This is a genomic window from Streptomyces sp. NRRL F-5123, from assembly GCF_000721495.1.
Classification (GTDB): Bacteria; Actinomycetota; Actinomycetes; order Streptomycetales; family Streptomycetaceae; genus Actinacidiphila.
The window spans coordinates 172,528-352,983 of sequence record NZ_JOHY01000008.1; the positions used below are offsets into that span (position 1 = coordinate 172,528).

The 180,456-nt window shown below is 74.1% G+C and carries 151 protein-coding genes and 7 tRNA genes (1 of these 158 only partly in view); 117 read left to right on the plus strand and 41 right to left on the minus strand.

Annotated features, from left to right (window positions below; genetic code table 11):
- On the plus strand, positions 1 to 2,262 hold the 3' portion of the coding sequence (locus tag IH54_RS0110370) for a DEAD/DEAH box helicase (RefSeq protein ID WP_078862079.1). It extends 630 nt beyond the left edge of the window; the window shows 2,262 of its 2,892 coding nt (coding positions 631-2,892); its start codon lies off the left edge, out of view; the stop codon is at positions 2,260 to 2,262.
- A 24-nt stretch (positions 2,263 to 2,286) separates the two neighbouring features.
- Here the strand turns inward: IH54_RS0110370 and IH54_RS0110375 are convergent, their stop codons facing one another.
- The 5 genes from IH54_RS0110375 to IH54_RS0110395 form a co-directional block, all read right to left on the minus strand.
- Positions 2,287 to 2,862 carry a hypothetical protein gene (locus tag IH54_RS0110375; protein ID WP_031515146.1) on the minus strand — a complete coding sequence of 192 codons (576 nt, stop codon included), beginning with the start codon at positions 2,860 to 2,862 and terminating at the stop codon, positions 2,287 to 2,289.
- 166 nt (positions 2,863 to 3,028) lie between these two features.
- A complete protein-coding gene (locus IH54_RS0110380) occupies positions 3,029 to 4,657 on the minus strand; it encodes an allophanate hydrolase (RefSeq protein ID WP_031515148.1) in 1,629 nt (542 codons plus the stop codon).
- Between the two features lie 178 nt (positions 4,658 to 4,835).
- Entirely contained in the window at positions 4,836 to 8,399 is a 3,564-nt protein-coding gene (gene uca / locus IH54_RS0110385) for an urea carboxylase (RefSeq protein ID WP_031515150.1), read from the minus strand.
- Entirely contained in the window at positions 8,396 to 9,022 is a 627-nt protein-coding gene (locus tag IH54_RS0110390) for an urea amidolyase associated protein UAAP2 (protein WP_043180402.1), read from the minus strand. The genes uca and IH54_RS0110390 overlap by 4 nt, the downstream gene beginning before the upstream one ends.
- 17 nt (positions 9,023 to 9,039) lie before the next feature.
- Positions 9,040 to 9,843 (minus strand): urea amidolyase associated protein UAAP1, encoded by an 804-nt coding sequence (locus IH54_RS0110395; RefSeq protein ID WP_031515154.1) that lies wholly within the window; start codon positions 9,841 to 9,843, stop codon positions 9,040 to 9,042.
- A 145-nt stretch (positions 9,844 to 9,988) separates the two neighbouring features.
- Here IH54_RS0110395 and IH54_RS0110400 point away from each other — a divergent pair, with 145 nt between their 5' ends.
- Positions 9,989 to 10,639, plus strand: coding sequence for a TetR/AcrR family transcriptional regulator (locus IH54_RS0110400; protein WP_031515155.1), 651 nt, complete (start codon positions 9,989 to 9,991; stop codon positions 10,637 to 10,639).
- A gap of 102 nt (positions 10,640 to 10,741) precedes the next feature.
- Here IH54_RS0110400 and IH54_RS0110405 read toward each other — a convergent pair whose 3' ends face one another.
- On the minus strand, positions 10,742 to 12,274 hold the full coding sequence (locus IH54_RS0110405) for an amino acid permease (protein ID WP_031515157.1): 1,533 nt from the start codon (positions 12,272 to 12,274) through the stop codon (positions 10,742 to 10,744).
- Between the two features lie 346 nt (positions 12,275 to 12,620).
- Between IH54_RS0110405 and IH54_RS0110410 the strand changes: the two genes are divergently transcribed.
- The 3 genes from IH54_RS0110410 to IH54_RS0110420 are packed head-to-tail and all read left to right on the plus strand — an operon-like array spanning position 12,621 to position 15,204.
- On the plus strand, positions 12,621 to 13,382 hold the full coding sequence (locus IH54_RS0110410) for a PadR family transcriptional regulator (protein WP_078862080.1): 762 nt from the start codon (positions 12,621 to 12,623) through the stop codon (positions 13,380 to 13,382).
- Positions 13,379 to 14,428, plus strand: coding sequence for a daunorubicin resistance protein DrrA family ABC transporter ATP-binding protein (locus IH54_RS0110415; protein ID WP_031515161.1), 1,050 nt, complete (start codon positions 13,379 to 13,381; stop codon positions 14,426 to 14,428). Before IH54_RS0110410 ends, IH54_RS0110415 begins: the two co-directional genes overlap by 4 nt.
- Positions 14,425 to 15,204 (plus strand): ABC transporter permease, encoded by a 780-nt coding sequence (locus tag IH54_RS0110420; RefSeq protein ID WP_031515163.1) that lies wholly within the window; start codon positions 14,425 to 14,427, stop codon positions 15,202 to 15,204. Before IH54_RS0110415 ends, IH54_RS0110420 begins: the two co-directional genes overlap by 4 nt.
- 114 nt (positions 15,205 to 15,318) lie before the next feature.
- Here IH54_RS0110420 and IH54_RS0110425 read toward each other — a convergent pair whose 3' ends face one another.
- Positions 15,319 to 16,173, minus strand: a complete 855-nt coding sequence (locus IH54_RS0110425) for a siderophore-interacting protein (protein WP_031515165.1) — start codon at positions 16,171 to 16,173, stop codon at positions 15,319 to 15,321.
- A 175-nt stretch (positions 16,174 to 16,348) separates the two neighbouring features.
- On the minus strand, positions 16,349 to 16,729 hold the full coding sequence (locus IH54_RS0110430; RefSeq protein ID WP_031515167.1) for a PPOX class F420-dependent oxidoreductase: 381 nt from the start codon (positions 16,727 to 16,729) through the stop codon (positions 16,349 to 16,351).
- 398 nt (positions 16,730 to 17,127) lie between these two features.
- On the opposite strand from IH54_RS0110430, the gene IH54_RS0110435 reads away from it, so the two are divergent.
- The 4 genes from IH54_RS0110435 (at position 17,128) to IH54_RS0110450 (ending at position 26,199) form a co-directional block, all read left to right on the plus strand.
- Positions 17,128 to 18,789, plus strand: a complete 1,662-nt coding sequence (locus IH54_RS0110435; protein WP_078862092.1) for a cellulase family glycosylhydrolase — start codon at positions 17,128 to 17,130, stop codon at positions 18,787 to 18,789.
- Positions 18,790 to 19,002: 213 nt separating this feature from the next.
- On the plus strand, positions 19,003 to 20,700 hold the full coding sequence (locus IH54_RS0110440; protein ID WP_031515171.1) for an MFS transporter: 1,698 nt from the start codon (positions 19,003 to 19,005) through the stop codon (positions 20,698 to 20,700).
- Between the two features lie 186 nt (positions 20,701 to 20,886).
- Positions 20,887 to 21,891: a helix-turn-helix transcriptional regulator gene (locus IH54_RS41500; protein WP_159011772.1), complete on the plus strand. Its 1,005-nt coding sequence runs from the start codon at positions 20,887 to 20,889 to the stop codon at positions 21,889 to 21,891.
- 213 nt (positions 21,892 to 22,104) lie between these two features.
- Positions 22,105 to 26,199, plus strand: a complete 4,095-nt coding sequence (locus tag IH54_RS0110450) for a carboxypeptidase regulatory-like domain-containing protein (RefSeq protein WP_043180407.1) — start codon at positions 22,105 to 22,107, stop codon at positions 26,197 to 26,199.
- A 550-nt stretch (positions 26,200 to 26,749) separates the two neighbouring features.
- Here the strand turns inward: IH54_RS0110450 and IH54_RS0110455 are convergent.
- Entirely contained in the window at positions 26,750 to 27,433 is a 684-nt protein-coding gene (locus IH54_RS0110455) for a FadR/GntR family transcriptional regulator (RefSeq protein WP_031515177.1), read from the minus strand.
- A gap of 176 nt (positions 27,434 to 27,609) precedes the next feature.
- Between IH54_RS0110455 and IH54_RS0110460 the strand changes: the two genes are divergently transcribed.
- Entirely contained in the window at positions 27,610 to 29,388 is a 1,779-nt protein-coding gene (locus IH54_RS0110460) for a 2-isopropylmalate synthase (RefSeq protein WP_031515179.1), read from the plus strand.
- Positions 29,389 to 29,415: 27 nt separating this feature from the next.
- On the opposite strand, the gene IH54_RS0110465 is transcribed toward IH54_RS0110460, so the two are convergent.
- The gene (locus IH54_RS0110465) at positions 29,416 to 30,243 is read right to left on the minus strand and encodes a polysaccharide deacetylase family protein (protein WP_031515180.1); all 828 of its coding nucleotides are present in this window, start codon (positions 30,241 to 30,243) and stop codon (positions 29,416 to 29,418) included.
- Positions 30,244 to 30,374: 131 nt separating this feature from the next.
- The gene (locus IH54_RS0110470) at positions 30,375 to 31,277 is read right to left on the minus strand and encodes a 5'-3' exonuclease (protein WP_031515182.1); all 903 of its coding nucleotides are present in this window, start codon (positions 31,275 to 31,277) and stop codon (positions 30,375 to 30,377) included.
- Positions 31,278 to 31,571: 294 nt separating this feature from the next.
- Here IH54_RS0110470 and IH54_RS0110475 point away from each other — a divergent pair, with 294 nt between their 5' ends.
- Positions 31,572 to 32,279, plus strand: a complete 708-nt coding sequence (locus IH54_RS0110475) for a helical backbone metal receptor (RefSeq protein WP_031515184.1) — start codon at positions 31,572 to 31,574, stop codon at positions 32,277 to 32,279.
- A 10-nt stretch (positions 32,280 to 32,289) separates the two neighbouring features.
- Here IH54_RS0110475 and IH54_RS0110480 read toward each other — a convergent pair whose 3' ends face one another.
- Entirely contained in the window at positions 32,290 to 33,417 is a 1,128-nt protein-coding gene (locus tag IH54_RS0110480; protein ID WP_031515186.1) for a TDT family transporter, read from the minus strand.
- 369 nt (positions 33,418 to 33,786) lie between these two features.
- On the opposite strand from IH54_RS0110480, the gene IH54_RS0110485 reads away from it, so the two are divergent.
- Entirely contained in the window at positions 33,787 to 34,731 is a 945-nt protein-coding gene (locus IH54_RS0110485) for a LysR family transcriptional regulator (RefSeq protein WP_031515188.1), read from the plus strand.
- Between the two features lie 107 nt (positions 34,732 to 34,838).
- Positions 34,839 to 35,822 (plus strand): DUF2510 domain-containing protein, encoded by a 984-nt coding sequence (locus IH54_RS0110490; protein ID WP_031515190.1) that lies wholly within the window; start codon positions 34,839 to 34,841, stop codon positions 35,820 to 35,822.
- A 58-nt stretch (positions 35,823 to 35,880) separates the two neighbouring features.
- On the opposite strand, the gene IH54_RS0110495 is transcribed toward IH54_RS0110490, so the two are convergent.
- Positions 35,881 to 37,086, minus strand: coding sequence for an amino acid deaminase/aldolase (locus tag IH54_RS0110495; RefSeq protein WP_031515192.1), 1,206 nt, complete (start codon positions 37,084 to 37,086; stop codon positions 35,881 to 35,883).
- Between the two features lie 1,204 nt (positions 37,087 to 38,290).
- Between IH54_RS0110495 and IH54_RS46130 the strand changes: the two genes are divergently transcribed.
- The 4 genes from IH54_RS46130 to IH54_RS0110520 all read left to right on the plus strand — a co-directional run bounded on the left by IH54_RS46130 (position 38,291) and on the right by IH54_RS0110520 (position 42,102).
- Positions 38,291 to 39,082 (plus strand): hypothetical protein, encoded by a 792-nt coding sequence (locus tag IH54_RS46130; protein WP_199923367.1) that lies wholly within the window; start codon positions 38,291 to 38,293, stop codon positions 39,080 to 39,082.
- Entirely contained in the window at positions 39,079 to 40,311 is a 1,233-nt protein-coding gene (mycP, locus tag IH54_RS0110510) for a type VII secretion-associated serine protease mycosin (protein ID WP_052397275.1), read from the plus strand. The genes IH54_RS46130 and mycP overlap by 4 nt, the downstream gene beginning before the upstream one ends.
- A 120-nt stretch (positions 40,312 to 40,431) precedes the next feature.
- On the plus strand, positions 40,432 to 41,175 hold the full coding sequence (locus IH54_RS0110515) for an SseB family protein (RefSeq protein WP_031515200.1): 744 nt from the start codon (positions 40,432 to 40,434) through the stop codon (positions 41,173 to 41,175).
- Between the two features lie 138 nt (positions 41,176 to 41,313).
- Positions 41,314 to 42,102 carry an MIP family channel protein gene (locus IH54_RS0110520; RefSeq protein WP_052397276.1) on the plus strand — a complete coding sequence of 263 codons (789 nt, stop codon included), beginning with the start codon at positions 41,314 to 41,316 and terminating at the stop codon, positions 42,100 to 42,102.
- A gap of 27 nt (positions 42,103 to 42,129) precedes the next feature.
- On the opposite strand, the gene IH54_RS0110525 is transcribed toward IH54_RS0110520, so the two are convergent.
- Positions 42,130 to 42,495, minus strand: coding sequence for a DUF1844 domain-containing protein (locus IH54_RS0110525; RefSeq protein WP_031515204.1), 366 nt, complete (start codon positions 42,493 to 42,495; stop codon positions 42,130 to 42,132).
- Positions 42,496 to 42,871: 376 nt separating this feature from the next.
- Here IH54_RS0110525 and infC point away from each other — a divergent pair, with 376 nt between their 5' ends.
- The 9 genes from infC (at position 42,872) to IH54_RS0110575 (ending at position 54,591) form a co-directional block, all read left to right on the plus strand.
- Positions 42,872 to 43,549 (plus strand): translation initiation factor IF-3, encoded by a 678-nt coding sequence (gene infC / locus IH54_RS0110530; RefSeq protein WP_078862093.1) that lies wholly within the window; start codon positions 42,872 to 42,874, stop codon positions 43,547 to 43,549.
- 115 nt (positions 43,550 to 43,664) lie between these two features.
- Positions 43,665 to 43,859, plus strand: a complete 195-nt coding sequence (rpmI, locus tag IH54_RS0110540) for a 50S ribosomal protein L35 (RefSeq protein WP_031515208.1) — start codon at positions 43,665 to 43,667, stop codon at positions 43,857 to 43,859.
- 99 nt (positions 43,860 to 43,958) lie between these two features.
- Positions 43,959 to 44,342, plus strand: a complete 384-nt coding sequence (gene rplT / locus IH54_RS0110545; protein ID WP_031515209.1) for a 50S ribosomal protein L20 — start codon at positions 43,959 to 43,961, stop codon at positions 44,340 to 44,342.
- Positions 44,343 to 44,462: 120 nt separating this feature from the next.
- Positions 44,463 to 45,323 (plus strand): TrmH family RNA methyltransferase, encoded by an 861-nt coding sequence (locus IH54_RS0110550; RefSeq protein ID WP_031515211.1) that lies wholly within the window; start codon positions 44,463 to 44,465, stop codon positions 45,321 to 45,323.
- Positions 45,324 to 45,366: 43 nt separating this feature from the next.
- Positions 45,367 to 46,629: a sensor histidine kinase gene (locus IH54_RS0110555; protein WP_078862081.1), complete on the plus strand. Its 1,263-nt coding sequence runs from the start codon at positions 45,367 to 45,369 to the stop codon at positions 46,627 to 46,629.
- Between the two features lie 214 nt (positions 46,630 to 46,843).
- Positions 46,844 to 48,055, plus strand: coding sequence for a phenylalanine--tRNA ligase subunit alpha (gene pheS / locus IH54_RS0110560; protein ID WP_031515216.1), 1,212 nt, complete (start codon positions 46,844 to 46,846; stop codon positions 48,053 to 48,055).
- Positions 48,055 to 50,541 (plus strand): phenylalanine--tRNA ligase subunit beta, encoded by a 2,487-nt coding sequence (pheT, locus tag IH54_RS0110565; RefSeq protein ID WP_031515218.1) that lies wholly within the window; start codon positions 48,055 to 48,057, stop codon positions 50,539 to 50,541. The genes pheS and pheT overlap by 1 nt, the downstream gene beginning before the upstream one ends.
- A 271-nt stretch (positions 50,542 to 50,812) precedes the next feature.
- Positions 50,813 to 53,569 (plus strand): cellulose binding domain-containing protein, encoded by a 2,757-nt coding sequence (locus tag IH54_RS0110570; RefSeq protein ID WP_031515220.1) that lies wholly within the window; start codon positions 50,813 to 50,815, stop codon positions 53,567 to 53,569.
- Positions 53,570 to 53,730: 161 nt separating this feature from the next.
- A complete protein-coding gene (locus IH54_RS0110575) occupies positions 53,731 to 54,591 on the plus strand; it encodes a 3-hydroxybutyryl-CoA dehydrogenase (protein ID WP_031515222.1) in 861 nt (286 codons plus the stop codon).
- A 33-nt stretch (positions 54,592 to 54,624) separates the two neighbouring features.
- Here IH54_RS0110575 and IH54_RS0110580 read toward each other — a convergent pair whose 3' ends face one another.
- Positions 54,625 to 55,380, minus strand: coding sequence for an ABC transporter ATP-binding protein (locus IH54_RS0110580; protein WP_043180490.1), 756 nt, complete (start codon positions 55,378 to 55,380; stop codon positions 54,625 to 54,627).
- A gap of 508 nt (positions 55,381 to 55,888) precedes the next feature.
- Positions 55,889 to 57,046: a PP2C family protein-serine/threonine phosphatase gene (locus IH54_RS0110585; RefSeq protein ID WP_052397277.1), complete on the minus strand. Its 1,158-nt coding sequence runs from the start codon at positions 57,044 to 57,046 to the stop codon at positions 55,889 to 55,891.
- 335 nt (positions 57,047 to 57,381) lie between these two features.
- Here IH54_RS0110585 and IH54_RS0110590 point away from each other — a divergent pair, with 335 nt between their 5' ends.
- The 4 genes from IH54_RS0110590 to IH54_RS0110605 all read left to right on the plus strand — a co-directional run bounded on the left by IH54_RS0110590 (position 57,382) and on the right by IH54_RS0110605 (position 64,996).
- Complete coding sequence (locus tag IH54_RS0110590; protein WP_031515228.1) at positions 57,382 to 58,659, plus strand: glycoside hydrolase family 10 protein; 1,278 nt, start codon at positions 57,382 to 57,384, stop codon at positions 58,657 to 58,659.
- A 74-nt stretch (positions 58,660 to 58,733) separates the two neighbouring features.
- Complete coding sequence (locus tag IH54_RS0110595; protein WP_031515230.1) at positions 58,734 to 59,063, plus strand: trypco2 family protein; 330 nt, start codon at positions 58,734 to 58,736, stop codon at positions 59,061 to 59,063.
- A 36-nt stretch (positions 59,064 to 59,099) separates the two neighbouring features.
- A complete protein-coding gene (locus IH54_RS41510; protein WP_052397278.1) occupies positions 59,100 to 63,788 on the plus strand; it encodes a trypsin-like peptidase domain-containing protein in 4,689 nt (1,562 codons plus the stop codon).
- A 47-nt stretch (positions 63,789 to 63,835) separates the two neighbouring features.
- The gene (locus IH54_RS0110605; RefSeq protein ID WP_031515234.1) at positions 63,836 to 64,996 is read left to right on the plus strand and encodes a methyltransferase; all 1,161 of its coding nucleotides are present in this window, start codon (positions 63,836 to 63,838) and stop codon (positions 64,994 to 64,996) included.
- A gap of 18 nt (positions 64,997 to 65,014) precedes the next feature.
- On the opposite strand, the gene IH54_RS45450 is transcribed toward IH54_RS0110605, so the two are convergent.
- Positions 65,015 to 65,662 (minus strand): DUF4232 domain-containing protein, encoded by a 648-nt coding sequence (locus tag IH54_RS45450; RefSeq protein WP_052397279.1) that lies wholly within the window; start codon positions 65,660 to 65,662, stop codon positions 65,015 to 65,017.
- Positions 65,663 to 65,914: 252 nt separating this feature from the next.
- On the opposite strand from IH54_RS45450, the gene IH54_RS45455 reads away from it, so the two are divergent.
- The 7 genes from IH54_RS45455 to argH all read left to right on the plus strand — a co-directional run bounded on the left by IH54_RS45455 (position 65,915) and on the right by argH (position 72,837).
- Positions 65,915 to 66,256: a hypothetical protein gene (locus IH54_RS45455; protein WP_031515238.1), complete on the plus strand. Its 342-nt coding sequence runs from the start codon at positions 65,915 to 65,917 to the stop codon at positions 66,254 to 66,256.
- A gap of 111 nt (positions 66,257 to 66,367) precedes the next feature.
- Complete coding sequence (gene argC, locus IH54_RS0110620) at positions 66,368 to 67,396, plus strand: N-acetyl-gamma-glutamyl-phosphate reductase (protein WP_031515240.1); 1,029 nt, start codon at positions 66,368 to 66,370, stop codon at positions 67,394 to 67,396.
- Entirely contained in the window at positions 67,393 to 68,547 is a 1,155-nt protein-coding gene (gene argJ / locus IH54_RS0110625) for a bifunctional glutamate N-acetyltransferase/amino-acid acetyltransferase ArgJ (RefSeq protein ID WP_031515242.1), read from the plus strand. Before argC ends, argJ begins: the two co-directional genes overlap by 4 nt.
- The gene (gene argB, locus IH54_RS0110630) at positions 68,544 to 69,518 is read left to right on the plus strand and encodes an acetylglutamate kinase (protein WP_234343441.1); all 975 of its coding nucleotides are present in this window, start codon (positions 68,544 to 68,546) and stop codon (positions 69,516 to 69,518) included. Before argJ ends, argB begins: the two co-directional genes overlap by 4 nt.
- A 41-nt stretch (positions 69,519 to 69,559) precedes the next feature.
- Positions 69,560 to 70,750 carry an acetylornithine transaminase gene (locus IH54_RS0110635; protein ID WP_031515244.1) on the plus strand — a complete coding sequence of 397 codons (1,191 nt, stop codon included), beginning with the start codon at positions 69,560 to 69,562 and terminating at the stop codon, positions 70,748 to 70,750.
- A gap of 22 nt (positions 70,751 to 70,772) precedes the next feature.
- Positions 70,773 to 71,306: an arginine repressor gene (locus IH54_RS0110640; RefSeq protein ID WP_031515245.1), complete on the plus strand. Its 534-nt coding sequence runs from the start codon at positions 70,773 to 70,775 to the stop codon at positions 71,304 to 71,306.
- Between the two features lie 100 nt (positions 71,307 to 71,406).
- Positions 71,407 to 72,837, plus strand: coding sequence for an argininosuccinate lyase (argH, locus tag IH54_RS0110645; RefSeq protein WP_031515246.1), 1,431 nt, complete (start codon positions 71,407 to 71,409; stop codon positions 72,835 to 72,837).
- A gap of 46 nt (positions 72,838 to 72,883) precedes the next feature.
- Here the strand turns inward: argH and IH54_RS0110650 are convergent, their stop codons facing one another.
- On the minus strand, positions 72,884 to 73,864 hold the full coding sequence (locus IH54_RS0110650; RefSeq protein ID WP_063762274.1) for a glutamate ABC transporter substrate-binding protein: 981 nt from the start codon (positions 73,862 to 73,864) through the stop codon (positions 72,884 to 72,886).
- A gap of 109 nt (positions 73,865 to 73,973) precedes the next feature.
- Complete coding sequence (locus IH54_RS0110655) at positions 73,974 to 74,642, minus strand: lysophospholipid acyltransferase family protein (RefSeq protein WP_031515249.1); 669 nt, start codon at positions 74,640 to 74,642, stop codon at positions 73,974 to 73,976.
- 374 nt (positions 74,643 to 75,016) lie between these two features.
- On the opposite strand from IH54_RS0110655, the gene IH54_RS39600 reads away from it, so the two are divergent.
- Both IH54_RS39600 and IH54_RS0110665 read left to right on the plus strand, forming a co-directional pair.
- Positions 75,017 to 75,565, plus strand: coding sequence for a sigma-70 family RNA polymerase sigma factor (locus IH54_RS39600; protein WP_063762275.1), 549 nt, complete (start codon positions 75,017 to 75,019; stop codon positions 75,563 to 75,565).
- Positions 75,566 to 75,770: 205 nt separating this feature from the next.
- Positions 75,771 to 76,277, plus strand: coding sequence for a GNAT family N-acetyltransferase (locus IH54_RS0110665; RefSeq protein ID WP_031515253.1), 507 nt, complete (start codon positions 75,771 to 75,773; stop codon positions 76,275 to 76,277).
- A 67-nt stretch (positions 76,278 to 76,344) separates the two neighbouring features.
- On the opposite strand, the gene IH54_RS0110670 is transcribed toward IH54_RS0110665, so the two are convergent.
- On the minus strand, positions 76,345 to 76,830 hold the full coding sequence (locus IH54_RS0110670) for a membrane protein (RefSeq protein ID WP_031515255.1): 486 nt from the start codon (positions 76,828 to 76,830) through the stop codon (positions 76,345 to 76,347).
- Complete coding sequence (locus IH54_RS0110675; protein ID WP_031515257.1) at positions 76,823 to 77,191, minus strand: hypothetical protein; 369 nt, start codon at positions 77,189 to 77,191, stop codon at positions 76,823 to 76,825. Before IH54_RS0110675 ends, IH54_RS0110670 begins: the two co-directional genes overlap by 8 nt.
- Positions 77,192 to 77,438: 247 nt before the next feature.
- On the opposite strand from IH54_RS0110675, the gene IH54_RS0110680 reads away from it, so the two are divergent.
- The 3 genes from IH54_RS0110680 (at position 77,439) to IH54_RS0110690 (ending at position 80,179) form a co-directional block, all read left to right on the plus strand.
- On the plus strand, positions 77,439 to 78,482 hold the full coding sequence (locus tag IH54_RS0110680; RefSeq protein WP_031515258.1) for a methionine ABC transporter ATP-binding protein: 1,044 nt from the start codon (positions 77,439 to 77,441) through the stop codon (positions 78,480 to 78,482).
- Positions 78,479 to 79,216, plus strand: a complete 738-nt coding sequence (locus IH54_RS0110685; protein ID WP_031515259.1) for a methionine ABC transporter permease — start codon at positions 78,479 to 78,481, stop codon at positions 79,214 to 79,216. Before IH54_RS0110680 ends, IH54_RS0110685 begins: the two co-directional genes overlap by 4 nt.
- Positions 79,217 to 79,300: 84 nt before the next feature.
- Positions 79,301 to 80,179: a MetQ/NlpA family ABC transporter substrate-binding protein gene (locus IH54_RS0110690; RefSeq protein ID WP_031515260.1), complete on the plus strand. Its 879-nt coding sequence runs from the start codon at positions 79,301 to 79,303 to the stop codon at positions 80,177 to 80,179.
- Between the two features lie 45 nt (positions 80,180 to 80,224).
- Here the strand turns inward: IH54_RS0110690 and IH54_RS0110695 are convergent, their stop codons facing one another.
- Positions 80,225 to 81,028 carry a class I SAM-dependent methyltransferase gene (locus IH54_RS0110695; protein WP_031515261.1) on the minus strand — a complete coding sequence of 268 codons (804 nt, stop codon included), beginning with the start codon at positions 81,026 to 81,028 and terminating at the stop codon, positions 80,225 to 80,227.
- Positions 81,029 to 81,215: 187 nt separating this feature from the next.
- Between IH54_RS0110695 and IH54_RS0110700 the strand changes: the two genes are divergently transcribed.
- The 6 genes from IH54_RS0110700 to galE all read left to right on the plus strand — a co-directional run bounded on the left by IH54_RS0110700 (position 81,216) and on the right by galE (position 91,016).
- On the plus strand, positions 81,216 to 81,917 hold the full coding sequence (locus tag IH54_RS0110700; protein ID WP_031515262.1) for a GNAT family N-acetyltransferase: 702 nt from the start codon (positions 81,216 to 81,218) through the stop codon (positions 81,915 to 81,917).
- Between the two features lie 276 nt (positions 81,918 to 82,193).
- Complete coding sequence (gene cbiE, locus IH54_RS0110705; protein WP_031515263.1) at positions 82,194 to 83,447, plus strand: precorrin-6y C5,15-methyltransferase (decarboxylating) subunit CbiE; 1,254 nt, start codon at positions 82,194 to 82,196, stop codon at positions 83,445 to 83,447.
- A gap of 303 nt (positions 83,448 to 83,750) precedes the next feature.
- Complete coding sequence (gene cobT, locus IH54_RS0110710; RefSeq protein WP_031515264.1) at positions 83,751 to 87,431, plus strand: nicotinate-nucleotide--dimethylbenzimidazole phosphoribosyltransferase; 3,681 nt, start codon at positions 83,751 to 83,753, stop codon at positions 87,429 to 87,431.
- A 328-nt stretch (positions 87,432 to 87,759) separates the two neighbouring features.
- Positions 87,760 to 89,013 (plus strand): uroporphyrinogen-III C-methyltransferase, encoded by a 1,254-nt coding sequence (gene cobA, locus IH54_RS0110715; protein ID WP_052397280.1) that lies wholly within the window; start codon positions 87,760 to 87,762, stop codon positions 89,011 to 89,013.
- Positions 89,006 to 89,818 (plus strand): TrmH family RNA methyltransferase, encoded by an 813-nt coding sequence (locus IH54_RS0110720; protein ID WP_031515266.1) that lies wholly within the window; start codon positions 89,006 to 89,008, stop codon positions 89,816 to 89,818. The genes cobA and IH54_RS0110720 overlap by 8 nt, the downstream gene beginning before the upstream one ends.
- Positions 89,819 to 90,008: 190 nt before the next feature.
- Complete coding sequence (gene galE / locus IH54_RS0110725; protein WP_031515267.1) at positions 90,009 to 91,016, plus strand: UDP-glucose 4-epimerase GalE; 1,008 nt, start codon at positions 90,009 to 90,011, stop codon at positions 91,014 to 91,016.
- Between the two features lie 90 nt (positions 91,017 to 91,106).
- Here galE and IH54_RS0110730 read toward each other — a convergent pair whose 3' ends face one another.
- The 3 genes from IH54_RS0110730 to IH54_RS0110740 form a co-directional block, all read right to left on the minus strand.
- Positions 91,107 to 92,276 (minus strand): acyl-CoA dehydrogenase family protein, encoded by a 1,170-nt coding sequence (locus tag IH54_RS0110730; RefSeq protein ID WP_031515268.1) that lies wholly within the window; start codon positions 92,274 to 92,276, stop codon positions 91,107 to 91,109.
- Entirely contained in the window at positions 92,273 to 93,463 is a 1,191-nt protein-coding gene (locus IH54_RS0110735; RefSeq protein WP_031515271.1) for an acyl-CoA dehydrogenase family protein, read from the minus strand. The genes IH54_RS0110730 and IH54_RS0110735 overlap by 4 nt, the downstream gene beginning before the upstream one ends.
- A 420-nt stretch (positions 93,464 to 93,883) precedes the next feature.
- The gene (locus IH54_RS0110740; protein ID WP_052397281.1) at positions 93,884 to 95,104 is read right to left on the minus strand and encodes a serine/threonine-protein kinase; all 1,221 of its coding nucleotides are present in this window, start codon (positions 95,102 to 95,104) and stop codon (positions 93,884 to 93,886) included.
- Between the two features lie 275 nt (positions 95,105 to 95,379).
- Between IH54_RS0110740 and IH54_RS0110745 the strand changes: the two genes are divergently transcribed.
- From IH54_RS0110745 to IH54_RS0110760, 4 genes are all read left to right on the plus strand, one after another.
- Positions 95,380 to 95,658 carry a hypothetical protein gene (locus IH54_RS0110745; RefSeq protein ID WP_031515281.1) on the plus strand — a complete coding sequence of 93 codons (279 nt, stop codon included), beginning with the start codon at positions 95,380 to 95,382 and terminating at the stop codon, positions 95,656 to 95,658.
- 298 nt (positions 95,659 to 95,956) lie between these two features.
- Positions 95,957 to 96,139 carry a hypothetical protein gene (locus IH54_RS0110750; protein WP_031515282.1) on the plus strand — a complete coding sequence of 61 codons (183 nt, stop codon included), beginning with the start codon at positions 95,957 to 95,959 and terminating at the stop codon, positions 96,137 to 96,139.
- 218 nt (positions 96,140 to 96,357) lie between these two features.
- Entirely contained in the window at positions 96,358 to 97,524 is a 1,167-nt protein-coding gene (locus tag IH54_RS0110755) for a phosphotransferase family protein (RefSeq protein WP_078862085.1), read from the plus strand.
- A gap of 34 nt (positions 97,525 to 97,558) precedes the next feature.
- Positions 97,559 to 97,864: a zf-TFIIB domain-containing protein gene (locus tag IH54_RS0110760; RefSeq protein ID WP_031515284.1), complete on the plus strand. Its 306-nt coding sequence runs from the start codon at positions 97,559 to 97,561 to the stop codon at positions 97,862 to 97,864.
- 123 nt (positions 97,865 to 97,987) lie between these two features.
- Here the strand turns inward: IH54_RS0110760 and IH54_RS0110765 are convergent.
- The 5 genes from IH54_RS0110765 to IH54_RS0110785 form a co-directional block, all read right to left on the minus strand.
- A tRNA-Val gene (locus IH54_RS0110765) sits at positions 97,988 to 98,062 on the minus strand.
- A gap of 35 nt (positions 98,063 to 98,097) precedes the next feature.
- Positions 98,098 to 98,169: transfer RNA gene (locus tag IH54_RS0110770), tRNA-Val, on the minus strand.
- Between the two features lie 33 nt (positions 98,170 to 98,202).
- A tRNA-Val gene (locus IH54_RS0110775) sits at positions 98,203 to 98,274 on the minus strand.
- A gap of 1 nt (position 98,275) precedes the next feature.
- A tRNA-Cys gene (locus IH54_RS0110780) sits at positions 98,276 to 98,349 on the minus strand.
- Positions 98,350 to 98,385: 36 nt separating this feature from the next.
- Positions 98,386 to 98,458 (minus strand) — tRNA-Gly (locus tag IH54_RS0110785).
- A 291-nt stretch (positions 98,459 to 98,749) separates the two neighbouring features.
- Here IH54_RS0110785 and IH54_RS0110790 point away from each other — a divergent pair.
- From IH54_RS0110790 to IH54_RS0110800, 3 genes are all read left to right on the plus strand, one after another.
- Complete coding sequence (locus tag IH54_RS0110790; protein WP_078862086.1) at positions 98,750 to 99,940, plus strand: chorismate-binding protein; 1,191 nt, start codon at positions 98,750 to 98,752, stop codon at positions 99,938 to 99,940.
- Positions 99,937 to 100,758, plus strand: coding sequence for an aminotransferase class IV (locus IH54_RS0110795; RefSeq protein WP_031515288.1), 822 nt, complete (start codon positions 99,937 to 99,939; stop codon positions 100,756 to 100,758). The genes IH54_RS0110790 and IH54_RS0110795 overlap by 4 nt, the downstream gene beginning before the upstream one ends.
- A gap of 257 nt (positions 100,759 to 101,015) precedes the next feature.
- Entirely contained in the window at positions 101,016 to 101,720 is a 705-nt protein-coding gene (locus tag IH54_RS0110800; protein ID WP_052397282.1) for a GNAT family N-acetyltransferase, read from the plus strand.
- A gap of 355 nt (positions 101,721 to 102,075) precedes the next feature.
- Here IH54_RS0110800 and IH54_RS0110805 read toward each other — a convergent pair whose 3' ends face one another.
- Positions 102,076 to 102,585, minus strand: coding sequence for a DsbA family protein (locus tag IH54_RS0110805; protein ID WP_031515292.1), 510 nt, complete (start codon positions 102,583 to 102,585; stop codon positions 102,076 to 102,078).
- Between the two features lie 124 nt (positions 102,586 to 102,709).
- On the opposite strand from IH54_RS0110805, the gene IH54_RS0110810 reads away from it, so the two are divergent.
- The gene (locus IH54_RS0110810) at positions 102,710 to 103,171 is read left to right on the plus strand and encodes a hypothetical protein (protein WP_031515294.1); all 462 of its coding nucleotides are present in this window, start codon (positions 102,710 to 102,712) and stop codon (positions 103,169 to 103,171) included.
- Positions 103,172 to 103,353: 182 nt separating this feature from the next.
- Complete coding sequence (locus IH54_RS39605; RefSeq protein ID WP_043180414.1) at positions 103,354 to 103,650, plus strand: hypothetical protein; 297 nt, start codon at positions 103,354 to 103,356, stop codon at positions 103,648 to 103,650.
- Positions 103,651 to 103,659: 9 nt separating this feature from the next.
- Here the strand turns inward: IH54_RS39605 and IH54_RS0110820 are convergent, their stop codons facing one another.
- Together IH54_RS0110820 and IH54_RS0110825 are read right to left on the minus strand one after the other, a co-directional pair.
- The gene (locus IH54_RS0110820) at positions 103,660 to 104,235 is read right to left on the minus strand and encodes a CGNR zinc finger domain-containing protein (protein WP_031515296.1); all 576 of its coding nucleotides are present in this window, start codon (positions 104,233 to 104,235) and stop codon (positions 103,660 to 103,662) included.
- A 200-nt stretch (positions 104,236 to 104,435) separates the two neighbouring features.
- Positions 104,436 to 104,849: an SsgA family sporulation/cell division regulator gene (locus IH54_RS0110825; protein WP_003959770.1), complete on the minus strand. Its 414-nt coding sequence runs from the start codon at positions 104,847 to 104,849 to the stop codon at positions 104,436 to 104,438.
- A 191-nt stretch (positions 104,850 to 105,040) separates the two neighbouring features.
- Here IH54_RS0110825 and IH54_RS0110830 point away from each other — a divergent pair, with 191 nt between their 5' ends.
- The 4 genes from IH54_RS0110830 to IH54_RS0110845 all read left to right on the plus strand — a co-directional run bounded on the left by IH54_RS0110830 (position 105,041) and on the right by IH54_RS0110845 (position 106,235).
- The gene (locus IH54_RS0110830; protein ID WP_031515297.1) at positions 105,041 to 105,454 is read left to right on the plus strand and encodes a TIGR02611 family protein; all 414 of its coding nucleotides are present in this window, start codon (positions 105,041 to 105,043) and stop codon (positions 105,452 to 105,454) included.
- Between the two features lie 52 nt (positions 105,455 to 105,506).
- Positions 105,507 to 105,578 (plus strand) — tRNA-Val (locus tag IH54_RS0110835).
- Positions 105,579 to 105,663: 85 nt separating this feature from the next.
- Complete coding sequence (locus tag IH54_RS0110840; protein ID WP_031515298.1) at positions 105,664 to 106,125, plus strand: SRPBCC family protein; 462 nt, start codon at positions 105,664 to 105,666, stop codon at positions 106,123 to 106,125.
- 38 nt (positions 106,126 to 106,163) lie between these two features.
- Positions 106,164 to 106,235 (plus strand) — tRNA-Val (locus tag IH54_RS0110845).
- Positions 106,236 to 106,300: 65 nt separating this feature from the next.
- On the opposite strand, the gene IH54_RS0110850 is transcribed toward IH54_RS0110845, so the two are convergent.
- Entirely contained in the window at positions 106,301 to 106,741 is a 441-nt protein-coding gene (locus tag IH54_RS0110850; protein WP_031515300.1) for a response regulator, read from the minus strand.
- 183 nt (positions 106,742 to 106,924) lie between these two features.
- On the opposite strand from IH54_RS0110850, the gene IH54_RS0110855 reads away from it, so the two are divergent.
- The 5 genes from IH54_RS0110855 (at position 106,925) to thrS (ending at position 112,504) form a co-directional block, all read left to right on the plus strand.
- A complete protein-coding gene (locus tag IH54_RS0110855) occupies positions 106,925 to 108,559 on the plus strand; it encodes a sensor histidine kinase (protein ID WP_234343444.1) in 1,635 nt (544 codons plus the stop codon).
- Complete coding sequence (locus IH54_RS0110860; protein WP_043180418.1) at positions 108,556 to 109,788, plus strand: PP2C family protein-serine/threonine phosphatase; 1,233 nt, start codon at positions 108,556 to 108,558, stop codon at positions 109,786 to 109,788. Before IH54_RS0110855 ends, IH54_RS0110860 begins: the two co-directional genes overlap by 4 nt.
- Positions 109,789 to 109,876: 88 nt before the next feature.
- Positions 109,877 to 110,185 (plus strand): DUF6400 family protein, encoded by a 309-nt coding sequence (locus IH54_RS0110865; protein ID WP_052397283.1) that lies wholly within the window; start codon positions 109,877 to 109,879, stop codon positions 110,183 to 110,185.
- On the plus strand, positions 110,169 to 110,414 hold the full coding sequence (locus tag IH54_RS0110870; protein WP_031515308.1) for a hypothetical protein: 246 nt from the start codon (positions 110,169 to 110,171) through the stop codon (positions 110,412 to 110,414). The genes IH54_RS0110865 and IH54_RS0110870 overlap by 17 nt, the downstream gene beginning before the upstream one ends.
- Positions 110,415 to 110,521: 107 nt before the next feature.
- Positions 110,522 to 112,504 (plus strand): threonine--tRNA ligase, encoded by a 1,983-nt coding sequence (thrS, locus tag IH54_RS0110875; protein WP_031515310.1) that lies wholly within the window; start codon positions 110,522 to 110,524, stop codon positions 112,502 to 112,504.
- Between the two features lie 20 nt (positions 112,505 to 112,524).
- Here thrS and IH54_RS0110880 read toward each other — a convergent pair whose 3' ends face one another.
- Positions 112,525 to 113,184, minus strand: coding sequence for a potassium channel family protein (locus IH54_RS0110880; RefSeq protein ID WP_031515312.1), 660 nt, complete (start codon positions 113,182 to 113,184; stop codon positions 112,525 to 112,527).
- Between the two features lie 66 nt (positions 113,185 to 113,250).
- Between IH54_RS0110880 and IH54_RS0110885 the strand changes: the two genes are divergently transcribed.
- Positions 113,251 to 113,808, plus strand: coding sequence for an HIT family protein (locus tag IH54_RS0110885; RefSeq protein WP_031515314.1), 558 nt, complete (start codon positions 113,251 to 113,253; stop codon positions 113,806 to 113,808).
- A gap of 21 nt (positions 113,809 to 113,829) precedes the next feature.
- On the opposite strand, the gene IH54_RS0110890 is transcribed toward IH54_RS0110885, so the two are convergent.
- Together IH54_RS0110890 and IH54_RS0110895 are read right to left on the minus strand one after the other, a co-directional pair.
- A complete protein-coding gene (locus tag IH54_RS0110890) occupies positions 113,830 to 115,479 on the minus strand; it encodes a hypothetical protein (RefSeq protein ID WP_031515316.1) in 1,650 nt (549 codons plus the stop codon).
- Between the two features lie 179 nt (positions 115,480 to 115,658).
- Positions 115,659 to 117,875: an elongation factor G-like protein EF-G2 gene (locus IH54_RS0110895; protein WP_031515319.1), complete on the minus strand. Its 2,217-nt coding sequence runs from the start codon at positions 117,873 to 117,875 to the stop codon at positions 115,659 to 115,661.
- Between the two features lie 360 nt (positions 117,876 to 118,235).
- Between IH54_RS0110895 and pgsA the strand changes: the two genes are divergently transcribed.
- The 15 genes from pgsA to IH54_RS0110970 all read left to right on the plus strand — a co-directional run bounded on the left by pgsA (position 118,236) and on the right by IH54_RS0110970 (position 133,772).
- Complete coding sequence (gene pgsA / locus IH54_RS0110900) at positions 118,236 to 118,901, plus strand: phosphatidylinositol phosphate synthase (protein WP_031515320.1); 666 nt, start codon at positions 118,236 to 118,238, stop codon at positions 118,899 to 118,901.
- Positions 118,898 to 119,869, plus strand: coding sequence for a phosphatidylinositol mannoside acyltransferase (locus IH54_RS0110905; protein WP_031515322.1), 972 nt, complete (start codon positions 118,898 to 118,900; stop codon positions 119,867 to 119,869). The genes pgsA and IH54_RS0110905 overlap by 4 nt, the downstream gene beginning before the upstream one ends.
- Positions 119,866 to 121,026: a glycosyltransferase family 4 protein gene (locus IH54_RS0110910; RefSeq protein WP_031515325.1), complete on the plus strand. Its 1,161-nt coding sequence runs from the start codon at positions 119,866 to 119,868 to the stop codon at positions 121,024 to 121,026. Before IH54_RS0110905 ends, IH54_RS0110910 begins: the two co-directional genes overlap by 4 nt.
- Before the next feature lie 11 nt (positions 121,027 to 121,037).
- Complete coding sequence (locus tag IH54_RS0110915; RefSeq protein ID WP_031515327.1) at positions 121,038 to 121,589, plus strand: membrane protein; 552 nt, start codon at positions 121,038 to 121,040, stop codon at positions 121,587 to 121,589.
- A 145-nt stretch (positions 121,590 to 121,734) separates the two neighbouring features.
- Positions 121,735 to 122,646, plus strand: a complete 912-nt coding sequence (pdxS, locus tag IH54_RS0110920; protein WP_031515329.1) for a pyridoxal 5'-phosphate synthase lyase subunit PdxS — start codon at positions 121,735 to 121,737, stop codon at positions 122,644 to 122,646.
- A 6-nt stretch (positions 122,647 to 122,652) separates the two neighbouring features.
- A complete protein-coding gene (gene pdxT, locus IH54_RS0110925) occupies positions 122,653 to 123,243 on the plus strand; it encodes a pyridoxal 5'-phosphate synthase glutaminase subunit PdxT (protein WP_031515331.1) in 591 nt (196 codons plus the stop codon).
- 64 nt (positions 123,244 to 123,307) lie between these two features.
- Complete coding sequence (locus tag IH54_RS0110930; protein WP_031515333.1) at positions 123,308 to 124,060, plus strand: YebC/PmpR family DNA-binding transcriptional regulator; 753 nt, start codon at positions 123,308 to 123,310, stop codon at positions 124,058 to 124,060.
- Between the two features lie 123 nt (positions 124,061 to 124,183).
- Complete coding sequence (gene ruvC, locus IH54_RS0110935) at positions 124,184 to 124,846, plus strand: crossover junction endodeoxyribonuclease RuvC (protein ID WP_078862087.1); 663 nt, start codon at positions 124,184 to 124,186, stop codon at positions 124,844 to 124,846.
- Positions 124,843 to 125,454 carry a Holliday junction branch migration protein RuvA gene (gene ruvA / locus IH54_RS0110940; protein ID WP_031515337.1) on the plus strand — a complete coding sequence of 204 codons (612 nt, stop codon included), beginning with the start codon at positions 124,843 to 124,845 and terminating at the stop codon, positions 125,452 to 125,454. Before ruvC ends, ruvA begins: the two co-directional genes overlap by 4 nt.
- An 80-nt stretch (positions 125,455 to 125,534) precedes the next feature.
- Positions 125,535 to 126,644, plus strand: a complete 1,110-nt coding sequence (gene ruvB / locus IH54_RS0110945; RefSeq protein ID WP_031515338.1) for a Holliday junction branch migration DNA helicase RuvB — start codon at positions 125,535 to 125,537, stop codon at positions 126,642 to 126,644.
- Between the two features lie 159 nt (positions 126,645 to 126,803).
- Entirely contained in the window at positions 126,804 to 127,286 is a 483-nt protein-coding gene (yajC, locus tag IH54_RS39610; RefSeq protein ID WP_043180422.1) for a preprotein translocase subunit YajC, read from the plus strand.
- Between the two features lie 78 nt (positions 127,287 to 127,364).
- On the plus strand, positions 127,365 to 129,137 hold the full coding sequence (gene secD / locus IH54_RS0110955; protein ID WP_031515342.1) for a protein translocase subunit SecD: 1,773 nt from the start codon (positions 127,365 to 127,367) through the stop codon (positions 129,135 to 129,137).
- Positions 129,137 to 130,336 (plus strand): protein translocase subunit SecF, encoded by a 1,200-nt coding sequence (gene secF, locus IH54_RS0110960; protein WP_031515344.1) that lies wholly within the window; start codon positions 129,137 to 129,139, stop codon positions 130,334 to 130,336. The genes secD and secF overlap by 1 nt, the downstream gene beginning before the upstream one ends.
- 169 nt (positions 130,337 to 130,505) lie before the next feature.
- A complete protein-coding gene (locus IH54_RS0110965; protein ID WP_031515346.1) occupies positions 130,506 to 131,066 on the plus strand; it encodes an adenine phosphoribosyltransferase in 561 nt (186 codons plus the stop codon).
- Between the two features lie 246 nt (positions 131,067 to 131,312).
- The gene (locus IH54_RS0110970; protein ID WP_031515348.1) at positions 131,313 to 133,772 is read left to right on the plus strand and encodes a RelA/SpoT family protein; all 2,460 of its coding nucleotides are present in this window, start codon (positions 131,313 to 131,315) and stop codon (positions 133,770 to 133,772) included.
- 113 nt (positions 133,773 to 133,885) lie between these two features.
- On the opposite strand, the gene IH54_RS0110975 is transcribed toward IH54_RS0110970, so the two are convergent.
- Entirely contained in the window at positions 133,886 to 135,115 is a 1,230-nt protein-coding gene (locus tag IH54_RS0110975; RefSeq protein WP_031515350.1) for a DUF349 domain-containing protein, read from the minus strand.
- Positions 135,116 to 135,286: 171 nt separating this feature from the next.
- Positions 135,287 to 136,141: a peptidylprolyl isomerase gene (locus tag IH54_RS0110985; RefSeq protein WP_031515352.1), complete on the minus strand. Its 855-nt coding sequence runs from the start codon at positions 136,139 to 136,141 to the stop codon at positions 135,287 to 135,289.
- 363 nt (positions 136,142 to 136,504) lie between these two features.
- On the opposite strand from IH54_RS0110985, the gene IH54_RS0110990 reads away from it, so the two are divergent.
- The 5 genes from IH54_RS0110990 to rpsD all read left to right on the plus strand — a co-directional run bounded on the left by IH54_RS0110990 (position 136,505) and on the right by rpsD (position 141,577).
- Positions 136,505 to 137,218 (plus strand): MBL fold metallo-hydrolase, encoded by a 714-nt coding sequence (locus IH54_RS0110990; protein WP_031515354.1) that lies wholly within the window; start codon positions 136,505 to 136,507, stop codon positions 137,216 to 137,218.
- Positions 137,219 to 137,229: 11 nt separating this feature from the next.
- On the plus strand, positions 137,230 to 138,492 hold the full coding sequence (hisS, locus tag IH54_RS0110995; RefSeq protein ID WP_031515356.1) for a histidine--tRNA ligase: 1,263 nt from the start codon (positions 137,230 to 137,232) through the stop codon (positions 138,490 to 138,492).
- Positions 138,493 to 138,594: 102 nt separating this feature from the next.
- Positions 138,595 to 139,254: a vitamin K epoxide reductase family protein gene (locus tag IH54_RS0111000; RefSeq protein ID WP_031515358.1), complete on the plus strand. Its 660-nt coding sequence runs from the start codon at positions 138,595 to 138,597 to the stop codon at positions 139,252 to 139,254.
- Between the two features lie 78 nt (positions 139,255 to 139,332).
- Entirely contained in the window at positions 139,333 to 140,694 is a 1,362-nt protein-coding gene (locus tag IH54_RS0111005) for a replication-associated recombination protein A (RefSeq protein WP_031515360.1), read from the plus strand.
- Positions 140,695 to 140,962: 268 nt separating this feature from the next.
- On the plus strand, positions 140,963 to 141,577 hold the full coding sequence (gene rpsD / locus IH54_RS0111010) for a 30S ribosomal protein S4 (protein ID WP_031515362.1): 615 nt from the start codon (positions 140,963 to 140,965) through the stop codon (positions 141,575 to 141,577).
- 20 nt (positions 141,578 to 141,597) lie between these two features.
- Here rpsD and IH54_RS0111015 read toward each other — a convergent pair whose 3' ends face one another.
- A complete protein-coding gene (locus IH54_RS0111015; RefSeq protein WP_052397284.1) occupies positions 141,598 to 143,748 on the minus strand; it encodes an ATP-binding protein in 2,151 nt (716 codons plus the stop codon).
- Positions 143,749 to 144,057: 309 nt separating this feature from the next.
- On the opposite strand from IH54_RS0111015, the gene IH54_RS0111020 reads away from it, so the two are divergent.
- The 16 genes from IH54_RS0111020 (at position 144,058) to fusA (ending at position 161,525) form a co-directional block, all read left to right on the plus strand.
- Positions 144,058 to 144,474 (plus strand): DUF948 domain-containing protein, encoded by a 417-nt coding sequence (locus tag IH54_RS0111020; protein ID WP_031515366.1) that lies wholly within the window; start codon positions 144,058 to 144,060, stop codon positions 144,472 to 144,474.
- Between the two features lie 5 nt (positions 144,475 to 144,479).
- Positions 144,480 to 144,818, plus strand: a complete 339-nt coding sequence (locus tag IH54_RS0111025; RefSeq protein WP_031515369.1) for a DUF6167 family protein — start codon at positions 144,480 to 144,482, stop codon at positions 144,816 to 144,818.
- Complete coding sequence (gene alaS / locus IH54_RS0111030) at positions 144,818 to 147,487, plus strand: alanine--tRNA ligase (RefSeq protein ID WP_031515371.1); 2,670 nt, start codon at positions 144,818 to 144,820, stop codon at positions 147,485 to 147,487. Before IH54_RS0111025 ends, alaS begins: the two co-directional genes overlap by 1 nt.
- A 2-nt stretch (positions 147,488 to 147,489) precedes the next feature.
- Positions 147,490 to 147,996: a Holliday junction resolvase RuvX gene (gene ruvX / locus IH54_RS0111035; protein WP_234343445.1), complete on the plus strand. Its 507-nt coding sequence runs from the start codon at positions 147,490 to 147,492 to the stop codon at positions 147,994 to 147,996.
- Between the two features lie 101 nt (positions 147,997 to 148,097).
- Entirely contained in the window at positions 148,098 to 149,999 is a 1,902-nt protein-coding gene (mltG, locus tag IH54_RS0111040; protein ID WP_031515375.1) for an endolytic transglycosylase MltG, read from the plus strand.
- A 31-nt stretch (positions 150,000 to 150,030) separates the two neighbouring features.
- Positions 150,031 to 150,876: a shikimate dehydrogenase gene (locus IH54_RS0111045; protein WP_031515376.1), complete on the plus strand. Its 846-nt coding sequence runs from the start codon at positions 150,031 to 150,033 to the stop codon at positions 150,874 to 150,876.
- 101 nt (positions 150,877 to 150,977) lie between these two features.
- A complete protein-coding gene (aroC, locus tag IH54_RS0111050) occupies positions 150,978 to 152,162 on the plus strand; it encodes a chorismate synthase (RefSeq protein ID WP_031515377.1) in 1,185 nt (394 codons plus the stop codon).
- The gene (locus tag IH54_RS0111055) at positions 152,159 to 152,698 is read left to right on the plus strand and encodes a shikimate kinase (protein ID WP_031515378.1); all 540 of its coding nucleotides are present in this window, start codon (positions 152,159 to 152,161) and stop codon (positions 152,696 to 152,698) included. The genes aroC and IH54_RS0111055 overlap by 4 nt, the downstream gene beginning before the upstream one ends.
- Positions 152,695 to 153,813 (plus strand): 3-dehydroquinate synthase, encoded by a 1,119-nt coding sequence (gene aroB / locus IH54_RS0111060; protein ID WP_052397285.1) that lies wholly within the window; start codon positions 152,695 to 152,697, stop codon positions 153,811 to 153,813. Before IH54_RS0111055 ends, aroB begins: the two co-directional genes overlap by 4 nt.
- Entirely contained in the window at positions 153,810 to 154,250 is a 441-nt protein-coding gene (aroQ, locus tag IH54_RS0111065; RefSeq protein WP_031515382.1) for a type II 3-dehydroquinate dehydratase, read from the plus strand. The genes aroB and aroQ overlap by 4 nt, the downstream gene beginning before the upstream one ends.
- A gap of 218 nt (positions 154,251 to 154,468) precedes the next feature.
- Entirely contained in the window at positions 154,469 to 155,320 is an 852-nt protein-coding gene (locus IH54_RS0111070; RefSeq protein ID WP_078862096.1) for an AAA family ATPase, read from the plus strand.
- A gap of 86 nt (positions 155,321 to 155,406) precedes the next feature.
- Positions 155,407 to 156,540, plus strand: a complete 1,134-nt coding sequence (locus IH54_RS0111075; protein WP_031515386.1) for a M24 family metallopeptidase — start codon at positions 155,407 to 155,409, stop codon at positions 156,538 to 156,540.
- A 54-nt stretch (positions 156,541 to 156,594) separates the two neighbouring features.
- The gene (gene efp / locus IH54_RS0111080) at positions 156,595 to 157,161 is read left to right on the plus strand and encodes an elongation factor P (RefSeq protein ID WP_031515388.1); all 567 of its coding nucleotides are present in this window, start codon (positions 156,595 to 156,597) and stop codon (positions 157,159 to 157,161) included.
- A gap of 2 nt (positions 157,162 to 157,163) precedes the next feature.
- Complete coding sequence (nusB, locus tag IH54_RS0111085; protein ID WP_031515390.1) at positions 157,164 to 157,589, plus strand: transcription antitermination factor NusB; 426 nt, start codon at positions 157,164 to 157,166, stop codon at positions 157,587 to 157,589.
- A 106-nt stretch (positions 157,590 to 157,695) separates the two neighbouring features.
- Positions 157,696 to 159,153, plus strand: a complete 1,458-nt coding sequence (locus tag IH54_RS0111090) for a pyridoxal phosphate-dependent decarboxylase family protein (RefSeq protein WP_031515392.1) — start codon at positions 157,696 to 157,698, stop codon at positions 159,151 to 159,153.
- A gap of 326 nt (positions 159,154 to 159,479) precedes the next feature.
- The gene (fusA, locus tag IH54_RS0111095) at positions 159,480 to 161,525 is read left to right on the plus strand and encodes an elongation factor G (RefSeq protein WP_031515393.1); all 2,046 of its coding nucleotides are present in this window, start codon (positions 159,480 to 159,482) and stop codon (positions 161,523 to 161,525) included.
- 636 nt (positions 161,526 to 162,161) lie between these two features.
- On the opposite strand, the gene bldD is transcribed toward fusA, so the two are convergent.
- Positions 162,162 to 162,662 (minus strand): transcriptional regulator BldD, encoded by a 501-nt coding sequence (gene bldD / locus IH54_RS0111100; protein ID WP_031515395.1) that lies wholly within the window; start codon positions 162,660 to 162,662, stop codon positions 162,162 to 162,164.
- Positions 162,663 to 162,848: 186 nt separating this feature from the next.
- Here bldD and pyrR point away from each other — a divergent pair, with 186 nt between their 5' ends.
- From pyrR to IH54_RS0111170, 14 genes are all read left to right on the plus strand, one after another.
- A complete protein-coding gene (pyrR, locus tag IH54_RS0111105; RefSeq protein ID WP_078862088.1) occupies positions 162,849 to 163,481 on the plus strand; it encodes a bifunctional pyr operon transcriptional regulator/uracil phosphoribosyltransferase PyrR in 633 nt (210 codons plus the stop codon).
- A 97-nt stretch (positions 163,482 to 163,578) separates the two neighbouring features.
- Positions 163,579 to 164,583 (plus strand): aspartate carbamoyltransferase catalytic subunit, encoded by a 1,005-nt coding sequence (locus IH54_RS0111110; protein WP_031515399.1) that lies wholly within the window; start codon positions 163,579 to 163,581, stop codon positions 164,581 to 164,583.
- A gap of 2 nt (positions 164,584 to 164,585) precedes the next feature.
- Positions 164,586 to 165,878, plus strand: coding sequence for a dihydroorotase (locus IH54_RS0111115; RefSeq protein ID WP_031515401.1), 1,293 nt, complete (start codon positions 164,586 to 164,588; stop codon positions 165,876 to 165,878).
- The gene (locus tag IH54_RS0111120; RefSeq protein WP_031515403.1) at positions 165,875 to 166,501 is read left to right on the plus strand and encodes a hypothetical protein; all 627 of its coding nucleotides are present in this window, start codon (positions 165,875 to 165,877) and stop codon (positions 166,499 to 166,501) included. Before IH54_RS0111115 ends, IH54_RS0111120 begins: the two co-directional genes overlap by 4 nt.
- Entirely contained in the window at positions 166,498 to 167,631 is a 1,134-nt protein-coding gene (gene carA / locus IH54_RS0111125) for a glutamine-hydrolyzing carbamoyl-phosphate synthase small subunit (RefSeq protein WP_031515405.1), read from the plus strand. The genes IH54_RS0111120 and carA overlap by 4 nt, the downstream gene beginning before the upstream one ends.
- Entirely contained in the window at positions 167,624 to 170,938 is a 3,315-nt protein-coding gene (gene carB, locus IH54_RS0111130) for a carbamoyl-phosphate synthase large subunit (RefSeq protein WP_031515406.1), read from the plus strand. Before carA ends, carB begins: the two co-directional genes overlap by 8 nt.
- Before the next feature lie 83 nt (positions 170,939 to 171,021).
- Positions 171,022 to 172,131, plus strand: coding sequence for a quinone-dependent dihydroorotate dehydrogenase (locus tag IH54_RS0111135; protein WP_031515408.1), 1,110 nt, complete (start codon positions 171,022 to 171,024; stop codon positions 172,129 to 172,131).
- 8 nt (positions 172,132 to 172,139) lie between these two features.
- On the plus strand, positions 172,140 to 172,973 hold the full coding sequence (gene pyrF / locus IH54_RS0111140; protein ID WP_031515410.1) for an orotidine-5'-phosphate decarboxylase: 834 nt from the start codon (positions 172,140 to 172,142) through the stop codon (positions 172,971 to 172,973).
- Between the two features lie 342 nt (positions 172,974 to 173,315).
- Entirely contained in the window at positions 173,316 to 173,639 is a 324-nt protein-coding gene (locus IH54_RS0111145) for an integration host factor (protein ID WP_031515413.1), read from the plus strand.
- Positions 173,640 to 173,676: 37 nt separating this feature from the next.
- Complete coding sequence (gmk, locus tag IH54_RS0111150; protein WP_052397286.1) at positions 173,677 to 174,300, plus strand: guanylate kinase; 624 nt, start codon at positions 173,677 to 173,679, stop codon at positions 174,298 to 174,300.
- A gap of 100 nt (positions 174,301 to 174,400) precedes the next feature.
- Positions 174,401 to 174,673: a DNA-directed RNA polymerase subunit omega gene (gene rpoZ, locus IH54_RS0111155; RefSeq protein ID WP_031515417.1), complete on the plus strand. Its 273-nt coding sequence runs from the start codon at positions 174,401 to 174,403 to the stop codon at positions 174,671 to 174,673.
- Between the two features lie 139 nt (positions 174,674 to 174,812).
- Positions 174,813 to 176,090, plus strand: a complete 1,278-nt coding sequence (gene coaBC / locus IH54_RS0111160) for a bifunctional phosphopantothenoylcysteine decarboxylase/phosphopantothenate--cysteine ligase CoaBC (protein WP_078862089.1) — start codon at positions 174,813 to 174,815, stop codon at positions 176,088 to 176,090.
- A 258-nt stretch (positions 176,091 to 176,348) separates the two neighbouring features.
- Positions 176,349 to 177,563: a methionine adenosyltransferase gene (gene metK, locus IH54_RS0111165; RefSeq protein ID WP_031515422.1), complete on the plus strand. Its 1,215-nt coding sequence runs from the start codon at positions 176,349 to 176,351 to the stop codon at positions 177,561 to 177,563.
- A gap of 246 nt (positions 177,564 to 177,809) precedes the next feature.
- Entirely contained in the window at positions 177,810 to 179,864 is a 2,055-nt protein-coding gene (locus IH54_RS0111170; protein ID WP_031515424.1) for a primosomal protein N', read from the plus strand.
- Positions 179,865 to 180,456: the final 592 nt, after the last annotated feature.

Genomic DNA, 180,456 nt, shown 5'->3' on the forward strand with positions numbered 1-180,456 from the left:
ACCGTACGCGGCGACACCCAGGTCATCGTCTCCGAGCACCGCCCCGTCCCGCTGTGGCAGCACGTGCTGGCCGGCCGCCGGATGTACGACCTCTTCGAGGAGAAGGCCGGCGACACCGGCACCCCCGGCGCCAACGGCACCCGCGGCCGCCGCGAGGTCAACGCCGACCTCGAACGCCTCGCCCGCATGGAGAACCAGCGCAGTTACCACCCCCGCGCCAAGCGCGGCCGGGAGGCCGACCGGGAGCGCGAGCGGCGCGCCCGCAGCCGGGTCTGGACGCCCAGCCGCGCCGAGGTCATCGACCGGCTCGACGCCGAGGGCCTGCTGCCCGCCATCACCTTCATCTTCAGCCGGGCCGGCTGCGAGGCCGCCGTCCAGCAGTGCCTGTACGCCGGGCTGCGGCTGAACAACGACGAGGCCCGCGCCCGGGTCCGGGCGATCGTCGAGGAGCGCACCCGCTCCATCCCCGACGAGGATCTGCACGTCCTCGGCTACTTCGAGTGGCTGGAGGGCCTGGAGCGCGGCATCGCCGCCCACCACGCGGGCATGCTGCCGGCCTTCAAGGAGGTCGTCGAGGAGCTCTTCACCGCCGGCCTGGTCAAGGCGGTCTTCGCCACCGAGACGCTCGCGCTCGGCATCAACATGCCGGCCCGCTCGGTGGTGCTGGAAAAGCTCGTGAAGTGGAACGGCGAGACCCACGCCGACATCACGCCCGGCGAGTACACCCAGCTCACCGGCCGCGCCGGGCGGCGTGGCATCGACGTCGAGGGCCACGCCGTGGTGCTGTGGCAGCGCGGCTTCGACCCCGGCGCCGTCGCGGGCCTGGCCGGGACGCGGACCTACCCGCTGCGGTCGTCCTTCAAACCCTCGTACAACATGGCCGTCAACCTCGTCGGGCAGTTCGGGCGGCACCGCTCGCGGGAGCTGCTGGAGACGTCGTTCGCGCAGTTCCAGGCCGACCGGTCCGTCGTCGGCATCTCCCGGCAGGTGCAGCGCAACGAGGAAGGCCTCGACGGCTACAAGGAGTCGATGACCTGCCATCTCGGCGACTTCGACGCGTACATGGCGCTGCGCCGCGAGCTGAAGGAGCGCGAGGCGCACCTGTCGCGGCAGGGCGCGTCGCTGCGCCGTGCCGCCGCGACCGAGGCCCTGGAGAAGCTCAGGCCCGGCGACATCATCCACGTCCCCGCCGGGAAGTACGCGGGGCTCGCGCTGGTGCTGGAGCCCGGCATCCCGGGCGGCCGCGCCGCCGGGCACATCCCGCGCGACGGTGTCTACCACGACGGGCCGCGCCCGCTCGTGCTCACCGCCGAGCGGCAGGTCAAGCGGCTCGCGCAGCTGGACTTCCCGGTGCCCGTCGAGGCGCTGGACCGGATGCGCATCCCCAAGTCCTTCAACCCGCGCAGCCCGCAGTCCCGCCGCGACCTCGCCTCGGCGATGCGCAGCAAGGCCGGGACGGCGGGCTGGGCGGCCCCCGCGCACCACCGCCGCAAGGAGCGGTCGGCCGCCGCCGACGACACCGAGATCCTGCGGCTGCGCGCCGCGATCCGCGCGCACCCCTGCCACGGCTGCGACGAGCGCGAGGACCACGCCCGCTGGGCCGAGCGCTACCACCGGCTGCGCCGCGACACCCAGCAGCTGGAGCGCCGCATCGAGGGCCGCACCAACACCATCGCCCGCACCTTCGACCGGGTGTGCGCGGTGCTCACGCAACTGGGCTACCTGGAGGGGGACAAGGTGACCCCCGAGGGCCGCCGGCTCGCCCGCCTCTACGGCGAGCTGGACCTGCTGGCGAGCGAGTGCCTGCGGGACGGTGTGTGGGACGGGCTGAACCCGGCGGAGCTGGCCGCGTGCGCCTCCGCCCTCGTCTACGAGTCCCGGCAGGCCGACGACGCGGCGGCGCCCAAGCTGCCCAGCGGCGAGGCGCGGGCCGCGCTCGCCGAGATGGTCCGCATCTGGGGCCGGCTCGACGCGCTGGAGGAGGACCACCGGATCAACCAGACCGAGGGCGTCGGCCAGCGCGAACCCGACCTCGGCTTCGCGTGGCCGGCCTACCGTTGGGCCTCCGGCCACGGCCTGGACGCCGTCCTCGGCGACGCCGACATGCCCGCCGGCGACTTCGTGCGCTGGTGCAAGCAGCTCATCGACGTCCTGGGCCAGATCAGCGAGGCCGCCCCGGAGGGCAGCCCCGTCCGGCGCACCGCCCGCAAGGCCGTGGACGGCCTGCTGCGGGGGGTCGTGGCGTACTCGTCGGTGGGCTGAGCCCGGGCCTCGCGCCGGCTCGGCTCAGCTCACCCGGGTGCAGGTCAGGGAGCCCTTGAGGGTCACCACCGCGCCCGCGCCGCTGTAGTCCTTGGCGATCTGCAGGCCGTCGACGGTCACCGTCCAGGTGCCGCCGGACTTCTTCGCGGTCACGCCCTGCGACTTCGGCACCCGCCCGGAGTACGACGTGCCGTCCGGGGTGTTGAAGAGGGCCACCTGCGTGGGGCTGTCGGCGGTCGTGGCGATGAAGGACGGGAAGATCTGCTTCTTCGCCAGCACGTCCGGCGTCGTCACCCCGATGAGCTTGCCGTTCTTGACCTCGCACACCACGCCGCCGGAGAAGTCGGCCCCGCCGGAGGCGGCCCCGGTGAAGTCCAGGTGCCCCGACACCTTCCGCGCGGGCTTCGCGGGCGGACTGCTGCTGTCCGAGGGGGCGCTGCTCCCGCCCGACGCGGCGGCGGTGCCGGTGGAGGTGCCGGTCGAAGGGGCCTTCGCGTCGTCGGACTTCTTGCCGGAGGAGTCCGACGAGCATCCGCTGAGCGCGGTGGCGGCGAGCGCCGCGCCGAGCGCGACAGCGGTGAGGGCGGTGCGGTGACGCATGAGGCGGATGTCCTCTCCCCGAGGGCCTGTGGTCGCGCCAGTGTACGGACGCGGGGGACGAACCCCGCAGTGCAGGTCGCGGACGGCCGCGGTGGGCGGTCGCGGCCGGTGGCGGGCCGCGGGCGTACGGGCCCGTGCGCTTGTCCGGATCCGTACGGGCGGGGGCTCAGGCCGTACGGGACAGGTAGGCGCGCCAGCCGCCGTAGCGGGTGATGTCCGGCGCCGCGGTGAGGGCGGCGGGCTCGCAGAGGAAGCCCGTCGCCTCGGTGCCGTCGCGCAGGGTCACCCGGCCCAGGGCCATCGGGCGGGGGAGACCCGCGGCCAGGGTGCCCAGGGCCGCCGGGGACAGCTCCCACACCTCGGCCTCGACGGGCGCCCCGCCCTCCGCCACCCGCGCCAGGCCCGGCTTGGGCGGCACCGTGTCCAGCGCGTACAGCCGGTAGGCGGGCGCCGTGGCGGTCGTCTCCGCCAGGCGGGCGCCCAGCGCGAGCAGCTGGCCGTTGAGCGGCTGGCCGGACAGGTGCGCCCCTACGACCGCGAGCCGCACCGGCGGCTGGAGCAGCGCGGCGATCTCCGCGACCCGGTCGTCCGCGCCCGCCGGGCCCAGCAGCATCACCCCGAAGGGCCCCCCGCGCACCGTGCCGCCCGGCACCGCGACCGCGCACAGGCCCAGCAGATTCGCCGAGTTGGTGAAGCGGCCGAGCCGGGTGTTGGTGCCCACCGGGTCGGCGGCGACCTCGGCGAGCGTCGGGTGGCCCGGGGCGGTCGGCAGGAGCAGCGCGTCGCAGTGGCCCAGCTCGGCGGTCGCGCGCCCGCGCAGGGCGGCGAGCCGCTCGCGGTCCGCGACGAGGCGGTGCGCCGGGATGTCGCGCGCCGCGCGGATGATGCCGGCCACCGTCGGGTCGAGATCCGCGCCGCCCTGCTCCACGAACGCGCCCACGGCGGCGTAGCGCTCCGCGACGAACGCGCCGCCGTACAGCAGCTCCGCCGTCTCGCTGAACGGCGCCAGGTCGATCGTCCGCAGCTCGGCGCCGGCGGCCGCGAGCCGCCCGGCGGCAGCCTCGTACGCCTCCTCCCAGCCGTCGTCCAGCTCGCCGAGCCGGCCGGGGCCCGCGACCGCGACCCGCCACGGGCCCGGGCGGCGCGGCGGCGGGACGGGGCTCGCCAGCAGCGCGAGGGCGCGGCGGGCCTCCGGCAGCGTACGGGCGAAGACGCTCACGCAGTCGAGGCTCGCGCACGCCGGGACGACGCCCTCCGTCGGCACCAGGCCGGGCGTCGGCTTGAGGCCCACGATGCCCTGGAAGGCCGCCGGGACGCGGCCCGAGCCCGCGGTGTCCGTGCCCAGCGCGATGTCGGCGAAGCCGAGTGCGACGGCCGCCGCCGACCCCGAACTCGACCCGCCGCCGATCCGCTCCGGCGCGAGCACGCTGGGTACGGCCCCGTAGGGGCTGCGGGTGCCGACCAGGCCGGTCGCGAACTGGTCCATGTTCGTGGAGCCCAGCACGACCGCGCCGGCCGCGCGCAGGGCCGCCACCGCGGGGGCGTCGCGCTCCGGCACGTACGCGTACGCCGGGCAGCCCGCGGTGGTCGGGAGCCCCGCGACGTCGATGTTGCCCTTGACGCCCAGCAGCGTCCCGGCCAGGGGCAGCGCGTGCCCCGCCGCGACCTTGGCGTCCACCTCCCGCGCGTCCGCAGCGGCCTCCTCCTCCGGCCGCAGCGCGATCCACACGTCCGGCCTGCGGGCCCGCTCCATCGCCCGGTACGCCGCGGCGACGCGCGCCTGCGCTCTGGTCATTCGTCGGCCTTTCGCTTCGGGGTGCCTCGTGCGGCTCACGCCGCGGCCGCCTGCCGGTAGGAGTTGTTCGCGCAGTTCTCCCCGATGCTCCGCCCGGGAGGGGCCCCGCACGCCCCGCACGCCCCGCACGCCCCGTGCGCTGCGGGGTGCCGTGAGGAGCGGTCCGGGGGGCTGGGCGTCACAGGGGGGCCAGGGTCAGGAGGGGGAGGCCCGGGGAGACCTGGTCGCCCGGGGTGACGCGGATCGAGGCCACGCGGCCGGCGACGGGCGCCACCACCGGGGACTCCATCTTCATCGCCTCGAGGGTGAGAAGGTGCTGCCCCGCCGCGACGCAGTCGCCCTCGCGGACGGCGACCCGCCACACCCCCGCCGCGAACTCCGCCTCGACCGCGCAGCCGCCCGGCGGCACGGCGACCTCTTCCGCGAGCCCGGCGGCGGGAGCCGCCCCCGCGGAATCGGCCCGGGCGAATTCCCCGGCGGCCTCCCAGGCCGCCCGCTCCGCCGCGAAGGCGGCCCCCTGCCGGGCGCGGAAGCCCTCGATCGACTCCGCGTTCTCCGCGAGGAAGCGCTGGTGCTCGGCGAGAGCGAACTCGCCCTCCTCCACCCGCAGCCGCAGCCGCCCCGCCGCCATGTCGGCGCGCAGGTCGAGGAGTTCGTCGGCCTCGACCGGATACCACCGGATCCGGTCGAAGAAGCGCAGCAGCCACGGCTCGGCGACGCCCGCCGCCGCGTCCCGCCCGGACCAGACCTGGACCGTGCGGCCGACGAACTGGTAGCCGCCCGGCCCCTCCATGCCGTAGACGCACAGGTAGGCCCCGCCGATGCCGACGGAGTTCTCCGCGGTCCAGGTGCGCGCCGGGTTGTACTTGGTGGTGACGAGCCGGTGCCGCGGGTCGAGCGGTGTGGCGACGGGCGCACCGAGGTAGACGTCGCCGAGGCCGAGCACCAGGTACTCCGCGTCGAAGACCGTGCGGTAGACGTCGTCGACGGAGTCGAGCCCGTTGACCCGGCGGATGAACTCGATGTTCCACGGGCACCAGGGCGCGTCGTCGCGGACGCCCGCCATGTAGCGGGCGATGGCCTCGCGGGTCGCGGGGTCGTCCCACGACAGCGGCAGATGGACGGTGCGGCTGGGCACCACCAGGTGCTCGGTCGCCGGCAGTTGGTCCTCGGCCTCGCGGACGAGGTCCAGCAGCTTGCCGGTGGGCAGCACGTCGGGGTCGACGTGGATCTGGAGCGAGCGGATGCCGGGCGTGAGGTCGACGACGCCGGGCAGCCGCCGCGCGGTGAGGTGCTCGGCGAGCGCGTGCACCCGCATGCGCAGGGCCAGGTCCAGCTGCATGGGCCCGTATTCGACGAGCAGGTTGTCGTCGCCGCTGCGCCGGTACGTCACCGCCGGGTTGTCGCCGCGGGGTTCGGCGCGGCCGAGGACGCCGCCGTCGCCGAGCGCCGGGCGGCACGCGACCGGCGCCGTGGCGGGCGCGGCCCGCAGGCTCGCGGCCGCGTCCTCGGTGACGGGCACGAAGCGCACGGTGTCGCCGGGCCGCAACTGGCCGAGCTTCCAGCGCTGTCCGGTCACCACGGTGGCCGGGCACACGAAGCCGCCGAGCGACGGGCCGTCCGGCCCGAGCAGCACCGGCATGTCGCCGGTGAAGTCGACCGCGCCGACCGCGTAGGGCGTGTCGTGGATGTTGGACGGGTGCAGGCCCGCCTCGCCGCCGTCGGCGCGCGCCCAGCGCGGTTTGGGGCCGACGAGCCGGACGCCGGTGCGGGCGGAGTTGAAGTGCACGCTCCAACTGGCCGCGTAGAAGTCGGTGATGTCCTGCTCGGTGAAGAACTCCGGCGCGGCGTGCGGCCCTTCGACCGCGCCGATCTCCCATGCGGTGCCGATCGCGGGGCGCCGCGCGGGCGCCACCGGAGTGCCGACGGCGGTGGCGGCGCCGCCGTGCAGCACGTCGGCGGTGCGCAGCGCCCGCCCGCCGTGCCCGCCGAAGCGGCCGAGGGTGAACGTCGCGGCGCTGCCGAGGTAGGGCGGTACGTCGAGCCCGCCGGCGACCAGTACGTACGTGCGCAGGCCCGCCTCGTGCGGGGCGCCGACGTCCAGCAGCCCGCCGGCCGGCACGGTGACCGGCTCCCACTGCGGCACCGGCACACCGTCGACCGTGACGGGCGCGGGCGCGCCCGTCACGCACACGGTCGTGGCGTGGCTGAAGCGCAACGCCGGTCCCTGGAGGGTGCATTCGAGCCCGGCGGTCCCCTCGCCGTTGCCCAGCGCGGTGTTGCCGAGCCGGAAGGACAGGTCGTCCATCGGCCCGCACGGCGGCACCCCGACGTGCCAGAGCCCCGTGCGGCCCGGCCAGTCCTGGACGGTCGTGAGGGTGCCGGCCCGCACCACGTCGATGCGCCGCGAGGCGTCGGTGACGCCCTCCAGCGTCGCGGTGTGGTGGGTGGCGGCGCGCAGCGCGGGCTCGTCGAGCGCGGCCCGCAGCAGGCCGAGGTTGGTCTCGACGCCGTCGACGCGGGTGGCGGCGAGCGCGTCGGCGAGCTTGGCCAGCGCCTCCTCCCGGTCGGCCCCGTACGCGATCACCTTGGCCAGCATCGGGTCGTAGGCGGTGGTCACCTCGGTGCCGGTCGCGACCCAGGTGTCCACGCGCACGCCCGGCGGGAACTCCACCCGGGTGAGCAGCCCGGCGCTGGGCCGGTGGCCGCGCGCCGGATCCTCGGCGTAGACGCGCGCCTCCACCGCGTGGCCGCTCGGCTCGGGCGCCTCCCCGGGCGCCTCGCCGTCGCGGGCCAGCCGCAGCATCCACTCCACGAGGTCGACGCCGTACGTCTCCTCGGTGACCGGGTGCTCCACCTGGAGGCGGGTGTTGACCTCCAGGAAGTACGCCTCGGCGCGCGCCGCGTCGTACACGAACTCCACCGTCCCGGCCGAGCGGTAGCCGACCGAGGCGCACAACGCGCGTGCGCTCTCGGCCAGTTGCTCCCGCAGGGCGGCGGGCAGGCCGGGCGCCGGGGCCTCTTCGAGCACCTTCTGGTGGCGCCGTTGGAGGGAGCAGTCGCGGTCGCCGAGCACGGTCACCCCGCCGCGGCCGTCGCCGAAGACCTGCACCTCGACGTGCCGGGCGCGCTCCACCAGGCGCTCCAGGAAGAGCCCGGCGGAGGAGAAGCCCGCCGCCGCGGCGCGCTCCACCGGCTCCCAGGCGGCGGCCAGTTCGGCGGGCGTACGGCAGGCCCGCATCCCGATGCCGCCCCCGCCGCCGGTGGCCTTGAGCATCACCGGGTAGCCGAGGTCCTCGGCCGCGGCGAGCCCGGCGTCCAGGTCCGCCAGCAGCCCCGTGCCCGGCAGCATGGGAACCCCGGCGGCCTGCGCGGCGGCCCGCGCGGTGTGCTTGGCGCCGAAGACCTCCAGATGCCGCGGTTCGGGGCCGACGAAGACGAGCCCGGCGGCCTCGCAGCGGCGTGCGAAGTCCGCGTCCTCGGACAGGAAGCCGTAGCCGGGGTGCACCGCGCCCGCCCCGCTCTCGCGCGCGGCGGCGAGCACGGCGTCCGCGTCGAGGTAGCTCTCCTTGGCGGACGCGGGCCCCAGCCGCACGGCGGTGTCGGCGAGATGGACGTGCGGGGCGCCGCGGTCCGGGTCGGAGAAGACCGCGACGGTCCGCAGGCCCATGCGGCGCGCGGTGCGCAGCACGCGGGCGGCGATCTCCCCGCGGTTGGCGACCAGCAGCGTGTCGAAGCTCATCGGGCGGCCCCCGGGGCGGTGACCGTCATCTGCACCGGCGTCGGGTCGAAGCCGTTGCAGGGGTTGTTGATCTGCGGGCAGTTGGAGACCAGTACCAGCACCTCGCGATCGGCGCGCAGTGTGACGGAGAGTCCCGCGGCCGAGCGGCCGTCGACGATGCCGAGGGTGCCGTCGTCCTCGACGGGGACGTTCATGTACCAGTTGATGTTGCTGACCAGATCGCGCTTGCCGAGGCCCCAGCGGGCGCCCTCGGCCAGGAAGTTGTCGGCGCAGGCGTGCTGCGACCAGGTGTGGTGGCCGTAGCGCAGGGTGTTGGACTCCTTCGAGCAGGCCCCGGCGATCGTGTCGTGCCCGCCGCACCCGTCCGCGGTGACCGTCATCAGGGGGGTGTGCTCGTTGGACATCAGGACGCTGCCGGTGGTCAGGAAGATGCCGCCCTGCGCCTGGAGCGTGTCCGGCGCGCTGTAGCGGACCGCCGTGTCGGCGGCGTCGTAGACCAGGAAGTCCACCGCCTGGTTGCCGTGCAGGTCGGTGACGGTCAGCAGGCCGCCCGCGGGGATCACCGCCGACCAGGGGGCGCGGGCGGCGACGGTCGCGGTCGTCACGGAGGTTTCCGAGTTCATCACTGTCGTCACAGTCGTCACAGCCCCTTCGCGGTCAGGTGCTCCGCGGTGTTCTGGAAGGCGCGGCGGCCCTCCGGAGTGTCGTCCCAGAGCGGATCGCCCGGCCCGGTCGGCCGGCCCGGCCGGGCGGCGACCTCCAACGGGCCGCACACGTACGACGGATGCGGGTCCAGCGGGTGCGGTACGTTCGCCAGCAGCACCGTCAGCGGCATCTCCGCGCGCAGCGTCACCGCCGCGCCCGGGCCCGCTGAGCCGGTGAACTCCAGCATGCCGTCCGGCTCGACGCGCACGCCCTGGAAGAACGACAGCGACGGCGGCAGGTCCCGCGGCTCCAACCCCTGCTTGGCGGCGGCCAGTTTGAACAGCTCCCGGCCCGCCGGGGTGCCGCCCTGCGGCGAACCGTCCCCGTACCGCGCGGTGTTGCGCACGGCCGTGGACGTACCGCACAGCGTGTCGTGCCGCCCGCTGGTGTCGGCCACCAGCGAGGCCAGCACACGGCCCTGGTCGGACAGCAGCAGCCGGCCCGCACCGAGGTAGGCGTTCCACTGGACCTTCACGGTGTCGGCGACGTTGAGCCGCTCCCACGGGCTGCCGGTGGCGAAGAGCAGCACGTGCGCGCACGCGGTGCCGGTCGGGTCGGCGAGCCGCAGTTCGGTGCCGCGGGCCAGCGCCTTGTGCGTGTAGTTGCCGCCCGCGACGGTCTCCGCCCACACCAGCCCGTCCGGCGCCGGCACCAGCGGCATCGCCGCCGACCGCCGCCCCTGCTGCGCCCGCGCGTGGTCGCGCGCGCCGTACGTCGTCCGTGTCGCCCCTGCCGCCACGCCGCACCTCCAGTTTCTGTCGTGCGACAGAAATTAGGCGGGGGCGGATTCCGCGCGATTGCCCGCGCGTTGCGCCCGGGTTACCGGCTGCTCACCGGGCCCGCCCGGCACGGAGGGAGGTCCGCGGTTGTGCGACGATCGCGGCGTGAGCGGTACGGAGCAGGGCGCCGGCGGCAGCAGAGGCGAGCGCGGGCGGCGCGTCGGGCGGCCCCGCGCGCAGGCCCGCCCCGACAGCGGACTCACCCCGCGGCAGGAGCTGCTCGCCGCCGCGGGCGAACTGTTCACCACCCGCGGCTACACCGCCACCACCACGCGGGCCATCGCCGAGCGGGCGGGCATGCGGCAGGCGACGATGTACCACTACGTCAGCGGCAAGGAGGAACTGCTCGCGGAGCTGCTGGAGGGCACGGTCACGCCGTCGCTGGCCCTCGCGGAATCGCTGCTGGCCGACCGGGAACTCCCCGCCGAGCGGCGGCTGTGGGAGCTGTGCCGGGCGGACGTCGAGCTGCTGTGCGCCGGGCCGCACAACCTCGGCGCCCTCTACCTGCTGCCCGAGGTGCGGGCGGAGCGGTTCGCCGCGTTCCGCTCCGCGCGGGGCGAGCTGCGGAGGGCCTACGCGGCCCTGCTGGCCGCCACCGCGGTGGGCGCCGCCCTTCCCCCGGGCGAGCTGGCCCTGCGCGCGGACCTGCTCTTCGCTCTCATCGAGGGCGTGATCCTCGCTCCCCGCGACCGCGCGGGGTCCGATTTCGCCTCGGCCACGGCGGACGCGGCCCTCCGCCTTGTCGGCTGTCCCTGAGCTCGCCGGTCACGCCCCGTCCTGCCCCTTGCGGTGGGCGTCGCGGTCTTCCCCCGGAGGGAGGCCGCAAGCACCACCGCAAGAGGCAGCCCGGAGCGCCCCTCAGGAAGAGGAGACGCGGCGGACGGCGCGGTAGGCGGCGCCCAGCGCGAGGGCGGCTCCGAGGAAGAGCAGGGTGAACCAGCGGAAGTACCAGTGGCCGCCTGACGGGTCGTAGACGGCGGGCCGCGGCCATGCGAGGTTCACGGTCATCGCGAGGCCGTACACCAGGGCCGCGGCGTTGACCGGGACTCCCCAGCGGCCGAGCGAGAACGCGGGGGCGCCGGACTCGTCCGTCACCGGCGGGAGCGGCGCCCGCAGCCGGCGCAGCAGTTGCGGGCCCGTCACCATCGAGTACGCCAGGTACAGCATGACGATGCACGTCGTGCCGATCGCCAGCCACGCGTCCGGCGACGCGAACGCGATGAGCAGCAGCGCCGCCGAGAGGACGCCGACCACGAGCGCGGGCACGGGCGGCTGCCCGGTGCGCGGCGAGACCCGGGCGAGCGCGGGGGAGAGGGGCAGCGCCCGGTCCCGCGCCATCGAGAAGAGCATGCGGGTCGCGGACGTCTGGATCGCCAGCGTCGCGACGGCCACCGCGAGCGCCACGTCGCACAGCAGCACCCGCCCGAGCCCGTCGCCGAGCCGGCTGGTCAGGACGTACGACAGCCCGTCCGTGCCGAGCCGCCCGTCGGTGAGGCTGGGCGCGGCGAGCAGCGCCGCGAGCACCAGCAGCGAGGCGAGCACCCCGGCCGCGGCGAGTGCGGTGAGGATCGTGCGCGGCGCGACCCGCCGCGGATGCCGCGTCTCCTCGCTCATCTCGCCCGCGCTGTCGAAGCCGATCATCACGTACGCGGCCGCGAACGACCCGACCAGCAGCGCGGATCCGCCGCCCCCGCTGTGCACGGTGACGGACGGCGAGCGGTCCGCGTGCGTGAGCAGCAGGACGACGATGAGCACCGCGCCGACGATCTCGGCCGTGACGCCGACCCGGTTGACCACCGACATGACCTTGTTGTCCAGCAGGTTGACCGCCGTGGTGAGCGCGAGCAGCACGATGCCGAGCAGCGCCGCGTTCGCCGCGCCGTCCGACGACAGGGGCGAGGTGTCCGTACCGATGATCTGGAAGCCGGACCAGACGGCCGGCAGCACCACCTGGAGTGCGAGCGCGGCCGCCGCGACGACCACGATCTGCCCGAGCACCATGATCCAGCCCGCGTACCAGCCGAAGACGGCGTTGCTGAGCCGGCTCGACCACTGGTAGACGGCGCCGGAGATCGGGTAGCGGGCGGCGAGTTCGGCGAAGCACGCGGCGACCAGGAGCTGGCCGACGAGGACGGCGGGCCAGGTCCAGAAGAAGCGCGGGCCGCCGAAGGAGTAGCCGAAGGCGAAGAACTGGAAGACCGTGGTCAGGACGGAGATGAAGGAGAAGCCGGCGGCGAAGGACGCGTAGCGGCCGAGGCTGCGGTGCAGTTCCTGGGGGTAGCCGAAGTCGGCGAGCCCGGCGGTGTCGCCGCCCGGGCCGGTGGCGGGCGTGGGTGGCCGCACGTCCTGCGGTGGCCGCGCCTGGGTGGCGGGCGGTCTGCTGGTGGTCATGGCCGGGCCCCCTGTCGGGTGTTTCGTCCGGTGTTCCTGTCGGTCGACAGAAATTAGGCACGCGGTGTTTCCGCCGCATCACGCATCCGTGTCCGTCGCGGGCCGAAGTCCTCACGCGCGCCGCCCACCCACCGCCCGCCGCCGTAACGGCTCCGGTCCTGCCCGTCGCCCGCCGCCGTACGGCTCCGTCCCGCCCGTCGCCGGAGCGGCGACTCGCGATATACGCTGCCGCCGAAATTCGCGATACATCGTCTTGCTCGCGAGGGGTGGACGCGATATGTTCGGCAACGGATATACGGCAGCGAGCAACCGGCGAAGAGCAGCGAACAACGAGCAATGACGGGGGATGAACGCGGTGGCGAAACGGCGCAAGCTGTCCAACCCGCTGGCCCTGGCGGTCATGGTGTTTCTCGGCGAACGGCCGATGCATCCGTACGAGATCGCCCGCCTGCTGCGGCAGCGCGGCAAGGAGCACAGCATCAAGATCAACTACGGCTCCCTCTACACCGTGGTGCAGAACCTGGAGAAGCACGGTTTCGTCGAGGTCGCCGGTGTCCAGCGGCAGGGCAACCGTCCCGAGCGGACGCTCTACGGCCTCACCGAAGCGGGCCGCACCGAGGCCCACGACTGGCTCGCCGACCTCGTCGCGGTGCCCGCGCAGGAGTACCCCGGCTTCGAGGCCGCGCTCTCCCTGATCGGCGCCCTGCACCCGGACGAGGCCGCCGAGCTGCTGGCCGAACGCGCCGGGGCGCAGGAGGTGCAGGCCGCCGCGCTGCGCGGGGTGCTGGCCAAGCTGGGGGCCGAGCTGCCGCGGCTGTTCCTGATCGAGACCGAGTACCAGGCCCGTATGCGCGAGGCCGAGGCCGCCTGGATCCGCGAGCTGCTCGCCGAAGTGGCCGAGGGCCGGCTGTCCGGCCTGGACGAGTGGCGCGCCTGGCACGACACGGGCTCCCTGCCGGAGGACTGGCAGCGCTTCGAAGAGCAGTTCCGTGACGCGGAGGCGGAGGCCGGGACGGGCGCAGACGTAGATGCCGACACCCGCGCCGGCTCGGCCACCCGGCCCGCAGCGCCCCCCACCGCACCCGACCCGGAGGACACACCCTCATGACCACCGCAGCGCCCGCCGTCGAGGCGGCCGGGCTCACCAAGACCTACCCCGGCGGGGTGACGGCCCTCGACGGCATGGGCGTCACCGTCGCCGCGGGCACCGTCTTCGGGCTGCTCGGCCCCAACGGCGCCGGCAAGTCCACCACCGTCAAGATCCTCACGACGCTCGCCCGCCCCGACTCCGGCACCGCCCTGGTCGCCGGGCACGACGCGCTGCGCCACCCGGACCGCGTCCGGCGCGCGATCGGCGTCGTCGCCCAGAAGTCCGGCGCCGACCCGGTCGCCACCGGGCGGGAGAACCTGCTGCTCCAGGGGCGGTTGTACGGGATGCGCGGCCCGGAGGTGGGCCGCCGCGCCGACGAGCTGCTGGGCCGCTTCGGCCTCTCGGACGCCGCCGGGCGCCAGGTGCGGACGTACTCCGGCGGTATGCAGCGCCGGCTGGACGTGGCGCTCGGCCTCGTCCACCGGCCGCACGTGCTCTTCCTCGACGAGCCGACGACCGGGCTGGACCCGGAGGCGCGCGGCGCGATGTGGGAGGAGATATCCCGGCTGGCCGGCGACGAGGGCCTCACCATCGTGCTGACCACGCACTACCTGGAGGAGGCCGACCGGCTCGCCGAGCGGGTCGCGATCGTCGACCGCGGGCGCGTCGTCGCCGAGGGCACCCCCGACGAGCTCAAGGGCGAGCTGCACGGCGACGCCGTCCACGTGGAGCTGCGCGACGCGCCCGGCGAGGTGGACGCCCGGCTGCTGGCCACCGCGCTCGGCGCCTTCACCGCGGTGCGCGACGTGGCCGTCGACGGGCGGCGGCTGAGCGCCCGCACCGACGACGGGCCCGCCGCCGTACCGCAGGTGCTGGCCGCGCTGGAGCAGCAGGGCGCGGCGGTGGCATCCGTCACCGTGGCCCGCCCCTCGCTCGACGACGTCTACCTGCGGTACGCCGGGCGGCGGTTCGCGGACGCCGACGCCGGGAAGGACGGCCGCGCGACCGGCAAGGACGCGGCAGGCGCGGGCACGGGCACGGACACGGAGGAGAAGGCCGCATGAGCACCGAAACCGCCTACCAGACCTGGTACATGACGCGGCGCCACCTCACCGCGATCATGCGCCAGCCGGTCGTCCTGGTCATCACGCTCGTCCAACCGGTCATCTGGCTCTTCCTGTTCGGCTCCCTCTTCCGCAAGGTCGTCGAACTGCCCGGCTTCGGCAGCGGGTCCTACCTCGACTACCTCGTGCCCGGTGTCGTCGTGATGAGCGCGGTGTCCTCCAACATGTGGGCCGGCATGGGCACGTTGGAGGAGATCGAGCGCGGCACGCTCAACCGCTACCTGACCACACCGGTCAGCCGGGCGGCGCTGATGAACGCCAACGTCGTGCAGCAGGGCCTCAGTACGGCGGTGCAGTCGGTGCTGATCGTGCTGCTCGGCAAGCTCGGCGGCGCCGACTACCCGGGCGGCGCGGCCGGACTGCTGGTGCTGCTGGCCGCCTCGGTGCTGCTCGGCACGGTCTTCGGCGCCGCGTCCAACGCGATCGGCATGCTGGTGCGGCAGCGCGAGAGCATCATCGGCATCAACTCCTTCCTGCTGCTGCCGCTGACCTTCCTCTCCTCGGCCTTCATGGCGCCCGGCCTGATGCCGTCCTGGATGCGGCACATCGCGGACTTCAACCCCGTCAACTGGGCCCTCGTGGCGGGCCGTTCGGCGATGTCCGCGGATCCCCGCTGGAGCGTCGTGCTCGGCCGGGGCGGCGCGCTGCTCGCCCTCGCGGCGGCCGCGGTGTGGCTTTCCACCCGCACCTTCCGCTCCTACCAGCGCTCGGTCTGAGCCGGGCGCACGGGCACGCGGGCGCGGGCGGTCGACCGACCGCACGCGCCCGTCCGCCGTGCCCCGTCCGCCGCGGGCCCCGTCCGCCGCGGGCCTCGTCCGCCGCGGGCCTCGCTACGGCCGCCCGCCCGACTCCTGCTCGCGCTCCACCTCGGCGTTCCACTCCCGCTTGGAGGACTGCCAGCCGTCCTCGTCCGCGCCGCGCCGCCAGTAGCCGGACACCGACAGCCGCTCGCGCGGCACCCCCAGCTCCAGCCGGACAAAGCGGCGCAGCTCCTTGACGAGGCCCGCCTCGCCGTGCACGAAGACCTGCACGTCGCCCGCGGGCACCGCCGTCCCGGTCACGGCGGCGACCAGTGCCTCGCCGACCGGCCGCCCGCCGCGGTGCAGCCAGACCACCTCGACGTCGCCGGATCCGGCGCCGTCCAGCTTCTGCTCCTCCTCCGGGCCCGCCACCTCCACGAAGACCTTCGCGGGCGCGCCCGGCGGCAGCGCCTCGACGGCCGCCGCGATGGCCGGCAGCGCGCTCTCGTCGCCCGCCAGCAGATGCCAGTCGGCCGCCGGGTCGGGCGCGTAGGCTCCGCCGGGGCCCATGAAGTCGATGCCGTCGCCGGGCCGGGCGGCGGCCGCCCACGGCCCGGCCAGGCCCTCGTCGCCGTGGTGCACGAAGTCGAGGGTCATCTCGCCGGCGTCCGGGTCCCAGGCCCGTACCGTGTACGTCCGGGTCCGCGGCCACTGCTCGCGCGGCAGGTCGCGGCGCACCGCCTCCATGTCCAGCGGCCGCGGGTACTCCACGCCCTCGGGCGGGAAGACGAGCTTGACGTAGTGGTCGGTGAAGGCGCCGAGGTCGGGACGGTCGGCGGGATCGACGGCCAGCACCACGCGCACCATCCGCGGGGTGACCCGCCCGGTGCGCACCACCGTGGCGTGCCGTGCCCGCGGAGCCCTGCGTGCCGGTCGCTCTGCCATGGGAACCCGCTCTCTGCCGGAGACCTTGCCACTTAGGCGAGCCTAACCCGTGGCCCGCTCCCCGCCCACCCGATTTCCGCGCCGCCGCTCATAGCCGCGCCCGGCGCCGCCCGGTGCCGCCCGTGCCGCTCGGCGACCCCAGCGACCCCAGCGACCCCAGCGACCCCAGTGCCCCTCAGAGCCCCACTTTCTGCCGGTCGGGCTCGATCAGGGCGGCGACGCGCTCCTGATCCCGCGCGTACGGCCGGCCGGTGTACTTCACGGCGATCTCGTCGACGACCGCCCAACCCGCGTCCCCGTCCAGCCACTCGACGACCCGGCCGCGGACGAGCACCGGCTCGTACGGGTTGTCCGGCGACGTCAGCGAGATCGCGACCCGCGGGTCCCGCCGCAGGTTGCGGGCCTTGCGCGAGTCCGGCCCGGTGAGGAAGGCGATCCGGTCGCCGTGCGTCCCGATCCAGACCGGAACGGTGTGCGGCGAGCCGTCCGGCAGGACGGTGGCGAGGTGGGCGAAGGCGGTGCCGTCGAGCACCCGGCGGACGTCGGGGTTCAGCATGGCGATCGGCTCCTGACGTGGTTGCGGCACGGTGTTCCGTCGGGTGCCGCCCCGTGCCCGGCGACACCTCCCCATCCTGGACCGGAAGTGCCCCGTACCGGCCGATCTCACGCGCCGGAGCGGCGCACCGGACGGTGCCGGGCACCCCGCGTTCAGAAGGTGAAGGCTGTACGACCCCTTGACGGCTGTCGGGTGGCGTCGATTCCATACCTTGTAGCCAATGGGAGCGCTCCCATGGCTGGAAGCATCTGACACGGCACCCCCACACGCCACGAACCGAAGCGTTCCGTCCCCCCACCGAGAGGAAGCGCACCGTGGTTCCCTATCCGGATGTCCGGAGTCCGCTGAGAAGCCTGCGGCGGCTGCGCGTGCTGATCGCGGCGGCCGTCGCCGCCGCGATGCTCGCCCTGCTGTCCATCGCGGGGCAGAGTCACGCCAGCGCGGCCGCGGCGCCGTCGGCGGCCGCCGCCGACGCGGGCAGCGGCTACTGGCACACCAGCGGCCGGCAGATCCTGGACTCGAACAACCAGGCGGTGCGCATCGCGGGCATCAACTGGTTCGGCTTCGAGACGAGCAACGAAGTGGTGCACGGCCTCTGGTCGCGCGACTACAAGAGCATGATCGACCAGATGAAGCAGCTCGGCTACAACACCATCCGGCTGCCCTACAGCGACGACATCTTCAAGGCGGGCGCTGCCGCCAACAGCATCACTTTCTACAACATGAACACCGACCTGCAGGGCCTCAGCCCGCTCCAGATCATGGACAAGATCGTGAACTACGCGGGCTCCGTCGGCCTGCGGGTCATCCTCGACCGGCACCGCCCGGACTCCAGCGGGCAGTCCGCGCTCTGGTACACCAGCGCCGTTCCCGAGTCGACCTGGATCACCAACCTCAAGGCGCTCGCGACCCGCTACCAGAACAACACCGCGGTCGTCGGCATCGACCTGCACAACGAGCCGCACGACCCGGCCTGCTGGGGCTGCGGCGACACCACGATCGACTGGCGGCTGGCCGCCCAGCGCGCGGGCAACGCGATCCTGGGCGTCAACCCCAACCTGCTGATCTTCGTCGAGGGCATCCAGACCTTCAACGGCGTGTCCGGCTGGTGGGGCGGCAACCTGATGGGCGCCGGGCAGTACCCGGTCCAGCTGAGCGTCGCCAACCGCGTCGTCTACTCGGCCCACGACTACGCCACCAGCGTCGCCCAGCAGACCTGGTTCACCGACCCGACCTTCCCGGCCAACATGCCCGCCGTGTGGTCGAAGTACTGGGGCTACCTCTTCGAGCAGAACATCGCCCCGGTGTGGGTCGGCGAGTTCGGCACCACGCTGCAGTCGACCGTCGACCAGCAGTGGCTCAAGGCGCTGGTCAGCTACATGAAGCCCACCTCGGGCAACGGCGGCGACAGCTTCAGCTGGACCTTCTGGTCGTGGAACCCCGACTCCGGTGACACCGGCGGCATCCTCAAGGACGACTGGCAGACCGTCGACACAGTCAAGGACGGCTACCTGACCTCCATCAAGGCCCCGACCTTCGGCGGCTCCACGGGCAGCACGAACGGCGGTACGTCCTCGGGCACGACGACCGGTACGTCGACGGGTACGAGCACGGGCACGTCGACCGGCACCTCGACGGGTACGAGCACGGGCACGTCGACCGGTACCTCGACGGGTACGAGCACCGGTACGAGCACGGGCACGTCCACCGGCACCTCGACCGGTACGAGCAGCGGCACCACCGGTGGCAGCACCAACAAGGGCTGCACCGCCACGCTGCACGTCGACAACCAGTGGGACACCGGCTTCACCGCCACCGTCACCGTGACCAACTCCGGCTCCGCGGCCACCTCCGGCTGGACGGTCGGCTGGACGTGGGCCGGCAACCAGCAGGCGACCAGCGGCTGGAGCGCCACCATCACGCAGTCCGGCGCGGCGGTCACGGCGAAGAGTCTCAGCTACAACGGCACGATCGCCCCGGCGGCGTCCACGAGCTTCGGCCTCCAGGGCACGTCCTCCGGCTCGGTCGGCTCCCCGGCGCTGAGCTGCACCGCGAGCTAGCGCGGCGCTGACGCACCGCCTCCGGGCGGGATACCGCCGGCGGGTCCCCGTAGTGGGGGCCCGCCGGCGGCCGTTTGCGGCCCGCGCCCGGCGCGGTGGCGTGGCGGGGCGGCGGACCCGTGCAGACCTCTAGGCATACCGACCGGTCGGTACTAACCTCTGCCCACACTCCGTCACTGCACCGCCGGTTTCCGCATCCCCTGGAGGAGCCGCATGTCCGCCACCCCGACACCGTCCGACGCCGACAGACCCGGGCCGCAGCCCGCGGACCCCCGCCCCCGCACGCTCCTCGGCCGGCTCCACCGCCGCGACCTGGCCGCGTACCCGTCGACCGCGCCCCGCATGGTGTACCTGGCCATCGTGGTGGTCACCACCGTCGTGCTCTACTACATGCTCTACATCCAGTACGCCGTGGCGACGTCGATCATCACGCACTTCGACATGAGCTACCGCTACTTCGTGTGGGTCTCGGTGATCGGCAACGCCGCGGGCGCCTTCGCCTCGCTCGTCGCCGGGCTCGCCGACCGCTGGGGACGCGCCAACATGGTCGTCCACGGGCTGCTCGTGGCCTCGCTCCTGGTCTTCCTCGGGCTGCCCAACGCCGGGAGCAAGACCACCTACCTGGTGCTCTTCGCGCTCGTCAGCGTCATCGAGGGCATCGTCCTGGTCGCCACCCCGGCGCTGATCCGGGACTTCTCACCGCAGCTCGGACGGGCCACCGCGATGGGCGCGTGGACGATGGGCCCGGTCGTCGGCAGCCTCGTCGTCACCACCGTCACCAGCCGGACGCTGGACACCTCCAGCTGGCAGGACGAGCTGCGCTACTCCGCGGTCGCCGGGCTGGTCGTCTTCGTCGTCGCGATCGTGGGCCTGCGCGAGCTCTCCCCGGCGCTGCGCGACCAGATCATGGTCTCGCTGCGCGACCGTACCCTCGTCGAGGCCCGCGCCAGGGGCATCGCCCCCGACGCGCTCGCCCGCGGCGGCCAGTGGCGGCAGATGCTGCGCCCGGCCGTCGCGGGACCGGCGCTCGGCATCGCGCTCTTCCTGCTGCTGTACTTCGCGGCGGTCGGCAACTTCGTCGTCTACTTCGCCACCACCTACGGCTACAGCGAGCAGCGCGCCAACGCCGTCGCCAACTGGTACTGGGCCGCGAACGCGATCGCGCTGGTCGTCGTCGGGCTGCTGTCGGACAGGCTGAAGGTGCGCAAGCCGTTCATGGTGGCCGGGGCGGTCGGCTCGATCGTCGTGACGGCGGTCTTCGCCACCCGGGCCACCCACCCGGAGACCGGCTACTACACCTTCGCCTGGCTCTTCGTCGGCATCGGCGTCTTCAGCGGGGTGGCCTACGGCCCGTGGATGGCGGGCTTCACCGAGACCGTCGAGAAGCACAACCCGGCGGCGACGGCCACCGGGCTCGCCGTGTGGGGGTGGACGGTACGGGTCGTCGTCGCAGTCTCCTCCGCTCTCATCCCGGTGCTGGTCACCTCCGTCACGCCGCTCGTCGAGCACGGACCGCAGGTGACGGCGGCGCAGGCGCAGGGCGCGCCGGCGCTGGCCGTCGTCTCCGCGCACCCGGAGATCTTCGCCGAACTCGGCAAGTACCCGCCGGGCAAGGCGCCCGCGGACGTCACCGCCCGCGCGGTGCAGGAGGTCGGACCGGCCGGCCTCGCCGTCGTCCAGAAGGCCCAGCCGCAGCTGGCGGTGCTCCAGGAGTACGGCACGAAGGTCCGGAAGGCCGCGCACGACGGCCCCGGCCAGTGGCGTACCTGGTGGTGGATCTGCGTCGGCGGCCAGGTGCTCTTCCTGCCCTTCGTCTTCCTGATGTCCGGCCGCTGGAGCCCCCGCCGCGCCCGCGAAGACGCCCGCGCCCACGAGGCCGCGGTAGCCGCGGAGGTCGCTGCGCTGAGTTGAGCCCCGCGCGGTGCCTGTGCCCGGTGCCGCTCCGGGGTGCCGCTCGCGGTGGGCTGTGCAACCACCCACCGGGAGAAGGCCCCGGGGCGCCACCGGGCGGGGCACCCCGGCGGGTCGCAGGCCAAGTGTCAAGTCCGGCAAGGTAATCAAGGCGTCAAACCCGTCGGCAGGCTATTGTGCGGCCCCATGACCGAACGTCCGTTTGAGGCCCTGGGGTTGAGCCAGGACGCGGACCGGGCGTATTCCCTGCTGGTGTCGACGCGGGGCGTCGCCGCAGGCGAACTCGCCCGCCAGATGGCGGTGTCGGCGGACCGCGGCCAGGCGGCCTGCGGGGAGCTGGCGGCCCGCGGCCTGGCCCGCCGGGGCCGCGACGGGCGGTGGTACCCAGTACCACCGCACGCCGGCTTCCGCCCGCTGCTGTCGCACGCGCAGGAACAGCTGCGGCTGGGACGGGAGTTGCTCGACCGGCTGGACGCGGAGTACCAGCGCGTCCACGAGGGGCACCGGGCCGACGAGGCCGTGCAGGTCGTCGCGGGCCGCGCGGCCATCGCGCGGCGGGTCGCGGAGGTCCAGGGCGCGGCGGCGCGGGAGATCACCTCCTTCGTGCCCGGTGCGGCGGCCGCGCCGCGCGGGGCGGCGCCGGCCGGGGTCAGGCGGCGGGTGGTGTTCGAGCGGGCGGGCCTGGAGGCGGCGGGCGCGTTCGGGCCGCCGGGCGATCCGCTGACGGCGGGCCGGGTCACCGGCCGGCTGCCGGCCCGCCTGGAGATCGCGGACGCCGAGGTCGCCCTGCTGCCACCGCCCGGCGACGCGCTTGGCGACGCCGCGGACCCGGTGATGCTGGTGGTGCTCGCCGGCCCGCTGCTGGCCGCGCTGACCGCGCTGTTCGACGCGGTGTGGGCCGGCAGCGTCCCGCTGGGCCGCCGTCCGGATGTCCAGCAGCCGCGCAGCGCCCTGCGGCTACGGGTCCTGGGGATGCTGGTGAGCGGCAGCACGGACGCGGCGATGGCCCGCTCGCTGGGGGTGGCGGTGCGGACCGTCCAGCGCCATGTGGCCGCGATGCAGCGCGAGGCGGGCGTCGACAACCGCGTCCAGCTGGTGTGGCACGCGGCCAGAAACGGCTGGTTGGACGATCTTCCGGAGGGGCAGTCGGAGGGCCGGACGGAGGGAAACGTACGGCGTCCGTCCGGATGACGGGAAAGCGACTCCGCACAGCGGAGCATCCGGTGTCAGGTATTCGTCAACCGTTTGACGAATCCTTGGTGCACCTGAGGCACATGTATACGCCAGCGGTCCGAACGGCCGTGGCCCCCGCGACGTACCCCGCCGCGTGAGGTCCCACCCGCCCCAGGGAGACCCCCCTTGCGCATACCCGTTCCCAGACGCAGCCGCCGCACCGCAGGTGTGGTGGCATCCCTCGCGACGGCCGCCCTCGCGGTCGTCGGCCTGCAGATACCCGTCGCGGCCCCGGCCGCTGCGGCCCCCGCGCAGAAGCCGGACGTCGTGCGGCAGTGCGACACCCCCGAGCCCGGACACGCCGCGTGCCTCGCGCTGCGCCGGACCGACGTCGCCGCAAAGACCGGCGTCCAGCCGCACGCCGCCACCCCGTCCGGATTCGGCGCCACCGACCTGCGCAGCGCGTACGCGCTCCCGGCCGACGGCGGCGCGGGCCGGACCGTCGCCATCGTCGACGCCTACGACGACCCGACCGCGGAGGCCGACCTCGCGGTCTACCGCGCGCAGTACGGGCTGCCGCCCTGCACCACCGACAACGGCTGCTTCGCCAAGGTGAGCCAGCGCGGCGGCGACGACCTGCCGGAGGCCGACCCCGGCTGGGCCGGCGAGATCAGCCTCGACCTGGACATGGTGTCCGCGGCCGCGCCGCTGGCCCACATCCTGCTCGTCGAGGCCGACTCCTCCTACGTCGACGACCTGGGCGCCTCGGTGGACACCGCGGTCGCGCTCGGCGCCAAGTACGTCTCCAACTCCTACGGCACCGGCTACGACACCACGCCCGGCAGCGGCGAGGACCCGTCGGAGAACACCGACCTGGACCCGTACTACAACCACCCGGGTGTCGCGGTCGTCGCCTCCAGCGGTGACGACGGATACGGCGTCAGCTACCCGGCGTCCTCCCAGTACGTCACGTCGGTCGGCGGCACCTCGCTGACCGTGGACGCGGGCAGCGCGCGCGGCTGGAGCGAGTCGGTGTGGAACAACGCGTACGGCGGCCCGGGTTCCGGCTGCTCGCTGTACGAGCCCAAGCCGGCCTTCCAGACCGACACCGCGTGCGACAAGCGGTCGGTGGCCGACGTCGCGGCGGTCGCCGACCCGGTGACCGGCGTCTCGGTCTACCAGACCTACGGCGGCGGCGGCTGGGCGGTCTACGGCGGCACCAGCGCCTCCTCCCCGCTCATCGCGGGCGTGTACGCGGCGGCCGGCACCCCCGGCGCCGACACGTACCCGAACTCCTACCCGTACGCCCACCCGAGCGCGCTCAACGACGTGACCGAGGGCGACAACGGCTCCTGCACCCCGGCCGCGCTGTGCACGGCCGGGCCCGGCTACGACGGACCGACGGGTCTCGGCACGCCCAACGGCCTGGCCGCCTTCTCCAGCGGCCCGCACGGCATCGTGTCCGGCACCGTCACCGACCACGCCACCGGCGCACCGCTGGCCGGCGCCAAGGTCACGGTGGGCGACGCGGCGGCCACCACCGCCGCGGACGGCACCTACAAGCTGGACGTCGCACCCGGCACGTACGACGTGACGGCCGCCGCATACGGCTACCGGAGCGGCAGCGCCGCGGGCGTCGAGGTCGCCGACGGCGGCACCGTCACCGAGTCGTTCGCACTCGACGCGGTGCCGACCCGCACCGTCACCGGCCGCGTCACGGACGGCTCCGGCCACGGCTGGCCGCTGTACGCCGCCATCACCGCCCAGGGCGTGCCCGGCAGCGCGGTCTACACCGACCCCGCCACCGGCTCGTACTCCCTGACGCTCCCGCAGGACACCACGTACACCCTGCACGTGACCTCCAATTACCCCGGCTACCGGCCGGTCGACAAGACCGTCACGGTCGGCGAGGCCGACCAGTCGGTCAACGTCGCGGTGCCGGTGGAGAGTTCGTCGACCGACGCGCCCGGCTACACCGTCCACCTGAACGGCGCCACCGAGCCCTTCACGTCGACCACCGCCGCCCCCGACGGCTGGAGCGTCGCCAACGCCGACGGCACCACCGGCGGCTGGACCTTCGACGACCCCGGCAAGCGCGGCAACCGCACCGGCGGCAGCGGTGCCTTCGCGATCGTCGACAGCGACGACCTCGGCCAGGGCCTGCACCAGGACACCTCGCTGCTCTCGCCGTCGTACGACCTGAGCGGCAACGCCGACCCGCTGCTCGCCTTCGACACCGACTACCGCGAGTACAGCAGCTCCACCGCGAGCGTGGACGTCTCCGCGGACGGCGGCACCACCTGGACCAGCGTGTGGAAGCAGACCACCGCGTCGGTGTCCGGCAAGCACATCGAGATCCCGCTGAGCGCCTACGCGGGCAAGAGCGACGTCCGGCTGCGCTTCCACTACACCGGCACCTGGGCCTACTGGTGGCAGGTCGACAACGTCTTCGTCGGCAAGCGCTCCTTCGACCCGGTGCCCGGCGGCCTCGTCGTCGGCAACGTCAAGGACGCCAACACCAAGGACGGCGTCTCCGGCGCCACCGTCACCAGCACCGACAACCCCGCCGACCACGCGACCACGGTCGCCACGCCGAACGACCCCAACCTCGGCGACGGCTTCTACTGGTTCTTCTCCCACGTCACCGGCAAGCACGCGGTGAGCGCGGCCGCGTCGCACTACACCACCGCCACGGCCGCCGCGACCGTGCCGGCCGACGGCGCCGTGCAGCGTGACCTCTCGCTCAAGGCGGGCCGCATCAAGGTCACTCCCGCCTCGGTGGACAAGACCGTCGCCTGGGGCAAGAGCACCTCCCAGGTCGTCACCGTCAAGAACACCGGCACCGCGCCGGCCACCGTCAAGCTCGGCGAGAACCCCGGCGGCTTCACCGCCCAGAAGGCGGGCGCGCCGCTCAACCTCGTCAAGGGCAGCTACTCGCCGCACTCGCTCGCCGCGCAGCACGCGGCGGGTGCCAAGGCCGTCAAGCCCGCGGTGGACCCCGCGGCCGGCGACGCCTGGAACGCCCTGCCCGACCTGCCCGTCACCACGGGCGACAACGCGGTCTTCACGTACAACGGGACCGTCTACTCCGCGTACGGCTACACCGGCGTTGCGGACACCAGCGACCTGTACGCGTACAGCGCGGACAGCGGCGCCTGGACGAAGCTGGCCTCCGCCGCCGACACCCGTGAGGCCCCGGCGCACGGCGTGATCGGCGACAAGCTCTACGCGGTGGGCGGCTGGGGCGCCGACGGCGACCCGGACGCCAAGCTGGAGATCTACGACCCCGCCGCCAACACCTGGAGCACCGGCGCCAGTTCGCCCAAGCCGTACGCCGGCGCGGGCAGCGCGGTCCTCGGCGGCAAGCTCTACTCGGTCGGCGGCTGCACCGGCACCGCGTGCGGCGTCACTTCCGTGACCGCGTACGACGCGGCGTCCAACACCTGGACGCAGCTCGCGGCCTACCCCGAGCCGGTGGCCTGGGAGGCCTGCGGCGGCGTCGGCGGCAAGCTCTACTGCTCCGGCGGCACCACCGACGCAGGCGAGATCACGCACGCGTACGTCTACGACCCGGCGGCCGACTCCTGGTCGCCGATCGCCGACCAGCCCACCGACGCGTGGGGCACGGCGTACACCGCCGCCAACGGCCTGCTGCTCATCAAGGGCGGTGCCGTCGACGGCAGCAGCGCGCTCACCAACCAGGCCTGGGCCTACCAGCCCAACGACAACACCTGGACGGCGCTGCCGAACGCCACCGCCTCGCTCTACCGCGGCGGCGGCAGCACCGGCTTCTACGCCGTCGGCGGGCTCGCGGGCCAGGTGCCCGCGAAGTCCGCGGAGGTGCTGCCCGGCTACGACCAGGTCGACAGCGCGGACGTCGACTGGCTGACCGAGAGCGCGACGACGCTCACGCTCGACCCGGGCGCCAGCGCCACGGTGACCCTCGGTCTGGACGCGTCCGTGCCGGAGATCACCCAGCCCGGGACGCTCACCGCTTCGTTGGGGGTCGCGACCGACACGCCGTACGCCGTGCCGGCGGTCGGCGTGAGCTTCACCGTCAACCCCCCGGCGACGTGGGGCAAGATCACCGGCACGGTGAGTTCCGGCGGTGCGCCGCTGGCCGGCGCGACCGTCCAGATCAACACCTGGGCCACCCACTACACCCTCAAGACCACGAAGGAGGGCACTTACGCGCTCTGGCTCGACGTGCGCAACAACCCCTTGCAGTTGATCGTCGCGAAGGACGGCTTCCAGCCGACGACGACGACGCTGCGCATCACCAAGGGTGCGACGACCACGAGCAACTTCTCCCTCCTGAAGGACTGAGCAACCACCTCGCGGTGGGGCCCCGCGTTTGGGGTCCCACCGCGAGGGTTTGCGCTCCGGGGGTGCCTGTTGCGGTGGCCCGCGCGACCTTCCGTGGGTGGGGGGTTGCTCGCGCCTACGCGGCGTCGGCCGCACATCGGATGCAGGCTCGCGCCGCTGGGTGTTGCCCGGCGGGGCATCGCGCTTCTGCTTCGGTGGGTGGGGTCGGGGGCCACTCCGGGGGTACCTCCTCGGAATGCGCGTTCGCCCTCATCCGGAGTTGGTGAGGGGCTGGGAAGCGCATTCCTGCGGGGGCACCCCCGGATCGTCCCCCTCCCGAGGTCTCGTCGGCGGCTGCCCGCCGGTGGGGGGGCGGGGGTGGGTGGGCGCATCGTCCCCCTCCCGGCGTCTCGTCGGCGGCTGACTGCCGGTGGGGGTGCTGTTTTCGGGGACTGCGGGTTGCCCCCGGCGGCGGTGCACCCCCGCAGGGGGCCGTCAGCCGGCGTCCCACCTGCACGGATGGTGGGGTGGGAGTCACCCCGCGCCGCAGGCGCGGGAACCCCCGGCGGGGTCAGGTGGCCGGGCGCAGCAGCGCCAGGGTCGAGGCCAATTCGGCCTCGAGGATGTGGGCTGCGGTGGGGGCGTCGCCGGAGGCGATCGCGGCGACGAGGGCCGCGTGGGAGGCGTCGCCGTCGCCCGGGGGGAGGTCGAGGAGGTCGACCAGGTCGGTGAGGCCCTCGTGGAGGACGGGGGCGAACTCGGCGAAGAGGTCCGTCAGGACGGGATTGCGGGCCGCCGCGACGACGCCCGCGTGGAGTGCGATGTCCGCCGCGACGAAAGCGGCCGCGCCGCGCCCCGCGGCTTCGCGGCGGGCTGCGAGCGCGGCGTCCAGACCGGCCAGATCCGCCTCGGTGCGCCGCTCCGCGGCGAGCCGCGCGGCCTGGACCTCGACCATGGCCCGTACCTCGTAGACGTCGGCGACCGCCGACCGCCGCAGCCTCGTACCGAAGTCCTCGTCGGGCTCGGCGGAGATGACGAACACCCCGGCGCCCTGCCGGGACTTGACCAGGCCCGCGCCGGCGAGCGCGCGCACGGCCTCGCGGACGGTCGAGCGCCCGACGCCGAGCTGCGCCGCGAGCGCCGTCTCGCCGGGCAGCCGGGTGCCCACCGGCCACTGCCCGCTCACGATCTGCTCGCGCAGATGCTCCGTGGCCTGTTCCACCAGCGGGCTGGGCCGTAGCGAGCCGAGCGGCATACCGCCTCACCTCTCAGGTTGTCTGAGGAGTTGTTCAAGGTTAGTCTACCCGCCATGACGCAGCGGGGCCTCCTTCTCGGATGCCGCGGCGGGGCCTGACGCGACCGGCACCCCGCCGCGGGGTTCGGTGCTGCCGGTCTTCCGGCACGCCGACCAGCGAAGGACGTATCACGGTTATGACGCTCATCCCGGACAGCACGGGCGGGCTGCGCACCCCCGACGGCCCCGTACCGCAGGGCGCGCCCTGGTGGAATCCGCAGCGGGGCAGCGCGATGCCCTCGTACCGCTACCGGCCCGCACACCGGCGGGTGGAGATCCCCGCGATGGCCGACCGGCAGTGGCCTGGCCGGCGGACGGAGCGTGCCCCGCTGTGGGTGCCGGTCGATCTGCGCGACGGGAACCAGGCGCTGGCCGAGCCCATGGACCCGGCGCGCAAGCGGCGGATGTTCGACCTGATGGTCACCATGGGCTACAAGGAGATCGAGGTCGGCTACCCCTCGGCCAGCCGTACCGACTTCGACTTCGTCCGCCACCTGGCCGAGTCGGGCGCGGTGCCCGGCGACGTGACCGTGGTGGTCTTCACCGCCGCCCGCGCCGACCTGATCGAGGCCACCTTCGCGTCGATCCGCGGCCTGCCGCGTACCGTCGTCCACCTCTACACCGCGACCGCGCCCACCTGGCGGGACGTGGTCATCGGGCGGGGGCGGCAGGAGCTGCGGGGGATGATCGAGGCGGCGGCGGGGCAGATGGCCCGGCTCGGCGAGGCGCAGCCCGGCGTGCGCTTCCAGTTCTCGCCCGAGGTCTTCAACCTGACCGAGCCGGACTACGTCCTGGAGGTCTGCAACGGCCTGACCGCGCTGTGGGACGCGAGCCCGGAGCGGCCCGTGGTGCACAATCTGCCGGCCACCGTGGAGATCGCCACGCCCGACGTCTACGCCGACCAGATCGAGTACATGCACCGCCATCTGGAGCGCAGGGACGCGGTGATCCTGTCGGTGCACCCGCACAACGACCGCGGCACGGGTGTCGCGTGCGCCGAACTCGCGGTGCTGGCGGGCGCGCAGCGCGTCGAGGGCTGCCTGTTCGGCAACGGCGAGCGCACCGGGAACGTGGATCTGGTGACCCTGGCGCTCAACCTGCACACGCAGGGCGTCGACCCGATGATCGACTTCTCCGACATCGACGCGGTCCGCCGCACCGTCGAGCACTGCAACCGGCTGCCCGTGCCCGGCCGGCACCCCTACGTCGGCGACCTGGTGCACACCGCTTACTCCGGCACCCACCAGGATGCCGTCAAGAAGGGCTTCGACCACCACGCGCGCCGCGCCGCCGAGCTGGGCGTCCCGGTCGGGGAGGCGCCCTGGGAGGTGCCGTACCTGCCCATCGACCCGGCGGACATCGGCCGCGACTACGAGGCGGTCATCCGGGTCAACAGCCAGTCCGGCAAGGGCGGCATCGGCTACCTGCTGGCCACCCGGCACGGCCTGGAGCTGCCCGCGCCGTTGCGTGCGGAGTTCTCCCGGGTCGTGCAGCACGCCGCCGACGACAGCGGCGCGGAGGTCACCGCCGAGCGGCTCGGCGAGCTGTTCGCGGACGAGTACCTGTCCCCGGCCGACGGCCCGCTGGCGCTCGGCGAGTGGCGTACCGCGGAGGAGGCGCCCGGCGTCCATGTCTTCACCGGTGTGCTGCGCGACACCGCGGACGGCACGGAGGCCAAGCTGGACGGCCGGGGCAACGGGCCGCTGGCCGCGCTGGCGGCGGCGCTCGCGGGCGCCGGGACCGAGGTGGACGTCCTCGACTACTCCGAGCACACCGCGGGCACCGGTACCGGCAGCGACGCGGTCTCGTACGTGCGCTGCCGCGTCGGCGGGGCCGTGCGGTGGGGCGCCGGGCGGGACACCTCGGTGCTGACCGCGTCGGTGCGGGCCGTGCTCGCCGCCGTCAACCGGCGCTGACGGCGGCGCGGCTGCGGGCGCGGAGGTTCAGGGGCGGTAGACCTTGCCCGGCTCGGGGGTGGCCGGGGCGAGCAGCTCGGGAACCGTCACGAAGGTGTAGCCCTGCGCCCGCAGCGCGTCGATGATGCCCGGGACGGCCGGCACGGTCCCCTTGTAGAGGTCGTGCAGGAGGATGATGCCGTCCCGGCTCGCGTCCTTGAGTATCCGCTTCTTGATCAGCGCCGAGTCGGTCGTGGCGTAGTCGCTCGCGGTGTCGCTCCACAGCACCTGGGCGATGCCCAGTTCCTTGCAGACCTTGGAGACCTTCTCGTCGGTGCGGCCCTGCGGCGGGCGCATCAGCGTCGGGCGCTTGCCCGTGAGCTTCTCCACCTCGTCGTCGAGGTGGTTCAGCTCCGTGCGTATCTCGGCGGGCTTGAGGTCGGTGAGCCGGCGGTGGGTCCAGGTGTGGTTGCCCAGCACGTTGCCGTTCTGGCCCATCTGCTTGACCAGCTCGGGGTATTTGTCGACATGGTTGTGGCCGAGCAGGAAGAAGGTGACCCGGACCTTCTTCTCGTCCAGCACCTTCAGCAGCGCCGGGGTGTTGTTGCTCGGCCCGGCGTCGAAGGTCAGCGCTATGCACTTGGCCTTGCGGCAGTCCACCGCCCCCGCGGGCAGCGCCGCCGCCTTCCCGTCCGTGCCCCCGGCCTCGGCTGCCTTCGCCGCGGCCTTGTACGCGTTCTCGCGCGCGTCGTGCGGTGACTGCGCGTCATACTTCGCGCAGCCGCTGAGCCCCAGCCCCAGGCTGAGCGCCGCGACCCCGGCGACCAGCGCCGTCCGCCGCCTGCGGCGGCTCGTGACGGATATGGCGTGGGGCATGGCGGTACCTCCGCGGGTGGTTCCTGGGGCGTTCCTGTACGGGCGCTGTGAACTATACCCACGGCGTATAGCGTCGTGATCTGAGGGCGGTGTCCGTACGGGAGCGGGCCGCCGCGGCGGACGGGCGGCCCCTACCGGTCGGCGGCCAGCGCCGCCAGCAGCCGCGACAGCGAACCGCCCAGGCCCCACGTCCGCGCCAGTGCCTCCAGGGCCTGCGGGGCGGCCGGAGCGGCGGGCAGTGTCGCGTCGAACGGCGGCAGCGGGACGTCCTTCGCGACGGCCACCACCCGCGGCGCCACGTCGAGGTAGTCGGCCGCCGCCGCGATGTTGCGCCGCCGCGCGGGCGTCAGCCGGGAGAAGGGGTCGGCCGCGGCCGCCCGCACCGCCGCCAGGTCGCCGTACTCCGTCACGAGCTGGGCAGCCGTCTTCTCGCCGATGCCCTTGACTCCCGGCAGGCCGTCGCTCGGGTCGCCGCGCAGGGCCGCGAAATCCGCGTACTGCCGGGCCCGCACGCCGTACCGCTCCTCGATCGCCGCCTCGTCCAGCACGTCGCAGTCGCCCACGCCCTTGCGGGGGAAGAGCACCCGGACGCCGCGTGCGTCGTCCACGAGCTGGAAGAGGTCGCGGTCGCCCGTGACGATCGCGACCGGCCGGCGCGAGGTCGCGGCGAGCGTGCCGATCACGTCGTCCGCCTCGTAACCGGGCACCCCCACGCGGGCGATGCCCACCGCGTCCAGTACCGCCTCGATGACGGGCACCTGCGGGGACAGCGTGTCCGGCACATCCTCGCTGCCCGCGGCCTCGTCGGCGACCCGGTGCGCCTTGTACGAGGGGATCAGGTCCACGCGCCACTGCGGGCGCCAGTCCGCGTCCATGCACGCCACCAGCGCGGTGGGGGAGTGGTCGGCGACCAGCCGGGCGATGAAGTCCAGCAGTCCGCGCACCGCGTTGACCGGTGTCCCGTCCGGCGCGCGCACGGATTCGGGCACGCCGAAATACGCACGGAAATACAGGCTCGCGGTGTCGAGCAGCATGAGCCGGTCGCGGGGGGCGCGGGAGTTCTGGTCGTCCACCGGCCCAGCATGGCACGCCCCACCGACAGCGGCCCGTACGGTTGGCGGATGCCACACGCGAACCACGGGGCCGGCCCGGCCGTACCGCCGGAAGGGCCCGTGCCGGCCGGGCCGGGGGCGCCGACCGGGCGCACCGCGTCGGCCGGGCGGTCCGGGCCGGGAGCGCCGACCGGGCGGCCCGTGCCGACTCGCCGCGCCGGGCCGGGCGTTCGGGCTGCGCCGTCCGTACCGTCCGGGCGGACCGTACGGCGGGTCGTGTCGCTCGTGCCGTCGCTGACCGAGGCGGTGGCCGCGACCGCGCCGGAGTTGCTGGTCGGGGCGACCGACTGGTGCACCCACCCCGCGGATCTGGACGTGGTCCGCGTCGGCGGCACCAAGAACCCCGACGTGGCCGCCGTCGCCGCGCTCGCGCCCGACCTCGTCGTCGCCAACGAGGAGGAGAACCGTGCCGCCGACCTCGACACGCTGCGCGCCGCCGGGGTGGACGTCCTGGTCACCGAGGTGCGCTCGCTGCCGCAGGCCTTCGCCGAGCTGGACCGGCTGCTGGTGCGGGGCTGCGGGCTCGCCCGCCCCGCGTGGCTGGACGCAGCCGAGGCCGCCTGGCGGGACGTCGTACCCGCGGCCCCGGTGCGCCGCGCCGTCGTGCCGGTCTGGCGCCGCCCGTGGATGGTCCTGGGCCGCGACACCTTCGCCGGCGACCTGCTCGCCCGCCTCGGCGTCCGCAACCTGTACGCGGGGCACGCCGAGCGCTACCCGCGGGTGATGCTGCCCGAGCTGCTCGCCGCCCGGCCCGGCCTCGTCGTCCTCCCCGACGAGCCTTACCGCTTCACCGCGGACGACGGCCCCGAGTCCTTCCCCGGCATCCCCGCGGCTCTCGTCGACGGCCGCCACCTGACCTGGTACGGCCCCTCGCTCGCCGACGCGCCCCGTGCGCTCGCGGAGGCGCTGGCGGCGGCGGGCTGAGGCCCCGCCGTCACGCGGGGGACGGCGCCACGGCGGCGGGTGCCGGGAGCGCGCCGGTCAGCAGGCCCCGCAGGGTCCCCGCGGCGGCCGCCGCCCACGCCGCGGCGAGCAGCACGTACAGCGCCACCGCCAGCCATGCCGCCGCGTGCAGGCCGGTGTGCCTGGCCAGGCTCGACGCGCCCGTCACGCACGTGCCGACCGGGAAGGTGAAGGCCCACCAGGCCAGCGAGAAGCGCATCCCGCGCCGCACCGCCCGCACCACCAGCGCGGCAGACAGCGCCAGCCACAGCAGCGCGAAGCCCATGACCGGCACCCCGTAGAGGACCGCGAAGCCGCGCAGCGCGCCGGTGTACGGCGCACCCAGCGCGGCAGGGCCGGCGTCCGCGAACGCGCCGGCCGCGGTCGTCGACTGGCCCAGCGGCCCGAGCACCAGGAAGAGCAGCGGCGTCAGCGCGACCGGTAGCGGCCCGTACCGCAGCAGCCGGCCCCACACCAGCGGCAGCGTCATCAGCGTCGCCAGCAGGCTCAGCCCGAACAGCGCCACGCATCCCAGCAGCAGTGCCTCGCGGGCCTGCGGCCCGCTCAGATGCGGCACCAGCGCGGGCCCGAGCGCGGCCGAGACCATCGGTGCGACGAGCGGCAGCAGCCACACCGGTGAGGCGCCGTCTGCGGCGATCCGGTGCCGCGTCACCATCAGGTAGGGCACGGCCGCCGCGACCAGCAGCCCGCTCGCGGTGCCCGCCGTCCACAGCGCCCAGTCCGCGGCGACCGCGGCCCGCTCGCCCACCACCCGCGGGCCCAGCGTCAGCGCGCCCGCCCCGACGGCGAGCAGCGCCATCGGCAGGCATCCGTGGAACGGCGCGATCGCGGGGTCCGCGAGGTGTCGACGTGCCTCGTCGCGGTGCCGCGCCCAGTGCGTGGCGCGTGCCGCGAGCACCGCGGCGAGGGCCGCGGCCGCGAGGACCCACACCGCGGTGCAGGCGTCGCGCAGGGCGGCGGGGGCGCCCGGCAGCGCTGCCCCCGCGTTCGCGACGACGGCGGTCCCCATCACACCGGCGTACCAGTTCGGCCCGACGTGTCGGGTCCCCCTCCGGGGAAGCGGAGGGGCGGTGGGGCGGGGGAGCGTCGCGGTGGCCATGCTTTTACGGTGGCCCCGGGCCGGGCTGGGCGGGTAGCACCCGCGGGGCTATCGGGGCATCAGCGGGGGTTATGGGGTGCGCCCGGGGCCTGGCGCCTGGACCGGGGCTCGGGTCCATCCGTGCTGTGCCCCTTTCCCTTCGGGGTGGGGGTGCTGCCGTCGCGGGATCGCCCGGTTGTCCTGGGCCGGTCGCGCAGGGCCCCCAGGGCTTCGCCCGGGAGGTACCCCCATCCGCCCCCCTGCGTCCCCCGCGCGGGATGCGCGAGCCCGCCCCCGCGCGGGATGCGCGAGCCCCGGCGCCGCGCCTGCGGGCCCCGGCGCCGCACCTGCGGGCCCCGGACTCCTCGCGGCAGCGCATACGCTGGGCCCATGACCGGCAGTGACGACTCCGCGGGGCGAGGGGCGCTGGCTCGGCGGGTGCCGGAGTTGGGGGCCATGGAACTGCTGGTCGCCGTTGCGCGGTTGGGGAGCCTGGGGCGGGCGGCGCGGGAGCTGGGGATCAGCCAGCCGGCGGCGAGCGCGCGGATGCGGGCGCTGGAGCGGCAGGTCGGGGTGGGGCTCGTGACGCGGTCGTCGGGCGGGTCGCGGCTCACCGAGCAGGGGGCCGTGGTCACCGAGTGGGCGCGGCGGGTGCTGGAGGCCGCCGAGGACTTCGACGCGGGCGCCCGGGCACTGCGCGGGCGGCGCGACTCCCGGTTGCGGGTCGCCGCCAGCCTGACCGTCGCCGAGTACCTGCTGCCCGGGTGGCTGACCGCGCTGCACGTACGGCACCCGGGCACGGCCGTGTCGCTCGCCGCGGGCAACTCGGTGGCCGTCGCCCGGCAGGTGACCGCGGGGGACGCGGACCTCGGGTTCGTCGAGGGGCTGGACGTGCCCTCGGGGCTGGACGCCGCCGTCGTCGGGCACGACCGGCTGCTGGTCGTCGTCGCGCCCGGCCACCGCTGGGCCGCCCGCCGCCGCCCACTGCCCGCGGCGGAGCTCGCCGCGACCCCGCTGCTGCTGCGCGAGGAGGGCTCGGGCACCAGGCAGGTGCTGGACGCCGCGCTCGCCGGGCACGGCGGACCCGCCGCCGCCCTGCTCGAACTGGCCTCGACCACCGCCGTGAAGTCCGCGGCGGTCGGCGGCGCGGGCCCCGCCGTGCTGAGCGAGCTGGCCGTCGCCGACGAGCTGGCCGCCCACCGGCTGGCCGCCGTACCCGTCGCCGGACTCGACCTGCGCAGGGCGCTGCGCGCGGTGTGGCCCGCGGGCCACCGCCCAGCCGGCCCCGCCCGCGACTTGCTCTCGCTGACCCGCAAGGCCGCCCTGCGCCGGTAGGGCGCCCGTACGCCCCCGGACGCGCTCTGGCATGCGGGGCGGGCGGCGCGGTATGCAGGGAGCGACCACTTACGGGATTCTCATGCTCGGGCCATAAGGTGACCGCCGTGACGACCTCGACCCCGCCCGGCTGGTACGCAGAACCCGGGCACACAGGCAACAGCCCGGCGATGGAACGCTGGTGGGACGGCTCGGCGTGGACCGAGTACACCAGGACCGCTCCGGTCCCGCCCACCGCCCCGCCGGTGTACCCGGGCTCCCCCCAGACCGGCTACGGCTACGGCACCCCGGCCCCGGACCGCGGCAGGCGTACCGGGACGGTGGTGATCGCCCTGGTCGCCGCCCTCGTCCTGATAGGCGCCGTCGTCGCCGGCATCCTGGTGCTCGGCAAGGACGACAACGGCAAGGACGACGCCAAGGGCTCGCCGACGCCCAGCCACTCCACCGGCAAGCTGCCGCACCCGCTGCCGTCCGACCCGGGCAGCGACGGCGGCGGCAGCACCGGCGGCGACGGCGGGAGCGACGGGGGCAGCGGCGCCGGCGACCCGACGAAGGCGATCGACGGCGCCGACGCGATCAGCCTGCCCGTCCTGGAGGGCTGGCAGGGCCAGTCCAGCGACAAGGGCGCCGGGCTGGGCGTCGGCCCGTACGCCTGCCCCGGCACCCAGGAGCTCAACTGCACGCTGGGCGGCGTCTCCTCGGAGCCCGCCGCGGACGCCGGGATCACCGCCACGACCCCGCAGGCCGCGGCCGAGCAGGACATCGCCGCGAACGCCGCGGCCTCGTACGGCGAGGACACCTACGGCCCGACCACCTCGCACCAGCAGATCAAGGCCGGCGCGGTGACCGTCGCCGGGCAGCAGGGCTACCTGGTGCGGTGGAAGGTCGTGACGCAGTCCGGCACCCAGGGCTACGTCGAGTCGCTGGTCTTCCCGTCGCCGACCACGAAGCGGCTGGTCGTGGTCCGCTTCGGCTTCGACGTCGCCGCCAAGGCGCCGACGCTCGCCGACATGGACAAGATCACCCAGGGCATCAAGACCGACACCACCCGGGTGGGCAGCTCGTCCGGCGGTACGGGCACGGGCGTCTGACGCCCGCCGCCGTACGTCCTGAGGGCCCGCTCCCGCGCCGGGGGCGGGCCCGCGGCGTTCAGAGGAACGTCTTGCCCTCGCCCCGGTACGTCGGGGCGACCGCCGTCACCTCGTCGCCCTCCAGCAGGTGCAGCTCCGCGAACCGCTCGCACAGCTCGCCCGCCTTCGCGTGCCGGAACCACACCTTGTCGCCGATCAGCAGGTCGTCCGCGGCCGAGCCCAGCAGCGGCGTCTGCACCTCGCCCGCACCCTCCTGCGGGTCGTAGCGCAGGCCCGCGGGCAGGTACGGCTCGGGGAGCCGGTCGCGGCCGGGCGCGCCGGACGCCGGGTAGCCGCCGCCGAGGACCGTCACGACGCCCACGCCCGGGCGGCGCACCACCGGCAGGGCGAAGAGCGCCGCCGGACGGCCGCTGAAGGACGTGTAGTTGTCGAAGAGCCGCGGCACGTACAGCCCCGACCCCGCCGCGATCTCCGTCACCGCGGCCTCCGCCGCGGTGTGCTGCACACTGCCCGTGCCGCCGCCGTTGACGAACTCCAGGCCCGGTTCGACCGCGCGTACCGCCCGCACCGCCTCGGCGCGCCGCGCCGCCAGCTCCTTGCGTGCCGTGGCCTGCATCAGGCGTATCGCCAGCGAGCGCGCGGGCCGCCCGCGCAGCGTGTCGCCGACCCCCGCGATGTGGCCCTCGTACGCCATCAGGCCCACCAGCCGGAAGCCCCGCCTGGAGGCGACCGCGCGGGCCAGCTCGGCGAGCGGCTCCGGGTCGTGCAGGGACGAGCGCAGCGCGCCGATCCGCAGCCGCCCGCCCAGCTTGCGCAGGCTGGTGTCGAGTTCCAGGCAGACCCGGACGGTCTCGCCGCCGGCGCCGCGGGCGGCGTCGATCAGGTCGAGCTGCGCGACGTCGTCGACCATCACCGTCACCGCGGCGGCGAGCTTGGGGTCGGCGGCCAGCTCCGCGTATCCCGCGCGGTCCGCCGACGGGTAGGCCAGCAGCACGTCGGTGAAGCCCGCGCGGGCGAGCCACAGCGACTCGGCGAGCGTGAAGGACATCAGGCCGCTGAAGCCGTCGTGCGCGAGCGCGCGCTCCAGCAGGGCGCGGCAGCGCACCGACTTGGTGGCTGTCCGGATCGGCTTGCCGCCGGCGCGGCGCGCGAGGTCGGCCGCGTTGGCGTCGAAGGCCGCGAGGTCGACCAGGGCGAGCGGGGCGTCGAGGTGCGCGGTGGCCCGGTCGTAACGGGCGCGGTCCGCGGCGGCGTGCTCTGACATGGCCGCAGCTTGCCAGAGCGGGGCTACCCAGCGGTAGGCCCGGCGACCGCGGCCTGTGGGAGCCGGGGGCCCGCGCGACCCCGTAAAGTGACGCGCGCAAGCCGTGCACGCAGAGGTCACAAGGGGGCGCCGGGTGAGCACCGGAGTGGACAACGGAGAACCCCCGACGTCTCCGTTCCCCACCCTCCACCCCCGCTCCCCGCAGCCGGCCACCCACCGTCACGACCCGGAGCCGTACCGTACGGCCCCGGAGCCGTCACGCCCGGCGCCGGGCGCGACTGGGGAGTACGCGCCCCGGCCGCCCGAGCCGGGTACGCCGCCGCGCCCCGAGCCGGGTACGGCGCCCGTGCCTGCGCAGGCGCAGGGACCGCGCCCGTCCCCGGCCGGCAGCCGTCCCGTCACGCCGCCCCAGCCGGGTACGCCGACGGCGCCCGGGGGCCGGTCCGTTCCGGCGCAGGCCGATGACGCGGCGGGCCGTACCCCGTCCGGCGCGGAGCCCCCGGCGGGCCGTACCCCGTCCGCCGCCCCGGAGCCCCCGGGGGGCGGGCGGTCCGTTCCGCCGCCGCCGGATTCGGCCACCCGGCTGCCGGGGACGCCGGACACGGTGACGGCGGCCGCCGAGCCGGGTCCGCGGCCCGGCCGTCCCGTTCCGCCGCCGCCGAAGCCGGGGACCCGGCTCCCCGACCCGCCGGTCCCGTCCCGCCCGGCCGCCCCGCCGCAGCCGCCGGTCCCGCCGCGAGGCCCGGACCGTACGCCGCCGCCCGCCCCGCCGGTCCCGCCGCGGGGCCCGGACCGTACGCCGCCGCGCCCGGCGCCCCCGGAGGAGCCGCAGGCGCAGGATCCGCCTGCTCCACCCGCCCCTGCCGTTCCGCCGCAGGCCCCGCCGCCCGTTCCGTCGTGGGCCGCCCCGGGGCCGGGGGCCGGTGCGCCCCCGAGTCCGGACGAGCCGCGCGTGCAGGCTCCGCCGGCTCCCGCCGTACCGCCGCGGGCTCCGGGGGCCGGCGCGCCCCCGAGTCCGCTGCCTCCCGAGGAGCCGCGGGTGCGGGTTTTGCCCGCTCCGGCCGTACCGCCGCAGGGTGACGGGCGGGTGCCCGTGCCGCCCGGGGGGACGTGGGGGGGCGGGGTCGCGCCCGTGCCGGCGCACGCGCCGCCACCCGGTGGCGGCCCCGGGCAGGAGCGGCCCGGGGCGGGGACGCGGCGGGCCGTGGGCATCGCCGTGTGCCTGGTGCTCGGGCTGGGGCTGATCGGCGGGGCCACCGCCGGGGCCGTACTGGACCGGGGGCCGAAGGCGGCGCCGTCCGCGGCACCGGGCAGCGCCGCGGAGTTCGCGCGGGCGCGGCTGGTGTGGCAGGACGCGCCCGTCGACACGCTCTTCCCGCCCGTCGTGGACGGCAGGGGCGCGGGCCCCGGCGGCGCCGACCGGACGTGGACGCGTATCGGCGTCTCCCCGCCCGGCGACTGCACGGGCGCCTTCGACCCGCTGCTGGACCGGGTGCTCGCGCCCACCGGCTGCGCGAAGCTGCTGCGCGCCACCTACGTGGACAGCACGTCCACGACCGTGACGACGGTCGGTGTGCTGGTCACCGCGGGCGACGCGGCGGGCATGAGCGCGCTCGCCAAGCGCTGGACGGACGAGCACCTCGGCGCCCGCACCGACCTGATACCCCGCCCGGTGGCCTTCCCCGGCACGGCCGCCGCCCACTTCGGCCCCACCCAGCGCGGCAGCTGGGACGTGCGGGTGTCGGCGGCGGCGCCCTTCGTCGTCTACGCGGTCAGCGCTTTCGCGGACGGCCGCGCGGTCCCGCAGCCGCTGCCCGCGGACGAGGCCGTCGCGTCGGGCGCCACCAGTGCGCCCGCGCAGGCGGGCCTCGGCTTCGACGCGACGGGGCTGGGCAAGGCCGTCGACGACCGGCTCAAGGCTGCCGTCGACGCCGAACTGCACCCGAACGCCCACACCGCCCCGGCCACCCCCGCGGGAACGGAGCAGAGCCGATGAGCCGCGCGCGCACCCCCCGCCGCCCGCGGCTCGCGGCGGCGACCGCCGTCACGGCGGCCGCCGCGCTCGTCGCGCTCGGCACCGCACCCGCGGCCGCGGACGGCATCCGCGACCGGCAGTGGGCGCTGAACGCCCTGCACGCCCAGCAGGCGTGGCGTACGACGAAGGGCGCGGGCGTGACCGTCGCCGTGCTCGACACCGGCGTCGACGCCACCCACCCCGACCTCACCGGCCAGGTGCTCACCGGCAAGGACCTCATCGGCTTCGGCGCCGCCCGCGGCGACAAGGCGTGGGCCAACCACGGCACGGGCATGGCCGCGATCATCGCCGGGCACGGCCACGGCGCCGGCAACGGCTCGGGCGTGCTCGGCATCGCCCCGCAGGCGAAGATCCTGCCCGTGCGGGTGATCCTGGAGGAGAAGGACCCGCAGCGCGACAAGGCGCGCTCCACGCGGGGGAGCGCGCTGCCGGAGGGCATCCGGTGGGCCGTCGACCACGGCGCCGACGTCATCAACCTCTCGCTCGGTGACGACAGCGCCACCGCCTCGCCGGTCGCCGCCGAGGCGGACGCGATCCGGTACGCGCTCGGCAAGGGCGTCGTCGTGGTCTCCTCGGCGGGCAACAGCGGCGACAAGGCGGACCGCTCCTCCTACCCCGCGGCCTATCCCGGCGTCATCGCGGTGACCGCCGTCAACGACCTGGGCCACCACCCGCAGTTCTCGACCCACCGCTGGTACTCGGCGGTCGCCGCGCCCGGCGACGACATCGTCATGGCGGACCCGGACCGCAAGTACTACGACGGCCTGGGGACGAGCGCCGCGTGCGCGTACGTCTCCGGCTCCGTCGCCCTGATCAGGTCGGCGTACCCGAAGCTGAGCCCGCTGCAGATCAGGCAGGTCCTCCAGGACACCACCCGGCACAAGCCGGACCGTGGGCGCAGCGACGAGCTGGGCACCGGCGAGATCGACCCGGCCGCCGCGCTCGCCGCCGCCGCGAAGCTCGACCCCGCCCCGATCACCCCCACCCCGGCGGCCTACCCGCAGCGCTACTTCGGCACCGGCCCCGGCCCGGCGCCCGCCGCCTCCGCCGGTTCGAGCGTCCTCGGCAACGGCGTCGCCGCCGCCTTCGCCGGGGCGGGCGCGGTGCTGATCGCGATCGCGGGCCTGCTCTGGTACCGCCCCCGCCGCCGTGCCGCGGCGGTACGGGCGACCGGGAGCTGGGCGGGGTAGAGCGGGGCCGCGGCGGGAGCGCGCGCCGCACCGGGCGCGCGATACGCGGTACGCACCCGGCCGGACCGAGCGGCACGACGCCCCGTCCGGCGGGCGCCGCGCGCCGGATAGGCTGCGCGGGTGGAGCTCAAGAACATCCCTGACCCCGGTTTTCCCGACGACGACGGCTCCGCCGCCCCCGCGCTGGCCGCGGCGCTCGCCGCATGGAACGCCGAGCGCGAGCCGGACCGGGAGGACGCGGTGGTCGAGGCGCTCCAGGGCGCGCGGCTGCTGGTTCCGGTCGTCGCGGTGCTGGGCGAGGTGGAGACCGGCCCCGACGGGCTGCGCCGGGAGAAGACCAGCGACATGGCGGTGCCGACCATCGAGTCGGGCCGCACCGGGCGCCGCGCGGTGCCCGCCTTCACCTCCACCGCCGCGCTCGCCGCGTGGCGCCCGGACGCCCGGCCCGTCGCCGTACGGCTGGGGCAGGCACTCCAGGCGCTCGTGCAGGAGGACGCGGACACCCTGCTGATCGACATCGCCGGGCCCGTGCCGTTCCCGCTGCACGGCGCCGCGCTGCGGGCCGCCGCCCGCGGTCCGGGCGGGACGGACCCGCTGGCCGACGCGGAGGTGCGCGAGGCGCTGCGGGCCGCGGTCGCCGCCGAGCCGGGGATCGTACGGGCGCAGCTCACGCGGTCGGCGGACAGCGACGGCACCCTCGGGCTGGTGCTGGCCCCGGGCGCCGACGCGGCCGCGACCGGCCGCGCGCTCGCCGGTGCGCTCGCGGCCCACCCGGTGCTGCGCGCGGCGCTGCGGCGGGGCCTGGACCTGGCCGTGCTGCCGCCGGACACCGCCCTTCCGGGCGAGCCGCTGTTCACCCGCTGACGCGGCCCTCCGGCTCCGCCCGCTGACACCCGCGCGACCGCGGCCGGTCGACGTCCCGTTTCCTCCGAGATGTGGCTTTCACCCGTAAAGCCGACAATACGAGGGCGGACATCGATCACCGTCGTCGTGGAGGCGCGGATGGACATCCGAACGATCACCGAGAACCGCACGGCCGACGATCAGCGGGCGTTCGTCTGCGAATTCCTCGGCACGCTGCTGCTGGTCTTCTTCGCCGTGGGCGCGGCCGTGCTCTCCGGCGAGTACATCGGCACCCTGGGCATCGCCCTGGCCTTCGGCCTGGTCCTGCTGGCCATCGCCTACGCGGTCGGGCCGATCTCCGGCAGCCACGTCAACCCGGCGGTCACGCTGGGCATGCTCGTCGCCAAGCGCATCTCGCTGCGCACGGCCGTCGAGTACTGGGTCGCGCAGTTCCTGGGCGCGATCGTGGGCGCGGCGCTGCTGCTGCTCGTCGCCAAGCAGGTGCCGGGGCTGCAGACGCACGGCGCCTTCGGCACCAACGGCTACGGCTACCGGTCGGCGGTCGGCATCAACATCTTCGGCGCCTTCGTGGCCGAGCTGATCCTGACCTTCCTGCTGGTCTTCGTCGTGCTCGCGGTCACCCACCGGATCGCGGTGGTCGGCTTCGACGGGCTGCCCATCGGCATGGCGCTCGCCGTGATCCACCTGATCGGCATCCCGCTGACCGGCACGAGCGTCAACCCCGCCCGGAGCCTGGGGCCCGCGCTCTTCGCGGGCAGCCCGGCGCTCAGCCAGGTGTGGCTGTTCCTCGTCGCGCCGCCGATCGGCGCGGTGCTCGCGGCGCTGGTGCACGAGGTCACGCACCCGGCGTTCGCCGCGGTCCGGGCCGCGCGCGCCGCGGCCGCCGAGGAGGAGACGGCGGCACGTGCCGAGGGCCAGGAGGGCTGAACGCGATGGGCGCCTGCCCGGCGGCATTCAGCCGTAGACGGGCCCGGTGAACTTCTCGCCGGGTCCCTGCCCGGGCTCGTCCGGCACCACCGACGCCTCGCGGAAGGCGAGCTGCAGCGACTTCAGACCGTCGCGCAGCGGCGCCGCGTGGAAGCTGCTGATCTCGCCCGCGCTCGCGGTGACCAGTCCGGCCAGTGCCTGGATGAGCTTGCGTGCCTCGTCCAGGTCCTTGTGCTGCGCACCCTCCTCGGCCAGGCCCAGGTTCACGGCCGCGGCGCTCATCAGGTGCACGGCGACCGTGGTGATCACCTCGACCGCGGGCACGTCCGCGATGTCGCGCGCGAGCTGGTCGGACGGGTCGGGACGGTCGGGAGTGGCAGGTGCGTCGCTCATGCCGACACGATATGCCCCGTCCGGCCGATTACGGCCTTCGGTCCGGCGCTGGTATGCTGGCTGGACGACCGGTCGGGCGCACGCGTGCCCGACCACCAAGTGGAGGCTCCGATCTCCCACCTGGTCGGCCGCGAGGCCGACGGGTCCCGGTCAGACGGGCTGTCCGGATCGTACGCGAGTACGTCGCGTATATCCGGTGAGCACCGTCCGAATGCGCCCCGCGGAATAAACGCGGCGGTGCTCCCGGTTGTGAGGAGCCCCGCCTGTGTCCCGTACGGGGCGTTTTCCACGCCTGGGGTGCGGGTCGGTCCATACGAAGACAGACTCAAGCGCGGCTGTCGGCCAGTCAGCCGCGTGGTGCAACCGAGGAGGCCCCATCAGCGCCGAGCCCCGCATCAACGACCGGATCCGCGTTCCCGAGGTGCGACTTGTCGGACCCAGCGGCGAGCAGGTCGGCATCGTGCCGCTTGCCAAGGCCCTGGAGCTTGCGCAGGAGTACGACCTCGACCTGGTCGAGGTGGCGGCGAACGCCCGTCCGCCCGTGTGCAAGCTCATGGACTACGGGAAGTTCAAGTACGAGTCGGCCATGAAGGCCCGTGAGGCGCGCAAGAACCAGGCGCACACGGTCATCAAGGAGATGAAGCTCCGGCCGAAGATCGACCCGCACGACTACGACACCAAGAAGGGTCACGTCGTCCGGTTCCTCAAGCAGGGCGACAAGGTCAAGATCACGATCATGTTCCGCGGGCGCGAGCAGTCCCGCCCGGAGCTCGGCTACCGGCTGCTCCAGCGGCTCGCCGAGGACGTCCAGGACCTCGGGTTCGTCGAGTCGAACCCGAAGCAGGACGGCCGCAACATGATCATGGTCCTGGGTCCGCACAAGAAGAAGACCGAGGCCATGGCCGAGGCCCGCGAGGCGCAGGCCGCCCGCAAGGCCGTCCGCCAGGGTGACGCCGCGGGCGAGGCGGAGACGCCCGCCGAGGCCGACACCGAGGCAGAGGTCGGGACCGAGGCCGAGGTCGAGGCCCAGGCCCAGGCCCAGGACGCCGGCTGAGCGGCCTGGACGAAGAACATCCGGAGCAGCGGCTCCGGGTCGGTTAATGCAGAACTGACGCTCTCCGTGTGCCCAGCGGCGCACGGGAGGCCAGCGACGAGGAGACTACGGCGCCATGCCGAAGAACAAGACGCACAGCGGTGCGAGCAAGCGCTTCAAGATCAGCGGCTCCGGCAAGGTGCTGCGCGAGCGCGCCGGCAAGCGCCACCTGCTGGAGCACAAGCCGTCCAGCAAGACCCGCGCCCTGACCGGGACCGTCGAGGTCGCCGCCCCGGACGCCAAGAAGATCAAGAAGCTTCTCGGCAAGTGACGGCCGTGCCCCCGCCGGGGCGCAGCCGTCCCGGGTCGGGAGTCCATTCGCTTTCGGACCGCGTGAGGCATACCGCGGTCCCCTAGAAGGAGTTATCAAGTGGCACGCGTCAAGCGGGCAGTCAACGCCCAGAAGAAGCGCCGGGCGGTCCTCGAGCAGGCCAGCGGCTACCGCGGTCAGCGTTCGCGCCTGTACCGCAAGGCCAAGGAGCAGGTCACCCACTCCCTGGTCTACAACTACAACGACCGCAAGAAGCGCAAGGGCGACTTCCGCCAGCTGTGGATCCAGCGCATCAACGCCGCTGCCCGCGCGAACGGCATCACCTACAACCGCTTCATCCAGGGTCTGAAGGCCGCCAACGTCGAGGTCGACCGCAAGATCCTCGCCGAGCTGGCCGTCAACGACGCCAACGCCTTCGCGGCGCTGGTCGAGGTCGCCCAGAAGGCGCTGCCCGCGGACGTGAACGCCCCCAAGGCGGCGTGACCCCGCGCTGAGCGACGTCTGTCTCGGCAGTACCCCGGGCCCGCGGGCGGCAACGCCCCCGCGGGCCCGTCGCATGAACGGACCCACCCACCCCGTACCACCACTGGAGCAGCCACCCCGATGGGCACCACCCCCGAGCTGACCTCGCTGCGCTCCGCGCGGGTCACCGCCGCGCACCGGCTGGCCAGGCGCAGCTTCCGCGGCAAGGAGCGGCGGTTCCTGGCCGAGGGCCCGCAGGCCGTGCGCGAGGCGATCGCCCACCCCGGGGGGTCCGCGGGGCGCACCCTCATCGAGCTGTACGCCACGCCCGAGGCCGCCGAGCGGCACGCCGACCTGGTCGCCGCCGCCGGCGCGGCCGGCGCGCCCGTGCTCACCGCGACCCCCGAGGTGATGGCGGAGATCTCCGACACCGTCACCCCGCAGGGTGTCGTCGGGGTGTGCCGCTTCCTGGACACGCCCTTCACCGAGGTGCTGCGCGCCCGCCCGCGGCTGGTCGCCGTGCTGGCCCACGTTCGCGACCCCGGCAACGCCGGCACGGTGCTGCGCTGCGCCGACGCGGCGGGCGCCGACGCGGTCGTCCTCACCGACGCCTCCGTCGACCTGTACAACCCCAAGGCGGTGCGCGCCTCCGCCGGCAGCCTCTTCCACCTGCCGGTCGCCGTCGGGGTGCCGGTCGCGGACGCCGTGGCCGGGCTCCGCGCCGCGGGCGTGCGGGTGCTGGCCGCGGACGGCGCGGGGGAGCGGGACCTGGACGCGGAGCTGGACGAGGGCACGATGCGCGGGCCCAGCGCGTGGATCTTCGGCAACGAGGCGTGGGGCCTGCCCGAGGAGACCCGGGCGCTCGCGGACGAGGTCGTGCGCGTCCCGATCCACGGTCGCGCCGAGAGCCTCAACCTCGCCACCGCCGCCGCGGTGTGCCTCTACGCCTCCGCGAGGGAGCAGCGTGCGCCCGGAGGGTGCCGCAGCGTTACGTCCACCTAGTAGGGTGGCTCGCCCGGGGGACCCTGAAAGGGGGGTGGCGCGCATGGGTGTCACGGCGCGAGGCAACGGATCGCACACGCGCGAGGACGCTGCGCACAGCGGCGTGACGGTCCTGCCCGCCCAGGACCCGCCCGCGCCACCCGCCGGGGAGCCGCACCGCGAGCCCGTACCGCCCGCGTCCGCCCCCGTACCGCGCACCGGCGAGCCCCCCGCGCCCGACCCGGTACGCGCCTCCGCCGGCGGCTACGCCCCGCACCCCGACGACCTGCCCGACGGGCTGCTGGTCGCCGACGGCACCGGACAGGTGGTGTGCTTCAACGCCGCCGCCGCCCGCATCACCGGGCTGCGCCCGCAGGACGTGCTCGGCCGCCCCGTGGAGCAGGCGCTGCCGCTGGAGGACCTGGAGGGCCGCCGCTGGTGGCCGCTCACCGACCCGTACGGGGGGCTGGCGATCAGGACCGGGCAGCCCGAGCGCAACCTGCTGCTGCCCGGCGGGCGGGAGGTGCTGGTCGCCGCGCGGTACGTCCGCGAGCGGCCCGCCGGGCCCGTGCAGCGGCTCGTGGTCACGCTGCGCGGCACCGATGCCCGGCGCCGTACCGAACGCAGCCACGCCGAGCTGATCGCCACCGTCGCGCACGAGCTGCGCTCGCCGCTGACCTCCGTCAAGGGCTTCACGGCGACGCTGCTCGCGAAGTGGGAGCGCTTCACCGACGACCAGAAGAAGCTCATGCTGGAGACCGTCGACGCCGACGCCAACCGCGTCACCCGGCTGATCGCCGAACTCCTGGACATCTCCCGGATCGACTCCGGCCGGCTGGAGGTGCGCCGCCAGCCGGTCGACCTGGCCGCCGCCGTGCAGCGCCACGTCGACGCGCACATCGCCGCAGGCCAGCCGCAGGACCGCTTCACCGTACGGGTGACCGGGCCGCTGCCCGACCTGTGGGCCGACCCCGACAAGGTCGACCAGGTGCTCGGCAACCTGCTGGAAAACGCGGTGCGCCACGGCGAGGGAAGGGTCACCATCGACGTGGCGCCCGCACACCCGGGCGAGGCCACCGAGCGGCGGTGCGACGCGACCGCGGTCACGGTGGGCGACGAGGGTCCCGGCATTCCGGAGGAGTCCATGAGCCGCGTGTTCACCCGCTTCTGGCGGGGCAGCAAGCGCGGCGGCACGGGCCTCGGGCTCTACATCGTCAAGGGCATCGTCGAGGCCCACGGCGGCACCATCACCGTCGGCCGGGCCGCGGGCGGCGGCGCCGAATTCCGATTTACCCTGCCCGTCGGGGCTCCCGCGTACCTGGCCTGAGCGGCCCCGGGACCGTCACGACGGGCAGAAGCAGGGCTGGGCCCCGTCACGGGAGCAGCCGGCTCCGGCGGCCGAAAACAGCCGGTCCCCGCGGCGCAAGTAGACTCGTCCCCTGGCATGTGTCCGGTCGGGCGGAGCCTCCACCGCGACGCCACCGCAGCGCAGTGGCGCCGCACGCCGCCCACCACCATCGTCCACTTCGGAACGGGAAGAGATGTCGGCACCGAACAAGTCGTACGACCCTGTCGAGGTCGAGGCGCTCAAGCCGGAAGCGATCGAGCGGATGCGCGACGACGCGCTCGCCGCGATCGCCGCGGCCGGCGACCTCGAAGCCCTCACCCACGTCAAGACCGCGCATGCCGGCGGCGGCTCACCGCTCGCCCTCGCCAACCGGGAGATCGGCGCCCTCCCGCCGCAGGCCAAGGCCGAGGCGGGCAAGCGGGTGGGCCAGGCCCGCGGCGCGGTCAACAAGGCCCTCGCCACCCGGCAGGCCGAGCTGGAGGCCGAGCGCGACGCCCGGGTGCTCGTCGAGGAAGCCGTCGACGTCACGCTGCCGTACGACCGCCGCCCGGCCGGCGCCCGGCACCCGCTCACGACGCTCTCCGAGCGCATCGAGGACATCTTCACGGCCATGGGCTACGAGGTCGCCGAGGGCCCCGAGGTCGAGTCCGACTGGTTCAACTTCGACGCGCTGAACTTCCCGCCCGACCACCCCGCGCGCGAGACGCAGGACACCTTCTTCGTCGCCGGACCCGAGGGCAGCGGGGGTACCTCCCAGGCCGGAGGCTCGGGTGGGGGTACCTCCCAGGCCGGAGGCTCGGGTGGGGGTACCTCCCAGGCCGGAGGCTCTGGGGGAGAGTCCGGTGTCGTGCTGCGCACCCACACCTCGCCGGTGCAGATCCGCGCCCTGCTGGAGCGCGAGCTGCCGGTGTACGTGATCGCGCCCGGCCGCGTCTACCGCTCCGACGAGCTGGACGCGACCCACACCCCGGTCTTCTCGCAGGTCGAGCTGCTCGCGGTGGACGAGGGCCTGACGATGGCCGACCTCAAGGGCACCCTCGACCACATGGTCGTCTCGCTGTTCGGCGAGGGCATGACCACCCGGCTGCGGCCCAACCACTTCCCCTTCACCGAGCCGTCCGCCGAGATGGACATGCTCTGCTACGTCTGCCGCGGCGAGTCCGTCGGCAACCCCGACCGCCCCTGCCGCACCTGCTCCTCCGAGGGCTGGATCGAGCTGGGCGGCTGCGGCGTCGTCAACCCCAGGGTGCTGGTGGCGTGCGGTGTGGACCCGGAGAAGTACAGCGGCTTCGCCTTCGGCTTCGGCATCGAGCGGATGCTGATGTTCCGCCACAACGTCGAGGACATGCGAGACATCGTCGAGGGTGACGTGCGCTTCACCCTCCCGTTCGGGATGGAGATCTGATGCGGGTCCCGCTTTCTTGGCTGCGGGAGTACGTCGACCTGCCCGCCGGTGCCACCGGCCGCGACGTCCAGGCCAAGCTCATTTCCGCCGGCCTGGAGGTCGAGACCGTCGACCAGCTCGGGGCCGGTATCAAGGGCCCGCTGGTCGTCGGCCAGGTGCTGACGATCGAGGAGCTGGAGGGCTTCAAGAAGCCGATCCGCTTCTGCACCGTCGACGTCGGCGACGCCAACGGCACCGGTGAGCCGCAGGAGATCGTGTGCGGCGCCCGCAACTTCGCCGTCGGCGACCGCGTCGTCGTCATCCTGCCCGGCGGTGTGCTGCCCGGCGACTTCCAGATCGCCGCCCGCAAGACCTACGGCAGGGTCTCGCACGGCATGATCTGCTCCGCCCGCGAGCTGGGCATGGGCGACGACCACGACGGCATCATCGTGCTGCCGCCCGGCGCCCCCGCGCCCGGCACGGACGCGATCGAGCTGCTGGAGCTGGTCGACGAGGTGCTGGACATCGCCGTCACCCCCGACCGCGGCTACTGCCTGTCGATCCGCGGGGTCGCCCGCGAGGCCGCCATCGCCTACGGGGTGCCGCTGCGCGACCCCGCGCTGATCGACGTGCCCGCGCACAACGGCGAGGGCTACCCGGTCGCGATCGCCGACCCCGAGGGCTGCGACCGCTTCACCGCCCGCACCGTCACCGGCGTCGACCCCGAGGCGCTCTCGCCGGTCTGGCTCCAGCGGCGGCTGCAGAAGGTCGGCATGCGGCCGATCTCGCTCACCGTCGACATCGCCAACTACGTGATGTTCGAGCTGGGACTCCCGTTGCACACCTACGACCGCACGCGCGTGCGCGGTGCCATCGGGGTCCGCCGCGCCACTCCCGGGGAGAAGCTCACCACCCTGGACGGCGTCGAGCGCACCCTCGACGCCGAGGACCTGGTCATCACCGACGACACCGGGCCCATCGGGCTGGCCGGCGTCATGGGCGGCGAGAACACCGAGATCGCCGACGGCGGCTCGGCCGACATCCTCATCGAGGCCGGGCACTTCGCGCCGATCCCGATCGCCCGCACCTCGCGCCGCCACAAGCTCGGCTCCGAGGCGTCCCGGCGCTACGAGCGCGGCACCGACCCGCTCGCCACGTCCGCCGCCGCCCAGCGTGCCGTCGACCTGCTGGTGCTGCTCGGGGGCGGCACCGCGGAGCCCGGCGTCACCGAGATCGCCGCGCCGGTGAGCCCGCGCACCATCGCCATGCGCGCCGACCACCCCGACAGGGTCGCCGGCGCCGACTACGGTCGCGAGACCGTCGTCCGGCGGCTCCAGGAGATCGGCTGCGACGTCACCGGCTCCGACGAGCTGGCGGTCACCGTGCCGTCCTGGCGGCCCGACCTGAGCTACATCAACGACCTCGCCGAGGAGGTCATCCGCCTCGAAGGGTACGAGAACCTCCCCTCCACCCTCCCGCAGCCGCCCGCCGGCCGCGGCCTGACGCCCGGCCAGCTGCTGCGCCGCCGCGTCGGCCGCGCGCTCGCCGGCGCCGGGTACGTCGAGGCGCTGAGCTACCCGTTCATCAGCTCCGACGTCCTCGACCAGCTCGGCCTCGACGCGGACGACGACCGGCGCCGCATGGTCCGGCTCGCCAACCCGCTCGACGACACCGAGCCGCATCTGCGCACCACGCTGCTGCCCGGGCTGCTCGGCACCCTGCGCCGCAACCACGGGCGCGGGGCGAACGACCTCGCCCTCTTCGAGACCGGCCTGGTCTTCCTGCCCGCCGAGCGCCAGGTGCTGCCGCCGCGGCTGCCCGTCGACCGGCGGCCCACCGACGAGGAGATCGCCGGGCTCGTCGCCGCGCTGCCCGACCAGCCGCACCGCGTCGGCGTCGTCCTCGCGGGCGCCCGCGAGCAGGCCGGCTGGTGGGGCGAGGCCCAGCCCGCCACCTGGGCGGACGCCGTCGAGGCCGCCCGCACGGTCGCCCGTCAGGCGGGCGTCGCGCTCACCGTACGGGCCGGGCAGTACGCGCCCTTCCACCCCGGGCGGTGCGCGGTGCTGCTCGCCGGCGAGCAGATCGTCGGGCACGCGGGCGAACTGCACCCGCGGGTGACGAAGGCGTTCGGGGTACCGGAGCGGACGTGCGCGATGGAGATCGACCTCGACCTCGTCGTCGCGGCGGGCGGCGAGACCGCCACCGGGCCGCGCGTGTCGACCTTCCCGGTCGCCACGCAGGACGTCGCGCTCGTGGTCGACGCGGATGTTCCGGCGGCGGAGGTGGAGGCGGCGCTGCGCGCCGGGGCGGGCGAACTGCTCGAATCGGTGCGGCTGTTCGACATCTTCGCCGGGCCGCAGATCGGTGCGGGCCGCAAGTCCCTCGCGTACGCGCTGCGCTTCCGTGCCCCCGACCGCACCCTCACGGCGGAGGAGGCCTCCGCCGCGCGCGACGCCGCGGTCGCCTCGGCGGCGACCCGCACGCAGGCCACCCTGCGCGGGGCCTAGCCGCCCCCCACGTGGGAGGGGCTCGTCCTTCGGGGCGGGCCCCTCAGCCCTGTGCGCCGCGGGGTGCCGCTCGCGGTCTCGTCCGCGACCGACAAGCCCCCACGAGGGACGATCCCGCGACGGCGGGAAGGGGCAGCCCGGAAGGCTCGGGAGGCCCTCCCGAGGGGTTCACCCCGGGGGGAGGTGAGCGCTATCATCGGACCTCTCGTGGGAGCGCTCCCACGCATCGCGCTGCCCCGAGTCGTCCACCCCCCACACTCAAGGACGCCCCATGCTTCGCAGACCCCTCGCCGCGCTCGTCGCGGCCTTCTCCCTGATCGGCGGCGCCGTATCCGTGGCCGCGGCAACGGTCGCCGCCACCGGCTCACCGGCCGCGGCAGCGGCCCCCGCCGCGGTGTCGGACACGTACACCTGGAAGAACGCCCAGATCGAGGGCGGCGGCTTCGTGCCGGGCATCATCTTCAACCAGTCCGAGAAGAACCTCGCCTACGCCCGTACCGACATCGGCGGCGCGTACCGGTGGAACGAGTCGACCAAGTCCTGGACCCCGCTGCTGGACTCGGCCGGCTGGACGGACTGGAACCGCAACGGCGTGGTCAGCCTCGCCACCGACGCGCTCGCACCGGACAAGGTGTACGCGGCGGTCGGGATGTACACCAACTCCTGGGACCCCAACAACGGCGCCGTCCTGCGCTCCTCGGACCGCGGCGCGACCTGGCAGTCGACGGCCCTGCCGTTCAAGCTCGGCGGCAACATGCCCGGCCGCGGCATGGGCGAGCGGCTGGCGATCGACCCCAACAAGGACAGCGTCCTGTACTTCGCCGCCCCAAGCGGCAACGGCCTGTGGCGCAGCACCGACTCCGGTGTGACCTGGGCGAAGGTCGCGTCCTTCCCCAACGCGGGCAACTACGTGGCCGATCCGTCCGACAGCACCGGCTACCAGAGCGACAACCAGGGCGACGTGTGGGTGACCTTCGACCCGCGCACCGGCACCAAGGGCAGCACCACGCAGACCATCTACGTGGGCGTGGCCGACAAGGCCAACACCGTCTACCGCTCCACCGACGGCGGCGCCACCTGGTCCCGGCTCGCCGGGCAGCCCACCGGCTACATCGCGCACAAGGGCGTCCTGGACAGCGTCAACGGCTACCTCTACCTCGCCACCAGCGACACCGGCGGCCCGTACGACGGTGCCAAGGGCCAGGTGTGGCGGTACGCGACGGCGACCGGCACCTGGACGAACATCAGCCCGATGTCGGACGCGGACACGTACTTCGGCTACAGCGGCCTGAGCGTGGACCGGCAGCACCCGGGCACCCTCATGGTCACCGGCTACAGCTCCTGGTGGGCGGACACCCAGATCTTCCGCTCCACCGACAACGGCGCCACCTGGACCCGGGCCTGGGACACCCCCAGCTACCCGACCCGCGCCGACCGCTACACCATGGACATCTCGTCCTCCCCGTGGCTGAGCTGGGGCGGCAACCCCGCGCCGCCCGAGGAGGCGCCCAAGCTCGGGTGGATGACGGAGTCGCTGGAGATCGACCCGTTCAACTCCAACCGCATGTGGTACGGCACGGGCGCCACGATCTACGGCACCGACAACCTCACCAACTGGGACACCGGGACCAAGTTCACCGTCAAGCCCAACGCCAAGGGCCTGGAGGAGACCTCGGTCCAGGACCTCATCAGCCCGCCGACCGGCGCCCCGCTCATCAGCGCGCTCGGTGACCTGGGCGGCTTCCGGCACACCAGCCTCGACACCGTGCCGGCGATGATGTTCACCCAGCCGAACTGGACCACGACGACGAGCCTGGACTACGCGGGCACCAACGCCAACATCGTCGCCCGCGTCGGCAGCGCCGACACCGGCGCGCACGTCGCCTTCTCCACCGACAACGGCGCCAACTGGTTCGCCGGCACCGACCCCTCCGGTGCCACGGGCGGCACGATCGCGGCGGCGGCGGACGGCAGCGGCTTCGTGTGGAGCTCCGGCGTCGGCGTGCAGCACACCACCGGCTTCGGCAACTCCTGGCAGGCCGTCACCGGCCTGCCCACGGGCGCCGCGATCGGCTCGGACCGGGTGAACCCGAAGAAGTTCTACGGGATCTCCGGCGGCAAGTTCTACGTCAGCACCGACGGCGGCGCGACCTTCACCGCGACCGCGGCCACCGGCCTGCCGACCGAGAGCGCCCACCTCAAGGCGCTGCCCGGCACCGAGGGCGACGTGTGGGTGGTCGGGGGCGCGGGCAGCACCTACGGCCTGTGGCACTCGACGAACTCCGGGGCGTCCTTCACCAAGCTGTCGAACGTCGACGAGGCCGACACGATCGGTTTCGGCAAGGCCGCCCCCGGCGCCGCCTACCAGGCGCTCTACACCAGCGCGAAGATCGGCGGCGTGCGCGGCATCTTCCGCTCCACCGACGCCGGCGCGAGCTGGGTGCGCATCAACGACAACGCCCACCAGTGGGGCGTGACCAACACCGCGATCACCGGCGACCCGCGGGTCTACGGCCGCGTCTACATCGGGACCAACGGGCGCGGGATCATCTACGGCGACACGTCGGACACCTCGGGCGGCGGTACGACCCCGCCCACGACGCCTCCGACCACCGGGCAGACCACCCCGCCCACCACGCCGCCGACGACACCTCCGACGACCCCGCCCACCACACCTCCGACCACTCCGCCGACCAGCGCGCCCGCGGGCTCGTGCACGGTGGCCTATGCGGTCACCAACCAGTGGCCCGGCGGCTTCCAGGCCTCGGTCACGGTGACCAACACCGGCAGCACGGCCGTCGACCCGTGGAAGCTGGGCTGGTCCTTCACCGCCGGCGAGACGATCGCGTCGCTGTGGAGCGGCAACTACACCCAGAGCGGTGCGGCCGTGACGGTGACCGCACCCAGCTGGGGCACGTCCGTCCCGGCCGGCGGCAGCACCGTGGTCGGCTTCACCGGCGTGGCACCCGGCGCCCCCGCGGTGCCGGCTTCCTTCACCCTCAACGGCAAGACCTGCACCAAGGTCTAGCGCGAGCACGCCGGGCCCGCGCGACTGCCGACGCGCGGGCCCGGTGACCGGGGGCCGCGGTGGGGACCGGAGCAGCACGCCGGTCCCACCCGCGGCTTCGGGCACCGGCCCGGGTAACGTCTGTGCGGTAGGCGATGGAGCTGCACGGAGGGCTGGGTCGAGTGGGAGACATCGAGCGCGTCGGAGTGGTCGGCGCGGGCCAGATGGGGTCCGGCATCGCCGAGGTGTGCGCGAAGGCCGGGCTGGACGTCCGGGTCGCGGAGACCACGGGCGAGGCCCTGGAACTGGGACGGGCCCGGCTCACCGGCTCCCTCGGCAAGGCGGCGGAGCGCGGCAAGATCACCGCGGAGCAGCGGGACGAGGCGCTCGGCCGGCTCACCTTCACCACCGACCTCGGCGAGTTCGCCGACCGCGACCTGGTGATCGAGGCCGTGGTGGAGGACGAGCGGGTCAAGACCGACATCTTCAAGGTGCTGGACCAGGTGGTGCAGCGCGAGGACGCGATCCTGGCGTCCAACACCTCGTCGATCCCGCTGGTCCGGCTCGCGGTGGCGACGTCCCGCCCGGACCGGGTGCTCGGCATCCACTTCTTCAACCCCGCGCCCGTCCAGGCCCTCGTGGAGCTGATCCCGGCGCTCACCACCGGCAGCGACACCCTCAAGCGCGCCGAGGACCTCGTCACGACCGTCCTCGGCAAGCACGCGATCCGCGCCCAGGACCGCTCCGGCTTCGTGGTGAACGCGCTCCTGGTCCCGTACCTGCTGTCGGCCATCCGGATGTTCGAGTCGGGCATCGCGACCCGCGAGGACATCGACAACGGCATGGAGATGGGCTGCGCCCACCCGATGGGCCCGCTGCGGCTGTCCGACCTCATCGGCCTCGACACCGTCGCCGCGATCGCCGACTCGATGTATGCGGAATACAAGGAGCCGCTGTACGCCGCCCCGCCGCTGCTGCAGCGGATGGTCGACGCGGGGCGGCTGGGCCGCAAGTCCGGCGCGGGCTTCTACCCGTACGGCTGACCCACGCCCGCGGCCGGCAGCGGATCCCTCCGGTCAGCCGGGGGGCTTGCCGTCGCTGTGGGACTCGTAGGCGCTGACGACCGCCTCGGTGGGGCCGTCCATGAGCAGCTCGCCCCGCTCGATCCACAGGGTGCGGGTGCAGGTGTCGCGGATGGCGGCGTTGCTGTGGCTCACCAGGAAGACGGTGCCCGCCTCCTTGCGCAGTTCGCGGATGCGCTGCTCGGAGCGCAGCTGGAACCGGCGGTCGCCGGTGGCCAGCGCCTCGTCGATCATCAGGACGTCGTGCTGCTTGGCCGCGGCGATGGAGAAGCGCAGCCGGGCGGACATGCCGGAGGAGTAGGTGCGCATCGGCAGCGAGACGAAGTCGTCCGCCTCGTTGATGCCGGAGAAGTCGACGATGCCCTGGTAGCGGGCGCGGATCTCCTCCGGGCTCATGCCCATCGCCAGTCCGCCGAGGATGACGTTCTTCTCGCCGGTCAGGTCGTTCATGAGGGCCGCGTTGACGCCGAGCAGCGAGGGCTGGCCGTCGGTGTAGACCCGGCCGCGGTCCGCCGGGAGGAGTCCGGCGATGGCCTTGAGCAGCGTGGACTTGCCGGAGCCGTTGGAGCCGATGATGCCGATCGCCTCGCCGCGGTAGGCGGTGAAGGTCACGCCCTTGACGGCGTGCACGGTCTGCACGGCGGGCGAGCCGCGCCGCAGCACGATACGGCGCAGCGCGGCGGTGGCGCTGCCGCGGCCGGCGTCGGCGCCGTGGATGCGGTAGACGACGTGCAGGCCGTCGACGATCACCGTCGGGTGGCCGGGAGGCCCGGGAGGCGCGGGGGCTGCGGGGGGCGCCTCCGGTGCGGGCCGTGCCTGCGGCCGGGCCTGGAGCTGCGGTTCGGGCGGGGCCCCGCCGTCGGCACCGCTCGCGGGCTGCTCGGTCACGCCCGTACTCCTTCGGACGACGTCATCGACCTCGTCCACCCTCCCGCGGCCGCGCCGCCGCGGCAGCCGGGGACCGGCCGGGCGGGTGAGGATCCGCGCGCCGTCGGAGGGGGACGCAAAGGCGCCCCTCGTACGCCACGACGCGTACTACGAGGTCGACCGGGAGCGGTGCCGCCTCTTCCACACCGGCGGCGTCGGCGACAGCCCCCGAGGCCCACCCCGGTCCACGTCGTCGTCGAGGGGTGCCCGCCCCGGCCGAGCGGGCGCCCCTTCTCGCCCCAGTTCGCCCGTGCCCCCTGCGACGTCGAGGCGGAGCCGGTGGCGGTCCACGCGCCGGGCCACCACCGCCGGCCGCGGCAGCCCGCCGCGGCTACGACGCGGACAGCGCCGTACCGCGCGGCACCGCGGGGCGCGGGGAGCCGTCGCGCAGCAGCACCAGGACGGCGACGTCGTCCGCGCAGCGGCCCCCGGCGTGCCGGACCACCGCGTCCCGCAGCAGCTCGGCGACCTCCGTGCCGCGCACCCGGCGGGCGGCCATCGCGTTCAGGGTGTCGGGCAGCGGGAAGTAGCGCCCGGCGGCGTCCCGGGTGTCCGTCACCCCGTCGGTGTGCAGCAGCAGGCCCTCACCCGGCTCCAGCCGCCCCGTGCTGACCGGCACCTGTATGCGCGGCGCGTCGAACAGCCCGAGCGGCGGCAGCGGATCGCCCATCGGCAGCGGCCCGGTGCGCGGACCGAGGACGTACGGGGCGGGATGGCCGCAGTTGACCACCAGAAGGGTGCCGTCGTCGTCGATCTGCACCAGCTGGAGCGTCGCGAACTCCTCGGCCGCGTCCGAGACCTCGCCGCGGACCGCCTCCGCGGCGACGCGTTCCAGCAGGTGGCGGCGCAGCGCCCCGTCCAGCCGGCGCACCACGCCCGCCGGCTCCGGCTCCTGGTGCGCGGCCTCCCGGAAGCAGCCCAGCAGCGCCGCGGCCAGGCCGATCGCGGGCAGGCCGTGCCCGCGCGCGTCGCCGATCAGGGCGCGGACGCCGAAGGGGGTGGCGACGGCCTCGTAGAAGTCGCCGCCGATCCGGGCGTCGAGGCTCGCCGACACGTACTCGCCGGTGACCGTCACGTCGCCGAGGCGGCGCGGCAGTGCGGGCAGCAGCACCTGCTGCGCGGCGGCGGCGATCTCCCGGGCGCGGTCCAGCTCGGCGCCGAGCGCGGAGCGGCGGCCCGCCGTCCACATCCCGGCGGCCAGCACGGTCAGCACCGCGCCCGCCGTCCCCGCGGCCGGGCCGGGGCCGTTGACCTGGTCGGTCGCGATGTCGGCGCCCATCGCGGCGAGCGCGAGCCCTCCGCTGCCCAGCACCGCGAGCCGGCGGGCGCCGACGGCGGCCGTCAGCGCAGGGGCCGCGGCCAGGGCCGGGAGCACGTCGGAGCCGTCCGGCACCTGCCAGGCGAGCAGGCCCATCGCCGCGGTCCACCCTGCGGGGAGCAGGGCCCAGTGCGCGCGGGTCAGGCCGCGCGAGGTTCGCTTCTGGCTCATCCAGCCGGCTCCCCCTTGCGGCTCTGGGACGTCGTCCTGATTCTGGCCCCTCCGCATGCCGCCACGCCCGCATCACGCGTGCCGTTCCCCCATTTGAGCGACCCGGCCCCTTCCGCCGGCCGGCGGTCCCCGGCGCGCCCCGGGCTGCCTGTCGCGGAGCCCCGCGCGGCCTTCCGCCGGTGGCGGGTCGCGCGACCGGCCCACCACCCGCCGCAGGGTCGCGGAACCCCCCGCCAGGGGCTGGTGGGAGCGGGGGTTCGGGAGGGGGAGAAGAGGGCAGGGATGGACGGGGCCGGGGCCCGATCATGACCCGGCGTCACGAGCAGGAGGAAGCAATGGGTTCGCTCTCACGGAGATCGCTCACCGCCGGAGCGGCAGGCGTCGCGGCGGCTGCGATCGTGCCGGGCTCGGCCGCAGCGGCGAGCGGCGGTGCGGGGAGCGACCGTGCGGCTCAGGACGCGGGAGCGGGCGGCGGAGTGCGCACCCCGCGCAGGGAGCTGCGGGGGATGTGGATCGCGACCGTCGCGAACACGGACTGGCCCTCCGCCCCGGGCCTCGCGCCCGCCCAGCAGCGGCAGGAACTGCTCGACCTCCTCGACCTCGCCGTCGAACGCCGGCTGAACGCCGTGATGTTCCAGGTCCGCCCGACCGCCGACGCGTTCTGGCCCTCCGCCTACGAGCCCTGGTCGGAGTACCTGACGGGCACCCAGGGCCGCGACCCCGGCTGGGACCCGCTCGGCACCGCCGTCCGCGAGGCGCACCGCCGCGGGCTGGAGCTGCACGCCTGGTTCAACCCCTACCGGATCGCGAACAGCGACGACCCGAGCCGGCTCGCCCCCACCCACCCCGCGCGGCTCAACCCGCAGTGGGCGGTGCCGTACGGCGGCAAGCTCTACTACAACCCCGGCCTGCCGGAGGTCCGCCGCTTCGTGCAGGACGCGATGCTCGACGCGGTCCGCCGCTACCCGGTGGACGCCGTGCACTGGGACGACTACTTCTACCCCTACCCGGTCGCCGGCCAGGTCTTCGACGACGACGACGCCTACGCCGCGTACGGCGCCGGCTTCCCCGACCGCGACGCGTGGCGCCGGCACAACACCGACCTGCTGGTCCTGGAGACCGCCGCCCGTATCAAGGCGATCCGCCCGGGGACGCAGTTCGGCATCAGCCCCTTCGGCGTGTGGCGCAACGCGGCCAGCGACCCGCTCGGCTCGGCCACGACGGCGGGCGTGCAGACGTACGACGACCTGCACGCCGACACCCGCGGCTGGGTGAAGCGCGGCTGGATCGACTACATCGTGCCGCAGGTCTACTGGAACATCGGCTTCACCGCGGCCGACTACGCCGTCCTCGTCCCGTGGTGGTCGGACGTCGTGCGGGGGACCCCGGTCCGGCTCTACGTCGGGGAGGCCCTCTACAAGGTCGGCGTGGCCGGACAGCCCGTCCCCTGGCAGGACCCCGCGGAGCTGTCCCGGCACCTCACCTTCGACGCGGACCACCCCGAGGTGCGCGGCAACGTCTTCTTCTCCGCCACCCAGGTCGCTGCCGACCCGCTGGGGGCGATGAGCCGGGTGGTCGCCGACCACTACACCCGCCGGGTGCGCACCCCGTAGGCGAATGCCGCGATCGCCCGCCCCTCGCCCCCGCACGCTTGTACCGTTGACGCGTCGTCATGGGGGGAGCGGGCGTGGAGATCGAACTGGCCGACGCGGTGGCCGAGTTGCGGGACGAGCTGACGAGAGCGGTCGCGCGCGGGGCCGGGCAGGACATCACCTTCCAGGTGGGGCCGATCGAGCTGGAGTTCACCGTGGAGCTGCGCGCCGACGCCCGGGCTCGGGCGGGGTTCAAGGCGTGGGTGGTCTCCGGTGACGCGGAGGCGGGCAGCGGGCGGACGCGGACGCACCGCGTGCGGCTGACCCTCCAGCCGCAGGGCCGGGACGGACGGCCGCTGCCCATCAGCGGGGGGCGTGACGCGTTCTTCGGGGCGGACGACTTCCCCGGCCGTATCGACGACTGACGCGGGGCGGCCGGAGGCCCGGGGGAGCGGGGCAGGGTGGACAGCGATCTGGTCATGGACGTGGAGGTGGCCGCGGGGGAGAGCACCCGGCGCCGGGGCTCGGGGTATCTGATCGCCCCGGGCCTGGTGCTGACGTCCGCGCACGTGGTGCCCGGGCCGGGCGCGACGGTGACCGTCTCCCGGGTCCGCGGCGCCCGCGGGGAGCGGGGACGGCACCCCGCCACGGTGCTGTGGCGCGGCACCCCGCACGCCCGGGACGACGCGGCCCTCCTCCGCGTCGATGCGCCCGGCGCCCGGCCGCCGTGGCCGGTACCGCCGGTGCGGTGGGGGCGGCTGGTCACCCACGCGTCCGGTACGCCCTGCGCCACCACGGGGCTGCCGTGGTTCGTGCAGCTGGGGGCGCCCGACCTGCTGCGGCTGGACGGAACGGTCAACCGGACGGACCGCTCCGCCAACAACCGGCATCTGATGCGCCTGGACGAGCGCGCCGAGGCCCGTACGGGCGACGGGGGGCGCCCGTTCTCGCCGCTGTCCGGGCTGTCCGGGGCCTCCCTCTTCTGCGGAGACCTGCTCACCGCCGTCGTCGCCCAGGACTTCGGCGCCCTCACGTACACCCGGGTGGAGGTGGTGCCCGCCTACGTCCTGCTCAGCGACCCGGAGTTCCGCCGGATCGTCGAGGCCCACGGGCTGGGGACCGTACCGGAGCCCGCCGAGTGGCAGCGGCTGACGACACATCGGACCGGGGGCCGCCGCCCCCGGACGCGGCCACTCGCCTCCCCGGCCGCGCTGCTGGAGGCCGAGCACGCGGTGGTGCCCTTCCAGGGCCGCGAGGACCTGCTCGCCGACCTGCTCCGCTGGTGCGCCGAGCCCGGCCTCGGGGTGCGGCTGCTGCACGGCCCCGGCGGCCAGGGCAAGACCCGGCTGGCCCTGGAGCTGACGGACCGGCTGGAGCGTGGTGGTGCGGCAGTCGTGTGGCCGGACGCCGACGCCACGGCCGCCGACCTGACGGCGCTCGGCGACACGGCCGTGCCGCTGCTCGTGGTCGTCGACTACGCCGAGACGCGCGTCGACCAGCTGACCGGGCTGCTGAAGACGCTGGTCCGCCGCCCCGGCACCGTCCCGTTACGGATCCTGCTGCTGGCCAGGACGGCGGACGGCGACTGGTGGCGGGCGGCTCGCCGGGAGAGCCGCGACACCCGGGACCTCCTCGACGGTATGCCGGTGACCGCGCTCCCCCCGCTCGTGCCCGGGCCCGGCGGCCGTGCCGGGGCGTACGACGCGGCAGTGGACGCCCTCGCCCGCGCGCTGCCGCGGGTGCGCGGGCACCGCTACCGCAAGTGGGACGCGCTCGCCCGGCAGGTGGCCGCCGCCCGCGGCGGCGGGGCCGCGGCACCCGGCGCGGACACGGCCCTCACCCTTCACATGACCGCCCTGGCGGATCTGCTGGACGCCGCCCTCATCCCCGGCGGCCCGCCCGGTGCGTCCGGGCCGGTGGAGCGGCGGCTGCTGGACCACGAGTCCAAGTACTGGGAGGCCGCCGCGCGCCGCTACGGGCTGGCGGCGCGCGAGACGTCGCTGGAGGACGCGCTCGCCGCGGCCTTCCTGTGCGGCGCCGACGACCCCTTCCAGGGGCAGCGGCTGCTGGGCCGGATCTCCGCCCTCCGCCCCCTGGGCCCGGAGCAGCACCAGGCGTTCGCCGAGTGGATCGCCGCCCTCTACCCGCCGCGCGACGGCGGCGCGTGGGGCGCGCTGCTCCCGGACCGGCTCGCCGAGTTCTTCGTGGCCGAACGGCTGACCGGCAACGCCCGGCTGGCCGGCGAGCTGCTGGGCGGCGCGCGGGACACCGCGGACGGCGTGACCTCCGCGCAGGCCGCCCGGTTGCTGACGGTCTACGCACGGGCCGCCGCCCACCCCGCCGTCCGCGGCACGCTCGACGCCCCGCTCTGCGAGCTGTGCGTCCGCCGCGGCGACGTGCTGGAGCGGCCCGCGGTCGACGTCGCCACCCAGGCGGAGCGGCCGGCGCCGCTGGTGGCGGCCCTGCAGCGGATCGCGGACGCGCCCGCCGCCACGTACGACGACCTGCTGCGGCTGGCCGGCCACCTGCCGGAGCAGACGCACACGCTCGCCCCGCTCGCCGCCGGTGTGACCGGGCGGCTCGCCGGAGTGCTCCGCGTCCGGGCCGCGGACGACCCGGCGGTCCTGCCCGAACTGGCCCTGACGCTGCGCCGGCTCACCGGCCGTCTCGGCGACGCGGGGGAGGTCGGGCGGGCGTACGCGGCCGCGTGCGAGGCCCGGCGGATCTACGAGGGACTCGCCGCGGACGACCCGGCGGCGTACCGGCCGGAGCTCGCGGCCGTCCTGCACAACCTGTCGGTCACGGCCGGGCGCGCGGGACGGCGCGACGAGGCCCTCGAACCCGCCCGCGCGTCGGTGCGCCTCTACCGCGAGCTCGCTGCCGGGCGGCCGGAGACCGACGACTCCTGGACGTACGTGGCCCACGGGCTGGGCGCCCTGGCCTTCGCCGAGGGGAACAGCGGCAGGCCCGAGGCGGCGCTCGCAGCGGTCGACGAGGAGGTCCGCATCCGGCGCCCGCTCGCCGACGTGCACGGTGAGACCGCCCGCGCCGGCCTCGCGGCGGCCCTCAACAACCAGGCGATATGGCGGAAGGACTGCGGACACCTCGACGCGGCGCTCGCCGCGAGCCAGGAGGCGGTGCGGCGCCTGCGGCCGCTGGCCGAGGAGCGTCCCGACGCGCATCTGCCGGGTCTCGCCCGGGCCGTGTCGACGCTGTCGGACTGCCTGGGCCGGGCGGGGCGGCCGCACAAGGCGCTGGAGGCCGCCCGGGAGGCCCTCGCGATCCGCCGCCGGCTGGCCTCCGGCCGCTCCGGCTCCTCCCTCGCCGACCTCGCCCGCAGCCTCAACAGCCTCGCGATCGACCTGGGCGACACCGGCCGGACCGAGGAGAGCCTGCCCTACGCCGCCGAGGCGGTGGACGTCCTGCGGCAGCTGGCCGACGTGGAGCCGGCCGCGTACGGCCACGAACTGGCCAACACCCTCAACACCTACGCGAACCAGCTCTCCGACGCCGGGCACGTCGCCGAGGCGGCCGCCGCCGCGCAGGAGTCGGCCGACCGGTACGCGGCGCTGGCCGAGAGGGAACCGGACGTCTTCACCGCCGACCTCGCCATGAGCCTGCTCACCCTCGCCGGGCGGCTGGAGGAGGCCGGGAAGCCGGGTGAGGCGCTGACCGCCGCCGAGGAGTGCGTACGCCTGCACCGCGAGCTCGCCGCGCGCCGCCCCGGCACGGGGGAGCACGAGCTGGCGTCCGCCCTGAACAACCTGTGCCTGCTGCTCCACCGGGCCGGCCGCGAGGAGGAGGCACTGGCGGCGGTGGACGAGGCGATCGGCCTGCAGCGTGTGCTGGCGGACCGGACCGCGACGGCCCCCCGGGCGCGTCCCTCCCTGGCCACGGCCCTGCTCAACGAGGTGAGCTGCCTGCTCCCGCTGGGGCGTACGGAGGAGGCCGTGCGGTCGGCGGCCGAGGCCGTACGCCTGCACCGCGACCTCGCCCGGGAGGACCCCGTCCTGCACGAACCGCGCTACGCCGTGGCCCTCTCCGGCTACTGGGGGGTGCTGTCGCAGGCCGGGCGTCCGGCGGCGGCGCTGGAGGCGTTGCGGGAGGCGGTGGCCGTCCGCGGGCGGGTGGCCGCGCGTTCCGGCGGCCCGCAGGCCCTGCGCGCGTACGCGCAGGGCCTGCTCACCCTGGGGCAGCTGCTCTCCGCGGCGGGGCACCCGCAGGACGCGGCGGACGCGCTGGCCAAGGCCGCGACCGCGCACCGGCACCTCGCCGCCGGGGACGCCGCGGACGCGACCGGCGGCCTGGCTCTCGGGCTGGCCCTGCGGGTGGCCTGCCTGCTCCGGCTGGGCCTGCGCGCCGACGCCCTGCCGGACGCCGAGGAGGCCACCCGTCTGCTGGACGGCCTCGCACGGCAGGACGACGCACAGCGGCCGCTGCTCGCCGAGTGCCTGTGCGTGCTCGGCGGGCTGCTGCACGACGCCGGTCTGCCGGACGCCGAGGAGGTGCTGCGGCGGGCCGCCCGGGTGTCCGGCACGCTCCCGCCCGAGGCCGGGTACGACGGCCTGCGGAGCATGTCACGCTCCCTCCTGGGCACCCACCTCGCAGAGCGCGGACGCCTCGACGAGGGGATCGGCCACGCCCGCGAGGCCGTCGCCCTGGCCCGTGGCCCGGCCGGCCCGCTGCTCGCCTGGACCCTCGTCGGCCTCGGGCGGCTGCTGGCCCTGGACCCCCGGACGGCGGACGAGGCCCTGGACGTGTGCGCCGAGGCCGTCGCCGTGTCGGAGGACCCGGCGGGGGCGGATCCGGCGGAGGAGGAGTCCGTCCTCGCGGTGGCCCTCGCCGAACACGGCCTGCGCCTCGCCGCGGCCCGCCGGTTCGCCGACGCCCTCGCCGCCACCGCACGGGCGGTCACCCTGTGCCGCAACCTCACCGGCCGCCACGCCGCCGCCGACCGCGAGCACCTGGCCCTCGCCCTCTACGCCCACGCCCGGACCCGCCTGCTGGCGGACGCGGACCTCCCGGCGGCACGGGAAGCCATGAGGGAGGCCGCCCCGCTGTGGGAGCGCCTGGCCGAGGAGGAACCCGGCCTCGCCGCCCCGTACCTGGCCCCCGTCACCGACACCCGCGTCCGCCTGGACGCGGCCTGAGGCGTACGGTCAGGGCCGCCCGCCCCAGGCCCTACGCTGGGGGGACCATGCACCGATTCACCACCCCGTGGGGCGACCTCGACCTGACACGCCACCCCGCGGACCCCCGCGACCAGCTGCGGGCCTGGGACGCCGCCGACGACTACCTGCTGCGGCACCTCGCCGGGGAGGGCCCCACCCGTGAGCCCGGCAGCACCACCGTGGTGCTCGGCGACCGGTGGGGGGCGCTGGCCACCGCGCTCGCGGCCGCGCCCGGCGCGGACGAGCTGGTGCAGATCTCCGACTCCTTCCTCGGCCAGCAGGCCACCCGCGCGAACCTGCGGCGGGCCGGCGCCGGGGAGCGGGTCCGGCTGCTCACCACCCGGGAGGCGCCGCCCGCGCGGATCGACCTGCTGCTGGTGCGCGTGCCGAAGAGCCTGGGCCTGCTGGAGGACCAGCTGCACGCCCTCGCACCCGCGGTGCACGCCGGCACGGTCGTGGCCGGCGCGGGCATGGTCACCGAGATCCACACCTCGACGCTCGCCCTCTTCGAGAAGATCCTCGGCCCGACCCGTACCTCGCTCGCCGTCCGCAAGGCCCGGCTCGTCCACTGCGCGCCCGACCCCGCCCTGCCGCGCACCCCCAGCCCGTGGCCGCTGCGCTACGCCCTGCCGGACGGCATCGGCCCGATGTCCGGCGCCACGGTCACCAACCACGCCGGCGTCTTCTGCGCCGACCGCCTCGACGTCGGCACCCGGCTGCTGCTCGCGCACCTCCCGCACCGTACGGGCCCGGACCGGGTCATCGACCTCGGCTGCGGCAACGGCGTGCTCGGCACCGCGGCGGCCGTCGCCAACCCGGAGTCCGACGTGCTGTTCACCGACGAGTCCCACCAGGCGGTCGCCTCCGCCGAGGAGACCTTCCGCGCCGCCGCCGACCCGGCCAGCCGCGCGGAGTTCGTCGTCGCCGACGTGGCCTCCGGTGTGCCCGCCGGCAGCGCGGACCTCGTCCTGAACAACCCGCCCTTCCACTCGCACCGCGCGACCACCGACGCCACCGCCCGCCGCATGTTCGCCACCGCCCGCGCGGCGCTGCGCCCCGGCGGCGAGCTGTGGGTCGTCGCCAACCGCCACCTCGCCCACCACACCCGGCTGCGCCGTCTCTTCGGCAACTGCGACGTGATGTCCTCCGACCCCAAGTTCGTCGTCCTGCGCGCGACCCGCCGGTGACGCGGCCGGGGCCGGACGTCAGCGGGACATGACGAAGTCGAGCGCGTAGCCCTGCGCCGTCGTCCAGTACGTGACGCGGGCGCCCTCGTCGAAGGAGGCCACCGCGGGCAGGGTGACGGAGATGGGGCCGCCCGCGGTGCTGCCGGGCTTGTCGCCCTGGAGGCGCAGCGTGATGCCCTTCGTCTCGTAGGTGTCCGTCCGGGCGCCGTTGACGAGGAGGGCGGCGTAGACGTCGTCGCCGGGGGAGAGGACGGCGGGGGCGCCGGGGTCGCTGTCCTCGATCACCTCGACCGGCGACTTGGAGTAGGTGCCCAGCCGCACCTGGGGGTAGCCGTGGACCGCACAGGTCCGGTCGCCGGTGTTGGTGAGGACGAGGAGCAGGTGCCGGGGTTCGCGGCCCTGGCCGTCCTCGTTCGCCGCGGAGGACGTGAGGTCGTCCTGGCCGCAGGCGGGCGCCTGCTCGCCGGTGTCGTCGTCGCCGTCGGTCTCGGTGTTCCTGCCGGGCGCGGTGGAGACCGCCGTGTCCGGGCCGGACGGCTGCGCGGACGTCGCGGTGCCCGACCGGTCGGACGGCCGGTCGGTGCCCTTCGAGTCCGCCCCGTCCGGCCGGCACCCCGCGGCCGTGAGCACCGCGGCCACCGCCGCACCCGCGAGTACGCGGGACATCGTGCGGCTTCTGCGGGCAGGTGTGTGCATGGCTTTCCCCCGGTGGTACGCAGTACGCGGTGCTCTCGTCGTTCGCTGTCGGCCGGCAAGCCGAGTATGCGATATGCCTCCGACACAACTCGCGCACCCCCGTGATCTGTTACCGACCGCATACAGGGAACGCCCGCCTCCGTGAAACCTGAGTACGGGACGCACCCGCGGCTGAGTACGCGGGACGGTGCGCTGCGGCCGCCGGCCCCGTGGAATGGACGCATGACGACGACCCGGCGTTCCTCGAAGTCCTCGTACGCGGTGGCCGCGGACGAGGACCACCTCCGACTCTGGTCCTGCGTGTGGGCCGTGCTCTTCGTGCCCCTGTCGCTGGGCATCTTCCTGCTGACGATGAGCAGCGACAGCGCGTCCGACTGCGCCCTGAACGGCGAGCAGTGCCACCCGGCCCCGCCCTGGTCGCTCTTCGTGTGGGGTGCCGCCCTGGCCGGTGCCGCCTGGCTCACGACGCTGATGGCCTCGACCGTCCGAGGGCGCCAGTGGGCCCTCGCCGTCCAGGTCCTCGCGGAGTTCGCGGCCGTGACGGTGATCCTCGCCCACGGCTGAGCCGCCCGCGGGGCGGGTTCCCCCGGTGCCTCGCGCGCGGGGGTCTCGCAAAGATCTTTGCATAAAAGTGCGGCTCGCCGTATAGTCATGCCATCGATGAGGAGGGTTTCGATGGCATTGCGCGCGGCGGTTGCCGGAGCGAGCGGGTATGCGGGCGGTGAGGTGCTGCGGCTGCTGGTCGGGCACCCGGAGGTCGAGATCGGGGTGCTGACCGGGAATTCCAACGCCGGGCAGCGACTCGGCGGGCTCCAGCCGCATCTGCTGCCGCTCGCGGACCGGGTGCTGGAGCCGACCTCCGCGGAGGCGCTCGCCGGGCACGACGTGGTCTTCCTCGCGCTGCCGCACGGGCAGTCCGCGGCCGTGGCCGAGCAGCTGGGGGAGGACGCCCTCGTCATCGACATGGGCGCCGACTTCCGGCTGGAGAACGCCGCCGACTGGGAGCGCTTCTACGGCTCGCCGCACGCCGGGACATGGCCCTACGGGCTGCCCGAGCTGCCGGGGGCGCGGGCCGTGCTCGCCGGGAGCCGGCGGATCGCGGTGCCGGGCTGCTACCCGACCGCGGTGTCGCTCGCGCTCGTCCCCGCGTACGCCGCCGCGCTCGCCGAGCCGGAGGCCGTGATCGTCGCCGCGTCCGGCACGTCGGGCGCGGGCAAGGCGGCCAAGCCGCACCTGCTGGGCTCCGAGGTGATGGGCTCGATGAGCCCGTACGGCGTCGGCGGCGGCCACCGGCACACCCCGGAGATGATCCAGAACCTCAGCGCGGCGGCCGGCACCCGGGTCGCGGTGTCCTTCACACCGACGCTCGCGCCGATGCCCCGCGGCATCCTCGCCACCTGCACCGCCAAGGCCGCCCCCGGCGTCACGGCCGCGGACGTGCGCGCCGCGTACGAGAAGGCGTACGGCGACGAACCGTTCGTGCACCTGCTGCCCGAGGGCCGGTGGCCCGCGACCGCCTCGGTGTACGGCTCCAACGCCGTCCAGCTCCAGGTGGCCTTCGACGAGGCGGCGCACCGGATCATCGCGATCAGCGCCATCGACAACCTGACCAAGGGCACCGCGGGCGGCGCGGTGCAGAGCATGAACATCGCCCTCGGACTGCCCGAGACGACCGGGCTGACCACGATCGGAGTCGCGCCATGAGTGTGACCGCTGCGAAGGGATTCCGGGCGGCGGGCATCGCCGCCGGGATCAAGGAGAACGGCAACCCCGACCTCGCCCTGGTGGTGAACGACGGGCCGGGCCGCGCCGCCGCGGGTGTCTTCACCTCCAACCGGGTGAAGGCCGCGCCCGTGCTCTGGTCGGAGCAGGTGCTCAAGGGCGGCGCGGTCACCGCGGTCGTGCTCAACTCCGGCGGCGCCAACGCCTGCACGGGCCCCAAGGGCTTCCAGGACACGCACGCCACCGCCGAGAAGGCGGCCGAGGTGCTCGGGCACAGCGCCGGCGAGGTCGCGGTGGCCTCCACCGGGCTCATCGGCCTGCTGCTCCCGATGGACAAGCTGCTGCCCGGCGTGGAGCGGGCGGCCGGCGAGCTGTCGGAGCACGGCGGCGAGAAGGCGGCCATCGCCATCAAGACGACCGACACCGTGCACAAGACCGCCGTGGTGACCAGCCCCGCCGGGTGGACGGTCGGCGGCATGGCCAAGGGCGCGGGCATGCTCGCCCCGGGCCTGGCCACGATGCTGGTGGTGCTCACCACCGACGCGGCCGTGGACGCCCCCGCGCTGGACAAGGCGCTGCGCGAGGCCACCCGGGTCACCTTCGACCGGGCCGACTCCGACGGCTGCATGTCCACCAACGACACCGTGCTGCTGCTGTCCTCCGCCGCCTCCGGCGTCACCCCGGACCTGCCGGAGTTCGCCGAGGCCGTACGGACGGTGTGCGCGGACCTCGCCCGGCAGCTCATCGGCGACGCCGAGGGCGCGAGCAAGGACATCCGGATCGACGTCGTGAACGCCGCGACCGAGGACGAGGCGGTCGACGTCGGCCGCCAGATCGCCCGCAGCAACCTGCTCAAGTGCGCCATCCACGGCGAGGACCCCAACTGGGGCCGGGTGCTGTCCGCGATCGGCACCACCTCCGCCACCTTCGACCCGGACCGGCTCAACGTCGCCATCAACGGCGTCTGGGTGTGCCGGAACGGCCAGGTCGGCGACGACCGCGAGCTGGTCGACATGCGCTTCCGGGAGGTCGTCGTCACCGCCGACCTCGCCGCGGGCGACGCCTCCGCCGCGATCTGGACCAACGACCTGACCGCCGACTACGTCCACGAGAACAGCGCCTACAGCTCATGACGACGACACGCAGCACCCGCAAGCACGCCGTGCTCCCCAAGGCCCAGGTCCTGATCGAGGCGCTGCCCTGGCTGACCCGGCACAACGGCCGGGTCGTGGTGATCAAGTTCGGCGGCAACGCCATGGTCGACGAGGCCCTCAAGGCCGCCTTCGCACAGGACGTGGTGTTCCTGCGGCAGGCCGGCCTGAAGCCCGTCGTCGTGCACGGCGGCGGCCCGCAGATCAGCGCCGCGCTCGACCGCCACGGCCTCGTCAGCGAATTCCGCGCAGGGCTCCGGGTCACCACGCCCGAGGCCATGGACGTGGTCAGGATGGTGCTGGCCGGACAGGTGCAGCGCGAGCTGGTCGGGCTGCTCAACCAGCACGGCCCGCTCGCGGTCGGCCTGACCGGCGAGGACGCCCACACCATCACCGCGGTCAAGCACCAGCCGGTGATCGACGGCGCCGCGGTCGACATCGGCCGGGTCGGCGAGATCACCGCGATCGACACCGGCGCGATCGACGCGCTGCTGGCCGACGGCCGTATCCCGGTCGTCTCCTCGATCGCCCGCTCCGCCGACGACGGCCATGTCTACAACGTCAACGCCGACACCGCCGCCGCCGCGCTCGCGGCCGCGCTGGGCGCCGAGACGCTGATGGTCCTCACCGACGTCGAGGGCCTCTACGAGGACTGGCCGAACAGCGACGAGGTGATCAGCCGGCTCACCGCGAGCGAGCTGGAGAAGCTGCTGCCGGACCTGTCCAGCGGCATGGTCCCGAAGATGCAGGGCTGCCTGCACGCCGTGCGCAACGGCGTGCACACCGCGCGCGTCATCGACGGCCGGGTCCAGCACTCGATCCTGCTGGAGATCTTCACCGACGAGGGGATCGGCACCATGGTCGTCCCCGACGAACCGCCGGCGCCGGCCCTGCGCGCCACCGAGTACGTACCCGAGCAGACGACCGCAGCAGCAGAAGGGGGAGCACGGTGACCGCCACCGACACAGCCGCCACCGGCAGCACGACCGAGAACATGACCGGGAACGAGGCCCTGACCGCCCGCTGGCAGGGCGCGCTCATGGACAACTACGGCACCCCCCGGCTGCCGCTGGCCGGCGGCGAGGGCGCCCGGCTGTGGGACGCCGACGGCAAGGTCTACCTGGACTTCCTCGGCGGCATCGCCGTCAACTCGCTCGGCACCGCACACCCCGCGGTCGTCGAGGCGGTCACCCGGCAGATCGGCACGCTCGGCCACGTCTCCAACCTCTTCGTCGCCGAGCCCCCGGTCGCCCTCGCCGAGAGGCTGCTGCAGATCTTCGGCAGGCCCGGCCGGGTCTACTTCTCCAACTCCGGCGCCGAGGCCAACGAGGCGGCCTTCAAGCTGGGCCGGCTCACCGGCCGGACGAAGATGGTCGCCACCGAGGGCGCCTTCCACGGCCGCACCATGGGCTCGCTCGCGCTGACCGGCCAGCCGAAGAAGCGGCAGGCGTTCGAGCCGCTGCCCGGCGACGTCGTGCACGTCCCGTTCGGGGACGCCGACGCGCTGCGGGCCGTGGTGGACACCGACACCGCGCTGGTGATCGTCGAGCCGATCCAGGGCGAGAACGGCGTCGTGGTGCCGCCCGCGGGCTACCTGCGGGAGGTGCGGGAGATCACCGCCGCGACCGGCACGCTGTTCGTGCTGGACGAGGTGCAGACCGGCGTCGGCCGGACCGGGCACTGGGCCGAGTGCCTGGCCCAGGGTGTGCAGCCGGACGTGGTGACGCTCGCCAAGGGCCTCGGCGCCGGGCTGCCGATCGGCGCCACCCTCGCCTTCGGGCCCGCGGCCGACCTCTTCACACCGGGCGCGCACGGCTCCACCTTCGGCGGCAACCCCGTCTCCTGCGCGGCCGCGCTCGCGGTGCTGGACACCATCGAGGACGACAGGCTGCTGGACAACGTCAAGCGGCAGGGCGAGAAGCTGCGCGACGGCATCGAGGCGCTCGGGCATCCGCTGGTCGATCATGTGCGCGGTGCGGGCCTGCTGATCGGTATCGTGCTCACCGAGCCCGTGTCCGCCCGGATCCAGCAGGCGGCTCAGGACGCCGGTTTCCTGGTCAACGCCGCCGTGCCGGGCACGGTGCGGCTCGCGCCGCCGCTGATCGTCGGCGACGCCGAGACGGACGCGCTGCTCCAGGCGCTGCCCGGCATCCTGGACCGGGCGCACGCGGCGGACCAGCAGTGACCGGACGGAGAATGACCCGACGATGAGCGAGGCGCAGCAGCACGGCGGCAGCCACTCGGTGCCGCAGACCCGCACGGCCCGGCACCGCAGGATCGTGGACATCCTGGGCCGGCAGCCGGTGCGGTCCCAGAGCCAGCTCGCCAAGCTGCTCGCCGACGACGGGCTGAGCGTCACCCAGGCGACGCTCAGCCGCGACCTGGACGAGCTGGGCGCGGTCAAGATCCGCACCAACGACGGGGAGCTGATCTACGCCGTCCCGTCCGAGGGCGGCTTCCGCACCCCGCAGGCGCCGCTCGGCGAGTCCGTCAAGGAGGAGCGGATGCGCCGGCTGGCCGGCGAGCTGCTCATCTCCGCGGAGGCGTCGGCCAACCTGGTGGTGGTGCGGACCCCGCCGGGCGCCGCGCAGTTCCTCGCGTCGGCGATCGACACCGCCGAGGTCTACGACATCCTCGGCACCATCGCGGGCGACGACACCGTCGTCCTCATCAGCCGGGACCCGGCCGGTGGCCAGAAGCTCGCCGACCATCTGCTGCGCCTGGCGCAGGGCGAGGTCTGAGCCGCTGCGCCAGGCCTCGGACCTGCAGCTTTGACGATTCATACGCTGGAGTGCATACTTATGCTAACGAGCGTATGCACCGTCGAGAGGGAGTTTCACTGTGAGCGCCGAGCAGCAGGGAGCGGGCAAGCTCTGGAGTTCGCGGTTCGCCGACGGACCGTCCGCGGCACTGGAGAAGCTGTCCGCCTCCGTGCACTTCGACATGCGGCTCGCGCCGTACGACATCGCGGGGTCGCGTGCGCACGCCCGGGTCCTCTACCGGGCCGAGCTGCTCAGCGCGGACGAGCTGGACCGGATGATCGCCGGGCTCGACCGGCTGGAGAGCGACGTCGCCGCGGGCGACTTCACCGCCACCGTCGCCGACGAGGACGTGCACACCGCGCTGGAGCGCGGCCTGATCGAGCGCGTCGGCCCGGAACTGGGCGGCAAGCTGCGGGCCGGCCGGTCCCGCAACGACCAGATCGCCACCCTCTTCCGGATGTACCTGCGCGACCACGCCCGGACCGTCGGCGGCCTGCTCGCCGAGCTCCAGGACGCGCTGGTGGGCCTGGCCGAGGCGCACCCCGAGGCCGTCATGCCCGGCCGCACCCACCTCCAGCACGCCCAGCCGGTGCTCTTCGCCCACCACGTGCTCGCGCACGCCCAGGCGCTGTCCCGGGACGCCGAGCGGCTGCGGCAGTGGGACACCCGCACCGCCGTCTCGCCGTACGGCTCGGGCGCGCTCGCCGGCTCCTCGCTCGGCCTGGACCCCGAGGCCGTCGCCCGCGACCTGGGCTTCGAGGGCGGCTCGGTCGGCAACTCCATCGACGGCACCGCCTCGCGCGACTTCGCCGCGGAGTTCGCCTTCGTCACCGCCATGATCGGCGTGGACATCTCCCGGATCGCCGAGGAGGTGATCCTGTGGAACACCAAGGAGTTCTCCTTCGTGACGCTGCACGACGCCTTCTCCACCGGCTCGTCGATCATGCCGCAGAAGAAGAACCCCGACATCGCCGAGCTGGCGCGCGGCAAGTCCGGCCGGCTGATCGGCAACCTGACCGGGCTGATGGCCACCCTCAAGGCGCTGCCGCTGGCCTACAACCGGGATCTCCAGGAGGACAAGGAGCCGGTCTTCGACTCCATCGACCAGCTGGAGGTGCTGCTCCCGGCCTTCACCGGGATGATGGCCACGCTGACCGTGCACACCGACCGGATGGCCGAGCTGGCCCCCGCGGGCTTCTCGCTCGCGACCGACATCGCCGAGTGGCTGGTACGGCAGGGCGTGCCCTTCCGGGTCGCGCACGAGGTCGCGGGCGAGTGCGTCACGACCTGCGAGGCCGAGGGCATCGAGCTGCACGAGCTGACCGACGAGCAGTTCGCGAAGATCTCCCCGCACCTGGCGCCCCAGGTCCGCGAGGTGCTCGACGTCCGCGGCGCGCTCGCGGCCCGCAGCGCCCGCGGCGGCACCGCCCCCAGCGCGGTCGCCGCGCAGCTCGCCGAGGTCAAGGCGGACCTGGCCGTACAGCACGCATGGGCGCGGGCCGAGCAGTAGCCGCACCCGGCGACCGACCGGCCGGCGCGCACCGCGCGGCGGCCGGTCAGTCGCGGTAGACGGCCGGCGGCGGTCCGAAGGTGGCGCCGTCGTCGAGCCACTTCTGCGCCAGTGCCTTGAGCGAGCCGTCCTGGCGCATCTGCTCCAGCACCGCGTTGACGAACCGCACGAAGTCCGTCTGCCGCGGCTGCATCGCGATACCGTGCGGTTCGGCGGTGAAGCGCGGTCCGATCAGCTTGGTGTTCGGGTCCTGGCGCTGCAGCCCGATCAGGATGGTGTCGTCGGTGGACACCGCGTCCACCTGGCCCAGCTGCATCAGCAGCAGGCAGTCCGTCCAGTCCTTCACACCCACCGGCGTCACCGCCGGCCGCAGGCCCCGCAGCGTGTCGATCGACGTCGTGCCGTCCGCCGCGCACACCTTCTTCCCCGCCAGGTCGCGGACGGACTCGGCGGTCGACGTCCTGGGCACCAGCACCCGCTGCCCGGCGTCCATGTAGTCGCTGGAGAAGGCGACCTGCCGCCAGCGGTCGCACGTGATGGTCATCGAGTCGATCACGATGTCCACCGGATGCGGGTCGGTCGTCAGCACCGGGATGCGCTGGGCGGAGGAGATCGTGCGGAACTGGATGCGGTCCGGGCGGCCGAACAGCGCCGTCGAGATCCGCTCCAGCACGTCGATCTCGTAGCCGTCCAGCGCGCCTGTCAGCGGGTCGCGGTAGCCGAAGAGGTACGAGTTCTGGTCCACCCCGGCGATCAGCCGGCCGCGCTGGACGATCCTCGCCATCGTCGAGCCCGTGGGCATGTGCCCGGGTGCCGGCGGCGGCCCCGCCGGGCGGTAGCTCTCCGGCGCCGGGCCGCAGTCGCTCGCGGCGGGGGAGGGGGCGGCAGGGGCGGCGGTCGTGGGCGGCGAGGCGGTGCCGCCCGCGGTCCGCCGCGGCGCGGCCCCGCCGCCCGAGGTGCACCCGGCCAGCAGCAGCGCGGCGGCGAGCGCCGCTCCCGTCAGTCCGTACCGTAAGCCGAGGCGCACCGCGGGCCCCCTCACCCAGGAGTCGTCAGGTGCCGGGGACGACGCCGCAGTTCCGCCGGACGGTTCCGGGCCGGGGCGCGCGGTCGCCCCGGAGCGGGGCAGCGGGAGGTTACGCGGCCTTCGCCTTGGTCGCGTACATGTCCACGTACTCCTGGCCGCTGAGGCGCATGACCTCGCTCATCACCTCGTCGGTGACGGCCCGCAGCACGTAGCGGTCGCGGTCCATGCCGTCGTAGCGGGCGAATTCCAGCGGGCGGCCGAAGCGGATGGCGACCGGGGCGATGCGGAGCATGCCGGAGCCGCCGGGCTGCACCTTGTCGGTGCCGACCATGGCGAACGGCACGACCGGCGCGCCGGTCATGAGCGCCAGCCGGGCGACACCGGTGCGGCCGCGGTAGAGGCGGCCGTCGGGGGAGCGGGTGCCCTCGGGGTAGATCCCGAAGATCCGGCCCTCCTCCAGCACCCGGCGTCCGGTCATCAGCGCCGCGACACCGCCGTGCCCGCCGTCCCGGTCCACCGGGATCATGCCGCAGGTGGTGAAGAACCACGCCATCAGCCGGCCCTTGACGCCCTTGCCGGTGACGTACTCGTCCTTGCCGATGAAGTACACCTGCCGCTTGACCGCCAGCGACAGGAAGATCGAGTCGATGAAGGTCACGTGGTTGCCCGCCAGGATCACCGGCCCGTCGCCCGGGATGTCCTGCGCGCCCTCGACGACCGGGCGGTAGAGGACCCGCATGAGCAGTCCGAGAATCACCTTGAGCACACTGCGGGACACCGCGTTCCTCCGCTTCGCACCGTCGGGCCGACCGGACCCTACCGGTCCGTATGTACACCAGGACGATACTTGCGCCCCCGGGCCCGCCGCACGTCGGGTTCACGCGAAAGGCATCCACTGTTGACGCGTGTTACGGATGTGTTCCGCAGGTCGTCGGCCGTACGCGAGCCGCCGGCGGCACGATGCGCGCATGGCGGATGACCAGCGCACAACGGCCCCCGGCAGGCGCGCCCTGCTGTCCGCGGCGGCGCTCGGCGCGGCCCCTGCCGCCGCGGCGCAGCCCCGGCCCGCGCAGAGCGGCGGCGGGGGGCACGGCGCCCCGCAGCCGCCGGTGCCGACCGTCGTGGGCCACCGCGGCAGCGCGGGCCGGTGCTGTGACCGGGAGGGTTCACCGGCTTGCGACGCCCGGCACGGCACCTCGCTGCGTTGCCGCATCGACCGAGCAGGCCCACTACGAGGCCGATCCGGGCGCCGCCGACGCGGAGGACCTCGAACAGGACGTGTGGGTACGGCTGCTGGAGACCGGCCACACCCCCGCCGAGCCCGCCGGGTGGCTCGCCGCGCAGGTGCGGGCCGCGGCGCTCGCGGCCGAGGCGCGGGGCGCCTGCGAGGGCCCGTACGCCGACCGCGCGGCGGGGCCCCCGCCGCGCGCCGGGCAAGGGCGGCACAACGTCGAGGAGCGGGCCGAGGCCGCCGTCGCGCTGCGCGCGTTGCTGGCCGCCGTACCCGCGCTGCCGGGTGACTGCCCGCGGCTGCTGGCCGTGCTGATGTCCGGCTCCGATCCCACATACCGGGAAATCTCCCGGGAGTTGGGAATCTCACAGGGCAGTGTGGGGCCGCTGCGCTCGCGCTGCCTGGGATGCCTGCGATCGATCCTGAATTCGAGGGTTGGATCCCCGGTGGGAAGGGGTAATGCACGGTAAACAGCCGGCGGCAGTGGGCACCCTTTGCACGCCCGGCGGAGCCTGGATCGGTCAGTGACAAGTCACTGACCGGCAGGGACGTTTGTGCGATCATCGGCGCCACGGAGACGGCACCGACCGCGCCGACTCCGTTCAGGCATACGTCCCGGGCGCACACCTCACCCTCAGACTGCCCGGACGGATTTCGAAGGGGAGGCCTGCGCGCATGGGCATGAGCGTGACCATCTCTACGGCGGAAGCGAGCGACGCCGAAAAGATCCTGAAACTCCAGTACCTCTGCTACCAGAGCGAAGCGGAGATCTACGGCGACTACACCATCGAACCTCTCACCCAGACCCTGGACGAGCTGCGCGCCGAACTGGCCGAGGGCTGCGTCCTGGTGGCCCGCCTCGGCGCCGAGGTCGTCGGTTCCGTGCGGGGAACCGTCGACGGGGACGGAACGGCCGTGATCGGCAAGCTGATCGTGCACCCGCGGCTCCAGCGGCACGGCCTCGGCGGGCGGCTGCTGGCCGCCCTGGAGGACCGCCTCGCGGCCGAGCGGGAGGCCAAGGTCTACCAGCTCTCCACCGGGCACCGCAGCGAGGTCAACCTGCGGATGTACCGCAAGCTCGGGTATTCCCAGGTGGGCGCCGCCCGCCCGGTCACCCGGCGGCTGAGCATGGTGACCCTCGAAAAGCCCGCGGAGCAGGCGCCCTTCGCTGCCTCCGCCTGACCCGTACGGACCCGGGCGCGGCGCCGACGGCGCCGCCGCGTCCGGGTCCCGGGACCGGACACCGGCCTCAGGCCGCGGTGGACGCCTCGCGTGCGGAGCGGCGCAGCCACAGCAGGCCCATGACCGGCAGCAGCAGCGGCAGGAAGACGTAGCCGACGCCGAAGTCCGACCACACGGTCTGGTCGGGGAAGGCCGAGGAGTCCGCCACGGTGAGGATGCCCACCGTGACCACCCCGACCAGCTCGGCCGAGCAGGACACCAGCGCGACCCTGCGGGCCTGCTCCCCGCCCCGCCACAGCGCGACGGTGATGACCGCATAGACGACGCCCGCCGCGAGGGACAGCACGTACGCCAGCGGCGCCTCGTGGAATTTGGTCGAGATCTGCACGATCGAGCGCGAGAGCGCGGCCACCGTGAAGACCCCGTAGAACCACAGCAGCAGCCGCCCGGGCCCCTGCCCGAGCCGCCCGCCCGCGGGCTGCCCCGCGGCCGCCGGGTCCGTCGCCGTCTCCGCCGCGGCCTTCGTGCCGCCCGCGGTGGTGTCCTCAGCCATGACCGGCTCCCCAGATGTCGTACAGCCGCAGTTCCAGCACGGCCAGGATCACTCCGCCGGCCGCGACGACCGCGGTGCCCCAGCGGCTGCGCTCGGTCAGCGACATGAAGGCCGCGGCCGGGACGGTGCAGACCGTGCCGATCAGATAGCCCACGAAGACCGGCACCCCCTGCTCGGGGCGGTCGCCGTGGCCGAGCTGCACCAGCGAGATCACCAGCTGCACGAGCGTGGCGAGCGTCACCACGGCCATGCCGGCGAAATGCCGGTCGTTGGTCGGCTCGTCGCGGTACGCGGACCAGGCGCACCACGCCGCGAGCAGCAGCGCCATGACCGAGACCGTGATGGTGACCGCGTCGAGCATGCGCCGACTGTATTACGGCCGCCCGCCCGCCCGTTCTCCCACCCCCGCCCTCGTATGTGTCGAATGTGTGCCTGACCTGAGGCCCTGAGCGGTCGCGTCCCCGACGCCCGCCGCCCACGTCACACCCCTCCCGGTGCAGCGCCGCGCCGCGCCCGGGACGCCGTGGCCGCCCCCTGCGCCACGCCCCCGAAGCACACCCCCTGTGCGGTGGTACGTCCGCCGCGCGCCCGACCAGATGGACACCCCTGTGATCACCACCACCGACCTGCGCAAGGTCTACCGCTCGCGCGACCGTGAGGTCACCGCACTCGACGGCGTCGACCTGGCGGTGCGCGAAGGCGAGGTCTACGGCGTCGTCGGCCGCAGCGGCGCCGGCAAGAGCACCCTGATCCGCTGCGTCAACCTGCTGGAGCGCCCCACCTCGGGCACCGTCGAGGTCGCCGGGCGCGACCTCACCGCGCTGGCCGGCCGCTCCGACCGGGCCCCGGCCGCGCTGCGTGCCGCCCGGGCCGGCATCGGCATGGTCTTCCAGCACTTCAATCTGCTCTCCTCGCGCACCGTCCAGGACAACGTCGAGCTGCCGCTGGAGATCCAGGGCGTGACCCGCCGCGAGCGTGCCGCCCGCTCCCGCGAACTGCTCGACCTCGTCGGCCTCGGTGACAAGGCCCGCGCCTACCCCGCGCAGTTGTCCGGCGGCCAGAAGCAGCGCGTCGGCATCGCCCGCGCGCTCGCCGGCCGCCCCCAGGTGCTGCTCTCCGACGAGGCCACCTCGGCGCTCGACCCGGAGACCACCCGCTCCGTGCTGGAGCTGCTGCGCGACCTCAACCGGCAGCTCGGCCTCACCGTGCTGCTCATCACGCACGAGATGGACGTCGTCAAGGCCGTGTGCGACTCGGCGGCCCTCATGAAAGGCGGACGAGTGGTGGAATCCGGCACCGTCGCGGAACTGCTGGCCACGCCCGGCTCCGAGCTGGCCGGCGAGCTCTTCCCGCTCGGCGGCGCGGCCTCCGGCCCGGACCGCACCGTGGTCGACCTCACCTTCCACGGCGAGAGCGCGACCCGCCCGGTGATCTCCCAGCTGGCGCGCACCTACAACGTCGACGTGTCGATCCTCGGCGCCGCCATGGAGACCTACGACGGGCGGCAGATCGGCCGGATGCGCATCGAGCTGCCCGGCCGCTTCGAGGACAACGTCGTGCCCATCGGCTTCCTGCGCGAGCAGGGCCTCCAGGTCGACATCGCCCCGTCCGCCGAGCCCGCGGCCCCGGCCGTCCCGGCGGTGGCCAAGTGACCTGGTCCGAGATGCACCCGCTGATCACCCAGGCGCTGGGGGACACCCTGCGGATGGTCGGCTGGTCCGCAGCCGTCACGATCGCCGCCGGGCTGCCGATCGGCGTGCTGCTGGTCCTCACCGACCGCGGCGGGCTGCTGCACGGCGCGGCCGGCACCGCCGTCAACAAGGTGCTCGGCGCGGTCGTGAACCTCGGCCGCTCGCTGCCGTTCGTCATCCTGATGATCGCCCTGATGTCCTTCACGCGCACGATCGTCGGCACCACCATCGGCTGGCAGGCCGCGGTCGTCCCGCTGTCCGTCGGTGCCATCCCCTTCTTCGCCCGGCTCGTGGAGATCTCGCTGCGCGAGGTCGACCGCGGGCTGGTGGAGGCCGTCCAGTCGATGGGCGGCAGCACCTGGACGGTGGTGCGCAAGGTGCTGCTGCCCGAGTCGCTGCCGTCGCTCGTCGCGGGCGCCACGACCACCGTGATCGCGCTCGTCGGCTACTCCGCCATGGCCGGCGTGGTCGGCGGCGGCGGGCTCGGCGACCTCGCGCTGCGCTACGGCTACCAGCGCTTCGAGACCGGCTTCATGTGGGTCATCGTCGCCGTCCTCGTCGTGCTCGTGACCCTCGTGCAGCTGGCCGGCGACCTCGCCGCCCGTGCCGTCGCCCGCCGTGGGCGCTCCTCGGCCGCGCCCCGGCTGCGGCTGCTGAAGGCGCGCCCCGCGGACCCGGCCCCCACCGCCCCCTGACGTCCGTCCGCCCCGCACCACCCGCGCGGGGCGGACGGAGACCTGAAAACAGGCACCACAGAACACCGGAAAGAGGCACTTTTCGTGCGTAGGACACTCAAGATCACCGCTGCCGCCGCTGCCGTGGGCGCTCTCGCGCTCGGCCTGGCCGCGTGCGGCTCCGACTCCGGCTCCAAGAGCGGCAGCTCCAGCTCCGCCGACGGCAAGGCCGCCAAGGACGCCTCCGCGCCGCTCGTCGTCGCCGCCAGCCCCACCCCGCACGCGCAGATCCTGGACTACGTCCGCGACCACCTCGCCAAGAGCGCGGGACTCGACCTCCAGGTCAAGGAGTTCTCCGACTACGTCCTGCCCAACACCGCCACCGAGCAGGGCCAGGTCGACGCGAACTTCTTCCAGCACAAGCCCTACCTCGACGACTTCAACAAGAAGAACGGCACCCACCTGGTCGCGGTCGCCGACGTCGAGCTGGAACCGCTGGGCCTGTACTCGCACAAGATCGGCTCGCTGTCCGAGCTCAAGGACGGCGCCACCGTCGAGGTGCCCAACGACACCACCAACGAGGCCCGCGCCCTCGGTCTGCTCGCCGCCAACGGCCTCATCACGCTGCGCGACGGCACCGAGCAGACCGCCACCCCCGCCGACGTCACCGGCAACCCCAGGCACCTGCACTTCAAGGAGCTGGAGGCCGCCCAGCTGCCGCGCTCGCTCGGCGACGTCGACGCGGGCGTCATCAACGGCAACTACGCCATCGAGGGCGGCCTGAGCCCCGTCAAGGACGCCCTGGTCACGGAGAAGGCGGCCGGCAACCCGTACGCCAACATCCTGGTCGTCAAGAAGGGCCAGGAGAACGACCCGCGGGTCGTCGAGCTCGTCAAGCTGCTCAACTCCCCCCAGGTCGAGCAGTACATCAAGGACACCTTCAAGGGCGCGGTCATCCCCGCCTTCGGGACCCCCGCCGCCTGAGCCGGCCCGTTCCCGAGGTTCCCCGCCCCGCCCGGCCGGCCACGGTCAGGCGGGGCGCACCCAGTAGACGTCCGTCGTGTACGGCATCTCGATCGCGCCGCTGACCCGGGTCGCGTCGTGCGCCCCCAGCACCGCGGCCAGTTCCGCGCGGACCCTCGCCCGCGCGTCCTCGTCCAGCACCGCGATGTGGCTGGACGACATCATCCGCTCCACGACGTCCGCGACGGTCGTCGAATGCGGGTTGGGCCAGTGCCGCTCGTGGATCGCGCCCCAGCCCGACCCCGGCGCCTCGAACGCCCGCCGCCAGCCGTCCGCCGGCCGGTGGTCGTCCACCGGACCCGCGGCCAGCGGCGGGCTGGGCAGGTCGCGCGGCGCGAGCCGGAAGAAGATGTCCTGGAAGTCCCGCACCCACGGCACCGACGTGTCGTAGGTGTTCCACACCAGGGCCAGCGCGCCGCCCGGCCGCAGCAGCCGTCGCACCTCGGCGAGCGCCTCCGCCTCCGCGAACCAGTGCCAGGACTGCGCCGCCACCACCGCGTCGGCGCACCCGTCCGGCAGTCCGGTCGCCTCCGCCGTGCCCGCGCCCACCGCGACCCCCGGCAGCAGTCCGGCCAGCGTCTCGCGCATCTCCCGCACCGGCTCCACCGCGAGCACCTCGGCGCCGGTCAGCGCCAGCAGCCTGGTGAACTTGCCCGTGCCCGCGCCCAGATCGACGACGGTACGGCCCGCCTGGAGCGGCAGCGCGTCCGCGAGCGCGGCGAGCGCGGCGAGCGGATAGGACGGCCGGGAGCGCTCGTAGACCCCCGCCGCCCGCTGGTAACCGACTCCTGCTGCGTGGTGCACCGTCACGCGGGCAGACGGTAGCAGGATCGGATGACGTCCACGGATACTCGCGACGACCGCCATCCGCCCTACTCTGGAAGGGCGTTCGCCGCCGAGCACCGCCGCGGCACCCCGGACCCACCCTGCCCGGCGGCCGCCGCGCGCGATGCTGCATGCTGTGCAGTCCACCCATGCCCTGGTTACGGAGCAGTGAATGACCGCCACCTTTCCGGACATCTCACTCAGTACGGAGCGGCTGCTGCTGCGCCCGTACGACGAGGACGACATCCCCGAACTCGTGGAGATGATGAACGACGACCTCGTGACCGCGTGGACCGGCTCCCCGCGGCCGTACACCGAGGCCACCGCGCGGTCGTTCGTCAGCACCGGGGCGCCGGGGGAGCGGACGAGCGGCCGGGGCCTGGTGCTGGGTGTCTCCGAACTGCTCACCCAGCGGCTCGTCGGCACCGTCCAGCTGCAGAACACCGACTGGCGCATCCGCGGCACCGAGATCGGCTACCTCACCGCCTCCTGGGCGCGCGGCGAGGGGTACGCCGGCGAATCGGTCCTCGCCGTCGTCCGCTGGCTCTTCCGCAACCAGGGCTTCGAACGGGTCGAGCTGCGCACCGCCGCGGACAACAGCGCCTCGCAGCAGGTCGCGCAGAAGATCGGGTGCATCAGCGAGGGCGTGCTGCGCGGCGCGGGCCTCGTCCGCAGCCGCGCCGGCGACGACCCCGCCGGCCGCTGGGTGGAGACCCGCACCGACCTGCTGGTGTGGAGCCTGCTGCCCGAGGACCTCGACGGCCTGGACGACCTCGACGGCGCATCCGGTACGGACGGGGCAGGGGAGGGCTACGACGCGTACGCCCCCTACCCCGACTACGCCGACTACTCCGCCGCGGCCCGCCGCCGCTGACCCGCGGCTGCCCCGCCACCGCCCGCGCCTGCCGGACCCGCCCGCTCCGGCGCCTCCGGCCCGCGCCCGCCGGACCCGCCCGCTCCGGCGCCTCCGGCCCGCGCCCGCCGCCTGCCGGAGCGCCGCCGTGCCGCGGCCGGAACACCCGCGCGTATCCGCGTACCCGTGGCGCCCGCCGCCGGGTTAGGGTTCTCACCCGGGCCTCACCTCCGCCCCCGTCGAGGAGGCTCCGCCGGCATCCCCGCGATCCACCCCACGGCTTGGAGGCAGACGACGATGGCCGACCGGGTCACCGTGATCGGATGGGACGGCTCACCCCCGTCCGACGCCGCCCGTGCCGCGCTGGACGCCGCCACCCTCGTCGCCGGCACCCGCCATCACCTGGCCCTGCCGTACGTTCCGAAGCAGGCCGAGCACATCGTCCTCGGCAGCATCGACATCGCCGCCCGCCGCATCGCCGGGCACCGCGGCACCGCCGTCGTCCTCGCCGACGGCGACCCCGGCTTCTTCGGCGTCGTCCGCGCGCTGCGCGACCCCGAGCACGGCCTGGAGGTCGAGGTCATCCCCGGCGTCTCCGCCGTGGCGCGGGCCTTCGCACGGGCCGGCATGCCCTGGGACGACGCCCGGGTCGTCGTCGCCACCAGCCGCACCCTGCGCCGCGCCGTCAACGTCTGCCGCTCCTACCCCAAGGTCGCCGTCCTCACCGCGCCCGGCGCGGGGCCCGCCGAACTCGCCCTGCTGCTCGCCGGGGTGCACCGCACCTTCGTCATCTGCGAGGCGCTCGGCTCGGAGCGCGAGCAGATCACCGTGCTGACCTCCGACAAGGTCGCCGACCACATATGGCGCGACCCCAACATCGTGCTCGTCGTGGGCGGCAGCACCGGCAGCCCAGGTCTGGCCGTGCTCGGCTCCACCGCCCCGCCGACCGCGCCCGGCGGCCGCCCCGCGACCTCCCGCGGGGGCGGCTGGATCGCGGGCCGCGACCCGGGCTTCCCCGGCCCGGTACGCGGCTGGGCGCTGCCCGCCGCCGAGTACGGGGGCGACGTGCCCGCGCCGGTGCGCGCCTACCAGCTCGCCCGGCTCGGCCCCCGCACCGGCGACCTGGTGTGGGACATCGGCGCCGCCGACGGCGCCCTCGCGCTGGAGGCCGCGCGGTTCGGCGCCGCCGTCATCGCCGTCGACCGCGACGCCCAGGCCTGCGACTGGATCACCGCCGCCGCACGCCGCGCCGGCGTCCAGATGCAGGTGGTGCACGGCACCGCGCCCCAGGCGCTGGAGGACCTGCCGGAGCCCGACGTGGTGCGCATCGGCTGCGCCGACCCCGCGGTCGTCGCCGCGTGCGCCGCGCGCCGCCCCGAGCGCATCGTCGCCGCGGCCGCCACCCGGGAGTCCGCGGCGGCCGTCGACCGCGCGCTGGCCGAAGGCGGTTACACCGTCGAACGCATGTTGCTGCGCTCCGCGGAGACGGACTCCGGGTGGCAGGAGCCGGAAGGCCCGGCGGCCTTCCTGCTGTGCGGCAGCAGGCCCTGAACCGGGCCCGGCCGCAAGGCCGGTGATGGGGCTCGCGAGGCGGCATTTGCGCATGTGGGAGCGCTGCCGCGGGGCACTGTGTGAGATACGTCCCGCGGTGCGGACTTCGGGGTGGTGAGCGCTGCGGGTGAGGGTAGGCTGACGGATCGTTGTGCCGTCGTCGTGCGTTCACGGGGTGTCGATACGTCCGATGTCCCCACGGTTCACGTGCCGCATCCCGGGCCCGCTCGTTGGAGTCGGTGAGGGGTGGGTGTGCGCGGCGCAGCGGCTGGAAGGAGCGAAACCGATGGGCGAGGGGCACGCATGACGGACACCGGTCAGATCCCCGGCGAGGGGCTGCCGGAGAACGCGGTCGGCGACGCGGCTCACCAGCCGCACACCGGCGCACTCGGCGCACCGCAGGCCACCGCCAACGGCTGGGGCGCGCAGCCCCCCGCAGGCCTCGACAACCCCCCCTACGGCTACCTCGACCAGCCCCCCGCCCCCGGTACCGGGCTCGACGACGAGGACGACGTGCTGCTCATGCCCGGGCCCCAGGGCACCTGGAGCGACCCGCAGCCCGTGCCGCTCCAGCCCGAACCGCCGCAGACACCGCTCCCCGCGGGCCACTTCGCACCGGGCTACGAGCCCGAATCGGCGCCCGGCCTCCCCTCGCCCGGCGCGTTCCACGAGCAGGGTTTCGCCGCCCCGGGGCAGCTGCCGGGCGGCGACGCCGCCGGATTCGTCCCGCAGGAGCAGGGTTTCGCCGGGCCGGACGCCGAGGGCGCCTCGGGCGTCGTGCCGGGCGCCGACCCGGGGTCCGTGCCGCAGCGCGCCGGGTTCGCCGCGCCGGGTGACCCGGCCGCCGCCGCCCCGCAGGGTGCGTCCGGTGACGTGGCGTCAGGTGCCGTCGCCGCGGGGGAGGGGTCGGCGCCCGGGCTCGTGCCGGGGCAGGCCGCGGGTGACGCGGGGCCCGGCTTCGGCAGGCAGGCGCAGGAGGCCGCTCCGTCCGGGGCCGGACCCGGGCTCGCCGTGCCGGGGCACTTCCCGGAGGCGCCGGACGCGGAGTTCGCGCCGGGTGCCGGATCCGCCGTGCCGGGGCACGCGCCGCAGGGCGAGCCTTCGCAGGGTGCGGGCTTCGCCGTGCCGGGCGAAGGGCAGGCGCTCGCGGGGCAGGCACCGGCCGCTCCGGCGGACCTCGCCGCGGTCCAGGGAACCGAACAGGGCGCCGGGGACGCCGGATCCGGGCAGCCGGCGGGCGCTGAGCCCGTCGCCGGGCAGGGCGCCCGGGCGACGGAGGACGCCGCGGTGCCGCAGGGCGCCGTGCCGGGCGGTGCCGCCGAGGGCGGCGCGCAGGACCCGGCCGCGGTACGGGTGCCGGGAACTGACGCCGCGCCGGTCGCGCCCGCCCCGCCGCGCCGCCCGCTGCACTTGGGCCCGCCGGTCCAGGACACCCCCAGCGGCGGCGTGTCCGTCCGCTCCCTCGCCGACCGCGGGCCCGCGCAGGGCGGTCCCGCACCGGCGCCGGTACGCGTGCAGGGCCCGCCGACCGCGGGCCCCGAATACCTCGACGTGCCGCCGCAGGGCCCGCACGCCATCCCCGCCCAGCAGAACGGCGAGCCCGGCGACCCCGCCGCGGGCCCGCACGGCGGGTGGCCCGCGGCCGACCTGACGCCCTCCCAGCAGTCGCTCATCCCGCACGCCGACAGCATCATCCCTTCCCAGACGCCGCCGGAGCCCGTCACTGCCCTCCCGCCGGCCGAGCCCCCCGCGGCGCCCGTTCCGGCACCCGGCACGGGGCAGGAGGAGGCGCCCGCCGGTGAGGCCGCAGGCGCCGCCGGGCCCGCCGCGCAGGACGCGACCGCGACCCCGCCGCAGGGCACCGCCGTGCCCGCGCCCGCCCTCGCCGGGCCCGCAGCGGCGCCGTCCGCCCCGGGCCAGCCCGCCGCGGCGCCCATCGGCCTCGACCTCGCCGCCCCGCCGTCCGGCCCGGCCTTCGACGAGCAGGCCGCCGCGCCCGCAGCCCCCGACGAGCAGGCCGCGGCCGAACTCCCGGCCCAGGACACCGAGGCGGCGGCCGTACCGGACGCGTCCGCCCTGCAGACGTCGGAGGCCGTGGTGGCGGCGCCCGCCGAGGCGCAGGCCGCGGAGGCGGCCCCGGCCGCCGAAGCCGTCCAGGCCGCCGAAGCCGCAGAAGCCGAAGCCGCGCCCGCCGCCGAGGCGCAGGCCGCGGACGGGGCGCAGGCCGCCGCCGTGTCCGCTCCCGCCGGGGAGCCCGCGGAGGCGTACGAGCCCGCCGTGCGCGACGCCGTCCACCGCGTCATCCGCGAACGCCGCGACATCCGCAACGGCTTCCGCTCCGACGCCATCCCGCCCGAGGTGCTGCTGCGCGTCCTGGAGGCCGCGCACACCGCCCCGAGCGTCGGCCACTCCCAGCCGTGGGATTTCGTCGTCATCCGCTCCGAGAAGACCCGGGAGAAGATGCACGAGCTGGCCATGGCCCAGCGCGAGGCGTACGCCAAGTCGCTGCCGAAGGCCCGCGCCCGGCAGTTCCGCGAGCTGAAGATCGAGGCGATCCTCGACACGCCCGTCAACATCGTCGTCACCGCCGACCCCACGCGCGGCGGCCGGCACACCCTCGGCCGGCACACCCAGCCGCAGATGGCGCCGTACTCCTCCGCGCTCGCCGTCGAGAACCTCTGGCTCGCCGCCCGCGCGGAGGGCCTCGGCGTCGGGTGGGTGAGCTTTTTCGACGAGCGCCAGGTGGTCGCCGAACTCGGCCTGCCCGAGCACCTGGAGGTCGTCGCGTACCTGTGCGTCGGGTACGTCGACGAATTCCCCGAGGAGCCCGAGCTGATGCAGGCGGGCTGGTCGCAGCGCCGCCCGCTGTCCTGGGTCGTCCACGAGGAGGAGTACGGCAACCGGGCGCTGCCCGGCGAGGAGCCGCACGACCTCCTGGAGGAGACGCTGCGCGCCATCCGCCCGCTCGACGCGAAGGCCCTCGGCGAGGCGTGGGAGCGGCAGAAGCGGATGACCAAACCCGCCGGGGCCCTCGGCATGCTGGAGATCATCTCCGCCCAGCTCGCCGGGCTCTCCCGGGTGTGCCCCGCGCCCATCCCCGAGCCCGCTGCCGTGGCGATCTTCGCCGGCGACCACGGGGTGCACGCCCAGGGCGTCACCTCGTGGCCCCAGGAGGTCACCGGGCAGATGGTCGCGAACTTCCTCGGCGGCGGGGCGGTCTGCAACGCCTTCGCCAACCAGGTCGGCGCGGAGGTCTGCGTCATCGACGTCGGCGTCGCCTCGGAGCTGCCCGGCACGCCGGGGCTGCTGCCGCGCAAGGTGCGCGCCGGGACCGCCGACTTCACCGCGGGCCCCGCGATGACCCGCGAGGAGGCGCTGCGCGCGATCGAGGTCGGCATCGAGACCGCCCGCGATCTGGTGGCCGCCGGCAACAAGGCGCTGCTCACCGGTGAGATGGGCATCGCCAACACGACGACCTCGGCGGCGCTCATCGCGGTCTTCACCGGCACGGACCCGGCGGAGGTCACCGGGCGCGGCACCGGCATCAACGACGAGATGCACGCGCGCAAGGTGGACGTCGTACGGCGCGCCCTGGAGCTGCACCGGCCCGACCCGGCGGACCCGATCGCGGTCCTCACCGCGATCGGCGGGCTCGAACACGCCGCGATCACCGGCCTGCTGCTCGGGGCGGCGGCGCTGCGCACGCCCGTCATCCTCGACGGGGTGTCCGCGGGGGCCGCGGCGCTCGTGGCCCGCGCCATCGCGCCCGAGGTGCTGGCCGCTTGCATCGCCGGCCACCGCAGCGCCGAGCCCGGCCACGTCGCCGCCCTCACCGCGCTGGGGCTCCGCCCCCTGGTCGACCTCGACCTCCGCCTCGGCGAAGGCACGGGCGCGCTCCTCGCGCTCCCCCTCGTCCAGAGCGCCGCCCGCGTCATGCACGAGGTCGCCACCTTCGACGCCGCCGGCGTCACCGAGAAGTCCTGACCTCCCCCGGGGCGGGGTTTTCCCGCCCCGGGGGTGCGTCCCGCGCCGGTCGCGCGACCGTCCACCTGTGGTGGGTTCCCCGCGCAGTCCTCCCCCGGAACTTCGCCTGGGAGGTGCCCCCACGCGCCCCCGGATTGCCGCGCCGGGCAACCGTTTTCAGGGGCGCGGGGAACTGCGCGCCCAGCCATCCGCCGGGGGACGGTCCCGTGGCGAAGGAGACGTGGCAGCCCGGAGGACTGGGCGGTGCCCCGGCGGAGCCGAGGGCCGGAAGGCCCGAGCGAAGGCGCAACGTAAGATCAGAGCCCGCCCGAACTGCCGAAGGAGCGCGATGGATCGCAAGGACGACGCCCCCGCCTACCCCGTGGGGCTGCGGCTGGCGGGGCGCCGGGTCGTGGTGGTCGGCGGGGGGCAGGTCGCCCAGCGGCGGCTGCCCGCGCTGCTGTCGGCCGGCGCCGACGTCGTCCTGGTCGCCCCGGAGGCGACGCCCTCCGTGGAGGCGATGGCCGAGGCCGGCGAACTGCGCTGGGAGCGCCGCCCATACCGTACGGGCGACCTCGCGGAGGCCTGGTACGCGCTGGTCGCCACGCGCGACCCCGCCGCGAACGCCGCGGCCTCCGCGGAGGCGGAGGAGCGCCGGGTGTGGTGCGTGCGCAGCGACGACGCGAACGCGGCGTCCGCGTGGACGCCGGCGACGGGCCGCACGGACGGTGTGACCGTCGCCGTCCTCAGCGGCCGGGACCCGCGCCGCAGCGCCGCCGTGCGGGACGCCGTGGTCGAGGGGCTGCGTGACGGCTCCCTCGTGGCGCCCCGGCACCGGGACCGCACCGCGGGCGTCGCGCTGGTCGGCGGCGGTCCGGGCGACCCGGACCTGATCACCGTGCGCGGCCGCCGCCTCCTCGCCGAGGCGGACGTCGTGATCGCCGACCGGCTCGGCCCGCGCGACCTGCTGGACGAGCTGCCGCCGCACGTCGAGGTGATCGACGCGGCGAAGATCCCGTACGGCCGGGCGATGGCCCAGGAGGCCATCAACGCCGCGCTGATCGAGCACGCGAAGGCCGGCAAGGCCGTGGTGCGGCTCAAGGGCGGCGACCCGTTCGTCTTCGGCCGCGGCATGGAGGAGGCGGAGGCCCTCGCCGCCGCGGGTATCCCGGTGAGCGTCGTCCCCGGCATCTCCAGCTCGATCAGCGTGCCCGGCGCGGCCGGCATCCCGGTCACGCACCGGGGCGTGGCGCACGAGTTCACCGTGGTGAGCGGCCATGTCGCCCCGGACGACGCGCGCTCGCTGGTCGACTGGCCCGCGCTGGCGCGCATGCGCGGCACGCTCGTGCTGCTGATGGCCGTGGAGCGGATCGGCGCCATCGCGGACGCCCTGATCGCGGGCGGCCGCCCGGCGGGGACGCCGGTCGCGGTGGTGCAGGAGGGCACGACGGCGGCGCAGCGCCGGGTGGACGCCACGCTCGCGTCGGTGGCCCGCATCGTCACCGAGGAGGGCGTACGGCCGCCCGCGGTGATCGTCGTCGGCGACGTCGTGACGGTGGGGCGGCCGGGCGGCACGTACACCGAGGGCAACGTCCATGGCTGAACCGGTCGCGGTCACCGATCCGGACGACCCGCGGCTGCACGACTACACCGGCCTCACCGACGTCGAGCTGCGGCGCCGCCGCGAGCCCGCGGAGGGCCTCTTCATCGCCGAGGGCCAGAAGGTGGTCCGGCGGGCCCTGGCCGCCGGCTACCCGATGCGCTCGATGCTGCTCACCGAGAAGTGGGTGGCGGCGCTGCGGGACGTCGTCGACGAGGTGCCCGCGCCCGTCTACGTCGTCGACGACGACCTCGCCGAGCGCGTCACGGGCTACCACGTCCACCGTGGCGCGCTCGCCGCGATGCAGCGCAAACCGCTGCCGGACGCCGCGGGCGTGCTCGCGGCCGCGCGCCGCGTCGTGGTGATGGAGGCGGTGAACGACCACACCAACATCGGCGCGATCTTCCGCAGTGCCGCCGCCCTGGGCATGGACGCGGTCCTGCTGTCGCCGGACTGCGCCGACCCGCTCTACCGCCGCTCGGTGAAGGTCTCGATGGGGGCGGTCTTCTCCGTGCCGTACGCGCGGCTGGAGGCCTGGCCGCGCGATCTGTACGGCACGGTGAAGGAGGCCGGCTTCCGGCTGCTGGCGCTCACCCCGGCGGCGCACGCCACCGCGCTGCCGGAGCTTCCGGTCGCCGAACTCCCGCGGCTGGCCCTGCTGCTGGGCGCCGAGGGGCCGGGCCTCAGCCCGAAGGCGCTGGCCGCCGCCGACACCCTCGTCCGCATCCCGATGTCCCACGACATCGACTCGCTCAACGTGGGCGCGGCCGCCGCGGTGGCCTTCTACGCCGTGGCCGCCGGCGCGTAATTCCGCGGGGAATGCGGTCCCGATAAAGAAATGCCGACCGCCGCCCATTGCCCGACCCTCCCGCCCGATATTCCCCCACGTCATATACCACCGCCCTGTGGAGGGACTGTGGATTCCGCCCCCGTGCCGGCCGCGGGGGTGGTGCTAGGGTTGCCGTAATTCTGGTAGCGGGCAGCGGAGATGGGTGCACATGAAAATTCTTGTCACCGGCGGCGCGGGCTATATCGGCAGTACGGTCGCGAGCGCCCTGCTGGACGAGGGGCACACCCCGGTCATCCTCGACAGCCTGGTCACCGGGCTCGAGGAGTTCACCGAGGGCCGGGTGTTCTACCGCGGGGACATCGCGGACGGCCCGCTCCTGGACCGTATTTTCCGTGAGCACCCGGACATCACGGCGGTCGTGCACTGCGCGGCGCTGATCGTCGTCCCCGATTCGGTGGCCGAACCGCTGCGCTACTACCGGGAAAACGTGGCGAAGACCATCGCCCTGCTCGAACACCTGGAACGCAACGGCTGCCGCCGTATCCTCTTCAGCTCGTCGGCCTCGGTCTACGAGCCGGGCGCGGACTTCGCGGTGGACGAGGAATCCCCGGTGGCCGCCGGCAGCCCCTACGCGCAGACCAAGGCCGTGATCGACCGCATCCTCGCCGACACCGCCGCGGGGACGGAGCTGCGCGCGGTGTCGCTGCGCTACTTCAACCCCATCGGCGCCGACCCGCGTATGCGCACCGGCCTCCAGGTCCGCGAAGCCTCGCACGCCCTCGGCAAGATGATCGCCGCCTGGGAGAGCGGCGACGTCTTCCGGGTGACGGGCACGGACTGGCCCACCCGCGACGGCAGCGGCATCCGCGACTACATCCACGTCTGGGACCTCGCGCGCGCCCACGTCGCCGCCCTCGCCCGCTTCGACAGCGTCGTCGGCGGCGACCGGCCCCCGCACCTGGTCGTCAACCTCGGTACGGGCAAGGGCACCACGGTGCGCGAGCTGGCCGCGGCCTTCGGCGAGGTCACCGGCGTCCCGCTGCGCACCGAGGACGTACCGAGCCGCCCCGGGGACGTCGCGGGCGCCTACACCCGCACCGAGCGCTCGGCCCGGCTGCTGGGCTGGAAGCCGGAGTACGACGTGCGCGACGGCATCCGCGACTCCATCGCCTGGCGCGGGCGGCTGCTGGAGCTGCTCGGCCCGGTCGAGGACTGAACAAGACCGCGGCCGCGGTCCGGTCCAGTCCTCGACCGCGGACGCGGCCGCAGCGGGCCGGCGGAGGGCTTCCGCCGGCCCGGCCGTGCCTCAGGGCGCGGGCGGCAGGTCCACCAGGGCCGCCAGCCGGCGGCGGTGGTGGCCGGGGGAGCCCAGCGCGATCTCGTCGGCCTTCGCGCGCTTGAGGTACAGGTGCGCCGGGTGCTCCCACGTCATGCCGATGCCGCCGTGCAGCTGCACCGCCTCCTCCGCCGCGCGCACCGCGACAGGCGAGACGTACGCCTGCGCGACCGCCACCGCGATCTCCGCCTCGGCAGCCTGCGCCGGCGACTCCCAGGAGGCCAGCGCGGCAGCCGCGTTGCGCGCCGCCGCGCGGGCGGACACGACCTCCAGCCACAGGTCGGCCAGCCGGTGCTTGAGTGCCTGGAAGGAGCCCAGGACCCGGCCGAACTGGTGCCGCTGCTTCAGATGGCCGACCGTCCCGTCCAGGCACCACTGCGCCGTGCCGAGCTGCTCCGACGCCAGCAGCCCCGCCCCGGTCAGCAGCGCCCGCTCCAGCGCGGCCCGCGCGGTCTCCCCGGTGGCCAGCGGCCGCCCCGGCGCGCCGTCCAGTGTGACGTCCGTCAGCGGCCGGGTCAGGTCCAGGCTCACCGGGCGGCGCAGCACCACCGATTCCGCGGCCACCTCGTGGAGTCCGGGCCCGTCCGGCCCCTCGGCGGGCACCACCAGCACACCCGCCCCCACCGCGTCGGCCACGCTCGTGACCCGGCCCGACAGCCGCCCCGCGGCGTCCGCCCGCACCCCCGCGGGGAAGCCGCCGCCCGGCGCCGCGGACAGCGGCACCGCGAGGGCCGCGGTGACCCCGCCCGCCGCCAGCCGCCCGAGCAGCGCCGCCGCGGCCTCCCCGGGCTCCCCGGCCCCCGCGCAGCCCAGCAGCGCCGAGGCCGCGAGCACCGCGCTGCCCAGGAAGGGCACGGGGGCGACCGCGCCGCCCAGCTCCTCCAGTACCACCGCGGCCTCCCGCGCGGTGCCGCCCTGCCCGCCGTACTCCTCTGGCACCAGCAGCCCGGCAAGGCCCAGCTCGCCGCCCAGCACCCGCCACAGGGCGGGGTCGTAGGGCTCGTCCGTCTCGATCCGGCCCAGCACCGCGGCCGGGCCGCAGCGGTCGGCGAGCACCGAGCGGACGGCGGCGCGCAGGTCGTCCTCGACGTCGGAGTACAGCAGGCCGGGCGCCGCGGGGGAGGGGGTCGTGGCGGTCATCGGGGCAGGTCCTTCCACGGGACGTCCTTGTCGTTGCGGGGCTCGGCGGGCAGTCCGAGTACGCGCTCGGCCACGATGTTCCGCAGGATCTCGGACGTGCCGCCCTCGATCGAGTTGCCCTTCGCGCGCAGGTAGCGGTACCCCGCGTCGCGGCCGTAGAAGTCCACGCTGCGCGGGCGGACCATCGTCCAGTCGCCGTAGCGCAGCCCCTGCTCGCCGAGCAGCTCCAGCTCCAGCCCGCTGAGTTGCTGGTTGAGCCGCGCCATCGACAGCTTCAGGCCCGAGCCCTCGGGGCCCGGGGTGCCCGCCGCCATCTGCTGCCGCACCCGCTCGGCGGTGAGCCGCGCCACCTCCGACTCCACCCACAGCCGGAGCAGCCGGTCGTGCAACTCGGGCGTGCGCAACTCGGGGCGCTCCCGCCAGGTCGCCGCGACCGGCCCGGCCATGCCGCTCTCGCGCGGCACCGGCGAGCCGCCGCCGATCGCCACCCGCTCGTTCATCAGCGTCGCCTGCGCCACCCGCCAGCCGTCCCCCACCGCACCCAGCCGGTGCGCGTCCGGGATCCGCACCCCGGTCAGGAAGACCTCGTTGAACTCCGCCTCGCCGGTGATCTGCCGCAGCGGCCTGACCTCCACACCCGGGTCGGTCATGTCGCACACGAAGTACGTGATGCCGCGGTGCTTGGGCACTTCCGGGTCGGTGCGGGCGATGAGGATCGCCCAGCGCGCGGTGTGGGCGCTGGACGTCCACACCTTCTGGCCGTCCACGACCCAGCAGTCGCCGTCCCGCACCGCTCTGGTGCGCAGCCCCGCCAGGTCCGAGCCCGCGCCCGGCTCGCTGAAGAGCTGGCACCAGACCTCCTCGCCCGTCCACAGCGGCCGCAGGAAGCGGGCCTGCTGCTCGGCGGTGCCGTACGCGAGGATCGTCGGGGCCGCCATGCCCAGGCCGATGCCGATCCGCCGCGGGTCGTTGTCCGGCGCCCCGGCCGCGGCCAGCACCTCGTTCGCGGCCTGCTGCAGCGCGCGCGGCGCCCCGAGCCCGCCGAGCCCCGCCGGGAAGTGCACCCACGCGAGCCCCGCGTCGAACCGCGCCCGCAGGAAATCCGCCGCCGGCGTGCTCCCCGGCGGGTGCGCCGCGAGCAAAGCCCGAGCCCGCTCCCGCACCTCCCCGTCCCCGATCTCTCCCATGCGCTGCGGCCCCTTCCGCTCCCGGTCCCTCCGGATGACTAAGCAAGCGCTTGGTAAGTTACTCCCCGAGAAGCCGTACGGCCAGCGACGACCGCACGCTCACGTCAAGCGGCACGACGCCCGCAGGGGCGCGGGGAACCGCGTGCCCAACTCCCACGTGGAGAAGGCCGCGCGTCCGAGCGCAAGCTGCGCAGGTGCGCGAGGGAGTGCGCGGGCAACCACGGCGGTGGGACGGCCGCGTGTCCGGGCGCAAGTGGCACGCCTGGGGGCGCAGGGGTGCGGGGAACTGTGCGGGCAACCACGGCGGTGGGACGGCCGCGCGTCCGGGCGCAAGCGGCACACCCGGGGGCGCAGGGGCGGGAGGAACCGCGCGCTGAGCCCCCGCGAAAGCCCCGCCGTGGCGACGGCGGCAACCCGCCCTCAGAGGTGGTGACACCCCTGCACCGTTGCGATGATGACCGCCGCCAGCAGCGTCACGACCACGAACACCGCGAGCCGCTGCCGCATCAGGCGCCGCCGCCCGGCCCCGGGCGCCAGGGGCCGCCGCCCTCCTGCCGTACGCACCGGTGTGCGCGCCGACGCGCGCGCCGACGGCATCGTGGCCTTCACCGTCGGCTTCGGCGCGCCCGCGGCGGGCCCGGCGGGCGGGCGCCCGCCCGCAGCGCGCCCCGCCCCGCCCCCACCGGTGGAGTCCGGCCGCGGCGGCGTCCGCCGCTGCGTGCGCTGCTGCGCGTACTCCTCCGCGCGCCGCCCGACGGGCCGTTCGGGCCGGGGCCCCGCCGCCTTGGGGAGGCCCTCGCGGCGCGGCGCGCCGATACCGCGGGCCTCGCGCGTCGCGATCTCGGTCAGCCGCTCGGACAGCTGCACCGTGCTCGGCCGCTCCTCCGGATCCTTGGCCAGGCACGCGTAGACGAGCGGCGCGAGGGCGTCCGGCACCGCGCCGAGGTCGGGCTCCTCGTGGACGACGCGGTAGAGCATGACCTCCGAGCTGCCCTGCCCGAAGGGCGAGTCCGCGGTCGCCGCGTAGACGAGCGTCGCGCCGAAGGCGAAGACGTCGGTGGCCGGAGTGACGGGCAGCCCGCGCACCTGCTCGGGCGCGAGGAAGCCGGGCGAGCCGACCGCCGTCCCCACGTGCGTGAGCGTGCTCGCCCCGGTGGCCCAGGCGATGCCGAAGTCGATGATCCGCGGGCCCTTGGGCGACAGCAGGATGTTGGACGGCTTGAGGTCGCGGTGGACGACCCCGGCCTCGTGCACCGCGACCAGTCCCTCGGCGAGGGCCGCGCCCATCGAGGCCGTCTCCGCGGCGGAGAGCACGCCTTGCTCGGCGACCTTGTCGTGGAGCGAGGGCCCCGGCACGTACTGCGTGGCGAACCACGGACGCTCGGCCTCCAGGTCCGCTGCGACCAGCCGGGCGGTGCAGCCGCCGCGGATCCGCCGCGCGGCGGACACCTCGCGGGCGAAGCGCGACCGGAATTCCTGGTCCTCCGCCAGCTCGGGCCGGATCACCTTCAGCGCGACCCGCTGACCGCGCTTGTCCGCGCCCAGGTAGACCACACCCATGCCGCCCGCCCCGAGCCGCCGGTGCAGCCGGAAGGCGCCGACGACCCGCGGATCCTCGCGCCGCAGCCGCATCATCGCCATGTCCGTACCCCTGCCTCCGGTGGGGGCGGACCCCACTGCTGCTCCGCTGCGCCACTTCTGCCGCTGCCGCCCGGCGGGCCGGGCCGGCGGACGGGTGGACCGCCCACAGCTTACGGACTCACCTCCCGCCGCGCGGTGAAGGCCCGCAGGCGACGGGCCGTGAATTGTCAGTGCCGGGTGGGAAGCTGGAGGCAACGGCGAGGTGCCGGTCCGACAGCGGGCCGCCGCCTGGCCGCGATCCGCCAACGGTCCGTCCTGCGAGGGGGAATGACGCCGTGAAAGGTGATCGCGTGGAGATAGTCGTCGATGCGGGGGACAGCACCCGCACCTATGAGGTCGTGGCCACCCGGGCCGGCCGCCGGGTGGAGACCGCGGTGCGCCGCGGGGTCGTGGAAGTGAGCGAGGTCACCCGGAGCGGCACGGTCGTGCGCACCGCGCGCTTCATGGCCACGCGGGTGCTCGCGCTCGTCGAGCAGCCCGTGCCGAGGGACGACGAGCGGGCCGAGGAGCAGGCCCAGGAGCGGGCCGCCGGGGCCCGGGCGGCTCAGGGATGACCCTGGGGAGCCGGGGCGCGGGATCCACCCAGGGGAGTACGTAAAGCGGCCGCCGTCATCCTCCGGGAGGCCTGCGAAGGGGTACCAGGGCCTGACGACCAGGGGCCCGGGCGCACCTAATGTTGAGGTCAAGCGGCGGGCGGAGCACTCGTCCCCCGAGGTCAAGCGCCCGCCGCCTCCAGACGCACCGGTCAGCCGGACCGGTTCATCTCCTTCACTTTCCTCACCTTCTTCAATCGCACAGCTTCTTCAACTGCACAGCGAACGACCACACGGCGGACCCCGGAAGGGGGCGGGCATGGCGAACACGGTGACGCGCACCACGCGCGCCATGCGCGGCACCCGGCGGACCGGCTCCCGGCACCCGCTGGTCGCGGCGGCCATGGTGCTGCCGTTCGCCGCTCTGCTCGCCTACCTCTTCGGCGGAGTGGACGCAGTGGTCGTACAGGCGTCGTCCGTGGCCGGCCTGCTGGGGCGCTGAAAGGCGCTCCGACCTGGAAGAGCGGTCCGGGTCAGGGGCTCACCGGTGGACCCCGTGGGGACGGGGGTAGGGCGGACGACTGCGCTTGCCCGGGCATCCAAGCGGATGCCCGGGCATTGCGCTGCCCGGCCCCCCGAGCGCGGGCGGCCCCGGGGCGGGCCACTCCGGACGGCCGACTCCGCCGGGACGGGGGGACGGGGGGATGCTTGACTGGGGCAATGACGACCACGGGGGAGCAGTCCGGGGCCGCCCGGCAGGGCGGTACGGTCCGTATCGACCGGCAGGCGGTGCGCCGCACCGCCGCCCCCGTCGCGGACGACGCCCTCGTCACCGCGCTCGCCGCGACCGCGGCCGCCGCCGCCCGGCGCACCCCGCAGGCCGCCCGGCGCGCAGCCGCGGGGCCGGTCTCCGTCCAGCCCACCGTGCCCGCCGCCACCACCGTCCTCGCCGACCGCCCCGACGGCACGGTCGTACGGGTCGGCGCGGTCGTGGCCAAGGCGCACGCGCCCGGCACGGACACCGCCGCGCTCGCCGTCCGCGTCGGCGTCGCCGGCCACCCCGCACTGCGCGGCATCCTGCTGGCCCCCCTGCCGCAGGACCAGCCCCAGCAGGGGCCCGTCCCGCAGGGCGCCGGTTCCGTTCCCGCGCCGCCCGCCCCCGCCCGGCCCGCCCCCGCCCGGCCCGCCCCCGCCCGGCCCGCCGCCGTCCTCTCCGTCGCCGCGGGCGGCAGACCCGTCAGCGCCTGGCCCTACGGCCTACCCGTCGACCGGCACGACCCGGCGGCCGCGCCCTGGGCGGAGGCGGCGGTGCTGCTCGCCCGGCTGCACCTGGTGCAGCCCGGCGCCCTGCCGGGCCCGCTGCCGCCGATGCGCGGCCCCGCGAAGGCCGCCCTCGCCGTCGCCCGGCTGCGCGGCGTCGCGGACTCGGCGGCGGCCCGTACCGTACGGCGGGCCTGGCGGCGTCTTCCCGCGTGGGCCAGGGACGAGGCCCCGCACCCGGGCCCCGCCGCGCTCTGCCACGGCGACCTGCACCTGGGCCAGCTCGTACGGCACCCGGCGCCCGACGGACCCTGGCAGCTCATCGACGTCGACGACCTCGGCACGGGCCCGGCCGCGTGGGATCTGGCCCGCCCCGCGATGTGGTTCGCGGCCGGCCTGCTGGAACCGGACGCCTGGGCCCGCTTCCTGGCCGCGTACCGCTCCGCGGGCGGCCCCGCCGTACCGCAGGACGGCGACCCGTGGGGCCAACTGGACGTGCCCGCACGGGCGCTGGCCGTGCAGACCGCCGCGATCGGCGTCGCCAAGGCGGCCCGCGAGGGTCGCGACCTCGACGAGGCCGAGTCCGAACTGGTGGCCACCTGCGCCCGCATCGCCCATCTAGAGTGAACTCACGTGTTCGAGGCGAGGAGTTGATTCGACGATGGTCTGTCCCAAGTGCCACGGCCAGATGCAGACGTTCAACCGCAGTGGCGTCCAGATCGAGCAGTGCCTGAACTGCCGCGGCATCTTCCTCGACTACGGCGAGCTGGAGGCCCTGACCCAGCTCGAAGGCAAGTGGAACCAGCCCGCCCCGCCGCCGCAGGCCTACCCCGCCGCTCCCGTCCCGCCGCCGCCCGCCTACCCGCAGGCGCCCGGCTGGGGCGCCCCGCAGTACGGGCACGGGCACGGGCACGGCCACAAGCACCACGGCCACGGCGGCTTCGCGCACATGCTCTTCTCGTCCTGACCGGCGACGGGCGGCGGTTCGCCCGCCGCCCGGGCCGCCGCCCGGCCGACCACGCGGCTCACGGCGTCGCGGCGTACGGCCGAGGGCCCGGAAGCTGATGCCTCCGGGCCCTCGGCCGTACGCTGGTGGACGATACTGGGATTGAACCAGTGACCTCTTCCGTGTCAGGGAAGCGCTCTCCCGCTGAGCTAATCGTCCGGGACTGCGGGCGCCGGCGTAGGCGCCTCACCGCGTGCGCGATACTGGGATTGAACCAGTGACCTCTTCCGTGTCAGGGAAGCGCTCTCCCGCTGAGCTAATCGCGCGGGAAGGTACTGCTCAGAGCCCGATGGGCCCAGTGGACGATACTGGGATTGAACCAGTGACCTCTTCCGTGTCAGGGAAGCGCTCTCCCGCTGAGCTAATCGTCCTTGGAGGTGGAGACGGGATTTGAACCCGTGTAGACGGCTTTGCAGGCCGTTGCCTCGCCTCTCGGCCACTCCACCAACAGCAGGGGGTCCCCGGGAGGATCCCCCACATCGAGCGGACGACGAGATTCGAACTCGCGACCCTCACCTTGGCAAGGTGATGCTCTACCAACTGAGCCACGTCCGCAGGTCTGCTCCGCAACAACTCCGGGGCGACGCGTTGAACTCTAGCGGATCCCGGGGCCAGCTCAAAAACCGGTTTCCGCAGCGTGCCGGGCCAATGACGGCGAGTTGGCGCCGCCGGCGTCGCCGGAAGGGCCCGTACGCACCCTCCCGGGGCCCTGTGCGAGCGGGGTGAAAGCCCTGCGTGCGTGCGGTGTGCGCCATCCCACGCGGCCCGCCCGGCCCCTTCCCGCCCCAGCCGGTCCGCCCACCCTAGACTCGGGTTCCGACCGCTCCAGCCTCCCGGGGAAGCACCGTGCGCGATCTCGTCCCGCTGGCCCGTTTCCACGGGCTCGTCGCCACCGGACTGCGTGACGTCACCGCGGATCCGGCCGCCCTGGACTCCACGGGCTTCTGGGCCGTCGTCGCGGACTTCGAGGGCCGCACCGTCTGCGCCCGCTTCGCCGACGTCCACCGCACCCCGCGCTCCGGCACCGGTCCGGACACCGGCGCCGCGGCCGCCGCCCGGGCCGCCCGCTGGCACGGCCCCGACCCGGCCGCCTGGACGTCCTCCATGGACCGCGCGGCCTACGAGTCCGGCGTGCACGCCATCCGCGCCCGTATCGCCGCCGGCGACGTCTACCAGGTCAACCTCTGCCGGGTCCTGCACGCCCCGCTGCCGCCCGCCCCCGGCGGCGGCGCACCGGACGTCGACGCACTCGCGGCCGTCCTGGAACTCGGCAACCCCGCCCCGTACGCGGCGGCCGTCCGGCTGCCCGGCCACGGCGTCGAGGTGGCCACCGCCTCACCCGAACTCTTCCTGCGCCGCAGCGGCACGACCGTCGAATCCGGTCCGATCAAGGGCACCGCGTCCACCGCGGACGACTTCCTGCCCAAGGACCGCGCGGAGAACGTGATGATCGTCGACCTGGTCCGCAACGACCTCGGCCGGGTCTGCGCCACCGGCTCGGTCACCGTCCCCGCGCTGTGCGCGGTCGAGCCGCACCCCGGGCTGGCGCACCTCGTCTCGACCGTGCGCGGCGAGCTGCGCCCCGGCGCCGGCTGGCCCGAGCTGCTCGCCGCCGCCTTCCCGCCCGGCTCCGTCACCGGCGCGCCCAAGTCCAGCGCCCTGCGGATCATCGGCGAGCTGGAGACGGCGCTGCGCGGCCCGTACTGCGGCGCGGTCGGCTGGGTCGACGCCGACCGCCGCACCGCCGCGCTCGCGGTCGGCATCCGCACCTTCTGGATCGACCGCGACGCCGCCGGCCGCCCCGAGCTGCGCTTCGGCACCGGCGCGGGCATCACCTGGGGGTCCGACCCCGCGGGTGAGTGGGAGGAGACAGAGCTGAAGGCCCGGCGGCTGCTGGCGGTAGCGTCGGGAGCGGCGGGTCCGGAGTGTCCGGAGCCGGCCGGGCCTTCGCGCGAGAACGGCGCCGGGGACCGTACCGGCGACAGGAACGGCAGCGGCGGCGTCGGTGCCGGCGCCAGTGGGAGGACACAGCGGTGAAGATCTGGGTGGACGGCGGGCTGCGGGACGCAGCGGACGCCACCGTGTCGGTGCTGGACCACGGCCTGACCGTCGGCGACGGCGTCTTCGAGACGCTCAAGGCCACCGACGGGCAGGCCTTCGCGCTCGACCGGCATCTGCGGCGGCTGACCCGCTCCGCGCTCGGCCTCGGCCTGCCCGAGCCGGACACCGCCGAGGTCGTCCGGGCCTGCGAGGCCGTCCTCGCCGCGAACCCGCAGCCGCACGCGCGGCTGCGGATCACCTACACCGGCGGCATCTCCCCGCTCGGCTCCGACCGCGGCGAGTCCGGCGCCACCCTCGTGGTGGCGACGAGCCCGGCCCCCGCGCACCCCGCCGCCGGCTCGGTCGTCACCGTGCCCTGGACGCGCAACGAGCGCGGCGCCCTCACCGGCCTGAAGACCACCTCGTACGGCGAGAACGTCGTCGCCCTCGCGCGCGCCCACGAGCAGGGCGCCACCGAGGCGATCTTCGCCAACACCACCGGCCGGCTCTGCGAGGGCACCGGCTCCAACGTCTTCGTCGTCCTCGACGGCCGCCTCCTCACCCCGCCGCTGTCCTCCGGCTGCCTCGCGGGCATCACCCGCGAGCTCGTCGTCGAATGGTGCGGCGCCCTGGAGGAGGACCTGCCGTACGAGGCCCTGGGCGAGGCGGAGGAGGTCTTCGTCACCTCCTCCCTCCGCGACATCCAGCCCGTCACCCGCGTCGACGCCCGCGAGTTGCCTGCTGCGCCCGGGCCGGTGACGGCGAAGGCGATGGAGGTCTTCGCCGAGCAGGCCGCCGCGCACCCGAACCCGTAGGGCGGCGACGCCCGGCCTGCTGCCGGTCCGCTGCCCGGTCCGGCCCGCTGTCGTCCCGCCGCCGCGGGCCGTTCCAGGTGGCCTGTGCACTCCCGCCGGTGCCTTGCCGGCACGGCTGACGGGCCGTCGGGGGCGCCGATCCGGCGGGGGGCCATGGCCAAGTGCCTTCTAACCACTTGGCCATGGCGCCCCGCCGTACACTCGACCGCACCCCGCCGGGCCCTGCCGCGGGGGCGGGCGAAGGGGGAGCGGGACGCATGACGACGACCCTCAGGCCGGCCGGGGCCGAGCGCGCCGAGAGCGGCGGCGGACGCTCCCGCGACTTCACGGTGTGCGTCAACGGTCGTGCCGTCGGCGCGCTCCGGCTCGCCGCCGAGGCGCCGGGAGGCTCGGGCCGCATCGAGGCGCTCACCGTCGCCGAGCCCGACCGGCGGCGCGGGCGCGGCACGGTCGCCGCGCTCGCCGCGGAAGAGGTGCTGCGGCAGTGGGGCTGCACTCGCGTGACCGCCGCGATACCGCCGGAGGCGGTGTACGGGCTGCGGATCGCCCGGGCACTCGGCTACACCGAGGCCGAGCGCGCACTGGGCAAGTGCCTGACCGGCACGGGCGAGCCCGCGCCGGCGCCGGTGCCGGAGGGCTTCCGTCTCTACGAGCCGGTCGCGGATTCCGCCGTTCTTCCCGGCAGCCGTCTGTTCGCCCTCGACGCCGGCGGCGCCACCGTGGGGCGCCTCTGGCTGCGTACGGAGCCGGAGCCGGCGTGGGTGCTCGCCGTGGAGGTACCGGCGTCCCACCACGGTCTCGGCCTCGGCCGTGCGCTGCTCCTGGCCGCCGAATCCGCGTGCCGCTCCGCGGGGGTGGGGGAGATCGGCCTGAACGTCGTCCTCGACGAAACGGCGGAGCTCGACCTTTACGCTGCCCTCGGCTACGAGGTGCGGACCCACAACTTCGGGAAGTCCCTGTAGCCGCGGTCCCGAGGGCCTGTTGTTGCCCGGCGGGGCATCGCGCCCTTGCTTTGGTGGGTGGGGTCGGGTGCCACTCCGGGGGTACCTCCTCGGAATGCGCGTTCGCCGTCGTCCGTAGTGGCTGAGGGGCTGGGAAGCGCATTCCTGCGGGGGCACCCCCGGATCGTCCCCCTCCCGGGGTCTCGTGGGCCGCTGCCTGCCGGTGGGGGTGATGTTCACGGGACTGCGGTTCACCCCCGGCGGCGGGGCAGCCCCACAGGTGGGCAGAGAGCTGACGGCCTAGTTGCACGGGTGGTGGTGGGAAACACCCCGCGCCGGCAGGCGCGGGCACCACCGCGGCGGGGAGGGCGCCGCCCTACGCCAGGAGCTCGTCCGCGAGGGACTCGATGCGGGCGCGCAGGCCATCCTGGGACTTGCCGCCGTCGAGCCGCTCGCCGGCGATGACGTACGTGGGCGTGCCGGTCACGCCGATCGCCCGCCCCTCCGCCTCGTCCGCGTCGACGACGAGCAGGTGGCGGCCGTCGACGAGCGCCGTGTCGACCTCCTCCGCGTCGAGCCCGAGGTCGCGGGCGACCTCGACGAGGAGCGGTTCGCCCACCGTGCCCAGCTCCTCCGCGCGGGCGAGGACGGCGGTCGCGTACTCCCAGCCGAGGCCCTGCGCGTGGGCCTCCTCGTACGCCTGTGCGGCGGCCAGCGCGTGCTGGTGCTTGGGCAGCGGGAAGTGCCGCAGCTGGATGTCGAGCGCGGCGCCGTACCGCTCGCGCAGGGCGGCGACGTCGCCGAGCGCGGTGCGGCAGTCGGGGCACTGGAGTTCGCACCAGACTTCGAGCACGACGGGGGTGGTGGTGGGGCGGGGTCGTTCCATGCGGCCAGTCTCCCACTCGCGGAGGAGGCGCCCCGGAGATCCCCCTGAACATCCGTGCCGACCGTGGCCCTCCGCGACCGGGGAGAGGCACGATGGGGAGGGACCGACCGACGGGAGCCGCAGAATGCTGACCACGACGCTATGTGCCGCCCTGTCCGCGGGCGGTCTGGGCATCGCGATGATGACCGCCTACCGGCGCCGCTTCCTGGCGGCGACGAGGATCGCCGCGGCGTCGCTGCTGCCGGTCGGGCTCGCCATGGCCGGGCTGGTGACGCTGGGCCGCAAGGTCGGCACCGCCACCGCGGACTGGGCGGCCGACCTGGTCTTCAAGCCGACGGTGTGGCTGGGCTTCGGCGTGCTCGCCGTCGCCGCGCTGCTCTACGGGGTGACGCGGCTGATCTCCGCCCGCCTCCCGGAGGGCGGCGCGGCGGAGCGCGGCCCGGCGGCCGTGCGGGGCGGCGCGGCGGCCCCGGCGATCGCCGCGAACCGTCCGGCTGCGGCCTCGGGCCGCCGCTCGCGCGGGTCCGACAGCGGCCTGTCCGAATTCGCCGACGTCGAGGAGATCCTCAAGCGCCGCGGCATCTGAGCGCGTCGGCCGCACCCCGGGAAAGTCCCGGGCCTTTCGTGGCCGCGGTTGCCCACCCGGTGTCGCGGGCGTCCGCTGCCCGTTCGACCGGTCTGCGAACGCCTCCCCCCGGAGAGCTGAAGATCACGGCGAAGTGCGCCGGCCGGTCCGCGGCACCCCGCGGGCTACGCGAAGATCATTGTGTGCTGCCCACCACCGGCGACCGTGTCGCCGCAGAGCGGCTGCCGGACCGTGCCGTGCCGGCTGCCTCCGACGTCGTCCCCATCCCCGCTCCGCGCATCCCGCTGCGCACCGGGACGGCTCCGTGTCCGGGGGAGAGGACGCCCGCGGCGGGCGCCGAGGGCGGTGCGGCGGGCGGGCCCGCGGCGGAGGCGCGGGGGTGTCTGTACGCGCTGTCGCAGCCGCCGCTGATGCTGTTCCTGCTGGTGGTCGGCGGGCTGCTGGGCGTGGGCGCGGCGTACGACCTGATCTTCCTCTGAGGCCGGGGCCTAGACGGTCGCTTCCGCCGGGTCGCCCGACTCGCGCCGGCGGGCGCGGTACGCGGCGACGTGCAGCCGGTTGCCGCACGTACGGCTGTCGCAGTAGCGGCGGGAGCGGTTGCGGGAGAGGTCGACGAAGGCGCGGCGGCAGTCGGGGGCGTCGCAGCGGCGCAGCCGCTCCCGCTCGCCGGCGACGATCAGGAAGGCCAGTGCCATGCCGCAGTCCGCGGCGAGGTGGTCGGCCAGCGAGGCGCCCGGCGCGAAGTAGTGCACGTGCCAGTCGTAGCCGTCGTGGTCGGTGAGGCGGGGTGTGGTGCTCGCGGCGGCGATCAGCGTGTTGAGCAGGGACGCGGCGGCGGCGTCGTCCGTGGCGGCGAAGACCTCGGCGAAGCGGGCGCGTACCGCCTGGACCGCGGTGAGGTCCTGCCGGTCGAGCCTGCCGACCTCGCTGATGTCGCGGCGGTCGACGAAGGCCCGCAGGTCCGCGACCTCGGCGAGCCGCTCGCGGCCCTCGCTCGCGGGCGCGGTGTTGAGCAGATCCACCACGCTGTCGAGAGCGCACCTGGTGTCATGGTTGATCAGCACGAAACGCTCCCTGCCGGCGTCGTCGTTCGGCTGCGTTCCGGTGACTCTAGCGTGCGAGAGCCGCCGCTGTGGGGCGGGTCGGCCCCACAGCGGCGGCTCTCGTTCCTGCGGTGTCAGGCGGCCGGCGCGGGCCTGCGCCGCCTTGGGTGTCCGGGCGGTCCCCCCGAGTAGGACCGGCCGCGGACGGTCGGTGACCGCTGCTAGCTCTCCGCGAGGATGTGGGAGAGCTCGGTGTCGAGGTCGAAGTGGCGGTGCTCGGTGCCCGGCGGGACCGCGGCGTCCGTCCGCTTCAGGAAGGACTCCAGGGCCCGTGCGGGGGCCTCGAGCAGGGCTTCGCCCTCCGGGGAGCTGAGGGCGATGCACACGACGCCCTGACCGTGGCTGCGGGACGGCCAGACTCTGACGTCGCCGGTGCCGGTGGGGCGGTGCAGCCCCTCGGCGAGCAGGTCGCGGGCGAAGACCCATTCGACCGTCTCTTCGGCTCCGGTGTGGAAGGTGGCGTGCACGGCATACGGATCGGCCGTGTCGTACCGCAAGCCCGCGGGGACGGGCAGTGAGGATTCGCTCGACACAACGAGGCGCAGGTGCAGCTCGCAGCTGACCGTGGTGTTCATAAGCGCCAGGGCCTTTCGCTCAGTGTGCGCTCGGGGATTCGCACGTCGGCGAAATCGACATGCCACCTGCGGGGACGTTGTAAACCCCTCTGAGGGGTTTGTGAGGCTTCTGGTAGCTCGTCCGGACTAGTGGCGAGAAGGGTGGAAGGGCCGTTTCGGCTAATACCCCGAAGTCCGGTACGTTGGCATATGTGATCGCGGAGAGTGACCAGAATGACGAAGCTGTGGCCAATGGTTCGCGGCTCGGTTCGCGTGCCCCGGCGTTCGTCCAGCGGTCACGGCTGCTGCACGCGGTGTGGCGGGTGTGGATCTTCGTCGCCGGTCTGGCGGTGGTCGGCGGCGGGATCGTGCTGCTGCCGCTGCCCGGGCCCGGCTGGCTGATCATCTTCGGCGGCATGGCGATCTGGGGGACCGAGTTCGTCTGGGCGCAGAAGGTGTTGCGCTGGACGCGCCGCAAGGTCACCGACTTCGCCAGGGCCGCCGCCGACCCCCGGGTGCGCAGGCGCAACCTGCTGATCACCACGGTGGTCGTGCTCGTGCTCGCGGGCCTGGCGACCTGGTACGTGCTGGCCTTCGGCTTCACGATGCCCTGGGAGGCGGTGTGAGGCCGGCTGGTCGGGAGGCCCGCCCGGGTGCGGTAAAGTAGTCCGCACGCCGGGGCGATTAGCTCAGCGGGAGAGCACTTCGTTCACACCGAAGGGGTCACTGGTTCGATCCCAGTATCGCCCACCCCGGACCGAGGGTCCCGGAGCCGTCACAGGCTCCGGGACCCTCGGTGTTTCGCCGGCCGCGGCCCGGCGCGCACACTGGCCCCATGGACTGGAGTCACTACCGATTCCGCAGCGTCTGGCGGCTGACCGCCGACCCCGACGCCGTCTACCGCGTCCTGGAACGCCCGGACGCCTACCCCGAGTGGTGGCCGCAGATCCGCGAGGTCCGGCAGACCGGCGGGACCACCGGCCTCCTGCGCTTCCGCTCCCTGCTCCCGTACGACCTCGTCGTCACCGCCCGCTCCACCCTCCAGGACCCGCACCGCCGGGTCCTCGAAGCCGCGGTGGAGGGCGACTTGGAGGGCTGGATCCGCTGGACGGCCGCCCAGGACGGCCCCGGTACCCGGCTGCTCTTCGAGCAGGAGGTCGTCGTGCGCAAACCCCTGATGCGCCGCCTCGCCGCCCCCGGCCGCCCCTTCTTCCTGGCCAACCACGCGCTGATGATGCGCGCCGGCCGGCGCGGACTGCGCGCACTGCTGGCCGCCGCCCCGGGCCATGTCGTTTGAACGCGCGGCGCGTTCACCTGTAAGGTTCTCGATGTCCCGGGCGATTAGCTCAGCGGGAGAGCACTTCGTTCACACCGAAGGGGTCACTGGTTCGATCCCAGTATCGCCCACCGTTCCAGCCGATGAGGGCCGCCTTTCCAGGCGGCCCTTTCGTCGTTCCCGGGCGGCGGGGCGGTCAGTCCTCGCGGTGTGGGACGGTCGCCGTCTCCAGGAAGAACTGGTCGATGCTGCGGACCGACTCCAGGAACTCGTCGAGGTTGACCGGCTTGGTGACGTACGCGTTGGCGTGCCGCTCGTAGGCCGCGCTCACGTCCGCGGGGGTCGCGGACGTCGTGAGGATCACCACCGGAATGGTGCGCAGGTCGGCGTCCTGCTTGAGGACGCCGAGGAGCTCGCGGCCGTTCATCCGGGGCATGTTGAGATCCAGGACGATCAGGTCGGGGCGCGGGTTGGCCGGGTCGCGCAGGTGCGCGAGGGCGTCGATGCCGTCGTCGGCGCGGCTGATGGAGCGTGAGACGCCGCGGTCGGCGAGGGCCTCCTCGACGAGCAGCGCGTCCGCCGGGTCGTCCTCGACGAGGAGGACGTGGTAAGCGCGGTGTCCGGCAAGGGAGTTCACTGCAGGGCTCCTGATGTCGTGGCCGTGGCGTCGGCCGGTGTCCGGCAGGTCAGGATATGCAGCCGGGCAGGGGCGGACAATCGGGCCTCCCGCACCCGCTGCGGGTACGATGGCGCCGTCCGCGACCGGGCCCGCGGAGCGCGCGGCAACGCGGCACAGGCGCGGCCGGTCGTGAGGAGCAGGGTGGACACCGACATACCGCAGCAGTCCACCGGGCCGCACGAGGCGACGCCGCGGCGGCCGCAGCCGGCAGGGCCGCGCGCACCCGGGGCCGGGCGCTGGACGACCCGGCGCTGGCTCACCGCGGGCGTCGCGTCCTCCCTCACCGTCCTGCTGCTGCTCGGGGCCGCCGGCGGCTGGATACTGGCCCGCTCCGCGACGCTGACCGACCGCGTGCTCGCCGCGGACTCCGCCTTCGTCGCCGCCGTCCGGCTGGAGACCTCCCTGGCCGACCAGGAGACCGGCATCCGCGGCTACGGCCTCACCGGCCAACCCGGCTTCCTCGACCCCTACCGCACCGGTGTCGGCGACCAGCGCACGTACGCGGCCCGGCTGCGTACGGCCATGGGCGACCGCGCCGACGTCATCCGCGACCTCGACGCGCTGGAGCGGCGGGCCGGGATCTGGCAGCAGCGCATCGCCGTGCCGGTCGCCGCGGCCCCGCCCGGCGGGCCGGTCGCACTGGCCACCGAGCGCGCCGGTGAGGGCAAGGGTGAGTTCGACGCAGTACGCGACGCCACCGGCCGGCTCCAGCAGACCATCCAGCGTGCCCGTGAGGACTCCCGCGCCCAGCTGCGCTCGGCCACCACCGAGCGCGACGTCCTCTTCGCCGCCATCGGCCTGCTCATCCTCGGCCTGACCACCGGCGTCTTCGCCGGGCTGCGCCGCGGCGTGACGCGCCCGCTGGAGCGGCTGTCCGGCGACGTACGGCTCGTCGCCGACGGCATGTTCGACCACCCCGTCACCCCCACCGGGCCCGCCGACATGCGGCAGATGGCCGCGGGCGTCGACTCGATGCGCGTCCGGCTGGTCCGCGAGCTCGCCCGCACCGACGCCAACCGGCTCCAACTGGACGAGCAGGCCAACGAGTTGCGCCGCTCCAACGCCGAACTGGAGCAGTTCGCCTACGTCGCCTCGCACGACCTGCAGGAGCCGCTGCGCAAGGTCGCCAGCTTCTGCCAGCTGCTGCAGCGCCGCTACGCCGACCGGCTCGACGACCGCGCGGGGCAGTACATCGGCTTCGCCGTCGACGGCGCCAACCGCATGCAGACCCTCATCAACGACCTGCTCGCCTTCTCCCGGGTCGGGCGGCTGAACGCCGAGACCTCCGAAGTCGACCTGGAACAGCTCTTCGCCCGCACCGCCGACGTGCTGAGCGTCGCGATCGAGGACGCCGGCGCCGAGGTGGACCACGACCCGCTGCCCACCCTCACGGGCGACGCCACCCAACTGGGCATGCTGCTGCAGAACCTGCTGTCCAACGCGGTCAAGTTCCGCAGCCCCGACCGCCGTCCGGAGATCAGGCTGACCGCACGCCCGGACGACGACGGCCTGTGGCACTTCGCCGTCACCGACAACGGCATCGGCATCGGGCCGGAGTTCGCCGAGCAGGTCTTCGTCATCTTCCAGCGGCTGCACACCCGCGAGAGCTACCCGGGCAACGGCATCGGCCTGGCCCTGTGCAAGAAGATCGTCGAATTCCACGGCGGGACCATCGCCGTCGACCCCGCCCACACCCCCGGGACGCGTATCGCCTTCACGCTGCCCGGGCCGTCCCCCGCAGCGGCGGCCGCCGATGCGCAGGAGAACCAGCGGTGAACCTTGCGGTAACCGGACCGGCGGACGCGCCGGCCCACACCCGGCTGCGCGTCCTGCTCGTCGAGGACGACCCGGGCGACGCGCTGCTCGTCGAGGAGTACCTCGCCGACACCACGCTCGACGTCGACCTCCAGTGGGTGCAGAGCCTGCGCGAGGGCATCGCGCACGCCGCCCGGCAGGCGCCCGACTGCGTCCTGCTCGACCTGCACCTGCCCGACGCGCAGGGCGTGGGCGCGGTGCGGCGGGTGCAGGAGGCCTGCGGCGCCGCGGCCGTCATCGTCCTGACCGGCCTGGCCGAGGGCACCGCGGGCGCCGAGGCGGTGGCCTCCGGCGCGCAGGACTACCTGGTCAAGGGCGCGGTCACCGGCGAGCTGCTGGACCGCGCGATCCGCTACGCCGTGCACCGCAAGCAGGTCGAGCACACCGCGGCGCAGCTGCGTGCCAACCAGCTGCGCGCGCAGGAGAACCAGCGGTTGGAACGCGGCCTGCTGCCCGTGCCGATGCTGCCGCCCGACCCCCGGGTCGTGCCGACGTCCTGCTACCTGCCCGGACGCGAGGGCGCGCTCCTGGCCGGGGACTTCCTCGACGTCGTGCAGACCGACGACGGCGTCGTGCACGCCGTCATCGGCGACGTCAGCGGCCACGGGCCAGACGAGGCCGCGATGGGGGTGTGCCTGCGGATCGCGTGGCGCACGCTGGTACTCGGCGGCTACCGGGACGCCGCGCTGCTCGCCCTCCTGGAGCGGATCCTGGTCGCCGAGCGCACCGACCCGGCGATGTTCGCCACGGTCGCGACGCTCCGGCTGGATCCGGCGGGCGGCCACGCCGACGTCACGCTCGCCGGGCACGAGGCGCCGCTGCTCGTCGAGAAGGGCCAGGCGGCCCAGGTCGATGCCGGGCCCGGCATCGCGCTCGGCTTCCTGCCCGGCACCGAGGACTGGCGCACCTCGCGGGTCGCGCTGCCCGCGGCCGGTGCCCTGCTGCTGTGCACCGACGGGCTCACCGAGGGCCACGCGGGCAGCGGCCCGGAGCGGCTCGGCACCGAGGGCCTGATCGCCGTCATCGCCGCCGCGCCCGACCCGTACGGCCAGGCCCTCCTGGACCACCTCACGGCCGCCACCCGCGCCCTGGACCGCGGGCGGCACCTCGACGACGTCGCCGTCCTGCTGCTGACCTGGACCTCCACCGGCCGGCTGCCGGGGCCCCGGACACCGGGCGGGACCGCATGAGGTCGGTCACGGCGGGTCGGGGGACCCTTCCCCCGGGGCGGAACGGCTGGTAAGGATGGAAGGGTCCCCCCAGATCGGAAGTCACGCCATGAACGCCGCCGATGCCGGAAATCCCAGCAATACGGGCGACAGCCCCGGCCTCATACCCTTCAGCCTCGACCTGACCCTCGACGAGGTCCGGCGGCGTGCCGAGGTCGTCGCGGCGCTCGGCGCGGACTGGGATCCGGTCGAGGTGCTGCGGGGCGAGGCCGAAGCCTACGCGCTGCTCTACTCCGGGCTGGACGCCGAGCAGCAGCGCCTCCACGACGAGCTGGTCGCGGCCGGTGTCCTGCCCGGCGGCGGGACCCGGACAGACGGGGGGCCGGGGGAGGGGCCGGGCCGTGCGCCTGCCCGTTGACCCGCAGGCCGATCCCGCGCGGCGGGCCTGGGTGGCGTGCCCGGCTTGCGACGACGCGCGTGACTGCCCGGCCTGCGCCGGCCGCCGCGCCTGCGGCGAGCACTGGCGCTACCTGCTGTCCAACCGCGGCCCGGTGGTCCACCTCCAGTGCCCGCGCTGCACGCACGTGTGGTCGCTGAACACCCGGCCGGGCGCCGTGGGCCCCGGTGGCGCCGCCCCCGGGGTCTGACGGGCTGCCCTGTGGACGGCCTGCGCGGGCGGACCTCCCGGCTCGGTACGATTCAGCGGTGCGGCGACCCCCGCCGCGGTCCGTAGACCTCAGTCAGGAGCAGACCGGTGTCAGACCTCCGTGTGATCATCAGACGCGATTCCGCCGAACCGGAAGAGCGGACGGTCACGACGGGCACGACGGCCGCCGGGCTCTTCGAGGGCGAGCGGTCCGTCGTCGCGGCCCGGGTCGGCGGCGAGCTGCGCGACCTGACGTACGTCCTCGCCGACGGCGAGACCGTCGAGCCGGTCGAGATCACCAGCGACGACGGACTCAACATCCTGCGTCACTCCACCGCGCACGTCATGGCCCAGGCCGTGCAGGAGCTGTTCCCCGAGGCCAAGCTCGGCATCGGGCCGCCCATCAAGGACGGCTTCTACTACGACTTCGACGTCGACAAGCCCTTCCACCCCGATGACCTCAAGGCCGTCGAGAAGAAGATGCAGGAGATCCAGAAGCGCGGCCAGCGCTTCTCCCGCCGCGTCGTCACCGAGGACGAGGCCCGCGCGGAGCTCGCCGCCGAGCCGTACAAGCTGGAGCTCATCGGCCTCAAGGGCTCCTCGGCCGGCAGCGAGGACGGCGCGGACGTCGAGGTGGGCGGCGGCGAGCTGACCATCTACGACAACCTCGACGCCAAGACCGGCGAGCTGTGCTGGAAGGACCTCTGCCGCGGCCCGCACCTGCCGAGCACCCGCCTCATCCCGGCCTTCAAGCTCATGCGCAACGCGGCGGCGTACTGGCGCGGCAGCGAGAAGAACCCGATGCTCCAGCGCATCTACGGCACCGCGTGGCCGACCAAGGACGAGCTGAAGGCGTACCTGGAATTCCTGGAGGAGGCTGCCAAGCGCGACCACCGCAAGCTCGGCAGCGAGCTGGACCTCTTCTCCATCCCCGAGCAGATCGGCTCGGGCCTCGCGGTCTTCCACCCCAAGGGCGGCATCGTCCGCCGGGTCATGGAGGACTACTCGCGCCGCCGGCACGAGGAGGAGGGCTACGAGTTCGTCTACACCCCGCACGCGACCAAGGGCACGCTGTTCGAGACGTCGGGCCACCTGGACTGGTACGCCGACGGCATGTATCCGCCCATGCAGCTGGACGAGGGCACGGACTACTACCTCAAGCCCATGAACTGCCCGATGCACAACCTGATCTTCGACGCGCGCGGCCGCTCCTACCGCGAACTGCCGCTGCGGCTGTTCGAGTTCGGCACGGTCTACCGCTACGAGAAGTCGGGCGTCGTGCACGGCCTGACCCGGGCCCGCGGCTTCACGCAGGACGACGCGCACATCTACTGCACCAAGGAGCAGATGGCCGAGGAGCTCGACAAGACCCTCACCTTCGTGCTCAACCTGCTGCGCGACTACGGCCTCACCGACTTCTACCTGGAGCTGTCCACCAAGGACGAGGACAAGTACGTCGGCTCCGACGAGGTGTGGGAGGAGGCCACCGAGACGCTGCGCCAGGTCGCCGAGAAGCAGGGCCTGCCGCTCGTGCCCGACCCGGGCGGCGCCGCCTTCTACGGGCCGAAGATCTCCGTCCAGACGAAGGACGCGATCGGCCGCAGCTGGCAGATGTCCACCGTGCAGCTGGACTTCAACCTGCCCGAGCGCTTCGACCTCCAGTACACCGCCCCCGACGGCTCGCGGCAGCGGCCGGTCATGATCCACCGGGCGCTCTTCGGCTCGATCGAGCGCTTCTTCGCGGTGCTCCTGGAGCACTACGCGGGCGCCTTCCCGGCGTGGCTCGCCCCCGTCCAGGCGGTCGGCATCCCGGTCGGCGACGCGCACGTCCCGTACCTGGAGGAGTTCGCGGGCGAGGCGAAGCGCAAGGGGCTGCGGGTCGAGGTCGACGCGTCGTCGGACCGGATGCAGAAGAAGATCCGCACGTGGCAGAAGCAGCGCGTGCCGTTCATGATCATCGTCGGCGACGAGGACATGACGAACGGCACGGTGTCCTTCCGCTACCGCGACGGCACGCAGGAGAACGGCATCCCGCGTGACCAGGCGCTGGCGAAGCTCGTCGACGTCGTGGAGCGCCGCGTCCAGGTGTGAGCGCCGCTGCCCCCGGCCGCTCAGCGGTCCGGGGGCAGCTCGCCCTCGCGGGCGAAGGACTGGATGAGCCAGGAGGAGAACGAGCCGGTCACCGCGCCCAGCAGGGCCAGGCTCATCGCCATCAGGAAGGCGGCGACGGTCCGGCCGCCGACCGTGACCGGAGTGACGTCGCCGTAGCCGACCGTCGTGAGCGTCTCGCACACCCACCACACCGAGTCGCCGAAGGTGCGGATCGTCGCACCCGGCGCGCCCCGCTCCTGCTGGTAGACGGCGAGCGCGCCCGCGAAGCCCATGAGCAGCGTCGCGATGCCCGCGTACGCGATGACCCGGCCGTACAGGCTGAGCCGCGGCTGCTCGTGGCGGCGCTGCACGACCTGGTAGATCTGGACCGCGCGCAGCGGGCGCAGCAGGGGCAGCAGCAGGACGACGGTGTCCAGCAGGTGGTGGGCGACATAGCGCGGGCCGAAGCGCCGGCCGCTGAGCCGGACCCGCACCACGTAGTCGACCAGGAAGCCCGCCCAGGCCGCGCCGATCACCGCGAGCAGCGCGGTGTGCGCGGCCCGCGGCAGGCCGGTGGCCAGCACGTGCACGGCGTAGGCGGCGAGGAAGAGCGTCGACAGCAGGAACAGCGGGGTCTCGCTGCGGTTCTGCCAGCGCTCCAGCCGGTCGGGGTGCTCCATCGGGCCAGGATCGCGCTACGGGCCCGGGGCCGGGCCCGGCGACACGCGCCCCGGCGGGGAAGTCCTATGCTGAGCTGCATGACGAGTGAGCCGGAGCACAGGCACGGAGCGGGGGTACCGGACGCGTTCCAGCGGCTGTGGACCCCGCACCGCATGGCGTACGTCCAGGGGGAGAACAAGCCCACCGGCCCCGGCGCCGGCGACGGATGTCCGTTCTGCGCGATCCCGGCCGAGTCGGACGAGGACGGGCTGGTCATCAACCGCGGCGAGCACGTGTACGCGGTGCTCAACCTCTACCCGTACAACAGCGGTCACCTGATGGTGGTGCCCTACCGGCACGTCGCCGACTACACGGAACTGGACGCCGCCGAGACGCTGGAGCTGGCGGAGCTGACCAAGCGGGCGATGGCGGCGCTGCGCAACGCCTCGGGTGCGCACGGCTTCAACATCGGCATGAACCAGGGCGCCGTGGCCGGCGCGGGCATCGCCGCCCACCTGCACCAGCACGTGGTGCCGCGGTGGGGCGGCGACGTGAACTTCATGCCTGTCGTCGGCCACACGAAGGTGCTCCCCCAACTCCTCGCCGACACCCGCAAACTCCTCGCGGACGCGTGGCCGCGCTGAGCCCCCCCGCAGCCCGCGGGGCTACGCGTCGTAGGCGTCGGCCCTCTTGGGCTCGGCGCTCTGCACCGCGCCGCTGAGGGAGGACGAGCGGCTGCTGAAGTGCGTGGTGTCCACGCCGTTGTCGGCCATGACCTGGATCGCGGCGGCGTGCACCGCGCGCAGCACGGGGGTGGCGGCGCGCAGCGCGTCGTCGGCCATGAAGCGGTGGCCCCACGGCTTGTCCACCCAGGTGTGGCGCAGCCCGAACGGCTCGGGCAGCGTGAGGGAGCCGCCGAGGTGGTCCAGCACCGGCGGGAACCAGGTCAGCGGGGCGCGGGCGGCAAGCCGGACGACCTCGGCCGAGTCGATCAGCGGCAGGTTGACGGTCCTGGTCTCCCAGAACTTGACCGACTTGCTGACCGTCTTGGTCTTGGCCGACGGGCCCGACGTGAACAGCCCGTTGACCGGGCCGAGGGCGTGCGCGGTGACGTCGACCCGCAGGGTGTGCGCGAGCACGGTCACCGTCGTCATGAGGGTGATGACGAGGTTGCCGTCCCACAGCGTGAACTGGATGCCCAGGTAGTGGCGGTTGCCCTTGCCGAACTGCTGGGTGTTGCAGATCCGCTGGATCTCGAAGTCCTTGACGGTGAAAGCGTCGACCTCCGCGCCGGTCGGTCGGGCGATCTTCGAGGCGCCCTCGCCGGTCGGGACCACGATCCAGTGCCGTATCGACGGCTTGGTGAAGCCGCCGGTGTGCAGCGGGGTGCGCTCCAGCATCCGCAGCCGGTCGTGGATCGCGCGGATCACGTCCCAGCTGCGGAAGGGGTTGATGTCCGTGACGCCCTCGGCGGGCACCAGCTCCTCGGCCATGTGCCAGCTGCCCCAGCGGCTGCCCATGCCGAGTATCCCCTTGGGGCCGGCGTAGAAGACGACGTTGCTGCGCTGCTCGGCGGAGAGCTTCGCGAAGGACTGCCGCAGCGTCTCGGCCTTGGTCTGGTTGGGGTTGCGCGGCACCGCCTCGGGGATCTTCGCGCCGATGCCGCTGCCCTTGACGAGGCCGTCCCAGCGGTCGCGCAGGTCCTTCGCGGTGCGCTCGCAGATCCGCTTGGCCCAGAACCAGCCGATGACCGGGGCGATCATCATGACCCGGAAGTACTGGTGCCAGAAGCCGGAGAAGGGCGGCTTGACCGCCAGCAGCACGGCCAGCGCGACCGCGACGAAGAGCACCGCGCCGCCGAGCACGCCGTACTTCTTGCCGCCCGCCTTCGCGTTGCCCAGCGACTTGCGCAGCTGGAAGGCGCCGAGCCACAGCAGCACGCCGGGCAGGAAGAGCACGCCGAACACGCCCATCACGACGGTCAGCCGGGTGTCGCGCTCCTGCCGGATGCGGTTGGCGGCCAGGCAGTGCTCGACGACGGTCTGCGGTTCGACGCCGAAGGACTGGACGAGCTCGGCGCGGCCGCCGCCGAGCATCCGCGTCTGCACGGCGCGCGACCAGGCCTCGCCGAGGTTGGGCTCGAAGAGCGACAGGCGCGGCGCCTTGACCTTGGTGGCGTCGTTGATCTCGACCAGCGCCTCCATCTTGGAGTCCCGGTACGCCGCCGAGGCGAGCGCCTGCGTCGCGCCGGTCTCGCCGTCGGTGCCCGTGAGCGGCACCTGCGCCCCGGGGCTGAAGTCGAACCCGTTCGTCACCGATGCCCCCAGTCCGCCATGCCGCCGCACCACCCGGCTCCGACCGGCCCATTCCCCGCCGGAGTCCGCATCACACGTTCGGAGCAGTCACCAGATTACCGGCGCGGCGGCCCGCGGTGGGCCCGCGAGCCGCCGACGCGACCCCAACGCTCCGGCGCACGCCGGGTGTTGAGCCCGGGTCACCCCGCGGGTACCGACGTCCCCTCCTGCTCGCGGAGCTTCGCGGCGAGCGCGGCGGGCATCGGTTCGTGCCGGGCGTAGTGGCGGCTGAAGCGCCCGGTGCCGTGCGACAACGACCGAAGGTCCACCGCGTAGCGGCCGATCTCGATCTCCGGCACGTCGGCCCGTACCAGGGTGCGTCCCGGACCCGCGGGCTCGGTGCCGAGGACCCGCCCGCGGCGCGCCGACAGGTCGCCCATCACCGGGCCGACGTACGCGTCCGGCACCAGCACCCCGACCTCGGAGACCGGCTCCAGCAGGTCGATCCGGCCCTCCGCGGCGGCCTCCCGCAGCGCGAGCGCGCCGGCGGTCTGGAAGGCGGCGTCGGAGGAGTCGACGGAGTGCGCCTTGCCGTCCGCGAGCGTGACGCGGATGTCGACCACCGGGAAGCCCATCGCGACCCCGCGGGCGGCCTGCGCGCGCACGCCCTTCTCCACCGACGAGACGAACTGCCGCGGCACCGCCCCGCCGACGACCCTGTCGACGAACTCGATTCCCGAGCCCGCCGGCAGCGGCTCCACCTCGATCTCGCAGATCGCGAACTGCCCGTGCCCGCCGGACTGCTTGACGTGCCGCCCGCGCGCGGCGGCCGGCCGGCCGAAGGTCTCGCGCAGCGGCACCCGGTAGGGCACCGCGTCGACCTGCACGCCGTAGCGGCCGCGCAGCCGCTCCAGGGCCACGTCGACGTGCGCCTCGCCCAGGCACCACAGCACGACCTGCCCGGTCGCCCGGTTCTGCTCCAGCCGCATCGTCGGGTCCTCGGCGACCAGCCGGGACAGGCCCTGCGAGAGCTTGTCCTCGTCGGCCTTGCTGTGCGCCTCGATCGCGACGGGCAGCAGCGGGTCCGGCATCTGCCAGGGCTCCATCAGCAGCGGCCGGTCCCTGGCCGAGAGGGTGTCGCCGGTCTCCGCGCGCGCCAGCTTCGCCACGCACACCAGGTCCCCGGCCGCGGCGGACGGCACCGGGCGCTGGTGCTTGCCGAACGGCGAGGTCAGGGCCCCGACCCGTTCGTCCACGTCGTGGTCCTCGTGGCCGCGGTCCGCCATGCCGTGCCCGGAGACGTGCACGGTGTCGTCGGGCCGCAGCGTCCCGGAGAAGACCCGCACCAGGCTCAGCCGTCCCACGTACGGGTCGGACGACGTCTTGACGACCTCGGCGGCCAGCGGCCCCTCCGGGTCGCAGGTCAGCTCGGTGCGCCCGCCGTCCAGCGCCGCGACCGGCGGCACCGCGCGCTCCAGCGGCGTCGGGAAGCCCCCGGTGACCAGCTCCAGCAGCTCGACGGTGCCCAGCCCCTGCCGGGCGCCCTCGGCGGCGGGGGCCGCGGCGAGGACCGGGTGGAAGGTGCCGCGGGCGACCGCGCGCTCCAGGTCGGCGACCAGCGTGCCGACGTCGATGTCCTCGCCGCCCAGGTAGCGGTCCATGAGCGACTCGTCCTCGCTCTCGGCGATGATCCCCTCGATCAGCCGGTCGCGGGACTCCGCCAGCAGCGGCAGCAGATCCCCGGGCGGGTCCTGCTCGGCGCGCTCGCCGGAGGAGTAGTCGTACACCCGCCGCGTCAGCAGCCCGGCCAGGCCCGTCACCGGGGCGTGCCCGTCGGGTCCCGCGGGACCGTGCACGGGGAGGTAGAGCGGCAGCACCGCGTCCGGGTCGTCGCCGCCCAACTCGCGGGCGACCTGCGCGGCGGTCTCCTCGAAGCCGGCCCGGGCCGACTCCAGGTGCGTCACCACCACCGCCCGGGGCATGCCCACGGCCGCGCACTCGTCCCACACCATCCGCGTCGCGCCGCCGACGCCCTCGCCGTCCTGCGCCGCCGAGACGACGAACAATGCCGCGTCCGCCGCCCGCAGACCGGCCCGCAGCTCCCCGACGAAGTCGGCGTAGCCGGGGGTGTCCAGCACGTTGACCTTGATGCCGTCCCATTCGACCGGCACCAGCGACAGCTGCACCGACCGCTGCTGCCGCTGCTCGATCTCGTCGTGGTCGGACACCGAGCCGCCGTCCTCCACCCGGCCCGCCCGGTTCACCGCGCCGGTGGTCAGCGCCAGCGCCTCCACCAGGGTCGTCTTGCCCGCTCCGCTGTGGCCGACCAGCACCACGTTGCGCACCTTCTCGGGGCGGTCGGCCGCCGGTGCCCTTCCGGCGGCCCCTGGCTGTCCGTTCCTGTCGGCTGCACCCATGTGCACTCGCCTCCCGGTCCTGCCCGCACGGGGTCCGCGCCCTCGCCACGGGGGCGCGCTCCGGGACACCGCGTCACGACCGCGCGTGCTTTCCGAGGCGGCCTCGGCGACGCCCGCGGTCTTTCGACCTTCCCACGGCGGTCAGGCGGCGTCCATACGTCGTACGGGCGCCGGTCACCGGGGACCCTCCTGGCCGCGGCCGCGGCCGGGGCGGGCGGCGCTCACGGCGGTGCCTGGCGCAGCGGCCCCGCGGCGGCTGGCTACGATGGGCCATCCGGCGGCGGACCACGGACCGCCACGGCAGGCTGCCGGCTCACGTACGGCCGCCGCGCTCACGTTCTCCGACCTGTCGGGAAGGCCATGCTGAACAAGTACGCGCGTGCTTTCTTCACGCGTGTTCTCACGCCGTTCGCCGCGTTTCTGCTGCGCAAGGGGGTGACCCCGGACATGGTGACGCTGGTCGGCACCGCCGGCGTCGTCGCCGGCGCGCTGGTGTTCTACCCCATGGGGCAGTTCTTCTGGGGCACGGTCGTGATCACGCTCTTCGTCTTCTCCGACCTGGTCGACGGGAACATGGCACGCCAGATGGGCCGCTCCAGCCGCTGGGGCGCCTTCCTCGACTCCACCCTGGACCGCGTCGCGGACGGCGCGGTCTTCGGCGGCCTGGCCATGTGGTACGCGGGCAAGGGCGACGACCTGGTGCTGTGCGCCGTCACGCTCTTCTGCCTCGCCAGCGGCCAGGTCGTGTCCTACACCAAGGCGCGCGGCGAGGCGATCGGGCTGCCGGTCAACGTCAACGGCCTGGTCGAGCGCTCCGAGCGGCTGGTCATCACCCTCGTGCTGTGCGGCCTGTCCGGCTTCCACCGCACCTTCGGGGTGCCCGGCATCCAGTACCTGCTGCCGGTCGCGCTGTGGGTCGTCGCCGTCGGCAGCCTCGTCACGCTGATCCAGCGGGTCGTCACGGTCCGCCGCGAGTCGGCGGAGGCGGACGCCGCCGCGGCGGCCGGCCAGGGGAGCGGCGGATGACGGGGGACGCCCCCCGAGGTGCCGCGTTCCGGGGGAACCTCGTCGACGGCCTGTACGGGGCGGGCTGGGCCGCGGTCAGGACGCTGCCGGAGCCCGCGGCGCGGGCGCTCGGCCGTACCGTCGCCGACGCCGCGTGGCGCAGGCGCGGCAAGGGCGTGCAGCGGCTGGAGGCCAACCTCTCCCGGATCGTGCCGGACGCCGGACAGGACGCGCTGCGCGAGCTGTCCCGCGCCGGGATGCGCTCGTACCTGCGCTACTGGATGGAGTCCTTCCGGCTGCCGGCCTGGAGCAAGGACCGCATCCGCGGCGGCTTCGCCCCCTCCGACGTGCACTACCTGACGGGCGGCATGGCCGCGGGCAAGGGCGTCATCCTCGCGCTGCCCCACATGGCCAACTGGGACCTGGCGGGCGCCTGGGTCACCACCAAGCTGGAGACGCCCTTCACGACGGTCGCCGAACGCCTCAAGCCCGAGACGCTCTACGACCGGTTCGTCGCCTACCGCGAGGGCCTGGGCATGGAGGTGCTGCCGCACACCGGCGGCAGCGCCTTCGGCACGCTCGCCCGGCGGCTGCGCGACGGCGGCCTGGTGTGCCTGGTCGCCGACCGCGACCTGTCCGCCTCCGGCGTCGAGGTCGACTTCTTCGGCGCGAAGACCCGCATGCCGGCCGGCCCCGCGCTGCTCGCCCAGCACACCGGCGCGCTGCTGCTGCCGGTCACCCTCTGGTACGACGAGTCGCCGGTGCTCCAGGGCACCGTGCACCCGCCGGTCACGGTGCCGGACGCCGGCACCCGCGCGCAGCGCACCGCGGCGATGACGCAGTCGCTCGCCGACACCTTCGCCGCCGGCATCGCCGCGCACCCGCAGGACTGGCACATGCTCCAGCGGCTGTGGCTCGACGACCTGGAGCCGCGCACCCGCACGGCGGGAACGGACCGGGGAACGGACGAGGGAACGGGGACCGCGTGAGGATCGGGATCGTCTGCCCGTACTCCTGGGACGTCCCCGGCGGCGTCCAGTTCCACATCCGCGACCTCGCCGAGCACCTGACCGGGCTCGGCCACCACGTCTCCGTCCTGGCGCCCGCCGACGACGAGACGCCGCTGCCGCCGTACGTGGTGTCCGCGGGGCGCGCGGTCCCCGTCCCGTACAACGGGTCGGTGGCCCGGCTGAACTTCGGCTTCCTGTCCGCCGCCCGGGTCCGGCGCTGGCTGCACGACGGCGGCTTCGACGTCGTCCACATCCACGAGCCCAGCTCGCCCTCCCTCGGGCTGCTCGCGTGCTGGGCCGCGCAGGGCCCGATCGTGGCGACCTTCCACACCTCCAACCCGCGCTCGCGCGCCATGATCGCGGCCTACCCGATCCTCCAGCCGGCGCTGGAGAAGATCCGGGCGCGCATCGCGGTGAGCGAGTACGCCCGGCGCACCCTCGTCGAGCACCTGGGGGGCGACGCGGTCGTCATCCCCAACGGTGTCGACGTCGGCTTCTTCGCGCGCGCCGAGCCGCGCCCGGAGTGGCAGGGCGACACCATCGGCTTCATGGGCCGCATCGACGAACCCCGCAAGGGCCTGCCGGTGCTCATGCGCGCGCTGCCGGCGATCCTCGCGGCCCGCCCGCAGACCCGGCTGCTGGTCGCCGGGCGCGGCGACGCCGAGGAGGCCGTCGCCACGCTGCCGGAGCAGCTGCGCGGGCAGGTCGAATTCCTCGGCATGGTCAGCGACGAGGACAAGGCCCGGCTGCTGCGCAGCGTCGACCTGTACGTGGCCCCCAACACCGGCGGCGAGTCCTTCGGCATCATCCTCGTCGAGGCGATGTCGGCCGGCGCCCCCGTGCTGGCCAGCGACCTGGACGCGTTCGCGCAGGTCCTCGCGCAGGGCACCGCCGGCGAGCTGTTCGACAACGAGGACGCCGACGCGCTCGCCGAGGCCGCCCTGCGGCTGCTCACCGACCCCGACCGGCGCGCCGACCTGAGCGAACGCGGCCGGGCGCACGTGCGCCGCTTCGACTGGTCCGAGGTGGGCGCGGAGATCCTCGCCGTCTACGAGACCGTCGCCGACGGCGCGGCGCGCGTCGCGACCGACGAACGCACCCGGCTGCGCGGCTTCTTCGGGCCGACGCGCCGGTAGCCTTGCCGCCCGTGACCACCACCATCATCTGGATCGCGGTGGCGCTCGTCGCGGTCGGCCTCTATCTGAGCTGGACCGCGGGGCGCCTTGACCGGCTGCACGCCCGTATCGACGCCGCCCGCGCCGCGCTGGACGCGCAGCTGCTGCGGCGCGCCTCGGTCGCCCAGGAGCTGGCGACCGCGGGCGTCCTCGACCCGGCGGCCTCGATCGTGCTGTACGAGTCCGCGCACGCCGCCCGGCAGGCCGAACCCGAGCAGCGGGAAGTGGCCGAGAGCGAGCTGAGCCAGGCGCTGCGGGCGGTCTTCCCGGACACCGACGCGGTCGGCGAGGTCCGCGCCGCGCCCGGCGGCACCGCGGCGGTCGGCGAGCTGACACAGGCGGTGCGCCGGGTGCCGATGGCCCGCCGCTTCCACAACGACGCGGTGCGCGCCGCCCGCGCGGTCCGCGAGCACCGGGTCGTGCGCTGGCTGCGGCTGGCCGGGCACGCGCCCTTCCCGATGGCCTTCGAGATGGACGACGAGCCCCCCGCCCCGCTGACCACCGAGGGCGCGGGCGTACCGTAGAAAGTGCCCGCGGGGCCGGTGGCACCATCGGTGACCTGCGGCGGGAGCCACCCGAGGCGAATTGGCCCTTTCCAGGTCGCCGCGCCGCGCCGGAGCATGGGTGGGGTTTGCCAGCCAGCCGTCGTCATCAGTGAGTGAGGTCACCGTGTCCACCACACCGTCCACCGCCAGCACCCCCGAGACCGGCACCGCGCGCGTCAAGCGCGGCATGGCCGAGCAGCTCAAGGGCGGCGTGATCATGGACGTCGTCACCCCGGAGCAGGCCAAGATCGCCGAGGACGCCGGCGCCGTCGCCGTCATGGCGCTGGAGCGCGTTCCGGCCGACATCCGCGCGCAGGGCGGTGTGGCCCGGATGTCCGACCCCGACATGATCGAGGGCATCATCGGTGCCGTCTCCATCCCGGTGATGGCCAAGTCCCGCATCGGCCACTTCGTCGAGGCGCAGGTGCTGCAGTCGCTCGGCGTGGACTACATCGACGAGTCCGAGGTGCTGACCCCGGCCGACGAGGTCAACCACTCCGACAAGTGGTCCTTCACCACCCCCTTCGTGTGCGGCGCCACCAACCTCGGCGAGGCCCTGCGGCGTATCGCCGAGGGCGCGGCCATGATCCGCTCCAAGGGCGAGGCCGGCACCGGCAACGTCGTCGAGGCGGTGCGCCACCTGCGCCAGATCCGCGGCGAGATCGGCCGCCTCAAGGCGCTGGACAACCACGAGCTGTACGCCGCCGCGAAGGAGCTGCGTGCGCCGTACGAGCTGGTCAAGGAGGTCGCCGAGCTGGGCAAGCTGCCCGTCGTGCTGTTCTCCGCCGGCGGCGTGGCCACCCCCGCCGACGCCGCCCTGATGCGCCAGCTCGGCGCCGAGGGAGTCTTCGTCGGCTCGGGCATCTTCAAGTCCGGCGACCCGGCCAAGCGCGCTGCCGCGATCGTCCGTGCGACCACCTTCTTCGACGACCCGAAGGTCGTCGCGGACTCCTCCCGCAACCTGGGCGAGGCGATGGTCGGCATCAACATCGACACGCTGCCCGAGTCCGAGCAGTACGCCAAGCGCGGCTGGTAAGCACCGATGAGCCGGCCCACCATCGGCGTGCTCGCCCTCCAGGGCGACGTACGCGAACACCTTGCGGCGCTGGCCGCGGCGGACGCCGCGGCCGGCCCGGTCCGCCGCGCCGAGGAGCTGGCGGACCTCGACGGCCTGGTCATACCCGGCGGCGAGTCCACCACCATCTCCAAGCTGGCCGTGCTCTTCGGCCTGATGGAGCCGCTGCGCGCGGCGATACGCGACGGCCTGCCGGTCTACGGCACGTGCGCCGGGCTGATCATGCTCGCCGACAAGATCCTCGACCCCAGGTCGGGCCAGGAGACCTTCGGCGGCATCGACATGATCGTGCGCCGCAACGCCTTCGGGCGGCAGAACGAGTCCTTCGAGGCCGCCGTCGAGATGGCGGAGGTCCCGGGCGGGCCGGTCGAGGGCGTCTTCATCCGGGCGCCCTGGGTCGAGTCGGTCGGCGCCAGGACCGAGGTGCTCGCCGAGCACCGGGGCCACATCGTGGCCGTCCGGCAGGGGAACGTGCTGGCCACGTCCTTCCACCCGGAGCTGACCGGTGACCACCGGGTGCACGAACTCTTCGTGTCCGCCGTGCGCGCCGCGGGGTGATCCGATCCCGGTAGGATCGACCGAGCCGAAGAACAGCAATGGGTGACGCGAAGGAGACTGTCGGATGTCCGGCCACTCTAAATGGGCTACGACGAAGCACAAGAAGGCCGTGATCGATGCCAAGCGCGGCAAGCTCTTCGCGAAGCTGATCAAGAACATCGAGGTCGCGGCCCGGACCGGTGGCGCGGACCCGGACGGCAACCCGACCCTCTTCGACGCCATCCAGAAGGCGAAGAAGAGCTCCGTCCCGAACAAGAACATCGACAGCGCGGTCAAGCGCGGCGCGGGCCTGGAGGCCGGCGGCGCCGACTACCAGACGATCATGTACGAGGGCTACGGGCCGAACGGCGTGGCCGTCCTGATCGAGTGCCTCACCGACAACCGCAACCGCGCGGCCTCCGACGTCCGCGTGGCCATGACCCGCAACGGCGGCTCCATGGCCGACCCGGGCTCGGTGTCGTACCTGTTCAACCGCAAGGGCGTGGTGATCGTCCCCAAGGGCGGGCTGTCCGAGGACGACGTGCTCGGCGCGGTCCTGGAGGCGGGCGCCGAGGAGGTCAACGACCTCGGCGAGTCCTTCGAGGTGATCAGCGAGGCCACCGACCTGGTGCCGGTCCGCAAGGCCCTCCAGGAAGCCGGCATCGACTACGACTCGGCGGACGCGAACTTCCTGCCCACCATGCAGGTGGAGCTGGACGAGGACGGTGCCCGCAAGATCTTCAAGCTGATCGACGCGCTGGAGGACAGCGACGACGTGCAGAACGTCTTCGCGAACTTTGACGTCAGCGACGAGGTCATGGAGAAGGTCGACGCCTGACGCGAGCAGCGGGCGGGCCGGGCGGGAACACACCTGCCCGGCCCGCCCTTTGTTGTCGGTGCGAACCGATAGCCTGCGGGAACGAGCGGACGAGTGTGCGAGGGAAGAGGGAAGGGGGCGGCGGTGCGGGTGCTCGGTGTGGACCCGGGGCTCACCCGGTGCGGCATCGGCGTGGTGGACGGCACCGCCGGCCGTCGGCTGGCGATGGCCGGCGTCGGCGTCGTCCGGACCCCGGCGGACGCGCCGGTCGGCGAGCGGCTGGTGCTGGTCGAGCAGGGGATAGAGGCCTGGCTCGACGAGTACGGGCCCGACGCCGTCGCCGTGGAGCGCGTCTTCAGCCAGCACAACGTGCGGACGGTGATGGGCACGGCGCAGGCCAGCGCGGTCGCGATCCTGTGCGCCGCCCGCCGCGGCCTGCCCGTCCACCTGCACACCCCCAGCGAGGTCAAGGCCGCCGTCACCGGCAGCGGCCGCGCCGACAAGGCCCAGGTCGGAGCGATGGTGACGCGGCTGCTCCGGCTGGACGCACCGCCGAAACCGGCGGACGCGGCGGACGCGCTGGCCCTGGCCATCTGCCACATCTGGCGCGGCCCTGCCACCGACCGGCTGCTCCGCGCCGCCGCCGGGCAGGCCGGTTCCGCCGGCGTACGCCCCCCTGCCGCGGTCGCCGCCCGCGCCGCCGCCGCCCGCCCCCGCAGGTCCGCCGCCCCCCGCCCCGCGCCGGCCGCCGGCACGGACGCGGCCGCAAGCACCGACGCCGTACGCAACCGGGAGTCCACCACGTGATCGCCTTCGTCAGCGGCCAGGTCGCCGCGCTCGCGCCCGACGCCGCCGTGATCGAGGTCGGCGGGGTCGGCCTGGCCGTGCAGTGCGCGCCGGGCACCCTCGCCGGGCTGCGCCTCGGGACTCCCGCCCGGCTGGCCACCTCGCTGGTCGTCCGGGAGGACTCGCTCACCCTCTACGGCTTCGCGGACGACGACGAGCGGCAGGTCTTCGAGCTGCTCCAGACCGTCAGCGGGGTCGGCCCGCGGCTGGCCCAGACGATGCTGGCCGTGCACGCGCCCGACGCGCTGCGGGCCGCGGTCGCCGCGGGAGACGAGAAGGCGCTCACCGCCGTGCCCGGCATCGGGAAGAAGGGGGCGCAGCGGCTGCTGCTCGAACTGAAGGACCGGCTCGGTGCCCCCGTCGGCACCGGTGCGGCGCCCGTCCCCGTCGCCGCCGGGCCCGCCGCGTGGAACGAGCAGCTGCACGCCGCACTGCTGGGACTCGGCTACGCGGCCCGCGAGGCGGACGAGGCGGTCGCCGCCGTCACCCCGCAGGCCGAGGCGGCGGCCGAGCCGAACGTGGGGGCGCTGCTGCGCAGCGCACTCCAGTCCCTCAACCGCACCCGCTGACACCGCAGCGCTGACACCGCACCCGCTGAAGAACCGCACCCGCCGACCGCCCGAGCCGAGAGACCCGAGAGACCACACTCATGAACTGGGACGCCGCCGAAGACGCCGCCGGCCCCGAGCGCGCCGCCGACGCGTTCACCGACCGGCTGGTGGGAGCCGCGGCCGACGGTGACGACCAGGCCGTCGAGGCCGCCCTGCGGCCCCGTGACCTGGACGAGTTCGTCGGCCAGGAGCGGGTCCGCGAGCAGCTCGGCCTGGTCCTGCAGGCCGCCCGCCAGCGCGGCGGCACCGCAGACCACGTCCTGCTCTCCGGCGCTCCCGGCCTCGGCAAGACCACCCTGTCGATGATCATCGCGGCCGAGATGGGCGTGCCGATCAGGATCACCTCGGGCCCGGCCATCCAGCACGCCGGCGACCTCGCCTCGATCCTGTCCTCGCTCACCGAGGGCGAGGTCCTCTTCCTCGACGAGATCCACCGCATGTCCCGGCCCGCCGAGGAGATGCTGTACATGGCGATGGAGGACTTCCGGGTCGACGTGATCGTCGGCAAGGGCCCGGGCGCCACCGCCATCCCGCTGGAGCTGCCGCCCTTCACCCTGGTCGGCGCGACCACCAGGGCCGGGTTGCTGCCGCCGCCGCTGCGCGACCGCTTCGGCTTCACCGGGCACATGGAGTTCTACGCTCCCGCCGAACTCGAAAGGGTGATCCACCGCTCGGCCGGCCTGCTGGACGTCACGATCGACGCCCGCGGCGCCGCGGAGATCGCCGGCCGCTCCCGCGGCACCCCGCGTATCGCCAACCGGCTGCTGCGCCGGGTGCGGGACTACGCGCAGGTCAGGGGGGACGGCGTCGTCGACCGGGCGACGGCCGCGGCGGCACTGGAGGTCTACGAGGTGGACGCGCGCGGCCTGGACCGGCTGGACCGTGCGGTGCTTCATGCCCTGCTGTCCCTTTTTGGCGGCGGTCCTGTGGGTTTGTCCACACTTGCTGTCGCTGTGGGGGAGGAGCGTGAGACTGTTGAGGAGGTCGCCGAGCCCTTCCTCGTCAGGGAGGGGCTGCTGGCCCGCACCCCGCGGGGCAGGGTGGCGACCGCTGCCGCATGGGCGCACCTGGGCCTCGTACCCCCGCAAGCCAACGGGGGGCAGGGCACGGGAGGAGGACCTGGACAGAACGGGCTGTTCGGGCCGTGAGGCGCTTCGGCTCGTCCGTTCAGGAACCCCAGTGCCATGCTTGGCGTTGTTCCAGCGGCGAGCCAGCGCTTAGACTCCGCCGACGCCCTTCCTCCGGAGCGGCACTCACATCCCGAAACCCAGGCCAGCACCGTTGGCCGTGCGAAGGAACGTCAGACCGTGAATCCCCTGATCCTGATTCTGATCGTCGCGTTCGGCGGCATGCTGCTGATGACGAGGTCCCAGAAGAACAAGCAGCGCCAGGTCCTCGAAATGCGGGAGAAGATGGAGCCCGGCGCCGGGATCCGCACCATCGGCGGTATGTACGCCGTGGTGAAGGAGGTCAACCAGGAGACGGTCCTGCTGGAGCTGACCGACGGCGTGCACGCGCACTTCACCAAGGGCGCCATCTCCGCCGTGCTCAGCGAGCAGGAGTTCAACCGCATCGTGCACGGCATCGAGCCCGAAGAGCTCGATGACGCCGACACCGCGGACGCCGACGGGACCGACGCCTCCGATGTCACCGACGCCGACGGCGCGGAGGACACCGCGCAGGTCGGCGCGCACGGCGACGCCGACGTCACGGCTGCCGACGGGGATCGCGTGGAGCTGAAGAAGACCGAGGCCGAGCCGGAGGCGGGCGGTTCGGGCCCCGCCAAGTAAGGGTCATGTTCGCGCAACACTCGTCACCGTCCGCGGGCGCGCAGGCCCCGGTGCGGTAGGACAGGGAGACACAAGAAGGTGGCAGCAGCCAAGAAGGGCCGCAGGCCCTCGGGGAGCCAGGGATACCCCGGGCGCGCTCTGGCCGTGATCCTCATCGCCCTGGTGGCGCTGACCGGTGGGATCTTCCTCACCGGTGACCGCACACCCCGGCTGGGCATCGACCTCGCCGGTGGTGTGAGCATCACCCTGACCGCTCGTGACGGCCAGGGCAGTGCGGTGAACAAGGCGAACATGAACACCGCGGTCAACATCATCAGCAACCGGGTCAACGGCCTGGGTGTCTCCGAGGCGGAGGTGCAGACCGAGGGATCGAAGAACATCATCGTCAACATCCCGAAGGGCACCAACGCCGACCAGGCGGAGAAGCAGGTCAACACCACGGCGAAGATGTACTTCCGCCAGGTGCTCGCGGCGGGTGCGGGCACCCCCGCCCCGGCCGGGACTCCGACCCCGAGCGCCTCGGGCAGCGCCACCCCGTCTCCCGGCGCGAGCAGCACGGCGACCCCCAAGGCCACCGGCAGCGCGACGAGCAGCCCCACGGCCAGCTCCTCCGCGCAGGGCCGCGCGGTCAGCGGCGCCCTGACCTCCTCGGTCGACAAGGCGCCCACCCCGCTGCCCTCCCCGTCGGCCACCGACGGCACGGGCGCCGCGAGCGGTGACTCCAGCACCGACACCAGCATCCCCGCCGACCTCCAGGCGAAGTACGCCGCGCTCGACTGCACGAACGTCAAGCAGCGCACCGCCGCCCAGGAGGCCGCCGGCGACCCGACCAAGAAGGTCGTCACCTGCGGCGACGAGGGCGGTGCCTGGAACAAGTACGTGCTCGGCCCGTCCGTGATCGACGGCAAGCGCATCTCCGGCGCGAACGCGGCCTTCGACACCCAGCAGGGCAACGGCTGGGTCGTCAACCTGACGTTCGACTCCAAGGGCGCCGGCCAGTTCACCTCGGTGACCAGCAACCTGGCAAGCCAGCAGGACCCGAACAACCGCTTCGCGATCGTGCTGGACGGCAATGTCCAGTCCGCCCCGGCGGTCCACGAGGCGCTGCCCGGCGGCAGCGCGCAGATCTCCGGCTCCTTCAAGCAGTCGGAGGCCCAGGACCTGGCGAACGTCCTCAAGTACGGCTCGCTGCCGCTGGCGTTCGACATCTCCGACAAGACCACCGTCTCCGCCGCCCTCGGCGGCGAGCAGCTGCACGGCGGCCTGATCGCCGGCGCAGTCGGCCTGGCGCTGGTCGTGCTCTACATGTTCGCCTACTACCGCGGGCTGAGCCTCGTCGCCATCGCGAGCCTCCTGGTCTCCGCGGGCCTGACGTACACGATCATGTGCCTGCTCGGCCGGGCCATCGGCTTCGCGCTGAACCTGCCGGCCGTCGCCGGTGCGATCGTCGCCATCGGTATCACCGCCGACTCCTTCATCGTGTTCTTCGAACGCATAAGGGACGAGTTGCGCGAGGGCCGGTCGCTGCAGCCCGCGGTCGCCCGCGGCTGGCCGCGTGCCCGGCGCACCATCCTGGTGTCCGACTTCGTGTCCTTCCTGGCCGCGGCGGTGCTCTACGTCGTGACCGTCGGCAAGGTCCGCGGCTTCGCCTTCACGCTGGGTCTGACGACGCTGCTCGACGTCGCGGTGGTCTTCCTCTTCACCAAGCCGCTGATGACCATCCTGGCCCGCCGCAAGTTCTTCGCCGACGGCCACAAGTGGTCCGGGCTCAACCCGCAGAGCCTTGGAGTCAAGGCGCCGCTGCGCCGTGTCCGCCGTACCCCCAGCAGCACCGAGACGAAGGAAGCCTGATGTCCAAGCTCGGCACTCTCGGTCACCGGCTGCACCGGGGCGAGGTCAGCTACGACTTCGTCGGCAAGCGGAAGATCTGGTACGGCGTCTCGATCCTGATCACGGTCGTCGCGATCGTCGGCCTGGTGGTGAACGGCCTCAAGCTCGGTATCGAGTTCAAGGGCGGCGCGGTCTTCACCACACCGAAGACCTCGATGTCGACCTCGCAGGTGCACGACCGGATCAGCGGCGACACCGCGGGCCACCCGGCGACGATCCAGAAGCTGGGCAACGGCGGGATGCGCATCCAGGTCAGCGACATCTCGACGCAGACCTCCAAGGACATCCAGCAGAAGATCGCCGACGACCTGAAGATCGACAAGTCGAAGCTCGACGCGGAGATCGTCGGCCCGAGCTGGGGCAAGGAGATCTCCAAGAAGGCCTTCCAGGGCCTGATCATCTTCCTGGTGCTGGTGGTCGTCTACCTGGCGATCGCCTTCGAGTGGCGAATGGCGGCCGCGGCGCTCGTCGCCCTGTTGCACGACCTGACGATCACCACCGGCGTGTACGCCATCGTCGGCTTCGAGGTCACGCCGGGCACGGTCATCGGTCTGCTCACGATCCTCGGTTACTCCCTCTACGACACCGTCGTCGTCTTCGACGGTCTGAAGGAAGCCACCAAGGACATCACCAAGCAGAACCAGAAGACCTACAGCGAGCTGGCCAACCGCAGCCTCAACGGCACCCTGGTGCGGTCGATCAACACCACCGTGGTCGCGCTGCTGCCGGTCGCCGCGCTGCTCTTCATCGGCGGCGGCCTGCTCGGCGCCGGTGTGCTCAACGACATCGCGCTCGCCCTCTTCGTCGGCCTCACCGCCGGTGCGTACTCCTCGATCTTCATCGCCACCCCGATCGTGGCGGAGCTGAAGGAGCAGGAGCCGCAGATGAAGTCGCTGCGCAAGCGGGTGCTGGCCAAGCGCAAGGCCGACGCGGCCAAGGCCAAGGAGGCCGCCGCCCGCGGCGAGGACCCGGAGGACGCGTCCGCGGAGGCCTCCGGGAGCGACGACGGCGACGACGACGGCGACGACGCCGCCACTGCCGCGGCGGGGGCCGGGGTGGTCTCCCCGCGCGCCCAGAGCGGTACGCGCCCGCGCAGCCAGCCGGGCAGCCGCGGCAACGGCCGCGGTGGACGGGGCCGCCCCTCCGGCCGGCGGCGCTGAGACCGCGCACCGCACGATCCCCACGGAAGCCGCCCGGTCGCCACGGCCGGGCGGCTTCCGCGCGTCCGGCGGGGGACAATGGACCGCGCGCCGTCCGGAGCGGCCCGCGCGCCCGCAGCCCCGCCCCCACCCCTGTCCCGACGAACGAGAAGAGCCGAGGAACACCCTGATGACCACCACGGAGACCCCGTCCGCCGAGCTGCGCGAGCTGCTGCTCGCCCACATCAGGGACGTCCCGGACTACCCGGAGCCCGGTGTGATGTTCAAGGACATCACCCCCCTGCTGGCCGATCCCGGGGCTTTCGGCGCGCTCGTCGAGGCGCTCGCGGAGCTGTGCGCCCGGCACGGCGCCACCAAGGTCGTCGGGCTGGAGGCGCGCGGCTTCATCCTGGCGGCCCCCGCGGCGGTACGGGCCGGGGTCGGCTTCGTTCCCGTGCGCAAGGCGGGCAAGCTGCCCGGCGCGGTGCACGGGCAGGCGTACCAGCTGGAGTACGGCACCGCCGAGATCGAGGTGCACACCGACGCCTTCGCCCCGGACGACCGGGTGCTGGTGATCGACGACGTGCTGGCCACCGGCGGCACCGCGGAGGCCGGCGTCGCGCTGATCCGCCAGGCCGGCGCGACCGTGGCGGGCCTCGCGGTCCTGCTGGAGCTGAGCTTCCTCGGGGGGCGCGAGCGCCTGCTCCCGGCGCTCGGTGGAGCGCCGCTGGACGCGCTGATCACGGTCTGAAGCAGCCGGGCGCAAGCTGACGCAGCCGGGCGCAGCCCGACGCGGCCGGGACAGCGCCCGACCACTGCCGACACCGTCCGTCACCGTCCGAAAACCGCGGGTCCCGGTCGCCTGACGCCCCTGGCGCCCCACGAGCCGTGCCACGTACCGGCTGGTGGTGCGGTGGGGGGTGCCCGGGCACCGCGCACGCCCGGGTGTCCGCACAGGTCGATACCATGGGATTCCTACCGCGCGTGAGGAGTGCACTTGCCAGACAAGGCCCAGCCCCTCGGCGGCGCGGGCGGTACGGAACCGGCCCCGCGCGGCACGGACGCGCCCGCGCACACCCCCGAAGAGCCCGCGCCGAAGCCGGCGCCGCCCGCCGTCCGGCCGGTCCGCACCCCGGGCAGCGTGGCGCCGACCCGCCCCGGTGCGTCCTCCAGCCGGGTGCGCGCACGGCTGGCCCGGCTCGGCGTGCAGCGCTCCAGCCCGTACAACCCCGTGCTCGAACCGCTGCTGCGGGTCGTGCGGGGCAACGACCCGAAGGGCGACACGGCCCAGCTGCGGCAGATCGAGGCCGCCTACCAGGTCGCCGAGCGCTGGCACCGCGGCCAGAAGCGCAAGAGCGGCGACCCCTACATCACCCACCCGCTCGCCGTGACGACCATCCTGGCCGAGCTGGGCATGGACCCGGCCACCCTGATGGCCGGGCTGCTGCACGACACCGTCGAGGACACCGAGTACGGCCTGGACCAGCTGCGCCGCGACTTCGGCGACCAGGTCGCGCTGCTGGTGGACGGCGTCACCAAGCTGGACAAGGTCAAGTTCGGCGAGGCCGCGCAGGCCGAGACGGTCCGCAAGATGGTCGTGGCGATGGCGAAGGACCCGCGGGTCCTGGTGATCAAGCTCGCCGACCGGCTGCACAACATGCGCACGATGCGCTACCTCAAGCGGGACAAGCAGGAGAAGAAGGCCCGCGAGACGCTGGAGATCTACGCCCCGCTGGCGCACCGGCTGGGCATGAACACCATCAAGTGGGAGCTGGAGGACCTGGCCTTCGCCATCCTCTACCCCAAGATGTACGACGAGATCGTGCGGCTGGTCGCCGAGCGCGCGCCCAAGCGGGACGAGTACCTGGCGATCGTCACCGACCAGGTGCAGCAGGACCTTCGCGCGGCCCGTATCAAGGCCACCGTCACCGGCCGGCCCAAGCACTACTACAGCGTCTACCAGAAGATGATCGTCCGCGGGCGGGACTTCGCGGAGATCTACGACCTGGTCGGCATCCGGGTCCTGGTCGACACGGTCCGCGACTGCTACGCGGCGCTCGGCACGATCCACGCGCGGTGGAATCCGGTCCCCGGCCGGTTCAAGGACTACATCGCGATGCCGAAGTTCAACATGTACCAGTCGCTGCACACCACCGTGATCGGCCCCAGCGGCAAGCCCGTCGAGCTGCAGATCCGCACCTTCGACATGCACCGCCGCGCCGAGTACGGCATCGCCGCGCACTGGAAGTACAAGCAGGACGCGGTGGCGGGCGTGTCCAAGGTCCGCACCGACAGCCCGCGCTCGGACAAGAAGGACGACGCGGTCAACGACATGGCCTGGCTGCGGCAGCTGCTGGACTGGCAGAAGGAGACGGAGGACCCGGGCGAGTTCCTGGAGTCGTTGCGCTTCGACCTGTCGCAGAGCGAGGTCTTCGTCTTCACGCCGAAGGGCGACGTGATAGCGCTGCCCGCGGGAGCCACCCCGGTGGACTTCGCGTACGCGGTGCACACCGAGGTCGGCCACCGCACGATAGGCGCCCGGGTCAACGGGCGGCTGGTGCCGCTGGAGTCGACGCTCGACAACGGCGACCTGGTCGAGGTCTTCACCTCCAAGGCGGCCGGCGCGGGTCCGTCGCGCGACTGGCTGGGCTTCGTCAAGTCGCCCCGGGCGCGCAACAAGATCCGCGCGTGGTTCTCCAAGGAGCGCCGCGAGGAGGCCGTCGAGCACGGCAAGGACGCCATCGCGCGCGCCATGCGCAAGCAGAACCTGCCGATCCAGCGGGTGCTCACCGGCGACTCGCTCGTCACGCTGGCGCACGAGATGCGCTACCCCGACATCTCCGCGCTGTACGCCGCGATCGGCGAGGGCCACATCACCGCGCAGTCGGTGGTGCAGAAGCTCGTCGACGCGCTCGGCGGCGAGGAGGGCGCGACCGAGGACGTCGAGGAGATCACCGCCCCGCCGCAGACCGGGCGCGGCAAGCGGCGCAACACCGCCGACCCCGGCGTGGTCGTCAAGGGCACCAGCGACGTGTGGGTCAAGCTGTCGCGCTGCTGCACGCCGGTGCCCGGCGACCCGATCATCGGCTTCGTCACGCGCGGCAACGGGGTGTCGGTGCACCGCGCCGACTGCGTCAACGTCGACTCGCTGTCGCAGCAGCCGGAGCGGATCATCGACGTCGAGTGGGCGCCCACCCAGTCGTCGGTCTTCCTGGTCGCGATCCAGGTCGAGGCGCTGGACCGGTCGCGGCTGCTGTCGGACGTCACGCGGGTGCTGTCCGACCAGCACGTCAACATCCTGTCGGCGGCCGTGCAGACCTCCCGGGACCGGGTGGCCACCTCGCGCTTCACGTTCGAGATGGGCGACCCCAAGCACCTCGGGCACGTCCTGAAGGCCGTGCGCGGCGTCGAGGGCGTCTACGACGTCTACCGGGTCACGTCGGGCCGCCAGCGCTAGCGCAGACCCGCAGCGGGGCGCTGAGCGCCGCTGCGGGCCCCCGGACAGCGGAAAGCGGCTCCCGGTGCCTCGCGCACCGGGAGCCGCTCCGTGTCACCCGACGGGCCGGGCGGTCAGCCGCCGAACTCCTGGAGGCCCTTGAGCGCCTGGTCCAGCAGCGCCTGGCGGCCCTCCAGCTCGGCCGCGAGCTTGTCCGCCCTGGCGGTGTTGCCCGCCGCGCGCGCCGTGTCGATCTGGCCGCGCAGCTTGTCCACCGCCGCCTGCAGCTGGCCGGTCAGACCCTGGGCGCGGGCCCGTACCTCGGGGTTGGTGCGCCGCCACTCGGCTTCCTCGGACTCCGCGAGCGCCCGCTCGACGGCGTGCATCCGCGACTCGATACGCGGCCGGGCGTCGCGCGGCACATGGCCGATGCCCTCCCAGCGCTCGTTGATCGTGCGGAAGGCGGCGCGGGCCGCCTTGAGGTCCGTCACCGGCAGCAGCTTCTCGGCCTCGACGACCAGCTGCTCCTTGGCCGCCAGGTTGTCGCGCTGCTCGCCGTCCCGCTCGGCGAAGACCTCGGAGCGAGCGGCGAAGAAGACGTCCTGGGCCCCGCGGAAACGATTCCACAGGTCGTCCTCGGCCTCGCGCTGCGCACGGCCCGCGGCCTTCCACTCGGTCATCAGCTCGCGGTAGCGGGCCGCGGTCGGCCCCCAGTCGGTGGAGTCCGACAGCGACTGCGCCTCGGTGACCAGCTTCTCCTTGGTGCGCCGGGCCTGCTCGCGCTGCGCGTCCAGCGACGCGAAGTGCGCCTTGCGGCGCTTGGAGAACACCGACCGCGCGTGGCTGAAGCGGTGCCACAGCTCGTCGTCGCTCTTGCGGTCCAGCCGGGGCAGGCCCTTCCACGTGTCGACCAGCGCCCGCAGCCGCTCACCCGCGGTGCGCCACTGCTCGCTCTCCGCCAACTGCTCGGCCTCGGCGACCAGTTGCTCCTTGGCGGACCTGGCCTCCTCGCTCTGCCGCGCCTTGGCCGCGCGGCGCTCCTCACGCCGCGAGTCGACCAGCGCGACGAGCGCGTCCAGCCGACCGGCCAGCGCCGCCAGGTCCCCGACCGCGTGCCCCTCGTCCACGGCCGCCCGCAGGTGCTCGATCGCGGCCAGCGCGTCCTTGGGCGCGAGGTCCGTGGTCTGCACCCGGCGTTCCAGGAGGCCGATCTCCACGACGAGCCCCTCGTACTTGCGCTCGAAGTAGGCGAGGGCCTCCGCGGGGGAGCCCGCCTGCCACGAACCGACCTCCTTCTCCCCGTCGGCCGTACGCACGTACACGGTCCCCGTCTCATCGACGCGGCCCCACGGGTCGCTGCTCACAGCGCCTCCTCCACGTGATGCCCGGCCGGGTGGCGGCTCGACGGCATCGTCCACAGTGTCTCCCCCGGCGCAATCCCCGGGTGAATCTCCGGCCGGGCTGTGCGCACGGACCGGTCCAACGCCAACATAGGCGACCATCGCCCCGGCTGTCCGCATCCGGTGCGGCGGGAATCAGGATTTGCCGACGGTCGCCTTGTTGATGACGACGGTGGCGTTCGGCGCCCCGTCGCCCTGCCCGCCGCTGTTCTCACCGGCGCCGGCGATCTTGTCCAGCACCTTGAGGCCGTCGGCGCTCAGGGTGCCGAACGGAGTGTAGTTGGGCTGCAGCGGGCTGTCCTTGTAGACCAGGAAGAACTGGCTCCCGCCGGTGTTCGGGCCGCTGTTGGCCATCGCCACGGTCCCGGCCGGGTACGTGACCGCGCCGGTCGAGTCGGCCTTGCCGAACGCCGTCAGGTTCTCGTCCGGGATCGAGTAGCCCGGGCCGCCGCTGCCGGAGGCCGTCGGGTCGCCGCACTGCAGCACGTAGATGCCCGCGCTGGTGAGCCGGTGGCAGCGGGTGTGGTCGAAGAAGCCCTTGTCGGCGAGGAACTTGAAGGAGTTCACCGTCTCCGGCGCCTTCGCCGCGTCCAGCGAGATCGGCATCGTGCCGCACGTGGTGTCGAGGGTGAAGGTGTACTTCGCGCTCTTGTCGATCGCCATCTTCGGCTTCGACTTCCAGGTGGTGGTGCCCGGGTTGCCCGCCGCGGGCTTCTCGCAGGGGTCGGCCGCCGCGGTGGGCGCCGCGGAAGCGCTGCCCGACGCGCTCGGAGTGCTGGACGCGCCCGCGGCGTCGTCCTTCTTCTTCGAGCTGCCGTCGAAGGCCCCCGCCGCCCACGCCCCGCCGGTGCCCGCGAGCGCGACCACCACGACCGCCGCGATCCCCGCGGTGCGCCGGCGCGCCCTGCGCTGGTGATCCACCCTGCGATTCTGCTGCCGCTCGAACTTCTCCCGGGCGAGCTGCCGCCGCCGCTGATCCTTGGTGACCACTTCGCCTGCTCCCGGTCGCTGGGCCGGACATGCCGGCCGCCTCGTGTACGCGTGTGTGCTCTTGCGTCTGTCTGGGGTCTGTCTGGGTAAGTCTGGTGCGGTTTGCTGTGTATCTGCTGGGGCGTGCACCCGGCCCGCAGAGGCATTCTGCCGCAGGCCGTGTGAGCTGTGCTTTTGCTGTGGGTCCACAGAGCGGGCGCGAACCCGTACGAGGGTGTGTCCGCAGATCTTCGCGTCCCGCGGCGGGTCGAGTCCAGTCCGCAAACACGCCGATGCGCGCCCGATACGAGTTCGCGACCGCGATGTTCTCGCCGGTAGGCTCGTGAGCTGCCGACACCGCCCGCGGACGACAGAAGGACGAACGTGCTCATTGCCGGGTTCCCCGCCGGGGCCTGGGGGACCAACTGCTACGTGGTCGCCCCCGCCGCAGGCGAGGAGTGCGTGATCATCGACCCGGGCCACCTCGCGGCCCAGGGCGTCGAGGACATGCTCGCCAGACACCGCCTCAAGCCCGTCGCCGTCGTCCTCAGCCACGGCCACATCGACCACGTCGCCTCGGTCGTCCCGGTGTGCGGCGCGCACGGCGTACCGGCGTATCTGCACCCTGCGGACCGCTACATGCTCACCGACCCGGAGAAGGCGCTCGGCCGCAGCATCGGCGCCGCGCTCATGGGGGAGCTGACCGTCGGCGAGCCCGACGACCTGCGGGAGCTCACCGACGGCGGCACGCTGTCGCTGGCCGGACTGGAGTTCTCCGTCGCGCACGCGCCCGGCCATACCAAGGGGTCGGTGACCTACCGGCTGCCGGAGGCCGCGGACGTCCCGTCCGTGCTGTTCTCCGGCGACCTGCTGTTCGCCGGCTCCGTCGGACGCACCGACCTGCCCGGGGGCTCCACGCCCGAGCTGTACGAGTCGCTGGCCCGCGTGTGCCTGCCGCTCGACGACTCCACCGTGGTGCTGTCGGGGCACGGCCCCCAGACGACCATCGGCCGCGAGCGCGCCACCAACCCGTACCTGGGCGAGGTGGCCCGCGGCCAGGGAGCCCCTGACACGGCGGCTCCCCGACGAGGATTGTGACGACTGCTGACGTGAGCACCATCCAGGCCCCCAAGGGCACCTACGACCTGCTGCCGCCCGATTCGGCGGTCTACCTCGCGGTGCGCGAGGCCATCGCGGCACCGGCCCGCCGAGCCGGCTACGGCTACGTCGAGACCCCCGGCTTCGAACACGTGGAGCTGTTCTCCCGCGGGGTCGGCGAGTCCACCGACATCGTGACCAAGGAGATGTACACCCTCACCACCAAGGGCGGCACCGAGCTGGCACTGCGCCCCGAGGGCACCGCCTCGGTGCTGCGCGCGGCGCTGGAGGCCAACCTGCACAAGGCGGGCAACCTGCCGGTCAAGCTCTGGTACTCGGGCTCCTACTACCGCTACGAGCGCCCGCAGGCCGGGCGCTACCGGCACTTCTCGCAGGTCGGCGCCGAGGCGATCGGCGCCGAGGACCCGATGCTGGACGCCGAGCTGGTCATCCTGGCCACGGACGCCTACCGGGCGCTCGGCCTGCGCGAGGTGCGGCTGCTGCTGAATTCGCTCGGCGACCGCGAGTGCCGCCCCGTCTACCGCGCCGCGCTCCAGGAGTTCCTGCGCGGGCTCGACCTGGACGAGGACACCCGCCGCCGGATCGAGATCAACCCGCTGCGGGTGCTGGACGACAAGCGCGAGTCCGTGCAGCGCCAGCTCGCCGGCGCGCCGAAGATCTCCGACCACCTGTGCGAGGCGTGCAAGGCCTACCACGAGCAGGTCCGCGAGCTGCTGGACGCGGCCGGCGTGGCCTACGAGGACGACCCGAGGCTGGTGCGCGGCCTGGACTACTACACCCGCACCACCTTCGAGTTCGTGCACGACGCGCTCGGCTCGCAGTCCGCGGTCGGCGGCGGCGGCCGCTACGACGGCCTGTCGGAGATGCTCGGCGGCCCCGCGCTGCCGTCCGTCGGCTGGGCACTCGGCGTGGACCGCACGGTGCTCGCGCTGCGCGCCGAGGGCGTGGAACTGCCCCTGCCCCGGGCCACCGACGTCTACGCGGTGCCGCTCGGCGAGGAGGCCCGGCGGGTCCTCTTCGGCGCCGTGACGCAGCTGCGCAGGGAAGGGGTCGCGGCGGACTTCGCCTACGGCGGCAAGGGCGTGAAGAACGCCATGAAGTCGGCCAACCGCTCCGGCGCCCGTTTCGCGCTCGTCGCGGGCGACCGGGACCTCGCCGACGGGGTGGCCCAGCTGAAGGACCTGGACAGCGGCGAGCAGGTCGCGGTGCCGCTCGACGCGATCGCCGCCGCGGTCAAGGAGAGGCTGGCGTAAACCGCTCCTTCGTGTACCAGGGCGGCGCAGGCTTATTCCCTCCTGACCGCTCTGGTGCACAATGAGTGTGCCCGCCCCCACGGATCTGAGAGATCGGCGACCATGACGACTTCCGCCCTGGACGAGACGCGTACCTCCGGAGAGAGCGCACCACGCCCGGCCGCCGAAGGCATCGTCGCGGGCAAGGCGTTCACCTGGCTGCTGGTGATCTGCGGCGCGCTGGGCCTGCTGGCCTCGTTCGTCATCACCGACGACAAGTTCAAGCTGCTCCAGGCCAAGGTCGAGGGTAAGTCGTACACCCCGGGATGCAGCCTCAACCCGATCATCTCCTGCGGCAGCGTGATGGAGAGCGACCAGGCGCACGTCTTCGGCTTCCAGAACCCGATCATCGGCCTGGTGGCCTTCCCGGTGCTGATCACCCTGGCCGTGGGCATGTTGGCGGGCGCCCGCTACAAGGCCTGGTTCTGGTACGGGCTGCAGGCCGGCGGACTGTTCGGCGTGTGCTTCATCAGCTGGCTCCAGTACCAGACGATCTACAACATCAGCGCCATCTGCCTGTGGTGCTGCCTGGCCTGGATCGTGACCATCGCCACCTTCTGGTACACGGCGGTGCACAACATCAAGCACGGCCTGTACAAGGTGCCGGCCAAGGCGAAGGCGCTGGTGCTGGAGTTCCACTGGGTCGTGCCGGTGCTGTGGTACGGCATCATCGCGATGCTGATCCTGGTGCACTTCTGGTACTACTGGAAGACCGTCATCTGATCTTGGTCCGGGCTGCCCGCGGGCGGCTCCGGCCGCCGGGGATCCCGGCTGTCAGTGCCGTGACCTAGGCTTCAGGACGTGGAGCCAGACCTTTTCACCGCCGCCGCCGAGGAACGCCGGGAACGCGACCCGGGCGCCAGCCCGCTCGCCGTGCGGATGCGCCCGCGCACCCTGGACGAGGTCGTCGGGCAGCAGCATCTGCTGCGGCCCGGATCACCGCTGCGGCGCCTGGTGGGGGAGAGCGGCGGCGGCCCGGCCGGGCCCTCGTCGGTGATCCTGTGGGGCCCGCCCGGCATCGGCAAGACGACGCTGGCGTACGTGGTGAGCAAGGCCACCAACAAGCGCTTCGTGGAGCTTTCGGCGATCACCGCGGGCGTCAAGGAGGTCCGCGCGGTCATCGAGAGCGCCAAGCGGCAGTCCGGCGGCTTCCAGCGCGAGACGGTGCTCTTCCTCGACGAGATCCACCGCTTCAGCAAGGCCCAGCAGGACTCACTGCTGCCCGCCGTGGAGAACCGCTGGGTCACGCTCATCGCGGCCACCACCGAGAATCCCTACTTCTCGGTGATCTCCCCGCTGCTGTCCCGCTCGCTGCTGCTCACCCTGGAGCCGCTCACCGACGACGACGTGCGCGGTGTGCTGCGCCGTGCGCTCGCCGCCGAGCAGGGCCTCGCGGGCGCGGTGGCCCTGCCTGAGGACACCGAGGACCACCTGCTGCGGATCGCCGGCGGTGACGCCCGCCGGGCGCTCACGGCGCTGGAGGCGGCCGCGGGCGCGGCGCTCGCCAAGGGCGAGGACACCATCACGCTCGCCACCCTGGAGCAGACCGTCGACCGCGCCGCGGTCGCGTACGACCGGGACGGCGACCAGCACTACGACGTGGCCAGCGCCCTCATCAAGTCGATCCGCGGCTCGGACGTGGACGCCGCGCTGCACTACCTGGCCCGGATGATCGAGGCGGGCGAGGACCCGCGCTTCATCGCCCGGCGGCTGATGATCTCGGCGAGCGAGGACATCGGACTCGCCGACGCGACCGCGCTGCCCACCGCCGTCGCCGCGGCGCAGGCGGTCGCGATGATCGGCTTCCCCGAGGCGTCGCTGATCCTGTCGCACGCCACCATCGCGCTTGCGCTGGCGCCCAAGTCCAACGCGGCGACCACCGCGATCGGCGCGGCGCTCGCCGACGTCAAGGCGGGCAAGGCGGGTCCCGTCCCGGCCCATCTGCGCGACGGCCACTACAAGGGCGCGGCGAAACTCGGCCACGCGCAGGGCTACGTCTACCCGCACGACGTGCCCGGCGCCGTCGCCGCCCAGCAGTACCTGCCGGACGTGCTCGCCGGGCGCCACTACTACGAGCCGACGCGTTACGGGGCGGAGGCCCGCTACGCCGACGTCCTGGAGTGGGTGCGCGGCCGGCTGGAGGGCAAGGGCGGCGGCGAGTAGCCGCGTGCGCCGGGCCGGGCCGTGATCTGCGGCACAGCCGGGCACGGCGGCCGGGGCGGCGGGAATCGGCCGCTCCCGGGCCGGGTTACGCTCGAACGGAGTGCGCGCGCCGTACGGCCGGCAGGCCGCCGGGCGCTCCTTCCTCTTCGGGACGCGGCTGACCGCGCCGCGGCCGTCGCCGGCCGCCGTGCGGGGTTCCCGGGTCGAAACCTGCGCACTCCTTCAGTTAAGGTAAGCCTTACCTAATTTCGATGGAGGTTCGACGCACGTGAACCAGTCGCGTCCCAAGGTCAAGAAGTCCAGGGCACTGGGCATCGCGCTGACCCCGAAGGCGGTCAAGTACTTCGAGGCCCGCCCCTACCCGCCGGGCGAGCACGGCCGCGGTCGCAAGCAGAACAGCGACTACAAGACGCGGCTGCTGGAGAAGCAGCGGCTGCGCGCCCAGTACGACATCAGCGAGCGGCAGATGCAGCGCGCCTACGACGCCGCGAAGAAGGTCGCCGGGCTGCGCACCGGTGAGGCGCTGATCATCGAGCTGGAGCGGCGCCTCGACGCGCTCGTGCTGCGTGCGGGCCTGGCCCGCACCATCTACCAGGCCCGCCAGATGGTCGTGCACGGCCACATCGAGGTCAACGGCCGCAAGGTCGACAAGCCGTCCTTCCGGGTCCGCCCCGACGACGTCGTCCAGGTCCGCGAGCGCTCCCGTGAGAAGACGCCCTTCCTGGTCGCCCGCGAAGGCGGCTGGGCCGGCGAGGGCGAGACCCCGCGCTACCTCCAGGTCAACCTGCAGGCGCTCGCCTTCCGGCTGGACCGCGACCCCAACCGCAAGGAGATCCCGGTCATCTGCGACGAGCAGCTGGTCGTGGAGTACTACGCCCGCTGAGCCCGCCCCGGGCCCGCAGCTCAGCCCGCCGTCTCGGGAGAGGCGGCGGGCTCGTGCGTACGGGGGGCGGGCGGGCGCGCCGCACCGCGCTTGTCCTGCTGCCCCGCGCCGGCCTGCGGACGGTTCAGCGCCCGGTGCGCCGCCGCGTCCAGGCCCAGCAGAGCGCCCTCGCCGAGCGCCGCCGCATAGGCCGCGTCGCCCAGCGCCGCCCGCACCCGCTGCTCGCACACCGCGTGCGGGGCGTTGAAATACCGCGAGCCGAACAGCCGCAGGCCCACCGACTCCCACAGCCGCCGCGCCGCACCCTGCAGCACCGCCGCCTCGTACGGCGCCCCCTCGCCCTCGGTGATGAGCGCCAGCAGCTCCAGCGCGAGCACCGTCCCGACCAGGTCGTCGAAGCTGTGGTCGATCGCCAGCGCCTCCTCGGCGAGCCGCCGCGCCCGGTCCGGCCGCCCGTCCAGCCAGGCCGCGTACCCCAGCACGTACAGCGCGTACGCCTGCGTCCACCGCTCCCCGTGGTCCCGGCAGATGTCCCGGACCTCCTCCACCAGGCCCACCGCCTTGGCGACATCGCCCTGGAAGGCGACCGACATCGCCAGTTCGACCTGCGCCATCAGCACGTTGCTGTTCAGCTCGCCGATGCTGCGGTAGCGCAGCAGCGCGTCGCCGATGAAGAGCTCGGCGCGCGGCATGTCGTCCGAGACCAGCGCCAGGCAGCCGAGCCGGTGCACGGCGTACGCCTCCGCGGTCGCGTTGCCCGCCGCGACCGCCTGGTCGCGGCAGTCCTGGAGCACCGCCAGCGCCGCGGCCGAATCGCCCTGGAGCAGGGCGACATAGCCGTACACCCACATCGCCTTCGCACGCGCCTCGGTCGGCTCCGCCGACACCTCCAGCGCCCGGTCCAGCCAGTGCCGCCCCTCCGCGAGCCGCCCGCAGCCCACCCAGCAGAACCACAGCGTGCCCGCCAGGTACTGGCCGACCGCCGGGTCCTCCGGCGGCTCGCCCGGCAGCCCGTCGAAGCTGAACTCCAGGGCCAGCCGCAGGTTCGGCAGGTCGGCCGCGACGCGCTCGGCCACCTCCGACTGCCGCGGGCTGAACCAGTCCAGCTCGCACCAGGTGGCCAGGCCCAGGTACCAGTCGCGGTGCCGGCGCCGCACCCGCGGCTCGTCGCCCAGCGCCGCGAGCCACCCGGCGCCGTACTCGCGCACGCTCTCCAGCATCCGGTAGCGCACCCGGCCCGCGCGGTCCTCCTCGCGGCTCAGCACCGACTGCGCCACCAGCGCCGCGACCGCCTCCACCACGTCCTCCTCGGCGAGCCCGGTGCCCGCGCACACGTACTCCGCGGCGTCCAGGTCGAAGTGACCGGCGAAGACCGACAGCCGCGCCCACAGCAGCCGCTGCGCCGGGCTGCACAGCTCGTGGCTCCAGCCGATCGCGGTGCGCAGCGCCCGGTGCCGCTCCGGCGCGCTCGGGTCGCCGCCGGTCAGCAGCCGGAAGCGGTCGTCGAGCCGGTCGACCAGCTGCTCCACCGACAGCGCGCGCAGCCGTACCGCCGCGAGCTCCAGCGCCAGCGGCAGGCCGTCCAGCCGGGTGCACAGCTCGGTGACGGCCGCGATGTTCGCGGCGGTCACGGCGAAGCCGGGCAGTACGGCGGCGGCCCGGTCGGCGAACAGCCGCACCGCCTCCGAGCCGGCCGGCAGCGGCTCGAGAGGCAGCAGCCGCTCGCCCGTCACGCCCAGCGCCCGGCGGCCCGCCGCCAGCACCCGCAGCCCCGGGGCGCGCCGCAGCAGCTCGCCCACCAGATCCGCGCAGCCGTCCGCGAGGCGGTCGAAGCCGTCGAGGACGAGCAGCGCCTCCCGGTCGGCCAGGTGCTCGGCGAGCGCGACGCGCGGCCCCCGGCTGGTGTGGTCCGGCAGCCGCAGCGCCTCGGCGAGCGTGAGCTCCAGCAGCTCCGCGGCGGGGAGCGCGGCGAGATCGGCGAGGAAGACGCCGTCGGTGAAACGGTCCTGCAGAGCAGCGGCCGCGCGCAGCGCGAGGCGGGTCTTGCCGACGCCGCCCGCGCCGGTCACCGTCACCAGCCGTTCCGCTCCGCGGAGGGCGGCCGTGACCCGCTCCAGGTCGGCCGCGCGGCCGACGAACCGGGTCAGCTCCGCCGGGAGGTTCGTCCTCATGACTGACGGAGCGTACCCGCATGCTTCCGCTCCGTACAACGGCGCCTCGGGCTGCGCCCGGCGGTGAGGGCCGCGCCCCGGGGGTGCCGCTTGCGCCAGGTTCCGCGACCCTCCCGCCGTCGTGGCCGCGCGCGCTGTTCTCCCCCAGGCTCCGCCTGGGGGAGAACAGCGCGCGCAACCCGCCACCCACCGCAAGATCCCGCCACCGGCGGAACCCGGCACCCGGGGGGTAAAGCGGTGCGGGGCCAGGCTCGCGGAGCGGTAAGGTCAGGAGTCACTGACCTGGGGACGAGAGGAAGGCGCGGCAAGGTGTCCGGTGGAGAAGTGGCCGGCGTGGCCGGCCTGATCGTGGCGGTGTTCTGGGCGATCCTCGTGTCGTTCCTGGCCGTCGCGCTGGCGCGGCTCGCCCGCACGCTGCGGAGCACCACCGAGCTGGTGGCCGGCATCACGGAGCAGGCCGTTCCGCTGCTCGGCGAGGCCTCGGACGCGCTGCGCGCGGCGAACGCGCAACTGGACCGGGTCGACACGATCACCGCGGACGTGGCCGAGGTGACGGCCAACGCCTCCGCGCTCTCCTCCACTGTCGCCAGCACCTTCGGCGGCCCCCTGGTGAAGGTCGCGGCCTTCGGCTACGGGGTGCGGCGGGCGGTCGGGCGGCAGGCCCGGGCCGGCGCCGACGTACCGGCCGCAAGGCGGCGCGGACGCCGCAACCGCTCGAAGGACTGAGGCCCATGTTCCGCCGTCTGTTCTGGTTCCTGACCGGTGCCGCCACCGGTGTGTGGGCCACCAGGAAGGTCAGCCGCGCGCTGCGCCGGCTGAGCCCCGACAGCCTCGCCGCGACCGCCGCGGACCGCGCGCTGGAGACCGGCGCGCGGCTGCGCGAGTTCGCCGCCGACGTCAGGTCGGGGATGGCGCAGCGCGAGGGAGAGCTGCAGGACGCGCTGGGCCTGACCGGCGGCGAGCCCGACGGGGCCGCCCGCCGCCCCGCACCGCGGGAACTGGACACCGACCTCCCGGCACCGCGCCGGGGCATCACGTACAACACGTACGACCGGAAGGACGAACACTGATGGAGTCGGCAGAAATCCGCCGCCGCTGGCTGCGCTTCTTCGAGGAGCGCGGGCACACCGTTGTGCCGTCGGCGTCCCTCATCGCCGACGACCCGACGCTGCTGCTGGTCCCGGCGGGCATGGTCCCCTTCAAGCCGTACTTCCTCGGCGAGGTCAAGCCGCCCTTCGCGCGCGCCACCAGCGTGCAGAAGTGCGTCCGCACCCCGGACATCGAGGAGGTCGGCAAGACCACCCGGCACGGCACGTTCTTCCAGATGTGCGGCAACTTCTCCTTCGGCGACTACTTCAAGGAAGGCGCCATCCGCTACGCCTGGGAGCTGCTCACCGAGCCCCTGGACAAGGGCGGTTACGGCCTGGAGCCGGAGAAGCTCTGGATCACCGTCTACGAGGAGGACGACGAGGCCGAGCAGATCTGGCGGGACGTCATCGGCGTCCCCGCCGAGCGCATCCAGCGGCTCGGCAAGGGCCCGAACTTCTGGTCCATGGGCGTGCCCGGCCCGTGCGGTCCGTGCTCGGAGATCAACTACGACCGCGGCCCGGAGTTCGGCGTCGAGGGCGGTCCTGCCGTCAACGACGAGCGCTACGTGGAGATCTGGAACCTGGTCTTCATGCAGTACGAGCGCGGCGCGGGCGAGGGCAAGGAGGACTTCCCGATCCTCGGCGACCTGCCCGCCAAGAACATCGACACCGGCCTCGGCCTGGAACGCCTCGCGATGATCCTGCAGGGCGTGCACAACATGTACGAGACCGACACCCTGCGGGTCGTGATCGACAAGGCCACCGAGCTGACCGGCGTGGCCTACGGCCGCTCGCACGACACCGACGTGGCGCTGCGCGTGGTCGCCGACCACATGCGCACCTCCGTCATGCTCATCGGCGACGGCGTGACCCCGGGCAACGAGGGCCGCGGCTACGTGCTGCGCCGCATCATGCGACGCGCCATCCGCAACATGCGGCTGCTGGGCGCCCACGACGCCGTGGTGGCCGAGCTGCTGGACGCCGTCATCGGCATGATGGGCCAGCAGTACCCGGAGCTTGTCACCGACCGGAGGCGCATCGAGACCGTCGCGCTCGCCGAGGAGGCCGCGTTCCTCAAGACGCTCAAGGCCGGCACCAACATCCTCGACACCGCCGTGACCGAGACCAAGGCCTCGGGCGGCACGGTGCTCGCCGGCGACCAGGCCTTCCTGCTGCACGACACATGGGGCTTCCCGATCGACCTCACCCTGGAGATGGCCGCCGAGCAGGGGCTGTCCGTGGACGAGGACGGCTTCCGGCGGCTCATGAAGCAGCAGCGCGACCGCGCCAAGGCCGACGCCCGCGCCAAGAAGACCGGCCACGCCGACCTGTCCGCCTACCGCGAGGTGGCCGACCGCACCGGCGGCACCGAGTTCACCGGCTACGCGGCCGACCAGAACGAGGCCACGGTCGTCGGCCTGCTGGTCGACGGCCTGCCGTCGCCCGCCGCCACCGAGGGCGACGAGGTCGAGGTCGTCCTGGACCGCACCCCGTTCTACGCCGAGGGCGGCGGCCAGCTCGCCGACACCGGGCGGATCCGGATCGAGGGCGGCGCCGTCGTCGAGGTCCGGGACGTGCAGCAGCCCGTGCCCGGCGTCAGTGTGCACAAGGGCGTCGTCCAGGTCGGCGAGGTCACCGTCGGCGCATCCGCGCTGGCCCAGATCGACCTGGTGCGCCGGCGGGCCATCGCCCGCGCCCACAGCGCCACCCACCTGACCCACCAGGCGCTGCGCGACGCCCTCGGCCCCACCGCCGCCCAGGCCGGCTCGGAGAACTCGCCCGGCCGCTTCCGCTTCGACTTCGGCTCGCCCACGGCCGTGCCCGGCACGGTGCTCACCGACGTCGAGCAGAAGATCAACGAGGTGCTGGCCCGCGAACTCGACGTCACCGCCGAGATCCTGCCGATCGCCGAGGCCAAGCGGCAGGGCGCCATCGCCGAGTTCGGCGAGAAGTACGGCGAGCAGGTGCGCGTGGTCACCATCGGCGACTACTCCAAGGAGCTGTGCGGCGGCACGCACGTCGGCAACACCGCCCAGCTCGGGCTGGTCAAGCTGCTCGGCGAGGCCTCCATCGGCTCCGGCGTGCGCCGGGTCGAGGCCCTGGTGGGCGTGGACGCGTACAACTTCCTGGCCCGCGAGCACACCGTGGTCGCCCAGCTGACCGAGCTGGTCAAGGGCCGCCCGGAGGAGCTGCCCGACAAGATCGCCGGGATGCTCGGCCGGCTCAAGGACGCCGAGAAGGAGATCGAGCGCTTCCGCGCCGAGAAGGTCCTCCAGGCCGCCGCCGGGCTCGCCGAGGGCGCCGAGGACGTCAAGGGCGTCGCCCTGGTCACCGGCGCGGTGCCCGAGGGCACCGGCGCCGACGACCTGCGCAAGCTGGTGCTGGACGTACGGCAGCGCGTCACCGGCGGCCGCCCGGCCGTCGTGGCCCTCTTCACCGTGGCAGGCGGCCGCCCGCTGACCGTCATCGCCACCAACGAGGCCGCCCGCGAGCGCGGCGTCAAGGCCGGTGAGCTGGTGCGCGCCGCCGCCAAGACGCTCGGCGGCGGTGGCGGCGGCAAGGACGACGTGGCCCAGGGCGGCGGCCAGAACCCGGCGGCCGTGCCGGAGGCCGTGGAGGCCGTGCGGCGGCTCGTCGCCGAGAAGGCGTGAGCGTGCACGACGCAGCGGACGGCGCCGAGCCGCCGCGCCCCGCCCTGCGGCGTGGCCGGCGGCTCGGCGTCGACGTCGGGGACGCCAGGATCGGGGTCGCCTCGTGCGACCCGGACGGCATCCTGGCCACCCCGGTCGAGACGGTGCCGGGCCGGGACGTGCCCGCCGCGCTGCGCAGGCTGGCGCAGATCACGGCGGAGTACGAACCGATCGAGGTCGTCATCGGGCTTCCGCGGTCACTCAACGGAACCGAGGGGCCGGCCGCGGCCAAGGTGCGGGCCTTCGCGCAGGGTGTGGCGAAAATCATCAGCCCCGTGCCGGTGCGGCTGGTGGACGAGCGGATGACCACCGTCACCGCCACACAGGGCCTGCGCGCGTCGGGCGTCAGGTCGAAGAAGGGACGCTCCGTAGTCGATCAGGCAGCCGCGGTCATCATCCTGCAGAGCGCCCTGGAAGCCGAACGGCTGTCGGGTAAAGCTCCCGGGGAGAGCATCCAATCCTCTGTCTGATCGCGATACGGTAACGTTCCGCGCGACACGGCGGCGCCTCATGGCGCCGCCCGTTTCGCAAGGTCGGCAGGCCCGATGCCGGCCGCGTACCAAGGGGACCGATGACTGACTATGGCCGGGGCTCCGGCTCCGAACCGTGGGACCCGGACGATCCGCTGTTCGGCGACTCGTACAACCGGGGTCAGGGGTACCAGCAGCAGCCGCAGGGACAGTACGGCGGCGACTGGCAGGACCCCTACGCCACGGGCCAACCCCAGCAGCAGTACCCGCAGCAGGGCACCGGCCAGTACCCGCAAGCGCCCCAGCAGCAGTACGGGCAGCAGCAGGGCTACCCGCAGCAGCAGGGCCACACCGGCCAGTACCCGCAGGCCGGCTACCCGCAGCAGAGCGGCTACGACACCGGCTCGCACGGCACGTACGACACGGGGAGCCAGGGCGCGTACGACACCGGCTCGCACGGCACGTACGACACGGGGAGCCACGGCACGTACGACACCGGCAGCCACGGCACGTACGACACCGGCTCGCACCAGACCGGGAGCTACGGCACGCCGGAGGCGTACGGCCGCGGCCCGCAGGCCCCGTACGGCCACCCGCAGCAGCAGAGCGGCTACTACGACCAGGGCACCGGCCAGTACCCGCAGTCACAGTTCCGGCAACCCCAGCAGCCCGGCCCCGGCGGTCAGCAGGGCATGGGCGCCCCCGGCCAGGGCCAGGCTCCCGGCCCCGGGCAGGGCCGTGTGCAGCAGCCCCCGCCCGGTACCCGGCCGCAGGAGCCGCACACCACTCCGCTGAGCAGCGGCCCGGCCGCCACCGACTGGGACGCCGACGAGGACAAGGGCCCGCGCGAGCACAACTTCTTCGCCAACCGCGACGACGACGACGATGACGACGACGCCCCGGCGAGCGCCGGCCGCCGCGCCGGCCGCGACCAGCAGGGCGGCCGCAAGCGCCGCAGCGGCTGCGCGTGCTTCGTCGTCGCGCTCGTACTCGTCGGCGGGCTCGCCGGCGGCGGCTACTACGGCTACGGCTTCTACCAGGACCACTTCGGCCCGGCCCCCGACTACTCCGGCCAGGGCACCGGCTCGGTGCAGGTCACCATCCCCAAGGGCGCGACCCTGACCACCATGGGCAACCTGCTCAAGCAGGCCGGCGTGGTCAAGAGCGTCGAGGCCTTCACCACCGCGGCCAACAAGAACCCCAAGGGCACGAGCATCCAGGCCGGCGTCTATTCGCTCAACAAGCAGATGTCGGCGGACGCGGCCGTCGCGATGATGCTCGACCCCAAGTCGCAGGACGCCCTGATCATCGCCGAGGGCATGCGCGACAAGCAGATCTACGCGGCGATAGACACCAAGCTCGGCCTCAAGGCCGGCACCACCGAGGGCGTCGCCAAGGCCCAGTACAAGACCTTCGGCCTGCCCGACTGGGCCGTCGTCGGGCACAACGTGAAGGACCCGCTGGAGGGCTTCCTCTTCCCGATGAAGTACAGCGTCGCCAAGGGCATGAAGCCCGAGGTCCTGCTCAAGCAGATGGTCGCCCAGGCGAACGCCGAGTACTCGCAGCTGGACCTCGCGGGCGAGGCCAAGAAGCACCACCTGTCCGGCCCGTACCAGTTCCTCACCGTCGCCAGCCTGGTGCAGGCCGAGGGCAAGACGGACGACGACTTCCGCAAGATGGCCAAGGTCATCTACAACCGGCTGGACCCGGCGAACAAGCAGGGCACCAACGGCCTGCTGCAGTTCGACTCGACGTACAACTACGTCAAGAACCGCAGCCAGGAGAAGATCTCCAACGAGGAGATCCTCTCGCTGAAGGACAAGTACAACACCTACGTCTACAAGGGCCTCCCGCCCGGACCCATCGGCAACCCGGGCCTCGACGCGCTCAAGGCCGCGATGAACCCCGACTCGGGCCCCTGGTACTTCTTCATCTCCAAGGACGGCAAGACCACCGAGTTCACCGAGACCCGCTCGGAATTCGAGAAGATCAAGAACAGCTAGCAGCCACCAGCGAAGACGGGCGACGACCCCAGTGAACCCCACCGCACCCTCCGGCGGCGCCCGCCGCGCCGCCGTGCTCGGCTCGCCGATCGCCCACTCGCTGTCCCCGGCGCTGCACCGCGCCGCGTACGCCGCGATGGGCCTCGGCGGCTGGCGCTACGACCGCTTCGAGGTCGACGAGGCCGCCCTCCCGGCCTTCCTCGGCGGCCTCGACCCGGCCGAGTGGGCGGGGCTGTCGCTGACCATGCCGCTCAAGCGGGCCGTGATCCCGCTGCTCGACGGGATCACGCCCACCGCCGCGTCCGTCGAGGCCGTCAACACCGTGGTGTTCGGCCCCGACGGGCGGCGCGGCGACAACACCGACATCCCCGGGCTGCTCGCCGCCCTGTACGAGCGCGGCATCACCACGGTGCCCTCCGCCGCCGTCCTCGGCGCAGGTGCCACCGCGTCCTCGGCGCTCGCCGCGCTCTCGCGCATCTGCACCGGCGAGGTCACCGCGTACGTCCGAAGCGCCGCCCGCGCCGCCGAGATGCGGCAGTGGGGCGAGCGGCTCGGCGTGGCCGTACGCACCGCCGGGTGGGACGGCGCGGCCGCGGCGTTCGACGCCCCGCTGGTGATCGCCACCACGCCCGCGGGCGCCGCCGACCACCTCGCCGACGCCGTGCCCCAGGAGCCGGGCGCGCTCTTCGACGTCCTCTACCACCCCTGGCCCACCCCGCTGGCCGCCGCCTGGTCCGCCCGCGGCGGCACCGTGCTCGGCGGTCTCGACCTGCTCGTCCACCAGGCCGTCCTGCAGATCGAGCAGTACACCGGGCACACCGGCATACCCGTGGACGCCATGCGCGCGGCGGGCGAGGCGGCTCTCGGCGGCGGCTGAGCGCCGAGCCCCGTCCCGCACCCTGGACGCCCGTCCGGGCCGCGCCGCGAAACGTGGGAGGATCGGGGCGAGAACGGCAGGGCTTTGTCGAGGGAGCACCGTTGAGCAGGTTGCGCTGGCTGACCGCGGGGGAATCGCACGGCCCCGCACTCGTGGCGACACTGGAAGGGCTGCCCTCCGGGGTACCCGTCACCACCGAGCTGGTGGCCGACGCACTGGCGCGGCGGCGGCTCGGCTACGGCCGCGGCGCCCGTATGAAGTTCGAGCGGGACGAGGTGACCTTCCTCGGCGGCGTACGCCACGGCCGCACCATGGGCAGCCCGGTCGCCGTCATGGTCGGCAACACCGAGTGGCCCAAGTGGGAACAGGTCATGGCGGCCGACCCGGTCGACCCCGAGATCCTCGCGGGGCTGGCCCGCAACGCCCCGCTGACCCGGCCCCGGCCCGGCCACGCCGACCTCGCGGGGATGCAGAAGTACGACCTGGACGAGGCCCGGCCGGTCCTGGAGCGCGCCAGCGCCCGTGAGACCGCGGCCCGTGTCGCGCTCGGCGCCGTCGCCCGCTCCTACCTCAAGGAGACCACCGGCATCGAGATCGTCTCGCACGTCGTCGAACTCGCCGCCGCCAAGGCCCCGTACGGGGTGGTGCCGGTGCCGGCGGACGAGGCCCGGCTCGACGAGGACCCGGTGCGCTGCCTCGACGCCGACGCGAGCAAGCGGATGGTCGCCGAGATCGACCAGGCCCACAAGGACGGCGACACCCTCGGCGGCGTCGTCGAGGTGCTGGCCTACGGGGTGCCCGTCGGCCTCGGCTCGCACGTCCACTGGGACCGCCGGCTCGACGCCCGGCTCGCCGCCGCCCTCATGGGCATCCAGGCCATCAAGGGAGTCGAGGTCGGCGACGGCTTCGACCTCGCCCGCGTCCCCGGCTCGCAGGCGCACGACGAGATCGTGCCCGGCCCCGACGGCATCCGCCGCAGCTCCGGCCGCTCCGGCGGCACCGAGGGCGGCATCAGCACCGGCGAGCTGCTGCGGGTGCGCGCCGCGATGAAGCCCATCGCGACCGTGCCGCGCGCGCTCGCCACCGTCGACGTCGCCACCGGCGAACCCGCGCAGGCCCACCACCAGCGCTCCGACGTGTGCGCGGTGCCCGCCGCCGGCATCGTCGCCGAGGCCATGGTCGCCCTCGTGCTCGCCGACGCCGTCGCCGAGAAGTTCGGCGGCGACTCCGTCGCGCAGACGCGGCGCAACGTCCAGGACTACCTCGACCACCTGGTCGTACGGTGACGGCGCCGGCCGCGGGCACAGCCGGGCCCCCTGCCGTCGTGCTGGTCGGCCCGCCCGGCGCGGGCAAGTCCACCACGGGCCGCATCCTCGCCGAACGGCTCGGCGTCGGCTTCCGCGACACCGACGCCGACATCGAGGCGACCGCGGGCAAGCCGATCCCGGACATCTTCATCGACCACGGCGAGCCGCACTTCCGCGCGCTGGAGAGCGCCGCCGTCCGCGACGCGCTGGCCGGCCACGGCGGAGTCCTCGCGCTCGGCGGCGGCGCCGTCATGGACGCCGGCACCCGCGCCCTGCTCGACGGTCTGCCGGTGATCTTCCTCGATGTCGGCCTGCACTCCGCCGTCCACCGCGTCGGGCTCGACGCCCCACGCCCGCTGCTCGCCGTCAACCCGCGGCAGCGGTGGCGGGAGCTGATGGAGGCGCGCCGCCCGCTCTACACCGAAGTCGCCCGGGCCGTCGTCCCCACCGACGACCGCACCCCCGAGGACGTGGCCGACACCGTCCTCGACGCACTCCAGCTGAAGGACGCATGAGCGACACGCCCGAGACCGCCTCCGCCACCGCGCCCCCGGTCCGCATCACCGTCGCCGGGACCGCCGGCACCGACCCGTACGACGTGCTCATCGGTCACCAGCTGCTCGGCGAACTCCCCGGCCTCATCGGGCCGAAGGCCAGGCGGGTGGCCGTCGTGCACCCCGAGGCGCTGGCCGGCACCGGCGAGGCCGTCCGCGACGACCTCGCCGAGCAGGGCTACGAGGCCGTCGCCGTCCAGGTGCCCAACGCCGAGGAGGCCAAGACCGCCGAGGTCGCCGCCTACTGCTGGAAGGCCCTGGGCCAGAGCGGCTTCACCCGCACCGACGTCATCGTCGGCGTCGGCGGCGGCGCCACCACCGACCTCGCGGGCTTCGTCGCCGCGAGCTGGCTGCGCGGGGTGCGCTGGATCGCCGTTCCCACCACGGTGCTCGGCATGGTCGACGCGGCCGTCGGCGGCAAGACCGGCATCAACACGGCCGAGGGCAAGAACCTCGTGGGCGCCTTCCACCCGCCCGCCGGTGTCCTGTGCGACCTCGCCGCCCTCGACTCGCTGCCCGCCAACGACTACGTCAGCGGCCTCGCCGAGATCATCAAGGCCGGCTTCATCGCCGACCCGGTCATCCTCGACCTCATCGAGGCCGACCCCGAGGGCGCCCGCAGCCCCGGCTACGCCCACACCGCCGAGCTGGTCGAACGCGCCATCCGCGTCAAGGCCGGCGTCGTCTCCAGCGACCTCAGGGAATCCGGCCTGCGGGAGATCCTCAACTACGGCCACACGCTCGCCCACGCCATCGAGAAGAACGAGCGCTACCGCTGGCGGCACGGCGCCGCCGTCTCGGTCGGCATGGTCTTCGCCGCCGAACTCGGCCGCCTCGCCGGCCGCCTCGACGACGCCACCGCCGACCGGCACCGCGCCGTCCTCGGCGCGGTCGGCCTGCCGCTCACCTACCGGGGCGACCAGTGGCCGCGGCTGCTGGAGACCATGAAGGTCGACAAGAAGTCCCGCGGCGACCTGCTGCGCTTCATCGTCCTCGACGGCCTCGCCAAGCCGACCGTCCTCGAAGGCCCCGACCCCGCGGTCCTGCTCGCCGCCTACGGGGAGGTGTCCGCGTGACCCGCCCGGTCCTCGTCCTGAACGGCCCCAACCTCGGCCGCCTCGGCTCCCGCGAGCCCGACGTCTACGGCTCCACCTCCTACGCCGGCCTCGTCGAGCGCTGCACGGCCTTCGGGGCGAAGCTCGACTTCGCCGTCGAGGTCCGCGAGACCAACGACGAGGGCGAGCTCATCCGCTGGCTGCACGAGGCGGCCGACGGGCAGGTGCCCGTCGTCCTCAACCCCGGTGCGTTCACGCACTACTCGTACGGCCTGCGCGACGCCGCGGCGCAGCGCACCGCGCCGCTCGTCGAGGTCCACATCTCCAACCCCTACGCCCGCGAGGCCTTCCGCCACGAGTCCGTGATCGCCCCGGTGGCCACCGGCACGATCGCCGGCTTCGGCCTCACCTCCTACCTCCTGGCCCTCCAGGCCCTCGCCGACCTCCCCACCGAGTAGGGCGTCAGGGGCGCGTGGGGGCACCTCCCGGGCGAAGCCCGGGGGAGAACCGCGCGCGCAGCCCACCACAGTCCGGTGGTCCGGTACGGACCGAACTGCCCCTTCGGGTCGGTGAAGGCCCGCGCGCGGGTGGGGGCTGAGCGCGCAGTTCCACGCGCCCCTGATGGTTGCCCGGCGCGGCAGCGCCAAGCCCTCCCGCGCCCGGGAGAAGCGCCGCCCTGCGCAGAGGGCAGCCCCCGAAAGCCCGCCCGGCGAGGGCAGGGCACCGGGGAGGTTTCCCGGGCGTTCACCAAACGAAGCACGGGAACGGTACCGTTCCATGTCAACCCGCGCGGCAGCGCACACCGCACGAGATGGAGTCGGCCGACATGCAGCACGCTGTGGGGGCGCCGCAGCCCGGCGGAGGCCCGACGCCCCCGGCCGTGAGCGTCACCGGGCACTTCCCGCTGCCCCCGGCGGCCCCGGTGCAGGCGCCCGTGCCGGACGGCAACGGCTCGCTGGGCGGCGCCGCCCACGGCCCGGTGGCCGTCCTGCTGATCGGCGCCGCGGGCGCCGGGAAGACGACCATCGCGCGGCACTGGGCGGACAACCGCGGCGCCCCGACCGCGCACATCAGCCTCGACGACGTCCGCGAGTGGGTGAGGGCCGGGTTCGCCGACCCGCAGGCGGGCTGGAACGAGCACTCCGAGGCGCAGTACCGGCTGGCGCGGCGCACCTGCGGTTTCGCGGCGCGCAATTTCCTGGCCAACGGAGTGTCCTGCATCATCGACGACGCCGTCTTCCCCGACCGCCCGGCGGTCGGCCTCGGCGGCTGGAAGCGGCACGTGGGGCCCGGCCTCGTCCCCGTGGTGCTCCTCCCGGGCCTGGACGTCGTCCTGACCCGCAACGCCGAGCGCTCCGGCAACCGCCGGCTCTCCGACGAGGAGGTCGCCCGTATCCACGGGCGGATGGCCGGCTGGTACGGATCGGGCCTGCCGATCATCGACAACTCCCACCTCGACGTCGCGGCGGCGGCCGCGGCCCTCGACCGCGTAGTGCTGCGCAGCTTGCAGGGCCCCCCTACCTGGTGAAGCCGTCCCCGCACACAGGGCAGGGCCCGGCTCCGCAAGGCGGCGGAAAAGGGGCGGCGGTCGGCACGCCGACTTAAGCTCGCCGCATGGCGGAGGTGCATGGGACCCGGCGGGACCGGCTGCGCGAGCGATGCGCCGCGGCAGGCGCGGCCGCCGCGCTGATCACCCGACCGGCGAACGTCCGGTATCTGACCGGCTGCGCGCCACCCGGCTCCGCGCTGCTGGTCGGGCCGGGCGCCGAGGACACCCTCGTCCACCTGCGGCCGCCGCCGGACGACGACGGCGCGGCCGCCGGCCCGCGGGGCGGTGGGGAGCAGCCCCCGGAGGACCTGCGGGCGACCGTGCTGCCCTCGCCGGACGGTGACGCCGCCGTGGCCGCGGCCACGCTCGCCCGCGAGCAGCACGCGGGGTCGCTCGCCGTCGAGGAGCACCACCTCACCGTGGCGCGCCACCGCGCCATCCGCTCGGTCGCGAACGGCATGCCGATGTCCGACCTCGGCGGAGCCGTGGAGCAGCTGCGGCTGGTCAAGGACGAGCACGAGATCGCCGCGCTGCGGATCGCCGCGGAGATCGCCGACCAGGCGCTCGGCGAGCTGCTGGAATCGATCCTGGTGGGCCGCACCGAGCGGCACCTCGCGCTGGAGCTGGAGCGCCGGCTCGTCGACCACGGGGCCGACAGCGCGGCCTTCCCCACCTCCGTGGGCACCGGACCGAACAGCGGCACGGCCCGGCACGTCCCCACGGACCGGCGGGTCGAGGAGGGCGACTTCCTCACCGTGCGGCTCGGCGCGTGCTACCGCGGCTACCGCTGCGAGGTGGGCCGCACATTCGTGATCGGCACGGCCCCGGCGGGCTGGCAGATCGACCTGTACGACCTGGTCTTCAACGCCCAGCGGGCCGGCCGGGAGGCCCTGGCACCGGGTGTGGCCTGCCGGGACGTCGACCGGGTGGCCCGGCAGCCGCTGGTCGCGGCGGGGCACGGCGACGGTGCCGCGCAGTGGTCCGGGCACGGGGTGGGCCTGGAAATCGACGAGGACCCTCAGTTGTCACCTGCGGCCATGGGTAAACTGGACGCTTGCGTGCCGGTCACCGTCGAGCCGGGGGTCCACCTTCCGGGTCGCGGCGGGGTCCGTATCGACGACACACTCGTCGTACGCCCCGCGGCGGACGGCGGGCCCGAGCTACTCACCATCACGACCAAGGAACTCCTCGCCCTGTGACGGGCAGGGGGTGTCCGCGGTCCCCGAAGCAGCACATTCAGGAGATCCGCAACCGTGGCCACCACGAACGACCTCAAGAACGGCCTCGTGCTCAAGCTGGACAGCGGTCAGCTCTGGACCGTAGTCGAGTTCCAGCACGTCAAGCCCGGCAAGGGCCCCGCCTTCGTGCGCACCAAGCTGAAGCACGTGCTCTCCGGGAAGGTCGTCGACAAGACCTTCAACGCGGGTGTGAAGGTCGAGACCGCCAACGTCGACAAGCGCGGCATGCAGTTCTCCTACAAGGACGGCACCGACTTCGTCTTCATGGACACCGAGACCTACGACCAGATCACCATCACCCCCGAGGTCGTCGGCGACGCCGCCAACTACCTGCTGGAGGGCTTCGACGCCACCGTGGCGATGTACGAGGGCTCGCCGCTGTACGTCGAGCTGCCCGCGGCCGTCGAGCTGGTCATCGAGTACACCGAGCCGGGCGTCCAGGGCGACCGCTCGACGGGCGGCTCCAAGCCGGCCCGGCTGGAGACCGGCTACGAGATCGGTGTCCCGCTCTTCATCACCACGGGTGAGAAGGTCAAGGTCGACACCCGTACGGGCGACTACCTCGGCCGGGTGAACAGCTAACCGTGGCCGCACGGAACAAGGCCCGCAAGCGCGCCTTCCAGATTCTTTTCGAGGCGGAGCAGCGGGAGGCCGACCCGGTGACCGTGATGGCCGACTGGATCCGGCTCGCCCGGACCGACGACCGGCAGCCGCAGGTCACCGAGTACACGATGCAGCTGGTCGAGGGCTACGCGGCGCACGCCGGGCCGATCGACGAGCTGCTGTCGCGGCACGCCGTTGGCTGGACGCTGGACCGGATGCCGGTCGTCGACCGCAACGTGCTGCGGCTCGGCGCCTACGAGCTGATCTGGGAGGACGACGTCCCGGACGCGGTGGTGCTGGACGAGGCGGTGGAGCTCGCCAAGGAGTTCTCCACGGACGAGTCGCCGTCCTTCGTCAACGGCCTGCTCGGCAAGCTCATGGAGCTCAAGCCGACCCTGCCGCGCTAGCCGCGGGCTCCCGCTCGCACCCCTGACCAGGCCCGACAGCAGAAGGTGAACAATATTCTGCTTCGGGCCTGGTGCATGCCGCACACCGTGGCCTAGATTCCCGCGCATGGACGAAGCGGCGGGCCCCGGCGGCGACGACACGATCCTGGCCCACCTGGAGCGGCTGCGGGCCGCCGACCTGCCCGTGCGCGGCGGCCGCACCATGGCCTACGTGTACGACGCGGGGCTCGCCGGCCTCGACGAGCTGGCGGCCCGCGCGCACGCCGCGTACGCGGGCGTCAACGGGCTGGACATGACCGCCTTCCCCAGCGTCGTCGCGCTGGAGAACGACGTCGTCCGGCAGGCCGCCCGGCTACTGGGCGGCGGCCCCGCCACCGCGGGCACCTTCACCAGCGGCGGCACCGAGAGCTGCCTGCTCGCGGTGCTCACCGCCCGCGAGCACGCCGCCCGCACCCGCGGGGTCACCGCGCCCGAGATCGTGCTCCCGCAGACCGCGCACGCCGCCTTCCACAAGGCCGCCGCGCTCTTCGGGCTGACCCCCGTCACCGTCCCCGTCGACCCGGGCACCTTCCGGGCCGACCCGGGTGCCACGGCCGCCGCCCTCACCGACCGCACCGCCCTGGTCGTCGTGTCCGCGCCCTCGTACGCGCACGGGGTGGTCGACCCGGTACCCGCCGTCGCGGCGGCCGCCGCCGAGCGCGGGGTGCTCTGCCACGTCGACGCCTGCATCGGCGGCTGGTACCTCGGCCACCGGCGGCTCGCGGGGGAGATCCCCCCGCCCCCGCCGTTCGACCTGGCCGTGCCCGGCGTCACCTCGCTGTCCGTCGACCTGCACAAGTACGGCTACACGCCCAAGGGCGCCTCCGTCCTGCTCTTCCGCGACGCCGAGCTGCGCCGCCACGGCTGGTTCGCGCACGCCTCCTGGCCCGGTTACCCGGTCGTCAACGCCACCCTCCAGGGCACCAAGTCCGCCGGGCCGCTCGCCGCCGCGTGGGCGGTGCTGCGGAAGGTCGGCACCGCCGGGTACACCGACCTCGCCCGCCGGGTGGACGGGGCGACCCGGCGGCTCACCGAGGGCATCGGGCGGATCGAGGGCCTGCGTGTGCTGGGCGCTCCGGACGCCTCCCTCGTCGCGGTGGCCGCCGCCGAGGAGGGGCCGGACCCCTTCGTCGTCGCCGACGAGATGCGGCTGCGCGGCTGGTACCTCCAGCCGCAGCCCGCCTTCGGCCCGTCACCGGCGAACGTGCACCTGACCGTGACCGCGGCCGTCGCGGACCCGGCCCGTATCGACGAGCTGCTCGCCGAGCTGGCCGCCGCGGCAGGCCGGGCCCGCGCGCTGGGGCCCGCGACCGCCGACCCCGCCGTTGCCGAGGCCGCGGCCGGGCTCGACCCCGCGGCGCTCGGGCCCGACGAGGTCGCTTTCGCGCTCGACGTCGCCGGCGTCGGCGCGGACGGAGCGCTGCCGGAGCGGATGGCGCCGGTGCTCGCCGTACTCCAGGCGCTGCCCGCGCCGCTGACAGAGCGTCTGCTGCCCGAGGTCGTCGCCCGGCTCTACACCGCCTGAGCGGCGCCCGCGGAAAACCCGGTGCCCGCCGCACTTGCGTCGCGCTACGCTCACGCCCGGAATCGCGCGCCGGCCTCCACGAGGGGCGCGCCCGCTGACGAACGAGGGGAGACCGGCCGTGCGTACCACTGCTGTCATCCCCGCGTCGCGGCACCGGGTGATCCTGGTGTCCTCGTGCCTCCGGCGCCGGCTGCGCGGCCGGCCCCGGACCCCCTGACGCACCCGCACGCCCCCCGCCGCCGGCCGATGTCCGGCGACCCGTGGGCCCGGTGCGCCCGGGGAATCGCGCCCGCCCGTTTCCCGGATCACCCGAAAGGCCCAGGGCCGTGCGCAGCACCCGCACCCGTCAGACCGCCAACCCCCTCGCGACCGTCCGCAACATCGGCATCCTCGCCCATGTGGACGCGGGCAAGACCACCGTCACCGAGCGGGTCCTCTACCTCACCGGCGCCACCCACAAGCGCGGTGAGGTCCACGACGGCACCACCGTCACCGACTTCGACCCGCAGGAGCGCGACCGCGGCATCACCATCTTCGCGGCCGCCGTCTCCTGCGACTGGGACGGCCACCGGATCAACCTCATCGACACCCCCGGCCACGTCGACTTCGCCGACGAGGTCGAACGCTCGCTGCGCGTCCTGGACGGCGCCGTCGCGGTCTTCGACGCGGTCGCCGGCGTCGAGCCGCAGAGCGAGTCGGTGTGGCGGCAGGCCGACCGGCACGGCGTCCCGCGCATCGCCTTCGTCAACAAGCTGGACCGGGCCGGCGCCGACCTCGACGCCGCGGCCGACTCCATCCGGCGGCGGCTGCACACCGTGCCGCTGGTCGTGCAGCTGCCGATCGGGCGCGAGGACGGCTTCACCGGCGTCGTCGACCTCGTGGCGATGCGGGCGCTGGTCTGGGCGGACGGCGCCGCCGCGTGCACCGAGGGCGACGTGCCGCCGGAGCTGCGGGACGAGGCCGCGCGGCGCCGCCGGCTGCTGGAGGAGACGGTGGCGGAGCTGCACCCGGCCGCGCTGGAGGAGTTCTGCGCCGGGCGGGCGCTGACCCCCGAGACGCTGACCGCGGTGCTGCGCGACCTCACGCGCGGCGGCGAGGCCGTCGTCGTGCTGTGCGGCTCGGCCTACCGCAACCGCGGTGTCGAACCGCTGCTGGACGCCGTCACCGCCTACCTGCCCTCGCCGCTGGACGTCCCGGCGGTACGGGGGCGGGCGGCGGACGGGCCCGCCGAACGGCCCGCCGACCCGGCGGCGCCCTTCGCGGGGCTGGTGTTCAAGGTCAACGCGACCGCCACCGGGCGGCTCACGTTCCTGCGGATCTACTCGGGCACGCTGCGGAAGGGGGACACCGTGCTGGACGCGGGCACCCGGCGCACCGAACGCGTCGGCCGCATCCTGCGGGTGCAGGCCGACCGGCACGCCGAGGCCGAGCAGGCCGTCGCCGGCGACATCGTCGCCGTCGTCGGGCCCAAGGCCGCACGCCCCGGCGCGACGCTGTGCGCACCGGGCGCGCCGCTGGTCCTGGAGCCGCCGCAGGTGGCCGAGCCGGTCGTCTCCGTCGCGGTCGAGGCGGCGCTGTCCGCCGACACCGAACGGCTCGTCGGCGCGCTCGCCCGGCTCGCGGAGGAGGACCCCTCCCTCGCGGTCCGCACCGACGCGGAGACCGGCCAGCTCGTGCTGGCCGGCATGGGGGAGCTGCACCTGGAGGTCGCGGTGGAGAAAGTGCGCATCGACCACGGCATCCGGGTCGCGGTCGGCCGCCCGCAGGTCTCCTACCGGGAGACCGTGCGGCGCGGGGTGACCGGGCACGTCCACCGGCACGTCAAGCAGGACGGCGGCGCCGGGCAGTACGCGCACGTGGTGATCGACGTCGCCCCGCACGACGGGGGAGAGGAGGATTTCGTGTTCGCGTCCACCGTGACCGGCGGGCGGGTGCCGCGCGAGTACGTACGGGCTGTCGCGGACGGCTGCCGGGACGCGCTCGTCGAGGGTCCGCTCGGCGGGCACCCCGTCACCGGCCTGCGGGTCGTCCTCACGGACGGGGCCACGCACCCCAAGGACTCCTCGGAGCTCGCCTTCCGCACCGCCGGGCGCGACGCCCTGCGGGCGGCGCTGCGCAGCTGCGAGCTGGGTCTCCTGGAGCCGGTCGTCGAGGTCACGGTGACCACGCCGGACGACTTCGTCGGAGCGGTGCTGGGCGACCTCGCCGCCCGGCGAGGCCGGGTGAGCGCCCAGCGCTCCGTCCCCGGCGCGTCGGAGGTCGCCGCGACGGTGCCCCTCGCCGAGCTCTTCGGCTACGCCGGTTCCCTCCGGAGCCGCACGCAGGGCCGCGCGACCTTCACCACCCGCTCCGCGGGCCACGCGCCCGTCTGACCCGCACGTGGGGGTGGCCCGGGAAACGCCCCCGGGCCACCCCTCGCGGCGGGCGCGCGGCTCTCCCGCCGCGGGGGATGCCCGCGGCGGGCGGCGTTTCCCACCCGTCCCCGAACTGCGTCCGGGGGCCACCGGACCCGTGCCGGTGAGACGTCGGCGGACGGTCTTCCTGTGGGGCGAACACACCGTTGGCGGCGAAGCGCGGTCCCTCGCACGCTCACCCCCACCGGCGGGCAGCCGCCGACGAGACGTCGGGAGGGGGGCGATCCGGGGGTGCCCCCGCAGGAATGCGCTTGCCAGTCCGGCACCGGATACGGGTGAGGGTGAACGCGCATTCCGAGGAGGTACCCCCGGAGTGGCACCCGAGCCACCCACCGAAGCAGGCGCGCGACGCCCCGCCGCGCGACCCCAGGTGCGCGTGGGGCCGCCCCCAGCCGAAGCCATGGGGGACAACGGAGCGACCAGCCCACCACCGGCGGAAGATCGCGCGGGCCACCGCGACAGGCACCCCGTGGCGCACGCCGGCGCGGGGGCACCCCGTAAACTCACCCGGCCGCAGCGCCGGGCCACGCGGGGCGGAGCCCCGGGGAAGGGGGACCGCCCCGGGGCGGGACGTTTCTGCTCAAGGCGAGGGCGTCAGCCCTCTTCGTGCTGGACCGCCCGGCGGGCATCCGCGTCGAGGACGCCCCAGCCGATGAGCTGCTCGGTCAGGACCGACGGCGACTGGTCGTAGATCACGGCGAGCGTGCGCAGGTCGTCCTGCCGGATCGACAGCACCTTGCCGTTGTAGTCGCCGCGCTGGCTCTGGATCGTCGCGGCGTACCGCTGCAGCGGGCCGGCCTTCTCCGGCGGGACCTGGGACAGCCGCTCCAGGTCGAGGACCAGCTTCGGCGGCGGCTCGGCCGCACCGCCGGGGGTCGAACCCGGCAGCAGCTCCTGCACCGGCACGCCGTAGAAGTCGGCGAGTTCGGCGAGGCGCTGGACGGTCACGGCGCGGTCGCCGCGCTCGTACGAGCCCACGACCACTGCCTTCCAGCGGCCCTGGGACTTCTCCTCGACACCGTGCAGCGACAGTCCCTGCTGGGTGCGGATGGCGCGGAGCTTCGCGCCGAGCTGTTTGGCGTAATCGCTGGACATATGGCTCCCCGGACGGAATCTCGGTGACTCACTGTGAGGTTACGCAGCGTAATCCGCGCTCGTCAAGCCGAATAGGTCCGACCGGTCCCTGACCTGGGCGGTCCGGGTCACCTGATACGGTGATGGGCGTACCCCCGACGTCCTTTAACGCCCGTCCCGTGAGGCGGGGAAGGAGGTCCCCGACCCATGGTCGAGAACCGCACGACCGCATCGGCCGGCGAAGCCGTTACCGCCGGTACAACCGATCCGCGACAGGACCGCCCGGTCCTCGAGGCACCCGACATCGCCCGGGTCCTCACCCGCATCGCCCACGAGATCGTCGAACGCGCCAAGGGCGCCGACGACGTGGTGCTCCTCGGCATCCCCACCCGCGGGGTGTTCCTGGCCCGCCGACTGGCCGCCAAGCTCGCCGAGATCACCGGCCGCGAGACCGCCGTGGGCTCCCTCGACACCACCATGTACCGCGACGACCTGCGGCTCCGCCCGCCGCGCGCGCTGGCCACGACCGAGATCCCGGGCGACGGCGTCGACGGCAGGCTCGTCGTCCTCGTCGACGACGTGCTCTTCTCCGGCCGCACCATCCGCGCCGCCCTCGACGCGCTGGGCGACATCGGCCGCCCGCGGGCCGTCCAGCTCGCCGTGCTGGTCGACCGGGGCCACCGCGAGCTGCCGATCCGCGCCGACTACGTCGGCAAGAACCTCCCGACCTCGCAGCGCGAGACCGTCCGTGTGCTGCTCACCGAGCAGGACGGGCGCGACAGCGTCCTGCTCGGCCAGCGCGACCCGGCACCGCGCAGCGGCACGGCAGCGGACGAGTAGCGCCGTACGCCAGGGCCCCCGCCGCAGGGGTCCTGCGCCGCCGCATGCCCGAAGGCCGCCCCGCCATGCCCCCGCACACCCGGAGACGAGACACCCCATGAAGCGCCACCTGATCTCGGCCGCCGACCTCACCCGTGACGACGCCCTGCTGATCCTCGACACCGCCGAGGAGATGGCCCGCGTCGCCGACCGGCCGATCAAGAAGCTGCCCACCCTGCGCGGCCGCACCGTCGTCAACCTGTTCTTCGAGGACTCGACGCGCACCCGCATCTCCTTCGAGGCGGCGGCCAAGCGGCTGTCCGCCGACGTCATCAACTTCTCCGCCAAGGGATCCTCGGTGTCCAAGGGCGAGTCGCTGAAGGACACCGCGCTGACCCTGGAGGCGATGGGCGCCGACGCCGTCGTCGTACGGCACCACTCCTCCGGCGCCCCGCACAACCTCGCCACCTCCGGCTGGATCAACGCCTCGGTGGTCAACGCCGGCGACGGCACGCACGAGCACCCCACCCAGGCGCTGCTGGACGCCTTCACGATGCGCCGCCACCTGTCGGGCGTGGGCCGCGACCTGGCCGGCCGCCGGATCACGATCGTCGGCGACATCCTGCACAGCCGCGTCGCCCGCTCCAACGTCCAGCTGCTGGCCACCCTGGGCGCGGGCGTCACCCTCGTCGCGCCGCCCACGCTGCTGCCGATCGGTGTGGAGACCTGGCCGTGCGAGGTCTCCTACGACCTCGACGCGGTCCTGGCGAAGTCCGACGCGGTCATGATGCTGCGGGTGCAGCGCGAGCGGATGAACGCCGCGTACTTCCCGACCGAGCGCGAGTACGCCCGCCGCTACGGCCTGGACGGGCGGCGGATGGCCGCGCTGCCCGAGCACGCCATCGTCATGCACCCCGGCCCGATGAACCGCGGCATGGAGATCACCGCCGAGGTCGCCGACTCGCCGCGCTGCACCGCCGTCGAGCAGGTCGCCAACGGTGTCAGCACCCGGATGGCGGTGCTCTACCTGCTGCTCGGCGGCTCCGAGCCGGCCCTCAGCACCGAACGACCCGCACCCGGCACCGACCCGGGCAACGCCGCCCGCACCGAGGAGAGCAAGTGACCATGAGCGACACCACCCTGATCCGCGGCGCGAAGGTCCTCGGCGGCGCCGCGCAGGACGTGCTGATCACCGGCGAGACCGTGACCGCCGTCGGCGAGGGCCTCGCGGCCCCCGAGGGCGCGGCGGTCGTCGAGGCCGCCGGACACGTCCTGCTGCCCGGCCTGGTCGACCTGCACACCCACCTGCGCGAGCCCGGCCGCGAGGACTCCGAGACGGTGCTGACCGGCACCCGCGCGGCCGCGGCCGGCGGCTACACCGCCGTGCACGCGATGGCCAACACCTTCCCGGTCGCCGACACCGCGGGCGTCGTCGAGCAGGTCTGGCGGCTCGGCCGGGAGTCCGGCTACTGCGACGTCCAGCCGGTCGGCGCGGTCACCGTGGGCCTGGAGGGCAAGCAGCTCGCCGAGCTGGGCGCGATGGCCGACTCCGCCGCGCAGGTCCGGGTCTTCTCCGACGACGGCAAGTGCGTGGACGACGCCGTGATCATGCGCCGGGCGCTGGAGTACGTGAAGGCCTTCGACGGCGTCGTCGCCCAGCACGCCCAGGAGCCGCGGCTCACCGAGGGCGCGCAGATGAACGAGGGCACCGTCTCCGGCGAGCTGGGCCTGACCGGCTGGCCCGCGGTCGCCGAGGAGTCGATCATCGCCCGCGACGTGCTGCTGGCCGCGCACGTCGGCTCCCGCGTGCACATCTGCCACCTGTCCACCGCGGGCTCGGTGGAGATCGTGCGCTGGGCCAAGTCCAAGGGGTGGGACGTCACCGCCGAGGTCACCCCGCACCACCTGCTGCTGACCGACGAGCTGGTCCGCTCCTACGACCCGGTCTACAAGGTCAACCCGCCGCTGCGCACCGAGGCCGACGTCCTGGCGCTGCGCGAGGCGCTCGCCGACGGCACGATCGACTGCGTGGCCACCGACCACGCCCCGCACCCGCACGAGGACAAGGACTGCGAGTGGGCCGCGGCGGCCATGGGCATGGTCGGCCTGGAGACCGCCCTGTCCGTGGTGCAGCACACCATGGTCGACACCGGCCTGCTCGACTGGTCCGGCGTCGCCGACCGGATGTCCGCCCGCCCCGCCGCCATCGGCCGGCTCGCCGGGCACGGCCGGCCCGTCGCCCCCGGCGAGCCCGCCAACCTGGTGCTGGTCGATCCCGCATACCGTGGGACCGTCAATCCCGCGGGGTTCGCCTCCCGCAGCCGCAACACCCCGTACGCGGGCCGTGAGCTGCCGGGCCGGGTCGTCGCCACCTTCCTGCGGGGCCGTGCGACGGTCATGGACGGAAAGCTCGTATGACGCCACTGGATCGGCTCACCCTCGCGGCCGCGCAGGCGGAGGACAGGCACTCGGCGAAGGTCACCCACTGGGGCGACCGGATCGGCTGGCTCGTGGGCCTGGCCCTGGTCGTCGGCCTGGTCTACTGGCTGATGCGGCAGGGCTGGCAGTGGCGCCGCACCCTCCAGGGCGGCCTGCCCGCCCTCCCGCAGGCCCCCGAGGCCACCGGCGAGGTCCTGCTCCAGGACGAGGGCCGCTACCACGGCAGCACCACCGCCGGGCAGTGGCTGGACCGCATCGTCGCGCACGGCCTGGGCGTCCGCAGCCGCGCCGGGCTCACCCTCACCGCGGAGGGCCTGGACGTCGACCGCACCGGCGCACCCGGCTTCTTCGTCCCCACCGCCGCCCTGCGCGGCGCCCGGCTCGACAAGGGCATCGCCGGCAAGGTGCTCACCGAGGGCGGCCTGCTGGTCGTCACCTGGGAGCACGGCGGCACCCTCGTCGACTCCGGCTTCCGCCTCGACAGCGCCGCGCGGCACCCCGCGTGGGCCGAGCGGATCACCGAACTCAGCGGCGACAGCGCTGTCGCCTTCACCGGCATCCGGCCGGAATCCGAGCAGCACCAGAAGGAAGGCGCGAAATGACGACCTCCACCCGGGCGGCGCGTACGCCCGCCGTACTCGTCCTGGAGGACGGCCGCAGCTTCCGCGGCCGCGCCTACGGCGCGGTGGGGGAGACCTTCGGCGAGGCCGTCTTCTCCACCGGCATGACCGGCTACCAGGAGACCCTCACCGACCCCTCCTACCACCGGCAGGTGGTCGTCATGACCGCCCCGCACGTCGGCAACACCGGCGTCAACGACGAGGACCCCGAGTCCCGCCGCATCTGGGTGTCCGGCTACGTCGTCCGCGACCCCGCCCGCCGCCCGTCCAACTGGCGCTCCGTGCGCTCGCTGGACGAGGAGCTGACCGCGCAGGGCGTCGTCGGCATCAGCGGCGTCGACACCCGCGCCCTGACCCGGCACCTGCGCGAGCGCGGCGCCATGCGGGTGGGCATCTTCTCCGGCAACGCGCTCGCCGACGAGGGCACCCTGCTCGCGAAGGTCCGCCAGGCCCCCGAGATGACCGGCGCCGACCTGGCCGGCGAGGTCGCCACCGAGCAGCCGTACGTCGTGCCCGCGATCGGCGGGAAGCGCTTCACCGTCGCCGCCCTCGACCTCGGCATCAAGGGCATGACCCCGCACCGGATGGCCGAACGCGGCATCGAGGTGCACGTGCTGCCCGCGAGCGCCACCGCCGAGGACGTCTACGCGATCGCGCCCGACGGCGTCTTCCTGTCCAACGGCCCCGGCGACCCCGCCACCGCCGACCTCACCGTCGTCAAGGCGGTCCTGGAGCGCGGCACCCCGCTGTTCGGCATCTGCTTCGGCAACCAGCTGCTCGGCCGCGCCCTCGGCTTCGGCACGTACAAGCTCAAGTACGGCCACCGCGGCATCAACCAGCCGGTGCAGGACCGCGCCACCGGCAAGGTCGAGGTCACCGCGCACAACCACGGCTTCGCCGTCGACGCCCCCCTCGACGAGGTCAGCGAGACCCCGTACGGGCGCGCCGAGGTCAGCCACGTCTGCCTCAACGACCAGGTGGTGGAAGGCCTGCGGCTGCTCGACCGGCCCGCCTTCTCCGTCCAGTACCACCCCGAGGCCGCGGCCGGCCCGCACGACGCCGCGTACCTGTTCGACCGCTTCGTCAAGCTCATGGAGGCCCAGCGTGCCTAAGCGCACCGACATCCGGTCCGTTCTGGTCATCGGCTCGGGTCCGATCGTCATCGGCCAGGCCGCGGAGTTCGACTACTCCGGCACCCAGGCCTGTCGCGTCCTCAAGGCCGAGGGCCTGCGCGTCGTCCTGGTCAACTCCAACCCGGCCACGATCATGACCGACCCGGAGATCGCCGACGCCACCTACGTCGAGCCGATCACCCCGGAGTACGTCGAGAAGATCATCGCCAAGGAGCGCCCCGACGCGCTGCTGCCCACCCTCGGCGGCCAGACCGCGCTCAACACCGCGATCGCGCTGCACGAGAACGGCACGCTCGCCGAGTACGGCGTCGAGCTGATCGGCGCCAACGTCGAGGCCATCCACAAGGGCGAGGACCGCGACCAGTTCAAGGGCGTCGTCGAGGCGGTCCACGCCAAGATCGGCCACGGCGAGTCCGCCCGCTCGGTCATCTGCCACTCCATGGACGACGTCCTCGCCGGCGTCGACACCCTCGGCGGGTACCCCGTCGTCGTCCGCCCCTCCTTCACCATGGGCGGCGCCGGCTCCGGCTTCGCGCACGACGAGGAGGAGCTGCGCCGCATCGCCGGCCAGGGCCTGACCCTCTCGCCGACGACCGAGGTGCTGCTGGAGGAGTCCATCCTCGGCTGGAAGGAGTACGAGCTGGAGCTGATGCGCGACAAGCACGACAACGTCGTGGTCGTCTGCTCCATCGAGAACTTCGACCCCATGGGCGTGCACACCGGCGACTCCATCACCGTCGCGCCCGCCATGACCCTCACCGACCGCGAGTACCAGATCCTGCGCGACATCGGCATCGCCGTGATCCGCGAGGTCGGCGTCGACACCGGCGGCTGCAACATCCAGTTCGCCGTCAACCCCGACGACGGCCGGGTCATCGTCATCGAGATGAACCCCCGGGTCTCCCGCTCCTCCGCGCTGGCGTCCAAGGCCACCGGCTTCCCGATCGCCAAGATCGCCGCCCGGCTCGCCGTCGGCTACACCCTCGACGAGATCCCCAACGACATCACCGAGAAGACCCCGGCGTCCTTCGAGCCCACGCTCGACTACGTCGTGGTCAAGGTGCCGCGCTTCGCCTTCGAGAAGTTCCCGGCCGCCGACGCCGCCCTCACCACCACCATGAAGTCGGTCGGCGAGGCCATGGCCATCGGCCGCAACTTCACCGAGGCCCTCAACAAGGCGCTGCGCTCGCTGGAGAAGAAGGGCTCGCAGTTCGACTTCGCGACCCCCGCCGACCCGGCCGCGAAGGCCGAACTGCTGGAGCGCGCCGCCGTCCCCACCGACGGGAGGATCAACACCGTCATGGCCGCGATCCGCGCCGGCGCCACCCCCGAGGAGGTCTTCGCGTCCACGAGGATCGACCCGTGGTTCGTCGACCAGCTCTTCCTCATCCACGAGTACGCCCAGGAGCTGGCCGCCGCCGACCGCCTCGACCCCGACCTGCTCGCCGAGGCCAAGCGGCACGGCTTCTCCGACGCCCAGATCGCAGGCATCCGCGACCTGCGCGAGGAGACCGTCCGCGAGGTGCGGCACGCGCTCGGCATCCGCCCGGTCTACAAGACCGTCGACACCTGCGCCGCCGAGTTCGCCGCCGCCACGCCGTACTTCTACTCCTCCTACGACGAGGAGACCGAGGTCGCGCCGCGGCAGAAGCCCGCGGTGATCATCCTGGGCTCCGGGCCCAACCGCATCGGCCAGGGCATCGAGTTCGACTACTCCTGCGTGCACGCCTCCTTCGCGCTGCACGACGCGGGGTACGAGACGGTCATGGTCAACTGCAATCCGGAGACCGTCTCCACCGACTACGACACCTCCGACCGGCTCTACTTCGAGCCGCTCACCCTGGAGGACGTGCTGGAGATCGTGCACGCCGAGAGCCAGGCGGGCCCGGTCGCCGGCGTCGTCGTCCAGCTCGGCGGCCAGACCCCGCTGGGCCTCGCGCAGGCCCTCAAGGACAACGGCGTGCCCGTCGTCGGCACCTCGCCCGAGGCCATCCACCTGGCCGAGGACCGCGGCGCCTTCGGCCGCGTCCTCGCCGAGGCCGGCCTGCCCGCGCCCAAGCACGGCACCGCCACGTCCTTCCCCGGCGCGAAGGCCATCGCCGACGAGATCGGCTACCCCGTCCTCGTCCGGCCGTCCTACGTGCTCGGCGGGCGCGGCATGGAGATCGTCTACGACGAGACGCGGCTGGCCGCGTACATCGCCGAGTCCACCGAGATCAGCCACGACCGCCCGGTCCTGGTCGACCGCTTCCTCGACGACGCCATCGAGATCGACGTCGACGCCCTCTACGACGGCCACGAGCTCTACCTCGGCGGCGTCATGGAGCACATCGAGGAGGCCGGCATCCACTCCGGCGACTCCGCGTGCGCGCTGCCCCCGATCACGCTCGGCGGCCACGACATCAAGCGGCTGCGCGCCTCCACCGAGGCCATCGCCCGCGGAGTCGGGGTCCAGGGCCTGATCAACATCCAGTTCGCGCTGGCCGGGGACATCCTCTACGTCCTGGAGGCCAACCCGCGTGCCTCCCGTACCGTCCCCTTCACCTCCAAGGCCACCGCTGTGCCGCTCGCCAAGGCCGCCGCCCGCATCTCGCTGGGCGCGACCATCGCCGAGCTGCGCGCGGAGGGCCTGCTGCCCGCCACCGGCGACGGCGGGGAGCTGCCGCTGGACGCGCCGATCTCCGTCAAGGAGGCCGTGCTGCCCTGGAGCCGCTTCCGCGACCCCCAGGGCCGCGGCGTGGACACCATCCTCGGCCCGGAGATGCGCTCCACCGGCGAGGTCATGGGCATCGACGCGGTCTTCGGCACCGCCTACGCCAAGTCCCAGGCCGCCGCGTACGGGGCCCTGCCCAGCAAGGGCCGCGCCTTCGTCTCGGTCGCCAACCGCGACAAGCGCGCCCTGATCTTCCCGGCCCGGGCGCTCATCGAGCACGGCTTCGAGCTGCTCGCCACCTCCGGCACCGCCGAGGTGCTGCGCCGCAACGGGATCCACGCGAAGGTCGTGCGCAAGCAGAGCGAGGGCGTCGGGCCCGAGGGCGAGCCCACGGTCGTCACCCTCATCCACGAGGGCGAGGTGGACCTGATCGTGAACACCCCGTTCGGCACGGGCGGCCGCCTCGACGGCTACGACATCCGCACGGCGGCGGTGTCGCGCGGCATCCCCTGCCTCACGACGGTGCAGGCGCTCGCGGCGGCCGTCCAGGGCATCGACGCCCTGACCCGCGGCGAGATCGGGGTCGGCTCCCTCCAGGAGCACGCCGCCCGCCTGGCGGCGAGCCGGGCCTGAGCCCACGTCGCCCCGCCGGGCACGCGCCCCTGAAAAGCGCCCGCCCGGCGGGGCGTGCAACCGTACGAAGCAGAAAGCGACGCATGTACGAACTGCTCTTCCGGATCCTCTTCCGGCGGATGGACGCCGAGAAGGCGCACCACCTGGCCTTCGGGTGGATCCGGGCCGCGGCCCGGACGCCCGGGGTGCGCGCGCTGGTCGCCCGCGTGCTCGCCCCGCGGTACGCGGCGCTGCGGACCACCGCGTTCGGGCGGACGATGCCGGGGCCGTTCGGGCTGGCGGCCGGGTTCGACAAGAACGCCGTCGCCGTCGACGGCATGGCCATGCTCGGGTTCGACCACGTCGAGATCGGTACGGTCACGGCGCGGCCGCAGCCCGGCAATCCGCAGCCGCGGCTCTTCCGGCTGGTGCCCGACCGCGCGCTGATCAACCGGATGGGGTTCAACAACGACGGCTCCGCCGCCGTCGCGGCCCGGCTGGCGGCGCGGCGGGCGGTCTTCCCGGTCACCGTGGGCGTCAACATCGGCAAGACCAAGGTCGTCCCGGAAGGGGAGGCCGTACAGGACTACGTCACCTCCGCCGAGCGGCTGGCCCGCCACGCCGACTACCTGGTTGTCAACGTGTCGTCGCCGAACACTCCGGGACTGCGCAACCTTCAGGCCACCGAGGCGCTGCGGCCGCTGCTGGCCGGGGTGCGGGAGGCCGCCGACCGGGCGGTGCCCGAGCGGCGGGTCCCGCTGCTGGTCAAGATCGCACCGGACCTCGCGGACGAGGACGTCGACGCGGTCGCCGACCTGGCCGTCGAGCTGGGCCTCGACGGCATCATCGCCACCAACACCACCATCGCCCGCGAGAGCCTGGGCCTGACCGGCGACCCCGCGGTCGCGGCCGAGACCGGCGGACTCTCCGGGGCGCCGCTGAAGGACCGCTCGCTGGAGGTGCTGCGCCGGCTGTACGCGCGGGTCGGCGACCGGATCACGCTGGTCGGCGTCGGCGGCGTGGCGGACGCCGAGGACGCCTGGCAGCGCATCCTGGCCGGTGCGACGCTCGTGCAGGGCTACAGCGCCTTCATCTACCGGGGGCCCTTCTGGATGCGCGCCGTCCACAGGGGGCTGGCCGCCCGGCTGGCCGCGAGCCCGTACGCCACCCTCGCCGACGCGGTCGGCGCCGACACCAGGAAGGCCACCCCGTGAGCACCGAGCTGGAACCCTTCGGCGCGCGGCTGCGCCGGGCCATGGACACCCGCGGGCAGCTGTGCGTCGGCATCGACCCGCACGCCTCGCTGCTCGCCGAGTGGGGGGTCGGCGACGACGTCGCCGGGCTGGAGCGCTTCACGATGACCACGGTCGAGGCGCTGGGGGAGCACGTCGCGGTGTTCAAGCCGCAGTCGGCGTTCTTCGAGCGCTTCGGCTCGCGCGGTGTCGCGGTGCTGGAGCGGGCCGTCGCGGCGGCCCGGCAGGCGGGCGCGCTGGTGCTGATGGACGCCAAGCGGGGCGACATCGGCTCGACGATGGCCGCGTACGCCGCCACCTACCTCGACCCGGCCTCGCCGCTGTTCAGCGACGCCGTCACGGTCAGCCCGTACCTGGGCTTCGGCTCGCTGCGGCCCGCGCTGGACGCGGCTCGGGCGGCGGGCGCGGGCGTCTTCGTCCTGGCGCTGACCTCGAACCCGGAGGGCGCCGAGGTGCAGCGGGCGACGGCGGCGGACGGCCGGCCGGTCGCCCAGGTGGTGCTGGACGCCATCGCCGAGGAGAACGACGGGACGGCCCCGCTGGGCTCGGTCGGCGCGGTGGTCGGCGCGACGCTGGGCCGCGCCGGGGTGAACCTGGCGGTGAACGGGCCGCTGCTGGCCCCGGGCGTCGGCGCGCAGGGGGCGACCCCGGCCGACCTCCCGGGCGTCTTCGGCGCCGCGCTGGGCAACGTGCTGCCGAGCGTGAGCCGCGGGGTGCTGCGGCACGGACCGGACGCGGCGGCGCTGCGCGGTGCCGTGCAGCGGTACGCCGACGAGGTCCGTGCGGCCTTCGCGGCGGCCTGACCGGTCCGCGGGGCCCCTGGCCGGGCAGGGGGGAGCGCCAAGCGGGGCAATAGTGCGGTAATACCTGCGGGTAATACGGTCGAATATCGAACAGAAAAAGGGCCGGATTCAACCACCGGCGACTTTGCAGCCGCACGCTGTTCCGCTTTGTCCCAAATATCCCCTCGGATCAAGGCTGACCAGGACTTTTCGACTGTTCTCGCTGACTTGAGCCGTCCGGACCGCTAGTCTCCGACAGGAGCGCGCAGTTCACCCGCGCAGCTCCTCTTCCCCGCACCCGTGCGGGGGAGCGTGTTCCACACGGTCCATATCCGATTGCTCTACTTCCGAGGTGACGTAGGCGTGGCTCTTCCGCCCCTTACCCCTGAACAGCGCGCTGCCGCGCTCGAAAAGGCCGCCGCGGCTCGCCGGGAGCGCGCCGAGGTCAAGAACCGACTGAAGCACTCCGGCGCGTCCCTGCACGAGGTCATCAAGCAAGGCCAGGAGAACGACGTCATCGGCAAGATGAAGGTCTCCGCCCTGCTCGAGTCCCTTCCCGGTGTCGGGAAAGTGCGCGCCAAGCAGATCATGGAGCGGCTCGGCATCTCCGAGAGCCGCCGGGTGCGCGGTCTTGGCTCGAACCAGATCGCTTCCCTGGAGCGGGAGTTCGGCGGCACCGCCGCCTGATGTCCCGGGTCCTCCGGGAACCAGGGATAATCGCTCCATGAGCTCTGCTGTCTCCCGGGGGGCTGCCGGCCCCCTCGCTCCGCAGGGGGCCACTGCGGCCCCCCCGGTCAGACGTCCGCGACTGACCGTGCTCTCCGGCCCCTCCGGGGTCGGCAAGAGCACGGTCGTCGCCCACCTGCGCACCGTGCACCCCGAGGTGTGGCTCTCGGTGTCGGCGACGACCAGAAAGCCCCGCCCCGGTGAACGGGACGGCGTGCAGTATTTCTTCGTCGACGACGACGAGTTCGACAAACTCGTCGCCAACGGCGAACTGCTGGAGTGGGCCGAATTCGCCGGCCACCGCTACGGCACCCCGCGGCAGGCGGTCCTCGACCGGCTCGCCGCCGGCGAACCGGTGCTGCTGGAGATCGACCTCCAGGGCGCCCGGCTGGTGCGCGAGTCGATGCCGGAGGCCGATCTGGTCTTCCTCGCCCCGCCCAGCTGGGACGAGCTGGTCCGCCGGCTCACCGGCCGGGGCACCGAGTCGCCCGAGGTGATCGAGCGCCGGCTGGCCGCGGCCCGGGTCGAGCTGGCCGCCGAGGCCGAGTTCGACCGCACCCTTGTCAACACCTCCGTCGAGGATGTAGCGCGTGAGCTGCTAGCCTTGATGCACATCGACTGAGTGGCATCTTCGTCCCGCGCGCCGGACCACGGTCCGGCTCCCGCGCCCGCCACCCCGTCCGCACCGTCCACTCGTTCCCGTCAGTAGGGGTAGGTAGAGCGTGTCCTCTTCCATCACCACGCCCGAGGGCATCATCAACCCGCCGATCGACGAGCTGCTTGAGGCCACCGACTCCAAGTACAGCCTGGTGATCTACGCGGCCAAGCGCGCCCGCCAGATCAACGCGTACTACTCCCAGCTCGGCGAGGGCCTGCTGGAGTACGTCGGCCCGCTGGTGGACACCCACGTCCACGAGAAGCCGCTGTCGATCGCGCTGCGCGAGATCAACGCGGGCCTGCTCACCTCCGAGGCCGTCGAGGCCCCGGCCACCTGAGCAGCCGCACGGCGCACAACGTACGACGCAAGACCCACAGGCCCGGCGGCGCGACCGCCGGGCCTGTGGTGTGTCATGGGGGCAGCGGCGCCGGGACGGCCGGGGCAGGCGAAGGCGCGACGGCAGACGGGAGAGACGCATGGAGCGGCAGGCGGACGGCGTGGACGGCGCGGACGGTACGGCAGCCGGGACGACGGGCGCGCGGCCCCGGGTCGTGCTCGGGGTCGGCGGCGGCATCGCGGCGTACAAGTCCTGCGAGCTGCTGCGGCGGCTCACCGAGTCGGGGCACGACGTCACCGTGGTGCCGACCGAGTCGGCGCTGAACTTCGTCGGGGCGGCCACCTGGTCCGCGCTGTCCGGCCACCCGGTCGCCACCGGGGTGTGGACCGGCGTCCACGAGGTGCCGCACGTCAGGATCGGCCAGCACGCCGACCTGGTCGTCGTCGCCCCCGCCACCGCGGACCTGCTCGCCCGGGCCGCCCACGGCCTGGCCGACGACCTGCTCACCAACACCCTGCTCACCGCGCGCTGCCCGGTCGTCTTCGCCCCCGCCATGCACACCGAGATGTGGGAGCACCCCGCGACCCAGGAGAACGTCGCCACGCTGCGCCGCCGCGGCGCCGTGGTCGTCGAGCCCGCGGTCGGCCGGCTGACCGGTGTCGACACCGGCAAGGGGCGGCTGCCCGAGCCCGCGGAGATCTTCGAGGTCTGCCGCCGGGTCCTCGCCCGCGGCGGCCTCAGCCGGGACCTGGCCGGTCGCCATGTGGTGGTCAGCGCCGGCGGCACCCGCGAGCCGCTGGACCCGGTCCGCTTCCTCGGCAACCGCTCCTCCGGCAAGCAGGGCTACGCGCTCGCCCGTACCGCGGTCGCCCGCGGCGCCCGGGTCACGCTGGTCGCCGCCAACACCGCGCTGCCGGATCCGGCGGGCGCCGACGTGGTGCGGGTCGGCAGCGCCGAGCAGCTGCGCGACGCGGTGCTCGCCGCGGCCCGGGACGCCGACGCGGTCGTGATGGCGGCGGCTGTTGCGGACTTCCGTCCGTCTCATTACACGGATATGAAGATCAAGAAGCGGGACGGCCAGGGGCCCGAGCCGATCCGGCTCGCGGAGAACCCCGACATCCTCGCGGGCCTGTCCGCGGACCGTCCGCACCCCGGACTGGTCGTGGTCGGCTTCGCCGCCGAGACGGACGACGTACTCGCCAACGGGCGCAAGAAACTCGCCCGCAAGGGCTGTGACCTGCTGGTCGTCAACGAGGTGGGGGAGGGAACGGCCTTCGGTACCGACGACAACGCGGCCGTCGTCCTGGGCGCCGACGGCAGCGAGACCGAGGTGCCGTACGGGCCGAAGGAGGCGCTCGCCGAGACCGTCTGGGACCTCGTGTCCGTCCGGCTCGGCGGTGCCCCCCGGACGGGCTGAGGCCCCCCGACCAGGCCATTCCGCGGAAATCCCCCGAACGGGCGTACCGAAACGGGTGGAATCACATGAAAGTCCGCTGTGGCAGGACTGATCGTCATACCGCCGCGGGAAGTGACGCAGGTCATGCCGCATCCAAGGAACGAGATGTCGTGTCCGCTCGGGCGGCGCGAACGATAAACTTGCCGCCGGAGTGCCGGGCGCAGCCCCGCGCACCCCACCACGAATCAGCCAGCAGCCGCTGCAACCCCAGGGAGCGATGTGTCCCGCCGCCTCTTCACCTCCGAGTCCGTCACCGAGGGCCACCCGGACAAGATCGCTGATCAGATCAGCGACACCATTCTCGACGCCCTGCTGACCGCCGACCCCGCCTCGCGCGTCGCGGTCGAGACGCTGATCACCACCGGCCAGGTGCACATCGCGGGAGAGGTGACGACGACCGCGTACGTGGACATCGCCACCCTCGTCCGCAGCAGGATCCTCGACATCGGCTACGACTCGTCCAAGAAGGGCTTCGACGGCGCCTCCTGCGGCGTGTCGGTGTCCATCGGCGCGCAGTCGCCCGACATCGCCCAGGGCGTCGACACCGCCTACGAGGCCCGTGTCGAGGGCGCCGCGGGCGAGGACGACCTCGACAAGCAGGGCGCGGGCGACCAGGGCCTGATGTTCGGCTACGCCTCGGACGAGACGCCCGAGCTCATGCCGCTGCCCATCACCCTCGCGCACCGCCTCTCCCGGCGGCTCACCGAGGTCCGCAAGAACGGCACCATCCCCTACCTGCGGCCCGACGGCAAGACGCAGGTCACGATCGAGTACGACGGCGACAAGGCCGTCCGCCTCGACACCGTCGTGGTGTCCTCGCAGCACGCCTCCGACATCGACCTGGAGTCGCTGCTCGCGCCCGACATCCGCGAGTTCGTCGTCGAGGTCGAACTCAAGGCGCTCATCGAGGACGGCATCAAGCTCGACACCGAGGGCTACAAGCTGCTCGTCAACCCCACCGGGCGGTTCGAGATCGGCGGCCCGATGGGTGACGCGGGCCTGACCGGCCGCAAGATCATCATCGACACGTACGGGGGCATGGCCCGCCACGGCGGCGGCGCCTTCTCCGGCAAGGACCCGTCCAAGGTGGACCGCTCCGCGGCGTACGCGATGCGGTGGGTCGCCAAGAACGTCGTGGCCGCCGGGCTCGCGGCGCGCTGCGAGGTCCAGGTCGCCTACGCGATCGGCAAGGCGGAGCCCGTCGGGCTCTTCGTCGAGACCTTCGGCACGGAGAACGTCGACGTCGAGAAGATCGAGCAGGCGATCTCGCAGGTCTTCGACCTGCGGCCGGCCGCGATCATCCGCGACCTCGACCTGCTGCGGCCGATCTACGCGGCCACCGCCGCGTACGGTCACTTCGGTCGCGAGCTCCCCGACTTCACGTGGGAGCGCACCGACCGCGTCGAGGCGCTCCGCTCGGCCGCGGGGATCTGAGCAAGTCCCCTGCCCCTCGCGGCGGGCGGTCCGCCGCCCCTGCGAGGGGCTTTGCCTTGCCCTTGTTCCGTGGGGGGCGCCACGGGCTGCCCCTCGCGGTGTCCCGCGCGACCCACCACCGAACGGAGGTGACATGCCACGCCATGTGGCCACCGCGTGCTCGGCCCCCGACGGGGGAAGGTCGCGCCGCCCACCGAAAAGGGCAGGCCGGGGCGTCCTGTCGGAGGCGTCTGGCACGATTGCCGGGTGAGTGAGCAGGACGAACCGGCGGAGCAGCTCGCCCTCATCCGGGGCACCGTCCGGAGGGCGAAGCCGCGGACGTGGCGGGGGGCGGCCCTCGCCGAAGGGCTGCCGGTCGCCCGGGTGCTGGTCGACAAGGGGCTGCTGCACCTGGACCAGTTCTTCGACTACGCCGTCCCCGCGGCCATGGACGCGGACGCCCAGCCCGGCGTACGGGTCCGCGTCCGCTTCGGTGCGCGCGTCGTCAAGGGGCGGCGCGAAGGCGGCACCCTGCACGACGGCTTCGTCGTCGAGCGCCGCGCCGAGAGCGACTACGCCGGGCCGCTCGCCCCGCTGGCCCAGGTGCTCTCCGCCGAGCGCGTCCTCACCCCGCGCCTGCTCACCCTGTGCCGCCAGGTCGCCGACCGCTACGCCGGTGTGCTCGCCGACGTCGTCCAGCTCGCCGTGCCGCCCCGGATGGCCCGCGCCGAACGCGACCCGTCGCCCGATCCGCCGCCTGCCCCCGCCGCCCCCGAGCCCGGGACCTGGGCGCGGTACGCCACCGGGCCCGGCTACCTCCAGGCGCTCGCCCGCGGCGACACGCCGCGGGCCGTCTGGCTCGCCCTCCCCGGCCCGCACTGGCCCGCCGAACTCGCCCGCGCCATGGCCGCGACCCTCGCCTCCGGGCGCGGCGCCCTCGCCGTACTGCCCGACGGCCGCGCCGTCGCCCGCGCCGACGCCGCCCTCACCGAACTCCTCGGCGAGGGCCACCACGTCATGCTCACCGCCGACGCCGGCCCCGAGGAGCGCTACCGCAACTGGCTCGCCGTCAGCCGCGGCGCGGTCCGCGCGGTCGTCGGGACGCGCGCCGCCATGTTCGCCCCCGTCGCCGACCTCGGCCTCGTCGCGGTCTGGGACGACGGCGACTCCAGCCACTCCGAGCCGCGCGCGCCCTACCCGCACGCCCGCGACGTCCTGCTGCTGCGCGCCACCGAGGAGCGCACCGCCTTCCTGCTCGGCGGCCTGACCAGCACCGTCGAGGGCGCCCAGCTCGTCGACAGCGGCTGGGCGCTGCCGCTGGCCGCCGCCCGCGGCCAGGTACGGGCCGCGGCCCCGCTCATCCGCACGATCGGCGACACCGACGAGGCCAGGGACGCCGCCGCGCGCGCCGCCCGGCTGCCCTCGCTCGCCTGGCAGGTCACCCGCGACGCACTGGCCCGCGGTCCGGTCCTCGTACAGGTCCCGCGGCGCGGCTACGTCCCCCGGCTGGCCTGCGGTTCCTGCCGCGCCGCCGCCCGCTGCGCCGCCTGCTCCGGCCCGCTGGAGCTGCGCGAGCAGGGCGGCACACCCGCGTGCGGCTGGTGCGGTCGCCCCGCCGCGGACTGGCACTGCCCCGAATGCGGCGGCTTCCGGCTGCGCGCCCAGGTCGTCGGCGCCCGCCGCACCGCGGAGGAGCTGGGCCGCGCCTTCCCGCGGGTGCCCGTGCGGACGTCGGGCCGCGACACCGTGCTGCCCTCCGTCGGCGCCGCCCCCGCGCTCGTCATCGCCACGCCGGGCGCGGAGCCCGTGGCCGACGGGCCCGGTTACGCCGCCGCCCTGCTGCTCGACGGCTGGGCGCTCCTCGGGCGGCCCGACCTGCGGGCCGGCGAGGAGGCGCTGCGGCGCTGGGCCGCCGCGGCCGCGCTCGTGCGGCCCGCGGGGGAGGGGGGCACGGTGGTCGTCCTCGCCGAGCCCACGCTGCGACCCGTGCAGGCGCTCGTCCGCTGGGACCCCGCCGGGCACGCCGTTCGGGAGCTCGCCGAGCGGGCCGAGCTGCGCTTTCCGCCGGTGGCACGAATGGCGTCCGTCGCCGGTTCGGCCGGTGCGGTGGCGGAGCTGCTCGCGGTGCTGCGGTTGCCGCCGGGGGCGGATCAGCTGGGGCCGGTGCCGGAGCCTTCCGGCGGGGAGAGGGTGCTTCTGCGGGTGCCGCCGGGGAGTGGGGGGGCGCTGGCGCTGGCTCTGCGGGAGGCGCGGGTCGCCCGGGCCGCGCGGGGTGGGGGGGAGCCGGTCGCTGTCCGCCTGGATCCGGCGGACATCGGTTAGCTTCCCTTTCCCGCCCTCCCCCATGGCTTCGCATGGGGGTACCCCCGTGCCGTGGGGGTGCTCGGCCGTCTGCCGGTGCCGCCTGTGGGCGGGTCGGCGGCCGCCCCGGGGGGCTCCTCGGAATGCGCGTCCGAGGTCACGACGTAGGTGGCGGGGATGCGGTGCGCATTCCTGCGGGGGACCCCGGACCGTCCCCCTCCGGCCGCGTCGGCGGCGTTCCACCCGGTGGGGGTGGGAAAGACGGGGAGTGCGGCTTGCCCCCGGCGGTGCGTGCGCCTCGCGGGGTGCAGGGTGGGGGCCGGCGTCCGTCCCGCACGGGGCCCCGACGGAGGCGCCGCACGCAGGGTGCGGGCACGGGCGGGGGCCCGTATCGGTGCCCCCTGTGAGCTGGTGCTGTGACCGGGAGGGTTCACCGGCTTGCGACGCCCGGCACGGCACCTCGCTGCGTTGCCGGATCGACCGAGTAGGCCCGCTACGAGGCCGATCCGGCGCCTTGCGACGCACCGCACCGGACGCCGCAAGCTACCGGCAAACCCTCCCGGCCACAGCACTAGCCGTTGCGAGGGCTGGGGAGGAGGGGGTCGCTGGGGGC

Coding starts and splice junctions, on each gene's coding strand:
- IH54_RS0111120 (WP_031515403.1), top strand. CDS start 165,875: ATGACGCCACTGGATCGGCTCACCCTCGCGGCCGCGCAGGCGGAGGAC.
- cobT (WP_031515264.1), top strand. CDS start 83,751: ATGACGGACACCGGTCAGATCCCCGGCGAGGGGCTGCCGGAGAACGCG.
- IH54_RS0110430 (WP_031515167.1), bottom strand. CDS start 16,729: ATGCTGAACCCCGACGTCCGCCGGGTGCTCGACGGCACCGCCTTCGCC.
- pyrR (WP_078862088.1), top strand. CDS start 162,849: ATGGTCGAGAACCGCACGACCGCATCGGCCGGCGAAGCCGTTACCGCC.
- argC (WP_031515240.1), top strand. CDS start 66,368: ATGGCATTGCGCGCGGCGGTTGCCGGAGCGAGCGGGTATGCGGGCGGT.
- IH54_RS0110905 (WP_031515322.1), top strand. CDS start 118,898: ATGACGGGGGACGCCCCCCGAGGTGCCGCGTTCCGGGGGAACCTCGTC.
- uca (WP_031515150.1), bottom strand. CDS start 8,399: ATGAGCTTCGACACGCTGCTGGTCGCCAACCGCGGGGAGATCGCCGCC.
- IH54_RS0110895 (WP_031515319.1), bottom strand. CDS start 117,875: ATGGGTGCAGCCGACAGGAACGGACAGCCAGGGGCCGCCGGAAGGGCA.
- rpmI (WP_031515208.1), top strand. CDS start 43,665: ATGCCGAAGAACAAGACGCACAGCGGTGCGAGCAAGCGCTTCAAGATC.
- IH54_RS0110425 (WP_031515165.1), bottom strand. CDS start 16,173: ATGGCAGAGCGACCGGCACGCAGGGCTCCGCGGGCACGGCACGCCACG.
- IH54_RS0110840 (WP_031515298.1), top strand. CDS start 105,664: ATGGACTGGAGTCACTACCGATTCCGCAGCGTCTGGCGGCTGACCGCC.
- IH54_RS0110485 (WP_031515188.1), top strand. CDS start 33,787: ATGACCGGCAGTGACGACTCCGCGGGGCGAGGGGCGCTGGCTCGGCGG.
- secF (WP_031515344.1), top strand. CDS start 129,137: ATGTCCAAGCTCGGCACTCTCGGTCACCGGCTGCACCGGGGCGAGGTC.
- IH54_RS0110825 (WP_003959770.1), bottom strand. CDS start 104,849: ATGAACACCACGGTCAGCTGCGAGCTGCACCTGCGCCTCGTTGTGTCG.
- IH54_RS0110755 (WP_078862085.1), top strand. CDS start 96,358: ATGACGACCACGGGGGAGCAGTCCGGGGCCGCCCGGCAGGGCGGTACG.
- IH54_RS0110675 (WP_031515257.1), bottom strand. CDS start 77,191: ATGCTCGACGCGGTCACCATCACGGTCTCGGTCATGGCGCTGCTGCTC.
- IH54_RS0110805 (WP_031515292.1), bottom strand. CDS start 102,585: ATGGAACGACCCCGCCCCACCACCACCCCCGTCGTGCTCGAAGTCTGG.
- pgsA (WP_031515320.1), top strand. CDS start 118,236: ATGCTGAACAAGTACGCGCGTGCTTTCTTCACGCGTGTTCTCACGCCG.
- IH54_RS0110405 (WP_031515157.1), bottom strand. CDS start 12,274: ATGACCACCAGCAGACCGCCCGCCACCCAGGCGCGGCCACCGCAGGAC.
- alaS (WP_031515371.1), top strand. CDS start 144,818: ATGGAGTCGGCAGAAATCCGCCGCCGCTGGCTGCGCTTCTTCGAGGAG.
- IH54_RS0110525 (WP_031515204.1), bottom strand. CDS start 42,495: ATGAGCGACGCACCTGCCACTCCCGACCGTCCCGACCCGTCCGACCAG.
- carA (WP_031515405.1), top strand. CDS start 166,498: ATGACGACCTCCACCCGGGCGGCGCGTACGCCCGCCGTACTCGTCCTG.
- ruvB (WP_031515338.1), top strand. CDS start 125,535: ATGAACTGGGACGCCGCCGAAGACGCCGCCGGCCCCGAGCGCGCCGCC.
- IH54_RS0110420 (WP_031515163.1), top strand. CDS start 14,425: ATGAGCACCGAAACCGCCTACCAGACCTGGTACATGACGCGGCGCCAC.
- IH54_RS0110440 (WP_031515171.1), top strand. CDS start 19,003: ATGTCCGCCACCCCGACACCGTCCGACGCCGACAGACCCGGGCCGCAG.
- IH54_RS0110415 (WP_031515161.1), top strand. CDS start 13,379: ATGACCACCGCAGCGCCCGCCGTCGAGGCGGCCGGGCTCACCAAGACC.
- galE (WP_031515267.1), top strand. CDS start 90,009: ATGAAAATTCTTGTCACCGGCGGCGCGGGCTATATCGGCAGTACGGTC.
- IH54_RS0111135 (WP_031515408.1), top strand. CDS start 171,022: ATGTACGAACTGCTCTTCCGGATCCTCTTCCGGCGGATGGACGCCGAG.
- IH54_RS0110665 (WP_031515253.1), top strand. CDS start 75,771: ATGGGCATGAGCGTGACCATCTCTACGGCGGAAGCGAGCGACGCCGAA.
- IH54_RS0111025 (WP_031515369.1), top strand. CDS start 144,480: ATGTTCCGCCGTCTGTTCTGGTTCCTGACCGGTGCCGCCACCGGTGTG.
- IH54_RS0110460 (WP_031515179.1), top strand. CDS start 27,610: ATGACGCTCATCCCGGACAGCACGGGCGGGCTGCGCACCCCCGACGGC.
- cbiE (WP_031515263.1), top strand. CDS start 82,194: ATGGCCGACCGGGTCACCGTGATCGGATGGGACGGCTCACCCCCGTCC.
- IH54_RS0111015 (WP_052397284.1), bottom strand. CDS start 143,748: ATGAGGACGAACCTCCCGGCGGAGCTGACCCGGTTCGTCGGCCGCGCG.
- IH54_RS0110410 (WP_078862080.1), top strand. CDS start 12,621: ATGAACGCGGTGGCGAAACGGCGCAAGCTGTCCAACCCGCTGGCCCTG.
- IH54_RS0110495 (WP_031515192.1), bottom strand. CDS start 37,086: ATGTCAGAGCACGCCGCCGCGGACCGCGCCCGTTACGACCGGGCCACC.
- pheT (WP_031515218.1), top strand. CDS start 48,055: ATGCGGGTCCCGCTTTCTTGGCTGCGGGAGTACGTCGACCTGCCCGCC.
- IH54_RS0110735 (WP_031515271.1), bottom strand. CDS start 93,463: ATGGGAGAGATCGGGGACGGGGAGGTGCGGGAGCGGGCTCGGGCTTTG.
- argJ (WP_031515242.1), top strand. CDS start 67,393: ATGAGTGTGACCGCTGCGAAGGGATTCCGGGCGGCGGGCATCGCCGCC.
- coaBC (WP_078862089.1), top strand. CDS start 174,813: ATGGAGCGGCAGGCGGACGGCGTGGACGGCGCGGACGGTACGGCAGCC.
- IH54_RS0110740 (WP_052397281.1), bottom strand. CDS start 95,104: ATGGCGATGATGCGGCTGCGGCGCGAGGATCCGCGGGTCGTCGGCGCC.
- IH54_RS0110390 (WP_043180402.1), bottom strand. CDS start 9,022: ATGAACTCGGAAACCTCCGTGACGACCGCGACCGTCGCCGCCCGCGCC.
- IH54_RS0111115 (WP_031515401.1), top strand. CDS start 164,586: ATGAGCGACACCACCCTGATCCGCGGCGCGAAGGTCCTCGGCGGCGCC.
- IH54_RS0110880 (WP_031515312.1), bottom strand. CDS start 113,184: ATGGAGCACCCCGACCGGCTGGAGCGCTGGCAGAACCGCAGCGAGACC.
- IH54_RS0110520 (WP_052397276.1), top strand. CDS start 41,314: ATGGACATCCGAACGATCACCGAGAACCGCACGGCCGACGATCAGCGG.
- IH54_RS0110640 (WP_031515245.1), top strand. CDS start 70,773: ATGAGCGAGGCGCAGCAGCACGGCGGCAGCCACTCGGTGCCGCAGACC.
- pheS (WP_031515216.1), top strand. CDS start 46,844: ATGTCGGCACCGAACAAGTCGTACGACCCTGTCGAGGTCGAGGCGCTC.
- IH54_RS41500 (WP_159011772.1), top strand. CDS start 20,887: ATGACCGAACGTCCGTTTGAGGCCCTGGGGTTGAGCCAGGACGCGGAC.
- aroB (WP_052397285.1), top strand. CDS start 152,695: ATGAGCGACACGCCCGAGACCGCCTCCGCCACCGCGCCCCCGGTCCGC.
- IH54_RS0110865 (WP_052397283.1), top strand. CDS start 109,877: ATGAACGCCGCCGATGCCGGAAATCCCAGCAATACGGGCGACAGCCCC.
- IH54_RS0110810 (WP_031515294.1), top strand. CDS start 102,710: ATGCTGACCACGACGCTATGTGCCGCCCTGTCCGCGGGCGGTCTGGGC.
- pdxT (WP_031515331.1), top strand. CDS start 122,653: ATGAGCCGGCCCACCATCGGCGTGCTCGCCCTCCAGGGCGACGTACGC.
- IH54_RS0110585 (WP_052397277.1), bottom strand. CDS start 57,046: ATGAGCCAGAAGCGAACCTCGCGCGGCCTGACCCGCGCGCACTGGGCC.
- IH54_RS0110470 (WP_031515182.1), bottom strand. CDS start 31,277: ATGCTGCTCGACACCGCGAGCCTGTATTTCCGTGCGTATTTCGGCGTG.
- IH54_RS0110455 (WP_031515177.1), bottom strand. CDS start 27,433: ATGCCGCTCGGCTCGCTACGGCCCAGCCCGCTGGTGGAACAGGCCACG.
- IH54_RS0110885 (WP_031515314.1), top strand. CDS start 113,251: ATGCTGAGCTGCATGACGAGTGAGCCGGAGCACAGGCACGGAGCGGGG.
- IH54_RS0110670 (WP_031515255.1), bottom strand. CDS start 76,830: ATGGCTGAGGACACCACCGCGGGCGGCACGAAGGCCGCGGCGGAGACG.
- IH54_RS0110720 (WP_031515266.1), top strand. CDS start 89,006: ATGGCTGAACCGGTCGCGGTCACCGATCCGGACGACCCGCGGCTGCAC.
- IH54_RS0111075 (WP_031515386.1), top strand. CDS start 155,407: ATGGCGGAGGTGCATGGGACCCGGCGGGACCGGCTGCGCGAGCGATGC.
- IH54_RS0111110 (WP_031515399.1), top strand. CDS start 163,579: ATGAAGCGCCACCTGATCTCGGCCGCCGACCTCACCCGTGACGACGCC.
- gmk (WP_052397286.1), top strand. CDS start 173,677: ATGAGCTCTGCTGTCTCCCGGGGGGCTGCCGGCCCCCTCGCTCCGCAG.
- IH54_RS0110465 (WP_031515180.1), bottom strand. CDS start 30,243: ATGCCCCACGCCATATCCGTCACGAGCCGCCGCAGGCGGCGGACGGCG.
- IH54_RS0110435 (WP_078862092.1), top strand. CDS start 17,128: ATGCTCGCCCTGCTGTCCATCGCGGGGCAGAGTCACGCCAGCGCGGCC.
- IH54_RS0110730 (WP_031515268.1), bottom strand. CDS start 92,276: ATGACCGCCACGACCCCCTCCCCCGCGGCGCCCGGCCTGCTGTACTCC.
- IH54_RS0110605 (WP_031515234.1), top strand. CDS start 63,836: ATGCACCGATTCACCACCCCGTGGGGCGACCTCGACCTGACACGCCAC.
- mltG (WP_031515375.1), top strand. CDS start 148,098: ATGACTGACTATGGCCGGGGCTCCGGCTCCGAACCGTGGGACCCGGAC.
- IH54_RS0110635 (WP_031515244.1), top strand. CDS start 69,560: ATGACCGGGAACGAGGCCCTGACCGCCCGCTGGCAGGGCGCGCTCATG.
- IH54_RS0110760 (WP_031515284.1), top strand. CDS start 97,559: ATGGTCTGTCCCAAGTGCCACGGCCAGATGCAGACGTTCAACCGCAGT.
- IH54_RS0110700 (WP_031515262.1), top strand. CDS start 81,216: ATGACCGCCACCTTTCCGGACATCTCACTCAGTACGGAGCGGCTGCTG.
- IH54_RS0110750 (WP_031515282.1), top strand. CDS start 95,957: ATGGCGAACACGGTGACGCGCACCACGCGCGCCATGCGCGGCACCCGG.
- IH54_RS0110550 (WP_031515211.1), top strand. CDS start 44,463: ATGGGCACCACCCCCGAGCTGACCTCGCTGCGCTCCGCGCGGGTCACC.
- IH54_RS0110930 (WP_031515333.1), top strand. CDS start 123,308: ATGTCCGGCCACTCTAAATGGGCTACGACGAAGCACAAGAAGGCCGTG.
- IH54_RS0110570 (WP_031515220.1), top strand. CDS start 50,813: ATGCTTCGCAGACCCCTCGCCGCGCTCGTCGCGGCCTTCTCCCTGATC.
- IH54_RS0110965 (WP_031515346.1), top strand. CDS start 130,506: ATGACCACCACGGAGACCCCGTCCGCCGAGCTGCGCGAGCTGCTGCTC.
- IH54_RS0110375 (WP_031515146.1), bottom strand. CDS start 2,862: ATGCGTCACCGCACCGCCCTCACCGCTGTCGCGCTCGGCGCGGCGCTC.
- bldD (WP_031515395.1), bottom strand. CDS start 162,662: ATGTCCAGCGATTACGCCAAACAGCTCGGCGCGAAGCTCCGCGCCATC.
- IH54_RS45450 (WP_052397279.1), bottom strand. CDS start 65,662: ATGTCCCGCGTACTCGCGGGTGCGGCGGTGGCCGCGGTGCTCACGGCC.
- IH54_RS0111000 (WP_031515358.1), top strand. CDS start 138,595: ATGACGACTTCCGCCCTGGACGAGACGCGTACCTCCGGAGAGAGCGCA.
- IH54_RS0111090 (WP_031515392.1), top strand. CDS start 157,696: ATGGACGAAGCGGCGGGCCCCGGCGGCGACGACACGATCCTGGCCCAC.
- argB (WP_234343441.1), top strand. CDS start 68,544: ATGACGACGACACGCAGCACCCGCAAGCACGCCGTGCTCCCCAAGGCC.
- IH54_RS45455 (WP_031515238.1), top strand. CDS start 65,915: ATGACGACGACCCGGCGTTCCTCGAAGTCCTCGTACGCGGTGGCCGCG.
- mycP (WP_052397275.1), top strand. CDS start 39,079: ATGAGCCGCGCGCGCACCCCCCGCCGCCCGCGGCTCGCGGCGGCGACC.
- IH54_RS0110480 (WP_031515186.1), bottom strand. CDS start 33,417: ATGGCCACCGCGACGCTCCCCCGCCCCACCGCCCCTCCGCTTCCCCGG.
- cobA (WP_052397280.1), top strand. CDS start 87,760: ATGGATCGCAAGGACGACGCCCCCGCCTACCCCGTGGGGCTGCGGCTG.
- IH54_RS0110555 (WP_078862081.1), top strand. CDS start 45,367: ATGGGTGTCACGGCGCGAGGCAACGGATCGCACACGCGCGAGGACGCT.
- IH54_RS0110800 (WP_052397282.1), top strand. CDS start 101,016: ATGACGACGACCCTCAGGCCGGCCGGGGCCGAGCGCGCCGAGAGCGGC.
- IH54_RS0110590 (WP_031515228.1), top strand. CDS start 57,382: ATGGGTTCGCTCTCACGGAGATCGCTCACCGCCGGAGCGGCAGGCGTC.
- IH54_RS0110380 (WP_031515148.1), bottom strand. CDS start 4,657: ATGACCAGAGCGCAGGCGCGCGTCGCCGCGGCGTACCGGGCGATGGAG.